Annotated in this window: 194 protein-coding genes (1 of these 194 cut by a window edge); 112 read left to right on the forward strand and 82 right to left on the reverse strand. The window is 45.8% G+C overall.

What is annotated here, in order from left to right:
• Positions 1–323 precede the first annotated feature (323 nt).
• Positions 324–920 (forward strand): Crp/Fnr family transcriptional regulator, encoded by a 597-nt coding sequence (locus tag KN811_RS00005; RefSeq protein ID WP_187967427.1) that lies wholly within the window; start codon positions 324–326, stop codon positions 918–920.
• 74 nt (positions 921–994) lie between these two features.
• Positions 995–1279, forward strand: coding sequence for a hypothetical protein (locus KN811_RS00010; RefSeq protein WP_187967428.1), 285 nt, complete (start codon positions 995–997; stop codon positions 1277–1279).
• Positions 1280–1353: 74 nt separating this feature from the next.
• On the opposite strand, the gene KN811_RS00015 is transcribed toward KN811_RS00010, so the two are convergent.
• From KN811_RS00015 to KN811_RS00060, 10 genes are all read right to left on the reverse strand, one after another.
• Positions 1354–2571, reverse strand: a complete 1218-nt coding sequence (locus tag KN811_RS00015; protein WP_187967429.1) for a hypothetical protein — start codon at positions 2569–2571, stop codon at positions 1354–1356.
• The gene (gene nadB / locus KN811_RS00020) at positions 2568–4049 is read right to left on the reverse strand and encodes an L-aspartate oxidase (protein ID WP_187967430.1); all 1482 of its coding nucleotides are present in this window, start codon (positions 4047–4049) and stop codon (positions 2568–2570) included. Before nadB ends, KN811_RS00015 begins: the two co-directional genes overlap by 4 nt.
• On the reverse strand, positions 4046–4984 hold the full coding sequence (gene nadA, locus KN811_RS00025; protein WP_187967431.1) for a quinolinate synthase NadA: 939 nt from the start codon (positions 4982–4984) through the stop codon (positions 4046–4048). Before nadA ends, nadB begins: the two co-directional genes overlap by 4 nt.
• A 70-nt stretch (positions 4985–5054) precedes the next feature.
• Positions 5055–5837: an ABC transporter permease gene (locus KN811_RS00030; protein ID WP_187967432.1), complete on the reverse strand. Its 783-nt coding sequence runs from the start codon at positions 5835–5837 to the stop codon at positions 5055–5057.
• Positions 5838–5864: 27 nt separating this feature from the next.
• Positions 5865–6629 carry an ABC transporter ATP-binding protein gene (locus tag KN811_RS00035; RefSeq protein WP_187967433.1) on the reverse strand — a complete coding sequence of 255 codons (765 nt, stop codon included), beginning with the start codon at positions 6627–6629 and terminating at the stop codon, positions 5865–5867.
• Positions 6623–7864 (reverse strand): nitrous oxide reductase family maturation protein NosD, encoded by a 1242-nt coding sequence (locus KN811_RS00040; RefSeq protein WP_187967434.1) that lies wholly within the window; start codon positions 7862–7864, stop codon positions 6623–6625. Before KN811_RS00040 ends, KN811_RS00035 begins: the two co-directional genes overlap by 7 nt.
• A gap of 13 nt (positions 7865–7877) precedes the next feature.
• Positions 7878–8294, reverse strand: coding sequence for a nitrous oxide reductase accessory protein NosL (locus tag KN811_RS00045; protein ID WP_247716375.1), 417 nt, complete (start codon positions 8292–8294; stop codon positions 7878–7880).
• A 67-nt stretch (positions 8295–8361) separates the two neighbouring features.
• Positions 8362–8976 (reverse strand): hypothetical protein, encoded by a 615-nt coding sequence (locus KN811_RS00050; RefSeq protein WP_187967436.1) that lies wholly within the window; start codon positions 8974–8976, stop codon positions 8362–8364.
• Between the two features lie 101 nt (positions 8977–9077).
• The gene (gene nosZ / locus KN811_RS00055; protein ID WP_425596684.1) at positions 9078–11000 is read right to left on the reverse strand and encodes a Sec-dependent nitrous-oxide reductase; all 1923 of its coding nucleotides are present in this window, start codon (positions 10998–11000) and stop codon (positions 9078–9080) included.
• A gap of 62 nt (positions 11001–11062) precedes the next feature.
• On the reverse strand, positions 11063–11566 hold the full coding sequence (locus KN811_RS00060) for a c-type cytochrome (protein WP_187967438.1): 504 nt from the start codon (positions 11564–11566) through the stop codon (positions 11063–11065).
• Positions 11567–12030: 464 nt separating this feature from the next.
• Here KN811_RS00060 and KN811_RS00065 point away from each other — a divergent pair, with 464 nt between their 5' ends.
• The 11 genes from KN811_RS00065 to KN811_RS00115 all read left to right on the forward strand — a co-directional run bounded on the left by KN811_RS00065 (position 12031) and on the right by KN811_RS00115 (position 24667).
• Positions 12031–12651 carry a thioredoxin family protein gene (locus KN811_RS00065; protein ID WP_187967439.1) on the forward strand — a complete coding sequence of 207 codons (621 nt, stop codon included), beginning with the start codon at positions 12031–12033 and terminating at the stop codon, positions 12649–12651.
• Positions 12652–12771: 120 nt separating this feature from the next.
• The gene (locus KN811_RS00070) at positions 12772–14559 is read left to right on the forward strand and encodes a hypothetical protein (protein ID WP_216334632.1); all 1788 of its coding nucleotides are present in this window, start codon (positions 12772–12774) and stop codon (positions 14557–14559) included.
• 269 nt (positions 14560–14828) lie between these two features.
• Entirely contained in the window at positions 14829–15551 is a 723-nt protein-coding gene (ric, locus tag KN811_RS00075; protein WP_187967453.1) for an iron-sulfur cluster repair di-iron protein, read from the forward strand.
• Positions 15552–15739: 188 nt separating this feature from the next.
• Positions 15740–18127 carry a heavy metal translocating P-type ATPase gene (locus KN811_RS00080; RefSeq protein WP_187967454.1) on the forward strand — a complete coding sequence of 796 codons (2388 nt, stop codon included), beginning with the start codon at positions 15740–15742 and terminating at the stop codon, positions 18125–18127.
• Between the two features lie 85 nt (positions 18128–18212).
• Positions 18213–18401, forward strand: a complete 189-nt coding sequence (gene ccoS, locus KN811_RS00085; protein WP_187967455.1) for a cbb3-type cytochrome oxidase assembly protein CcoS — start codon at positions 18213–18215, stop codon at positions 18399–18401.
• Between the two features lie 2 nt (positions 18402–18403).
• Positions 18404–20602, forward strand: a complete 2199-nt coding sequence (gene ccoN / locus KN811_RS00090; protein ID WP_187967456.1) for a cytochrome-c oxidase, cbb3-type subunit I — start codon at positions 18404–18406, stop codon at positions 20600–20602.
• 2 nt (positions 20603–20604) lie between these two features.
• Positions 20605–20790, forward strand: a complete 186-nt coding sequence (locus KN811_RS00095) for a CcoQ/FixQ family Cbb3-type cytochrome c oxidase assembly chaperone (protein WP_187967457.1) — start codon at positions 20605–20607, stop codon at positions 20788–20790.
• On the forward strand, positions 20787–21647 hold the full coding sequence (locus tag KN811_RS00100; RefSeq protein WP_187967458.1) for a cbb3-type cytochrome c oxidase N-terminal domain-containing protein: 861 nt from the start codon (positions 20787–20789) through the stop codon (positions 21645–21647). Before KN811_RS00095 ends, KN811_RS00100 begins: the two co-directional genes overlap by 4 nt.
• A gap of 131 nt (positions 21648–21778) precedes the next feature.
• The gene (ccoG, locus tag KN811_RS00105) at positions 21779–23197 is read left to right on the forward strand and encodes a cytochrome c oxidase accessory protein CcoG (RefSeq protein ID WP_187967459.1); all 1419 of its coding nucleotides are present in this window, start codon (positions 21779–21781) and stop codon (positions 23195–23197) included.
• A gap of 192 nt (positions 23198–23389) precedes the next feature.
• A complete protein-coding gene (locus KN811_RS00110) occupies positions 23390–23845 on the forward strand; it encodes a FixH family protein (RefSeq protein ID WP_187967460.1) in 456 nt (151 codons plus the stop codon).
• 120 nt (positions 23846–23965) lie between these two features.
• Positions 23966–24667 carry a sulfite exporter TauE/SafE family protein gene (locus KN811_RS00115; RefSeq protein ID WP_187967461.1) on the forward strand — a complete coding sequence of 234 codons (702 nt, stop codon included), beginning with the start codon at positions 23966–23968 and terminating at the stop codon, positions 24665–24667.
• Here KN811_RS00115 and hemN read toward each other — a convergent pair.
• Entirely contained in the window at positions 24664–26028 is a 1365-nt protein-coding gene (hemN, locus tag KN811_RS00120; RefSeq protein WP_187967462.1) for an oxygen-independent coproporphyrinogen III oxidase, read from the reverse strand. The genes KN811_RS00115 and hemN overlap by 4 nt on opposite strands.
• 449 nt (positions 26029–26477) lie before the next feature.
• Between hemN and KN811_RS00125 the strand changes: the two genes are divergently transcribed.
• The 11 genes from KN811_RS00125 to KN811_RS21980 all read left to right on the forward strand — a co-directional run bounded on the left by KN811_RS00125 (position 26478) and on the right by KN811_RS21980 (position 36948).
• Positions 26478–27065 (forward strand): YceI family protein, encoded by a 588-nt coding sequence (locus tag KN811_RS00125; RefSeq protein WP_187967463.1) that lies wholly within the window; start codon positions 26478–26480, stop codon positions 27063–27065.
• 35 nt (positions 27066–27100) lie between these two features.
• Positions 27101–28366 (forward strand): hypothetical protein, encoded by a 1266-nt coding sequence (locus KN811_RS00130; RefSeq protein ID WP_187967464.1) that lies wholly within the window; start codon positions 27101–27103, stop codon positions 28364–28366.
• Positions 28367–28427: 61 nt separating this feature from the next.
• The gene (locus KN811_RS00135) at positions 28428–29009 is read left to right on the forward strand and encodes a YceI family protein (protein ID WP_187967791.1); all 582 of its coding nucleotides are present in this window, start codon (positions 28428–28430) and stop codon (positions 29007–29009) included.
• A 92-nt stretch (positions 29010–29101) separates the two neighbouring features.
• Positions 29102–30400, forward strand: a complete 1299-nt coding sequence (locus tag KN811_RS00140; RefSeq protein WP_216334633.1) for an acetyl-CoA hydrolase/transferase family protein — start codon at positions 29102–29104, stop codon at positions 30398–30400.
• Positions 30401–30620: 220 nt separating this feature from the next.
• The gene (locus KN811_RS00145; RefSeq protein ID WP_187967771.1) at positions 30621–31859 is read left to right on the forward strand and encodes a PAS domain-containing sensor histidine kinase; all 1239 of its coding nucleotides are present in this window, start codon (positions 30621–30623) and stop codon (positions 31857–31859) included.
• On the forward strand, positions 31837–32886 hold the full coding sequence (locus KN811_RS00150) for a response regulator (RefSeq protein WP_187967772.1): 1050 nt from the start codon (positions 31837–31839) through the stop codon (positions 32884–32886). Before KN811_RS00145 ends, KN811_RS00150 begins: the two co-directional genes overlap by 23 nt.
• A 357-nt stretch (positions 32887–33243) precedes the next feature.
• Positions 33244–34086: a universal stress protein gene (locus tag KN811_RS00155; protein ID WP_187964905.1), complete on the forward strand. Its 843-nt coding sequence runs from the start codon at positions 33244–33246 to the stop codon at positions 34084–34086.
• An 88-nt stretch (positions 34087–34174) separates the two neighbouring features.
• Positions 34175–34615, forward strand: a complete 441-nt coding sequence (locus KN811_RS00160; protein ID WP_187964906.1) for an Hsp20/alpha crystallin family protein — start codon at positions 34175–34177, stop codon at positions 34613–34615.
• Between the two features lie 67 nt (positions 34616–34682).
• Positions 34683–35138 (forward strand): hypothetical protein, encoded by a 456-nt coding sequence (locus KN811_RS00165; protein WP_216334634.1) that lies wholly within the window; start codon positions 34683–34685, stop codon positions 35136–35138.
• Positions 35139–35185: 47 nt separating this feature from the next.
• Positions 35186–36178 carry a 2-hydroxyacid dehydrogenase gene (locus KN811_RS00170; RefSeq protein ID WP_187964908.1) on the forward strand — a complete coding sequence of 331 codons (993 nt, stop codon included), beginning with the start codon at positions 35186–35188 and terminating at the stop codon, positions 36176–36178.
• Positions 36179–36258: 80 nt separating this feature from the next.
• Complete coding sequence (locus KN811_RS21980) at positions 36259–36948, forward strand: TSUP family transporter (RefSeq protein ID WP_345725273.1); 690 nt, start codon at positions 36259–36261, stop codon at positions 36946–36948.
• Between the two features lie 75 nt (positions 36949–37023).
• Here KN811_RS21980 and KN811_RS00185 read toward each other — a convergent pair whose 3' ends face one another.
• From KN811_RS00185 to KN811_RS00195, 3 genes are read right to left on the reverse strand one after another with little or no spacing between them, the layout of a single operon-like run.
• Entirely contained in the window at positions 37024–37974 is a 951-nt protein-coding gene (locus KN811_RS00185; protein WP_247716376.1) for a L,D-transpeptidase, read from the reverse strand.
• 43 nt (positions 37975–38017) lie between these two features.
• The gene (locus tag KN811_RS00190) at positions 38018–38785 is read right to left on the reverse strand and encodes an LOG family protein (protein WP_187964910.1); all 768 of its coding nucleotides are present in this window, start codon (positions 38783–38785) and stop codon (positions 38018–38020) included.
• A gap of 12 nt (positions 38786–38797) precedes the next feature.
• On the reverse strand, positions 38798–39181 hold the full coding sequence (locus KN811_RS00195) for a hypothetical protein (protein WP_223129365.1): 384 nt from the start codon (positions 39179–39181) through the stop codon (positions 38798–38800).
• 136 nt (positions 39182–39317) lie between these two features.
• Between KN811_RS00195 and KN811_RS00200 the strand changes: the two genes are divergently transcribed.
• From KN811_RS00200 to KN811_RS00210, 3 genes are read left to right on the forward strand one after another with little or no spacing between them, the layout of a single operon-like run.
• Positions 39318–40100: an MlaE family ABC transporter permease gene (locus tag KN811_RS00200; protein WP_187964911.1), complete on the forward strand. Its 783-nt coding sequence runs from the start codon at positions 39318–39320 to the stop codon at positions 40098–40100.
• A complete protein-coding gene (locus KN811_RS00205) occupies positions 40097–40876 on the forward strand; it encodes an ABC transporter ATP-binding protein (RefSeq protein ID WP_187964912.1) in 780 nt (259 codons plus the stop codon). Before KN811_RS00200 ends, KN811_RS00205 begins: the two co-directional genes overlap by 4 nt.
• An 8-nt stretch (positions 40877–40884) precedes the next feature.
• The gene (locus KN811_RS00210; RefSeq protein ID WP_187964913.1) at positions 40885–41859 is read left to right on the forward strand and encodes an MlaD family protein; all 975 of its coding nucleotides are present in this window, start codon (positions 40885–40887) and stop codon (positions 41857–41859) included.
• A 298-nt stretch (positions 41860–42157) separates the two neighbouring features.
• Here KN811_RS00210 and KN811_RS00215 read toward each other — a convergent pair whose 3' ends face one another.
• Both KN811_RS00215 and KN811_RS00220 read right to left on the reverse strand, forming a co-directional pair.
• Entirely contained in the window at positions 42158–44470 is a 2313-nt protein-coding gene (locus tag KN811_RS00215; RefSeq protein WP_187964914.1) for a glycosyltransferase, read from the reverse strand.
• Between the two features lie 3 nt (positions 44471–44473).
• Positions 44474–45511: a glycoside hydrolase family 130 protein gene (locus KN811_RS00220; protein WP_187964915.1), complete on the reverse strand. Its 1038-nt coding sequence runs from the start codon at positions 45509–45511 to the stop codon at positions 44474–44476.
• Between the two features lie 171 nt (positions 45512–45682).
• Between KN811_RS00220 and KN811_RS00225 the strand changes: the two genes are divergently transcribed.
• Positions 45683–46519, forward strand: coding sequence for a universal stress protein (locus KN811_RS00225; RefSeq protein WP_187964916.1), 837 nt, complete (start codon positions 45683–45685; stop codon positions 46517–46519).
• Positions 46520–46605: 86 nt separating this feature from the next.
• Here the strand turns inward: KN811_RS00225 and trxA are convergent, their stop codons facing one another.
• The gene (gene trxA / locus KN811_RS00230; RefSeq protein ID WP_187964917.1) at positions 46606–46902 is read right to left on the reverse strand and encodes a thioredoxin; all 297 of its coding nucleotides are present in this window, start codon (positions 46900–46902) and stop codon (positions 46606–46608) included.
• A 162-nt stretch (positions 46903–47064) separates the two neighbouring features.
• Between trxA and KN811_RS00235 the strand changes: the two genes are divergently transcribed.
• The 3 genes from KN811_RS00235 to KN811_RS00245 all read left to right on the forward strand — a co-directional run bounded on the left by KN811_RS00235 (position 47065) and on the right by KN811_RS00245 (position 50341).
• Positions 47065–48303, forward strand: a complete 1239-nt coding sequence (locus tag KN811_RS00235) for a PAS domain-containing sensor histidine kinase (RefSeq protein WP_187964918.1) — start codon at positions 47065–47067, stop codon at positions 48301–48303.
• Complete coding sequence (locus KN811_RS00240; protein WP_187964919.1) at positions 48281–49330, forward strand: response regulator; 1050 nt, start codon at positions 48281–48283, stop codon at positions 49328–49330. The genes KN811_RS00235 and KN811_RS00240 overlap by 23 nt, the downstream gene beginning before the upstream one ends.
• A gap of 165 nt (positions 49331–49495) precedes the next feature.
• Positions 49496–50341 carry a universal stress protein gene (locus KN811_RS00245; RefSeq protein ID WP_187964920.1) on the forward strand — a complete coding sequence of 282 codons (846 nt, stop codon included), beginning with the start codon at positions 49496–49498 and terminating at the stop codon, positions 50339–50341.
• 493 nt (positions 50342–50834) lie between these two features.
• Here the strand turns inward: KN811_RS00245 and KN811_RS00250 are convergent, their stop codons facing one another.
• Entirely contained in the window at positions 50835–50990 is a 156-nt protein-coding gene (locus KN811_RS00250) for a hypothetical protein (RefSeq protein ID WP_187964921.1), read from the reverse strand.
• 648 nt (positions 50991–51638) lie between these two features.
• Between KN811_RS00250 and KN811_RS00255 the strand changes: the two genes are divergently transcribed.
• The 3 genes from KN811_RS00255 to KN811_RS00265 all read left to right on the forward strand — a co-directional run bounded on the left by KN811_RS00255 (position 51639) and on the right by KN811_RS00265 (position 53609).
• Positions 51639–52028 (forward strand): DUF302 domain-containing protein, encoded by a 390-nt coding sequence (locus KN811_RS00255; RefSeq protein WP_187964922.1) that lies wholly within the window; start codon positions 51639–51641, stop codon positions 52026–52028.
• 426 nt (positions 52029–52454) lie between these two features.
• A complete protein-coding gene (locus KN811_RS00260) occupies positions 52455–53291 on the forward strand; it encodes a universal stress protein (RefSeq protein ID WP_187964923.1) in 837 nt (278 codons plus the stop codon).
• Between the two features lie 78 nt (positions 53292–53369).
• Positions 53370–53609 (forward strand): hypothetical protein, encoded by a 240-nt coding sequence (locus KN811_RS00265; RefSeq protein WP_187964924.1) that lies wholly within the window; start codon positions 53370–53372, stop codon positions 53607–53609.
• 156 nt (positions 53610–53765) lie between these two features.
• Here KN811_RS00265 and KN811_RS00270 read toward each other — a convergent pair whose 3' ends face one another.
• The 3 genes from KN811_RS00270 to KN811_RS00280 all read right to left on the reverse strand — a co-directional run bounded on the left by KN811_RS00270 (position 53766) and on the right by KN811_RS00280 (position 55856).
• A complete protein-coding gene (locus tag KN811_RS00270) occupies positions 53766–54113 on the reverse strand; it encodes a hypothetical protein (RefSeq protein WP_187964925.1) in 348 nt (115 codons plus the stop codon).
• Positions 54114–54512: 399 nt separating this feature from the next.
• The gene (locus KN811_RS00275; protein WP_187964926.1) at positions 54513–55049 is read right to left on the reverse strand and encodes a dihydrofolate reductase family protein; all 537 of its coding nucleotides are present in this window, start codon (positions 55047–55049) and stop codon (positions 54513–54515) included.
• Between the two features lie 72 nt (positions 55050–55121).
• Positions 55122–55856, reverse strand: coding sequence for a helix-turn-helix transcriptional regulator (locus KN811_RS00280; protein WP_187964927.1), 735 nt, complete (start codon positions 55854–55856; stop codon positions 55122–55124).
• Between the two features lie 164 nt (positions 55857–56020).
• Here KN811_RS00280 and KN811_RS00285 point away from each other — a divergent pair, with 164 nt between their 5' ends.
• On the forward strand, positions 56021–57034 hold the full coding sequence (locus KN811_RS00285) for a hypothetical protein (protein WP_187964979.1): 1014 nt from the start codon (positions 56021–56023) through the stop codon (positions 57032–57034).
• A 193-nt stretch (positions 57035–57227) separates the two neighbouring features.
• Positions 57228–57644 (forward strand): hypothetical protein, encoded by a 417-nt coding sequence (locus tag KN811_RS00290; RefSeq protein ID WP_187964928.1) that lies wholly within the window; start codon positions 57228–57230, stop codon positions 57642–57644.
• Between the two features lie 212 nt (positions 57645–57856).
• On the opposite strand, the gene KN811_RS00295 is transcribed toward KN811_RS00290, so the two are convergent.
• The 3 genes from KN811_RS00295 to KN811_RS00305 form a co-directional block, all read right to left on the reverse strand.
• Positions 57857–58219, reverse strand: coding sequence for a universal stress protein (locus tag KN811_RS00295; protein WP_187964929.1), 363 nt, complete (start codon positions 58217–58219; stop codon positions 57857–57859).
• Positions 58220–58252: 33 nt separating this feature from the next.
• Entirely contained in the window at positions 58253–58543 is a 291-nt protein-coding gene (locus KN811_RS00300; RefSeq protein ID WP_187964930.1) for a DUF5676 family membrane protein, read from the reverse strand.
• Between the two features lie 119 nt (positions 58544–58662).
• Positions 58663–58881 (reverse strand): SHOCT domain-containing protein, encoded by a 219-nt coding sequence (locus KN811_RS00305; protein ID WP_187964931.1) that lies wholly within the window; start codon positions 58879–58881, stop codon positions 58663–58665.
• Positions 58882–59679: 798 nt separating this feature from the next.
• Between KN811_RS00305 and KN811_RS00310 the strand changes: the two genes are divergently transcribed.
• Complete coding sequence (locus tag KN811_RS00310; protein ID WP_187964932.1) at positions 59680–62190, forward strand: cation-translocating P-type ATPase; 2511 nt, start codon at positions 59680–59682, stop codon at positions 62188–62190.
• A gap of 162 nt (positions 62191–62352) precedes the next feature.
• Here KN811_RS00310 and KN811_RS00315 read toward each other — a convergent pair whose 3' ends face one another.
• From KN811_RS00315 to KN811_RS00330, 4 genes are read right to left on the reverse strand one after another with little or no spacing between them, the layout of a single operon-like run.
• Positions 62353–63027, reverse strand: a complete 675-nt coding sequence (locus KN811_RS00315; RefSeq protein WP_187964933.1) for an ABC transporter ATP-binding protein — start codon at positions 63025–63027, stop codon at positions 62353–62355.
• A 10-nt stretch (positions 63028–63037) separates the two neighbouring features.
• Positions 63038–64300, reverse strand: coding sequence for an ABC transporter permease (locus KN811_RS00320; RefSeq protein WP_187964934.1), 1263 nt, complete (start codon positions 64298–64300; stop codon positions 63038–63040).
• A complete protein-coding gene (locus KN811_RS00325; protein WP_187964935.1) occupies positions 64297–65382 on the reverse strand; it encodes an efflux RND transporter periplasmic adaptor subunit in 1086 nt (361 codons plus the stop codon). The genes KN811_RS00320 and KN811_RS00325 overlap by 4 nt, the downstream gene beginning before the upstream one ends.
• Positions 65383–65390: 8 nt before the next feature.
• The gene (locus KN811_RS00330) at positions 65391–65897 is read right to left on the reverse strand and encodes a YciE/YciF ferroxidase family protein (RefSeq protein ID WP_187964936.1); all 507 of its coding nucleotides are present in this window, start codon (positions 65895–65897) and stop codon (positions 65391–65393) included.
• A 245-nt stretch (positions 65898–66142) separates the two neighbouring features.
• Between KN811_RS00330 and KN811_RS00335 the strand changes: the two genes are divergently transcribed.
• Complete coding sequence (locus KN811_RS00335; protein ID WP_187964937.1) at positions 66143–66778, forward strand: hypothetical protein; 636 nt, start codon at positions 66143–66145, stop codon at positions 66776–66778.
• Here KN811_RS00335 and KN811_RS00340 read toward each other — a convergent pair.
• From KN811_RS00340 to KN811_RS00350, 3 genes are all read right to left on the reverse strand, one after another.
• Entirely contained in the window at positions 66775–67611 is an 837-nt protein-coding gene (locus tag KN811_RS00340; protein ID WP_187964938.1) for a universal stress protein, read from the reverse strand. The genes KN811_RS00335 and KN811_RS00340 overlap by 4 nt on opposite strands.
• Before the next feature lie 95 nt (positions 67612–67706).
• Complete coding sequence (ppsA, locus tag KN811_RS00345; RefSeq protein WP_187964939.1) at positions 67707–70103, reverse strand: phosphoenolpyruvate synthase; 2397 nt, start codon at positions 70101–70103, stop codon at positions 67707–67709.
• A 103-nt stretch (positions 70104–70206) separates the two neighbouring features.
• On the reverse strand, positions 70207–72930 hold the full coding sequence (locus tag KN811_RS00350; protein WP_187964940.1) for a cation-translocating P-type ATPase: 2724 nt from the start codon (positions 72928–72930) through the stop codon (positions 70207–70209).
• Positions 72931–73106: 176 nt separating this feature from the next.
• Between KN811_RS00350 and KN811_RS00355 the strand changes: the two genes are divergently transcribed.
• Both KN811_RS00355 and KN811_RS00360 read left to right on the forward strand, forming a co-directional pair.
• Positions 73107–73745 carry a class I SAM-dependent methyltransferase gene (locus tag KN811_RS00355; RefSeq protein ID WP_187964941.1) on the forward strand — a complete coding sequence of 213 codons (639 nt, stop codon included), beginning with the start codon at positions 73107–73109 and terminating at the stop codon, positions 73743–73745.
• A 426-nt stretch (positions 73746–74171) separates the two neighbouring features.
• Positions 74172–75131, forward strand: coding sequence for a calcium/sodium antiporter (locus KN811_RS00360; protein WP_187964942.1), 960 nt, complete (start codon positions 74172–74174; stop codon positions 75129–75131).
• A gap of 167 nt (positions 75132–75298) precedes the next feature.
• Here the strand turns inward: KN811_RS00360 and KN811_RS00365 are convergent, their stop codons facing one another.
• Positions 75299–75937 carry a phosphoribosyltransferase gene (locus KN811_RS00365; protein ID WP_187964943.1) on the reverse strand — a complete coding sequence of 213 codons (639 nt, stop codon included), beginning with the start codon at positions 75935–75937 and terminating at the stop codon, positions 75299–75301.
• Positions 75938–75953: 16 nt separating this feature from the next.
• Positions 75954–76589, reverse strand: coding sequence for a dienelactone hydrolase family protein (locus KN811_RS00370; RefSeq protein ID WP_187964944.1), 636 nt, complete (start codon positions 76587–76589; stop codon positions 75954–75956).
• A gap of 1296 nt (positions 76590–77885) precedes the next feature.
• On the opposite strand from KN811_RS00370, the gene KN811_RS00375 reads away from it, so the two are divergent.
• Positions 77886–79610 carry an adenosylcobalamin-dependent ribonucleoside-diphosphate reductase gene (locus KN811_RS00375; protein ID WP_187964945.1) on the forward strand — a complete coding sequence of 575 codons (1725 nt, stop codon included), beginning with the start codon at positions 77886–77888 and terminating at the stop codon, positions 79608–79610.
• Here the strand turns inward: KN811_RS00375 and KN811_RS00380 are convergent.
• Together KN811_RS00380 and KN811_RS00385 are read right to left on the reverse strand one after the other, a co-directional pair.
• Positions 79607–80056, reverse strand: coding sequence for a DUF2267 domain-containing protein (locus KN811_RS00380; RefSeq protein WP_187964946.1), 450 nt, complete (start codon positions 80054–80056; stop codon positions 79607–79609). The genes KN811_RS00375 and KN811_RS00380 overlap by 4 nt on opposite strands.
• A 4-nt stretch (positions 80057–80060) precedes the next feature.
• A complete protein-coding gene (locus tag KN811_RS00385) occupies positions 80061–80645 on the reverse strand; it encodes a WG repeat-containing protein (RefSeq protein WP_187964947.1) in 585 nt (194 codons plus the stop codon).
• Between the two features lie 153 nt (positions 80646–80798).
• On the opposite strand from KN811_RS00385, the gene KN811_RS00390 reads away from it, so the two are divergent.
• From KN811_RS00390 to cls, 7 genes are all read left to right on the forward strand, one after another.
• Complete coding sequence (locus KN811_RS00390) at positions 80799–81614, forward strand: universal stress protein (protein ID WP_187964948.1); 816 nt, start codon at positions 80799–80801, stop codon at positions 81612–81614.
• 7 nt (positions 81615–81621) lie between these two features.
• Positions 81622–82437, forward strand: a complete 816-nt coding sequence (locus tag KN811_RS00395; RefSeq protein ID WP_187964949.1) for a universal stress protein — start codon at positions 81622–81624, stop codon at positions 82435–82437.
• Positions 82438–82559: 122 nt separating this feature from the next.
• Entirely contained in the window at positions 82560–83399 is an 840-nt protein-coding gene (locus KN811_RS00400; RefSeq protein WP_187964950.1) for a universal stress protein, read from the forward strand.
• Positions 83400–83484: 85 nt separating this feature from the next.
• On the forward strand, positions 83485–83898 hold the full coding sequence (locus KN811_RS00405) for a hypothetical protein (RefSeq protein ID WP_187964951.1): 414 nt from the start codon (positions 83485–83487) through the stop codon (positions 83896–83898).
• 39 nt (positions 83899–83937) lie between these two features.
• Positions 83938–84792: a PDDEXK family nuclease gene (locus KN811_RS00410; RefSeq protein ID WP_187964952.1), complete on the forward strand. Its 855-nt coding sequence runs from the start codon at positions 83938–83940 to the stop codon at positions 84790–84792.
• Positions 84789–86162 (forward strand): MBL fold metallo-hydrolase RNA specificity domain-containing protein, encoded by a 1374-nt coding sequence (locus tag KN811_RS00415; RefSeq protein ID WP_187964953.1) that lies wholly within the window; start codon positions 84789–84791, stop codon positions 86160–86162. Before KN811_RS00410 ends, KN811_RS00415 begins: the two co-directional genes overlap by 4 nt.
• A 13-nt stretch (positions 86163–86175) precedes the next feature.
• Positions 86176–87597, forward strand: a complete 1422-nt coding sequence (cls, locus tag KN811_RS00420) for a cardiolipin synthase (protein WP_187964954.1) — start codon at positions 86176–86178, stop codon at positions 87595–87597.
• Between the two features lie 45 nt (positions 87598–87642).
• Here the strand turns inward: cls and pfkA are convergent, their stop codons facing one another.
• The 6 genes from pfkA to KN811_RS00450 all read right to left on the reverse strand — a co-directional run bounded on the left by pfkA (position 87643) and on the right by KN811_RS00450 (position 92437).
• Positions 87643–88617, reverse strand: a complete 975-nt coding sequence (gene pfkA, locus KN811_RS00425; protein WP_187964955.1) for a 6-phosphofructokinase — start codon at positions 88615–88617, stop codon at positions 87643–87645.
• On the reverse strand, positions 88614–88832 hold the full coding sequence (locus KN811_RS00430; protein ID WP_187964956.1) for a hypothetical protein: 219 nt from the start codon (positions 88830–88832) through the stop codon (positions 88614–88616). Before KN811_RS00430 ends, pfkA begins: the two co-directional genes overlap by 4 nt.
• Positions 88833–88866: 34 nt before the next feature.
• A complete protein-coding gene (gene ftsH / locus KN811_RS00435) occupies positions 88867–90747 on the reverse strand; it encodes an ATP-dependent zinc metalloprotease FtsH (protein WP_247716377.1) in 1881 nt (626 codons plus the stop codon).
• A 67-nt stretch (positions 90748–90814) separates the two neighbouring features.
• A complete protein-coding gene (locus KN811_RS00440; protein WP_187964958.1) occupies positions 90815–91237 on the reverse strand; it encodes a hypothetical protein in 423 nt (140 codons plus the stop codon).
• Positions 91238–91258: 21 nt separating this feature from the next.
• Positions 91259–92107: a universal stress protein gene (locus KN811_RS00445; protein ID WP_187964959.1), complete on the reverse strand. Its 849-nt coding sequence runs from the start codon at positions 92105–92107 to the stop codon at positions 91259–91261.
• 30 nt (positions 92108–92137) lie between these two features.
• Positions 92138–92437, reverse strand: a complete 300-nt coding sequence (locus tag KN811_RS00450; protein ID WP_187964960.1) for an HPF/RaiA family ribosome-associated protein — start codon at positions 92435–92437, stop codon at positions 92138–92140.
• Positions 92438–93560: 1123 nt separating this feature from the next.
• On the opposite strand from KN811_RS00450, the gene KN811_RS00455 reads away from it, so the two are divergent.
• From KN811_RS00455 to KN811_RS00470, 4 genes are read left to right on the forward strand one after another with little or no spacing between them, the layout of a single operon-like run.
• Complete coding sequence (locus KN811_RS00455; protein WP_187964961.1) at positions 93561–93881, forward strand: ArsR/SmtB family transcription factor; 321 nt, start codon at positions 93561–93563, stop codon at positions 93879–93881.
• Entirely contained in the window at positions 93878–94384 is a 507-nt protein-coding gene (locus tag KN811_RS00460) for an SRPBCC family protein (RefSeq protein ID WP_187964962.1), read from the forward strand. Before KN811_RS00455 ends, KN811_RS00460 begins: the two co-directional genes overlap by 4 nt.
• A gap of 1 nt (position 94385) precedes the next feature.
• Positions 94386–94892 carry an SRPBCC family protein gene (locus KN811_RS00465; RefSeq protein WP_187964963.1) on the forward strand — a complete coding sequence of 169 codons (507 nt, stop codon included), beginning with the start codon at positions 94386–94388 and terminating at the stop codon, positions 94890–94892.
• 1 nt (position 94893) lies between these two features.
• Complete coding sequence (locus KN811_RS00470; RefSeq protein WP_187964964.1) at positions 94894–95397, forward strand: SRPBCC family protein; 504 nt, start codon at positions 94894–94896, stop codon at positions 95395–95397.
• A 457-nt stretch (positions 95398–95854) separates the two neighbouring features.
• On the opposite strand, the gene KN811_RS00475 is transcribed toward KN811_RS00470, so the two are convergent.
• A complete protein-coding gene (locus tag KN811_RS00475; RefSeq protein ID WP_187964965.1) occupies positions 95855–96565 on the reverse strand; it encodes an IclR family transcriptional regulator in 711 nt (236 codons plus the stop codon).
• Positions 96566–96668: 103 nt separating this feature from the next.
• Here KN811_RS00475 and KN811_RS00480 point away from each other — a divergent pair, with 103 nt between their 5' ends.
• The 4 genes from KN811_RS00480 to KN811_RS00495 all read left to right on the forward strand — a co-directional run bounded on the left by KN811_RS00480 (position 96669) and on the right by KN811_RS00495 (position 100792).
• Entirely contained in the window at positions 96669–97865 is a 1197-nt protein-coding gene (locus KN811_RS00480) for an MFS transporter (RefSeq protein WP_187964966.1), read from the forward strand.
• A gap of 549 nt (positions 97866–98414) precedes the next feature.
• A complete protein-coding gene (locus KN811_RS00485) occupies positions 98415–99011 on the forward strand; it encodes a papain-like cysteine protease family protein (RefSeq protein ID WP_187964967.1) in 597 nt (198 codons plus the stop codon).
• 22 nt (positions 99012–99033) lie between these two features.
• Entirely contained in the window at positions 99034–99672 is a 639-nt protein-coding gene (locus KN811_RS00490) for a hypothetical protein (RefSeq protein WP_187964968.1), read from the forward strand.
• Positions 99673–99766: 94 nt separating this feature from the next.
• A complete protein-coding gene (locus KN811_RS00495; RefSeq protein ID WP_187964969.1) occupies positions 99767–100792 on the forward strand; it encodes an alpha/beta fold hydrolase in 1026 nt (341 codons plus the stop codon).
• Between the two features lie 6 nt (positions 100793–100798).
• Here the strand turns inward: KN811_RS00495 and KN811_RS00500 are convergent, their stop codons facing one another.
• Positions 100799–101410 carry an RNA polymerase sigma factor gene (locus KN811_RS00500; RefSeq protein WP_187964970.1) on the reverse strand — a complete coding sequence of 204 codons (612 nt, stop codon included), beginning with the start codon at positions 101408–101410 and terminating at the stop codon, positions 100799–100801.
• Between the two features lie 152 nt (positions 101411–101562).
• Between KN811_RS00500 and KN811_RS00505 the strand changes: the two genes are divergently transcribed.
• From KN811_RS00505 to KN811_RS00560, 12 genes are all read left to right on the forward strand, one after another.
• Positions 101563–102723 carry a FecR family protein gene (locus KN811_RS00505; protein ID WP_187964971.1) on the forward strand — a complete coding sequence of 387 codons (1161 nt, stop codon included), beginning with the start codon at positions 101563–101565 and terminating at the stop codon, positions 102721–102723.
• 95 nt (positions 102724–102818) lie between these two features.
• Positions 102819–106247, forward strand: a complete 3429-nt coding sequence (locus tag KN811_RS00510; protein WP_187964972.1) for a SusC/RagA family TonB-linked outer membrane protein — start codon at positions 102819–102821, stop codon at positions 106245–106247.
• A 21-nt stretch (positions 106248–106268) separates the two neighbouring features.
• Positions 106269–107756, forward strand: coding sequence for a RagB/SusD family nutrient uptake outer membrane protein (locus tag KN811_RS00515; protein ID WP_187964973.1), 1488 nt, complete (start codon positions 106269–106271; stop codon positions 107754–107756).
• 26 nt (positions 107757–107782) lie between these two features.
• On the forward strand, positions 107783–108973 hold the full coding sequence (locus KN811_RS00520) for a TlpA disulfide reductase family protein (RefSeq protein WP_187964974.1): 1191 nt from the start codon (positions 107783–107785) through the stop codon (positions 108971–108973).
• Positions 108974–109001: 28 nt separating this feature from the next.
• The gene (locus KN811_RS00525) at positions 109002–110234 is read left to right on the forward strand and encodes a TlpA disulfide reductase family protein (protein WP_187964975.1); all 1233 of its coding nucleotides are present in this window, start codon (positions 109002–109004) and stop codon (positions 110232–110234) included.
• Positions 110235–110395: 161 nt separating this feature from the next.
• On the forward strand, positions 110396–111766 hold the full coding sequence (locus KN811_RS00530) for a TlpA family protein disulfide reductase (protein WP_187964976.1): 1371 nt from the start codon (positions 110396–110398) through the stop codon (positions 111764–111766).
• Positions 111767–111955: 189 nt separating this feature from the next.
• Positions 111956–113905, forward strand: coding sequence for a protein-disulfide reductase DsbD family protein (locus KN811_RS00535; protein ID WP_216334635.1), 1950 nt, complete (start codon positions 111956–111958; stop codon positions 113903–113905).
• A 166-nt stretch (positions 113906–114071) separates the two neighbouring features.
• Positions 114072–116864 (forward strand): M16 family metallopeptidase, encoded by a 2793-nt coding sequence (locus KN811_RS00540; RefSeq protein WP_187965273.1) that lies wholly within the window; start codon positions 114072–114074, stop codon positions 116862–116864.
• Between the two features lie 452 nt (positions 116865–117316).
• Positions 117317–117643 carry a DUF4870 domain-containing protein gene (locus KN811_RS00545; protein WP_187965274.1) on the forward strand — a complete coding sequence of 109 codons (327 nt, stop codon included), beginning with the start codon at positions 117317–117319 and terminating at the stop codon, positions 117641–117643.
• 10 nt (positions 117644–117653) lie between these two features.
• On the forward strand, positions 117654–118178 hold the full coding sequence (locus KN811_RS00550) for a hypothetical protein (RefSeq protein WP_187965275.1): 525 nt from the start codon (positions 117654–117656) through the stop codon (positions 118176–118178).
• 67 nt (positions 118179–118245) lie between these two features.
• Positions 118246–118998 carry a hypothetical protein gene (locus KN811_RS00555; protein ID WP_187965276.1) on the forward strand — a complete coding sequence of 251 codons (753 nt, stop codon included), beginning with the start codon at positions 118246–118248 and terminating at the stop codon, positions 118996–118998.
• A gap of 30 nt (positions 118999–119028) precedes the next feature.
• Complete coding sequence (locus tag KN811_RS00560) at positions 119029–120153, forward strand: hypothetical protein (protein WP_187965277.1); 1125 nt, start codon at positions 119029–119031, stop codon at positions 120151–120153.
• Positions 120154–120225: 72 nt separating this feature from the next.
• Here the strand turns inward: KN811_RS00560 and KN811_RS00565 are convergent, their stop codons facing one another.
• Both KN811_RS00565 and KN811_RS00570 read right to left on the reverse strand, forming a co-directional pair.
• Entirely contained in the window at positions 120226–122904 is a 2679-nt protein-coding gene (locus KN811_RS00565) for a carboxypeptidase-like regulatory domain-containing protein (RefSeq protein ID WP_187965278.1), read from the reverse strand.
• Position 122905: 1 nt separating this feature from the next.
• A complete protein-coding gene (locus KN811_RS00570; protein WP_187965279.1) occupies positions 122906–123754 on the reverse strand; it encodes a GLPGLI family protein in 849 nt (282 codons plus the stop codon).
• 245 nt (positions 123755–123999) lie between these two features.
• Here KN811_RS00570 and KN811_RS00575 point away from each other — a divergent pair, with 245 nt between their 5' ends.
• The 3 genes from KN811_RS00575 to KN811_RS00585 all read left to right on the forward strand — a co-directional run bounded on the left by KN811_RS00575 (position 124000) and on the right by KN811_RS00585 (position 127173).
• Positions 124000–125331: a sensor histidine kinase gene (locus tag KN811_RS00575; RefSeq protein WP_187965280.1), complete on the forward strand. Its 1332-nt coding sequence runs from the start codon at positions 124000–124002 to the stop codon at positions 125329–125331.
• Positions 125328–126008 (forward strand): response regulator transcription factor, encoded by a 681-nt coding sequence (locus tag KN811_RS00580; protein ID WP_187965281.1) that lies wholly within the window; start codon positions 125328–125330, stop codon positions 126006–126008. Before KN811_RS00575 ends, KN811_RS00580 begins: the two co-directional genes overlap by 4 nt.
• A gap of 181 nt (positions 126009–126189) precedes the next feature.
• Positions 126190–127173 (forward strand): terpene synthase family protein, encoded by a 984-nt coding sequence (locus tag KN811_RS00585; protein WP_187965282.1) that lies wholly within the window; start codon positions 126190–126192, stop codon positions 127171–127173.
• Positions 127174–127344: 171 nt separating this feature from the next.
• On the opposite strand, the gene KN811_RS00590 is transcribed toward KN811_RS00585, so the two are convergent.
• Both KN811_RS00590 and KN811_RS00595 read right to left on the reverse strand, forming a co-directional pair.
• Positions 127345–128208, reverse strand: a complete 864-nt coding sequence (locus tag KN811_RS00590; protein WP_187965283.1) for a PepSY-like domain-containing protein — start codon at positions 128206–128208, stop codon at positions 127345–127347.
• 19 nt (positions 128209–128227) lie between these two features.
• Positions 128228–128680, reverse strand: coding sequence for a PepSY-like domain-containing protein (locus KN811_RS00595; RefSeq protein ID WP_187965284.1), 453 nt, complete (start codon positions 128678–128680; stop codon positions 128228–128230).
• A 280-nt stretch (positions 128681–128960) separates the two neighbouring features.
• Between KN811_RS00595 and KN811_RS00600 the strand changes: the two genes are divergently transcribed.
• On the forward strand, positions 128961–129359 hold the full coding sequence (locus KN811_RS00600) for a group III truncated hemoglobin (RefSeq protein WP_187965285.1): 399 nt from the start codon (positions 128961–128963) through the stop codon (positions 129357–129359).
• 124 nt (positions 129360–129483) lie between these two features.
• Entirely contained in the window at positions 129484–129951 is a 468-nt protein-coding gene (locus KN811_RS00605) for a GNAT family N-acetyltransferase (RefSeq protein WP_187965286.1), read from the forward strand.
• A gap of 52 nt (positions 129952–130003) precedes the next feature.
• Here the strand turns inward: KN811_RS00605 and KN811_RS00610 are convergent, their stop codons facing one another.
• On the reverse strand, positions 130004–130534 hold the full coding sequence (locus tag KN811_RS00610) for an NAD(P)H-dependent oxidoreductase (RefSeq protein WP_187965287.1): 531 nt from the start codon (positions 130532–130534) through the stop codon (positions 130004–130006).
• A gap of 146 nt (positions 130535–130680) precedes the next feature.
• Here KN811_RS00610 and KN811_RS00615 point away from each other — a divergent pair, with 146 nt between their 5' ends.
• Positions 130681–131049 (forward strand): winged helix-turn-helix transcriptional regulator, encoded by a 369-nt coding sequence (locus KN811_RS00615; RefSeq protein ID WP_187965288.1) that lies wholly within the window; start codon positions 130681–130683, stop codon positions 131047–131049.
• A 61-nt stretch (positions 131050–131110) separates the two neighbouring features.
• Here KN811_RS00615 and KN811_RS00620 read toward each other — a convergent pair whose 3' ends face one another.
• The 13 genes from KN811_RS00620 to KN811_RS00680 form a co-directional block, all read right to left on the reverse strand.
• Positions 131111–132001: a hypothetical protein gene (locus KN811_RS00620; RefSeq protein ID WP_187965289.1), complete on the reverse strand. Its 891-nt coding sequence runs from the start codon at positions 131999–132001 to the stop codon at positions 131111–131113.
• Positions 131923–133611: a hypothetical protein gene (locus tag KN811_RS00625; RefSeq protein WP_187965290.1), complete on the reverse strand. Its 1689-nt coding sequence runs from the start codon at positions 133609–133611 to the stop codon at positions 131923–131925. The genes KN811_RS00620 and KN811_RS00625 overlap by 79 nt, the downstream gene beginning before the upstream one ends.
• A 296-nt stretch (positions 133612–133907) precedes the next feature.
• Complete coding sequence (locus KN811_RS00630; RefSeq protein ID WP_187965291.1) at positions 133908–134897, reverse strand: hypothetical protein; 990 nt, start codon at positions 134895–134897, stop codon at positions 133908–133910.
• A 22-nt stretch (positions 134898–134919) separates the two neighbouring features.
• On the reverse strand, positions 134920–136146 hold the full coding sequence (locus KN811_RS00635) for a hypothetical protein (RefSeq protein ID WP_187965292.1): 1227 nt from the start codon (positions 136144–136146) through the stop codon (positions 134920–134922).
• Positions 136130–138550: a DUF2339 domain-containing protein gene (locus tag KN811_RS00640; RefSeq protein WP_187965293.1), complete on the reverse strand. Its 2421-nt coding sequence runs from the start codon at positions 138548–138550 to the stop codon at positions 136130–136132. The genes KN811_RS00635 and KN811_RS00640 overlap by 17 nt, the downstream gene beginning before the upstream one ends.
• Before the next feature lie 133 nt (positions 138551–138683).
• Complete coding sequence (locus KN811_RS00645) at positions 138684–139238, reverse strand: hypothetical protein (RefSeq protein WP_187965294.1); 555 nt, start codon at positions 139236–139238, stop codon at positions 138684–138686.
• Between the two features lie 241 nt (positions 139239–139479).
• Positions 139480–140853, reverse strand: a complete 1374-nt coding sequence (locus KN811_RS00650) for a serine hydrolase domain-containing protein (RefSeq protein ID WP_187965295.1) — start codon at positions 140851–140853, stop codon at positions 139480–139482.
• 87 nt (positions 140854–140940) lie between these two features.
• On the reverse strand, positions 140941–142008 hold the full coding sequence (locus KN811_RS00655; RefSeq protein WP_187965296.1) for a dipeptide epimerase: 1068 nt from the start codon (positions 142006–142008) through the stop codon (positions 140941–140943).
• Entirely contained in the window at positions 142008–143420 is a 1413-nt protein-coding gene (locus KN811_RS00660) for a RagB/SusD family nutrient uptake outer membrane protein (protein ID WP_187965297.1), read from the reverse strand. Before KN811_RS00660 ends, KN811_RS00655 begins: the two co-directional genes overlap by 1 nt.
• A gap of 11 nt (positions 143421–143431) precedes the next feature.
• Positions 143432–146818, reverse strand: a complete 3387-nt coding sequence (locus KN811_RS00665) for a TonB-dependent receptor (RefSeq protein ID WP_187965298.1) — start codon at positions 146816–146818, stop codon at positions 143432–143434.
• A 92-nt stretch (positions 146819–146910) separates the two neighbouring features.
• Positions 146911–147876: a FecR family protein gene (locus KN811_RS00670; protein ID WP_187965299.1), complete on the reverse strand. Its 966-nt coding sequence runs from the start codon at positions 147874–147876 to the stop codon at positions 146911–146913.
• Between the two features lie 202 nt (positions 147877–148078).
• Positions 148079–148657: an RNA polymerase sigma-70 factor gene (locus KN811_RS00675; protein ID WP_187965300.1), complete on the reverse strand. Its 579-nt coding sequence runs from the start codon at positions 148655–148657 to the stop codon at positions 148079–148081.
• Positions 148658–148975: 318 nt separating this feature from the next.
• Positions 148976–150163: a mechanosensitive ion channel gene (locus KN811_RS00680; RefSeq protein ID WP_187965301.1), complete on the reverse strand. Its 1188-nt coding sequence runs from the start codon at positions 150161–150163 to the stop codon at positions 148976–148978.
• A gap of 487 nt (positions 150164–150650) precedes the next feature.
• Between KN811_RS00680 and KN811_RS00685 the strand changes: the two genes are divergently transcribed.
• From KN811_RS00685 to KN811_RS00740, 12 genes are all read left to right on the forward strand, one after another.
• Positions 150651–153893 (forward strand): SusC/RagA family TonB-linked outer membrane protein, encoded by a 3243-nt coding sequence (locus KN811_RS00685; RefSeq protein WP_187965302.1) that lies wholly within the window; start codon positions 150651–150653, stop codon positions 153891–153893.
• 11 nt (positions 153894–153904) lie between these two features.
• Positions 153905–155782, forward strand: coding sequence for a RagB/SusD family nutrient uptake outer membrane protein (locus KN811_RS00690; protein WP_187965303.1), 1878 nt, complete (start codon positions 153905–153907; stop codon positions 155780–155782).
• Between the two features lie 231 nt (positions 155783–156013).
• Positions 156014–157204, forward strand: a complete 1191-nt coding sequence (locus KN811_RS00695) for a DUF4861 domain-containing protein (RefSeq protein WP_216334636.1) — start codon at positions 156014–156016, stop codon at positions 157202–157204.
• A 136-nt stretch (positions 157205–157340) separates the two neighbouring features.
• Entirely contained in the window at positions 157341–158306 is a 966-nt protein-coding gene (locus KN811_RS00700) for an AraC family transcriptional regulator (protein WP_187965305.1), read from the forward strand.
• 316 nt (positions 158307–158622) lie between these two features.
• Positions 158623–159621: an NAD(P)H-dependent amine dehydrogenase family protein gene (locus KN811_RS00705; protein ID WP_187965306.1), complete on the forward strand. Its 999-nt coding sequence runs from the start codon at positions 158623–158625 to the stop codon at positions 159619–159621.
• Positions 159622–159875: 254 nt separating this feature from the next.
• The gene (locus tag KN811_RS00710) at positions 159876–163052 is read left to right on the forward strand and encodes a SusC/RagA family TonB-linked outer membrane protein (RefSeq protein ID WP_187965307.1); all 3177 of its coding nucleotides are present in this window, start codon (positions 159876–159878) and stop codon (positions 163050–163052) included.
• Between the two features lie 12 nt (positions 163053–163064).
• A complete protein-coding gene (locus tag KN811_RS00715; RefSeq protein WP_187965308.1) occupies positions 163065–164459 on the forward strand; it encodes a SusD/RagB family nutrient-binding outer membrane lipoprotein in 1395 nt (464 codons plus the stop codon).
• 513 nt (positions 164460–164972) lie between these two features.
• Positions 164973–168005: a SusC/RagA family TonB-linked outer membrane protein gene (locus tag KN811_RS00720; protein ID WP_187965309.1), complete on the forward strand. Its 3033-nt coding sequence runs from the start codon at positions 164973–164975 to the stop codon at positions 168003–168005.
• Between the two features lie 35 nt (positions 168006–168040).
• Entirely contained in the window at positions 168041–169642 is a 1602-nt protein-coding gene (locus KN811_RS00725; protein ID WP_187965310.1) for a RagB/SusD family nutrient uptake outer membrane protein, read from the forward strand.
• A 206-nt stretch (positions 169643–169848) separates the two neighbouring features.
• On the forward strand, positions 169849–171843 hold the full coding sequence (locus KN811_RS00730; RefSeq protein WP_187965311.1) for a DUF2264 domain-containing protein: 1995 nt from the start codon (positions 169849–169851) through the stop codon (positions 171841–171843).
• 50 nt (positions 171844–171893) lie between these two features.
• On the forward strand, positions 171894–173237 hold the full coding sequence (locus KN811_RS00735) for a BNR repeat-containing protein (protein ID WP_187965312.1): 1344 nt from the start codon (positions 171894–171896) through the stop codon (positions 173235–173237).
• A 52-nt stretch (positions 173238–173289) separates the two neighbouring features.
• On the forward strand, positions 173290–174480 hold the full coding sequence (locus KN811_RS00740; RefSeq protein ID WP_187965313.1) for a YyaL domain-containing protein: 1191 nt from the start codon (positions 173290–173292) through the stop codon (positions 174478–174480).
• 39 nt (positions 174481–174519) lie between these two features.
• Here KN811_RS00740 and apaG read toward each other — a convergent pair whose 3' ends face one another.
• On the reverse strand, positions 174520–174906 hold the full coding sequence (gene apaG, locus KN811_RS00745; RefSeq protein ID WP_187965314.1) for a Co2+/Mg2+ efflux protein ApaG: 387 nt from the start codon (positions 174904–174906) through the stop codon (positions 174520–174522).
• Between the two features lie 193 nt (positions 174907–175099).
• Complete coding sequence (locus KN811_RS00750) at positions 175100–176371, reverse strand: type IX secretion system plug protein (protein WP_187967687.1); 1272 nt, start codon at positions 176369–176371, stop codon at positions 175100–175102.
• Between the two features lie 237 nt (positions 176372–176608).
• On the opposite strand from KN811_RS00750, the gene KN811_RS00755 reads away from it, so the two are divergent.
• The 7 genes from KN811_RS00755 to KN811_RS00785 all read left to right on the forward strand — a co-directional run bounded on the left by KN811_RS00755 (position 176609) and on the right by KN811_RS00785 (position 184733).
• Entirely contained in the window at positions 176609–177952 is a 1344-nt protein-coding gene (locus KN811_RS00755) for a Na(+)-translocating NADH-quinone reductase subunit A (protein WP_187967688.1), read from the forward strand.
• 10 nt (positions 177953–177962) lie between these two features.
• A complete protein-coding gene (locus KN811_RS00760) occupies positions 177963–179123 on the forward strand; it encodes an NADH:ubiquinone reductase (Na(+)-transporting) subunit B (protein WP_187967689.1) in 1161 nt (386 codons plus the stop codon).
• A 2-nt stretch (positions 179124–179125) separates the two neighbouring features.
• Entirely contained in the window at positions 179126–179839 is a 714-nt protein-coding gene (nqrC, locus tag KN811_RS00765; RefSeq protein WP_187967690.1) for an NADH:ubiquinone reductase (Na(+)-transporting) subunit C, read from the forward strand.
• A 9-nt stretch (positions 179840–179848) separates the two neighbouring features.
• Positions 179849–180562: an NADH:ubiquinone reductase (Na(+)-transporting) subunit D gene (locus KN811_RS00770; RefSeq protein ID WP_187967691.1), complete on the forward strand. Its 714-nt coding sequence runs from the start codon at positions 179849–179851 to the stop codon at positions 180560–180562.
• A gap of 33 nt (positions 180563–180595) precedes the next feature.
• Positions 180596–181210: an NADH:ubiquinone reductase (Na(+)-transporting) subunit E gene (gene nqrE, locus KN811_RS00775; RefSeq protein ID WP_187967692.1), complete on the forward strand. Its 615-nt coding sequence runs from the start codon at positions 180596–180598 to the stop codon at positions 181208–181210.
• Positions 181211–181229: 19 nt separating this feature from the next.
• Positions 181230–182528, forward strand: a complete 1299-nt coding sequence (nqrF, locus tag KN811_RS00780; RefSeq protein WP_216334637.1) for an NADH:ubiquinone reductase (Na(+)-transporting) subunit F — start codon at positions 181230–181232, stop codon at positions 182526–182528.
• Between the two features lie 168 nt (positions 182529–182696).
• Positions 182697–184733 carry a dipeptidyl peptidase 3 gene (locus KN811_RS00785; protein WP_216334693.1) on the forward strand — a complete coding sequence of 679 codons (2037 nt, stop codon included), beginning with the start codon at positions 182697–182699 and terminating at the stop codon, positions 184731–184733.
• Positions 184734–184982: 249 nt separating this feature from the next.
• On the opposite strand, the gene KN811_RS00790 is transcribed toward KN811_RS00785, so the two are convergent.
• From KN811_RS00790 to KN811_RS00805, 4 genes are all read right to left on the reverse strand, one after another.
• Positions 184983–185396 carry a DUF6691 family protein gene (locus KN811_RS00790; protein ID WP_187964304.1) on the reverse strand — a complete coding sequence of 138 codons (414 nt, stop codon included), beginning with the start codon at positions 185394–185396 and terminating at the stop codon, positions 184983–184985.
• Positions 185397–185479: 83 nt separating this feature from the next.
• A complete protein-coding gene (locus tag KN811_RS00795) occupies positions 185480–186037 on the reverse strand; it encodes a YeeE/YedE family protein (RefSeq protein WP_187964305.1) in 558 nt (185 codons plus the stop codon).
• Between the two features lie 84 nt (positions 186038–186121).
• Positions 186122–186571 (reverse strand): hypothetical protein, encoded by a 450-nt coding sequence (locus tag KN811_RS00800; RefSeq protein WP_187964306.1) that lies wholly within the window; start codon positions 186569–186571, stop codon positions 186122–186124.
• Positions 186572–186678: 107 nt separating this feature from the next.
• Positions 186679–187071: a VOC family protein gene (locus KN811_RS00805; protein WP_187964307.1), complete on the reverse strand. Its 393-nt coding sequence runs from the start codon at positions 187069–187071 to the stop codon at positions 186679–186681.
• 393 nt (positions 187072–187464) lie between these two features.
• On the opposite strand from KN811_RS00805, the gene KN811_RS00810 reads away from it, so the two are divergent.
• Together KN811_RS00810 and KN811_RS00815 are read left to right on the forward strand one after the other, a co-directional pair.
• A complete protein-coding gene (locus KN811_RS00810; RefSeq protein WP_187964308.1) occupies positions 187465–187824 on the forward strand; it encodes a Na(+)-translocating NADH-quinone reductase subunit F in 360 nt (119 codons plus the stop codon).
• Entirely contained in the window at positions 187799–188833 is a 1035-nt protein-coding gene (locus KN811_RS00815; RefSeq protein ID WP_247716378.1) for an FAD:protein FMN transferase, read from the forward strand. Before KN811_RS00810 ends, KN811_RS00815 begins: the two co-directional genes overlap by 26 nt.
• Before the next feature lie 139 nt (positions 188834–188972).
• Here the strand turns inward: KN811_RS00815 and KN811_RS00820 are convergent, their stop codons facing one another.
• The 4 genes from KN811_RS00820 to KN811_RS00835 form a co-directional block, all read right to left on the reverse strand.
• The gene (locus KN811_RS00820; RefSeq protein WP_187964309.1) at positions 188973–189737 is read right to left on the reverse strand and encodes a class I SAM-dependent methyltransferase; all 765 of its coding nucleotides are present in this window, start codon (positions 189735–189737) and stop codon (positions 188973–188975) included.
• 51 nt (positions 189738–189788) lie between these two features.
• Positions 189789–190607: a type I methionyl aminopeptidase gene (gene map / locus KN811_RS00825; protein ID WP_187964310.1), complete on the reverse strand. Its 819-nt coding sequence runs from the start codon at positions 190605–190607 to the stop codon at positions 189789–189791.
• 214 nt (positions 190608–190821) lie between these two features.
• Positions 190822–191292 (reverse strand): DinB family protein, encoded by a 471-nt coding sequence (locus KN811_RS00830; protein ID WP_187964311.1) that lies wholly within the window; start codon positions 191290–191292, stop codon positions 190822–190824.
• A 19-nt stretch (positions 191293–191311) separates the two neighbouring features.
• The gene (locus KN811_RS00835; protein ID WP_187964312.1) at positions 191312–191749 is read right to left on the reverse strand and encodes a DoxX family protein; all 438 of its coding nucleotides are present in this window, start codon (positions 191747–191749) and stop codon (positions 191312–191314) included.
• A gap of 236 nt (positions 191750–191985) precedes the next feature.
• Here KN811_RS00835 and KN811_RS00840 point away from each other — a divergent pair, with 236 nt between their 5' ends.
• The 10 genes from KN811_RS00840 to KN811_RS00890 all read left to right on the forward strand — a co-directional run bounded on the left by KN811_RS00840 (position 191986) and on the right by KN811_RS00890 (position 202824).
• On the forward strand, positions 191986–192864 hold the full coding sequence (locus KN811_RS00840; RefSeq protein WP_187964313.1) for a PPK2 family polyphosphate kinase: 879 nt from the start codon (positions 191986–191988) through the stop codon (positions 192862–192864).
• A gap of 143 nt (positions 192865–193007) precedes the next feature.
• On the forward strand, positions 193008–194375 hold the full coding sequence (locus KN811_RS00845) for a M20/M25/M40 family metallo-hydrolase (RefSeq protein ID WP_187964314.1): 1368 nt from the start codon (positions 193008–193010) through the stop codon (positions 194373–194375).
• 332 nt (positions 194376–194707) lie between these two features.
• Positions 194708–195544 carry a 5-dehydro-4-deoxy-D-glucuronate isomerase gene (kduI, locus tag KN811_RS00850; protein ID WP_187964315.1) on the forward strand — a complete coding sequence of 279 codons (837 nt, stop codon included), beginning with the start codon at positions 194708–194710 and terminating at the stop codon, positions 195542–195544.
• A gap of 93 nt (positions 195545–195637) precedes the next feature.
• Positions 195638–196423 (forward strand): gluconate 5-dehydrogenase, encoded by a 786-nt coding sequence (locus KN811_RS00855; RefSeq protein WP_187964316.1) that lies wholly within the window; start codon positions 195638–195640, stop codon positions 196421–196423.
• A 128-nt stretch (positions 196424–196551) separates the two neighbouring features.
• The gene (gene uxaC / locus KN811_RS00860; protein WP_187964317.1) at positions 196552–197949 is read left to right on the forward strand and encodes a glucuronate isomerase; all 1398 of its coding nucleotides are present in this window, start codon (positions 196552–196554) and stop codon (positions 197947–197949) included.
• 75 nt (positions 197950–198024) lie between these two features.
• A complete protein-coding gene (locus KN811_RS00865; protein ID WP_187964318.1) occupies positions 198025–199029 on the forward strand; it encodes a sugar kinase in 1005 nt (334 codons plus the stop codon).
• Between the two features lie 191 nt (positions 199030–199220).
• A complete protein-coding gene (locus tag KN811_RS00875; protein WP_187964319.1) occupies positions 199221–199892 on the forward strand; it encodes a bifunctional 4-hydroxy-2-oxoglutarate aldolase/2-dehydro-3-deoxy-phosphogluconate aldolase in 672 nt (223 codons plus the stop codon).
• Between the two features lie 147 nt (positions 199893–200039).
• Positions 200040–201023: a TRAP transporter substrate-binding protein gene (locus tag KN811_RS00880; protein ID WP_187964320.1), complete on the forward strand. Its 984-nt coding sequence runs from the start codon at positions 200040–200042 to the stop codon at positions 201021–201023.
• A gap of 47 nt (positions 201024–201070) precedes the next feature.
• Positions 201071–201538, forward strand: a complete 468-nt coding sequence (locus KN811_RS00885) for a TRAP transporter small permease (RefSeq protein WP_187964321.1) — start codon at positions 201071–201073, stop codon at positions 201536–201538.
• The gene (locus KN811_RS00890) at positions 201535–202824 is read left to right on the forward strand and encodes a TRAP transporter large permease (protein ID WP_187964322.1); all 1290 of its coding nucleotides are present in this window, start codon (positions 201535–201537) and stop codon (positions 202822–202824) included. The genes KN811_RS00885 and KN811_RS00890 overlap by 4 nt, the downstream gene beginning before the upstream one ends.
• 91 nt (positions 202825–202915) lie before the next feature.
• Here KN811_RS00890 and KN811_RS00895 read toward each other — a convergent pair whose 3' ends face one another.
• Positions 202916–203938, reverse strand: a complete 1023-nt coding sequence (locus KN811_RS00895) for a LacI family DNA-binding transcriptional regulator (protein WP_187964323.1) — start codon at positions 203936–203938, stop codon at positions 202916–202918.
• A gap of 227 nt (positions 203939–204165) precedes the next feature.
• Between KN811_RS00895 and KN811_RS00900 the strand changes: the two genes are divergently transcribed.
• Entirely contained in the window at positions 204166–205149 is a 984-nt protein-coding gene (locus KN811_RS00900; protein ID WP_187964324.1) for a pectinesterase family protein, read from the forward strand.
• A 164-nt stretch (positions 205150–205313) separates the two neighbouring features.
• On the forward strand, positions 205314–205634 hold the full coding sequence (locus KN811_RS00905; RefSeq protein WP_187964325.1) for a 2Fe-2S iron-sulfur cluster-binding family protein: 321 nt from the start codon (positions 205314–205316) through the stop codon (positions 205632–205634).
• A 79-nt stretch (positions 205635–205713) separates the two neighbouring features.
• On the opposite strand, the gene KN811_RS00910 is transcribed toward KN811_RS00905, so the two are convergent.
• Positions 205714–206499, reverse strand: a complete 786-nt coding sequence (locus KN811_RS00910; RefSeq protein ID WP_187964326.1) for a DUF3050 domain-containing protein — start codon at positions 206497–206499, stop codon at positions 205714–205716.
• Positions 206500–206741: 242 nt separating this feature from the next.
• Between KN811_RS00910 and KN811_RS00915 the strand changes: the two genes are divergently transcribed.
• On the forward strand, positions 206742–209111 hold the full coding sequence (locus KN811_RS00915) for a GAF domain-containing protein (protein ID WP_187964327.1): 2370 nt from the start codon (positions 206742–206744) through the stop codon (positions 209109–209111).
• On the opposite strand, the gene KN811_RS00920 is transcribed toward KN811_RS00915, so the two are convergent.
• Complete coding sequence (locus KN811_RS00920) at positions 209112–210314, reverse strand: Pycsar system effector family protein (protein WP_187964328.1); 1203 nt, start codon at positions 210312–210314, stop codon at positions 209112–209114. It lies immediately after the preceding gene.
• Positions 210315–210384: 70 nt separating this feature from the next.
• On the opposite strand from KN811_RS00920, the gene KN811_RS00925 reads away from it, so the two are divergent.
• Positions 210385–214050, forward strand: coding sequence for a metallophosphoesterase (locus tag KN811_RS00925; RefSeq protein WP_187964329.1), 3666 nt, complete (start codon positions 210385–210387; stop codon positions 214048–214050).
• 104 nt (positions 214051–214154) lie between these two features.
• Here KN811_RS00925 and KN811_RS00930 read toward each other — a convergent pair whose 3' ends face one another.
• From KN811_RS00930 to KN811_RS00955, 6 genes are all read right to left on the reverse strand, one after another.
• Complete coding sequence (locus tag KN811_RS00930) at positions 214155–215030, reverse strand: hypothetical protein (protein ID WP_187964330.1); 876 nt, start codon at positions 215028–215030, stop codon at positions 214155–214157.
• Positions 215031–215090: 60 nt separating this feature from the next.
• Positions 215091–215984, reverse strand: coding sequence for a GyrI-like domain-containing protein (locus KN811_RS00935; RefSeq protein ID WP_187964331.1), 894 nt, complete (start codon positions 215982–215984; stop codon positions 215091–215093).
• Positions 215985–216133: 149 nt separating this feature from the next.
• Positions 216134–217507, reverse strand: a complete 1374-nt coding sequence (locus tag KN811_RS00940; protein WP_425596669.1) for a vanadium-dependent haloperoxidase — start codon at positions 217505–217507, stop codon at positions 216134–216136.
• Complete coding sequence (locus tag KN811_RS00945) at positions 217476–220757, reverse strand: VCBS repeat-containing protein (RefSeq protein ID WP_187964332.1); 3282 nt, start codon at positions 220755–220757, stop codon at positions 217476–217478. The genes KN811_RS00940 and KN811_RS00945 overlap by 32 nt, the downstream gene beginning before the upstream one ends.
• Before the next feature lie 201 nt (positions 220758–220958).
• Complete coding sequence (locus KN811_RS00950; RefSeq protein ID WP_187964333.1) at positions 220959–224300, reverse strand: VCBS repeat-containing protein; 3342 nt, start codon at positions 224298–224300, stop codon at positions 220959–220961.
• Positions 224301–224373: 73 nt separating this feature from the next.
• Positions 224374–225501 (reverse strand): transporter family protein, encoded by a 1128-nt coding sequence (locus KN811_RS00955; protein WP_187964334.1) that lies wholly within the window; start codon positions 225499–225501, stop codon positions 224374–224376.
• A 215-nt stretch (positions 225502–225716) separates the two neighbouring features.
• On the opposite strand from KN811_RS00955, the gene KN811_RS00960 reads away from it, so the two are divergent.
• Entirely contained in the window at positions 225717–226988 is a 1272-nt protein-coding gene (locus tag KN811_RS00960) for a sensor histidine kinase (protein ID WP_247716379.1), read from the forward strand.
• Positions 226989–227006: 18 nt separating this feature from the next.
• On the forward strand, positions 227007–227723 hold the full coding sequence (locus KN811_RS00965) for a response regulator transcription factor (protein WP_187964335.1): 717 nt from the start codon (positions 227007–227009) through the stop codon (positions 227721–227723).
• A 93-nt stretch (positions 227724–227816) separates the two neighbouring features.
• Here the strand turns inward: KN811_RS00965 and KN811_RS00970 are convergent, their stop codons facing one another.
• Positions 227817–229094, reverse strand: a complete 1278-nt coding sequence (locus KN811_RS00970) for a D-alanyl-D-alanine carboxypeptidase/D-alanyl-D-alanine-endopeptidase (protein ID WP_187964336.1) — start codon at positions 229092–229094, stop codon at positions 227817–227819.
• A gap of 283 nt (positions 229095–229377) precedes the next feature.
• Between KN811_RS00970 and KN811_RS00975 the strand changes: the two genes are divergently transcribed.
• Entirely contained in the window at positions 229378–230499 is a 1122-nt protein-coding gene (locus tag KN811_RS00975; RefSeq protein WP_187964337.1) for a TlpA family protein disulfide reductase, read from the forward strand.
• 149 nt (positions 230500–230648) lie between these two features.
• Here KN811_RS00975 and KN811_RS00980 read toward each other — a convergent pair whose 3' ends face one another.
• A protein-coding gene (locus KN811_RS00980) for an OmpA family protein (RefSeq protein WP_187964338.1) crosses the window boundary here: on the reverse strand, positions 230649–230686 show its 3' portion. Its footprint extends 1063 nt past the window's final position; 38 of the gene's 1101 nt are visible here — the last part of the coding sequence; the start codon falls outside the window, past its right edge — the gene reads right to left on this strand; it ends in the stop codon at positions 230649–230651.

Genomic DNA, 230686 nt, shown 5'->3' on the forward strand with positions numbered 1-230686 from the left:
TCTGTAACAGACTGTCCGGCTTCCTGAGACTTTAAGATCTTGATGATCTGTGTTTCGGTGTGTCGTGTTTTTTTCATTACCCTAAATTTAAACGTTTTTCTAATTAAGAACGCTTTGTTTTTTAGGGGAGCCTTACAATTCTTCTTTTCTTTGATCAGGTTATTTGTATTCTCAATTTATTCGAAGTAACTGTTTGTGTTTTGACGTGAGAACCCCTGCTATAAAAAACATGATCAATATCATATTATTTTTATAAACCATTTAGCATCTTCGCATTTTATAATTACGCAGCATACTTTCAGCCGGGGAAACAAAAGGCAATTATGATCACTACAGATTTATTACTGGATTTCGGGGCAAAATTGGTGTCATACGATAAAGGAGACCGGATATTCCTTGAAAAACAAAGTGCACGGAACTACTACCAGGTACATTCCGGGGGTGTAAAAATGAACAATTTTAACGAGGAAGGAAAAGAATTCATACAGGGAATATTTCAGGAAAGCGAGAGCTTTGGAGAACCCCCGTTGTTTATCGATGTGACCTACCCGGCCAATGCGGAAGCACTTTCAGATACATATATTTATGTACTCCCCAAACCCTTTTTTTTCGATCTGTTGAATACACATCCCGAAGAACATCTGAAAATTACGGATACCCTGGCCCGGAGGTTATACTATAAAGCCATCATGGCCAGCGAATTGTCCAGTCAGGAACCGGAACACCGTATATTACGTATCCTGGATTACCTTAAAAAACATGTATACGGATTGGAAGCACCTTTTTCCTTTAAAGTAAACCTCACCCGCCAGCAGATCGCAGACCTTACGGGCCTTCGTGTGGAAACCGTGATCCGTGCCAGCAAATGCCTGGAAAAGAAAGGGGCGGTAAAGATCTTAAAGCGTAAACTCTACAGGTAGCGTCATTATGACTTAGATCATATGCTGCCATAAAAACGGGCTGTACTTTTATATCAAACATAAAAATACGGCTTATGCAACTCTATCAAACACTTTTTCTGAAATTCCGGGAGATGTATTACGCTTCCATTACCATAGGGATCATAGCGTCCAGTTGTATCGGCTCCATTGCGGCCATGCTTATTCTTATGAATGGTTACGGGATCTGGCAGATGTTACAGTTATTTCTCGTTGTAGCCGTGGCCATGGCGTATAATGCCACGGTCCTTGCCCAGTTGAGACCGAAGTTCATTTTCAACGCATTGTTGATTAGCTTGTCCACCAGTATGATGGTCATTACCGGTTACTTGTTGTTTTAGAAGGCTTCGGGCAACGCGGGGGACAGGACAAAAGAGTAGGGGGCGTTTTTATTGTACCTACGGATGCCGGTGACTCAATTACCGTTAAATGTCTTCAGGTTTTGAAAAAACAATATTCCCGTTGCAACGGGAAAAAGAATACTTCCGGAAAACAACAACAGGTAATAATGTTCAGGCAGGGGCCATTGCAGCCACAGTGCCACCCCCTTGTAAAAGATCAGGAACTCCGTAATAAAAAAACCGGCCAGGTAGATCCCGATAGCCCGGCGGGAAAGCGTCCATAACCTGAAATATGAAAAGAAAGCAAACAGGGCGAGGGAGATCACCCCCAGGAATGTCCAGTGCAGGTAGCCTATGATAAACCCGGGAGTGTGGTAAGCTATCTTTGCTATTTCGGGAACAGCAGAAAAACATTGTAACAGTAACTTCACAGCAAGGAGTGTGCCGCTTAATTTTAAAAGAAAAACAACACTCTTTGACAATCCCGTTTTTCCGCCGGAAAAGATCCGGGACGACCGGACTATATTAAAGAATACGGTATATGCCCATAACTGGATCACAGCCCCCAACAAACCGAGGACGTAAAAGATATGATGAGGTTCTGTCCATAACACGGACAAGAAAAAGCTGAGGATTATCCCCGTGTTCAGCATCCGGTAAAACAGGCGGGACCGTCCGGGGTTTACAGGCGCTTTTCGGGATTCGAGTATAAAAAACAGAAAGCCGCACAGCGCCATAAGGAACCAGCCGTTGTACTGGAAGTGCAGGTAGAAATAAATGGCAGTTTTGTACCATACCGACGTGCTTCCCAGGGTATTCATAATAAGCCCCAGGGCCCAGGGTCCCAGGCTGGAGACGACCATATAGTAAAGCCCCGCCTTTACACATTTAAATGAATATCTTTTGCGGTATCGTTGCGGGGTTTGACGGATAAAGAACCATGTAAAGGCGTAACTTACCAGGATAAACAGGGTGGAAAAGAAAATGGAGTAGGGGTGATAACCCCATAAGGGAAAAGTGGCCAGCATTCCGACAAGGGCCACCAGGGTTGCCCGGAAGATATTCCGGTATGTTTTGAATTGTTTGGTCTCCCGGAGAAACAGCCGGTAAATAACAGCGGTAAGCCCGATATACACCCATCCCAGAAGGGCAATATGGGAATGTGCGTGTACCATGTAGCGATAGTTGAAAGAGAAGTCCGCCAGGGGGTAAGCCCGTAGCAGGACACCCAGCAGGGCGGTCAGGAAGAAAAAGAAAAGAGCGATACGGGTATGGTTCTTTACGAGGTTCATAACATCAATCGGGCAATAGTTATCATGTTTTCCAGTTCGCAGAGTTCCCTGGAAAGACTGCCTGCACGCTTTGGAAGGTCTCCTTTCCGGGAAACGAGTTCCCGGATTTTCACGACCTCTTTTTCAGTACGGCTTCCGGCAGTTTTTCCGGTATAGTAATTATACATGAGTTCCTGTAATTGTCTTTTAATACGCTTAACTTCATCCGGCATGATCTTCCGGCCGGTACCGCGACCGGGATTTCCGGGGATTTCCGGGAAAACGGGGAATGCAATATAGTCAATAATCGATGAGATCTCCACGGCGGCTTTGTGTGCAATGACCACGGCTTCCAGAAGGGAATTCGAAGCGAGCCTGTTGGCACCGTGCAGGCCGCTGCAGGCACACTCACCGTTGGCATAGAGGTTTTTAACAGAGGTCTTACCCTGAAGGCTAATGGCAATACCACCACATTGATAATGGGCGGCCGGCATAACGGGAACAGGGGTTTTAAACAGGTCGAATCCCGTTTTCCGGCACCGGTCGGCTATGCCCGGAAAATGCCTGTGGAATTTTGTTTTGTCAAGATGACGGCAGTCCAGGTACACGCGGTTCATTTTGTTTTTCCCGTATTCCGAGAAAATGGCATGGCTCACGATGTCACGGGTAGCCAGTTCTCCCCTGGGGTGATAACGGAACAGAAACCGTTCTCCTTCCGCATTGATGATATATGCCCCGAAACCCCGTACGGCTTCCGAGATCAGAAAGGCAGGATTACTTTGCCCGGCGGCGAGCGCTGTGGGGTGGAACTGGTAAAAAGCCATATTCCCGATCTCTACCCCGGCCCGGGCGGCCATGGCAACCCCGTCCCCGGTAGCGATTTTCGGGTTGGTGGTGATCCTGAATACCTGTCCGCTTCCGCCAGTGGCCAGGAAGGTGATTTTTGCATAACTGCTTTTTATTTCCCCGTTGCCCGTATCCATATACCGGATACCGTAGCATTGGTTGTTCCGGACCAACAGGTCTACGGCAAACAGCCCGGGATAAAACGTAATGTTTTTATAGCTCCCGGCCCGGCGCAACAAGGCTTGAACGATGTCAAAACCGGTCCGGTCCCTGCAATGGAGGATGCGCGGCCGGGAATGTCCGCCTTCCAGGCCGAGGTCCCATTTCCCTTTTGTGTTCCGGTCAAAAGGTACTCCCCATTGCGCCAGTTCGGCGATGCGCTCCGGGGCGGCTTCTATAATAGCCCTGACAGCATTTTTGTTGCAGTGTCCCCGACCTGCTGTAAAGGTGTCCCTTATATGTTGCTCAAAAGAATCTGCCGTAAAATCCGTTACAGCGGCGATCCCGCCTTGTGCATAACGGGTATTGGTTTCCAGGGTATCGGCTTTGGAACAGACCCGGATGGAAACTCCGGGCCGGCGTTCGGCCAGTTGTATGGCAAATGACAGCCCGGCAATACCGGAACCGAGGATGAGTATATCGACAGGTTTCATCTGGACAGGCTTAGCATTTTCCGGATGGGGAGGAGCGCTTTTTCGAGCAGTGTTTCATCCACAAATATCTCGGGTGTCTCGTCCCGCAGGCAACGGTATAGCTTTTCTACGGTATTCACTTTCATAAAGGCACATTCGCTACAGGCGCAACTGTTGTCTTCGTGTGACGGAAGAGGGATGAATTGCTTGCCGGGGGATTCTTTTTCCAGTTGGTGTATGATACCTGCCTCCGTTCCTATAATGAAGGAAGTTGAATTGCTGTTCCGGATATATTCCCGTATTTGTGAGGTCGAACCTATGAAATGTGCGATCTGTAATACGGGTGCTTCGGATTCGGGGTGTACCACGATCTTTGCTTCCGGGTTTTTGCGATATAATTGTATGAGCTTTTCCTTCGAAAAAGCCTCGTGTACGATACAGGAGCCTTCCCACAATATCATATGGCGTCCTGTGATCTTATTGAGATAATTTCCGAGGTTTTTATCCGGTGCAAAAATAAGGGGCTGGTCTTCGGGTATGGAACGAATGATGTCTTCGGCGTTGGAGGAAGTACATACGTAATCGCTCATGGCCTTTATCCCGGCACCGGTGTTGATATAGCTTACCGTCTGGTGCCCGGGATACCTGGCACGGAAACGGGCAAACTCTTCGGGCCGGCAATGGTCGGCAAGCGAGCAGCCTGCGGAAAGGTCGGGAAGGAGCACTTTTTTATCCGGGTTCAGGATCTTTGCAGTTTCCGCCATAAAATATACCCCGGCAAAAACAATGACAGCGGCTTCTGTCCGGACAGCTTTACGGGCGAGGTCCAGGCTATCCCCTACAAAGTCGGCAAGGTCCTGTATGGCCTTGTCCTGGTAGCAATGGGCGAGGAGAAGCGCATTTTTGTCCTCCAGAAGCCTTTTGATCTCTTTATAATAAAAATTGTTATCCCGCATGGGTTGATTATTTTTGGTCTGGTTCAGAGGAGGATGGGGCCTTCTGTGCAATTCCGGCCCTGCATCACACTTAAAAATCTTTTCTCTCCGCTGTTTTTCTCATTCTCCACAGGGGCAACACTATCCACAGCAACAACATCAGGGAGGAAAGGATACTTCCCGTTGAAGTGCCGAAAAATTGTTTGAAAACAGCACCTGTATATCCGAGCAATGCGGATATATCGAGCTTCAGGAGGATGAGTATGCGCGACAGGTCTATGGGGTTGAGCACCGTAGCGGCCAGGGAAAATTTTTCCAGCGGGTATTCCTGGAAGCTGGCCAGCAGCAGCAAAAAAATACCGTCGTACACTACGGCCAGCAGCAACCATAACAATATGGCATAACCGAAGCCCTTGATCCTGTTTTCGTTAGATAGCGCAATATTAAATGCCAGAGAAGTAAAAATAAAGGTCAGGGCCACACCTGTGATCATTAATATGGCAAAATTCCAGATCATTGTCGAGCGGAAAAGACCGTATGCGGCAAACGGAATACCGAGCCCGAGAACGAGGCTCAGGGAAAGTGAGCCGGCGATGCCCAGGTACTGCCCGGTAAAAATGGCACTCCGCTTTAAGGGCTGGGCGAGAAGGAGGTTGGTAAATTCCCTGGAATTGTAGTGATACATCACCCCGAAAACGGTAGCGATAAGCGGTACCAGGATAATATTGACGTTCATAAGCGTTATAATGGCCCCGGAAAGATTGTTGTTGAGAAACAGCAACACCGCAGCCAGGAGCAGGTAGAACAGGAAATAAGCATAGCTCCACCTGCTGCGTACCAGGTCGAAAAAACTGTATTTGATGATTTTTAGCATGACGTTGCCGGGTTTAAGGTTCAATGTTCAAAGTTTAAGATTGGGAGCCGGGCAAGATCGAAGGGGAGGTTTGCCCCGGTCCCTGAGCGGAGTCGAAGGGAGCAACAGGCTTGCAATGGCATGTTCGAGGTCTTCCTGGCCTGTTTTTGTCCTTAATTGGGAGAGGGAGCCGTTGAAATAGATCTTCCCGTCGAGCAGGAATGCTATATTTTCGGCGATTTCCTCTACGAAACTCATAATGTGGGAGGTAACGAGTATGATCTTGCCTTGTGCCTTTTCCATGTTTATCCATTCCTTCAGGCGGATCAGGGATACGGGATCGAGCCCGGAAGAAGGTTCATCCAGGATCATTAAGGGGCTGTCGAACATAAAGGCCAGTATGAGGTTGACCTTCTGGCGGGTACCGCCGGACAGGGTGTTGAGTTTTTTATCCAGGAAAGGTTCCAGCCCGAAAAACCGGATCAGGGTCTCATCCCGTGCGGGTTTGTTCCGCAGGTCCTTGATCATTTTTATGAGTTCTTTTACTTTCAGGTTATCGGGAAAATCGGCGATCTGCGGCAGGTAATCGAGGTTTTCCCGGTACAGCACGTCCTTTTTAATATCCCTGCCGTTTATGGTTATGGTCCCCTTGTCGGGAATGGTCATTCCCAGTATGCTTTTTATCAGGGTCGTTTTCCCGGAGCCGTTGGGCCCCAGTATGGCGGTAACCCCCTTTTGATTTATTTGCAGGGAGAGGTTGTCCAGTACCTGGTTGCGACCGAAAGCCTTATTTAGATTTTGAATACTTACCATATAATTTTTTTCATTTCCGGAGCATTGTCCATCAGTCCGGGTGGTGTAAATACGGGGGTTACTTTTTCCGAAAAATCGAGCAGCCCGGTGAAAGTGCTGCGCAGCAATACAATAGCCTCGGGAATCCGGTTGGTCATATGAGAAAAGAGCTTTACCGGGCGGTAAGGCACATCGCCCGTACCGTCCCTGTTGAGATCATAGCCGTAATAATCACTCCAGTAGTTGTGGTCAAAGTTGTTTTCATTTATACGCCCGGAATACGAAAGGTCAAAAGTATTGTACAGGAAGTTGTTGCGGGAAAATGTATTGCTATAACAGGCTCCCTGGATTTTGACCGCATAACCGTTGTTTGCAAAATCGTTTTCTGTAAAGGTCATTCGCGACACTCCTTCTGCACGAACGCCCTGGGTGTTACTTTCGAAAGTGTTCCGGGTCAGTTCCGAATCCGTAATTTCTTTGAGGAGCAGGCCATAGGACGAAGGCCCCCAGTTTTTCCTGAAGGTGTTATCCCGCATTTTTATAAATTTTGAAAACATGACCGCAACTCCGGCACCGTTATTTTCAAAAAGGTTTTCTGTATAGGTATCGTGATTTGAAAACATAAAGTGCAGGCCGTACCGCAGGTTGTCAATGCTTTTGTTGTTCCGGATCTCTATGTTGTCTGAAAATTCCAGATAGATCCCGTCGCGTACGTTTTGTACGGTATTCCCGCTTACTTCCACATTGTTGGAATACCACAGCTGAATACCATTACCCGAGTTGTATTCATTCACGGCATCGCCCTTAATGGTGTTGTTCAGTACTTTTCCCTGCCTGGCCTTTTCGAGGTAAATGCCAAAGAAAAGCCGTTCCAGCGTATTGTTACGGATATTGAAATCCTTGCTTTTCACGACCCGTATTGCGGCATAATCGGTAGTGTAGCTGGTACCCACATTGACGAGGGTAAAACCGGCAAGGGTCACATTATCGCTCCGGATGGTAATAATTTCGCCTTTGTGCTCTCCATCGATAACAGGGTTGCCTTCTCCTGTAATGGTGAGGGGTTTGGTAATACCGATATTGTATTCCTTATATGTACCCGCCCGGACCTCAATGGTGTCAAACGGCTTTGCTTTTTCCACGGCCCGGGCGATGGTGGAGATCTCACAGGTTTTACAGACCTCCGTTTTTTGTGCAGACAGTACGGATGTCATAAGGAAAAACACCATCGTGATATGTGAAAACAGTTTGATCATTTGCGATGAAATTTTAATGGTCCCGTTTTTCTTCTTTTTTAAAGTGTGTCACCAGCTGTTCCCAATCGTAGAGTGTTCCGTCATGATTGGCCTGTGTTTCCCGGGCCTCCTGTTTTGAATGAAACCCGGAAAGGTTGGCCCCCATAGGGCTTGATATTTCCGGACTTATCAAATAGGTGGCGTTTGTGGCATCTATAAGTTCGCCGGGGTTTTTAAAGTCATTGACCAGGTATATCGACACGGGGCGGGCCGTGTTTTCCCGGGTGTAATTGAGCATACACTCAATGGCGTCGAATTTATATACACGGCCCTTATCGGTTACGATCTGCGCGGCGTGTTGTTTGTCTACGATGGTCATATTGCAGTATTGGCAATTATCGCTTCCGTAATTGATAGGTTTGGGCTTTATCTCGCAGGAGGTAAACCACATTAAAATTAATATTGAAAGTATGGGTTTCACGGTGTTGATCTTTAATGAAATTGAAAAGTGCATTTTGTTACGATGCTATGTTTTTACTCTTTTTCCCTATGAAAAAGGCCACAAGGGTCAATGTCATTCCTGCGAACATGAGGTAGCCCCCGGTGTGCGGCCAGGAATCCACATCGAAATTCAGCATTTTCTGATGTCCGAAAAGGGGTGGTTTGTAGGTCATGGGTCTACCATTGGGACGGGTCATTTTCATGATGGCATTCGGGTCTAAGTTGGTTCCGTAATCGTTGAGCCATAGGTTAAAATCGTACATGCCCAGAATACCGAGAACAGCCATAAGGCCGAACCATCCCAAAAACCACCAATGGTTTACTTTGCCGAAGAACCCCAGCAACCCTATTACAACACCCAGTGCCGCCATAGTGCCGATAACCAGGGGAAAGACCCGGAATTCCCACATTTCCCGTGGTTTCGGAATGGTCTGCATTCCTATATAGTGATTGAGACCATCGATATTTTGAATGTCAAATTCGCTTACCCCCTTAATGCCGTTTATATAAATATTCATCCCGAGAGGTTCCGGGTATTGCGGTGCGCCCAGCATAATATTCCAGAGGGGAAATTCGAAAAGCCCCAGGAGGAGGAGTGACCCCAGGATCATTAATATTCCAGCTTTTTTCATGTCTTGTCTTTTGTGAAAAAGCGGGAGCAGATTGGTTTTGCTCCCGCCTTTTCAGGAAACAGTAGCAATCATATCCTTATTCCTATCACCAGGTATGAGCATTATTCTCCGAGAGACCAGCTTAGTTTAATATCGGAATTTGCCGGTGAAACCCGCACATATCCCTGCATTTCCTGGTGTAGCGCAGAACAGAAATCGGTACAATAAAATGGCCATACCCCTACTTGCCCAGGTTCCCAGACCAGGGTCCTGGTTTGTCCCGGCATAATGAGCAATTCGGCATTATTGGCACCGATCATGGCGAAACCGTGAGGTACATCAAAGTCCTGCTCGTGGTTGGTGATGTGAAAGTATACTTTATCGCCAACCCTGATCCCTTCTATATTGTCCGGGGTAAAGTGGCTGCGTATCATTGACATATAAACATGAACTTCATTTCCATGACGTTCTACGCGGGTTTCGTCGCCGCCAAGCGCGGCAAATTCGTGCTTGTTGTCTTCCAGCCTGTATATTTTTTGTGACTCCGGGGCCAGTATTTCTGCGGGTATCCCGGCGGCATAATGGGGCTCTCCGTGCGTTGGAAAGTCCAGCAAGAGTTCCATTTTCTCTCCCGAGATGTCAAACAGCTGGGCCGAGTGCTCCAGTTCCGGGCCTGTAGGCAGGTACCTGTCTTTCGTGATCTTGTTCATGGCAACAGCGTATTTGCCGAAAGGTGCTGCCGAGTTTCCGCCGGGTATCATAACGTGGCCTACGGAATAATAGTTAGGTTGCCGGTCTATGACTTCGCGGGTTTCCACATTCCATTTTACCAGTTCCGAAGAGATAAAAAATGTGGTATAGGCATTTCCTTTCCCGTCAAATTCGGTATGCAGGGGGCCGAGCCCGCCGCTTTTTACCTGGCCGGCCAGAACGTCTTCGAATTTCAGGATGGGAATTCCGTAAGCGTCTCCGTCAAATTTCTCCGCTTCAATGGCTGCGATCATTTTGCCAAAGGAGTGGATGGTCAGGTCTGCCGAAAGTTTTCCGTTTCCTATAATGTATTTTCCTGTCGGGTCCACATCACACCCGTGGGGCGATTTTGGTGTGGGGAGAAGGAAAACGGCACCGGGCACTTTAGTGGGATCTACCATTAAAACCTCTTTTTTTATAGTGCTTTTGGCGCTGTGGGTACTATGGTCATACACATTATGGGCATATTCGGCGGGCATTTTTGTGCCCCCTCCGTTGTTTATGTATTCCTCGATCTTTTTCCAGTTTACGGCCGCGATGAAATCTTTGTCGTTTTGTGAAGCATTAACCTCCAGAAGTGTGTTGGCTTCTTCGGTATTATAGGTGGTAAAGAAAAACCAGCCGTGTGATTTCCCGCGCCCGGGATGTGACAGGTCATAATCAAATCCCGGCATCATGATCTGGAATTTCAGGTTCATCCTGCCGGTTTCCGGTGCTACTTCAATAAAGGACAAGGCGCCTTTAAAATTTCCCCTGTATTCTTTTATGGAAATATCCTTTTGAGGCACAGGTACAGAAAAACGGGTGCCGGCCACTACGTATTCGGTGTTTTCAGTGACAAAAGACGAGCTGTGGTTCCCTGCGCTGTTGGGCACTTCGATTATTTCATCGGTTTCGAAGGTCTTAAGGTCAATCCTTGCAATACGCGGGGTATTGTTCCCGTTTACAAAGATCCACCTTCCGTCGAGTTTTCCATCGGTCTGTGAAATATCAGGATGGTGCAGATCGTCCCAGGGAATAAATCCGTGAGAGGTGTTTAACATGGGTTTGGTTTCTTCCGAATACCCGTACCCGTTGGTGGGGAATTGTGAAAACACGGGAATTTCCTTAAACATTCTGCCCGACGGTAATCCGTATACGGTGAGGTTTCCGCTGTATCCTCCGGAAAAGAAGGCGTAAAACTCGTCGTGTTCCCCGGGCGGAACGTATACTTTTTCTGCGGCAGTAGAGGCCAAAGCCCCGCGATTGCCGTTGGGTGACTTGCTGTTATTGCAACCGCTAAACATAACGGCCATTAGCGCGAATATGGGTAAACTTTTGATTGTTAGTTTCATTGTTTTTAGATTTTCGATGATTTTTAAAGTGTTCTGAAATACTCCAAGATCTTTCTCGCCTCTTCTTCCGTAAGTCCCTGGTTGGCCATTGGCGATCCGTTATAGTCCATGAGCAATTGCTTTGCAATGGGATCTTCCTTGACCATGACTTCCGGGTTTAAGATCATATTCATAACCCATTCCGGGGAGCGGCGGTCCAGTACCCCCTGAGGTGCAGGGCCTATGAATTTCCTATCCGGTTTATGGCACAACATACATTTGCTTTTAAACAGTTCCTTTCCTGCCCGGGCCATAGCCTGATCTATTTCGGCGCCTAATGTTACGTTTTTAACCGGGCCTATACCTTTATTGTCCAGGCTCGTTATATCAGCGGCGGCCTTATTTTTGGCAACCTGATCTTCGGCTTTGACCTTTTTTTCAGTTTTTGTTCTTTCATACGTAAACTTTTCCTTTTTTTCCGGGGTGCCGCCACATGCCGTGAGCAGAATCCCGAAGAGCAGTAACATTGTTTTTTCAATAGTACTCATGTTCCGTGTTTTTGTTTGTGTAAATCGGTGTAAAGGTAGGAGGCGGGTTAGCGGGAAAATATGATTTCTGTCATATTCCCGTACTTAGAACATATTTTTGTAATCCTTATCATTTAAAACGGGTGTACCACAGACAAACCTTCAGACCCGTTGCCGGGTATTCACAGAAAAACCGTTTTTATTCCCGGGATGACTTAAGTCATGTTTTCCGCTTTGAGCGTCTTCTATATTTGCCGGATGTAGAACACGGCAGTTTTATTTGTCGCTATCCTTTTACTTGGCGGTTTTTATGTTGCGTTCAATGATCTGAACAGCGGTATACCGGGGCCGGTATGGAAATATATTTGACAGGTAGTATTCGACTTATACCGACTGGAACAATATCCCGGTCCGGGGACGAAATCTGTGTTTTCGGTTGAGTTATCCCGAAAACAATTTTAAAAAATTAATTGAGACCAAGAGACATGAAAAACAACATCATCAGAAACAGTATACAAAAATCACTTTCCTATAAAGCCTATACCGAACTGGTAAAACAACTGGCTTCCGGGAGAAAGACCACAGGACCGGAACAAACGGAGGTACGTATAAATTTTACAAAACTGAATGCCAGCAGAATGCGCCGGATCGACAAAACCCTGGTTATTCCGGAAAAGGCGATGAGGAGTTTTAAAAACATAGATAAAAAACAGACCTGGCTCGTCATCATGGAAAGCTGGTGTGCCGACGGGGCGCAGACGATTCCTGTTTTAAATAAGATCTGTGAAGTAGTTCCCGGTATTGATCTCCGCATCGTCATGCGGGACGAAAACCCGGAGCTGATGGACCTGTTTTTAACAGACGGCACACGTTCCATACCCAAACTTATCATACTGGATAATGAACTTAATGTGGTCCATACCTGGGGGCCAAGATCGCGAACAGCGGCGAATATGGTGGCTGCCTACAAAGGTCAGAACGGAAAAATCGACGACGCTTTTAAGGAATCCCTACAGGTATGGTACAATAAAGATAAGGGAACAGCCATCATTGAAGATCTGGTGGAATTGGCAGAAAGCAGGATGGCTTCGGAAAATAAGGAATAAACGGATTAAGATAGTACAGCGTATAAAAAAGCCCTGCTTTTCTGTACATGATATTTATCATCTCCCGGGAACATATCAGTGCTGATATTTGCACCTTTTCCTCTGAATAAACCCTAAAAGATGATACACAACTTTCATATTCCCGTAATGGGACTGGCCTATACGATCGATACCCCGCTGCGGGTGGCTTCTTATGGAATAGATTCGGTAATTTCTATTGTAGATGACGAACTTGCGGAAAAAATGAGGGCGTTTTTCTGTAAAAAATACAGTCTGCCCTACACCCCGATCCCGACAAAAATACAGGATTACCGGGCCCGGCGAATTACGGGCTATCTCGACCTGATGGATAAACTGGTAAAGGAAAAGTTTAAAAAATTTTCCGAAGAGCTTTCCACGAACAGGCACGAACTTGAAAAATTTGTCACCATGCTTCCGAAAACATCGGTGATAAAGAAAAAACTGGAAAATCTTTCTTCCGACAGGTTTTTCGGCAGGGCCGGAAAGGTCATCAGGGACTACCTGTCTCCGGGAGCCATAGATGTGAACATTATGACGAAGGTCGATAAAACGAATTACCGGGGTAAAACAGCCCTGCCTTCCCTGTATAATGATGCCCATGCGGCTTTACGGGGATTTGCCAATAGCACGCTTAATTCATCTTTAGTGCTCTCCGCCGGGATGAACCCTTCACTTTACAGCTATGTGGGCACTTTCAAAGATTTCTTTCCCGACCGGGAAGGTGTGCTGAAAAAGAAAATAGTGCTGAAGGTAAGCGATTTTCGTTCTGCCATGATACAGGGGCGCTTTCTGGCCAAAAAAGGGATCTGGGTCTCCGAATACCGTGTTGAATCGGGACTCAACTGCGGGGGCCATGCCTTCGCCACAGACGGGTTGCTTTTGGGACCGATCATGGAAGAATTTGCAGAACGACGGCAGGAACTCGCAAAAACAGCCCACGAATTACTGGTAAAAGCACTGGAAGATAAAGGCATCCGTGCCCCCGAATCGCCTATGGACATCCGTATCACCGTGCAAGGGGGAGTAGGGACTTTCGAAGAGCACGAGTTCCTGTTGCAACACTATAAAGCGGATTCCGTAGGCTGGGGGTCGCCCTTTTTGCTGGTTCCCGAAGCGACCTCCACAGATAGGGCAACACGCAAACTGCTGGCCGGGGCCGGAGAGGACGACCTCTACAGGAGCAATATATCGCCGCTGGGCGTCCCCTTCAATACCGTAACCGGAACTACGAACGATTATTTTAAGGCACAACGGATAAAAGCCAACAGGGCAGGGAGTTCATGCCCCAAAAAACTCCTGGCGCTCAATCCGGAGTTTGGTAAGGAAGGAATCTGTACGGCGTCGAGAAAATATCAGCAGGCCAAGTTAAAGGAAACAGAACCGGAACAGGGTGGGATCAGCCAGGAAATACTGAAACGCCGCAGGGAGATAACCGCCAAATCCTGTTTATGCGTAGGCCTGGCTAATCCTGCCTATCTCGAAAAAAATATGGAGATCAGGGGAGAGCAACAGGGGGTGGTTATATGCCCGGGCCCTAATATCGCTTATTTTCATAAGGAGGTCTCGCTCCGGGAGATGGTCCGTCACATCTATGGTTACACTTCCGTACTGAAAAAAGAAAGCCACAGGCCCCACATGTTCATTAAAGAAATACAATTGTACATCGATTACCTGACCAAGGAGATCGAAGAAGAGACCGGCACCACAACAAGGGCCGGGCTTAAACGATGGCATGCATTTAAGAACAACCTGTTATTGGGAATAGCGTATTATGAAGACCTGTTTACACGGACCTCCTTTTTCGGCAGTGACCGGGAAAGTATAAAAGCCCGGCTGGCCGGTCTTAAAGCCGGCGTAAGGGGAATTAAAATTCCCGAACCGGTTTAATCCGGAAGTTTCAATAACGGAAATTCAAGTTACTTTAAGTTTATGATCTCCCCGGGTGACCATGGTATCGCCACTTTTTCGAACATGACCTCTATCATAAAATAAGATACTTATAAAGGACAAATTTGTACGGTGAAAATTCGGGACCGTCCTAAGGCCCGGGAAAATTTTGTTCGAGCAGGATGAATTTATCCGATCTGATTTCGGTATCGTAACCACCTGCTGGTTTGTATTTCAACTGACATTAAAAAACAAAAAACAACGAGAAAATGGAAGCATTAATGAACAAACAGATCGGTGAATTCGTAGCTGAAGATTACAGGACAGCTGCCGTTTTCACGAAATACGGCATTGACTTTTGCTGTAAAGGCGATCGCACCATAGATGAAGTGTGTACCAAAAAGGGGATTGACAAAACCGTTTTGCTGGACAGCCTGAGTACGGTACTGAACACGCAACCCGACCAGGCTATCGATTACAGGTCATGGCCTCTGGACCTTTTGACGGATTATATCGAGAAAAAGCACCATCGCTATGTAGAAGATACCATTCCCGTACTCCTGCAGTTCCTGGATAAACTGAGAAGGGTGCACGGGGAACGTCATCCGGAACTGTTCAAGGTGTATGAACTGTTTACCGAAACGGCCGGGGCGTTAAGCCGGCATATGAAAAAGGAAGAACTTGTACTGTTCCCGTATATCAGGAAAATGTTTAAAGCGAAACTCAACGATAATACTGTTGAAGCGTCACATTTCGGCCGGGTGGAAAACCCCATTGCGGTGATGAAACACGAACACGACGAAGAAGGAGAGCGTTTCAGGGAGATTGCCCGGACAACCGGTAATTACACCCCTCCGCAGGATGCGTGTAATACCTACAGGGTGGCGTTTGCGATGCTGGACGAGTTTGAGAAAGACCTGCACCTCCACATTCATCTCGAGAACAATATCCTTTTCCCCGGAGCCGTAAAACTTCAGGACACCGTGGTATAGAAATGGCCCCCGGAACCCGGGGAGGAGAGTCCGGCTTTTGTTTCCGCGGGAGTAGGGGTTTTGGCAGTATAGAGATAACACTGCTCGCATCTGTCCATATCCGTAGATGAAATTACGAAATATAAGCTGATAAATGTCATGTTATTTCCTGCTGCTGTTTGGCACCTTTGCTGCAAAATCATTGCATTATGGAGAATACGGACCGGGTTTGTTTTCATTGCGGCGCTTCCTGTACCGGTACACCGATAGTCCGTGAGAACAGGGATTTTTGCTGTTCCGGCTGCAGGACGGTGTATGACATTCTTTCGGAGAATGGCCTGGAGGGCTATTACAGCATGGATAGAACCCCCGGAGCCCGTCCGGGGGAGGTTTCCGGCAAATACGATTTTCTGGACAATGAGGCCATTGCGGAAAAATTGCTGGAATTTTACGAAGACAACATACAGGTTGTGAACCTCCGCATTCCGGGAATACATTGCAGCTCCTGTATATGGGTGCTGGAAAATTTAAAAAGACTCAACAAGGGGATAAGGTATTCCCAGGTAGACTTTCCCGGAAAAGAACTGAGGATATCCTATGACAGCAGGCATGTTTCACTGAAGGAAGTAGTATGGCTACTCGGTTCCATAGGGTATGAACCTCGTATAAGTCTTGAAAATTACGAAGACAAGCCCGTTGCGGAAAACAGGGCACTCCTGTATAAACTGGGGATCGCCGGATTTGCTTTCGGCAATGTGATGTTGTTGTCCTTCCCCGAGTATTTCGAAATGGGGGAATTCTGGCTGGAGCAGTACAAGCCGTTCTTCCGCTGGCTGATGTTTGCACTTTCCCTGCCCGCCGTTTTTTATGTGGCCGGCGATTATTTTGTGTCCTCCTACCGTAGTCTCCGTTCCGGATTGCTTAATATCGATGTTCCCATAGCCCTGGGGATCGCGGTGATGTTCCTGCGGAGTACGGCAGATATTGTTTTCGGGTATGGCCCCGGTTTTTTTGACAGTCTCACGGGGCTGATCTTTTTTATGACTATCGGGAAATACCTTCAGCAAAGGACTTACGCCTCTCTTTCCTTCGAACGGGATTACAAATCGTATTTTCCCATCGCGGTAACGCGGATCTCTGGGGAAAGGGAAGAGGCCGTACAGCTATACGATATAAAAAAGGGGGACAGGCTCCTTATACGCAATGAAGAACTCATCCCCGTGGATTGCAGGCTGATAAAAGGCAATGCCCTGATCGATTACAGTTTTGTCACGGGAGAGGCCCGTCCCGTATCCAGATCTCCCGGGGCTAAATTGTTTGCCGGGGGCAGGCAGGTTTCGGGACTGGTGGAGGTGGAGGCCGTGCGTTCCGTATCACAAAGCTATCTCACGAAACTGTGGTCCAGCAATACTTTTAAAGAAAAGAAAGAAGAGCGTTATACAAACATCACCAACACCGTAAGCAGGTATTTTACCCCTGTGGTACTGACTGTGGCATTGCTGTCATTGAGCTATTGGCTGTGGCTCGGAAAAACGGATACGGCCTTCAATGCTTTTACCGCAGTCCTTATCATCGCCTGCCCCTGTGCCCTGGCCCTGTCGGCCCCGTTTGCCCTCGGCAACCTGCTTCGTATTTTCGGCAGGAGGAAATTCTACCTTAAGAACGCTTCGGTCATAGAACGGCTGGCAACGATAGATACCGTCATTTTCGATAAGACCGGGACCATTACGTCCGCCAGGGAGGGGAGCATAACCTACGAGGGAGAACCATTGAACCGGACGGAGGAAGACATGCTTAAAAGTACGCTCCGGAATTCTGCCCATCCTCTCAGCAGGCAACTCTACACCATATTGAAAAGCAATAACATTCTCACTCCCGACGAGTATGAGGAATGCATAGGAAAAGGAATAGAAGCGACTTACCGGGAACAGCATATTCGCATAGGTTCCGGGGCGTTTGCCGGAAATGAGGACCGGGAATCCTCTCCGAAAACAAGTGTCCATATCAATACGAACAACAGGTACAGGGGAAAGTTCATTTTCGGAAACAGGTACAGGCAAGGACTTTCTTCCCTGTTCCGGAAATTGTCCGGTAAATATCGTCTGGTTATCCTCAGTGGTGATAATGAAAGCGAGCGCAAGACCCTGGAAAAAATGTTGCCGCCCGGTGTACAGATGTGCTTTAACCGGAAACCGGAACACAAGTTGAACTATGTAAGACAATGTCAGCAAAACGGGGCCCGGGTGATGATGGTCGGCGACGGGCTCAATGATGCCGGGGCCCTGCAACAAAGTAATGCCGGGGTGGTTATTGCCGAAGATACCAACGCCTTTTCCCCGGCTTGTGACGCCATTCTCGATGCTTCGCGATTTCGGGAGATCCATGAGTTTCTCAGGATATCCAAAAAGGGAATGCAGGTGGTAAAAATAAGTTTTGCACTGTCCTTTCTCTACAATATCGCGGGGCTGTCCTTTGCGGTGACCGGGAAATTATCCCCGGTGATCGCAGCGATCCTGATGCCGCTGAGCTCCGTGACCATCGTGATATTCGTGACCCTGCTGACCAATTTCATCGGCAGAGAACCAAATAATCCATGAACCGGCAATCAAAAAAACCAAACATGATTTTAATCATGTTTTGCCCGGAAGACTACAGGTAATTTTGTTTCGGAAAACAATTGATATGAGTGTTATCTACATACTAATAACCGTAAGTATTATCGTAGCTGCCGTATTTCTCATCGCTTTTATCACTGCGGTGAGGAGCGGGCAGTATCGCGACAGTTACACCCCGTCGGTACGCATGCTTTTCGAAGACGAACTGGTTGAAGACGACCAATCCTGCAATACGGAGAATAAACAATCATCATAAATATGGAAATAGAGCAGTTTTACTACGATAACAAAATTGTGCGGAAATTTTTGCTGGCCACCATGTTCTGGGGCATCATCGGGATGACGGTAGGCCTGTTGCTCGCCTTTTTGTTTTTGTTCCCCAACCTCACCGGGGGGATCCCCTGGCTTAGCTTCGGACGTTTGCGGCCGCTACATACCAACGCGGTGATCTTTGCCTTTGTGGGCAATGCCATTTTTGCCGGGGTTTATTATTCGCTGCAACGCCTGCTGAAAGCGAGGATGTACAGTGATTTTCTGAGCAATTTCAACTTCTGGGGATGGCAGCTTATTATCCTTTCCGCTGCGATTACACTTCCCCTCGGTTACACGACTTCCAAGGAGTACGCCGAACTCGAATGGCCCATAGACATAGCCATAGCCGTGGTGTGGGTGGCCTTCGGGGTCAATATGATCGGTACCGTATTAAAACGGCGGCAAAGGCATTTGTATGTGGCGATCTGGTTTTACCTGGCCACTTTTGTCACCGTGGCCGTACTGCATATATTCAACAGCCTGGAAGTTCCGGTCAGCGGTCTTAAGAGTTATTCCGTTTACGCGGGAGTACAGGATGCCCTGGTACAGTGGTGGTACGGGCACAATGCCGTGGCTTTCTTTCTCACCACGCCTTTCCTGGGGCTAATGTACTATTTTGTACCGAAAGCGGCCAACAGGCCCATATATTCTTATAAATTATCTATTGTTCACTTCTGGTCGCTCATATTTATCTATATCTGGGCCGGGCCGCACCATTTGTTGTATTCTTCCCTTCCGGACTGGGCACAGAACCTCGGGGTGGTCTTTTCCATTATGCTTATCGCCCCTTCCTGGGGAGGGATGATCAATGGCTTGCTTACGCTTCGCGGGGCCTGGGACAAGGTGCGTACGGACCCGGTATTGAAATTCATGGTCGTAGCCATCACCGGGTATGGGATGGCCACTTTTGAAGGACCGATGCTCTCCCTGAAGAATGTCAATGCCATAGCCCACTTTACCGACTGGGTTATCGCTCACGTACATGTGGGGGCACTGGCGTGGAATGGTTTCCTCACCTTCGGGATGATATACTGGCTGGTCCCCAGAATGTTCAAAACAAGGTTGTATTCCACGGGGCTTGCCAATTTCCACTTCTGGATAGGAACACTCGGGATCGTATTGTATACCCTGCCCATGTATGTGGCCGGATTTGTGCAGGCCTCCATGTGGAAACAGTTCAACCCGGACGGGACACTTGTCTATGGAAACTTTCTGGAAACCGTGACCCAGATCATCCCGATGTACTGGATGCGTGCCATAGGCGGTTCGCTCTATATCGTCGGAGCCCTGATTGGTTGCTATAATATTATAGTAACCATACGAAAAGGAAAAAAAGTCAATGACGAACTGGCCGAAGCTCCCGCCCTGCAACGGGTGAAGAAAGGAAAACTGATAGGAGAAGGCTTCCATACCTGGCTGGAGCGAAGGCCGGTTCAGCTTACTGTCCTGGCTACCATTGCCATCCTCATCGGGGGCATCGTGGAAATTGTACCTACGCTTATGGTAAAATCCAATATCCCCACGATCACCAGTGTAAAACCCTATACACCCCTGGAACTGGAAGGCCGGGACATTTATATCCGTGAAGGGTGTGTAGGCTGTCATTCACAAATGGTACGTCCGTTCCGGAGCGAGGTGGAACGGTACGGGGAGTATTCCAAATCGGGCGAATACGTCTACGACCACCCCTTCCTCTGGGGAAGCAAACGGACCGGGCCGGACCTGTTGCGCGTGGGCGGGAAATATTCGGACAACTGGCACTTTAACCATATGTGGGACCCGCAGAGCACATCGTCGGGGTCTATTATGCCCGGTTATAAGTGGCTTATCAGGAATAAGCACGATCGCGATAATATAGAAGGCAAGATGAAAGCCATGGTCTCCCTGGGCGTACCCTATACCGACGAGGATATTGCACGTGCCCGGGAAAATATGGACAAACAGGCCGCGATGATAGAAAAAAGCCTGCACAACGACCCGGATTTTGTCAGGGCTTATGAAGAAGACAAACAGGCCGCCCTGGAAAACGGGGAGGAATTTACGGAAATGAAGGACCGGGAGATCGTAGCGCTCATCGCTTACCTGCAACGATTGGGCACCGATATCAAAATAAAGGACGAAAGTATCACCGATAAAAATCAATAGCCATGTTAACATATATCAAGGACCATATGGCGAGTATCGCCGGGATTGAGATCTATCCCATCATCTCGCTGTCCATCTTTTTTCTCTTTTTCGCGGGCCTGTTCTTGTGGGTCTTTACCGCGAGGAAGGAATATATAGAAAATGTAAAGCAAATTCCGTTGGAACCGGAGGAAAACGAGCAATTATGAGAACATTTTCATCTTATCTCAGGGTCATAGCCATAGTAGCCGTAGTATTCGGGGCTGCGGAATATTTTATCGATTCCGGGGACAAGCCCGCCTTTATCGAATACCCGGAAGTGTTGCTCTTTATGCTGGTATTTACCATCCTTCTCGTGGCCGTGGAAGCCGTATTGGCTGCACTGCGGCGCCTTACCGAGGTGATGATGACGGAAGAACAACGGGAAGCAAAGGCCGAAAAAGAAGTGTGGTACCGGAAATGGTACAAAAAGCTGACCAGGTCCAGACCGATGGAAGAGGAAGGCGAAATTTTACTGGACCACAATTACGACGGTATCCGGGAACTCGACAACTCCCTGCCGCCCTGGTGGCTGTACGGGTTTTACCTGTCTATCGTCTTTGCCGTGGTTTACCTGGTGCGGTTTCACGTTTTTGACGGAGCAGACCAGACCGAAGAATTCCGAAATGAAATAGCCAGGGCAGAAGAAGCGATCGCGAGGTATAAGGAAACGGCAAAAGACCTGGTCGATGCCAATACGGTAACCCTGCTTACGGAAGCCGACGATCTCGAAGCCGGGAAAAGCGCATTCCAGGCCAATTGTGTGGCCTGTCATATGGCAGACGGAGGAGGAGGAATAGGCCCGAACCTGACCGATACCCACTGGATATTGGGAGGGGGGATTAAAAATGTATTCCACACCATTTCCGAAGGCGGCCGTTCCGGGAAAGGGATGATCGCCTGGAAACAGACACTCAGACCGCGTGAGATACAGCAGGTGGCCAGTTATGTACTCGCCCTGCAGGGGACGACCCCGGCAAATCCCAAGGAGCCGGAAGGCGAAGTGTGGAAAGCGGAACAGGAATAAAAAAAGGGCTGCCCAAAGGGGTTTTGTTAGTTAAGGGTGTCGAACAACGTATGCCCGTTATTCACTATTACGGGGCAGCCCTTTATTCATAGCATAAGCCTTGTATAAAGGCAAATCCGAAAAATGTACGGATGATACAGGAAAATGACAATTTCAGGGATTCGTTAGGAACCGTAAATAAAGAAGGAAAAAGGGCATGGGTCTTCCCTAAAAAGCCCTCCGGCAGGTATTACACCTGGCGGACATGGGTGAGCTATGCCTTGCTGGTCTTTTTGATCCTGGCCCCCTTTATCAAGATAAACGGCAACCAGTTCCTACTGTTTAACGTACTGGAAAGACGCTTCCACATATTCGGGTTTCCCTTCTGGCCGCAGGACTTTTACCTGTTTGTCCTGTCCATGATTATCGGTGTGGTTTTCCTGGCGCTGTTCACCGTAGCATTCGGAAGGATATTCTGCGGATGGATCTGCCCGCAGACCATTTTTATGGAAATGGTCTTCAGGAAGATCGAATACCGGATCGAAGGCGACCGCGGGGCGCAAATGCGGCTGGACAGGCAGCCCTGGAATGCCGAAAAGATCAGGAAGCGCCTGTTGAAATGGAGTGTTTTCGTGCTCATATCCTTTGGTATTGCCAATGTTTTCCTGGCGTATCTCATAGGAGGGGATGTAGTGTTGGAATATATAAAGGAAAGCCCTGCCGGTCATCTGGGCACCTTTATTCCCCTGCTGATCTTTACGGGGGTGTTCTATTTCATCTTTGCCTGGTTCAGGGAACAGGTGTGTATCATCGCCTGTCCCTACGGAAGACTGCAGGGGGTATTACTGGACGAAAAATCCATAGTAGTGGCCTATGACCACAAAAGGGGAGAAGGAAAAAACGGAAGAAAGAAGTTCAGGAAGACCGAAGACAGGAAGGCCCTGGAACATGGCGATTGTATTGACTGCCTGCAATGTGTACAGGTATGCCCCACCGGGATAGACATCCGCAACGGCACCCAGCTGGAATGTGTGAACTGCACGGCCTGTATCGATGCCTGCGACCATATTATGGAAAAAGTAGGCTATCCGAAAGGGCTTATCCGGTATGCCAGCGAAGAAAATATCCGTACAAAAACCCCTTTCCGGGTTACGGCGAGAATGAAAGGTTATGCTGCCGTATTGTTCATACTGATGGGCCTGCTTACCGGATTGCTGTTTCTCAGGAATGAAGTGGAAGTGACCCTGCTTCGCGTACCCGGGCAACTGTTCGGCCGCGAAGGGGCAAACGTTATCAGCAATGTTTATACCTACAAGGCCGTAAACAAGACCACGGCAGAGATAGACAGTGTCACTTTCAGGCTGCTCTCCCACGAAGGAGAGGTAAAACCGGTGTCGGGAGCGCGTTTTCATATACCCGGGCAGGGCATGGCCGAAGGGACCCTGTTTATAAAGTTACCGCAATCGCAACTGGAAGGCGACAAAACAAGGCTTAAACTCGGGCTCTACCGGAAGGACAAACAAATAGAAACCGTAACAGTGAACTTTCAGGGGCCGGTGAGTTATAGATGATACATTTACGGAAACAAGTTTTTAGAAAAGAAATAGCGTTTGGTTTTTAGTTGGCAGTCGGGCTGTCGTCCCGTATCGGATAGGTTTATGGTCCGAAATGTTTAGTCTGTTTACAGGGACGGCAGCCTTTTAACATCCCCGACAGGCTGGGAAAATAATGAAAAGAGATAGTATCAAACAAAATCCATTGTGATGAGACACTTAAAAATAAACTGGGGTACGGCTGTCGTACTGGCTTTTATAGGATTTATCGTATTCATTCTCTCCTTTGTGATCCGGATGAATACACAAAAGAAATACGACCATCAGCTGGTAACAGAGGCCTATTATGCCAGGGAACTTTCTTTCCAGGAGGATATGGACCGCGAGCAAAAGACCCGCAGGGAGGGGATGGACCCCCGTATTGAAAGAACGAAGAAGGGAATTCATATTGATTTTCCGGATCATCTGAAGCCTGAAGAAATTTCCGGAAGCATATCCTTATACAGACCTTCGGACAGTAAAGAAGATTTTGAGATCTCCGTGAAGCTTTCCGGAAGAAGACTGATAATTCCGGACGAAAAGTTACTCCCCGGAAGGTGGAATGTAGAGATAGACTGGCAGTACGGCGAAAACCACTACCTGACCCATAAAAAAATAATGTATTGATAATAAGCAGTTGATGAGTATGGGAGTTGGTTAGTTTTACTTCCAAAACTCCTACTTCGACAAGCTCAGTAACATGTACTTCGGCAAATTCAATAATATCTAAACTCCAAAACTAAAAAAATGCTGCTATCTGCAATTTTACTGGGTATGGCCGGAGGCTTTCACTGCGTAGGCATGTGTGGCCCCATAGCTTTTATGCTTCCGCTGGACCGGGGAAACCCGAAGAACAAGCTGTGGCAACTCGGGAGTTATCATCTCGGAAGGATTGTATCGTATACGGCTATCGGGTTGTTGTTCGGTATGCTGGGACTGGGATTCCGGCTGTTCGGGATACAGCAGCAGCTGTCGATTGGTATAGGGGTCGTAATGATCGTCCTGGTATGGCTTCCGCGTATAAAATTATCGCCCGGTTTTTTGGTGAAATGGTATTACCGGGCTGTTTCCGGGGTAAAGAACCGCCTGGGAGCGGCACTGCGAAAGCAGGCCCCGGGAACATTTTTTCTGTCAGGTATTCTTAATGGTCTGCTCCCCTGCGGATTGGTCTATATGGCCGTACTGGCGGCCATGACCACTGCCGGGATATGGGAAGGCGGATTGTATATGGCGCTTTTCGGGCTGGGTACCGTGCCGCTGATGACCGCCGTGGTATACCTGGGGAACGTACTCAAACAGAAAACAAGACAAAAAGTTCAGCGGTTGATCCCCGTATTTGTAGTGTTTATGGGGTGCCTGTTTATCCTTCGCGGGCTCGGACTGGGCATTCCGTATATATCCCCGGCGCCCGTGGTGGGGGAAGTGTCCTATAAGGTAAAATGTCATTAAACGGTAGCGCTGAATATCCGGGTTTCCGGTTTATTCCGTTGTAATTTCAGGTCAAAGGCCATACATACGTTACGAACAAACGGTTTTCCGGCAGGGGTGATCTCAATATGGTCTCCGGAAATCTCAACGATCTTGTCTTTCTCCATTTCTGCCAGCCGGGTAAGTACCCCGGGCAGATCGTGAAATTGCAGGTCAGGGGTTTCCCAGGAAGTCCGGAAGTTGCACATCAGGTTTAAAATATGCCGGCGTATGATAAGGTCCTCTTCGTTGGAAATGTGTCCCTTTTGTACAGGTAAAATACCGTTATTTACCAGGTCGTAGTATGCTTCCACACTCTTGACATTCTGGGCGAAGCCATACCAGCTATCGCTTATGGCCGAGATTCCGAGGCCGATCAGGAGCCGGGTCTTTGACGTGGTATATCCCATGAAATTCCGGTGAAGGGATCGGTTTTTCAGGGCTTGCCAGAGGCTATCGGAAGGCAGTGCAAAATGGTCCATACCGATTTCGGTATACCCGGCTTCCGCAAATAGTTTTTTCCCCGTTTCGTAGAAATTCCTTTTTTTCTGCCCCGAAGGCAGGTCACATTCCTGAAATCCCCTCTGGCCGTTTCCTTTGAGCCACGGGACATGAGCGTAACTGTAAAATGCAATTCTTTCCGGCATCAGCGCTTTGGTTTTGGCTATGGTGCCGGTGATGTCCCCGATGGTTTGAAAAGGAAGTCCGTAAACCAGGTCATGACTGATGGAAGTATACCCGGTTTCCCGTGCGGTTTTTGTGATCTTAAGTACATTTTCAAAAGGTTGTACCCTGTGGATGGCGCGTTGTACTTCCGGAGAATAATCCTGTACCCCGAAACTGACCCTTCTGAATCCCAGGTCGTACAGGGTACGGAGATGGGCTTCAGTGGTATTGTTAGGGTGTCCTTCAAAACCGAATTCGTAGTCCGTGGCTTTCTCCGCATATTTAAAAACACCTTTGATGAGGGTTTTTAGATTTTCCGGGGAGAAAAAGGTGGGGGTTCCCCCGCCGAGGTGGAGTTCCTTTATTTTCGGGATGTTCCCCAGTGCCTCTACATACAATTTCCACTCTTTTAACAATGCCTTGATATAAGGCTCTTCTACCTCGTGCCTTCTGGTAATACGCTTATGGCAGGCACAGAAAGTGCACAGGCTTTCGCAGAACGGCAAATGGATATAAAGACTTATTTCCCGGGCGGTGTCTCCCGCTGCAAAAGACCTCTTTAATGACGAAAGCCAGCCTTTACAGGAAAAGCTCCCCTGATCCCAATAAGGAACAGTGGGATAACTGGTATACCTGGGGCCTGCAACGTTGTATTTCCGGATCAGATCGTCTTTCATCTTCAATGGTTTTGAGCTCAAAAGTATAGATCAGGATTATTTCGGAATATGATATTTATCAGCAGATAATTTATAAAGGTTTTATTGAGTACTGAACTATGGCTGCCAAATACGTGGCAAAAACTTCGAATATATTGCTTTCCGGATTCAGGACCTGAAGACATATGACGTACGACTAATGCAATCCGGCTTTAATATTAAAGTCCTACGTCTTAAGTCCTGTAGTCTTAGATCCTTAATCAAGGCAGATTGTTTTTGAACTGTAGCTGTATCGATAAGTATAACTGTCCGTATAATTCTTCCATAAATAATTCTTCACTCTTTCTCCGTAAAACGAGACCACGGATTTTATTTCCGCATGACAAATATCATGGTTCAGGAGGGGATTTCACTTCAATTTTGCAGTGTAATAACATAAAGGATAAATCAATCCAATAAACATTTTAATCATGAATACCATAAAACTGTCCGGGATGAAAACTATTGTAGCAATGCTGAGTATGGTGCTGTTTTTTCAGGTTGCCACAGCCCAGGAATCTAAGGTCATCCCTTCCGAAAGCAAGGTGGTTGTTTTGGGGACTTCCAATATACACGACTGGGAACTTATGGCAGAATCTTTCCGTGGCAATGCCTCCTTTACCACGGAAAACAATCGACTGAAATCCGCAGACAACTTCTCTTTTACCGTGACTGTCGAAGGCCTCAAAAGCGGTAAGGGCGGGATGGACAAAAACACGTACAAGACCCTGAAAAGCCGGGAGTATGGGGAGATCACCTTTCAGTCGGCAGGGGCTGCTGAAATAGGGGAGATCACCGCAGGAAAATACCGTGTCGAAGTTCAGGGAGAACTTACCATTGCAGGCGTGCGCAAAAAAGTGCCGCTGACATTCACTGCAGTACCCGGTGACGGCATACGCCTGTCCGGCAAGACCGTGATCCGGATGACCGACTATAACATAGAGCCGCCCACTGCACTTCTCGGCACCATAAAGACCGGGGAGACGGTGACGGTAGATCTCAATATCACCTATAAATAACAAACCATTTTTTAATCTGACAAATAGCAATAATCATGAAAAAAACGATAACCATAGTATTATTTGCCCTGTTGTGCACATTCAGCATATCCGTAAGGGCGCAACACAGGAACCCGGACAATTACAGGAGTCCGGACAAGAACGGGATCAATGTTTTTGAAAGTCCCAAAGACACCGTATCCACTTTTGACGGTGTAAGAGTAAGGATAGGCGGGGCTTCCACACTTCAGTTCCAGGCACTGGACCACAGTAACAACGGAAATGTTGCTTTAAAGGAGATCGGGGACAATTTTAACCTGGCTACGGCCAACCTGGACCTCGATGTGGCCCTGTTCGACGGGGTGAGAATGCACCTGAGGACCTACCTTTCTTCCCGGCACCACCCGGAGCCCTATGTAAAAGGAGGGTATTTCCAGATAGACCGGCTGGATTTTATTAATCCCGGCTTCCTGGAGGACGTGATGAAATACGTTACCGTAAAAATAGGGCACATGGAAAGTAACTACGGCGATGCCCATTTTCGAAGAAGCGATAATGCCCAGGCCATTTACAACCCGTTCGTAGGCAACTATATCATGGATGCCTTTACCACCGAAGTGGGAGCCGAGATATATTACAGGAGAGCCGGATTTATCTCCATGCTGGGGGTGACCAACGGAAAGCTCAACCAGGCTGTGGACAACCCGGAAAAAACAAGCCCTTCCTTCCTGGCCAAACTCGGGTACGACAAACAGGTACAGGACGATCTGAGGCTGCGGCTTACAGGGTCCCTGTATCACACCGCCCATTCCTCAAGAACATACCTTTACGGCGGGGACCGGGCAGGATCCAGGTACTATTTCGTCATGGAAAACGAGGAAGCTACCTCCAAGGGTAATTTTACCTCCGGGCGATACGATCCGGGGCTTAATTCCGAACTGACCGCCGTAATGATAAACCCTTTTGTGAAATACAACGGACTGGAGTTCTTCGGAATGTACGAGAGGTCTTCCGGAAAGGCCCAGGGAGAAGCCGATACCCGGGTATGGAACCAGTACGGTGCCGAATTGCTGTACCGCTTTGGCGGAAGTGAAAAATTTTATATAGGCGGCAGGTATAACCTGGTCAGCGGGGAAGAGACCGTTACCTATAATGATGTGGACATCACCCGCTACCAGTTGGGCGCAGGATGGTTTATGACCAAAAATATCCTGGCCAAACTGGAATACGTCAACCAGACTTACGACGGTTTTGACACGACCAGCATTCTGAACGACGGTAAGTTCAACGGGCTTATGGTGGAAGCAGTGATCAGTTTTTAAACGAAAGTATTATACAGATAAGGAGGAGGCAAAAACTCCTCCTTATTAAAAATCAAAGATAATGGAAATGGTTTTCCGGTTCTGGTTCCTGCTGATAACGGTGCTGTTCCGCACAGGACTCCCTTCTCTGGAAGAGGCATGTACCATAGAAATAGAGCAGGGAAGCGAACTGTACCTGAAAGGATATGCCAACATCCGGGATTTCAACTGTGCATATACCCCCCGGCTACTGGAGAGGTCCGTTCCGGTCACTTTCCGGAGCGAAGGACGGAGAACCGTGTTCGGGAATGCCGTTATCCGGCTGGATACCCGGGGATTTGACTGCGGGGGAAAAGGGATTAACAAGGATTTTTACGAACTGTTGCAAACAGGTACCTATCCGCATATACGGTTGGAACTGAAAGAAACTGTAAAGGAAGCAGGAGAAGTAAAGGCCCTCATATCCATGGCCATTGCCGGGGTAGAGCGGGAGTATACGATACCCGTGGACCTCACCGGAGGCAAATCCTTCAGATGTTCCGGGACGCTGCGTCTGAATATTAACGATTTCGGGCTGGAACCCCCGAAGAAAATGCTGGGGCTGATCGTGGTCCGGGAAGACATTGAAATCTATTTTGACCTGGACCTCTGTGTACAGGATTGAACGTGGAAAACGGATAACGAAAACAGAGAAACTTTGCTTTGTTTATATTTTGTAAAAAACAGACCTGACAACTTAAAGAAACAATATAGAAAATGTTACACTACACGACTGCCGAAGAAGCTGTTGGCCTGGTATCTTCCGGGAACCGCGTGTTTTTCCAGGGAGCTGCCATGACGCCGAACCGTTTGATAACGGCCCTGTGTGCACGTCACGGGGAGCTGGAGGATATAGAGATCGTCCAGATGCATACGGAGGGGAAGGCCCTGTATACCACCGAACCTTATTGCAATACCTTCAGGGTAAACAGTTTTTTTGTAGGCGGCAACGTTCGCCGCGCCGTAAATTCACCTTATGGCGATTACATACCCGTATTCCTGAGTGAAATACACCTTTTTTTCCGGAGAAACCTCCTGCCGGTAGATGTGGCCTTCATACAGGTATCCCCGCCGGACAGGCACGGTTATTGTTCCCTGGGGACTTCGGTTGACATTACCCTGGCAGCCGTAGGTGCCGCCCGGAAGGTAGTGGCCCAGGTCAATCCCAATGTGCCCAAGACCCACGGAGACGGAATTATCCATGTCAGGAACATCGATGCAGCCATATATGTGGATGAGCCCATATACAGTACGGAACTTTCCGAACCCACGGTTGTGGAAAAGCAAATAGGCTATCACGTCGCCGGGCTGGTAGAGGACGGAGCCACGCTTCAGATGGGAATAGGGGGCATTCCCAACGGGGTGCTGGGCCAGCTGGGAGATCACAGACGACTGGGCGTACATACCGAAATGTTCTCCGACGGGATTTTGCCCCTGGTGGAAAAAGGAGTCATAACCGGGGAAGAAAAGAAGATAAAACGGGGGAAGCTGGTCACCTGTTTTGCCGTGGGTTCCCCGGAACTGTACCGTTTCCTGGACGATAATCCCATAGTACACTTCAAGGAAGCGTCGTATACCAATGACACGGCGATTATCCGCCGGAATCCCAGGGTAACCGCCATAAACAGCGCTATTGAGATAGACCTTACCGGCCAGGTATGTGCAGACAGTATCGGGGCCAGGCAATATTCCGGCGTTGGAGGTCAAATGGATTTTATACGGGGCGCTTCACTTTCGGAAGGAGGAAAGGCCATTATTGCCCTGCCGTCGGTTACGGTCAAGGGCATTTCCAAGATTGTCCCGTACCTGAAACAGGGCGCCGGGGTGACTACAACAAGGGCCCATGTACACTACGTAGCTACCGAAAACGGCGTGGTGGACCTCTTCGGGAAAAATCTGAAGGAAAGGGCCAAAGCCCTTATTTCCATAGCTCATCCCGACCATATAGAAGCCCTGGAACAGGCGGCTTATGAAAGGTTCGGAACCAATATGATAGCGATGTCGGGTAAAATATAGGCTTTACATGCGATATTTCTCCAAAACAGGAAAAACAGACCCGGGACAACCGTATGGTTGTTCGGGGCCATATGCTTAAAAGGCTTTCCGGGTAACAATTTTAATGCTATATTTGAAAACTACGGATAAAGGGATATTAAGGAAGGTAATACCGGTTGCGAATGCACGGATGCTCCGTAAACTATGGCATCCGGTCCGGAGCCGCCTAATCGTTTTTATCATGAAGTTTTTCCAGCAGGAAGAAGATATTTTCGGGATCCTTCTCGAAACCATTTCAGAGGGTATCCTGGTGGTGGACGGGAAAAAGAAGATCGTAGCCACCAATTCCCCGCTGGAAAGCATGTTCGGTTATGAAAAAGACGAGTTACCGGGTAAAAATATGGATATACTCATACCCGGTCAGTACCACCACAATCACAACGATCATTTTAAAAATTATTACGCCAAATCCAGCAAGCGTAAAATGGCGGCCGGGAGGAAACTGTGGGGCATCAAAAAGGACGGTACCGAGCTCCCGGTCGAAATAGGGCTTAACCCCTTTACCGTTTACGGCAGGAAATTCGTGGTGGCCCTGGTCATGGACGTTACCGTAAGCCGTGCCGCCGAAAACAAGATCAGGCAGCTCAATGAAGAACTGGAGGAAAAAGTAGAGATCAGGACACAGGAACTGAAAGACTCCGTCAACCAGTTGCAAAAAGAGGTGAAAAGAAGAATAGAAGCGGAGAACAAGATCAGGGACGCCCTGCAAAAAGAGAAGGAACTCAACGAATTAAAGACCAAGTTCCTCTCCATGGTCTCCCACGAATTCAAAACTCCCCTGAGCAGTATCCTGGTCTCTGAAACGCTTATCCGAAAATACACGGAAGCCGATCAGCAGGAAAAACGGGAAAAACACCTGGAGACCATAAAGAACAAGGTGCGTTATCTCAACAATATCCTGAACGATTTCCTTTCGGTGGAACGCATAGATTCCGGGAAGGAAAAGTATAAATTCGCTCCCTTCAATATCAGCAAGGTCTTTAACGAGGTTATTTATGATGCCAACATGCTGCTGAAGACCGGGCAACGGATCAATTTTCCGGAAGACATAGACAACTACATGTTGTGCCAGGATGAAAAGATCGTGGAACTGATCCTCTCCAATCTTGTGAGGAACGCCGTAAAATATTCCCCGGAACATACGATAATAGATATCGGGGTAGGACAGGAAGGAGCGATGTTCGTATTCCGGGTCAAAGATAGGGGGATAGGTATCCCGGAAGAAGACCAGAAGCATATTTTCAGCAGGTATTTCCGGGCCAGGAATGCCATTAACGACCAGGGGATGGGTATCGGGCTCAATATCGTGAAGAGCCACCTGGAAAACCTGGGCGGAGAGATCGATTTTGTCAGTGAAGAAGGAAAAGGAACCACTTTTACGGTAAAACTACCCAATCATGAAAAAGATTTTACTCATTGAAGACGATTCCGTATTGCGGGAAAGTACGTCGGAACTGCTGGAACTATCGGGTTACGGGGTTTTAACGGCACCCAACGAAAAAAAGGGCATGTCCCTGGCCCGTGAAGAAAAACCGGATATCATCGTTTGCGATATTATGATGCCCGAACTCGACGGGTATGGTGTGCTGGAAGCGCTTTCCGCTGATAAAAACACCGGGAAGATACCGTTTATCTTTCTCTCGGCAAAGACCGAACGAAAGGAAGTGCGGAAAGGGATGGACCTCGGCGCAGACGATTACCTGACCAAGCCCTTTGAAGAAACCGAACTCATAAGTGCCATAGAGAGCAGGCTGGCTAAAGTATCCCTCCTCGGGGAAGCCACTGAAGAACAAAAATCCCCCGAACCGGAAGACGATGACATCCGGAATATTAACGAACTCAAGAATTTTTTCCTGGACGAAGGGGAATGTTTCGGTTTTGAGAAAGGAGACGTTATCTATTCCGAAGGAAACCACTCCAACTATATTTTCCTGGTGGAAAGCGGTATGGTAAAAACACATCGTATAGAAGAATACGGCAAGGAACTGATAACAAGCATAAGCCGGGACGACGATTTCTTCGGCTATTATTCCTTTACACAGAATATTCCTTATAAAGAGTCGGCAACCGCCCTGAAGCAAACAACCCTTTACGGATTGCGGAAAGATGTTTTTGCGGAAATACTAAAAAACAACCACAAGCTAACCATAGAATTGGTAGAATTCCTTGCCGAGGACCTGTCCGGTGTCAGGGAACAGCTATTACAGATGGCCTACGGGTCGGTACGGAAAAAAACCGCAAATACCATACTGCGTTTTGTGGAAAAGCTACAGCGGCACGCCCGGAATGAGATCAGGATCTCCCGCAGCGACCTGGCCGGTGTAGCAGGTATAGCTCCCGAGAGTTTTATCCGTACCCTTTCAGAACTCAGGAAAGCAGGGCTTATTGCCATTGAAGGGCGAAATATCAAAGTGCTGGATATTGAGGGTTTGCAAAATATCGGTTAAAGGGTGTAGTTGGGGAGTTGGTTAGTTCGGAGTTGATTAGTTTTACTCCCCAACTCCCCAACTCCCCAACTCCCCAACTCCCCAACTCCCCAACTCCCCAACTCCCCAACTCCCGTTCATCACCCCCACCCGTTATTTTTTCTTCCTGTATAATTTTTGTCTGGTTAAGGGATGTTATCTGATGTCCCGGGTTGATATTTATCATATTTTGTTTTCTTTGGCAGGCATACTTTTGTTCCCATAAGAAGGAAGCAAAATGAAACCGACATGACTAAAATGATCCTTAGGCACACGGCAATGATTATTTTAGTCATCAAAGGTTACATCTGACCGATGAAAAGCAATAAAAATAAACCGATGAAAAATATCCTGATGCCTACGGATTTTTCGGAAAACTCGTGGAATGCCATTGAGTATGCGTTACTCTTGTTTAAAGAGTTTAAGTGCAGTTTTTATCTGCTTCATGTCACACAGCCCCATGTTTATGCTACAGCAGATGTACCTTTGGTCACTTTCCCCCGGGATATCGACCGGATACTTCAGACAGAAGCCCGGAAGGAACTGGAAAAAACACTGGCCAGGATCGAAGGGGAACACAGGAATCCCAATCACCGTTTTGAACTTTTGTCAGCGTACGATTTTTTTATCGATACCATGCGACAGGAGGTAGAAGATAAGAATATAGACCTGATAGTCATGGGAACCAAAGGAGCTTCCGGGCTAAAAGAGATGACAGTGGGGAGTAATACGGGCGATGTCATTACCAAAGTAAAGTGCCCGGTGCTGGCCGTTCCCGAAAATGTTGCTTTCCGTCCTCCCGAAGAGATCGCTTTTCCTACCGATTACACTTTGCAGTATTCCGCCAGGGTTTTGGATACTTTGACCTTTCTTGCCGAAATGTTCCAATTGGCAATCCGGGTGCTTCACGTGATCAGAAATGAGGAAGAGGGGTTGAGTGACACACAAAAAAGGAACAAGGAATTGCTCCGGGACTATTTGAGCGATAAAAAACACAGCTTTCACCAGTTGACCCATAAAAACCTGAACGAAGCGATACAATGCTTTACGGAAAGCCGGGACATTGACTGGATAGCCATGATGGCAAAAAAACTCAATTTTTCCCAGCAAATACTTTTCAGGCCCACGGTAGCAAAAATGAGTTATCACACCAGGATACCGTTTTTGGTATTGCATGAATAAAAGCCAAGACTGATTTTTATCATTTCAATTCACTTTTTCCAAAACTAAATTAGTGTCATAAATTGTTTAACATCAAAAATTTACAGTTATGTCACTTATCAAATTTAACAACAGGCTACCCTGGTCCGGTTCCGGCTTGTCCAGGTTTTTCGACATGGACGATTTTTTCAGGGATGGTTTCTTGGACAGGACCGTCCTGGAACAGCCGGCCTTAAACGTCAGGGAAAAGGAAGACGAATTCGAAATTGAACTGGCAGCCCCGGGCCTCTCCAAAAAGGATTTCCGGATTGCCGTAGAAAACGGCTACCTGAATATCAGTGCCGAAAAAGAAGAGTCGAAAGAAGAAAAAGATGAGAATTATACCCGTAAGGAGTTTAATTACAATTCTTTTAAGCGTTCGCTGTTACTTCCGGAAAACGTAAAGGAGGAAGAAGTCAAGGCCAGGTATGAAAACGGAATACTCAAACTCAATCTGGCCAAAAAAAAAGAGGCCAAAGCATCCCCTTCCAGGGCGATAGAGGTTCATTAAAGAGATTTTTGGAAACGGGGAGTTATTTAAAACTCCCTGTTTTTTCTAACTTTTAATAAAAGATAAAATGGCCCTGTACACCAACATTAAATATATGGAATGGAAGAGTGCGGAGGAGATGCACGAAGATGCCAGGCAATGGCTTTCCGAACTGGAGTTTGCACATACCGAATCACATTTTCTCGACGAATTGCTCGGCACCTATTTCATAAAATTGAGTACCGACCGGAACTATACACAAACCAAAGCACTTGTGGAAAGATTGTCCGCGTATAAAAAACAGATCTCCGGGCACATAAAACAGGCCAGGGATCATCAAAACGAACTGGTTGTGCTGCTGGATGGTATCGATCAGCCTTATGAAGAAAGGGAAGTAAAGACCGCTCATAAAAAACTACAGCAAAAGGCAGAACAGTTGACCCGTGATTTCAGGGAACTGAAAAAAGAGATATTTCACACGGTTTACGATATTATGAGAGAAAACAACCGGAAATACCTTATCGGGGGGAAGTACAGGAAATAAAGTTTCCGTAACGCCCCCTTTTTATAAAAATCAGAAATACCCGATTCATGAAAATCCTGTTCTACAGTGTCAGGGCTTTTGAAAAGCCCTATCTGCAAAATGCCGGTAATCATCACGATATTCAGGTGGTTTTTACGGAAGAATCCCTGGACCCGGATACCGCGGTCCTGGCATTGAATTTCGATGCGGTCTCCCTTTTCACCGGGGATGATGCTTCCGCGACCGTCCTGGAAATACTGAAGGAGATGGGCGTTAAGTATATAGCCCTGAGGTCTGCCGGGTATGATCATGTCAATTTAAGCGCCGCAGGACGTTTGGGACTGGAAGTAGCCAATGTACCCGACTATTCGCCCTATGCCATTGCAGAACACGCCGTTGCCCTTCTTCTTGCCCTGAACCGCAGGTTGACGGAATCGCATAAAAGGGTATCCGGTTTTAATTTCAACATCAACGGGCTGACCGGTTTTGATCTCCATGGAAAAACGGTGGGAATAATAGGCACGGGGCGTATAGGGAGCGTTATGACAAAGATCATGCACGGTTTCGGGTGTAAACTGCTGGGATATGATATTCATGAAAATGACGAATTACAGCAAAAATACGGTCTGCGGTATGCCACTTTAAGACAATTGTGTGCCGGGGCCGATATGATCTCCGTTCACGCACCTTTGAATAAAGACACATATCATCTGCTGGACAGGGAACTGTTCGGAATAATGCGAAAGGGAGTGACGATCATCAACACGGCAAGAGGGGCCATCATAAAGACGGAAGACCTGCTGGAGGCCCTTGAGAACAGCACAATAGGCGCATTGGGGATGGATGTGTACGAGCGGGAAAAAGAGGTCTTTTTTAAAGACTGCTCAAAAACGGGGATTGAAGATATGGCCTTAAAGAAACTGATCGGTATGCCCAATGTTTTAATTACTTCCCATCACGCTTTTCTTACCGCAGAGGCATTGACCAATATCGCGGATACGGTTTTTCAAAATGTACTTGACTGGCAACACGGAAAAAGTCCGGCAAGTAAAGTACCGTGATATTTACAGGCCGGATGAGCAATGTCATTTTATTTGTGTATACCCGGCATTAGCTTTAGCGGTGTATAAAAATAATCGCTGTGTTAAGACACTTACCTTTGTTTATTATACTTTCCCTGGTTGCGGAGGTCCTGGGTACCGTAGGAGAATCCGGGTCTTCCGTGTTTTTTGTCCCCATAGCCAATTACTTCCCGGATTTTCAATCCGTACTCGGTGTCACCGCCCTGTTTCACCTTGTCAGTAATGTTATCAAAACAGCTTTTTTCAGGAAAGGGATTGATAAGAAACTGGTCATAAACCTGGGGACCCCTGCCGTTATTTTTGTTACTGTCGGAGCCCATGAGAGCAAATTTATCGATACCGGGTTGCTTTCCCTGATCTTGGGAGCCTTTTTCATCGTGTTCAGTGCCTTGTTTTTGCTCATTAAAAAATTACAAGTAACCCCGACGACTAAAAATGCAATTGCCATATCTACATCCATCATGATGACTGACAAATATCATTTTATGCAGGTCCGTTCATACTTAAATTGGTACGGATTATTAACCTTAAAATTTAAAATCATGTCAGTCTTAAAAGTAGTAGAAATACTGGGAAATTCAGAAGAAAGCTGGGAAGATGCCGTTCAGCGGGTGGTAAATGAAGTGGCCAAAACCGTAAGGAATATCAGGTCGGTGTATATCCAGGATATGCAGGCCACTATCGAAGATAACCGCATTGCCGAGTACCGGGTTAATGCCAAGGTATGTTTTGAGGTTTTTGAAGAGTAAATGATCAAAAAAGACAAACTCGGAAAAGAACTTGTTAGTTAATATAAATAGGGTTTAGGTAATCTTTTCCCGTCATCATTTTTGGGTTTGTCTTGTTTTTTCTTTCCCGGTTTCCGGATCTTGCCCTTTCCTGTAAATATCTTTTAGGGTTATCCTTTCCCCGTTTTCATCCACAATATTTAAATCGTACCGAATGACAATACGGGTTCCGATGGGGGCGTGGTAATAGATATACCACATGTCGGCCTCCCTGGCACCTATACAGCCGTTGGAATAGGCTTTTTCCAGGGTTTCCGGATTGGTCGTAGGGTGGATCATCTGCCCGTTACGCACCCCGTTTATTTCGGTTTCTATCCATGGTATTCGGGGCATTACCGTAGTTTTGCCGTCATCCCTTCTGGTCAGGTAGAACCGCTTTCCGTTAACCGGGTTATAAAATACGGGATCCCTTGCATGCCTTACTATGGTTCCTTTACCGCTTACCGTCTGCAGGTTGGTAATGCGATTTCCCATGGCGAGATATCTTTTGGTGTTTTGCCCCACCCGTACGGGAAATGCGTACAGCAATACGGAGTCCCGGTAAATCCGGAGCTTGTATTCGGGAATATTGATGTCGATACGTGTGTTCTCAAAGGTGTTTAACAGCCGGGTTACGGTCGTGGAATCCGGGATCATGAGGGAATCACCGGCCCGTAGTACGATCATTTTCTTTTGGTCATACACAAAAGAGTCCCTGGCTATTTGACGGTAATAGTCCGTATTGGCCAGGGTGTCCATGATCCATGGATTTGTACGTACCAGCAAGTGTTCGGTAAGCGGATAATCGATTTCCGGAGCATGCCGGGACACCAGGGAGTCCATAAAGTCAAAATAATCCCCGACGGGGACATCGCGGGAAATGCATATCCGTTTTTCTGTTGAATCCTTTTCAACCGAATTATTGGCCATAGGTGTAGTTTCCCGGGGAAAATACACAGGATATCCCTGGGAAAGGACCAATGCACAAAATAACCATATTGCAGTCATAGCTTTGTTTTTTAATAGTAAAGTGTTCATTGCCCTATCCTTTTTACCGGACGGCAGAGACGTGGTTCAGCCTTCTTCCGCCGGATTCCCCAAACCACCACTTGGTGTTATAGGCCTTCCTGACCAGGCCGAACTTCTGGATGGCCTGTGTGTTCAGGTGGTTGACCATATCTTCTACGGAATCCGTAATAAAAAGCAACTCCAGGTCTTCCGGATTAATGCTTTCGTTCCTGGCCATCAACTGAATGTGTTCGTAGAGTTCCTTGTGATAGGCTTTCCCGAACAAAACCACCGGGAAATGATTTATCATTTTGGTCTGGATCAGGGTAAGGGCCTCGAACAGTTCGTCCAGTGTTCCTATACCGCCGGGCATGACGATAAAGGCGTAGGAATATTTTATCAGCAAAAATTTCCGGACAAAGAAATACGGGATATCGATCCATTTGTGCAAATAGGGGTTTGCTCCCTGTTCGTGGGGCAGGATAATATTGCATCCCACAGAATATCCCCCGTTTTCATACGCACCCTTGTTCGCAGCTTCCATAATACCGGGGCCACCGCCTGTCATTACGGTAAACCCCATTTTTGCGAGGGCCTTTCCTATTTCTTCCGCTTGTTTATAGTAGCGATTCTCCGGTTCAAAACGGGCAGAGCCGAAAACAGTGACACAGGGGCCTATAAAGTGCATTTTCCGGAAGGCGCGTATAAAATTATACTGCACCTTAATGGTGAAGAGCAACTCCTTTATACGATCTCTCGGGCCCTGCAGGAATGCTTTTTCTTCGCGGGTAAGGAAAGATTTTTGTGTCATTTTTGTTGTTCGTTACATGTATTTGGACAAAAAAGAGAAAAACCGCTTTTTCAGACCGGTATACAGATTTCGTTGTGTTTCCATTCTATCTCTCATTTCCTGGTGATACTTCAGGGCCACCCGGTCTATGGCATCTTCACGGGCCATAAACTGGCCGGCTATGCGAATTTCATGCCGCTCTATTTCCTCTTTGAGTTCTTCCATTTTCCCCTGGTGAAGGATAAACTGGTTCTGAAATTGTCCCATTTCCACCAGGACACCGGGATGGGTCCATTTTCTTTGTATCTCCTCCAGTCTGTTCTGAAAGGAATGGATCTCGTCCAGCCAGAAGAGGATTTCCTTTTCCCATAATTTGTGCTCAAAATGCAGGTCGGAATTATCGATGATCTGTTCCATGATTTAAGTATTAACGAAGCTAAAGTACCTGTATTCCGGGTGTTTCGGAATGATAAATATCAGTCGGCAGGGCATGATATTAATCATTTATGCAGTGTGGAACAGCGCATACCTTTGGATATATAATTGCTGATATATGCAAGGAATAAAAGGGATATCCGGAAAGGTAGCCGGTTTTTTCCGGTTAAGCGGGGAACTTTCCCATTTCGCAGGGCGTTATTTTGCCGAGGTGTGGAAACCGCCTTTCGAGATCAGGGAGCTGTTACACCAGTGCTATAACGTGGGGAACCGGTCGTTTCCGCTGGTGGGGGTCACCGGTTTTATCATCGGGCTGGTACTGACGCTGCAAACCCGTCCAACCCTGCAGGAATTCGGGGCGGTTTCCTGGATGCCGGCCATGGTGGGGATCTCCATCGTAAGGGAGATCGGCCCGGTGGTCATAGCCCTTATCTGTGCGGGCCGGGTGGCATCCGGTATCGGTGCGGAACTGGGGTCCATGCGGGTTACCGAACAGATAGACGCCATGGAAGTTTCAGGGACCAACCCGTTTAAATTCCTCGTGGCCACCAGGATTACCGCAACCACCCTGATGGTCCCCGTCCTGGTAATCTTCGGTGATGTGCTGGCACTGTACGGTTCTTTCCTCATAGAACACCTGAAGGGGAATGTATCTTTTCAACTCTATTTTAACCAGGTTTTTGATTCCCTGGAGTTCAGCGACCTTATCCCGGCTACGGTAAAAACCTTTTTTTTCGGGTTTGCCATAGGACTGGTAGGGTGTTTTAAAGGGTATTACTGCACCAGAGGTACGGTGGGGGTGGGGGCTGCGGCCAATACCGCCGTGGTGGCCGCTTCCATGCTTATTTTTATCCTGGATTTTATCGCGGTGCTGATCTCCGATATTTTCTATGAATTATGAATAAAGAAAATACCATAACGCCTGTATTTCCGGCCGGGGAAGCTGATGAGGTAATCATCCGGATAAAGGACCTCAGAAAGCGTTTCGGGGACAATCGTGTGCTCAACGGTTTTAACATGGAACTTCACCAGGGGGAGAACCTGGTCGTCATGGGGAAGTCGGGCTCGGGGAAGACCGTGATGATTAAATGCCTGGTGGGACTGATGCAGCCCGACAGCGGCAGTATAGAGGTCATGGGAAAGGATATAACAAAACTGGACAGGAAGGCGCTGGACCTGTTGCGGGCCGATATCGGTTTTCTCTTCCAGGGCAGTGCGCTTTACGATTCGATGACCGTCAGGGAAAACCTGGAATTTCCCCTGCGAAGGCATAAGGAAAGGTTTAAGGACCGGGCGGATACCGAAACCCTGGTACTGGAAGCCCTGAAGAACGTAGGGCTTTCGCATACCACGGAACTGATGCCGGCCGAGCTTTCCGGGGGAATGAAACGCCGCGTAGCGCTGGCGAGGACTTTAATTATGAATCCCAGGATCATCCTGTATGACGAACCCACCAGCGGTCTCGATCCCATAACAGCCAAAGAAATTATTGAGCTGATGCGGATCATCCAGGCCAGGTACCGTACTTCTGCACTCATTATTACACACGATGTGGATTGTGCCCGGGTCATATCGGACCGCATGATACTCCTGGTAGACGGTATTAATTATGCGGAGGGGACCTATAGCGAATTACAGCGGTCTGCAGATCCTCAGGTAAAAGCCTTTTTTAAATAAACGGAATCATGACAAAATCTTCGGAAAACATAAAACTGGGCATTTTTGTAATAGCAGGCATTCTTTTCCTGCTCATAGCTGCCTACCTGATCGGTAACAACCAGAACCTGTTTAGCAAAACCTTTACTGTTACTGCCGTTTTTTCCAATGTCAACGGCTTACAGAAGGGCAATAACGTACGCTTTTCCGGGATCGACGCAGGGACCGTAAAAGCCATTGAAATGGAGAACGATACCGCTATCCGAGTAGCCATGGCCATCGATGAAAAAATACAGGGGTACATTAAAAAAGATGCGGTGGCGACCATAGGTTCTGACGGACTTGTAGGCAATATGGTCGTTAACATTATCCCGGGGAAGAATGCGTCGGGGCATGTGAAGGACGGTGATGAAATACCGTCTTACAGCAGGATAGGAGCGGATGATATACTGAATACACTGAGTGTCACCAACGAAAATGCGGCATTGCTTACCGCCGATCTTTTAAAGGTAACCCACGCGCTCACCCAGGGAAAGGGAACCCTGGGAAGATTGCTGAACGATACCGTGATGGCCGCCGACCTCCGGCAGACCATAGCCGGTTTGAAACACGCCGGGAAGCGTGCCAATAGCGTGGTGGGTAAACTGGACCGTATACTGGAGGAAGTAAGTTTCGAAGAAAGTGTTGCGGGGGTACTGCTCAGCGATACCCTGGCCGCAGGAAGGATGAAAAACACCCTGGAACACCTGGAAAGTTCGGCGATCACGATCAACCACACGGTTAAGGACCTGGATGCCCTGGTCGCGGAGATCAGGTATGGCGAGGGTGCACTGCATTACCTGGCTACCGATACGGTTCTCGTCCGGCAACTGGAACAGACCATGCGGCATATAGAAGAAGGAACAGGCCGTTTTAACGAAAACATGGAAGCCCTGAAACACAATTTTTTGTTCCGGGGATATTTCCGGAAACTGGAAAGACAACGGGAAAAGAAGGGGGAATAATGCGACTTCGGTTTATATCAGACGGAAGAACCGCGGGTTAACTTAACTCCGGTCGGGTCCAAGCGCGAAAGGGCTATCAATGACATGTTTTAGTCCGTGGTTCTCTGTGAATACTCAGTGTAACTTTGTGTAATCACTATTTCTCAGGATACACAAAGGGTCCACAGAGCTTCACAAAGATTTTATAGCCAGGATATTGGATCTTGTCTGAAATCGGACTCAGGTAGAAATAAGTTCTTCCGGACTCCGCCGGGGGCGGGTCCGGAAGAATTTAGAGGAGTATAATACCGGAAATATTTTAATTGTTCCGGGCTATCAGGTCTCGCCGCTTGTCTGCAACAAACGGAATCCGTTTCAGGATGCGGGTCCTGGTCATCATGGGTATGAGTTTTGCCTCTTTTTCCCTTTTGTTGCTCTCCATGGTCAGCCTGGCCATAAGGTAACAGATGGTCGATTCCGCTCCCTGGTTTACATTGACACCATCTTTTTCAAGTCCGTCGTAACACCCCCCCGTAGCAGGGTTATACATGGTCTGGCTGAGGTGGTTTTTACCCAGGAACCAGTCAAATGCCCTGTTCATCATATCTTCATACTGGGCTATCCTGAAGGTCCTGTGAAAAATATCGAGTGTCTGTATGGTATAGGATACATCAATGGGCTGTTCTCCGTAGGGGTGGGGAACCGTGTCTTTGACGAGCCACCCCTTGTTGGAGATGACCTTGAACTCGCCGTTTGCAAACATTTTGGACAACAGGAAGTCGAGCGTTTCCACGGCGGTTCGTTTGCAGGCGAAGTCACCGGTGACCAGGTAGGTGTACAACAGGGCTTCGGGCAATATGCTGTTGGCATAGGTCATGTATTCTTCAAACCACTTCCAGTCTTTTACGGCGACCAGGTCGTAGCCGGAAATGAGGTTCCCGGCCAGTTTTTCTATTACGGGGACAACATCATCGTCTCCCGAGGCCGAATAGTAGAGGAACAGGCCTTTGATCGTAAAACCGATAGCCCTGGGTGCCATGATATTTTTTATCCACCGCGTACATTTTAGCAGGCAGGTAGTCGCTTTGTTTACTACAACCTCGGGAAGGTATTCCTTATGAGAGATAACACTCCCCAGGGCCCATACGGCACGTGCATTGGAATCCTCCAGGTTCACATAACTGTTCTTTATGTGTTCCCGGTTGTTTTCATCGATGTAATTTACGAAGGTCCCGCAGGGTTGCTGGCACCGTTCCACAAAGTCCAGGTACGTACGGATGTACCTGAGGTCGTCTTTATTACCATACAGCCTGAAGTGACTGCACAGGGCAATCAGGGCCCTCGCATTGTCATCGAGGGTGTAGCCCGAAGAAAGGTCGGGTTTATTCATTTTGGAAAACTGGATAATCCCGGTTGATGAGGTCATCCTTTTCAGGTGATCCAGTTTTACTTCGGGGTAATCAAAAGAGATCCTGCCGTGGTTATTGATATACCTGTTATAGGTGTTTACATGTTTTACGGCCACATTCTCCCAGGACGATTCCCTTGTTTTCAGGAACCCGGAAATCCCCATGGATATCCTTTTCGGGTAGTCTGCCAGCAACAGGTTGACCGCATCCGACAATTGTTCGGAATTTTCGATATCGATAAGAATACCGGCATCGGGCGTGAGCACTTCCCGGGTATGTGGTATGGAGGTGGCCACTATGGGACAGGCACAGCTCATGGCATAGGAAAAAGTACCGCTGACCGCCTGGTTGGGGTCCCGGGAAGTAAACAGGTAAATATCGGTGGCCTTCAGGTATTCCAGCAGTTCGTCGATGGCCAGGTAGCGATCTATAAAAAGCACGTGGCGATACAGCTTCAGGTCTTCTACCATACTTTCCAGGTAATCGCGGTATCCGTCGGTATGGTTCCTGATGTTGTTGGGGTGTGTTTTCCCGATGATGAGGTAAAGTACGGAAGGATGGTGTTTAACGATCCCGGGCAGGGCCCTTAAAGCCGTTTCTATGCTCTTTCCCGGGCCCAGCAGGCCGAAAGTAGAAAGGATAATCCGGTTTTCCATACGGTATTTTTTCCGGGTCTCCTCCGGAAGAGCATATTCCACGATATGAGTGCCGTGGGGAACATATTCGATAGCGGTACCGGTTATACCGTAATCTTTCTCCAGTATTCTTGCCGACTGTGCGGTCATGACAAATATCACCGAGGCACGATGGCCCAGCGTCTTTACAAGCTGTTTCAGTTCCGGGCCCGGATCGGGAATAACACTGTGAAAGGTAAAGGCCACAGGTTTTTGCAGGACTTCGAGGAAATCGAGGAGGTAACTGCCGTAATTTCCCCGGAACAGCCCGAATTCGTGTTGTATGTGGACCAGTTCCACAAAGGGGTCCTCGTTGATTTTCCGGGCTACACGGCTGTAGTCTTCCCTGATCTCCGGGTTCAGGACGTAGGGAGTTTCCGGTGCCGGTTTTCGTTCGGCGGTGATATTGCATACCACGCATTCCACATTTTCCCCGAAAGAACGGTGAACGGAAGTGATAAGGTCGTTTGTATAAGTGGCAATGCCGCACTGGGTAGGCGGGAAGGTCGTTACGAATACTATCCTGGATTTTGACGTCAATGTCTTCATGGTTCATTTACTTTTAAGTTTTTGCAATAAGCTGTTAATGTCTACCGAAGCTGCGGCGACCCGGCAATCGGCAGCGCCGTAATAGATGTAGAGTTCGTCCCCGAAGCGCGCCGTTCCCGTGGGAAAGACCACATTGTCAACCGTTCCTTTCTTTTCCCAGGGCAGGGTGGGCGAGAACAGGGGGGACCGCAGCCGCCCGATGACCTTTTTAGGGTTTTCCAGGTCCAGCAATACGGCACAGGCGTGGTAGATATATCCCTCACGGACGAATTGTGCGGAATGATAAATAACAAGCCAGCCCTCTTCGGTCTCTACGGGTGGGCAGCCCGCCCCGATATGACCGTTTTCGTGTTTGTACCTGGGATATAGTATAATGTGCTTTTTCAGGTTGGAAATATACCGGGCCCAGAATTCGGAAGTAAGCTCCGAAGGATCTTCGAAATACAGCAACTGAATGGAAGGGTATAACCGGTGAAGTACAGTGAGCTTTCCGTTGATCCGTTTCGGAAAGAATACGATGTTCTTGTCCCATACGTGAATGGTGCCCTTGACCAGGTTGGAGAGGTTATACCGCGTGAAAAAATTGTAAAACATCATGTGTGTGATATTTATTTTTCTGACGTTTTTTTTCATGAGGGCAGAACACTCTTCAAGAGTAAACCGGGGGGTGATGATCCCTTTCCTTTCGAAATGGCGAAGGTCCCGGGAGGTAGCATATGCCCCGAAGACATTAATACCGTCATAAGCGGTATAGGCCAGGTAATACGTATCATCTATTTTGGTGATGCGCGGATCTTCGGTACCCTGGAACTCATAGCTTTTTTCCGGGAAAAAAACAGGTGCCGGAGAACGTTCCACGATATTTAGCGGGCCGTGGAGCTTACAATAGCCCAGGCTCGAAAAATTGCCTTTTCTCACGGCCCTGTAAAACATGTGTACGGTATTGCCTTCCTTCACGATAGCCGGGTTAAAAACCCCTTCGTTCTCAAAACTGTTATCGGTTTTTTCCAGCAAGACCCCGTGTTTGGTTACTAAAGTCATTTTTTTGTCTACTATATTGTTAATTTTCAAGCCAAAATAGGATGTGCCAACGAGGTATAAAATGATTAAAATCATCAGCAGGGCAGGAGGCGGTTGATATTTATCATGGAAATCGGGGACAACAGTAACTAACTTTCGGAAATTCAGAAACAATACAAATTCAACAGACCCATGAAGAAAATTATCGTCCCTACGGATTTTTCGGAATGTTCCGAATACGCATTAAGGGCCGCGGCGGATATCGCCCGGGAAAAAGGGGCGGGGATCGTCCTGTTCCATATGGTAGGGGTGTCCGCAGCCGTCCTGGCCAAGGATGAATCGCAGGAATACGCGGAAGCCATGTACTATATGAAGCTGGCCCGGAAAAAATTTGACGGGTTGCTGTCCGAAGACTATTTAAAAGGGATAAGCACAGAGGAAGTGGTGCAGAACTACAAGGATTTTTCGGAAATAAACCAGGTAGCCAAGGAAAAAGGGGCAGATCTCATTGTCATGGGATCTCACGGTACCGGGGCAATATCAGGCCTGTTTGTAGGGTCCAACACGGAAAAGGTAGTGCGGAACTCGGACACCCCGGTACTGGTGCTTAAAAAACCGGTGAAAAAGTTTAAAATGGAAAAAGTGGTCTTTGCCTGCGATTTTGAACTGGAAAGCATTCATGTATACAGGAAGGCCATGCGTTTTTTTGATACTTTTCAAAGTGAGGTCAGCCTGGTTTATGTGAATCTCCCCGGAGAAGGGTTCAGGGATTCCGTGGAATTCGACGAAAAGGTCGAGGATTTTTTATACCATGCCGAGGGAAGTTTAAAGCACCGGGAAAAAGTACACTTCCGGAATGCCTATGCCAAAGAGGAAGGGATTTACGCTTTTGCCGAAAAGATCGGGGCCGACCTTATTGCCATCCCTACCCACGGAAGAAAAGGATTGTCGCATTTTTTCAGGGGCAGCCTGGCCGAAGATATGGCCAACCGCGCCCGGTTTCCCGTAATGACGTTTAAAATATACTGATTGTTTCGGGTGAAGAATAACCAGGGGAGATTTTATGGTGTCTGTAACCCTTTACCTTAAAAAATACGGGGTGACCAAAATAATGCTCAGGCGTTGAGAATGCGGGTCAGTAAATCATTTTTTTGTAAAATCCCCGAATGTCTCCACAACAGCTTTCCCCGTTTAAACAATATCAGCGTTGGTACCCCTCTTACATCATACCGGGCAGATAACGGCCGGTTTTTATCCACATTGACCTTAACGATCTGTACATGGTCTCCCACAAGATCTTTGACCTCCTTTAATACGGGGGCAAACACCTTACAGGGATTGCACCAATCCGCATAAAAATCCACAAGGACCGGCTTCTCCGAATTTATGAGGGTGTTAAAGTTGGCTTTCATAGGTTTTGTTATATTTTGTATATTTGTTTGTAATAGAATGTAAAAATATAGCAAGATATCGGTTATCTATATGACTTATGTCAGTGTTGAGGGTACTCTTCGTCCGTTAACTGAATTTAATATACTGTCCCGGGAATAAAAACTGTCTAATTTCAGGAAACCATGAAATTTTTCCAGCAGGAAGAAGATATATTCAGTATTCTTTTGGAAACCATTTCCGAAGGGATCCTGGTAGTGGACGGCAAAAAGAACATTGTGGCTATCAATTCCCCCCTGGAGGGCATGTTCGGGTATAAAGAGGACGAATTGCTGGGGAAAAGCATCGACATACTGATCCCCGATCACTACAAGCACAGCCACAACGAACATTTCAGGAACTATTATGCCAGGTCCAGCAAAAGGAAAATGGCTGCGGGACGGAACCTATGGGGTATACGGAAAGACGGGACCCAGCTGCCCGTGGAAATCGGTCTCAACCCGTTTACCATTTACGGTAAGAAGTTTATCATTGCCCTGGTGATGGACGTTAGCCTGAGCCGGGAGGCCGAAAACAAGATACGCCACCTCAATGAAGAGCTGGAAGAAAAGGTAAAGCTGCGTACCGGGGAGCTCCGGGAATCCGTAAAACAGCTCGAAAAGGAAATAAAACGGCGGAAAGATGCCGAAAACAAGATCAAGAATGCCTTGCAGAGGGAAAAGGAGCTCAATGACCTGAAGACCAAATTCCTGTCGCTGGTCTCCCACGAGTTTAAAACCCCCCTGAGCAATGTCCTGGTCTCTGCTACCCTGATCGGGAAATACACCGAGGCCGAACAACAGGAAAAAAGGGAAAAACACCTGGAGACCATAAAGAACAAGGTGCGTTACCTGAACAATATTTTAAATGATTTTCTGTCGGTAGAACGGATAGACTCGGGCAAGGTACAGTATAAATACGCCCCCTTTAACATCAGCCGCGTATTTAACGAGGTGATCTACGATGCCAATATGCTGCTAAAGACCGGGCAGAAGATCAATTTTCCGAAGGATGTGGATGATTATATCCTCTTCCAGGATGAAAAAATACTCGAGCTTATCCTGTCCAACCTGGTGCGGAACTCCATAAAGTATTCGCCCGAGCATGCAGTTATCGACATTGAAGTAAGACCAGGCCGGGAAATGTTTGTTTTTAGTGTCAGGGACCAGGGGATAGGCATCCCCGAAGAAGACCAGAAATATATTTTTACGCGCTACTTCCGGGCAAAAAACGCCCTGATAGACCAAGGTACCGGTATAGGGCTTAACATAGTAAAGAGTCACCTGGAAAACCTGGACGGGGAGATCAGTTTTGTCAGCGAAGAAGGAAAAGGAACAACATTTACAGTCAAACTACCTAACCATGAAAACGATTTTGCTCATTGAAGACGACCCCGTATTAAGGGAAAGCACGGCAGAATTGCTGGAGCTTTCGGGTTACAAGGTAATAACAGCACCCCATGGCAGAAAAGGAGTGACCCTGGCCAAAGAAAAACTCCCCGATATTATTGTGTGTGACATCATGATGCCCGAACTGGACGGGTATGGCGTGCTGGATGAATTGTCGGGCGATAAAAATACCCGGCAGATCCCCTTTATTTTCCTGTCGGCCAAGACCGAGCGCAGGGAGGTGCGTAAAGGGATGGACCTCGGGGCAGATGATTACCTGACCAAACCCTTTGAGGAAGCCGAACTTACCAGTGCCATAGAAAGCAGGCTGGCCAAAGTATCCATTCTGAAAGAAGTGGTTTCGGAGAACAACGCTTCCCGGGAACCCGAAGACGATATCCTGAATATCAACGAACTCAAGAATTTCTTTTTCGACGAGGGGGAATATCTTACTTTCGAAGAAGGCGATCTAATTTATTCGGAAGGCAATCACTCCAATTATATTTTCCTGATCGAAGAAGGAATGGTAAAGACCCACAGGATCGAGGAATACGGCAAGGAGCTGATTACCAGTATCAGTAAAGACGACGACTTTTTCGGTTATTATTCCTTTATCCAGAATACCCCCTATAAAGAATCGGCCACGGCATTGAAGAAGACAAACCTGTACGGGGTGCGGAAAGATACTTTTGCCGAAATACTCCGGAGCAACCATAAACTGGCCATAGAACTGGTGGAATTTCTTGCAGAAGACCTGGCAGGAGTTAAAGAACAATTGCTGCAAATGGCCTATGGCTCGGTACGAAAGAAGACGGCAAATACCATACACCGTTTTGTGGAGAAATTACAAAGGCGTACGGACGAAGGTATTAGGATCTCCCGTAACGACCTGGCCAGCGTGGCCGGGATCGCCCCGGAGAGCTTTATCCGAACCCTTTCCGAATTCAAAAAGGAGGGCCTTATAGCCATAGAAGGCCGGAACATTAAGGTGCTCAATATCGAAGGCCTGCAGAACATGAGCTGATTGATCTTAAAGTTAGGGGGAATGAGGTATTAAGTTATCGGGTTTATTCGTAAACCTGACGAACGGAATAACCGGATAATCGGGGAGGGATTGTGTCTAAAATTGATATTTATCATGTTTTCTTTTTACACGGCGGTATACTTTTGCCGTAGTAAGATGTAAATTATGATGAAAAACATTCTGATCCCCACGGACTTTTCGGAAAATTCGTGGAATGCCGTTAAATATGCCCTGCTCTTGTTCAAAGAGTTCAGGTGCAGTTTTTACCTGCTTCATGTGACGAATCCCCATGTCTATGCCACGAGCGATGTTCCCCTGGTCACTTTCCCGCAGGACCTGGACGAAGTGCTCCGTACGGAAGCCAGGAAGGAATTACAGAAGGTATTGGCCCGGATTGAAGAGGAATACCCCAATCCCGGTCATCATTTTACACTGTTGTCGGAATACGATTTCCTGATCGATACCGTACGAAAGCAGGTCGAGGAAAAGAAAGTCGACCTTATCGTGATGGGGACCAAAGGGGCGTCGGGACTGAAGGAAGTGATCCTGGGAAGCAACACCGGGGCGGTTATTACCAAGGTAAAATGCCCCGTACTGGCCGTGCCCGAAAAGGTAACCTTCCACCCCCCGAGAGAAATTGCTTTCCCCACCGACTATACCATTACCTATTCTGCAAAGGTGCTGGATACGCTGATTTCCCTTGCAGGGATCTTTCAATCTGCCGTGAGTGTCCTCCACGTTGTAAAAAAAGAGGAAGAAACCCTGACCGGAGTACAGCAGGAGAACAAGGAGTTTCTCCGGGAGTATTTGCAGGATACCCCCCACAGTTTTCACAGGCTCACCAATAAAAACCTGGGAGAGGCCATACAGTGCTTTACCGAAAGCAGGGATATCGACTGGATTGCCATGATGGCCAAAAAACTCCACCTTACCCAGCAGATACTGTTCAGGCCGAGGGTGGCAAAAATAAGTTATCATACTAAAATTCCCTTCCTGGTGCTTCACGAATAAAATAACGGAAACTGACAAATATCATTTTTCCGGTGCGTGTAGTCGTGTACTTTAGTATCGTAAATAAGGCAAAGTTCTTTGATACCTGTTTTTCATTGACAGCACCATATCGGAGGAGGCCGGAAACATAAAGAATAAGGAGCGCATCTGGTTTTGGCAATAAACTTTTGGCAACCCGTACCGGCCCTTCCGAAAGAAAAAGGCTGTTGAACAAAACGGCCTTTTTCTATCTTTTTTCAAAGGAATGAAAAAATAAGCGGAAAACTGATAAAAATCATTTTTTCCAGGAGATAAAAGCTATTCCTTTGGTACTGTAAAACTGATGTTCTTTACATTCTGAGCACCGATGAACCGTTAACGGTTTTTAAGAAAAATGAGGTTTCGGAAGCAGTGACGTATGGCCCCGGTTTTCCTTAAACGGAAAATAACAAGGGCATTTTATCCGGGGTTCCGGGTAAAAAGGTAAAACCGGTACTCACTGACTTTTGAAGCCTCATCCCAAAGGGTTTTTCAGTTTCTTAAAAGTCATAAAGTCCATATTATACGGATAATCTCCGGGTAACAGCACGGACTGCTTTTTGAATTGAAGATCCCCTGGAGACAGGTCTGCCGAAGTGCAGGCCTGTTTCTTCACTACATTTTTCATCATAATAAATTGTCCCCGTTTATGCGGAGACAATAATCGGGGAAATCCGGTCGTGCATTCCGGAACATATAAATGAACCGGGATCCCTCGAAGAGGGCCGGCATTTAAGGTTTTGGGAATACGAAGATTTCCACGGAGAGAACAGGGACGCAAGTCCCTGTTCTTATTTTAAGAAACTGTTTAAGAGTCTGTCCAAGTTTTATCCTTCGGTTCTTTTTGCGCCTTTTTCTGCCATGCTTCGGCTGCGTTCAGCAACCGTACTTCAGCTATTTTGAGCCACGTAGCTTAGGCTATGTGCCTCTTGCCCTCGCGGCATCCTGGCTCCTTCGCTAAAAAAGTCTACCAGACTTTTTTTATACGCCCGGCCCTGTCTGACAAAAAAATGCACTATAAAATATTCCAAAAACAAAATTTAGACAGACTCTAAGTAATACAGGAAAAAAATGAATACAATAACCTCACTACTTACAATTGCCAATATTTCAATGGTTTTACGGCTGATATTTATCATGGTTTTTGTTTCGGGGTACGATTACTTTTGGTAGCGTTTAATGGTTATAAGATAAAACAAGATTGTCACTAACAGACTTTTCAGACAATGCATGGAAATTATTGTCTATGCCTTGAAAAAGTTTAAAAAAGTTCGCTGTCATGAAATATTATTATGGAAGAATACTGGAAGATATTTCTTTTGACGAAGCCGTCAAAAAGGTAATTGTAAAACTGTCGGAAGAGGGTTTTGGAGTGCTTACGACAATTGATGTTAAAGAAATATTCCGAAAAAAACTGGAGGTGGATTTCAGGAACTATAAGATATTAGGTGCCTGTAACCCGGCCTTTGCTTATAAAGCCTTACAGGAAGAAGATAAGATCGGCGTAATGTTGCCGTGTAATGTAGTGGTACAGGAAAAAACACCCGGAGTGGTGGAAATAGCTGTGGTTGATCCGGTCGTTTCCATGCAGGGGATTGAAAATGTTTCGCTTAGCGTTATAGCAGGCGAAGTGAGAAGTAAATTACGAAAAGTTGTAGACAAGCTGTAATAATAATGGAAATTGCTTTTTCGGAAAGCAGGACTTCCCATGTTGTTAATATTTCCGAGGATTTCAGTGCATCTTTATCCACACTCATACTTGTTTTTTACATTCGTAATCGGAGTTACGGAAACTTCGTTTTTTATGATACCTACCCTACCATTCTTTTTTCCTTTTAACAGGTTTTCAACGGCCGAAACTCCGAGTCAGCCTCAGCATCCCGTCAAAAACCGTAGGCCTGAAATGACGGTTGTTTACTTTTAATCAAAAAAAGTAAAAAATGATTTTCGGGTCAGGCTAAATTTAATTTTTAATTGATAAATATCATTTTTAACAGATGGAATGTGTGGTACTTTAAGTGCATGAGATTCTTTCTGGGAAAACAATACAATTTGAGGTGAGTTCCGGGTGTTTAACCTTATAAAAAACAGATCGATGAAAAATATAATTCTTCCTACCGATTTTTCCGCTAATGCAAAAAATGCCGCCAATTATGCCATGGCACTTTTCAGGGAAGAGAAATGTAAATTTATTGTACTCAATGCTTTCGGGACAGATAGCGCTACCAATTCCATGTTGTTACAGGCCGCGCATCCGGCTTATGAGGCTGCCCGTGCCAATTCCCAAAACAGCTTAAAGGAATTTGTGGAAGGCCTGTCCTCTTCAAATACCGGAGAATATCATTCCTTTGAAACGGTATCTAAATATAATTATTTGGCCAGGGCGGTCAATGAGTTGATTAAGGCACACGATATTTATATGGTTGTTATGGGAACACAGGGAGCTACCGGGGCTAAAGAAAGATGGTTTGGCAGTAATACGGTGACGGTTATGGAAAGCGGGTTTAAATGCCCGGTACTGGTGATCCCGGAATCTGCCGGAATTAAAATGCCGCAGGAGATCGTATTTACCACGTCCCTGAAACGCCCCTACCGGATACGGGATATCGCCCCGTTAACAGAACTGGCAAAAAAACACAAGAGTATTGTACGTATTCTGCATACGCAGGATAAAGAACCGGATAAAGAACAACAACACAACAAAACTGTTCTTACGGAACGGTTAAGCGGGGTGGAAATTTTCTATCATACACTGACGAATATGAATACGGAAATGGCTGTACAGTGTTTTGTTGAAAGCCGGGGAGATATAGATATGATAGCCATGGTAAACCGGAAACACAGCTTGTTCAACAGTATGATAAGAAGACCGGTGGCAAGGAGTCTGGGCTATCATACCAGGATCCCCCTGCTTGTTATGAACCGTTTATAAGCGTCTCCTTACAGGGTGCTGTACGGTTAAATTTTAACGCAATGTATTTTTAAGACTGATCGACAGAATTTTTTAATTATGAATAAACTACCTCACCATGTATTTACCTATATCCGGAAACACTTCAGGGAAGGGTACTTCAGAAATATTGGGTCTGTACGGGACAAAGACGGTCATTTGCTGTTCCGGGCAAAAATATATGAGAACGAAATCATCCATCATCTTGAATTCAATGCACAGGGCAGATTGTTAAAACACGAAACCGAACCTGTGTTTGAAGAGGATTATTATGAGGGAAGATTTTACGGGGAGGAATGATCGTTAATGGCGGAGCCATCCACCCGATTGGCTGTTGGCTTTTCTTTTCAAACAGTTATAAGTTAATATTATTATTTAGCGATATTTTTCGAGTGAAATTTCTTTTAAAGGATTTCCGTGTGGCTTAAACTAAACTATCTATAACGTTCTTTTCTTTTAACCAAAATACTGAAAAACAACCACATTATCCAATACCCCCTTTTCCCCCGCATAATCCACGGCACTGCTGTAAACATAATCTTCCGGCCGAAATACGAAGCCTGCATCTACCGGATTGTTGTGTATGTAGTTTATCTTTTGCTGTATAACTTTATGGCTCCAAAGTTCAATAGGTTTGTTATCGTGTCGCCAAAACTGATACCCGGTAACGTTGGACGACTTTCCCGCCGCTTTTTTAAACCTTTCGAGCAAAAACTCTTTTCTGCTTTCTCCCGGATTATCCCGTATTTCCTTTACTATGGCCTTACTTATATACCGCTTAAAATCTCTAGCGCTCGTTTGCAACGAGTGCCTATTGTATCCCGCATTTGCAATGCTTTTTTACTACAATACTTTGAGTTAACTATTTTTCTGATATTATACTTTACTACTACTATGCTATAAACAGACACCAGGAGTATGTGATGGGGCTAAAAGGGGGGCACTCGTTGCAAACGAGCGCCAAGGGCGTTTTTCATTTCCGGAAAAATAGGGGCATGAGTAAAGTTCAGGGAATTAAAGATACCGCACGATACAATCGTGCAGCAACGGGGGATTTTATTTAATTATTCTCCTCGTTTCCGTTGCGCTTAAACGAGCGCTAGGAAAAGTAGGGACTTTATGGCTTGGCCAGCTATTGACGTGTAACAGGCCGCGAAGTCGGAGACGTTCGCCTGCAACACTTCGTAGAGTGGGGAGTGGGCATTATTTTCTCTTTCGTTTGTAATGCAGTTGCATTAGTCCCGTGTCAAACCTTTTTGAATTTACAAGTTCAAGATATTGTTCAGGTCTGCCGTCTTTGAAAAGTCTTGTCCCATTACCAATCAAAATAGGTACAATTGAAATAATAAATTCGTCAATCAGGTCGCTTTTCAAAAGTTCATTCACTATTTCTGCCCCACCGTCACAATAAATATTTTTCCCGTTCTCGGATTTTAGTCGTCGTACTAATTCGGCCAGGTTTCCCGTATAAAAAGTTGTTTTACCAATACTTGGTTTTTCAGTTCTTGTTATGACAAATACATTTCTTTTTCCATTGTCATAATGAGATGAACCGATTTCATTAAGTACATAATCATAGGTCTTTCTACCAATAATTAAGGTGTCTATGGTGTGTATAAAATTCTCATAACCATAATCTTCTCCTTCTTTTTCTACTAATTTCAAGAAGCTAAGGTCATCATTAGGTTTTGCAATATAACCGTCCAAACTTGTCGCAATAAAAAGTGATAATTTTCGCATTTGTTTAATATTTTAAAGTTTCTGCAAAATTAGTATTAGACTATGATTAGTACTTTGGAAAAAAACGACAAATTAAAGTTCAGACGGCGAAAGTCCTGTATTTCGTTTGATTTCGTTGGTAAGATGTGAATGGTCATAAAAGCCACATTCAAAAGCAATGTCCGAAAAACTTCGATTTTCGCTTGAGTTTTTAATTATACTCAAAGCATTCTGAAAACGAATAATGTTTGAATATTCTTTTGGAGAAATCCCTATGTACATTTTAAAATTTCGTTCTAACTGCCGCACAGTTGTGTAATTCCGTTTAGAAAGTTCATAAATACTTAATTGTCCTTTTGAAGAATGTATATCATTGATTACTGATTGCAGTAGGTTCTTTTTGCTTTTAATTCTGTCTGTAAAAAATTGATTGAAATGATTAAGAGAGTCTTTTAAGATTTTTTCAACATCAAATGAATTGGACTTTTCAAGCTCAACGGTGTTGTCGGTCAGTTCATTTTGAGGCATGTAGTCATAGAAATTGGCAAAAGCTGCAGGTTTGAAGCAAACTCCTAATAAATGTGTGTTGCTGTCAATAAAACTGTCCTTGAAAGAAGTCATTGCACCAACTGCATAAGTTTTTCCAAACTCCATAGAAACCAAACCATTGTCCGTGATGCAAGTGTCACCCAAATTCATTACTAGGCCTGCACACCCATCAGGAAAATTCCGTTCCCATTGCCTGTCAGGTTCGTTCCCTTTCAATTCCCAGTAAGAATGAATGAAGGGATTTAATTCTATATAAGGCTTTATTTCTTTGTATTCCATCAGTTTTGTGATGTTGTTATATAATGACCACCAGCCCATAAATATACTCAATCCCTCTTTTCCGTGCCAAGCATTCATTTATATGCACGTAAGATAGTATTGATGAAATATTTATATATTTAAGTATGTTTCTTTCAAAAGCCTATAACTTAAAATAATTATCCATGAAAAATGCCGATATGATCCCTAACTATTATGGATATACACTAAAGGTTAATGGAAACGATTTATCCCCTGAACAGAGGAACCACTTTTTCAATTGTATCAATAAGGTTTACCGGAATAATGATAAGTTCATATATAGAGGGGATAAAAAAGAAAAGCTTTATTCTATCTATGGATTAGAAAAAGACAGCCTTGACGAACAATTTCGGGATACGTTATTCATTTTGGGGGCAAAAGCGAATATGTTTCTTACAAAATTACCTGGTATAAATGAAATAAATATTGATACAGCAGGCAATAATGTGTTCAATCTTATTTTCAAAATGCTTTCGAACTTGCTTAAAAGAGAATTTCCTTTCGGGCCGATCCACGGGTTTGTTGTTGGTTTCAGGAAAAGGGAAACAGGGATCATTGATTTTTTCTGTAATCGAGGCAATGAACAAGTATTCATTGATATTATAGGTGAACTTAATCCACAACAGCAGATTGTTGTCCGGGATTACTACCTAGGGCTTTTACACCATATAAGCAAAAGTGAATATTATGCTTCTTCTTTTCTGTTAAGCACAAGTACTGATTTTTCACAAGCTTATAAATTTGCATGGAGGGGAGAAGAAAAAAATAGTGAAAACCCGCTCATTCTTTTTGGGTGGGTCCCATATAAATATGAGGGTGTTTTAAGCGTTCCTGATTCACGGGCCCTAACGAAGAAGATTAATATGGAAACTATTGGTTTGCCTGTTTATGAAAAAAGCTTTTTTCCTTATCAAAAGGAAGTTACTTTAAAAGGAGGTTTATTACCTCACTATCTATTGGGTTATTTGCGCAAAAGTCAAGAAGATATGGTATTCGAAATTAATCCTGCATTATTTGAAACTGGCAATACATGGAATGGAATTGAACTTCCGGTGGATCAAAGTGCATTTCACCAACGCATACAAAATACCTTGTTTGGTCGTTACTTTACGCTTTGTGGTGAAAACAATCAATTTCGACAACATGAAAAAATGTAAACGGAATTAATATCTTTCTAGTAGGTATTTCTATATAATATGCTATTTCCAATAATTATGCAGGTGCTCCTCTAGCGCTCGTTTGTACCTTAAATCCGTAGGTTCATGTTAAAAACAACCGCAAAGATTTGATAACAAATACTTTGCGGTTTTTGTGTTTTCACCTAAATTGGTGATGCTCAAATACACCAATATGAAAGTAATAAAATCTAAAAACATTTCCGCCTTTGGAGGAATAAATTTAGTTTTTAACCAACTAAACCTACTTGGGCTTCCTGATCTGTTAAAAGAGAATTTGCCAGAATTACCAGCTTATAATAAACGAGATGAAATAGAAAGGGAATTTGACGTTTTAAAAAACGATTTTGGTTGGAACAAACTCCCTTGTTCGTATTTGAATCAAAATACGGTATATCTACCTTTTACCTCCATGTGCAAAAATATCTATCACTATTTGATCCATCTTTTTTCTCAGAAGCATCAATACTTACAACCTCATTACAGGTTAAAAAAGTTTATCTTTCGTTTTATTTGTGTCCCTGCAAAATGGATATACAGGTCAAGACAATGGCATTTGAAACTCTTTGGAAATCATAAGTTTGTTACTTAACTCAGCGACAGAACTCCAACCTGCTTATCCTTAAAAAATGTTCTTTAAAATAAACACTTGATCAACTTTGATGGGAGAGGTATGTCCTTTTGTGATTTACAATTCACAAATTGCTTTACAAATAAAGGTAAACTACTGACATGCGGATTTAAGGTGCAAACGAGCGCCAGGGGCTTATGGAACTTATAGTTTCTGCTCATAGGTTAAAGCTACTAAATTTTGTGTACGGTTGCGGAACTGGCGAGAGGGGAGAGAGAACGCGATACAATCGCGCACCAGCGGGGGCCATCGACCAGGAAACCGGTTCTCAAAAGGCTCTTAAACAGGTGTTTCGGGTTTTTAAGGGACTCCAGTTGGTGTATACTTTTTTCCAGTGCTTTTTTACCGGTTTTCAAAGCTGCCTCAAAGGCGGGATTTTCCATTTGGGGCGCCATAACGCTCACGGCCTGATATGAAACAGAAACCATATGGAGTACGTAAAAAGTACATACTTTGTGCTTATACAGGTCTGTTGCATATTGCATGACCCTGTGCGCATTTTCAGAAAAATCGGTGGGTAATAAAATCCGTTTCAATGTACTGCTTTTTTAATTTGGTAAGGTATAATATCAGTTATCCGGGGATGAGCTCTTTTTTATAGAAATATTATAGAATATAGCTATACACGCACCGGTTAGCCAGCCGAGTACAAAGGTTTCAATAAGCCCGATGCCCGCTTCCCAGAGCGAAATATCCATCCGGATAATGGCCGAGACATCGATTCCATGCAGAAGACTGTTGATAAATCCAACCGTACCCTCATACCCTGTGGTGACCATGAGAAACGTACATCCTGTATAGAATAGTGTTCCGGTAAACCCGCAGGCAAATCCGAATTTTTTAACATTGATCCGATCCATCTTTTTACTAAGTTTTTGACACGGTCAGGGACTGCCTTTTACGGCCCGGATTATAGTACACGCATGCCAGGTTCCAAGCAACTTTTTCACTATCCTGCCTCATTGCAGATGAGAAGGGTTCAGGATAATGTTTTTTTAGTCTCTTCATACTCTTCTTTGCTGATCTCTCCTTTTGCATAGCGTTTTTTAAGGATCTCCAGGGGAGAATCTTTACTCCCACCGGTATTATTTCCGGTACTTTTGAGGTAGATCAGCCATGCTGCTCCGACGATCAGGATTACCCAGAAGATCCACCACAGTCCGTGTATTCCCCATATATGCCAGGTCCAGTTATTCATTTTTTTTAGAGTTTTAGGAGATATATAACTGTGTAAGTTTATAAATAATAGGAGGCTGAAACAATGATTTATATCAGTTTATGATCCGGTCCGTGCGGTTCGCAAAGAAGACAATAACCTATCCGTGATAAGTTTACCATAGACACCCTTTTACACCAGGGCATACTTCAACTACTTTTTAAAGTGCAGCATTTATCCGAAAAAGGTATGGCCGGAGGTACAGACTTCCGGCTTACGCTTTGGCAGGCTATAGCAAAATCCATGTCGATTAGCACCGTCTCTCAGAAGTATTGGCGGGAACAGTAACAGCAGTTGATTTGTCCCGGAGTACCCGGGAAAATATGTGGAGCTTATCTTTTCTCCGGGTGGGGAAGAAGTATTAATAGGTTTTCGGTACAGGTTTTAAGAGAATATATGGGTTTGAAGGTTTAAAATCCCATGCATGGAACGGCCCGGGAATTATCATCATTTCCGGGATGTCTCGACCAACAAATCACGTTGTTTGATACCACGGATTTTATGTTGTATCTTGGGATAAACCCATCGTAAAGCAGGAGTGAGGTGTTGGGAATGAATGGTCGTGAAGGAACATGTTCAACAAAGAAAGAGATGGCTTTGAAAAACTGGAAAAGAGAAGTTTCTCTATGGTTGTTGCTCTTCCTGGTCAAAGTGGGTAATATTGTATTTTTCTTGTTGGCTCTTTTAAAGCTATGAACGCAGGGGCCTTCTTAAAAACCTTCCATAGGTCCGGTTTCAATCAAAAGATTTGGTATTTTTAAATTTTAAGCGTAATCATTTATGTTCCACAATATTCCTGCTGACCTGAAAGGTCTTAACGATCATGAGGTAGCCGCTTCGAGAAAGGCGTACGGGCACAACCGGATAGATGCCACCGGTAAAAGCACCTGGCTGAAGTTACTTATTGATATCTTGAAAGAGCCGATGCTTATTCTGCTCTTTGCCATTTCAGCCATTTATTTTATCATAGGCGATTACGGGGAAGCGACGTTTATGATCCTGGCCATCGTTGCGGTTTCGGCCATTTCATTTTACCAGGATAACCGAAGTAAAAAGGCATTGGAAGCCTTGGAGAAGTTGAACGAACCTTTGAGTACAGTTATCCGTAATGCGAAAGTGATCGAGATCCCCACAAACGAGATTGTAGTGGGCGATCTCAGCATTACCGAGGAAGGAAAAATGATTAATGCCGATGGGAAAATTGTCCATAGCAATGATTTTTCGGTTAATGAAGCAGCTTTAACAGGGGAGAGTTTATCGGTATTCAAAAACAGTAAAAGTGAAGATAACAAGGTATATAGCGGAACACTTTCAGTGTCGGGGCTGGCCGTTTTTGAAGTAGAAAAAATCGGCAAAGAAACACGACTCGGTAAAATCGGGGCTTCCTTATCCGATATAAAAGAGGAAGTTTCTCCCTTGCAACTTCAGATCGGACGGTTTGTAAAAACAATGGCCATTATAGGTGTTGTGGTGTTCCTTATGGTTTGTTTGGTCAGTTACTATCATACCCGGAACCTTCTCGAAAGCCTGCTCAACGGACTTACGCTGGCCATGTCTGTTTTACCCGAAGAGATCCCGGTAGCATTTACCACTTTTATGGCATTGGGCGCCTGGAAGCTGATGCGCGATGGGATTATTATCAAGCGGAGCAGTATTGTGGAGACCTTAGGCAGTACAACAGTGATCTGTACCGATAAAACCGGAACCATTACCGAAAATACAATGCACCTGAAATATCTGTATGATTATAATTCCGATAAAACTTTTGAGGAACCGGATTTTAGTGCTGCCGTACTTTCCGATTTGATTGGTTATGCCATGTGGAGTAGTGAGCCTGTGCCCTTTGACCCGATGGAGAAAACCCTGCACCAGGTATATGGGCAGACACAAAAAGAGGACCTGAGAAAATCATACACGCTGTTTCACGAGTATCCTTTGGACGGTAAGCCGCCGATGATGACACATCTCTTTGAGAATGCGGAAAAGCACCGGATTATTGCCGCCAAAGGAGCACCGGAAGCAATACTTAACGTATCCACGCTTTCCGAAAGCGAGAAAAATAAAGTTCGCGGCCTTATCAAAGGTTTCGGGCAGCAGGGGTTTCGCATCCTGGGGGTAGCAAAGTCAGGTTTCCGGGGCGATGAGTTTCCCGGTAAACAACAAGATTTTAAATTTGAATTTTTGGGGTTGGCCGTGTTTTATGATCCGCCTAAAAAAGGTATCCGGGAAGTGTTCCGGCATATTTACAATGCCGGAATCAAGGTAAAAGTAATCACAGGCGATAATACCGATACTACAAAGAGCATCGCGGCACAGGCAGGCATTGTGAATTTGACCGATGCCGTAGAAGGACCTACAATTATGGAATATCCGGAGGAGCGGTTAATGCAGGTCGTCGAAGAAAAGGTATTATTAACCAGAATGTTTCCCGATGCCAAACTGAGGGTGGTAAATGCCCTGAAAAAGAAGGGAGAAGTGGTAGCCATGCTGGGTGATGGCGTGAACGATGCCCCGGCCTTGAAATCTGCTCACATTGGTGTGGCCATGGGGCATAAGGGAACTGAAATAGCAAAGGCAGCAGCTTCATTGGTGATTGCCAATGACGATTTGGGAAAACTGATTATAGGGATTGCCGCCGGGCGAAGGATTTATACGAACATTAAAAAGGCGATCCGGTATATTATTTCCATCCATATTCCTATTATCCTTACCGTGACCCTACCTTTGTTTTTGGGGTGGGCATATCCACAGCTATTTACCCCCGTACACGTTATTTTTTTGGAATTGATCATGGGGCCCACCTGTTCGATTGTGTATGAAAACGAACCGATGGAGAAGAACACCATGGTACAAAAACCGAGAAAAATGACCGAAACATTCCTGAACCGGAAAGAACTTGGTATCAGTATTGTTCAGGGATTGATGATTACTATGGGGGTATTGTCTGCTTATCAACACACCGTACTTAGCGGGGAGAATGAAGAAAAAACAAGGGCCATGGTTTTCACCACCCTGATTTTTGCCAATATTTGGCTAAGCCTTACAAACCGTTCGTTCTATTACAGTATGTTTGAAAGTTTCAGGAACCGGAACATTTTGTTTGTCATGGTCACCGGGATAACAGTACTGCTCCTTTTCGGCATCCTGTATTTTCCCCCGTTTTCCGGTTTTTTTAAAGTATCCGGTTTGAATATGGCAGAATTAGGGACAGCCGGGCTTATTGCCGCTGTATCGGTGCTTTGGTTTGAGGTGTTTAAGTGGGTAAAAAGAAAGAAGTATAAGAATGAATAATGTGCCGGATTCAAAGCATGAACTCCCTTACCCCGTGTGCTTAATAGCTATATGGTATTGCATGAAGCCATACCATTTAGCCTCAGGGATATTACAGATTTACGGTTGTTCCCTACCTGTCAAAAGCCGGTTTATATATTACGGGTTTACCAGTGTTTAGTTTCAGTTGACGACCCGGCCATCTTCCAGCTGAATGATACGGTCCGTACGTTCGGCAAAATCGATATCGTGGGTCACTACCAGCAGGGAGAGCCCCTGTTCTTCCTTGAGCTGTTTAAAGATATTAAAGACATTTTCGGAGTTGTAGCTGTCCAGGTTCCCCGTGGGCTCGTCTCCCATCAGGATAGAAGGATTGTTGATGAGTGCACGCGCTATGGCCACCCGCTGTTTTTCCCCGCCCGAGATCTGTGAAGCCCGCTTTTTTGCCAGGTGATCTATATGAAGCATCTTAAGTTTTTCTATGGCGTCATATTCAATTTCCCGATAGGATTTTTCGCCCAGTTTCTTGGCGGGGAGCATTACGTTTTCCAATACGCTGAATTCGGAAAGCAGGTAATGGAACTGGAAGACAAAACCGATATGCCTGTTCCTGATCCCGGAGAGTTTTTCATGTGATTGTCCCGTAACCAGTTCGTTATTAAAGTAGAGCGCGCCCGTATAATCCGTATCCATGGTAGATAGGATATACAGGAGGGTGGATTTGCCCGAGCCCGACTTTCCCATGATACTGGCAAACTCCCCTCTTTTTATATCAAAACATATGTCTTTCAGGACGTGAAATGCCACCGGTTTCTTAAAATACTTATCGATATGATCTGCTTTTAGTACGACAGCCATGGTACGGGATTCAGGAACCTCTTATGATCTTTACAGGGTCTATTTTTCTCGCTTTGTCTGCCGGAAGGTAGCCGGCTATAAAAGTGGAAAGCAGCGCAAAAGACAGACCGATAATGTAAAACCACGGGTTATAGTTAATAGGATAGGTAGTTATAGTGGGAAGGGCCTCGGTTTCAAAGGCTATGCCATCAATTAAGCGGGAGAGCATAAAACCGACGAGCAGGCCCAGGATACCACCGGCCACGCCGATGATAATGGCCTGGCTTATAAAAATGAACTGCACATCACCACCGGAAAACCCGGTAGCTTTGAGAATGGCAATATCTTTCATTTTTTCGTAGATAAGCATATTGAGTATGTTGTAGATGCCGAATCCGGCTACGATCAAAAGAGTTACGGAAACGGAATAGGTAATGAGGTTGCGGATATCGGACCCTGTTTCAAACTGCGCATTGGCCTCGTTGATGTCCGTAGCCTTTACTCCGAACAGTCGTTTTAATTGCCGGGCCATCGCAGGGGCTTTATCTATATCGAGGAGCTTTATGTTAATGTCGGTAATGTAATTCCGGGGCTCTCCCAAAATACGCTGCACGGTTTTCAGGCCGGCAAAACCCTGAACATTGTCTATATCGGCAATACCGCTTTGATACAGCCCAACTATTTTCAGCGGAAAAACAGCTCCTTTTACCGTGCTTACCTGTATGCGGTCGCCTGTGGAAAGCGACATTTTCCGGGCCAGCCCGGCACCCAGCAGTATACCACTTTCACTATTGTCCAGGGCTTCGGGAGTTCCTTCTATAATATAATCCCGAATGTTGGAAAGGCAGACTTCTTCCATGATGTCGATCCCGGTGAGGTTTCCTCCCAGTTCTATGGAGCCGGAAAGGTAAAATATCTGGGCCCGGAGCTGGGGAGTAGCTCCTTTTACAGCAGGATCTTCTTTCAGATACTGTAAAATGGGGTAGGCATTGTGAATCTTTTTCTGGCTTTGTCTGGGTTTTACCGAATGGACCACGTGAAATGCGTTTTCCGGCTCCAGGTACAGGTTTACGGGCTGTTGTTCCGAGGGTTCTATTTCGTTGTAGAGGTGTATGTGAGGTGTCTGGTTCAGGATAAGGTCGTCCAGCATGCGGTTGAGCCCGGTCATAAAACTTACCAGTGTAATGTAGGCCCCTATGCCGAAGGTAACCCCCAGGGATGCGGTGGTCGTCGATTTCATCCGGGTGAACAGGTGTGTACGGGCGATTTCCAGCAATACTTTCCAGCGGGTCATGGTTCCGGTTTTAACAGGGGAGTTTTTTTATCGATACCTTCCAGTATTTCCACACGATCCAGGTTCTGTAAACCCGTTGCAACTTTCACAGGGCCGTTTTCGGTAAGCACCTTGTCGTCTGCGGTCAGAAAAACTTTCGGAATGGTAAGCGCGTCTTCTTTTTGCGCAATAATAATATTACCTTCACCGGAAAGTCCCGGATAGAGCACCGGGGGCTGCTTTGTAAAGAGGGCTTCTACCTTAAAGGTTTGTGAACGTTCGTCCTTTTCGGGGTAGATCTTGTGAACAACTGCTTCGAAAACTTGTACTCCGTAAGCATCGAGAGTGACAAGCACTTTTTGTTCCTTTTTTATTTTGACGATATCCACCTCGTCGATCAGCATTTCTATTACAAAATTATCGGTACATCCTACGGCTCCCAAAGGTTCCAGGAGGGATACGGTTTCTCCCGGGTTTTTGTACAGGGCGTATACCGTACCGTCGATTTTGCTTTTGACGGTGAAGTCCGTAGCGGCTATTTGAGAGGTCTTATAATCGTTTTCCGCCTGCTTTAACCGGGTTTCCAGTTCATTTTTAGTGCGGTCGTATTTATTGCGGAGCAGGGATAGGGTATTGCCCGATAGCTGATAAGCGAGTTTCCTGGTGTCGAATTCCGTTTCCGAACCTATTTTTTGCTCCCACAGATTCTTCTGCCTGATGTAATTGACCGAATCGTTCCTGTAATTCATGGCAGCTGCGGTAACCTCATCCCGTATTTCATCCAGTACTGCTGCCCCGCCCTTGTAATTTTCCCGGGCGAGTTCAAGGGCCAGCCTGGCATTTTCCCGGTTGAGCTCAGGGGTGAGGTTAATGATCTGCACAAGGGGGTCTTCTTTATTTACCGGGTCGCCTTCTTCCACCAGGTTACAATCCAGGATGCCGCCTACGGCAGCATATATTTGATAGAGACTGTCGGGCTGAATGGTAACTGATGAGTACACAGACTCGGTTAACAGCATCCTTTCGGGGAAGACCTTTTCTTTGCGCTGACCGCACGAAAACCCCAGCAGGCCTGCCAGGCAAATTATCAGGCTTTTATACATCTTGCAACTTACATTATTGAAAAGGAAGCCTTCCTGTTAATGCTGTGCTTTGCCAGCCTGGCAAGTTCCTTGTCGGTATTTTCCTCTTCAGCAGAAAGCCCTTCGAGGCTAAAAGCAATTTCTTTCTGTCCGATTTCGCGGGCATACGATGCCAGCGATCCCAGGGATACGATGTTATTGTGACACAGTTGCTGCAAGGTGTTTACAATAACGGCATCACAAACATAGGGATCCTTGCTCCGGTCTATCAGTTCTTCCGTTTGTGTTAAAATACATTCGCAGCAAGCACTTTTTTCTACCTCGTGCCTGATATCCATGGTATGGAAAACCTCCTGGAGAAAGTCACCGGTGTTTTTAGAGGACCGGAGTTTTTTTTGCACGAGTTCTTTTAACTCGGGGGTACTTATATTTTTTGCGATATAAGGTAATTCGGACTGTTCTCTCATGGCGGTGTCATATAATAGCAGGCTTTGCTGCACAAACAGCTCTCTCAGGTTTTCTATCGTGTTATTCATGGCAAATTATTTTTGATGATATAATTGATTACCAGTTAAGCGAGTTCCGTGTAAAAATACCCCCGGACAGCGACCGGAAAAATGATTAATATCATGTGTACGGCAACTTTTTGTTGTGCCGGGCCGGAACAGCACAACTGATTTTGGTCATTTCTTTTACTGTTTTCCGGGATTACTTTAGGGGGTGATTTACAGGAAAGATCACTTCTTAATAACAGATTCATAACACGTAAAAGAAACCGGTCATGAAAAAAATAATTTTAATTATCGCAGTCCAAGTTTTTACAGGCTGTTCTTCCGTGCGCCTGGCAGACAGCTGGCGCGATAATGCATATAGCGGGAAGATCCCGGAAAAGGTATTGGTGGTAGGAATTACCGATAATCTCATGGGGCGAAAAATTTACGAGGAACATTTGAAAGACGAATTTCAGGCCAGGGGGATCGATGCGGTGGAAAGCCACCGGGTTTTCAGTCCTTCCTTTATGCATTCCCGGCAGTCCGAAGCGGCTATCCGGGAAGAAGTAGACAAGTTTGCCGACAGCGGGTACGATGCTATTCTGGTATCTGTAGTAAAAGGGGTAAGCGAAGAAGTTTCCTACAGCAGGGGATATGCCAGAACAGATTATTTCTGGAGAAGATTCGGAGGGTATTATTTTGTGTACCAGGATATTTATTTTGATCCCGGTTATTACGACAGGTATAACATATACCATATAGAGGCTTCCCTGTATGACATAAAGGCTCCCGACAGTAAATCGCTGGTATGGGTGGCATCTTTCGACCTTGTGGACCCCGGGAGTATAAACAGGACCGTAAAAGACTATGTAAGGCGCATGACCAGGGAACTCGAAAAAGAAAAGATCATCCCCGCAAAGTTCTAAATGTGCATCACCATTACGGGAAGCCTGGAGTAAAAGCTGATCCCTTTTATTACGGGCTTTTCCGTAATCCTGTAGAAAAAAGAGTGCTTTCGGTTGACCAATGCAATAAGATCCGTATCCCGGCTTTCGGCAAAACAGCTTATTCCTGCGGTAGGAGGTATATTGGACAATGAATGAAAAGTGCAATTCAACCCGCCAAAATGGTCTTCCAGTAACTTCCTGTTTTTCTTCTGGGTTTGGGTCAGTTCCTCCTGGTCCCCGATGTGGATGACCCGGATGCTGGCTCCGAATTTCCCGGCGAGTTCCAGTAAGGGGTTTATTTCCTTTTTCTCATAGGCTATTTCAAAAGAAGAGGGGAATACGATCTCATTAAACCCTCTGAACCTTGCTTTCCGGGGGATGGCCATTACGGGACAGGAAGATATTTTTTCCATGAGGGTCACGGCATTGCTGCCATAATTGATCCCCCTGGCGTTTCGGGCCCCTTTGCTTCCCATGATAATCATGTCGATGTTCCTTTCCTTTACCAGGAGTTTTACGGCATGGAGCAAGGTATCTTTCCGGGATATGATCTCAACGTGGTGGTTGGAATTTTTGGCAGGCTCCATGCGGAGTATGATGTCCCGGAGGGCATTCCGGCTTCGTTCGAGCGCAATTTCATAGGCCGGATCGTGCAGGCGATCGGTAGACATGAGGATTATGGGGTAGTAAGGGACTTCGAATACATGGAGAAGATGGAGTGTACATTTTTCGTCCCTGAACATAGCAGTCGCATATCGTATGGCCCGCAAAGAGTTCTCCGAAAAATCCGTTGGTAAGAGAATTTGTTTCATGGTTTGTATTTTTATGGTTAGTTTAATACTTCGGCCGGGTTTCGGTGCTGGCGGGTCCGCTATAAATTTTTAATGGCCTGCAGTTTGTACTGTATTTAAGGTTGTCCGGAAGAAACCCGGAGGATATGGTCTTCCGCTTTACGCATGTTTTCTATCCCGGTGAGCAATGCATCCGGGTTAAAAGAAATACTGTCTATACCCGATTCGACAAGGAAAGCCGCAAATTCGGGAAGATCGCTGGGGGCCTGTCCGCACAGCCCTGTTTTGATCCCGGCTTTTTGTGCTTCCGCTATAACCGATGTAATCATCATTTTAACGGCGCGGTGATTTTCATCGAAAAGGTTTGAAACGAATTCGGAATCCCGGTCAATACCAAGAACAAGCTGTGTAAGGTCGTTCGACCCTATGGAAAACCCGTCGAATATCCGGGCGAATTCCCCGGCAAGGATTACATTGCCCGGAATTTCTATCATGGTGTATATTTCCAGTCCCTCTTCGCCCTGTACCAGGCTGTTTTCTGCCATCAGGCGGATCACTTTCCGGCCTTCTTCGGGAGTACGGCAGAAGGGCACCATAATTTTTAAATGGTGAAACCCCATTTCACCGCGAACTTTTCTAATGGCTTCACATTCCAGCTTAAATGCTTCTCTGTAGGCCTCATTGTAATACCTGGATGCTCCCCTGAACCCCAGCATGGGGTTTTCTTCTACCGGTTCGAAATAGCGGCCGCCTATGAGGTTGGCGTATTCGTTGCTTTTAAAATCACTGAGGCGGACAATGACCTCTTCGGGATAAAAGGCAGCACAGATGGTAGCGATACCCTGGGCCAGTTTGTCAATAAAATAGACTTCTTTCCGCTCATATCCCCGGGTGAGCTCTTCTATGGACGCCCTGGTGGCCTTATCGGTTATTTTTCCGGAATCCACCAGGGCCATGGGGTGGATTTTGATCTGGTGGGTGATGATAAATTCCATACGCAGCAATCCCACCCCTTTATGGGGGTAAGCGGCTAAACGGAATGCCGTCCCCGGATCGGAAAGGATCAGTTTGGCCTCCGTTTTCGGGATTTTAACCCGTGAAAGGTCGATATCTTTTGCTGTGAACGGTATTTCGCCTTCATAAACATATCCCGTATTCCCTTCTGCGCAGGATACGGTGACTTTTACACCTTCGGTCAACACCCGTGTGGCATCCATACACCCCACTATGGCCGGAATTCCCAGTTCTCTCGATACGATAGCAGCATGGCTGGTACGGCCTCCCTTGTTGGTTACGATGGCACTTACACTTTTCAGTAACGGGTCCCAGTCCGGTGTAATGGAACCGGTAACAATAATATCGCCGGGAGATAACTTACCGGCATCTGCCGGTGAGGAGAGCAAACGTACCGTTCCGTGGACGATCTTGTGCCCTATGGCATTCCCCGACGTCAGTGTTTTTCCCTTTCCGGATATACGGTATTCCCTGAATAATGTCCCGGTACCGGACCGGTGTACGGTTTCCGGGCGGGCCTGTATGATAAACAGCCGGCGGGTCAACCCGTCTTTGGCCCATTCGATATCCATGGGTTTCCCATAGTGTTCTTCAATGATCACCGCCCACCGGGCTAAGCGGTGTATTTCCTCGTCCGATAGTATAAATGTTTCCTGTTTGTCTTTGGGGGTATCCGTATTTGTGGTAGCCACATGATGGTCCGTATCGGTGTAGATCATGGTCTTGTCTTTGGACCCCAGCTCTTTCCGGATAATGGCATTGTATCCCTTTTTTAATACCGGTTTAAAGACGTAAAAATCGTCCGGGTTGACGGCCCCCTGTACCATGTTCTCCCCGAGCCCCCATACTCCCGAGAGCAGGACCACTTTGTCAAAACCCGATTCGGGATCTACGGTAAACCCCACCCCGGAGCACCCCTTGTCGGCACGGACCATCTTCTGTATGCCCGCAGACAACGCCACTTCTTCGTGTTTAAACCCTTTGTCTTCCCTGTATTTGATGGCCCTGTCGGTATAAAGAGAGGCAAAGCACTGTTTTACCGCCCTGAGGACATTCTTTTCTCCTGTAACATTCAGAAACGTATCGTGCATGCCTGCAAAACTCGCTTCGGGAAGGTCTTCGGCCGTAGCGCTGCTCCTGACGGCGACTTCTGCGGTTTCTCTTTCACATAACCCGGTATAGGCTTCGGCTATGGCGGCGGAAAGTTTCTCCGGGAGGTCCGCATCAAGGATGTACTGCCTGGCCCCGGAGCCGATGTCGCGGAGGTTGGTATAATTCTCCCGGTCCAGTGTGTGCAACAGGTCCCGCAATTTATGGTCGAGTCCGTTTGCCTTCAGGAATAACCGGAATGCGGACGCAGTGGTGGCAAAACCATACGGAACAGTGATCCCCGCGGATGACAAGCGGTTGTACATTTCACCCAGCGAAGCGTTTTTTCCTCCTACAACGGGAATATCGGCAATACCGATCCGGTCGAAAAATTTAATATAAGTATCCATGTCGGTTGCATTAAACTTCTGTAAAGAAAAGGGACGAACGGAAGAATTAAAATGATGAAAATCAGTTCGTATTATTTAATTCTCTTATAATTTTTTTGGCTGTTCAGTGTCGGGAGAATTTCCAAAGCCTTAATTTTTTGTTGTACCTCAGGTATTTGTAAAGTTCTCCGATCCACAGTACGGAAGAGGAGATGAGCCCGAAAAAAATAAATTCGTAAAAAGAAAGCTGTTGAAAACCAAATAGCTTACGGAGAAACGGAACCTCAATGAGGCAAAGCAGCACAATGATCGAAAATACCAGGGCTGCATTGATGTATTTGTTGGAGAACATACCTATGCTGAAAACGGAGAGTTTCAGTGTCCGCATATTAAATACGTTGTAGAACTGGTAAAAAGACATGACCGCAAAAGCCGTGGTCCTTGCCTTGGATAAGCCTTCGGGTAGATAGTGGTTAAAGACCAGTAATGTCACCACCGCCATCAGTGCGGCATTGATAAATAAAAAAGGAAGGATGCTCTTGTTCAGGATATTTTCTTTGGGATTGACGGGTTTTTCGCGAAGCAGGTCGCCGTGCCCTTTTTCAGAGGCCAGGGCCATATCTTCGGTGCCGTCCGTGATGAGGTTCAGCCACAGTATTTGCGTGGCGGTTAAAGGTAAGGGCATACCTATGGCCAGCGCGGAAATAAGCGTTGCGATCTCGGCAAGATTGGTGGTTACGAGGTAAAAACTGGTGTTTCTGGCGTTGTTAAACACTATTCTTCCTTCTTCGATGGCGTTTACTATGGTAGAAAAATTATCATCGGCAAGGATGATCTTTGCCGCGTCGCGCGCCACGTCCGTACCCATGATGCCCATGGCGATACCTACATCTGCCTTTTTCAGGGCAGGGGCATCGTTGACACCGTCTCCCGTCATGGCTATGAGTTCGCCCTTTTGCTGCAGGGTGTTTGCAATGCGCAGTTTCATTTGCGGGGTGAGGCGTGCAAAGACGTTGATATTCAGCACGGCTTTTTCAAATTCCCTTTCATCCAATGCCGACAACTGTGTTTCGGTAAGGGCCGTGTTTTCTCCTTTCGGGGAGGTTTCCAGTATACCGGTAGTGCGGGCAATGGCCAGTGCGGTATTGATATGGTCGCCGGTAGCCATGATAACACGGATACCGGCCTGCCTGCACCGGGCTACCGAACTTTTTGCACCCGGGCGGGGAGGGTCGGTCATTCCGGCGATGCCGGCAAAGGTGAGCGATTCCGTATTTTTATTGATTTTCAGGAGGTCGCCGGGTTCATCCCTGTAAGCCAGGGCAACGATCCGCATGGCGTGATCCGACCAGTGTTCTATTTTCCGGGAAATAAATTGCCTGTGCTCCGTATCCATGTCAATAACACCTTTATTCGTGAGTGCCCGGGTGGATTTTTCCAGTATTTGTTCCGGGGCCCCGATAACGAACAGTTGTTTCTTTCCGTTTTTTTCAACCAGGGTGGCACGCCTTTTACGGGCCGAGTCAAAAGGAGTGTCATCCAGCTTTTCGGTTCCGCCGGTAAAAACACCTCCTTTCCTGGCCAGGACCAGCAGGGCCCCTTCCGTCGGGTCGCCCATCAGTTTGTAGGTGTTCTTTTCAGTGTCGTGATAAACTTCCGCATTGTTGCACCACCCGGCGATCTGCAGAAACTGTTGCAGCGCGGGAAGGCGGTTGACATCAAGAACATGCCCGTTCCTTACAAAATTGCCCGCCGGGAACCATCCTTCACCCGTAACATGGATATCTTCCTCACCGGGAATCCCTATTTTTTGTACAGTGAGGCTGTTTTGCGTCAAAGTACCCGTCTTATCGGTGATGATGGTGGTGACCGCTCCCAGGGTTTCCGTTGCCGTAAATTCACGGACGATAACCTTTCGTTTTGACATTCTCCGGATACCAATGGCCAGTACGATGGAAAGGACGGCGGGTAAACCTTCGGGAATTGCGGCTACCAGGATGGCGATAGCGGTGATGAAAACATCATTCAGGTTTGTGTCCCGGAAAAAATACATGATGACAAACAGGCAAACCGCGCTTGTAACAGACAGCAGAGCCATTTGTTTGCCCAGGATATCCGTTTTTTTCTGGAAGTTGGTCCGGGAAGTCCTGATACTTTGCAGTGTGCCGGCAATGTTTCCTATAGCCGTGTTCATCCCGGTGGCGGTTATCACACCAACGGCATAGCCGCTGGCCAGGAACGTACCTTTGTATACCATGTTTTTTCTTTCGGGCAGAATGGTTTCCGCAGGCAGGGGCAGGGTGTCTTTACCGGTTGAAAGGGATTCGCCGGTAAGTGCCGCTTCTATGGTACGGACATTCCTGGTTTCGATAAGCCGGGCATCTGCCGGGACCTGGTCGCCTTCTTCCAGGAAAATGATATCGCCGGGGACCAGTTCCCGGGACAAAAGCGTTTCCTTCTTACCATTACGCAATACCTTGGCCCATAAGGCCAGGGAAGTTTTCAGCGAAGCCGCCGCTTTTTCGGCGCGCCACTCCTGGGTGAAACCTATACAGGCATTTAAAAAGATAACGGAGAGAATGATATAGGTGTCTATGGTATTTCCGCTGAGCTGTGAAATAATCGCGGCAACAAAAAGTACGATAACCAGCAGGCTCCCGAACTGTTTTCCGAAGATGCTTATCCACGATCTTTTTCCTGACTCCCGGAGTTCGTTTCGGCCATAGCGTGTTCTCCGGTCTTCCGCCTCGCGGTCTGTCAGTCCCAGGGCAGTTGTCTGTAATTCCCTGAAAACCTGTTCTGCGGTAACATGATGCCACGGTGTTTTTGCTGTATGATCTGCCGACATCTTTTTTCCATTAAATCAATTTTCTTTCCGATGTTGTTTTTTGCTCCCGTAAAGAAAACAGTAAAACAAAATTGTTGAAATGATGAATGTCATTCTTTTACGGGTGAAGGTGCGATACATTTGGGTATTGAGATGTAAAACGGTTCCTTATTAACCACTTAATCAAACCCAAAATCATGGTACATTCGGATATATTCGGTAAAAATGTGGGCGATTACGAAGCCTGGTATGCCAGGTACGATGCTGTATACAAATCTGAGATCCGGGCACTTCGCGAACATTTTACACGGCTCCCGGAAAATATAACGGGAATAGAAGTCGGGGCGGGGACGGGAAGGTTTGCCCTTCCCCTGGGAATTAAGGAGGGGGTAGAACCCTCGGACGAAATGGCCGCGCTGGCGGTAAAAAGAGGGATTGAGATCGTAAAGGGGTATGCGGAGGCGCTTCCGTATAAGGATGTTCATTTCGACTTTGTTCTTTTTGTGACCATCTGTCATCTGAACAATGTGAAAAAAGCACTTCGGGAAGCGTTTCGGGTCTTAAAGGACGGCGGTCTTCTTATCATCGGTTTTATAGAAAAAGACGGGGAGATTGGCAGAAGTTATATGGAAAAGCGCAAACAGAGTATCTTTTACCGGCATGCCAGCTTTTACAGGACCGGCCATTTGAAGAGAATGATCCTGGATTGTGGTTTCAGGGATCTCAGAATTACACAGACCCTATTCGGGAATCCGGACGAGATCACGGAAGAACAGGCCCCTAAGACAGGTTACGGGGAAGGGTCATTTATAGTGATAAGCGCTTTGAGAAGATAGGTTATAAGGTTATTATTAAAAGTCTTACCATGCTTTTAATAACATAGGATGGTTGATGGAATCAAAGAATCGAAAGGGGCTATTGAAAGTATATGTGGTTAAGAGCATGTTTAAACTGAATTCAAATGGCTAAAAAAATGCTTTTTTGTTGCCGGCGCGCCACCAGGCCCCTTCACTAAAAACGGCCACTGGCTGTTTTCTTAACGTTCGGTCTTATCTCATAGCTACGGCTATACGGCTTAAAAAAGTCTTCATACGGAACAGCGCGGAGCGTATAAAAATAACCCGGTGGGTTATTTTAGCGAACGAGCCAGCCGGCGCAAGGGTGTTTTTCGCTGCAATCAATCCAGTTTAAGTATGCTTTAAAAAGGACAGACCGAAACAGTTATTACAGACAAGGTCAAAGTACAAGAATAAATATGCGTTATGGACGATTTTATAGTATTGATAGCGGGTATATCAGGACTTTGGGGAGGTACGGAAATTGTAGTGAGAAATGCCTTGGTATTGGCCAAAAAATATAATGTTTCGGAACTTTTTATCGGGCTTACCATTTTAGCGTTTGGTACAGACCTTCCGGAGTTGGTAGTGGCAATAGACGGGGCCTTTTATAATTTAAAAGGAGTTAATGTATCGGGGGTGATTGTAGGTAATGCCATAGGAAGTTCTGTATGTCAGATCAGTATTGTAATGGGGTTAACAGCATTTTTTCATTTTCTAAAAGTGGAAAAAAAACAGGTAAGGTATATGGCTATTGAATTAATAGGTTCACTTCTATTGCTTTTACTTTTAGCTTTTGATCATACAATTACCTGGAACGACGGGGCATTGATGATTGTTGTTTTTCTAATATATATTTTTACAAGGTTACAGAGAGAACCTAAACAATTGCAAGCTGAATTTAAGATTGACAAGAAAAGATCTTTAAATGATGTATTACCGGTCATTTTTCTTGTGTTGGGGTTGGGGTTGGTAATCTTTAGTTCGGACATTACCATAAAACATGCTCTGAATATTGCACAAATATGGGAAGTTCGGCAATCTTTTGTCGGTGCTGTTATAATCGGCCTGGGAAGCAGTTTGCCGGAATTGGCCGTATCCGTAAATGCAGCAATAAAGAAAAAACCCGGTCTGTCCATAGGAAACATAATCGGTAGCAATATATTTGATTTGTTAATACCTCTGGGAATGGCCTCTTTGGTAGCGGATATTCGGGTTATAAAAGAAACCCTATGGTTCGATATTCCTTTTTTGTTACTTATCAGCATAAGTGTTTTATGGTTTCTGGACGAAAAACGCGGACTAAAAAGAAGCCAGGGCATAATACTTTTGTGTTCATACGTTTTGTATGCAGTAATTAAATATCTGTTTAGTGATCCGGGTTGAGGTTAAACCTATGCACTTTAATACACCTTGCTTTGAGGCCCTTAAATTTTTTAGATATTTAAAGGGTTAAATTCGAAGAAAAAAGCTATGGATAAATACTATATTTTACCGGATCGCTTTTCTTCTTCCTGAAAATGTTCAACAAAAAATCTCGGATTAGAATGCTTTTACACATTTTCGGTCCTATTTGCCATTTTCAGGAGTTTAACAGCCTCTTCATCCGTGACTTGGTCAAACACTTCGTAATGAGCGCCTACGGCATAGAAATTGACCGGTTGTTCCAGACAGATGATCTTATTAATATATGGGGATTTTTCCAGTTTTTGTATGGCCTGTGGTGATGCTACCGGAACCGCAACAATAATCTTTTTCGTTTTTTCTTTAAATAAAAGTTCTGCTGTGGCCAGCATGGTATTCCCGGTGGCGATGCCATCGTCTACGACAATAGCTGTCCTGTCCCTGACACTCATGGGGTTGTGGTCCGGATAATATAGCCGGTATCTTTCGCTTAGGATTTTCCGTATGCTGTTGACCTCTCCTTCAATATACGATCCCGGTATTTTTTTGACCGTATCGTCCAGGACCACACTGCTAAGGCTTACTGCACCAATGGCGTATTCCCGGTTATGAGGATGGGATATTTTTTTGGTAAGCACAACATCCAGTGGCAATTTGAGAGTCCTGGCGATGACAACCCCCAGGGGAAGCCCTCTCCTGGGAATAGCCAGTATAATGGCATTTTGCCCCTGGTAAGGTTTCAGGAGTTCGGTGAGTTCAATGGCTGCTTGTATCCTGTCTCTGAACATGGCTTTAAACTTCAGTTTATGTATTCAGGTGTTTTTTAAACCAGTTAACCGATATAGCAGTAGCCTGTTCCAGTTTACCCGGTTCTTCAAAAAGATGGGAGGCTTCGGGGATGATCTCAAGCCGCTTTTTGCCGTGCAGTTTTGCATAAGCTTCGCGATTTAGTTGTAAGACCATTTGATCCCACCCTCCTACGATAAGCAGCGTTGCGGCGTTGACCGTATGCAGGTCATTGTCTCCCGCAAGATCAGGCCGCCCTCCTCTGGATACAACAGCCTTTATGGTATTGCCGAAATAAGCCGCTGCTTTCAATGCGGAGGCCGCTCCCGTACTTGCTCCGAAATAGCAGATCGGAAGGCCTTTGATTTTTGGATGATTTTTTATCCAGTTGGTCACATCAATCAATCGTTGGGTTAGTAATTCTATATCAAATCGGTTTTCGTAAACAGCATCTTCTTTTTCCGAGAGCAGATCAAAGAGCAGGGAAGCAAATCCTTGTGTATTGAATATTACGGCAACCCTGTTATTTCTGGGACTTAGACGGCTGCTTCCGCTACCGTGGGAAAAAATGATAATTCCCCGTGCTTTTTCGGGGATGGTCAAAATCCCTTTTAGCGTTATTTTCTCCAAAGCGATATTTACAGTATCAGTCATTGCGCGGAGTTTAACTTTTGTTATAATAAATAGTCGTTAATATTAAGCGATACTAAATTACACGTATTGCAGGAGCTTGGGAATGATAAATGTCAAGTGAGATTAAACTACGAGCCTTTCATCGGTGATTTCCAGATTTAGGGCTATGCGAAGTTTTGAAAATTAGGGAAACAGAAGGGGTTTTAACCTCAAAAAATGTAAAGGGAAGTGTTATTGCACAAGTAGCGACAGAAGAGAACGCCTAACCGCTAACCAGGCCATAAAGAAAAAACTGATGAATATCATTTTTTAAGGAGTTGAGAAGAAGTACTTTGGTCGTGTTAAAATAAAGTTCTTTGCTTTTTGGGTAGTTTGATAAAGGAGTTTTCAACCTGTTTAAAATAAGTAAAGTATGGAGTAGGACGTAACAATCTTGCAATGTTCTTTACAGTACTTTTGAAGAATTGAAGATTCCCCGGAAACAGGCTTACCAGCGTGTGGGCCTGTTTCTTTATGTCACACAACAGATCATCCTGTTATTATTGGAGGAGGTTATGTATCATAGAGGGATGTTTGGTTTTGGTAATAAAACTTATATAACTTACGTTAATACATCAATCCTTCCGAGAGAAAAGGCTGTCTTCCGTGAAGATGGCCTTTTTCTGTTATTTGTTCTGTTCCGGAATACAATAACACAAAAATGGAAAACTGATACATATCATTTTTTTACCTGGAAGAAGGGGCTACTTTAGTACCACAAAATAAAGTTCTTTGCATACTGATCGATGAAAAATAAAGCTACTCATGGCTTTGGGGAGAAATGAGGTTTCAGGGACTTTGATACATGGCCTTGATTTCCCGAACGGGAAAATAACAATAAGGATCGTCCTGAAAGTTACCGGTTAAAAGGCACTAAGGACTTTTCCCGGTTTACAGCAATGACGAATAAATGAAAAAATGTTTTTGAAACCTCAGCCATAGGGAATTTTCAATTTTATGTATGGAGATAAAGTCTTTATGAGGTGTAATGATCTCGTGATACTTTACCCGTATGGCAAATCGAAGATTTCCGGGAAACAGGCTTGCCGGAAGCAGGCCTGTTTCTTCCTTCTTTTATACTTTTCATCATATAGGTTGCCGCTGTTTATCAGCGACAATCACCAGGGGGAGGTCAATTGTATTTTTGAAGCACATAAATATTCCGGAATGCGGAAACGTATCCGGGCATTTAAGGCTTTGAAAATATGATACTCCCCTTGAAGGAACAGGGGCGCAAGTCCCTGTTCTTGTTTTTAATCTATAGAAACCGCAATGGATATGGTGCGTTTATCATTGACACCTAATGCGCTCCAGATATTGGAAGAGCGCTATCTGCTCCGGGATCCGGACGGAAAGGTTATGGAAACCCCGGAAGAAATGTTCCGGAGGGTCTCGGAATGGATTGCCGGGACAGAAAGGAATAACAGGGAGTATTGGGAAGCAAGGTTCTTCCGGATGATGAACAACCTGGAGTTCCTGCCCAATTCCCCCACCCTGATGAATGCAGGTTTGCCCGGGGGCCAGTTAAGCGCTTGTTTTGTGTTGCCGGTAGAAGACAGCCTCGACGCTATTTTTACCTCACTTAAAAATGCGGCACTGATCCACCAGAGCGGGGGAGGCACCGGGTATAATTTTTCAAGGCTCCGTCCAAAGGGGGCCCTGGTCAGTACTTCCAAGGGGTTTTCTTCCGGTCCTGTAGCCTTTATGAAGATTTACGATGCTGCAACCGAACACGTAAAGCAGGGGGGAAAGCGAAGAGGGGCCAATATGGGTATTCTGAATGTGGATCATCCCGATATCGAAGAATTTATTTCCGTTAAAACGGACCGGGTAAGCCTTCGGAACTTTAACATCTCCGTGGGAATTACAGACCGCTTTATGGCCGCTGTGGAAAAGGACCTCTCCTGGGGTTTGAAAGACCCCAGAACCGGGCGTGCGGTGCGGAATATACCCGCCAAAAAACTATGGGATCAGATTACCGGAACAGCCTGGGCCACGGGAGACCCGGGACTGATCTTCCTCGATAGCATCAACCGGGATAATCCTACTCCCGGACTGGGTGAGATACGGAGTACCAACCCATGCGGGGAGGTCCCCCTGCTCGATTACGAAAGTTGCAACCTGGGATCGGTCAATCTCTCCAAAATGGTAACCGCACATGGAGGGAATTATGAGATCGACTTTAACAGGCTGGCCGAAACGGTGCATGCGGCCATACGTTTCCTGGACAATGTCATACATGCCAATCACTACCTCTTACCCCAGATCAAATCCATAAGCCTTAAAAACAGGAAAATCGGCCTCGGGCTTATGGGATGGGCAGAATTGCTTATGCTCATGGAAATACCATATGCATCTACGGGAGCGGTAAAACTGGCAGAAAAACTCATGGCATTTGTAAGGAAGGAAAGTTATAAGGCGTCTGCAAGCCTGGCCGAAGAAAGGGGATGTTTCCCTTCCTGGACGGAAAGCAGGTTTTACCCGGATCAAAAAATGCGGAATGCCACCTGTAACAGTATCGCTCCCACCGGGACAATTTCTGTCATAGCCGACACCTCGTATTCCATAGAACCCTTGTATGCCCTGGCATACAGGCGTGTGGGGATACTCGGAGGAAAATCGCAACAGGAACTTAACAAAGTTTTCAAAACAAAAATATCCCGGATGGGCTACTGGAGCGAACACCTGGAGAATACGGTATTGCAAACGGGTTCCATTCAAAAAATACAGGGCATTCCCGAACAGGTGAAAAATATCTTTAAGACCAGCCTGGATATTCCCTGGGAATTTCACCTGCAACACCAAAGGGCTTTCCAGACATTCACGGACAATTCGGTTTCCAAGACCATTAACCTTCCGGCAGAAGCCGGGGCCGGGGATATTTCCGATGTGTATATGACAGCATGGAAGTACGGATTGAAAGGGATAACCATATACAGGGACGGGAGCAAGGAAAAACAGGTGCTGCAAAGATGTAATGTCAGTGCTCCCGGGGCCTGTTAAAACATGACACTGTGATATATCAGGGGTTTCAGGTCCTTGGGCAGACCGGTACGTATATCTTCCAGTTCTCCCAGGGAGATGTACTTTCTGAGGGAAATAAATGTGGTCTGGATATAATTTTCGGCCAGGTCATCCGATTCGAAATCACAGATGGAAGCAGGGCCGTCGAAACTCCGGACCAGATCGATGAATTCCGTAATGTTCTTTATCTTTTCCCGTTTGGATTTTAATGTCCATCCGTTGACATAGACAGCTTTCAGGAACATGGGAAATTGTGCTATAAGCTGCAGGGATTCTTCCGGGGGGATGATCTCGCGAAGGGCGTGTAGCACAGCAGAGAGTATCCTCCCGGCTCTTTCCTTATCATTTCCCAGGTTCAGGTCTTTGGCATATCCTTTTAAAAAGGTATTGGCCTCCGTGGCGTACTGGTTAAAATTGAGTGCCATTGTATTAAAATTTATAAATGTTCCACATTCCGTTTTTGTCCCTTGTCCCTACGAGCTGGGGAGATAATAGTTCAGCTTCTATCCGGGGCTGTCTGTATCTCTTTTCAGATAACAGAATTCCCTTGAGCTGCCTCAGATACCGAACGATTTCTCCTTTTGGGTTTATCATGACTTCATCAAATTCGTTGGCGATGATATCCATGTCCAGGTATTCGTTTTTTCCGCGGACCGTTTTACTCCGCACAATGGCAAAGGCCAGGCCATTGCTGAAGGAAGTAGCATTGAGAAAAGCGGGGGAAATCACTGTTTTTCCGGTTTTGTCCATATACCCGTAATAGGTAATTCCTTCTTTTGTTTCCTTGATCAGGCAAAGGCCTTCACTAAATGCGGGAGGGTTTTCACGGACTGCGATGTCCTGCCTGAAATCGATAACCAGGTCCCCGCCGGGATTAATAAATCCCCATTCCCCGTTCTTTTCAACAGCGATAAGACCGTCAGAAAGTTTTCCGATTCTCGATATACCGGAAATATGCTGTGCGGAAAGGGAAATACCCGATAACAGCAGCGTCCAGAAAATAATCTTTTTCATTTTTTCCTGATTTTAAAGTTTGTGTTGAAAGTATATGAAATATGTCATGTATAAAATGATAAATATCAGTGTATAAGAGAGTGGTACATTGATATTTATCATGTTTTTTGTTCCGGGGGAGCTTTATTTTTGACGATGTATAAAAAACGCAAAATGAAAAAAATACTATTGCCCACCGACTTTTCCGACAATGCCTGGAATGCCATCGCATATGCCCTTGAAATGTTTAAAAAGGAGGAGTGTGAGTTTTATGTGCTGCACACCTATATACCCGCTTTCTACGAGGTGGATTATCACGGGATGATAGAAGATACCTTATCCGGGTTGCAAACAACGCTCGAAAGGATCGGCCGGGAATTTCCCAATGAAAAACACAGGTTTCATTCGCATTCGGATTTTGACCAGCTTACGGATAAGGTAAGAGCTATAACCGAAGTGGAGGGAATAGACATGATAGTGATGGGGACCAAAGGCGCCACAGGGGCCCGGCGGATCTTATTCGGGAGCAATACCGTTTTTGTGATGCGGAAAGCCACGGTCCCGGTATTGGCTGTTCCCGACAGGTATGCATATAAAGGAATAAAAAGAATACTGTTTCCTACGGATTATCTGAGGCATTTTAAAAAAGGGGAATTACAACCCCTGGTGGATATGGCAAAAAAACATCGATCCGGGCTTACCGTACTTCACGTGGAAGAAGACCTGAAGTGGACGGAACAGGAACAAAAGAACAAGGAAAAATTAAGGGATCTTTTAGCCGGTATCGATTTTGAATTTATTGTTGTCCGGGACACGGACATATCGGCAGCCATACAGGACCATATACGTGATAATCATTACGACCTGTTAGCCATGCTGCACAGAAAGCATTCCTTTCTGGGAAGATTACTAATAAGACAAAATGTGGCCAATATCGGGTTTGACCTGAAAATCCCCTTCCTGGTACTTCAGGGGGCTCCCGTAAAATAGCTTAGATATGAAAAGGATATTGATTCCCACCGATTTTTCTGCCAATGCTCATAAGGCCATGGAATATGCCATATATCTTTTTGAAAGGGAACCGTGTACCTTCTACCTGTTAAACGCACAGGAAACAGATATGAAGAGTGATCATACAGAAAGAGTGACGGATCCGAATATAAAAATGATGGAAGACCTGTTCAAAGAGGTCAACATAAAAAACACGAACCCCGAACATTTTTACGAAAGGGAAATCATATACGATGCTCTGGTAAATGCGGTAGGAAAAACGGTGATCTCCCGGAATGTGGATTACATTTTTATGGGAACAAAAGGCTCCACGGCGGCCAGGGAGATCTTTATGGGAAGCAATGCACTGAAGGTGATTAAAAATATTGATTTCTGCCCGGTTGTGGCTGTTCCGGAAGCATATGATTATGACCTTCCGGACGAGATTTTGTTCCCCACGGATTTTAAAAGCACTTATGAAGAATTCGGGCTGAAGCCGCTAAAGGAGATCGCCGGGTTGTGGGGATCAAAAATCAGGATACTGCATATCACGGAAGAAGAACAGTTCAATGAAGTGCAGGTAAAGAACAGGAAAAAACTGGGAAAGCTGTTAAAAAATTTCACCTATACGCGTGAAGAGATCGTAAAATATGACAACATATCCAAAGTCATTGCCCGGTATTCCAAAAACAGGGCTATCGGTATGGTGGCCATGATAAACAATAAACACAGTTTCCCGGAAAAACTGTTCCGGGAACCCGTGATCAGAAATGTGGTCTTCAGGATAAAAGTCCCTTTTCTGGTGATGCCGGATATTACATGAACTTACCAAAAGACATGCAGAGATCAGAAATGAGATAAAGCGGCGATGTTATATCTCATCTCCTGCCTGTGATGACAGGATAAATAAAAACACCTATGACTAAATTAACTTAGACAGATCTGATGAAACGAATATTAGTACCCACCGATTTTTCCGCCAACGCAAGAAATGCGGTTGACTATGCTGTTCAACTGTTCGAAGATGAGGCGTGTGAATTTATACTGCTCCATACCTTTGGCGCCGGAAATACCACCAATATGATGGTTTTACAGGCTTCCAACCCCGCGTACGAGGCGGCACTTGTAAGATCGCAAAAAGGATTGAAGGGGCTTTTCGATATATTGAGTTCTTCGGGAATAAGCCGGGATCATACTTTTGATATGGTTTCCAGGTACGGCCGCCTGGCCGAAACGGTCAAAGACCTGATTGAAGAACGGAATATCGATATGATCGTCATGGGCACCCGGGGAGCGACCGGGGCCAAAGAAAGATGGTTTGGCAGCAATACCGTTGCGGTCATGGAAAGCGTATTTAGCTGCCCGATACTGGCGGTGCCCGAATCTGCAGGGATAAAGATACCTAAGGGGATCGTATTTCCGTCTTCTTTTAAAAATGCTTATAAAAGAAAAGACCTTGCTCCGTTATTGGAATTGGCGAAGAAACATCGATGTACCGTGAGAATACTGCACATCGGGGACAGGGAAGATCCGGATGAAGAACAACTGGATAACAAGGCCTGTCTTATGGTGAGGCTGGAGGGGATAAAAACCCATTATCACGCCCTGACCAATATAGATACGGAAACGGCCATCCACTGTTTTACGGAAAGCCGTGAAGATGTGGACATGATTGCCTTTATGAACCAAAAGCACAGTTTATTTAATACAATGCTAAGGAAACCTGTGCTTAAAGGACTGGGGCACCATACGGGGGTCCCCCTGCTTGTTATGTATCGTTCGTAAATTTATTAACCGGGTATTAATGCTTAAATTTATAGATGCTTCCGGAGCCCGGGGGCAAAGGGTGTAATCTTAAAATCAAAGACTTATGAAAAATATCGGTATTTGGATGGACCGGAGAAAAGCCCATCTCGTCACCGTGGAAAAAGGGGATGAAAAAATGGAAACGGTGATCTCGAAGATAGAAGCCTACCGGCCTGTGGGCGGATCGCGTTCTAAAACGCGCTGGGGCCCCCAGGATGTGGTACAGGACAGTAAATATACGGAAAGGAGAAAGCACCAGATGAAAAGATATTTTGAAGCCCTGGCAGCAAAGATCAATGATGCGGAGGCCATAGCTATTTACGGCCCCGGCGCTATGGGGCTCAAGTTTGCCGAGTACCTGGAGAAAGATCATAAACCTTTAAGGGAAAAAGTAAAATGCGTGGAAAAGGCCGATAGTATGACGGCAAACCAGGTAAAGGCGTTGGTACGGGATTTTTTCGTTTCCGGCAGCCTTTAGTGATGCGTAAGGAAATACTGTTGAACCCGATTTGAAAACATGAGTAATCCCCATTCGTTTAAAATTACAAAGGCCTCGGGAGAGCAAGCCGATTTTTCTTATGAGAAGCTCCGGGCCTCCCTGAAACACACCGGGGCGGGAGACCAGCTTATAGAACATATTATACGGACGGTTCACGATGAGCTTTACCCCGGTATTTCCACCCGGGAAATATACAACCGAGCTTTTGCCATGCTTCGGAAAGATACCCCGGTATTTGCTTCAAAGTACAAACTCAAAAAGGCAATTTACGAACTGGGGCCGTCCGGTTTTCCCTTTGAGAGGTTTATAGGAGCGGTTTTGCAGTATTCGGGGTATAAAAATGAAATAGGAAAGGTGATCCCGGGAACCTGTGTGCATCATGAAATTGATGTCTTTGCACGGAAAAACGGGACAGTAACCCTGGTAGAGTGTAAATTCCATGGTGATCAAGGCAGAAAATGCGATGTTAAGATCCCCCTCTATATTCATTCCAGGTTCCTGGACATAAACAGCGCCTGGAAGGCGCATGCCGAAAACAATTTGACAGGGTCATGGGTGGTGACCAATACCCGTTTTACGTTCGACGCCCTGAAATACGGCCGGTGTGCCGGACTTTATTTGTTGAGCTGGGACCATCCTGAAGAAAACAGCCTGAAAGACCGGATAGACCGCCTCGGGTTGCATCCCGTCACATCTTCCACTTTAATGACAAAGCGGGAAAAACAGTTTTTGCTGGATAAGGGCATCGTACTTTGCAGGGATCTGCACAAAGAATCCTTTATGCTCGATCATATCGGCGTTTCCGAAAAAAGGAAGAAAAATATACTGCGGGAGATCTGTGAACTGTGCCATGTAAATCGCCTCGCGGAATGAAAAAAGAGGTCAAAATACATTTCCTGGGAGCCGCCGGGACTGTTACGGGCTCCAAATTCCTGGTAAAGACTTCAGACCTGAAGTTTCTGATAGACTGCGGATTGTTCCAGGGCGCCAAGTCATGGCGGGAACTGAACTGGCAGGGGATGAAGTTCGACGTAACAAAGCTGGATGTTGTACTTCTTACCCACGGCCACCTCGATCATGTAGGGTATTTGCCCAGGCTGGTAAAACAGGGGTTTAGAGGCAAGATATATGGTACTGCCCCTACACTGGCCATAACCCGGATCATATTAAAAGACAGTGCCAAAATACAGGAGGAAGATGCCGAACTCGCCAATAAAGAAGGGTTTTCCAGGCACCACCCGGCCCTGCCGTTATATACGGAAGAGGATGTGGAAAAGACCCTGCAATACCTGGAAACACAGCCCTGTGACCACTGGATACGTTTATCCGGGGATATTGCCGTGCGGTTCCGGTATAACGGTCACATTTTGGGAGCGACGTTTATAGAAACGGACATCTATGGCAAACGCTTTGTGTTTTCCGGGGATATCGGCAGGCCGGGCGACCTGCTTTTGTTTGATCCCGACAAACCGGATAAGGCCGATTATCTCTTTATAGAGACCACCTATGGCGACCGCATCCATTCCGGGGAAGATGCACGGGAGATACTTGCCTCCATGATCGGGGAAACCATACACAAAAGAGGGAACCTGATTATCCCGAGTTTTGCCGTGGAGCGAACACAGGTACTGATCGTTCTGTTATGGGAGCTGTATAAAAAAAATAAGATACCCCGTATCCCGGTGGTCATAGACAGTCCGATGGGAGAAGAGGTCCTGCGGGTTTTTCTGCAGTACCCGGACTGGCATAAGGTAAGCCGGGATGAATTCAGGGCGGTATTAAACTATGTGAAAATTGTCGATTCTTACCGGGAAACCTGGAATGTCATAGACAATACCCAGCCCAAAATAGTGATTGCCGGGAGCGGTATGGCTACCGGGGGAAGGGTACTGACCTATTTGAAACAGCTTATCGATGAAGAAAGTACTACCGTACTTCTGGTAGGCTTCCAGGCCGAAGGGACCAGGGGAAGGGACCTTAAGGAAGGGGCGAAGGAGATCAGGTTTTTCGGCAAATATTATCCTGTGCGTGCCCGGATCGAATGCCTGGACGCTCTTTCGGCCCATGCAGATCAAAAAGAATTATTAAATTGGTTATCCGGAATAGAAGGAAAGCCGGAAAAAGTTTTTCTCATCCACGGAGAGCCTGAAAGCGCACGGGTTTTCGGGGAGAAAATTAAAGAGGTATATTCCTGGGATTCCTGTATCCCGGAACACAATGATGTTATAAGATTATTACTTTAATACCTGTTGGTCAATGGCAACGGTAATTTTTGTCTTCTATATCATAATCACCCTGGCAGCCCTGGTAACCCTTATTCTTTTCGGGTCCCGGCCGTCCAAATCGTTTAGCTGGTTGCTGGTGATTATAATCCTGCCTTTCGCGGGAGTGCTTTTGTATGCACTTTTCGGGATAAACCGGAGAAAGATCAAGTTCTTCAAGCTTAAGAAGGTGGACAAAATGAGGGCTTATACATTATTCCATACCGAAGATATTGTCCCGCCCTCGGTAAAATTCTCATCCGAACGCTATAAAAAGATTGCCAACCTGATCGCAAACAGTACGGGGTCTTTTCCTGTTACAGGGAACAAGGTGACGGTCCTGGATGACGGTTTAAAAACTTTTGAAGCCATTTTTGAGGCCCTTGCCGGGGCGGAAAAGTTTATCCATATCCAGTTCTATATTTTTGAAGACGGGGAACTGATGGAAAGGCTTTACCGCTTGTTTGAGAAAAAGATAAAAGAGGGGGTGGAAATACGGGTGATCTATGATGCCATAGGCAGTTTTTCCCTGGGCAGAAAACATATAAACCGTTTCAGAAAGATCGGGGTAAAGATCTATTCTACCATGCCCCTGCGGTTGGGGAGTATTCTCTTTACCATAAATTACAGGAACCACCGGAAGATCATTGTTATTGACGGAAAAACAGGGTTTACCGGGGGCGTCAATATTTCCGACAAATACATCAGGCCTTCCGGAAAATTAGGGATCTGGGACGATATGCACCTCTGCCTCCGGGGCCCCGTTACGGAAAGCCTGCACCGGGTATTTGTAAAGGATTATTACTTTGCCGGTAAGGGGGAAGACCTGTGGAAGCAGGAGTATTTTCCCAAAAACGGGGCAGAAGGAAACACTACGGTACAGATCGTTGCCGGGGGACCGGATTCCGATTATTCTTCGATCATGTATCAGTATGCCATGCTGATAAACCAGGCCGAAAGGTATATCTGTATAGCGAATCCCTACTTTATTCCCAGCATTACAATCCTGGAAAGTTTAAAAATGGCAGCCCTGAGCGGGGTGGAGGTAAGGCTTTTGGTCCCGAAAAAATCGGATGGCTCCCTCGTGAAGTACAGCATGTTCTCTTATTTTGAGGAATTGCTGTCTGCCGGAGTTCGGATTTTCGAACACCCCGTAAAGTTTTTACACAGCAAAATGATCATCATTGACGATGAAATGGCCTCTGTGGGTTCGGGAAATTTTGACAACCGCAGTTTTGACCAGAATTTTGAGGTCAATACCCTGATCTTTGATAAAAGCATCGCAATGACCCTCAGGGAAGATTTTGACCGGGACTGTTCCAATGCCGATAAGCTCGATTTAGATGAATTCCGGAAAAGACCGCTTATCTATAAACTGCTGGAAGGTATGGCAAGGATATTTAGTCCATTGCTATAAGGAGCCTCTTTTTTGTAAATAATTGATTCTTACAGGTGGAATCTCTTATGTTGTTAATATCTCCAGGAATTTAAGCGCATCTTTATCCACATTCATACTTCTGTTTTTGACATCCGCAAGCGGGGTTACGGAAATATCATTTTTTATGATACCTACCATACGGTTCTTTTCTCCCTTTAACAGGTTTTCAACGGCTGCAACTCCGAGCCTGGCTGCCAGGATTCTGTCAAAAGCCGTAGGGGAACCTCCCCGCTGAATATGGCCCAGAACGGATATCCTGACGTCTCTTCGCGCGGCATATTTTCTGACCTTTTCTGCAATGATCAGAGCGCCGCCGCTTTCATCGCCTTCGGCCACGACAATGATAAGCGAGTTTTTTTTCCTGTTGTGGTCTTTGGTAAAACTGTTTTTCAGGTATTCCAGGTCTGCCGGGGTTTCCGGAATGAGAATGCCATCTGCTCCCGATGCGAGGCCGGTACCATAGGCAATATAACCTGCATTTCTTCCCATGACTTCTACAATAAAAATACGGTTGTGGGATTCTGCGGTGTCCCGTATCTTGTCTATAGCCTCCATGGCGGTGTTTATGGCGGTATCATATCCTATGCAGTAGTCGGTCCCGGAAATATCGTTATCTATGGTTTTCGGGATCCCCATAAAAGGAATGTCTTTGTGTTCTTCAGAAAAAATACGGCCTCCCTGTAAAGAACCGTCACCGCCGATAAGGATCACCGCATCTATTCCCACTTCATTTAATTGGCGGTATGCTGTTTTACGTCCTTCTTCTGTTTTAAAACGGTCGCTCCGGGACGATTTTAAAATGGTCCCGCCAAGATGAATGATATGGTTTACCGAAGGGACATCCACGACGGTAAAATCTCCGTTGATCATACCGTCAAACCCGCCTTTGATCCCCAGGGTGTTTATGTTGTAGTAGGAAGCGGCTTTTACTATGGCCCTGATACAGGCATTTAAACCCGGAACATCTCCTCCTGAAGTCAGTATGGCTATTTTATTCATGCCTTGTTCTTTTGATGGTTGTTTGTGTAATGGTATAACAACTGTTTTAAGTCATCCAAATATCGGGAAAAAGTTTCATCGTCCAGTTTCGGGTGTTCGATATATGGGATCGTAACCAGGTTTTCGTCCAGGAACGGGGAGAGTTCGGGATACTCTTCTTCGATTTTTGTTAAAAGCGTATAAATTTCGTTTTGAAATTTGTCAGGGTGTAACATGACAATGGTTTTAGTATTGTTAATAAGGAAGGGTTTACGGAGAGGCATGATCCTCACTTTTCTTTCTTGCCCCGAGTATTTCTTCTACATCCGGCCTGTGGAGGGTCTCTTTTCGGATCAGTGCTTTTGCAAGGGCGTGTAGCTGGTCCTGGTGGTCCAGGAGAATCTGAATGGTTTTGTCATAAGCGTCATCTATGATCTGCTGTGCCTCGGAATCGATCTTTTGTGCGGTTCTCTCGCTATACGACCGGTAGAGGGATTGTTCCGTTCTCCCCGTGGAATCGTAAAAGCTGATATTTCTGAGTGTAGTGCCAAGCCCGTAATTAACTACCATATTATAGGCCTGTTTGGTCGCCTTTTCCAGGTCGTCCAGGGCATTGGAGGATACTTCTTCAAATATGAGTTCTTCGGCAGCACGTCCTCCGAGGGCAGTGCATATCGCATCAAAGAATTCCGACCGGGTGATGATCTGGCGCTCTTCGGGAATGTACCATGCGGCTCCCAGTGATCTTCCTCTCGGAATGATGGATACTTTAAGTACGGGATGGGCGTGTTCCAGGTACCAGCTTGCGGTGACATGGCCGGCTTCGTGGTAGGCAATCCTTCGCTTTTCTTCGGGGGTAATGATCTTGCTTTTCTTTTCCAGTCCGCCGATCACGCGGTCTATGGCGTCCATAAAATCCTGTTTGCCCACTACTTGTTTTTCCCTGCGGGCAGCGATGAGAGCGGCTTCGTTACAAATATTGGCAATGTCGGCTCCCGAAAACCCCGGGGTTTGCGCGGCCAGTGCGGCCGTGTTGACATCTCCGGATAGTTGCAGGGGTTTTAAATGTACGGAAAAAATAGCTTCCCGTTCTTTGAGATTAGGTAATTCCAGGTGAATATGCCTGTCAAACCTTCCCGGTCGCAACAGGGCCGGATCGAGGACGTCTCCCCGGTTGGTAGCGGCGAGAACAATGACCCCGGCGTCCGTATCGAAACCGTCCAGCTCGGCCAATAGCTGGTTCAGTGTGCTTTCCCGTTCGTCATTGGCCTGGAAAGCATGCGCTTTGCCGCGGGCACGGCCCACGGTGTCGATTTCGTCGATAAATATGATGCAGGGGGCCTTTGCTTTGGCTTTTTGAAAGAGGTCTCTCATTCTTGAGGCCCCAACACCCACGAACATCTCTACAAATTCGGAACCGGACAACGAAAAGAAGGGAACTCCCGCTTCACCGGCAATGGCTTTGGCCAGGAGTGTTTTTCCGGTCCCGGGTGGCCCTACGAGCAGAACCCCTTTGGGCATTTTGGCCCCTAACCGTTTGTATTTATCCGGGGATTTCAGGAAGGTGATCAGTTCGTATATTTCCTCCTTGGCTTCTTCCATACCGGCTACATCTTTAAATGTAATCTTACTTTTTGTTCCCTTTTCAATGACCCGGGCATTGGACTGGCCGAAATTGAATATCGAAGTTCCTTTTCCTTTCATCCCGGGAATGCCTCTTCGGAGCAGGAACATCCAGAAAAGGACCAAAAAAATAATGGGTAACAAGAACAGGAAATTCTGCCACCAGTTTTCGCGGGTGCCATAGGTTACTGTTACATGTTCCGTTCCCGGCAGGTTTTCCTGGGCTTTTTCCAGTTCCGCATGAAATATTTCAACGGAACCTATGTTAAAGTAAAAGTGAGGCCCCGGAACCGGTTCGTCATTCAGTAACCTCCTGGGGATATTTTTGTAAAGAGGTTTGTCCAGGCTTTCTTCCCTGATGTATATTTCCACACGGGCATTGTTTACAACGGTCAGCCTGGCTACGTCTTTCGGGACGAGCATTTCTTCTTCAAACTGTTTCCAGGTGGTTTCCTGTATTGTGTTTTGTCCCTTGAAAAACCAAAGCCAGATCAATACTATAAACAGGATTATATATATCCATGACATACCGGGACGGGATAGGCGGAAAGGTTTTTGCGGGTCTGGAGATGGCCGGGTTGACATAAGTTTTTAATCAGTGCGTGTTCTTATGGTCTTTATCGCTTTCGGGTGAACAATCACACATATTGCAGATTACGGTGCGCATGTGTTCGTCGTTCATCATCATAAAGCTCATATTTTCACAAAAGACACTGTCTTTACGCATCATATCAATGAGATGTTGCATGGTGCCTTTTGCTGCTTCCTGGTTGCTATCCAGCATATTGCGGATCATTTTGTAATCGTTTTCCAAAAGGTGTACGGCATATTTGTCCTTGGTGATATGCTGCATCATTTCATCTGTCATTTCCGGGTCATTACAAATCGCGGTCATGATCTCATTTCGCTGCACGGGGTCTTTAAGCAACTCCCCGGTGGTCGGTACCTGCACCCGGGAACATCCGGTCATGATAAAAAACAGGGCCAGGCCCGTCGGTAGTATATTGTTGGATCTCATTTTGTTTTTTTACGGTGTGGGTTATGAGCGATTTTGGACATGCATCACCATGATCGGCGTACTTGTATAAAAACTGATCCCTTTTACCACCGGCTTTTCCGTTAACCTGTACAAAAAACCGTGTTTCCTGTTCACCAGTGCAATAAGATCGGCATTACGGCTTTCGGTAAAACAGCTTATTCCGACTGCGGGATCAATGTTGGTCAGGGAATGAAAGGAGTATTTTGATCCGTCCAGGTTTTCTTCCAATAGCCTCCTGTTCTCTATTTGGTTTTCCGTAAGTTGTTCGTTTTCCTTGATGTGTAATATCCGGATCATCGGCTTAAATTCCTTGGCCATACTTAATAAAGGCGATATTTCACTTTTCTTATAAGGGACTTCATAGGAAGTAGGAAAAATGATCTCCCTGTATCCCATAAATTCGGCCCGTGAAGGTATGGCCAGGACCGGGCAGGCCGTAACTTTTTCCATGACGGTCACGGCATTGCTCCCGTAATTTATTCCCCTGGCATTTTTGGCACCTTTGGTCCCCATAACTATCATATCGATACCTTTTTCTTCTACCAGGTGATTTATGGCATCGAGAAGAAAATTATTTTTGGAAAGACCTTCGAATGAATGTTTTGGGTTTTTGGCAAAGATCAACCGGCGTACGGTGTCTTTTATATTTTTCCGGCTTTCGTTAAAGGCGGCATCGTAAGCGGGGTTTCCGGGCTCGGGATACATGATGTTGGTCGTGGAATAACCGTAAACCTTAAACACATTCAACACGTAAAACATGCATTCTTCGTGTTTATACAGCTCCGTGGCATAGGCCATGGCGTTCTGCGCGTGGTCTGAGAAGTCTGTGGGAAGGAGAATTCGTTTCATGATATTTGTTTTTAACAGTTGGACATCCCGTCAATGAGTACTCATCTGGTGTTTTCTTTTGTTGAGTTGTTTTCTAATGTTGCCTAATGTTTCTGCCAATGAAGCCTCAAAGGATGTTTCATCAGAGGAAGCAAATATTTCGGGCCCCGGTACGCTGAGCCGGATATCACAGATCTTGCCCTTGCCGTCGGAAGACGGGTCTTGTTTAAAAAACACATCGGCTTTAATCACCCAGTCATATTTTTTGGTGATGGAGTGTAGTTTTTTTACGGTGAGCGCTTCAATGCTTTTGTCGGTGCTCAGTTTTACAAAATGGACGTCGGTTTTCATCTTTACGTATTGTTTTATTGAAAGGTGATCAAATTATTCCCTGATTCCTGTTTCCCGGTATAAAACCCGGGAAACTTTTTTCTTTCGTAAAGAAAAGGATAGCGAACGGGTTAAGAAATGATGAATATCATGTGATTGGGAGTGAGGGAGAAATAAATTCGGTTTGGAAAGATACAAGGGGAATCTACCTGGGGAACTGAAGATCAAAATAGCAAAGCCCAAAGGCTTCATAATTGGGAAAAGGGAAACTTATCTTGGTGACGGGTAGAAAAGTAACTTTGAAATAGTAAAACGGGAATTTTAGTACATGACAAAAAATATCATTTATGACGTAGGACGATAGGAGGCAAGACACAGGACTTTAAAATATCTAAATAAGTGATTTTAAAATTTAACTACGCTTTAGTCTTATGTCATAGGTCTTGAAGTCTTAAGTCTAAGAAAGAAAGAATTTTTTGTCATGTACTTGGAACGGGGATATAAAAATGTTATTGACGATATTACGTAGAATGACTTACTTCAAAGATTAGATTTCACGATTGAACAAATTCAAAAAATGTGATTTGTAAATGGAATTACAGAAGATTTTCTGGGGCACTGTCAAAATGAAGGCAAGTTCGAACCATTAGGATTTCGTAATTAGTCCCGGACCTGCCATTTTTTATTTTAAATTAAGTATTATACTGATTATTAAGCGTTTATGTTGTGTTTGTTGAATGCCAATTTCCTCAAATCCTCCAAAAAATGGTTCGAAAATTGTCCCGAGAGGCGACTTGACGGAACAAAGTAGATTTTTCTATTTTGTTCCGTTTATTTTTACGTAATTTTTTAATAATCAGGTTTATATGCTAGATAAATTCGTTGCATCTATTGCTTCGAATTTTGCTTTCTGAAAAAACGACTTTTTCGGGGTAAATTGAACCCGAATCGATATTCATTATCCCATTTTTGAAATCATAACAACTTCTTTTCTTTCCACACGGCGACCAAAAAAAAGCAAAAGAGCGCTGCTGCCGACCGCCTCTAATTTTAATAACTGACAAAAATTTTTCATGAAAAGTTTGCGAAACCGAAAAGTTGCGCATATATTTGCAACTGATTGGTTGCTTAAGTATAACACAGAATGAGACGGGATATTTTTCAAGCCATAGCCGATCCGACAAGACGGGCGATTATTGCACTCATTGCATTACAGGCAATGACACCAAATGCCATTGCCGGACATTTTGATACTACGCGACAAGCTGTATCTAAACATCTACGCATTTTGGCAGAGTGCGAACTGGTAAAACAGGAACATAAAGGCCGGGAAATATACTACCAGCTTAAAATTGACAAAATGAAAGAAATAGACAACTGGCTGGAACAGTTCCGGAAAATCTGGGAAAGCCGCTTTGACCAACTTGACAATTTATTATCAACAATTAAAAAACAGAAAAAATGAACAGTCATCTCTTATTTGATTTTTCTGTAAATGAGGAAAACAAAATCATTCACATAGAACGTGAATTTGATGCCCGCCTCGAATTGGTTTGGGAAGCGTGGACAACGGCCAAATTGCTCGACCAATGGTGTGCTCCAAACCCTTACAGAACAGAAACAAAAACGTTGGATTTTCGGGAGGGTGGTTTCTGGCATTACGCAATAGTAAGTCCCGAAGGAAAAAAGCATTGGAGCCGGTATGATTATAAGGAAATTGAATTACAAAAAAGTATTACGGAATTGAGAGGCTTTAGCGATGAAAATGGAATGGTTAATCCAGATTTCCCACGTACTGAATGCACCCTGATTTTCAGTGAAACGGACGGCAAAACGCACATATCGATGACTGAAAAATACGGCAGCCCCGAAATGTTTGAAAAAATGGCAACAGTCAGTCACAAAAAAGGCTTTTCATCACATCTTAAAAATTTAGACGATTTATTACTAACACTAAAAAGTAAATAAAATGAAACAGGCATTATTATTCGACTTCACCGTCAGCAAAGAAAACAAAACCCTTCATATCACACGTGAATTTGCTGCGGATCTTGAATTGGTTTGGCGAGCCTGGACAACTCCCGAATTACTTGATCAATGGTGGGCCCCGAAACCTTATCATATAGAAACTAAAACATTGGACTTAAAAGTGGGCGGAATGTGGCTTTATGCAATGGTTAGCCCCCAGAATGAAAAAATGTGGTGTAAAGCGGATTATAAGGCTATAGACACAAACAAATCACTGTCCTGGTTAGATGCTTTTTGCGATGAAAACGGGAAGGAGAATGCCATTAAGCCCCGCTCCTTATGGACAAATGATTTTACCGAAGAGAAAGGTATCACAACCGTAAATATCAGCTTAAAGCACGACCAACCGGAGGATATTGAAATGATGATCGAGATGGGTTTTAAGGAAGGGCTTGCCCTGGCTCTTGGAAACTTAGACGAATTATTATCAACATTAAAAAATAAATAAAATGAATCCGACATTAGCATTTGACTTTATAGTCAACAAAGAGAACAAAACCATTCACATTACACGTGAATTTGCTGCGGACCTTGAATTGGTTTGGCGGGCCTGGACAACTCCCGAATTGCTGGATCAATGGTGGGGACCACAACCCTGGAGAGCCGAAACGAAGACAATGGATTTTCGGGAAGGCGGCTTTTGGCACTACGCCATGGTGAGCCCTGAAGGGGAAAAACATTGGAGCAAGGCCAACTTTATTACGATCAGGAAAGAAAGGTCATTTACGATCCACGGCGGATTTTGCGATGAAAACGGCACCATAAATCCTGCGTTTCCCCAAAACTTATGGGAAAACAACTTTATCCCGAAAGAGCATAAAGTGCGGGTAGACATACTACTGACCTACGATACGCTTGCCGACCTTGAAAAAGAGATAGAGATGGGCTTTAAAGAGGGAATGACGATAGATTTCCAGCAGTTGGACGAGTTGTTATTGACCTTTAAGAAGTGAAAAATTTGCTTTATGCCAACCTGAAATAAACGGTACTTTTATCAATTAGTAGATTTATAACCTTCACAAAACAAAATCGACTGAGGAACATTTATCGACAGAACAAATAAACGATTTTATAAATAATGGTTTCGTAAAAATAGAGCATGCATTTTCAGCAGACATTGCCGATGAGTGCCGTTCAATTTTGTGAAAAGCTACTCATTGCGATCCCGAAAGTCCTGATACTTGGACACAACCCGTTATCTGAATAGGAGAGATAGGACCTGAGCCATTTAAAAAAGCAGCAAACACGGTGTATGAAGGATGTCTACACCCCTTATCCGCTACATTTTTTGCCAATCAATAAGTTATGATTTGTTTAAGGTGGTATTTCACACGAAATGTCACCTTTTTTGTTTTTTGTAAAATAATATACCTGCTGGTATCTGTTATTCCTGAGAAGTTATCCATAATTTTAGCCAACCCCCGATCCACCAACAAAAAAACCATTGATCTTTTCGGCGGTTTGGATCATTTTTTCTTTACTGAACCTGAATGCAGGGCCTGCAACACAGATTACCGCCAGAATGCGTCCTTTACTGAGGTAGGGGACCGCTACACAATTCAGGTCCTCTTCGAATTCTTCAAGATCTAGGGCATAGCCGTTGCTCAGGATGGTGTTCAGTTCTTTTTGCAGTTTTTTAATTTCCTGTCGATCCATCTCCTGCCACATTACGGCGGAAAGATGGGGCGAATAGGCCATAAAAACCTTGCCGATAGCCGTGTGCTTCATTTTTTCTTCCCTGCCCAGTTCCAACGAGATGCGTACACATCTCGATGGTTCGCATTTTAGTTCGTGGCGATAATAACTGCCCAGCTGTATGGCCAGGTATGTGGTTTCTCCCGTTTCATTGCTCAACTTTTCCAAAACGGGCTTTAATTCTTTTTTGAGCTGGTATAAGGACTTTTCGGGGAGGTACAGGTGACTTATCTTCGGAGTGATGCGGTAACGGGGCGAAAGCTCATCCTGTTCTACATAGCCCAATTCCTTTAGTGTATTCAGAAAATTATGTACCGTGGTATTCCGCAGGTTCACCGCAGCGGCGATATCATTGAGGCGTACCAGGTTGCCATTGGCTGCAATATATTCCAGAATATCGAATGTTCTTTTTACAGATTGGATCATTTGTTCATCAATATTGAACTAAATGTTATTTTTAGTGAAATGTGGTTTGTAAATTCAAATATACCATATTTTTGCATCATTCTAAACGACTGAAATTAAAATAATGCGATTATTACTATCGACAAGAAGATTAAAAGGCAGCCATATCCCCATTGCAACGCTACTCGCTTATATATCCATAACACTATCCGGATTTGCTACGGACATCTATATTCCGTCCATGCCACATATGGCCAGGGATATATATACGAGTGAAAGCCTCATACAATTAACACTTTCTGTTTTTTTGATCAGTTACGGGGTTTCCCAATGGATAGCCGGAAGTGTTCTTGATATTTTCGGAAGATACCGGTTGAATTTGCTATCACTTGCTCTATTCACCCTGGCAAGTTTTATCATATCCATCAGTTCCAGCATATGGGTAATCCTGTTGATGCGTTTTATTCACGGGATCAGTATAAGTTTTATAGCTGTAAGCAAACGAAGTTATTTTGTAGATGTTTTTAAAGGGGAAGAACAAAAGAGGTATGTAAGTATAATTACCATGGTATGGGCTATGGCCCCTATTCTGGCACCTTTTATCGGGGGATACCTGGAGGAAATTTTAAACTGGAGGGCTAACTTTTATTTTTTGACCTTTCTGGGATTCGTTTTATTACTTTTTGAACTTTTCTTTTCGGGAGAAACGATACAGCACTATACCCATCCAACATTCAAATCCATATGGAGCACCAATAAGATGATCCTAAAAGAACCTTCCTTTTTAAAAGGGGTGATAGTATGCGGAATAAGTTATGGAATGGTTATGTTTTATGGGCTTAGCGGCACTTTTATTTTACAGCATCAAATGGGATATTCGGCCGTAATTGTCGGGTTTGCGTCCTTAATATTGGGCCTTTCCTGGCTGGCAGGAGGGTATTGGAGCAAAAGGAATATTGAAAAAGACATCGAAAAACGGTCTAAAAAAGTAGTCGTGGCCCAGGGAGCGATAGTGGCCATTATGATTTGCTCTTCCTGGATAGTAACATCCATTTATACCCTGATCATTTTTGTGTTCCTCCTCCATATGATCGCAGGTTATTTGTTTACCAATTATTTTACACGTTGTGTAACCATGTTTCCCAAAAATGCAGGAATTGCCGGAGGGCTAACCGGGGGAACAACCTATATAATCACTTCTGCTTTGAGTTATGGAATAGCTTTTTTGATGAATGCAGATGATCAGATCCAATTAGGGATTGGCTATTTGATTTTAGTCATATTGGGATTTATAGTACTGGCCAGCTTCAAAAAAAGATAATAAAACTCGGAAGCTATAAGATCGAAGAAGATTGATGGAAGATTGAACCCCGATCGCAATCGGGAGATTGATCTCAAACATTTCAATCTTGTTCAATCTTCCCGCATAGCGGGATCAATATCCTTTCAATCTTTTAAAAAGGGGAAAAACCCCCTTTCATCCACAATACATACTTGTTAAATTCGTGCAGACAAATTTACTTATTGACCTGTTGAATGCTAAGATTTTTAAAATCCCCAATAAAGGAATTCCTGGGATCTTAATTTTATTCAACGAAGAAACTGTTTCTAATATTTAGTCTCCCTGAAAGGAGATTGAGAATGTCCACTAGGTCTTCCCCTATATATCTGCTTCACCCGTAAATGATGCCAGGCCTTAATTACCGGAATTACTCCAATCCCTGGTATTTTATTTCAACTGAAAATTCTGTTTAAGCAACATTAAAACCCTGCTTTGGGGTAGACAGTTCCTTAAACAGTTTCTTAAGATATGGGCTTTTTAACCGAAAGTTCATGATGAATGATTATTTACTTAACCATAAAACCAAACATGATGAAGACCAATTTTTTATTATTCTCAACAACACTTGTATTAATTTTAGTAGCAGGTAGTTGTTGCACACCGAGCAAACTTACCGGTAGTGTAAACAATACATTGAGACCGCAGGAAACCAACAATTGGTGCTGGGCGGCAACTACACAGATGATTGCCCAGAACGAAGGAGTCTTTGTAACCCAGTGCGAACTTGCCAATCACAGATTCGGAAAGACCAATTGTTGTAACTTTGAAAATGAAGGAGAAAGCTGTCCAAAAACAAATGATTGTAACAGTCCCGGTTGGCTAGAGCTGGATTATGCAGGTTTAAAATTTTCAGAATCCGATACGGCCATTAGCTGGAAAAAGCTGAAAAAATGCATTTACTGCTCCAAGGATGTACTGGGATATGCCTATGGAACCCCGGGAGTAGTTGGTCACGTAGTAGTGATACGGGGATATATTGTCATTGGTGGTGAAAAATATGTTGTTTTAAACGATCCCTGGTCACCCTGTAATGGATCTGAACGACTTATAACCTATGCAGATTATACAGATCCTTCAGGAACTGCCACGCACTGGAGAACCTGGTACGGGATCTCTAAAAAATAACCTTAACCATTAATTATACACCATGAGAACTCTTAAATATTTTTTTACGACAATATTCCTGTTTGCATTCGCTGTCTTACTGAATGCACAAGACACAAACTCTCTTCAAAGAGCTATCGAAAAAGGTAAAGCAGACCTTGTAGAGATTTTAAACCAATCGGAAGGGAAGTTCAATTTCGGGGTCTCTGCGGCGGCAGTTGAACGATCTCAACCGGCTTCTGCTCTGCCACATAAAGAAATGCTTTTTGACAGATTGTTGAAATACGAAGGTCAGGATATTTCAGAAGTACTCTCCAAAACACAGAAACTGGTAGTTCCACTGGTTGAAAATACCCGGGTAGTTACTACCATTAGTATCACTGAAAAAGATCAGGATACCTATGTAGTCAATGAACTCGTGAATCAGCAGTATTCTGAGGAGTTAAATCGTTTGCCTGATGATATCAAAGCCCGGAATTTCGAGAAGGTTGGTATTATTTATGTTCCCAATCTCAATGCCTTTATTTACACCTATGGAGATCGTAGTTATACGTCTTACAAAGGTAAAAATGTGAGTTCACCGGCAAATACCCGGGAACTGTTAAAAGAGCTTAGGGTTGATGCCGAGGCCTTTCATAAAAAATACGGTGATAAACTTAAGAAAGGAAAACTCGTTTACTAAACCGGTTTGATGTAGGGGAGTATGTTATTTTGCCTGTACGATACATTTTTGTATAGTGCTGAAATGAGTTTTTAACAAACAAAAACCATAGGCCATGAATACATATACTGTTAAACGATTACTGGGAGTATTGCTACTCTTGTTTGTTTCGGGTTGCTGTCATAGAGATTGTCCTGTAAACTGGCGGCCAAACGCTCTTTTTCCGGTTTTTTACGGGCATAAAGACTATCTCACCGATGATGGGGCTCCGGGGCCATGCCGTGTATTTTATCCAAGTTTGGACGGAGCCCCCCTCAATGCTCCTGTACTGGAAGGGTGCTGTAAATATCCACTGATCATTCTGGTTCACGGGCATTGTGATGAGGAGGAACATTACAAAAAGTGGTTTTTACAGGCTGCACAGTTGGCCAGGAGCGGTTTCGTAGTGGTTGTGCCTCAGATCCCTTCAATAGGGACACATCCATCAGAAGAATCTCATCCCGGCCTTGCCAGGTTGTCAGAGATAAGGAACTGGGTGCTTAACACCTGGGAACACCATGAACTTGTTCATTCTTTTACCGGTATAGCAGGACATTCGTACGGGGCCTTGCTGGGGGCACGCTTTGCCAAAACGGATGCAGATATAAAGGCTTATGCCTCTCTGTCAGGGGTTTGGGAAAACTGGCCTTCGGGCCCTCTTCCTGTAATGTCTTTAAATTTGCCAACACTTTTTATAAGGGGAAACGATCCGTTTGGGGATTTCTCTACCGGGGTGGGTCATTTTTGGAACAGTTTACCCGTCCCAAAACACCAGGCGGTATTTCAGGGAGGTTTTCATTGGGATTATCTCCCGTCAGGAGCTACCAATTGTGAACAATCCGTCGGGGGACGGGGAGATTGTTCTTCAACTTCCATACTTTCAACCGAATTGTTGAGCATGTTTTTTGGCAAATACCTGCGGAAGTCCAATAGGCCCTACGCACGTATTCCCAATTCATTGATCCCTCCCGATCTGACACTGACCAGCGAACAACAGTTTTATGCCGGCGGCGGACATTTAACCTATCTTAAAAACACAAATTGCAGTCTTACTTTGAGTTGGAAAACTAATGAAGGCAGCGGCACTCACACTTTTCCTTAAGTTTTATCAACGTGTGTTTTTTGCACAATCCTTTTTTATCCAACCCTGACCATATAAAAGGAACAGGGAATAGAAACCATTTTTAAGGCTTTTTCGTAAGATCTTAAAGGCCTTACCGATCTGATTCTCTACGGTATTAATGGAAATACCCAGGTATTCTGAAATTTCAATATTGGTAAGGCCGTTCTTTTTACTCAGCATAAAAACTTCCTTACACCTGGGAGGAAGGTTTTGTATGGCCTCGAATACCTGTTTTATCAGTTTTTCATTTCCCTGGGCCTCTTCAGGTTCAATAATGGCGTTGAGATGTTCTATATAGCGTTTTTCTACATTTAACAGGGCAACATTCTTTCTGTATTGGTCGATGTATTCATTGTGAACGGACCGGTATAAAAAACTCTTCAAAGATGTCCGGATCGTGAGAAGGTGTCTTTTTTTCCACAGCCTGATAAAAACATTCTGTACGATGTCTTCTGCGGTCAGGGAGTCGTTGGTAAGGCTGTTTGCATAGATACATAATTTACGATAATACCTGTCCATGAGGTATTCGTATGCTTTTTCATCGCCCTGTTTTAACAGGGAGATCAATCGATCGTTGTTATTTGGTTCTGTATTCAAACCTGAAGTGTGTTTTTAACAGATTAAGTGCAAAAAATATGGGATATGGGGCCGTTGAGGATAATTTATTTGCCAATATTAAGAAAAAAATATCAAAAACGTAGTGGTCTTGTAAATTGACTTCGTCACAATAAAAAAGAAAAACAGACCCTATGCCATTGGAGAGCTTAATAGTCAAATATATAACCCGTTCCATTACGGTCGGGGAGCTGGATCAACTGGAAGAGTACCTGAAAGACCCCGTCAATGATAAAGTCTTCAAAACCTTTATTGAACTCAATTATACTTTAGATGACCTTATGGACGATTATGATTCGTACGAAGCCAAACAAAAAGTACTTTCCGCGATCAGAAAAGAGAAAAAACATGAGAGAACCAGGCGCCGGGTACTTTATATGAAGTATGCTTCCGTTGCTGCGGTAGCCCTGCTGCTGATCTCACTTCCGTTTGTTTTCAGAGATAAGACCTTTAAGGAGAATACGGTGAGTGATACGAACACGACAGCCGAGATCCCTCCGGGAATTGATAAAGCTGTATTAACACTGGAAAACGGTAGAAATATTGTCCTGAAAAAAGGAGGGAAATACAATACGGAAAAAGTTAAAAGCGACGGAGAAAGCCTCGTTTACACTAATAATCCCCCCGATACCGATAAGGAAACGGCATATAACTATCTCACAGTTCCGAGAGGAGGGCAGTTCTATGTACAGCTTCCGGATAGTACCCGGGTATGGCTCAACTCGGAATCCAGATTAAGGTACCCGGTACGGTTTACCAAAGGCCGGCCCCGGAAAGTAGAACTGGTGTATGGAGAAGCCTATTTCGATGTCTCTTCCAGTACCAAACACGATAATATGCCTTTTAGCGTACAGACCGGGGAGCAAACAGTAGAAGTACTGGGAACAGAATTTAATATCAAAGCCTACCGGGACGAAGCACAGATATCGACCACCCTGGTAGAAGGCAAGGTAGCTGTGGGCAACGGAACTTCAGAAAGAACGATGTCCCCGGGGCAACAATCGGTGGTCAGGACAGACAAGGGATCCCTGGAGATAAATAATGTGAATGTAGCTGTGGAAGTGGCCTGGAAAAACGGCATGTTTATGTTTGACGGGATGTCCCTGGGCAACATGATGAAAATACTTTCCAGATGGTACGATATGGAAGTGAAATTTGAAGACGATGACAAAAAAGCGATGGTATTCTCCGGATTGTTAAAACGTTCCGAAGGCGTAAATGAACTATTAAGGAATATAGAACAAACAGGTGAAGTGAGTTTTCAGATAGAAAACAGGGTACTGATCATAAAATAAAAAAAGGAACAAAGCTAACATCTTTCCACGGGCGTAGCTTCATTCCTTATAATCCGATCAATTAAACAAAGTTTAACTAACCAAACCACAAATTTATGAAAATAAAATGGAATGGGATCGCCCGTTTCGACGGAGGGAAGATCCTGGTAGCTGCGATGAAAACCTTTATTTTCTTTTACTGCGCCGTAGCATTCAGTTTTAGTCCGTTTAGCGGATTTTCACAAAATGCCAGAATAAAGATCGATACCGATAAGACCTTATCCGTAGAACAGATCTTTAATTTAATAGAAAGCCAGACCGATTACAAATTTATCTACCGGCACGATGTTATTAAAGCTGCCCCCCCGGTCAGGATCAACAAAGGAGTGATCAGGGCCGGCGATCTGCTGCATATGGGGCTGGACCCTATTCACTATTCCTATGATTTTTTCGACGATACGATTATCGTAAAACGGAAAGAAAGTATTCCCGTATATCGCTCTTCACCTCAACCCATTCAGATCAAAGGTGTTGTTACCGGTGAAGACGGGGTGCCTGTTGAAGGAATTACCGTATATGTCACGAATGTTGAACCCAGCAGCAAACAAGTAAACAGGGAGTTTATAATAAGAGGGACCGCTACGGATATGGAAGGTAATTTTTCACTGCAGGCCGAACCCGGGTATTTCCTTGTTGTTACGGGGATTGGATACGAGTTCGCCTATCAGGAAATCAATGCAGACCAGACGGTTTATAACATCGTTATAAAAGAAAAAGTAAGTGCCCTTGAGGAAGTTTTGGTTGTGGGCTATGGTACCACTAAAAAGAAAGATCTCACAGGCTCTGTGGGTTCCATAGATTCAAAAGATATTCAACAAATAAAGACCCAAACGGTTGAACAGACCCTTGTAGGACAGATCCCGGGAGTACATGTTTCTGCACAGTCCGGAGGGCCGGGTAGCGGAGCAATCGTGCATATCAGGGGATTAAGCCAGCTTATCGGCGATAACCAGCCTCTTTATGTTGTTGACGGAGTGCCCATTACAGTAAATCCGCGTTTTGGCGGGGTGGGGAGTATCGGCGTTTTCGGAGATCGTGAAAATCCGTTATTGTCCATCAATCCCACAGATATAGAACGTGTGGATATTTTAAAAGATGCCTCGGCCGCAGCGATCTACGGATCGAGGGCTGCCAATGGCGTTGTCCTGATCACTACAAAACGGGGTAAGCGAAACCACAAGCCAAGACTTGACTTCGCGTACAGTACAACAATTCAAAATCCCGTAAATACCTATGATGTTTTAAGCACCAGCCAGTTTCATAAATTTATTACAGACCAGGGCCAGGACGGAGAGATAGATTTTGGCGATGCCAATACCGACTGGCAGGACGAAATTACAAACAAAAATGCCATATGGAACCAGTATGATCTGAGCGTAGCAGGAGGATCTTCCAAGATGAATTATTTAGTGTCGGGAAGGGTAACAGACCAGGAAGGCCTTATGTTGGGTAATAAATTTACCAGATACAGCTTTTCAAGCAACATTGATGCCGATATAACTGACAGGTTAAAGACGGGTGTCAATATTAGCTATAACTATACTGTAAATAAACGGTCAGGGCTTACCAGTCTTGCCGATGGCGCGTTTTTCAGGCCGGATCTGCCGGTGTTCAATGAAGACGGGTCGTATTCTACCTCTCCGGGACCATATGGATTTACCGTCAGGAATCCGGTAGGGGATAACGGCAAAGTAAAAAACAAGGCGGTCTCCCAGAACCTTCTGGGAAATATTTATGGAGAATATAAAATAATTGATGGTTTAAAATTCAGGTCACAGTTAAGCCTAACCCTTAATAATGACAGGACATCCATATTCAGTCCGTCATTTACATTAAATGCTTTATTTGGAATCTTTGACGGGAAGGAAGGCGCCTTGTTGGATGTACAGCACAATGCCGGGGTAAGTACTTCCTGGGCCAATACACTTAATTTTAATAAAACATTGGGGAAAAACCATAACATTGATGCTGTGGCAGGGGTGTCCTGGGATCATTACAGGCTTGACCTGGAATCCCAGGGCTATGCCGGGTTTCCTGATGATGAGGTCCTGACGGATATCAATTCGGCCAATGATTTTGTGGAAGCGAGCAGTGATGTTAGTGAGACTGCTTTAAATTCGGTATTCGGAAGGATCAATTATAATTATAAAGATAAGTACCTGGCCACCTTTACGGCGCGGTATGATGGTTCTATAAAATTCGGGCCTGATAACCAATGGGGCTTTTTCCCTTCCGGCGCCCTGGCGTGGAATATACATAATGAAGATTTTTTAAAGGACAGTGATTTCATAGACCAAATAAAACTACGGGCCAGTTTAGGGCGTACCGGTTCGGATAATCTACCCGCGTTTACCTATTTGTCATATTATAGATCGCTCGATAATAACGATTCCTTTTATGATGGTATTAACGGAATTGCCGTTGAAGGAGTTCCGAACTCCGGGATACGCTGGGAAGAAACAGACCAGCTCGACCTAGGTCTTGAATTCGGTTTGTTCAACGGCAGGCTCAACGGGGAAATTGTATATTTCGAAAAGAAGACCAACGATATCATTTTGCTGGTACCCATACCGGCTCAGACAGGATCTTCGCACTGGAACACCAATATTGCCGATGTCACCAACAAAGGATGGGAGTTTGCCCTCGGCGGAGATATCATAAGATCTCCCCAATTCAGGTGGAACTCATCGTTCAACATCTCTTTTATAAAAAATAATGTAGATGCTTTACATGGCGGATCCACAACTGCTTATGGCAGTACCGGCATTTTAGAAGGAGAACCCATGGGGGTCATTGTCGGGTACGAAGTGGAGACTATTGCACAAACCCAGGAAGAAATAGATATCCTAAACAGCAAGGCCCCGGACGGCAATTATTATAGCAGCCTGGTACAGCCAGGTGATTACATTTACAAGGACGTGGACGGAGATGGAGAGATCACCAATGACGACCGAAAACCATTAGGGGACATCAACCCCGACTTTTTCGGAGGTTGGAACAATAATATATCCTATAAGAACTTTGACCTGGTATTCAACTTCAACTTTGTTAAAGGCAATGACAAAGAATGGCAACGTGGAGCCAGTCAATTTGTTTCAGTAAATCCGAACAATAATGTAACAACAGACGTATTGGATACCTGGACCCCCAACAATACCGGGGCCAAATATGCCCGGATGGGTTCGGCTACACATGGAAGTTTTACACCCACCAGTAAAAGTGTTGAAGATGCTTCATACATCCGGTTGAGATCTGTATCACTTGCCTATAATTTCCCCAAAACCTGGCTGGCCAATACCGGGATCAGTAATATCCAACTCTCCGTAAGCGGTAACAATTTGCTTACCATTACCGGGTATCCGGGTATCGATCCGGAAAGTGTAAACTCTCAAAGAGGAGGGGCTACCGTAGATCTGATAAGAGACTCAGGCGACTTCTATCCGCAAATGCGAAGTTTTACCATAGGAGCGAGATTAAGCCTGTAACCAATTTTAAAATCTTGAAAAATGAAAATATTAAAATACAAATATATCGGTGTGATGAGCCTGCTTTTTATGGGTCTTTCATCATGTGAACTGGCCAGGGACCTGGATGATTTTGAGCCCAATTATACCCTGCCTGCAGATGAAGCGATTGTTGATGAAGCCAGTGCCGAGCTAGCTTTGGCAGGGGTCTATTCCGGTTTTCGACAGCGGAGTTCCGGATCGGGCAATCCCGAGATTTATCTGATCCCCTCTCTGATGAGCGGGGTATTGACAAACAATGCCCTGTTCAATACCGGTGCGGAGGCTTTGGGGTATGTGAGCAATAATCCCATACCCATAGGGGCCAATGCCGGTTTAGGGGCCTATTCGCGTATGTACGATATTGTAAATCGTTGTAACTGGCTTATAGAAAAAATATCGCCCTTACCGGAAGATGTGTTCTCTACCCAAGGGCGTAAAGCCGAAATACTGGCAGAAACCAAAGCGGTAAGGGCCACGGCGAATTTCTATCTGCTCCGTCTTTTCGGGCAGTTTTACGATATCAATTCCAAATATGGCATTTCATTAAGGTCGGAGCCGGCTCGATCGGATGAAGCACTTCCGAGGAATACCGTAGCTGAGGTTTACGATGCCATTATTGCCGACCTGGACGAGGCCATCACCGGAGCACCGGACCTGAGGGCCAAATATTATACCAATAAAACCTATGCCAGAGGATTAAAAGCCAAAGTAATGCTCTATAAAGGCGATTATCCGGCTGCCGTTGCATTGGCCGGGGAGATCATTGAAGGATCAGGCCCTGATTTTGGGCTGGCCCCGGATTATACAGCTATATTTACCGACCATTCCACCCCCGCTTTGTTTGACAGTCCCGAAATTTTATTCGCTTCAAAAGGAGAGCCCCAGGCAAGTCTCGGTATTGGAAACTTTACCGGTTTCTGGGCTTCTGTAACACCTGCCTATACGGCCTTCGGAGAACAATCGGTAACGATAGGATCCCAAAACATAATTTACGACGGGACAAGAATATCTTCAACGACCTTTGACACGGGGGATATTTATGGTTTTGATACTTACAAGGGCAATGCGTCGGAAAATGGCGACCTCTATGAAATGATCTACCATTTAAGAATGGCCGAAGTATACCTTATCTATGCCGAAGCTGTTGCCCGGGCTAACAATAGTGTTACAACAGAAGCCCTTGCAGCCCTGAATGTGGTGAGAATAAGGGGCGGTGCCACTACAACAGGGGGGGATGGATTCGAGACCTACCCATCTTCCATCACTTTAGAGCAGTTCCTGGAGGCCGTTCGCATAGAAAAGTATGTGGAACTCGGTGTTGAGACCGGCGAAGAATGGTTCGACCTAGTGCGTTATCATTTTGTCGACGGCTTTGACGTTACCACAGTAAAACCTTCGGCTACGGATCCTGACAAATATATACTGCCGATAGACGGGACCACCATCGAGGCGGGAGGGAACGTAGTGGAGCAGAATCCTGGTTACTGATATAAAAAACAAATAAAAATATACCCATGAAAATAAAAATAATTATTGCCCTGGTATTTCTCACGGCTGCCTGTACTCAAAACAGGTTGGAAAAAGGAGAATTCAGGTTAATGGGGAAGGTAGAAGGCATGAAGAAGGGGAGGCTTTACCTCTTAAGGGATGAAACAGTGGACACCCTGGTTGTTGATCAGGGAGAATTCAATTTTAAATCCGGACTGGGACAGAATATTTCGAGGGCATTTATTACAACTGATCTGAGCCTGCGGACCATGGAATCGGGAGCTGTTTTATACCTCGAACCTAAAAATATGGAGCTCATGGTAAATGTACGGGACTGGAACCAAACTGTATTGGAGGGTTCTGTAACCCAGAATGAAAAGTATGTTTTGGACAGTCTCAGAAAGGATACAGAAAGAAAGTTCAGCGTAGAAGTAGACGAATTAAATCGCGTATCAAAAAAATATAGAAAAGCCGCAGAAAGGGGGGCTGACGAAAAGGAACTGGAAGCGATAAAAGAGGAAGATTATATAGCGAGAGAAAATCTCGGTCCTTACTTCAAAGAATTAAATGAGCTTGCTCTGAGTTTTATAAAAGGACATCCCGACTCCTATATCAGTATGGAAAATATGCTATTCCTGTTGCGCGATATGAAATATGGCGAAGCCATTACCATTTACAATGCTTTGGATCCTAAGCTAAAGGAAATGAAGATAGGTAGAGAAGTGTTCTCGGAAATAGAAAATATGAAAAAAGGTGTCCCGGGAGCTAAAGCAGAATATTTTAAAACAAAGGATATTGAAGGAAATACTGTAAAACTGGATGATTTTAAAGGAAAGTACCTCCTTATCGATTTCTGGGCCTCCTGGTGCGTTCCGTGTAGAAAAGGAAATCCGCATTTGATCGGGATCTATAAAAAATACAATACTGCCGGACTGGAGATTCTGGGAGTGGCCAGTGACGATAGAGATCCGGCAGCATGGAAAGCGGCTGTTAAAAAAGATAATATCGGGATTTGGCACCACGTGCTGAGCGGGCTTACCAGAAATGAAGACGGAAGTTATAATAAAGAGAAGGATATAGGGGAAGGATATAATATTTCTACCCTGCCCACAAAAATATTGGTCAATCCGGATGGAATAATTGTTGGACGTTATGGAAGCGGTGGAGAAACAGATGAAAAACTGGATGCGAAATTGGAAGAAATCTTTAATAAATAGATGTTTAACAATTGAAAAAATAAAGAAAATGAGAATAAAATCAGTTTTATGGTTAGTGATTATTGGGATATTTATCAGCTGTAATTCGGACAAAAACAAGCAAAAAGATAGATCCTACACCATCACGGGAAATATAAAGGGGATAGATACAGCCTCCGTAAAATTGGTATACCGGGATATGGAAAGTTATGAATCAATAACCCTGGATTCCGGAAAGGTGGAAAAAGGAAAGTTTGAATTTCAGGGTACATTGTCCTCTCCCCGGCAATTATCAGTGATATTTAACACGGGAAATGAAACCCTCTACAACAATTTTTTTGCTGAAAATGCAGATATTCGGCTACAATTGGATACGGCCAGGTACGATTCCAAACAGCAAAACTACAAATCCCTCGTAGCAGAAACCCAGGGTTCGGAGCTGCAGGAAGAATACGAACGCTACCAGGCCCTGGGGAAAAAGATCCGGGACAGGCTTGTTCCCTACCGGGAATCCTACGACAAGCTGAATGAACGGTACATTGCTGCCAGAAAAGCTGAAAACAAGGAGGAAATAACAATTCTGGAACAACAACTGGACAGTATTAAGGAATCGATGTCCGAAATAGCTGAGGGGCTCAACTCCATCGATGAAGATTATATTAAAAAACATACCGCTTCCCATATCGCAACATATTTGTTAACCACAAAGATCGCAGATTACGGCCTGGACAAAGCTACGGCGTATTACAATGCATTTACCCCGGAAATAAAGGATGGCGTATATGGAAAATCGATCTTAAAGCAACTCGAAAAATTAAAAAAAGCCTCTCCCGGGGCCGAAGCCCCGTTATTTTCAACGATAGATATCAACGGGGATACCTTAAAGCTGAAAGATTTCAGGGGGCAATATGTATTGCTCGATTTCTGGGCCAGTTGGTGCAAGCCCTGCAGAAAAGGTAATCCGCACCTCATTGAATTGTATAAAAAATACAACAAAAAAGGCTTGGAGATCATAGGGATTTCTGACGACGACAGTAACCATGCTGCCTGGGAAAAGGCAATAAAGGATGATGGTATCGGAATCTGGCGCCATGTGCTAAGAGGGCTGAAAGTAGACAGGGCCGAAGGATATAAGATCCTGGACCAGGGAATTTCAGGGCCTTATGATATTCACTATCTGCCCACAAAGATCCTTATAAACAAAGAAGGGGTTATCGTAGGAAGGTATAGTAGCGAGGAAGAACCTCTCGACAGTAAACTGAAGGAAGTATTCGGGGAATAAAAATTGTTTAAGTAAAATATAAGATTATCAAGTTATATTTTTAACTTCTATATAGAAATCTCTGTGTCACTTTGTGCCTGCTTTGTGAGGCTCTGTGGTAAAATAAAGCCCATGACATATGTTTTGAATTTTAATAAACACGTACTAAAAGATTAAAACCAATGAAAAAATCAATCTACACCCTTTTGGGCCTGGTACTTTTTATGACATCCTGCCAGAAAACCCCGGTCGATTACGCCCTGGTGTCGGGCCGTATAGAGAACGGGAAAGGAGAACTGAAACTCATGTCTGAAGACAGGGCCTTTTCAAAAACGCTGGAACTCCGGGAAGACGGCAGCTTTTCAGATACCATACGGACAAAGTTCGGAGTCTTTTTCCTTACAAATAAAAATAATGTGACCAGGTTATACCTGGACAAAGGGAATAATATTATCATCAATGCGGATGCCGGTGATTTCAACAAAACATTGGTTTTTTCCGGCGAAGGTTCGTCGCCCAGCAATTACCTGGCGTTAAAAGGGGAGGTATGGACCGATCTGATGGGGGATGCAGAGTCATTTTATCAACAAAATGAAACGGAATATAAAGAGCGTAATAAACAGATCAGAAAAGTACTGGTAAAAACACTGGATTCCATACCGGGTATTGGTGAAGATTTCAGGCAGAAAGAAAAAAGAAACCTGAATTATACCTATTTAAGCGCATTGGGCAAATACCAGGATTTTCACGCTCACTTCGCCAAAAAACCGGACTTTAAGGTGTCGGACGGGTACCTGGACGAACTGAAGGGAGTGGATTATGAAGATGTGGACGACTATAACTTTTCTTCATCATACAGGCAGTTATTGGAAAGCCATTACAGGAAAAAGTCCGAAAAGCTGATGGAGTCGGATTCATTGTCCTGGGACATTGCTTATTTAAAGGCTCTGGCAGACGTGCCCAATGAAACCATCCGGAACGGCATGCTGTTCAGTCATGCAAAGAACAATATCACTTTTACCGGTGAGCTTGAAGCATATTATGCCATCTTTAAATCGGCTTCGACCGATAAAGACAATAATGCGGTTATCGCTGAAAGTTACGAACAGTTAAGGGCACTGTCCGAAGGAAATCCTTCACCCAAGTTTGTGAATTACGAAAATTATGAAGGCGGAACCACTTCACTCGATGACCTGAAGGGAAAATATGTTTATATCGATGTATGGGCTACCTGGTGCGGGCCGTGTAAGGCAGAAATCCCGTTCCTGAAGGAAGTGGAAGAAGAATACCGGGATAAGAACATCGAATTTGTAAGTATTTCCGTAGACCAGGAAAAGGACTACGACAAATGGAAAGCCATGGTAGAAGAAGAACAGCTCAAAGGCATACAGGTGATCGCCGATAATGACTGGGAATCGAAATTTGTCACCGATTACCTCATAAAAGGTATCCCGAAATTTATCCTGCTCGATCCCGAAGGGAATATAGTGTCTTCCAATGCTCCCCGCCCTTCATCTCCGGATCTGAAAAAGATGTTCGACGAGTTTTTGTAATAAAGGATGTAAAAGTATAAAAGGCTGGTTGCCCTTACTGACTTTGTTCTCAAAAGGATGATTTGAATTAGTGTCTTTTTGGTATCAGGCACGGGAATACATCTTGTGATTCCCGTGCTTTTTTAAACCCTGGCAGATATACTGTAATAATATGGTACGGTATGGGCATGCCATAAAAATATACACCTGATGAAGAATATATTTTTCCTTGTTATAGTATTGTTGTTCAACACTGTTTCCGCCCAACCCGGGGACCAGGTCACCTGGGACACTTCGGTAGAAAAGCTGTCAGACACGGAATACCAGTTGGTCATGACAGCCTCCATCATAGAACACTGGCACCTTTACAGCACGGATATTCCCGAAGATGGCCCTATCCCTACGTCCTTTACTTTCGAAGGTGCCGGGAAGGATTACGAACTGGTGGGAGATCTGGAAGAAAGCGAATCGCATACGGAGTATGACAATATCTTCGATATGGAGCTTTCCTATTTTGACGGGGAAGCTGTTTTTAAGCAAAAGATCAAACTGCTGAAGCCCGATCTCAAAGTGATACAGGGATTGGTGGAATACCAGGCCTGCGACGACCAGAGCTGTATTTTTGCCGATGCCGACCTGGCCTTTTCACTGGATGGTGGTAAAGCGGTAGTCAAACAGCTCGAAGTGGATGAAAAGAGCGCGATCTTGTCTAAAAACTTAAAACTGGAGCTTCAAAACCCGGAACAGTTAAAAGGCGGGGACCAGGGGCAAAGTGGCGGGGGTGGTCTTATGGGCATCTTTGTTCTGGGCTTTTTGGGCGGCCTTTTGGCTCTGCTCACTCCCTGTGTATTCCCGATGATCCCGCTGACAGTGTCTTTCTTTACCAAACAGTCGGGCAACCGGAAAAAAGGGATCTCCAATGCCATCCTGTACGGGGTGTTTATCGTGGTGATCTATATGCTGCTGAGTATCCCGTTCCACTTTCTGGATAGCATCGACCCCGAGATCTTGAATACGATCTCGACCAATGTATGGCTCAATGTCATTTTCTTTATCATCTTTGTGTTCTTTGCGTTTTCTTTTTTCGGGTATTACGAACTGACCTTGCCCAGTTCCTGGGGGAATAAGATGGACTCGGCCTCTGGAACGGGAGGGCTCATAGGGATCTTTTTTATGGCCCTGACCCTGGCCATCGTATCCTTTTCGTGTACCGGTCCTATTCTGGGTTCTTTACTGGTAGGTTCGCTGACGGCCGAAGGGGGAGCGACCCAGCTTACTGCAGGGATCACCGGTTTTGGTTTTGCCCTGGCTTTACCCTTTGCACTGTTTGCCTTGTTCCCGAACTGGCTGAACTCCCTGCCGAGATCGGGCGGGTGGATGACCACGGTGAAGGTAGTACTGGGCTTCCTGGAGTTGGCCCTGGCCTTTAAGTTTTTATCCAATGCGGATCTGGTCCAACACTGGGGTATTTTAAAACGAGAGATCTTTATCGGCATCTGGATCGTGATCTTCGGCTTGATGGCCATTTACCTGTTCGGCAAGATCAAGTTCCCGCATGACGGCCCTTTAAAGAAACTGGGCTTTATCCGCATCGCCTCCGGTGTACTGGTAGCAGCCTTTGTGATCTACCTGGTCCCGGGGCTATGGGGTGCCAACCTGAAATTGCTCAGTGGTTTCCCTCCGCCGATGTTTTACAGTGTCAAACAACAGGAGAGCGACTGTCCGTTGGGGATCAACTGTTTCAAGGACTTTGATGAAGGTTTGGCCTATGCCAAGGCGAACAACAAGCCGATACTATTGGATTTTACGGGCTGGGCGTGTGTAAACTGCCGGAAGATGGAAGAGAATGTATGGAGTGTTCCCCGGGTCTATGACCTGTTGAAAGATGACTATGTGCTGATCTCCCTGTACATAGATGACCGTAAAGAACTACCGGAGGACAAACAGTTCAACTATCAGTTGGAGTCGGGCCGGGTAAAGCAGATCCGGACGATAGGCGAGAAGTGGGCGACCTTCCAGGCGATCAATTTCCATACGGCATCGCAGCCCTACTATATTATCATGACCCCTGAAATGGAACTGTTGGGCCCTCCACAGAAATACACCGATGAGGAGACGTATTACAATTGGCTCAAAGAAGGAGTGAAAGGATTAAAATGAATAATTTAACACACTTTATTCCAAATATATGGGACATTTTAAGGCTATGAGTGTATATATATAATAGATCATTTCTTTTATAAATGTTAAAATATTTTAAATTAGATAAATGCTTTCCACCCATTTTGGTTATTTTAAAGTCTTAAAGGGTAAAATCAATATTCACATGAAAATATTAAAAACCATAGGATTGTTTTTGTTATCGGGTGTATGCCTGAATGCTCAGGAAGCGAAGGAAGTTCCCTTCGATCCGTCGATCCGACACGGGGTTCTGCCCAACGGGATGAATTATTATATCAAACACAATGAAGAGCCCAAGGAGCGAGCCTCTTTTTATTTTGCACAAAATGTGGGATCTGTCCTGGAAAAGGAGTCCCAGCGGGGCTTGGCCCACTTTCTAGAGCACATGGCCTTTAACGGTACGGAACACTACCCGGAAAAGGGCATGCTGGAATATCTCGAAAAGAATGGTATAAAATTCGGTTCAGAGATCAATGCGTTCACTTCCTTCGATGAAACGGTATACAATATCAGCAAGGTCCCGGTGACCAACCCCAAGCTGCTCGATTCTGTCCTGTTGGTCCTGCACGACTGGTCGGGATATCTTTCCCTGACGGATAAAGAAATCGATGCGGAGAGAGGAGTGATCAACGAAGAATGGCGTACGCGGAACACTCCCGGTTTCAGGGTGGCGGAAAAAGTATGGACCGAAGGGGTAATGAAGGGGGCTGTATATGCCGAACGTATGCCCATCGGGCTGATGTCCGTGGTCAACAATTTTAAATACGACGAATTAAGGGATTATTACAACAGGTGGTACCGTCCTGATCAGCAGGCTGTCATAGTCGTAGGCGATATCGATGTAGATGCCATGGAATCGAAGGTCAAAAGGGTGTTTTCCCCCATTCCCCTCAAAAAGGACCTCCCCGAACGAAAAGCCTTTGATATTGCCCTGAACGGGGATATTACCTTTATCGAGTCGCTGGACAAGGAGATCGGGAGTGCTACTATTGAATTTATAGTCAGGAACAAGGCCAGAGATTTGAAAGGTTATGATCACGAGGATGATGCATTGATAAAAAACGTGGTTTCCTACATATTAAATAATAGGATCAGGGAACAGACGGTTAAAAAAGAGTGCCCTGCACTATCAGCCAGTTATTCCTATTCGAATTTTGTAAGGCCCCTCGATATCATGGGCCTGTACATTCAACCCAAGACCGGCAGGGAGCTGGAAAGTTTTGAATTTGCCCTGACCGAACTTTTGCGGTTTGTAAGATACGGGGCTACGGAAGGCGAACTTCAACGCGCAAAACTGTCCATCAAAAACAGTAGCCTGTCCTATTTAAAGAACAAAGACAAGATCAGTAGTGATACCTATGCCAAACGTATTTACAATCACTTCTTTACCCAAAACCCTTTACCTGATGTAACCTGGGATGTAAACTACACGGTAGACCGCTTAGAGACCATCACCAACGAGGATCTTTTAACATATATGGCAGGCATTTACAAAGATAAAGAGAAAGATATCGTCATGGCTGTCAAAGGTACTTCCGGAAAAACATACCCGGGCCGGGACGATTTCGTTAAAGTCTTCGATCATGTAAATACCCTGGAGCTAAGCCCATATAACGACAATACTAGCAATAAGCCTTTGATTGCAGAAGACCTCAGGGAGCAACGGGTGGTAAAGACCACGGAGATCCCCGGGCTTGATGCCCGAAAATATGAATTGGACAACGGGGCAACGGTAGTTATTTTCCCGACCCCGTACGACAAAGACCAGATCTACATGAAGGCCCATAGCGCCGGGGGAAGTTCCCTGCTCTCTAAAGACCTTCTCCCTTCTGCGGATGTAGCTACCTATGTGGCATCTCAATCCGGTCTCGGGGAATTCGACAAAATAGCACTGGGCAAAAAACTGGCGGGAACCAATACTTCATTGGGGCTCGGCATTGGTGAATTGTCCGAATCGCTGTCGGGGAACAGTACGAAATCGGATATCGAGGTGTTGTTCAGGAAAATCTACCTCAGTTTCGAAGCTCCCAGGTTTGATATGGAAGCCTATGAACTGGCCAGGGAACGGTTTGCCAAGAACCTCGAACGGAAACAAAAGAATAAAAAGAGTGTTTTACAGGATTCCATGTCCCTGGCGTTGACAGCCCATAATGAGCGGACCCTGCTGTTTAACCGCGAATTTATCGACCAGATAGACCTGGAGAAAATAAAGAAGGTTTATGATGACCGGTTCCGGGGGATCGATGATTTCACCTTTGTATTCGTAGGGGATATCGACGAACAGCAGTTGTTAAAACTGGCCCGGAAATATATCGGAAATATAAAATCCGGTCAGCGGAAAGAAGCATATGTAGACCACAATTACGAACCTGCCGGGGGCAAGACCATAGTTCGGGTATCCGAAGAAATGGAAACTCCGCAGGCAACGGTCAATATGATTTTTAAGGGGAACATGCCCTATGACGTTGAGAACGGGATAAAAGTCTACATGACCGGACAATTGATACAGAAGAGCTGCCACGATGTAATCCGGGAAGAAGAAGGAGGAAGTTATGGTGTAGGCGCATCAGCCTCCTTAACAGATATACCGAAAGAACAATACACCATGTCGGTACATTTCGATTGTAACCCGGACATGGTCGATAAACTGGTTAAGGTTGTTTATAACCAGGTCGGGAAACTTTCGGGAACCATCGATGCCGAAGACTTCAGGGAAGTTAAAGAATCGATGATCAAGGCCCGCAAAGAAGCTGTTAACAACAATGGCTACTGGATGAATATACTGACTTCCCATGTTTTTTACAACAGGAAGATCCGAACATTGGACGAATATATCGATACGGTCAATGCAGTAAGCCCGGAAGACATTAAGGAGACCGCTCGCATCATCTCGGAAAATTCCGATGTGGTCGAAGGGGTGTTGACACCGAAAATTTAATCTCGCTAAATGGAGTTAATTTTCCAACGCCTGCCCTGAATTTGTCTGTGCTGCACCTGTCGAAGTTTCGAAGTCTGCATCGAAATGCGCCGTATTAGAACTTGTCTAAGGAAATTAAGGAGAGGCTAAAAAGAACTGTAATTCATTATGCTGAACTCGTTTCAGCATCTCATCATGCCTATCGGACAATTGTGGTGTGAACCTGATTTCAGGTTCACACCACAATTGTCTTTTGTCATTTTCAACCCCTCTCCGGGCTGTCTTTCATAGCCATTTACAGAGCCTTTATAAATTCTCCACAAGAAGTATACAATTTGTAGACGCTTTGTAGACACCTTTGTAAAGGTATGTAGTCGCTGTGTATGCGGTTGAAAATTGTTCATGGATTTTCGGCGTTCTAAATTTGTTCCTGAAGTTTTAACCGGAATCATTAAACATAAAATCAGGAAAATATGAATGCCAAAACCATTTCAATCGTATCGTATATTACCATTATCGGATGGATCATTGCCTATGTACAGCACAAAGGAAGTGAACAGAAGAGCAAACTTGCCTCCTATCATCTCGGGCAAGGCCTCGGGGTGATCATTTTTGCCGTTATCCTGAGCATTGTCATTAACATCCTTGTCAGGGTGGCCCCCGCTTTGGGAGGTATTTTCTCTCTGGTTGGTCTTTTACCCCTTATTCTGCTCATTTTCGGCATTATTGCCGCGAATAATGAAGCCTTGAAACCGGTGCCGCTGATCGGAAAGTTTTTTGAAGGGAAGTTTAATTTTTAAACCTTACTGTATGACAAAAAGAGATTTTTTTATCCTGCTTATAAAAATGTTCGGGCTGTATTCGGTGGTAACTACGCTTTTTTCGGTATTACCGGGGAACCTTCCGTTTGCAATAATGGGCACCGATACGTATACAATCATTCTGATCGCCGTTACTGTCCTTATAGCCATTGGGCTCTTTGTGGCCCTGATCTTTAAATCGGACAGGATCGTAACACTGCTGAAACTCGATAAGGGATTTGATGAAGACAAAATCGAACTGGGAAATCTGAAACCGGCCGATATCATTAAAATCGCCGCATTTATAATCGGGGGACTGCTGGTCCTGGACCATCTCCCTTCATTTTTGATTTATTCTTTTTTTGCATTCAGATCACATATGGCAGGAGTAGCATCCGGAGCACCCGACAGGTTCAATTGGATCATAAGCGGACTGAATGTAATTATTGGTTTTTTGCTTCTGACCAATTACGATTTTATTGCAAACAAACTAAAGACCGGGAATACCGGAAAAAACGAGAACAGAGATCAATAAACCGAATGTGAGCACCCCGTTAATTGATCAGTGATTAACTTAAAACGAATAACAAATAATGAAAACAATGAATTTTTTGAGAAATACAGCAATTTTTGCTCTTATAGGCCTGTTGATCTTTTCCTGTAGTAAGGACGATGACAACAATGACATCCCGCCGCAACCCGAAACCGGGTATTTTGTCGATACCATTACGCTAAGAGAAGCAGACGGTAATATTATATATTTTACAAACTTTCAGTACGACAGTATCAATAGGCTCATTGGTCAGGCTTTCGCTGAGGAAGATGGCGACATCGATCAGTTGGAGTACGAATACAACAACCAGGGACAAATGACCGGGTATAAAGTAAACGGCTACTTGTTTTACGGCTTTGAATATGAAAACAACAGGATCACCGGAATAGTGGAGTATGATATTGATACGGACGAGGTTATTGATGAACTCCCGGTTACATTTTCCAACGGCATCTATTCGGTTGATGGCGTGGAAATATGCAAAATAGATGCACAAAACCAGCTCCTGGAAATCCGGGGCCTGGACATCGCATTTTTGTATGGAGAACAAGAGGGGGTACACCGGCACCTGGATCCCGTTCCGGCCCGGTATTTGATGCGCGAGATAGACTATGTGCTCGCGGATCTCACGCTTTCCGGACTGGAACTAAAAGGCTGGACCGAAGAAGGTACATTGGCCGTTTCCACAGAAAACGTCCGGAATAAAGAAGGGCTGATTACCAAAGTAATAGCCTATAACCCCTCCGGGGAAGAGCTCTTTATCTGGGATATCGGATATAAGGAACGGGAGTTGGTGGAGTGAAATGGACAGTATTGAAAATAGTGAAGTGCCGTGCGAATCAGGGGAATAGCCATATTTGTTGTCAGTATCATTCTAGTCTTTTTAGGCGGAAGGTGGTTTATCCGTCATCTTAAAAAGGAAATTGATACATCATTTGAGAAAAAAAGAATTCCGCTCTTTTTCCTCGACCATATTGATTTTGATGATGGCGATTACGTATTGATACTGGAAATAAAGGATAAGGGGAAATTCTGGATAGAGGACGAGTCCTTGCTTAAAGCCAATCGGGAGAAACTAAAGATCGACATTAGTTTAATAAACTATTTGCCCGGCGAGGGGTATCGGGGTTATGGCGCCATGTTATTTAAGAACAGGCAGGTTGAGAGAAGCAGGCACGGTGGTGTATTTAATGCGTTCGAGTACGGCAGCCTGCTCGAAAATGCCCGGCCTTTTGACAGTGTTGCCGTGTTGGAAGATTATTATGATACCCGTGAAAACCTGGAAAAACTGGACCTGGCATCCCTGAAAGATGATCCCGGTGTTTACGGCCTGCAATTACCGGAATTTAACGATGTGGAATATGACCATAGGCTGAAAGTGACATTTCCTTCGGTGGCTGTTCCGGCTCATTACGATCCTGATGATGTGTACCATCGACCGATCGTTTCCAATAATTTTGATAAAGATGCTTTTGGCCGGACCATGTACCGGCAAATAGAAGAAGAATTGCAGAAATTACCGCTTTCTCAATACACGCTCTCAAATAAAACCAATAGGAATACCTGGAATTCGAGCAGACAGGGAACATATGCTGTTTATAGAAATACCGGCGGATATGTAAGGGGCGATAATAATGGTGCTATTCAGGTTTCCGGTTTTATACTGGAAAACTACGAAGTAGAGATTCTTTGTGATAAACAAAGCCTGGAAATACTGAAGCAACACGATTGGGAACGCTATATTCCCGAAAAGATACAGAACCACACCGCCTTGAAGGAGTCATTGCAAAAAGAACTGCAAGATAATAAGATCGCGCCAAAAAACATTATTCCGGAAGGATTTCAGGAAACGCTGCAAACAGAAGGCTTTCCCTTTCAACAACGGTACAGTTTGCGTTTTATCAGAAAAAAAGTACAGGACAGTGAACAGACAGGGCCAAAAGCCATTATCCGGTGATCCTGAATACAAATATGGTTATATCCACCACATAATCTCCCAATGGCAGAACCCGGTAAAATTAAGAGCGGCTTACATTTGGTATGTTATTCCGAATAGAATATACCGGGGCAATACTACATATTGATAGGTACCCATAAAAGCATCGGAGAATTGATCCCTCCTGATGCTTTTGGTGTTCAATATATTAGCAGCTGAAATTTGGAATTCCCATGGACTGTCATCGTGCTGGTAATACAGGTCAATATTTAAGAATTCATAGGAGCTCTTCGTAGTTCCGCCCCTGTTCTTATAAACGTTATACTCATAATCAGCCAGCAACGTAAAATATTTTAAAATCCCCCATTCCAGTTTTGCAAATGGCTGATGGGTTATAAATTTATTTTTGATGTCAGCTCCCGAATAGGTGTTGAATATTTTTTGAAAGCCTAATGTTACATTGGGTAGCTCACTAAAATTTGTAGTTGCCGAAGCCTTGTAGTTTTGAATTAACGAGGTATTGGTGTTTTGAATCCCTTCAATGCTATTGTGATATTTAGAATGAGAAATATTGGCCATGATATGGAATCGCATAAAAGTGTAACGCTTGTCATAGGATCCGGAAGCCGATACGATTTCATTGGCGCTGTTGGCATTAATAACGGTCAATAAGGAATTATTACCGGAATAGGTCACATCATTTAAAATATCATCAAACTTTTTTTGATAATTAAACCTCATATTGATGTTTTTGTGATAGAAAGAATCAAACAAATTATAGCTTAGGCCCAGTTGATGATAATAGCCGTAATTGAGTTTTTCATTCCCCTGAAATAAAATGTTATATCCTTGTATAGTGGTTCCTAAAGCGAGTTGTGAAATTTTCGGGAATTGGGTTTTCATATTGTAATTCAGGGAGATGCTTTCACTGCGTTTAAAATTAAACCTGGCATAAAAATCTGGTAACAGGACATGTCTATCGGAAGTAAATGTCTTGTTTAGCTGCCGGTTTTTCCATTGATAATAATGATAAGAAACACCCGGGATCATGATAAGCCTGCCCAATTTCGTTTTGTAACGGGCACTTATAAAAACGTCATTCACCCGAAATTGCACATCGTTGTTCCAGGCATTGCCTTCAAGCTTTGTGGGGTTGTTTTCTGCAACCCGGGAAATATCCGAAACAAGGTTTTGATGTTGATTTTGAATTCCTCCGGTGATATTGATATGATTTTTACCGTTTAAAATGCGGTAATACTTAAATATACCACTCCAATTACGGGTTACCGTGTTTTTTTGTTGTAACAACTCATGTGTTCCCTTATCCGTATCGGGGAATATCCCGGGAAAGGAGGGCTGGGACGTCTGTAAATGATATAAAGGGTTTAGTTTGCTGTACCTGTGATTTAATTCTAACGAAAAAATATGATGCACATTTTTGGTCAAATATCCCCTGAGCGATTGTTCCATAATGAGGGGGCGTTGATGATCCCGTTCTTTAACAGCATTTTCCACGGTGTTAAAACCGGACAAACGCTGATTGAGCTGGGTGGCATCTGTGGATTTTAAAAACCCGTCATAGCTTATATACACATCTTTCTTAGGCGTAAATACCGAAGAGATTTTAGCAATGCCGGAAACCGTCCGTTGATCTGTATCGGAATTTACGGCTTCGGTGACATTTCCGTCATCCCTTAAATAGGTGTGATGCGCCAGGGAATTTATGATAGTTTTAATTTTCGAAGCGATACCAAATCCGGAAAAACTCCATTTCTTACCCGGAACATAAGTAAAATTGAAGGCTCCCAATTGTGTTATTAATTCTTTTGCCCTGTTATTTTGCATAGAAGCCAGGCCAATATCATTGTTTTCAGATAAAAAAGTGGTGCCGGATTTTTCAGTGATATTTTTTATACCGCTATTAAATTTCAGGTAATCTTTAAAAGAAAAGCTACGGCTCCCTGTGTTGTTTAAGTCTCCGATAAAATTCAGATTTGCTTTTGAAGTGTAATAAAATAGGTTCGGATGGAAGGTATATCGGTCTTCAAGGCCTCCGCTTGCTTTTATATCTCCGAAAAGCATATTTTTCTTTCCCTCTTTCAGCCTGATGTTAAGCGCCAGGTTTTCTTCATTGTCCAATCCCTTTAACGGAGAAACTTCGTTATAGTCCTGTACTACTTCTACTTTATCTACGGCATCGGCGGGAATATTTTTAGTGGCCAGCTTTGTATTGCCATCAAAAAACTTTTTCCCTTCAACCAAAAGATTATTTACTTTCTTGCCCTGTACCTTAACTTCACCGCTTTCATCGATCTCAAAGCCCGGGAGCTTTTCCAGTATATTTTCGAGCTTTCGTTCTTTTCCGTTTGTAAAAGCATCGGCCTTGTAAATAATGGTGTCCCCGGAAAGGGTTACAGGCATTTTCTGTACCACTTCAACACCGTCGAGCTGATTTACATTTTCATAGAGTACAATGTTTTTTATAATTCCCGGATCATCTTCCTTTATCGTAAAAACCTCTTTGCTTGATCTATACCCTAAATAACTGGCAGATAATTCATAAGATGTTCCCGTCTTTCCTTTCAGGACAAACCTGCCCTCGTAATTGGTCACGGCATACGAGACTATCGCCCCCGTCTCCGGGTTCTTCAGGAGTACATTGGCCATTTCCAGGGGTTTGGAAAGAGAGTCTTTGACCATCCCTTCTATGACTACTTGCTGGGCAAAAGAAATGTTGGCGAACAGGAGAACAGCAATCGCGAGATATTTCATTTTATCCCTTGGTTATTGTAATACTTATACCCGATGACTTTTTATTTCCTGATTTTTTATGCATTTTCTGCATTTCCTGATACTTGTCCTGGCGTATTTTTTTCATTTCTTCTTCATCGACCACTTTACCTTTATCCGGAACCGGCAAATCTACCGCCTCGTCTTTAAGCACTATCCGGTCGCAAATCATGGTTTTGCCGCCATCGTGTATTTCCAGGATCAGCCCGGGGAGTCCCCAGTAAGAGTCAGGACCGTTATTTACGGGGATCTCGGGCGTATACCATGCCGTTACAATGACTTGTTTTTTTACTGTTGAAGGTTGTTCCTCTTTTTTATTTCCCTTTTCTTTATCCTTATCTGTATGGACTTTCAGAAAGTCGGGTTGTTCGGTTTCTTTAATGTAAGTGGCCTTGTAGCAGGTGTAATTTCCTATCTTTTTTGTTTCATCTTCCAGGCGCCAGTTGAATTCCGGGAGCGAATCGCGGATTGAAAATAGTTTTCCCATAAAATCATCCTGCCTGATGTACGATCGGGTTGCGGTGTTTTTGTACAACATCTTATCGCCACCCAGAGAAACTGCCATGTTATTTCCGGAAGAAAGGTTTACATTCATGCTTTCATCCTGTTTCCACAAAGAGGCTTGTGACGTGAACGTTAAGGTAAATTCCTTGTGAAGGGACTTTTTAAATTGTTTTGTTATTTCTTTCTTTCTGGCTTCGGTCATGCCTGTGCCCGAAATTTCGATCTTCCCTTTTTGTTTCGTTTGGTAATGTGCTTCCCCACTAATTTGCTGAGCATTTGATTTCGATTGAAAAACGATCAGAGCAAGTATAAAAATCAAGGTTCTCATATCATTGTGATTTAATAATTATGCACTCAAATTTGAGGGAATGCCCGGTATTTATGAGTTAAGTAGTGTTAACGAGTGTTAACCGAAATGAGATAACTGAAAATTAGTTACTATTTTTAGCCTGGATCATTAATTATCGTCTTTTGAACAATACCATCTATAAAAACTTGATTTATAGTATTGCCCTGACAATTCTGGTTACTCTGGGGATTCAGGGGTATTGGAATTACAAGAATTATACGGTGTTGAAACAAACTTTTGCCAATGATGTCCAGATTGCCCTGGATAATGGTGTTGAGACCTATTACGCCAATATTACCAAAGATGATGTATTTACTTTTTTCAGGGATAAAAATTCTGAGAAGAGCGAAAAGGGGATTGATAATTTTGTCGCCGATGTGCTTCCCCCGGGGAAAACGGGCGATACGGCACCTAAAAAAAAGATCAGATTAAATTCACTGGATCCCGACAAAATATCATCGGTTACCGTCTATAAAGATCGGAAGCAGGATTCGGTTAAAAACCTTAAAAATCTTACTGCGAGCATTGTAGTGTCTATTACCAGGGATTCACTCTTGTTCGATGATTTCAATAAGGCCCTTAGCCGGGAACTGGAGCGAAAGGACCTGGATATCGATTATAATATTGTCCATTTTAAAAGTGATACTGTTTATAAAAAATATGAATTGAGCCCGGATAGCGATTTATCCATGGCTACTTTTTCAAAATCTACATATTTACCTAAGGGAGATCAGATAGAACTGCAATACAGCAACCCCGTATTGCTTATTTTAAAACGTGGTACCACCGGTGTTTTGTTATCTTTTATACTTTGTCTCTGCATCATAAGCTGCCTGCTGTATTTATTATATATCATTAAAAAGCAAAAGCAGCTTGCCGAAATAAAGAACGACCTTATAAGCAATATAACACACGAGCTTAAAACGCCTATTGCCACAGCGACCACGGCTATTGAAGGTGTCACAAATTTCAATCCTGAGAATGATTTCAATAAAAACATGCGTTACCTGAATGTCTCTAAAGAGCAACTGGGTAAATTGTCATTAATGGTAGAAAAGATCCTGGAAACGGCCACTTTAGACAGCGATAAGCTCCTGTTAAACAAAAAAAAGGTCAATATTGACGGTTTAGTGCAAAAGTGCTTCGAAAAATATCAAATACTGGAGACCGGCCGAACGCTCGAATTTCATTCCGATATTAAAAATGTGATGTCGGATGTCGATGTTTTTCATCTTGAAAACGCTGTGTGCAATTTAATTGACAACGCCATAAAATACGGCGGTGATACCATTGAAATTTCCATGAAGCAGCAAAACCAGATCGCAAGTATCTGTATTGCCGATAACGGAAACGTCATTCCCAAATCCCAGCAGCAAAAAATATTTGATAAATTTTACAGGATCCCTACGGGTAACCGGCACGATATAAAAGGCTTTGGCATCGGTTTGTACTACACCAAAAAAATTATAGAAAAACATAACGGAACGCTTGCCCTGGAACGCATACACGATAAAAATACATTTATCATTAACCTGCCAATTTTACAAACATCATGAATGATAAGATCAGTATTCTCTTAGCGGAAGACGAAATGGTCCTTGGCCAGATCATAAAAGAAAGCCTGGAAACCAGGGATTTTATTGTAACTCATGTTGAAGATGGTGAAAAAGCGTTTAAAAACTATCAAAAGGAGGCACCTGACCTGTTGGTCCTCGATGTTATGATGCCGAATAGGGATGGTTTTACCCTGGCTAAGGAAATTAGAAAAACAGATAAAACCACACCTATAATTTTTTTAACCTCAAAATCCCAGACACAGGATGTTATTGACGGGTTTCAACACGGCGGAAACGATTATTTAAAAAAGCCTTTTAGCATGGAAGAACTTATTGTTCGCATTCACGCCCTGCTGAATAGGGTTCAACTCCAAAAAGACCTGCAGCATATTGTCATAGGCAATTATATATTTAATTATCAAAAACAATCCTTAAACTTTCAGAATATTAAAATTAATCTTACCCATAGGGAAACACAGTTGCTATATCATTTACAACAACATAAGAATGAAATTCTGGACAGGTCATTTATTTTAAAAAAGCTATGGGGAGATGACGACTTTTTCAACGCGAGAAGTATGGACGTTTTTATAACCAAACTCCGCAAGAAACTAAATAAAGACGATAGTATTCAGATCATCAACGTCAGAGGATATGGTTATAAACTGATAGATTGAATGATTTTAGGACCTACTATTAAGGTTAAATTCCCCGATGCTTTGTGTCAAAATGATCATACTATAAGATGACTTTAGTATAAAATATTTATACTGAGTTATCTGAAAAAACTTCTGTTATCGCAACAAGTAAGTAGGAATTTATTTATATATTTACTGGGAATTAACCCCAATATACCCCATGAAAATATCTATACCAAGGCCCTTCTGGCCGTTTCCGTCCTTTATAAGCCCTTATGCAAAAGAGGTACATGAACACAATACACAATGGCTTCAGCAGTATAATTTATTGCCGGATAAAGTAACCTATGATCAATATAAGGGTCAGCGTTATGGCTATATGACATCCCGTATGTACCCTACGGCAGGCAGAGAGGTCTTATTTGCCATAACCGATTTTTTTTCTCTTATGTTTTTATTGGACGATGGCCTGGACAAAAAAGTAAGCAGCAAAATGTCTGAGGTGAAAAGCAGGCAGGCTTTGGAGAAATTTATATCCACTTCGGTCACTGTGATGAATAGTCGCAAAGAGATCCCGCTGCAACCGGGGAAAGAGATATTTTCCGCATTGGCAGATTGTTGGGTGCGTTTGTGTGCTTTTAGCGAAAAACAGTGGCAGGAAAATATGATCCGGAGCTTTGCAGATACTTTTAATGCCGCGGTCTGGGAGTTAGAGAATGTAGCCAGGGGATACTGTCCTACTTTAGAAGAATATATGAAGTACCGCCCTTTATTTGCAGGGACAAATATAGCTACCGATACCTCTGTAATAGCCTCAAATATCCAATTGCCGGAAGAAATTATGCAATATCCCGCCATACAAAGACTGGTGGCACTGGCCCGGAACCTTGTCAGCTTTGCGAACGATATGTTTTCCCTGGGTAAGGAGGTAGCTCAGAACGCTTCGGATGACAAGCACAACCTTGTCCTGGTCATGCAGGAAATGTACGGCCTTAGCTTTGAAGATGCCATTTTAAAGGCTGCTGAATTTCACGATGAACAGGCACGGGAGTTTCTCTCGTTATCTTCTGACCTCCCTGTCTTCGAAACCAGTATTGACAGAGAAGTATCGCGCTATGTTACCGCCCTGACCTATTTTGTAAAAGGTAATATAGATTGGAGCGAAAATGAGACCACACGCTATACATTTTCTTATAGCGAATGAGGGGGCCGAAGGCATAGTTTTCCCTGAAAAAACAAAGAATAGTCTGAAAAGTGTCTTATTTTATATGACTGTCACCCTGGTTACAGTCGATCGGTATTGTCCGTAAGTTCATCAAGACCAATCGATCAGAGGCCGGGATGACAGCCTGAACACTTTTCAGATACCCATGGTCTATTCTGCCTTTATAAAGGCCCCTTCGGTATCAAACAACAAATCGGTATCATCCGAAATTTCAACTTCATATCCGTAACGTTCTTTGTCAATTCCCTCGATAAAGAGCGGCGACGGATAATTTTCCTGCGTATAGTTGAGAATAGCTTCCGGGATCAGGGCACCGGGAAGCTGTTGATGGTTCCCGTCGATATCCGTCCATTTTCCGTTTTCGTCAAAATCAAGGGAAAAACCATTGTTTAACTTTACTTCATACAAAGTCCCGTCATCATCAGCCACTGACTTTTTGATCGTGTAAACGGCTGCCGTTCCCGGAAAATGGGTATCGATCAGATATTGACTGTCCTGGGGCAGGTCAGAATAAGCAATGGAAGTCTCATCATCGTCTTCATCTCCATCATGGTCTTTATCCTCCGAAATAAAATTCCCATTCAGATCAAAATATAAGTCTACATCGTTAGATAATTCAACTTCATAACCATTGGGTTCCAGGTCAATTCCTTCAATGAAAATGGGATCGGGATAGTTTTGCCGCACCTCATTCAAAATTGCAGGCGGGATCAGGTCATCCGGAACGGGCTGACCATTTCCTTCGATATCGGTCCACTCGCCATCTGTATTGAAATCAATTTCAAAATCATTGCTCAGCCGGGTTTCATAAAGTGTTCCGTCGGCCCCCGGGGTGTTATTTTTTATAGCCCGGGTTATGGTCGCCCCTTCAAAATGGGTTTCAATCAGATCTTGGCTGGTTGCTGGGACATCGGTAGCATTGATGTTGTTATTATCATCATCGTCATTGCTGCAACTGGCAAAAGCACCTGCTATTGCCAATACAGCCAATCCTTTTAAAAAATGTTGTTTCATGGTATATGTCTGTTTAAAGTTAATCGTCTATTCGTATAAATTTACCATCCGGGGTAAACTCCAGTTCGAGCCCGTTAGAGATTTCCACGTCGTATTTCCTGGAATTCTTTTCTATTTGGGTAATTTTCTGTCCTGAAAAATTCTGATCGATATACTGTTTTATTTTTTGTGGAACAGGACCAGGGGGGATGGGGTTGTGATTCCCGTCAATTTCTTTCCAGTTCCCATCCCCGTCAAATTCAATTTTTGCGGCATTGTCCAGCACCGCTTCGTATTCTGTTTTTACCATATAATCGGTATCCCTGGTGACCTGAATGACTTTTTGGGCGGAAAAGTTCTGGCTCAGAAAATCCAGGGCCGGTTTGGGAAGTTCTTCTTTAGTAATGATGCTGTCCTGGGCATTTACCCGGATGCCGCATGCCATTACAGCTACGACCATCATAAGGCCGTACATATTCGTTTTCAGTTTCATCGTATTTGATTTTTAAATTAACAAGACAAATTTGCGGGGCAATTCTGGAAAGAATTAGGAATGATCCTTAACTATAATCGTATAAACATATAGCACAGCTCCCGGTAGTACCGCTTTCCATGACGAAAAAAGTCCCTGCTGGATCAAACCGGATTCTTTGTGCCTTCGTGGCCATAAAAAACACAAAGTAACCTGTTGTATGTTTATCATCCGGTTAATTTATTGATAATGGCAAAACCTCCTTATTTTTGCAGTAATGCCCCCCGGAACAATCAGAACAATGAGAGATATAAAAAACAGGGAAGATGTCTTTACACTGGTATCTTCCTTTTACGAAGCCGTCAGAAAGCACAAGGAAATAGGCCCGTTCTTTAATGAAACGATCTCCGACTGGGACGAACATCTGGAAAAACTCACGGATTTCTGGGAATCCAACCTGTTTCACCGGGCCAAATACAAAGGTAACCCCCGGGATGCCCATATCGGTGTGGACCAAAAGTCCGGTCATGCCGTAGATATTAAACATTTCGGGGAATGGCTGAGACTGTGGTTTACAACCATAGACCGGCTTTTTACCGGAGAGCTGGCCGAAAGGGCCAAGAACAACGCCCGGAAAATGTCTACCCACCTTTATCTTGAAATTTATAAACACCGGCCGGAGAATACGCAAAAACACTGATCCCGGGATACCCTCTTCCAAATGATGCTGTCCGGAAAAATACAAAAGACGGGACAAAAGATCATTTTGCGGTTCATCAGGGAAAGTTTAAACGGGTTCAATATAAAACAGGCACTGACAAGCGATGGAACTGAGAGAAGCAATATCCGACAGCGATTATAAAACGGGGACCGTACTTTTCAGGGAATACGCCGCCGGGATCGGTGTGGACCTGGAATTCCAGGATTTCAACCGTGAGATCGAAAATATCAGGGACCAGTATTCAAGGCCCGATGGTGTACTTTTTATAGCATATGATACCGATCAGAGGCCAATAGGCTGCTTTGCCATAAGAAAACTGGACCATGCGACATGCGAACTGAAAAGAATGTACCTGCGAAAAGAAGCACGCGGCAGGGGATTGGGAAAACAATTCCTCAACACTTCCGTACGCCTGGGAAAAGAGCTGGGCTACAAAAAGATGCGGTTGGACACGCTCCCGGATATGCAGGCGGCGATCGGACTCTATAAAAAAGCGGGTTTTTACGAAATAGAACCTTACCGCTTTAACCCGGTGCCCGGAGCTATATATATGGAGATCAAGCTGAAGTAGGATACGTGCCGCAGGCCCGGGAATGAAGGCCTGCGGCTGTGATTGGATTTGCCTATAAACTTTCGATAAAACGAATGTACTCCCGGGCGCTTTTGTCTATCCTGTCTGCCGTGCCGTTGTGTTCTGCACCATAGAAAGCGAAGAGCGATTGATAACTGGCCCGGATATAATCAAAAGTGATCTCGAAAGGGGCAGTGAGCTGTTGCAGGGTGTATTTGTAACGTCCGGAAGTGTGGTAATCCTCTTTGTTCACGCCTGCCGTGATGCCCAGGGCAATTTTTTTCCCGGCAAGTTTATAGGGACTGCCTTTGCCGTAAGCCCATCCGTGTACCAGTACTTCGTCGAGCCATTTTTTGAGCAGGGGCGGGCAATTGAACCAGTAGAAGGGAAACTGGAAAACGATCCTGTCAAAAGTTTCCGCGAGCTGCTGCTCTTTGGCGATGTCGATCTTTTCGTCGGGGTACTGACCATACAGGTCGTGTACCGTATACCGGTCGGGATATTTTTTTAATTCTTCGATCCATCTCTTGTTGACCCGGGAATTTTCCAGTTCCGGGTGAATAATAATTACCAGGGTTTTCATTGTGTTTTTTCAACTTTTGATAATGATTAAACAATAGCGTGTGCAGGCCTGAAATACAGGCCCTTTTTCAGGATGTAAAATTATAAAAGTAACTATATATTTGGTATATTAGCAACTTATTGTGTGGTACTAACAAAAATGTAAGTATGGGACAGATCAAGAAAACCTCTACCAATTACGAAAACCGGCAGATACTCGATTCGGAATGCGATGAGATCTATGCCGCAAATCTTATCGGCGGGCGGTGGACCATAGCCATATGCTGCTATCTGGCGGATGGAAAACTGCGTTTCAGCCAGTTGCGTAAACGAATGCCCAATATTACTGAGCGTATGCTTACGCTGCACCTGCGGAAGATGGAGGCGAACCGGCTCGTAAAAAGAACGGTCTATGCCGAAGTCCCCCCAAGAGTGGAATATGAACTGACGGAAAGCGGGCAGCAATTGATGCCGATACTGGACCAGTTGAGGTCGTGGGGGAGGAAGCATAAACAGAAAACCCAAACCTACTCCTGATGAGCTTGGTATAAGAGGCTTTATGGTACTAAGACTGTCAGGATCATACCGGAATAACGGTTTAATAGTGTGTGGTATAATACTCAAAATACTTGCAGTTGGTCCTGACCTCTTTATAAAAGGAGGTATGCCGGTATGCCCGGAGTTTTTGAAAATAGCTCCTGTAACGTGAGGTCTTTATTTCCAGACGCTTCTTCTCTCGGGCCTTATAATTGATATTTTTTAGGTTGTTCAGTTCTTTGTCGTTTTGCGTACTGTAAAAGATACCTTGTTCACATTTGGAGGCAGCGAATAGTATCCGGGCTTTGAGTTCATCGTTTTCTGCCTGCTCCAGGGCACGCTGCAGGTAGGCCAGGGGACGGTTAAAATGGTCCCTGAACAGCGGGTTCCATTTATAATCTTTAAAATACAGGTAATATTCCGGGACTCTTTCCTTATACTGCCCGCCCCAGCTGTAATAATTGTGAAATTTAGAACTTTTCCCATTGGTATTGCTAAAGGTAAGGATGTGCCTGTAATAGCCGATAAGCGAAGTGTTATAATAGAAATTACCCAACAGATAATTGGCCCTGGCAGCTTCCGGGCCATCTTTTTCCCCCGTTTTTTTCAGTTCGATCAGTGCTTTGGCCAGTTCCCGCTTGTTCATTACGGGTTTTATGAACGGGAAGGTTTGGAGATAATCAGTTTGCATTATTTCCTTGCTGGGGCAGCCAAAACATTCTATACGGTTATAGCCGAAGATATCGGCAGGGATATCTGAGAAACCTTTATATGAAGAAGAACGTCCGGCCACCTGTTCAAATTCCGCAACTGCCTTTTCGGGTTCTCCCTGCCAGAGGTATATATTCCCTTTCATGTTGGCCATATAGCTATCTACATCGAAGCCGGTTCCGGGGATATACTGTTTTTTCTTGTAGCTGTATTGCCCCGGGGGAATGTTGCGGACGAGCATTTGTTCAAAGGCATTTTGTCCTTCTTGTGGTAAAGGGCTCCGATGGCCTCGAGGAGCTCCATGTCAGGACGGTATTCGAGGGCAGTAATGTGGTTCTGGAGCAAAAAGGCCTTGGCGTAGTCTTTTTGCAGGAAATAGCGGTTGGCCAGTACATCAGTGAGAAAACCGGGTACACCCGGAGGGTAGGAGTAGCCTGCTGCAGCGATGGAGTCTATATTAAAGATGCTGCCGTAATCCTTTACCAGCAATTCTTCAAAATCGGGGGTGATCTCCGGTTGTTCGGAGATGTCGATCAGCATGGCCAGCCTGTCTTTTTGACGGGTAATCCGGGAATCCCCGGATTCCATTTTCCCGAGATAGTCCCTGGCCGTTTTATAATCGCCCTGGATATAGTATAACCAGGCGGTGGTCAGTTGCCAGAATCCCTGCTCCTTTACGGCATTATTATTTGCCTGCCGCAGCGCGGCATTTAGGGACTGCTGAAGGAAAGATCCCGATTCCCGGTTCAGGTCGAGGGGAATACGCCGGTCATTCAGTTCTTTCATGCAATCCTGGTTGTTGTAAGGGCAGGAATAGTGGATAGGAAAATAATCTCTTTCCAGCTGGTTGACAGCCCGGGCCATAAGCACCTTGGCCTGTGGGGCATTGGGATCGTTCTGTATGATCTTGTTGAACGAAGATAGCGGATTGTTGAAATCCCGATAACCGAGAAGCATGTACAGGTCATTCTTCTCCGCAGTGGTCTCCGCCCCGGCCAGCAATTTTTCAAAATCCAGGTCCTGCGTTACCCTCATGGAAGTGTATGCCCGCGCTTTGCGGTTTTTGGTATGCGTAAAGAAGCGGAAAAAATCGTAATGCGCCTGCATGTAATGGCCCAAGGCCCGTTCAGCACCGCCTTTCTGATCCAGGGCATAATAATACATAATGGGTTTATGGGCCAGGCTTTCTACATAGGAGTTGAAGTAGTTTATTGCTTCGCTGTGTTTTAAGTTGTAGTGGGCAAAACGGACCAATTGGTAACCGTAACGCAGTTTCAGATCCTTGTCCGTTTCGGCCTGCCAGCTTCTTTCCAGTACGTTGATCACCTTGTCGTAATCGAGTTCTTCTACCGTATGCTCCGGGGTATTTCTCCAATAATTGCTGCGGCCTCCCTTTACGGTCATATAGGGTTCGAGGTATTTGGCATAAGCGAGATAGAGCAGGGCCTGTTTGTGTTTTTTTATAAAATGCGCATCGATAAAATCCAGTTTTTTGTCTGAAACAGCTTTTCCCCCGGCCAGGGCTCTGAGCTCATCCCGGTCTGAACGGAATACCAGGTAACGAGCCTGTTCATAGGTGATACTCAAGTATTTTTGCCAGTCTTCGATATTTTCATTTTTTTCAGTATTCTCCTCTTTGTTCGTAGTATAGTACCTGTTGTTATAGGTAAGTAAAAAGGCTTTGTAACGGGGTTCTTCAATATTTTCCTGGGCAAAGAGGTTATAGTATTGATAATCTGCCTCGAAGCCGCCTGCACAGAAAGAAACAGGATGTTCTTTTCGGGGGCCGTCTGGAGTGGCAAAACCGGAATAATTCAATAAAAGGATGACGAACAATAAAAAGTATTTCATGTTTTCCGGGTCTTTTAGAAACAACTGAGGTTGTATGGTCTTATTCCTGTGGATTCTTACTCTGGAATTCAGATACTAAAAATAATGCTTTATCGGCAAATGCCATATAGCAGGATTCCAGTATTTTTTGCCTTAGAGCATGTTTAAAAAGAATTCAATTGGCTAAAAAATGCCCTTTTTGCCCCATATTTTGTCTTTTTCTCGCCCCATAGCTACGGCTATGCAGCTCAAAAAACCCTCCATATGGAACAAAAATCATCATTTTTCGCTACAATCAATCCTTTTTAAACATGCTCTTATTTAAGGTCGTTATAAGTGAACCTCTCAAGAAACAGGCTGTCCAGGTGATAGTAAACCCATTCGTGAGGCCGGCTGATCTTACGGTCAAGGTAATCCCTGGCACTTTGCAGGAGTTCAGGGGTGATGGCCTCCGTTCTTACCACAAAACCCCGGTTGAGGTAGATGCCGTGTAAGAAGGTGTCTTCCCGGACCAGGTAGGTGTGTTCTCCTGTTTTTGTATAGACACTTGCCTGCAATTCGTTTTCGGTGACCCCGTTGATGAGTTTGGTCTTCCCGAGATGGTTGGTGACTACGGCCCAGGAATAGAGAGGCAGGGCCACATCGAGATCCAGCGGGTATTCCCGGATGTTTTCCAGGTAGTCTTTGAGCAGCGGGAGGTCCAGAATGGAGTTTTTACCGTCATTGTCCTGGGGATTGGAAGTAGCATAGGCCATGAGATACACCTTTTCCACCGGGGGAATTCCCGTCTGCTTCCTGTATTTTACCTGGTGCAACCTGAGGGTACAGCTAACCCTTTTTCCCGAAATGTTTTTCAGGAATTTCAGAAAATGAAAAAAACGGTCACTTGTCGTAGAAGTCCAGTCACAGTCTATTTGTATTTCACCAGGGTGGCCCAGACGGTTTTCCCGTACGATCTTCCGGATCAGGGAGTAGACGTCTTCGGCGAGCTTTTCAATGTCCCTGGCAGAAGTGCCGGAGATGGTGCGGTTAGTGATAAAGACCACCGGGATGTAACCGGCGTTCAGGGCATTTGCATCAAAAGAACGGATTATAGCCTGAGGTTGTGGTCTGCCGTTTTCAAGGTCAACATCGAACAGGCGGAGATACAACTTTTCCGAACCGAGTTCTTCAAAAAAACGCTTTTCGGTGTTTCCGATATGAGGGGTGCTCTTCCAGTGGTAAAACTGTACGGGGTGTCTTCTCTGCTCTTTGCAGGCAAGGCACAGGAAAATCAGGGGTAATAATACAAGTCTTATTTTTAACATTTTCGGAATATTGTTGAAGATATTACTTTTTCATATCGTTGAGCAATTTCCAGGAAAAATAGGAAATGAAGACAGCAGCAGTTAAAATACAAAACCACAGGAATGCCTGGGTTTTCCAGAACGGGATGTCTGTTTCGGCTGTTTCTTCGGGAGTGATTTTTTTAAAATGGTTGACCTCGATCTGCGGAAGTTCATCCCTGAACAGCGACTTGAAATGACCTATATCGTAGTTCGGAGATGGAAGAGAAGGATCTACTGTGATCCGGTATTTTTTGCCGGTCTGAAACTCTGCTACAAGATATGCAGGATGTTGATAAAAACTGATGCTGATATTTTTTAAAGGCAGATTGTCTCCGTTCTCAATCTCGATCGTAAACTCTTTTTCAAAAATATGTAGTCCGTCAAAGCGGTTTTCTTTTTGTGAATCCAGTTCTATTGTCCTCAGGGTAGCGATGTAGGTTTCCGTTCTTTTTTTGATATTCCTGTTTCTTTTTACCCGGAAATGAGCCTTGCGCAGGAACAGTCCGGGGCCCTCTGTATCAAACTTAATGGCGTCGATCTGTTGCGGTTGGGCAAAACTGATGTGTATGATCGTCTTTTTGTTGTCCTTGTCGGTCAGGGTTTCCACATGGGCTCCCCGGATCTCGATAAGGTCTGTTATCTTAACTTTACCGGGAGCTTCATAGACACCTGCTTCCCGTACATTGACAGGCAGGTTTTTTTCATCATCAAAATCCCAACGGAGATACCTGTAGTTGTTCAGCGGAAAAGAAAAGGTCTTTTCTGTGGTGGTTTTGCCGGGTTCACTCAGACGGTCGAGGTAATCCCGGTTGACCAGGCCAAACCAACGTTCCCGGTCATCACTTCCGCTGATGCTGTAGACCTTGGAAACTTTTGTAGTAGCGATCTTCAGGGTCATCCGGTCTAACATTCTCTCTTCCCGGTTTTCCACAATTACGGAAGACCGTTCTCCGTCAACCCCTGTCTTCGAAATGATCGGAAATGTTATAAAGCGGGAATCTCCGCCCTGCCCCGTATCGGTATAAGGCCAGTACGGGATCTCGTTTTGTTCCCCGTCCAGGATACGGATGGTATGCATATCTGAAAGGCTTGCCGAACGGATCTCCGGAGAAAGTACTACGGCATAGATACCGTCTTCGTTCACTGTGGCGACAGTTCCACTGTATTCCTGGGCGTTAAAGGCTTGGATACAGAAAAGAAAAACGATAACATTAAGACTTCTCTTCATCGGATTGTGGTTTGGTGGCTGGGTCGTCAATGACCAGTTTTTTAATTTTTTGATAGACAAAGGAAATGACCAGGATCAGTATGCCCAACAATATAAAAGCAATTATTTTCCCGGTTTCGGATACATTTTTTATGTCGTATATGAACAATTTCAAAACCGTGATCCCGAGGAGCGACAGGGCAATGATACGCAGTAGTTTCCATTGGCGTTTTATCCCCGTAATGAGGAAGACGAATGATAATATACCCCATAAAATGGGATAGCCTATTTTAACGATCTGGATCTTTGCGTCCTGCAGGCCTTGAGGTGTATTGATCCCGGGGGTTAAGTACAGGCTGTGGATCATTACCTCATAACTCAGGATAAATACAATGCAAAAAGCAAGCAGCCACAGCACCAACGGTTCCCTGAAAAAAGGAATGACCGGGTCGTGTATGGTGCGTGTTATCAATGTTTTTATAAAGTAGGCGAGACAAAGCAATATGCCATAATGCAGGTAAAAAGCAATATGTTCGCTGTGTTCCATAGTCAGGTTGGCCAGGAATTCGGCAGTGGGCAAATGGGAAAACAACAGAACATACAGCAGTATATTCAGCGCAGCAAGGCTCAGGGTGAGCTTTTTCAGCATGGTGTGTTGCGATCTCAGGTTGAAGAACAGTAGCAGCGCACTGCATATATAATGATAAAGGACTGAGCATGAAAGCGCAGCATCATCGGTATACAGGAACTGGTGCGCCTGGTAAATGGTTTCGAGCATTCCGGTAATATAAGCCACTACAACGGCAAGGATTGCTGCAAATGTGCTGTAAGCACGGGGATCAAAGGTGATAACTCCTATTTTTTCAGGGTTGTTCTCTTTTCTAAGAAGGAAATAGACACCCGCATAAGACAGGGCCGAGATAAGCCCGGTAATAAAGGCACGGTTAAGGATCACTGAAAGTTCTGCTTTTCCGGCTACATAATAATCCACCCAATCCATAAGCAGACTGATGAACATTAGCCCTTGTACTATGATGGCCCCGGCCTTAAAGGTGCTGATCCCCGACTTTTGGGACAGCCAGAACAGCAATACCACTTCGGCAGCCCAGAACATGGTAATGTAATTCCCTTCGAACTGGATGGGAACAGTAAGGGTAACAAAGGTCAGGGTGAGGCCCAGAAAGAGATAAACTGCATTCCTGTCCAGCCCGAACTTTTTGTAGAGTACTGCAGTATAGGCCAGGTTAAACAGGGCCAGTGAAATGGTAAATACACCCTGCATATTTTCGTTCCAGTGGCTCAGGATCGTCAGGCCGGCAGAGAAATAGAATAAATTGTTGCCGAGTAATACTATATAATCTGCAACAGACAGGGCTCCTTTTTTCCTGAGGTTATGTATAATGGCAATAATACTGAACATTACATAAAAGATCGTGGCAAAAATAAAAGCACCGCTGTAAGGTAAGCTGTTGTTAAATAACTCGTTAGTCATCCAGCTGCCATAAAGGATCACGGTAAACAGAAAGGAAAGTATGGTTACCAGGTTCCATTTCTTAAAATAAGCTATGGCAAGTATCCCGAAATTGAGGATGGTAATATAGGTAAACAGGGTGATATAATTCCCTTCCCCGGTACTGACCATAAAAGGGACCGAAAATCCACCGATCAGGGCCAGTACTGCCAACTCCATCCGGTTATAGGAAACGGAGACCAGTGAGTTGAAAGCGGTGATAACCACCATGATCGAAAAGGCCACGGCCTGGCTGAACAACTGATATTCGTGGTAGGCAATGGCAATGGTGAAGTAAAATATGCTTATGGCCCCTGCTACCAGTACAGAACTGAAGGCCTTAAAACGCTTCCGGAGCCTGTGGGCAAAGAACATAACGATAGCACCGGCCAGGATGCCAATACCTACCCGGGCCGTTTCGTTGATCCAGTTTTTGTCAATGGCATATTTCACGAAAAAGACAATGCCGAGCACCAGGATAAGGATACCGATCTTGTTGATGAGGTTTTCCCCGATAAACTTTTCCATATCGGGATTTTTTTCCTTGAATTTTTCCCACTGTGATTTACGTGGGAGAGAAGGTTCCGCTTTTGGTTTTGTAGCGCTGAAAGAAACAGGTTCCACAGGCCGGTTTTTTTTCTCCCCGGGAATCGTTCCGGTAATGGGAACAGGCTTTTCCGGAATGGGTTCGGGGTCGTTTTTTTTCGCTTCTTCGACTGGCTTTTGAAGGTCTTTGGATGCGGATGGTATGGATTCCTGTACGGTACTGGTAGTGGCAGTTTTCTGCTTTTGTAAGGTTTCCAGTTTTTCCGAAAGGTCCTGTAATTCCTGTTCGGTCTTCTTAAACCCGGAACTGATCCGGTTGAGTAGAACGATCAGGAAGACCAGTATAATGATCAACAAGAAATAAGTCATATTTTACCTGGGTTGATGAATTTCAAATATAGCTAAAATTGAGTCGGGGAAATTGAAAACCAATGGGTTTACCATATAAATACTGGTTTTCCGGGATTTGTTTGTGATCGCTTGGTGGCCGGGAAAACCGTATTTATATTTTTTCTCGTGAGCTTTTCAGGGAAAAGCGATATTGTAACGAAAGGACATGGCCGTTAATACCGGACAGGTTATTGTCCACAACCTGGAAATTATAGCCGTAAGTGAGCGTAAAGCGCCTTTCCCAGTCCAGGCCTATAAAGGGTTTGAGCCCTAAATTATAGGAATGGAAGTCTGTATAGGTGTTGATATCGCCTCCCACGATCAGTCCCATAAAACCGTTCGTCCAGCCGCTGAGATGAAGGCCGCCGCGACGATCAAAGGGATTGTAATCGGCGCTCAGGCCAATGCCGTAATATCGATACCCGAACGCACAGCGACTGCCATTACCGGCCATATAAGCTGCTCCGAGTTCTATAAAGGTATGGTCCCATTGACGGATACCGGCAATGGCAGTCCATTCCTTAAAGCTGTGATCGCTACGAATTACAATAGAGTCGTCGGTGGGGGTTTTTATCGTGTTCTCCACCGGTACCTTTATCGTTGTTTGTGCCGTTATTACAGCACAGGTAGCGATCCAGAAACAGCATAAAAGCAGGAAGTGTTTCAAAATAGGTGAAATTTATATGACGGATGTTCGGTATCACAAATATAAAAAAGCCCCTGCTTCCGGGAGTACCGGAAAACAGGGATTTGTAGGAATATTTTTCCGGATGTTTTTGCCTGGATATGCCCGGGTACATTAAGGCATACGATACCGCAAATAAGTTCCGCACGCATCCTGACCTGACCAGGGATGGCTGGTCTCCCGGACATTACGATAATTGGCGGTCAGGACAGAAAAGTTTTCCTTACGGGGAAATGCTGTCCTGTTTAATGTTCCGCAAGAGCATGGCGATGAGTTCTGTTTTTACCGTTTCCCCATTTTCCCGGTATTCCATTTCCAGTTTCCGGAGGTCTTTCGTGTCCCAGTCCGCATTCCGGTTCTTTTTTTGCCAGTCTGTGATATTTTCTGGGTTGAGCCTGCAAATTTCTTTTTGCAACAGGTCTGCTGCCCTGGTTTGGGGCAGTTTAAGGGGCTTCCCTTTGATATAATCGTCCACGGCCGCCCTTATTTCCTTGATGTAGGCACGTTCAAAGGTATTGTTGAGTATGACGACCAGGCTTTTGGTGTCTGTAAACCTTTTGATATAAGATAAATTAGCGGCCCAGCTCCCTGTGTGATATACAATTTTCCCGATACTGTCATCCTGTTGCACGTGCCATCCGAAACCGTAATCTGAATCGTCATCCGTAGGCGGATAGGGCTGAAAGACGACTTTTTTGCTTTGAGCATTCAATAGTTCATCAGTATAGAGAATACTGTCCCATTTGATCAGATCGTTGACACTGGAGGACAACCTGCCTGGGCCCAGCCTGCCGCTGAGAAAGCGATAATAATATTTTCCCGGGAGGGTCTCGGGACGTACATAGGTGCAGGTAGCGGGGTCGATACGATATCCGGGGGCGTAGTCCTCTACTTCCCAGATACTGTCGCGCTCGTAAAAACCGCTATCGGCCATACCTGCCTTGTCAAAGATGTTTTCCCGGAGGAATGTGTTCAGGGGATTTCCACTTACCGCATGCACGATCTCCGCCAGGAGCACATAGCCCGAGTTGGAATAGTGGTATTTGACTCCCGGTTTGCTGATCAATGCGGGTCTTTTTTTCTTGAAATAGGAGAGAATATCCGAATTTCGGGCTATCCGGGTGGTATCCCAGTGCTTCCGGAAATGATCTTCGTAATCCGGGAGCCCGGAGGTATGTGTCAGCAGATGTTTTACGGTGATCTCCGGGTATGGGAAATCATCGCCAAGGTAGGTCTGTACAGAATGGTCTATATCCAGTTTGTTTTCCTGTTGAAGGAGCTGAACGGCGGCCGCTGTAAATTGTTTGGACACCGAAGCGATCTCCATGGCCGTGTGAGGGGTGAACGGGCTACCTTTTTCCATATTGGCCGTCCCATAGCCCTTTTTAAAAATAAGGCTACCGTTTTTCTTTACCGCAACAGCCCCATTGAACATCTTTTTTTGATAAAGGGTGGTGAAAAATTTATCGAGGATACTGTCATTTACAAAGACAGGCACTTCCTTTTGCCTTTTCTGTACGGAAGTGCAACCGGTAAACGTAAAGAACAGGGACGCTCCCGAAATAAGGATAATAAGATTATATAGTATTTTTTTCATACACTTTAATTATGAAGGTTCAGACTTAGGATTTCAGGATATAAGACGTAGGACGGACTTATTGTATGGATTTTACATCGTATTATCTTAAGTCTTACGTCCTATTGTCCTATCTCCATTTTCAATTTCGATTTTGTCCCAGTCGGGTTTTACGAGTCCGACTCCCGCTATACCATTGGGTGTGATGATGCCGTTTTGTAGTGCGGGACCGGAAAAGGGGTCGTTCTTTATGCCGAGGTTGCCGTCGAGGTCTATCCAGTCGGCCAGGGCACCTAGTTGAGATGCCGCGGCAATGGCACAGGAGGTTTCGGACATACACCCCAGCATCACCCTGAGGCCCATCGCCCTGGCCGTAACAGCCATTTTGTAGGCTTCGCGCAATCCGGTAGATTTCATGAGTTTTATGTTGATGGCGTGGTAGTAATTCCCGGCAGACATCACATCCGGAAAACGCTGTATCCCTTCATCCCCTACAATAGGCAAGGGCGAACGGGCTGCCAGCCATTCCATATCGGACAAGGCATTTTTGGGCATGGGCTGTTCGATAAAGACCGTGTTCTCTTCCCGGAGCCATGCTATTTTTTCCAGTGCTTCCTCCCTGTTTTTCCAACCCTGGTTGGCGTCGATATAAAGAGGCTTGTCGGTTTCTTCTCTTACGGCATTGATGATCTCCCTGTCGTTATCGCCCCCCAGTTTTATCTTCAGAAACCTGAAGTTGCCTGCTTCCCGGACTCTTTCCCGGATAATGTCTGCCGTGTCTATACCGATGGTCTTGCTGGTAGGCAGCTCTTTTTGCGGCAGCCCGAAATAGGAGCGGAGGGGCAGGTGCAGCATTTTCCCGATCAGGTCGTGCAGGGCGATGTCTACGGATGCCTTCACGGCCGGGTTCCCGGGGGCCAGTTTGTCTACGTAGTGCAATATTTCTTCCGTATTAAAGGGATCGCGGAAGGGGGAGAGGTCCACCCGTTGCAGGAAATCCGTTGCCGTGGCTATGCTTTCGCCGTAGCGCGGGGGCATGGAGGCCTCGCCAAAGCCTTCCACACCTTCAAACCGCAGGCGGACCAGGACAGCAGGAGTGCTGGTCCTGGCGCCTCCTGCGATCCGGAAGACGTGTTTTTTTTGGAGGGTATAAGGTTTAAAAGATAGTGAGAACATCAATAACCGGGGTTTTGGGTTATATTGGGATTGGCATTCAGTTCGTTCAGCGGGATGGGCAGGATAAACTTATCATTGGGATAAGTCGCTTCGATCACATGGTCGCTTTGTATCATACGCACGTCTTTTTTGTTACGGTTGAGGTCGAAGAGGCGGTGCCCTTCAAAAGCGAGCTCTTTTCGCCTTTCCAGCAAGATGCGGTCCACGAGGGCCTGCCCGCTTTCGCCTGCCGGAGCAGCACCGGGAGTGGCCCTGTCCGTGACGGCGAGGAGGTCTGCCTGGGCCTGGGCGTCTTTCCCCGTCCTGGCATAGGCTTCTGCCCGGATAAGGTATTGTTCGGCCAGGCGGAATATACGGATATTGTCGTCATGAATGGTGCCTTTCGGGAATTTATAGACAAACAGGGCCTCGTCTTCGGCACCGGTCTTGGACCCTTCTGTAATGGCACTTAGCCTTATGTCGTTACTCTCATAAAGGGCAAACAGCTCTTCAGTGGCCAGGGCATCTGCATAGCCTTCGGGGTCAAAAAAGTGTCCCAGGCCGTTGGTACCCGCGTTATCGGCAATGGTATTTACAATTTCAAAAATAGATTCGGAATTGTATTCTTCGGCCCAGAGGTCGGTATAGCCGGCGTTGCCCACCAGGCTGAATTCCCCGCTGTCTATCACTTCCGAACTGTATGCAATGGCATTGGCATAGTCTTCCTGATAGAGGTATACCCGTGCAGCGAGGGCTTTTACGGCATAGGAAGAAAACCTTCCGTCTTTTTTATCTTCGGATATCCTGGAGATGGCAGCGGATATATCTTCATTGACCTGTATATATACTTCTTTTACCGTATTCCGGGCGGGAGAAACTTCGTTTTCCGAGGAGTGATTGATAACAGGGATACCTTCGTGGCCAGCATCGGTAGTGAAGTTATAGGGTTGTGCAAAGAGGCGTACCAGGTCAAAATGGGCCAGGGCCCTTAGTGCATAGGCTTCTCCTACAAGTTGGTCTATTTGTGCCTGTTGATCTGCCGATCGGGCTTCGAGTTTTTCACCGCCCTCTATGGCCCTGGTGGCATTGACAACCACTTCGTAGAGTGCATTCCACAAGTCGTTGGCATAGCTGTCTTCTTCATTTACGACGAAGCCGTCGTAGTCGATGTACCTTCCTGTATTTCTTATGCTCAGTGCCAGATTATCGGCCATAAGCTCAGGTATCACATACATACTGCGGCCGTAGTAGTCGCTGTTTTGCAGTTTGCTGTATACACCGTTCAATGCGGTCTGTAATGTATTGACATCGGTTACTACATTTTCTGCCGCAACGTTCTGTTCGGGATCTATGTCAAGAAAATCACTGCTGCACGAAGCGATACACGCAAAAATGAGCAGTGAGGCGATGATATGTTTAATGTTTCGAATCATTTTTTTAAGTTTTAGAAGGAAAAGTCAACACCGAATAAGAATTGTCTGGAAATGGGTATGGTGAGGTCAGCCCGGCCGTCTATGCCTACTTCGGGGTCCATTTCTATCTTATCGTCTTTTACCCAGGTGAGCATATTGGTGGCTTTAATGTAAAAACGGAGATTATTTATGGAAAGGGTTTCCGTAACACTTTCGGGCAGGGAATAGGCCAGGGTAACATCCCTCAATCTCAGATAGGTACCATCGTATAAGAAACGGGTGGAGTGCTGGCTGGACCTTCCCGACTGGGGATTGCCCCATACTACTTTGGGCACATCGGTGATATCGCCCGGTTGCCGCCACCGGTTCTCATAGATGTTCTGTGTCATGTTCCCGCGGTCGTTCAGCCTTGCGCTGCCGTCGCTGTTGGTATACCGGCCCCAATAGTCGTATATCTTGTTGCCGTAGTTTAGGTAGAGCAGAAAAGAAAAGCTGAAGTTCTTATAAGTGAAATTGTTGGAGAGCCCGGCATAAAACTTGGGCAGGGCGCTTCCCTGTTTAAAGGGGTCTGCTTCGGAATACTCGTTGGTGGTGTCCGTTTTTGTTCCGTCAACATACCAGAGGGCGTTGCCCGTTGCGGGGTCCACACCGGCATAGCCAGGCATGTAAAAGGTATAAAAATCATCTCCCACTTCACGGATATACTGGTTGTCTACTATGGGACTGTTATCGCGGAGCTTTGTGATCTCGTTGGTATTGGAAGTGAAGTTGAGGCCGGTGGTCCAGCCAAAACCCTCGGGGTTCTTTATATTTACCGTGTTCAGTGAGATCTCCCATCCCGAGTTTTTCATTTCCCCGATATTGGCCAGGTAATTGGTAAGGCCGTTCGTGGCTGAGATAGGGACTTCGAACAGAAGGTCGGTAGTGGTACGGGTATAGTATTCTACTGTACCGTCGATCCTGTTGAACAGGCTGAAGTCGAGCCCTACGTTAAAGGGTTTGTTCTTTTCCCAGGTAAGCCGCGGATTGGATAGCTGGCTGTAAGCATATCCGGGCTGACTGTCATAGTCTTCGCCGGTTTCGTACAATCCCCGGGAAGCAAAATTTCCGATCTCCTGGTTACCGTTTATCCCGTAGCTGCTGCGCAGTTTTAACCGGTCGATAAAATGTACGTTTTCCATAAAGCCCTCAGAACTGATGTTCCAGGCCAGGCCAACGGAACCGAAATTGGCATAGCGTACATCGGAACCAAACCTGGACGAACCGTCTCTCCGGGCTGTAATGTTAAAAATGTATTTGTTTTTATACATATAATTGACATTAAAGAAGTAGGAAGCAATAGACGAAGCTGTTTTAAAACTATTGGCATCCTGATATACGGATGCATTGTCTAGGGAAGTGAGCCCTGGTGCTCCGTAATTACTGGCATAGGCATACACGGAATTTCGTGTTATTTTCTGGGCTTCCTGTCCGAGGATAAAGTTAAGGTTGTGGTTTTCGTTAACCTGCCATCTGTATTTCAGCAGGTTGGTAATATTGTAGTTCAGTATCTTATTGTCATAGGCCCGGCCGCGCCCTCCGTCATTTCTTCCGGCGCCGAAATAGGGGTTGTCATATTGGAATTCATCGGCCAGGTTAAAGTCTATATTACCTTTGGTCTCGAAGCTCAGGTTGTCATTGAAGTTATACGTAAGCCCCAGATTTCCCAGGATACCGTATATTTTGGTTTCCCGGATATTTTCGTTGACCAGCCCCACCGGGTTGTATGTGAGAAGTATATCGGTGTTGTACGAACCGTCTTCATTATAAACGGGCTCCCAGGGAACTACCCGCATCAGGGCCCGTACGGGGTTTGCGGCACTTCCGGCATCACTGTTGGTATGGAGCTTCTGATAATTTGCGGAAACCCCGAAATCGATGGTCAGTTTATCCGTAGCCTGATGGCTGACATTGATCTTGGCGTTCAGTTTCTTATAGTCGATGCCGATAATAACACCTTCCTGGTCGAACATCCCCATCGAAGCATAGAAATTGGTCTTTTCACTTCCGCCGCTGGCACTCAGGTTATATTGGTGATACTGGCCGTTGCGGGTAATGACATCAACCCAGTCGGTATCGACATTTTTGTCTATCCGGCTAAAAATATAGTCTTCGGCCTCCTGCCGGGTTTCCCCGGTGTTCATGCGCCCTTCTACGAGCAGTTCGGAAAGTTGGGCGGTGTTGAGCGGCCTGTTGCGATCGGGCAGTATCATGCTGCTTATGCCGTATTGCGTACTGAAATCGAACCTGGTTTTTCCGGAACGCCCTTTTTTGGTGGTGATGAGAATAACCCCGTTAGCCCCCCGGGAACCGTAAATGGATGTAGCCGATGCATCTTTCAGCACGGTAATGGATGCAATATCCTTGGGATTAATCCCTGCAATGGTATTGGAACTGTTGGCGAGCTGGGTGATCTCACCGGAAACCACCGGGATACCGTCTACGACATATAAGGGGTCGGAACCGGCATTGATAGAACCTATGCCCCGGATACGGATATTGGGTGCGGAGCCGGGCTGCCCGCTCTGGGTGGTCATTTGCACCCCGGCTACATTGCCCTGAAGGCTTTCCTGGAAAGAGGGCAGGGGAGACTCTTCGACCTTGGAAATGTCCACATCTACCGCAGCCCCCGTATAAGAAGCCTTGCTCTGTTTGTCATAGGCCACTACGATAACTTCGCTCAACTGGTCGGCTTCGGATATTAACGTTATGGTGAATTCGGTTTTATCTCCGTTGATGGTAATCTGTTCTTTTTTGAAACCTATATAACTCAACTCCAGCACATCCCCCTTGGATGCCCGGATGGTGAAATTACCGTCGAAGTCGGTTTGCGTACCGGAAGCGGTGCCCCGGACAATGATGTTCACCCCGGGAAGTGGCACTCCCGTGTCGTCCAGGACGGTCCCGGTAATGGTTAGCTTATCCTGAAGCAATCCTTTCGTAGGAACTTCCCCGATAAACCCCGGAATGTCTTCTTTTTTTTGGGGAGGGTCGGGGCTATGCCCGGCTTGCTCCCTGTAAAGAACGATATTCTGGCTGAGTATGCGAAACCGGATATCCGTACCGGCAAGAACGGCTTGCAGTACTTTGCGGATGTCATCACTGTTCAGTGCAACATCTACTTTCAGTTGTTCGTCAACGATCTTGTTGTTGTAGAAAAAAATGTAGTCGGTCTGTTTTTCAATAGTATTCAGCACTTCCTTGAGTTTGGTGTCCCGGTAATTGAGATCTACGTTTTGCGCGTAGCCGGAAGAGCTCCACGCGGATATTTTAACGATAGTGAGACAAAGGAGTAAGGAATAGATCTTCATAATGCGATAGAGTTTACCCGGGCAGCACATACGGGATGCCTGCCGGGCAACTTGTTGCTTTTTTTTCATAACTTTAAACGGTTTTGATTGTTAAATGCCCATTTAGCAATTTTTAATCCTTTTAGAGGGAAGTGTTGCAGCACTTCCCTTTGTTTTTAGGATCAATTGCGTTGTTTCAGTGTTACTGTCTTGTTTTGTTTGTCATAATCATATTGTATTGGTGATGAGGTTTCCAGAATATCGAGGACCTGGACAATGCTGTATTGTTTCCTGAATTTCCCGGAAAACGTATAGTCCTCTATGGTATGGTCTTCAATGCGTACGGATATTCCGTACCATCGTTCGATGTCTTTGACAACACTGTTCAGCGGGGTATTGTCGAAAGCAAGGACGCCTTCTTTCCAGGAAGTAATGGCCTCTGTGGCCACCTGTTTAACCCGGATATCCTTTTCGTGTTTTCTGAAAATGGCTTTTTGTCTGGGGGCAAGTATGGCCGAAGGGGTCTCACGGTCTGCTTTGTAGATCTCCACCTTCCCGGTGACCAGGGTGGTCTCTATGGTTTTATTGTCTTTATAGGATTTTATGTTAAAGCTAGTTCCCAGTACCTTGACCTTTATCCCATCCGGGGTTTCCACGATAAATGGGACCTGTTCGTTCCTGGCCACGTCAAAAAAGGCTTCACCGTTTAGTTTTACGGTCCGGGTTTCACGATTAAAACCGGGAGATACTTCCAGGGTACTTTCGGCATTGAGATAGATCTTGCTGCCATCGGGCAGGGTAAAATCCTTTTGTTCGGCAGACCGGGTGGAAAACGCGGAAGAAGTTTCGTTGCCGGCAGACCGGTCCAGGAAAATGACAGAAGAGAAAAGGATAACGACAAGGGCCGCCGCAACTGCGGTAACCCGGTAATTTCTTCGCCGCTTTTTCGTCTTTGCCCGGAAGTTCCGGAATTCGCCGGGAGCATCGACCTGCTGTCCGGATCGGAATAGGGCCACCTGTTCGGCTTTAACGCGATTAAAATATTTGCGGTTTTCCGGAGACGATTCTATCCAGGCAATAACTCTTTGCTGAAATTCCACATCGCCTTCATCATCGGCTATAAACTTTATGAGCTCTTTTTTGTCCATATAAGTTAAGAACGATTCAGGCTAAGGTCACCCCTATGTGAAGTCGGTAAATTTTTAGTAAAATTTCAAAACATCTGATAAAATCGATTTTAGGCTGGTTGATGAGAAATTGAGCAAGCCCATAAAAATCAATCTCCCCCGACGCAGTCGGAATTCAATCTCATTCAATCTTCCATCAATCTTTTACAACCCCACAAGATGGCTAAAAAAATAGAGTAAGGTATTCGGCCAGCTCCTTTCTCAGATGCCTTAACGCTTTAGATATCTGGTTTTCCACGGTTTTCGGAGAAATGTTGAGCTCCCGGGCTATCTCCTTGTATTTGAGTCCCTCGAACCTGCTTTTAATAAAAATTTCGCGGCAGGCCGGGGGGAGTTCGTCAATGAGACGGTTCACCCTGAGGAGTAGTTCGCTTTCTATGAGTTGAAGGCTGGGATCGTCCTGTAACGAACCTTCGAGCACCCGGGCACGGTCTTTTTCGATCTCTTCCCGGTACCGGTACCTGACCTTTAAATGTTTGAAGTAATCCAGGCAATCGTTCTTAACCATGGAGAAGAGATAGGCATTTAAGTTGAGGTCAGCAGGAAGGGTAGCCCTCTTTCTCCAGAGTTTATAAAAAGTGTTCTGGACGATCTCCCTGGCATCTTCGGAATTTTCAATGTAGCTGTGGGCAAAATGGTGCAGTTTTTCGAAGTAGAGATGGAATAGCGCTTCGAAGGCTGCCTCCTCTCCTTTTTTTAACTGGTGTAAGAAAAAAGAATTATTTACGCCGTTTACATTCAAATCCGTAGCTGGTTAACGGAGGACAAGGTAAACAATTTTGAGGAAATATGTTTCCATACTTCTGTGAACGGGCAGGCCAACACATCTTAAACTGATTATTGAGGTTCAAAGTTGCAGGTTACAGGTTCAAAGTTTGAGGTTTTTACCTATAACCTCTAACTTCAACACATTGAATAAAAAAACCCCCTTTCGGGGGTCGTGCTAAATAAAACCAAAACTAACCTTGTAACACTACTACAAATATATGGATAATTTCTTACATTGAATGTAAATTATACTTTAAATTCACGTATTGAAGGTTATTTTAGTGTTAAAAGATCACGGATTGTGGCTTTCAGAGCCTTTTTCCTTGAGTTTTTTGATGATTTCCCGGAAGTGTTCTCCTGCTGCTTCACGTCCGCCCAGGCCATAGCTTAGGGCGATGACCACGGCGATAGCTCCGAGGGTGAGCCCGAAAGCGAGGTCTACGATTTCATTGGCAATGCCCATCGTACGCAGTGCAATGGCTATGAACAGGGCCAGGGAAGCCCACCTCACGATATTGGCTACAAGTTTGTTGGCGTTAGACCTCGATACCATCTTGTAGATCACCAAAGAAATAAAATTTCCCACCACGAGGATCAGCAATCCGAAAGCTATCTGACCTGTAACTTCGAGCAATTCGTGGAGTATATCCGACAGTTTGGTGAGTTCGAGCAGGTCTACGGAAGTAATGATCCCGAAGAATACGAGGAAAAAATAGAGAACATTGGCAATCACGGCAGACAAGGATTGCTCCGGACCGATAATATGCTGAAGCGCTATTTTTTCTGAAGCCTTGTCAAGCCCCAGGCTTTGCATGAGGTCTTTGAGGAAATTGGTAAGGAATTTTCCTCCCCAGATAAAGAGAAGCAATACGGCAATGGCAACGATGATGCTGCCTATCATATCGGTAAACCCGTAAAGAATGTCATTGGCAGGCCTGGAGATCGCTTCCAGTTCCAGGGCATTGAAGGCCTGGATGAGGAAAGGGACTAATATGATGATGAATACCACTTTTTTGAGGATATTGACGAGTTTGTCCGTATCCTTGAACCCCGTCCGGTCTACGATTTTGTCCAGCAGGTTCCCTCCCAGGTTGATGAGATTGGAAATAAATTTAGCCAGCAGATAGCCTACAAAACCAATGAGTACGGCACCGATGAGGTTAGGGATATACGAAAGAAAATCGTCTATCATGTTCTCCACGGGTACCAGTACCTGGCTTATGCCCAATAATTCCAGGACGATCAGGAGTACAATGATCATCAACACATAGTAAAAGATATTGCCTACAAAGACATTGGTGTCCTTAACACTGCGGCCCAGTATTTTTTCGTCCCATGAAGTTTTTTGAAGGAGCCTCACCACGATGGCCTTGATTCCCCTGGCAATAAGCCACCCAATGACAAGGACGAGTAGCGCCCCCAAAAGGTTGGGCAGGAAATCCGAGATTCTGTTTGCAAAATTTTGTAATTGACCTTCCATAACAGCTAAGTTTATCAGTTAGTAATAGGATTAATATGTGAATTCTTCAGTATTAGAGGGATAGTCTGATCTGTAAATTAAGAATTTAGATCGATTAAAACAAACTATTTCGTCATCATATGAAAGATCTTAAAGGGTTATGGGAATTTTTGAGAAAAGTGGAGTGTAAAACTGTTTTTTGTGAGTTGAAGAGGCTTTAATATATTTGTTACACTTATTTTTGTTAACGTTAACGTTGTTTTGTTCATCAAACTTTAGGTTTATTGTTAAATATATGATTGTTATTTTTTGATTTTTATTTTAAAATATTAATTTGCATATTCGTGTTTTATTAACACTTAATAAGGTCGGTTATTAGCTTAAGCGTAAATTTTTCCTTAAATATTTCTTTTATAAGTACGTCAATTTCCTTGTTTATATCAGTTATTTCTCTGGTATAAAGAAAGATTTTATTGTTTCATTTAACAGCCAATCAAAATTTTAATTTATGAAGAAAACTGAATGTATTGCCTTTAAGGCATGGTGGCAAAGTACGATCTGTATTTTGCTCGTAAGCAGTATGACCGGGTTCCTGTACGCCCGGGACATTTCTTCCCCTGAGGGGAGGAGAATGAAAGAAACCCCGTTCTTTCTGACGGTGACCGGGCAGGTCACTGCACAGACCGACGGACAACCCCTTTCCGGGGCAAGTGTTATGGAAAAAGGGACCACCAATGGCGTGGTAGCCGATTTTGACGGGAATTTTACCATTGAAGTTTCCGGGCCCGATGCGGTGCTGGTCGTTTCCTATGTAGGTTTTAAAACGATCGAAGTCCCTGTGGACGGTCAGGAAGTGGTGAACATTGTTTTGCAGGAAGACCTTGCCCAGCTCGATGAAGTGGTAGTGGTGGGGTACGGAGAGCAGAAAAGAGAGACCATTACGGGCTCGGTAGCCACCATACAGAGCAAGGATCTGGCCAAGTCCCCCACCGTAAACGTATCCAACGCCATTGCAGGACGTATGCCGGGAGTGATCGCCACGCAGAACAGCGGAGAGCCCGGGGCGGATGATTCCAATATACGCATACGGGGTACGAATTCTTTTGGTGACACCAGTCCGCTGGTGGTCATAGACGGTATCCCGGCCCGGGAGGGAGGCTTTTCCCGGCTCAACCCGGCAGACATAGAGAATATCTCGGTGTTGAAAGACGCTTCAGCAGCCATTTACGGAGCCAGGGCGGCAAACGGGGTTATTCTTGTTACCACGAAACGAGGGAGCACCGGAAAACCTCAGGTCACCTACAACTACAACATCGGTTTTTCACAGCCCACCGTGATCCCCGATGTGGCCAATTCCGTGCAGTATGCAGAGATGCGTAACGACCTGGAAGTATACAAACTGCCTGTTTCGGAATGGGGCAATGCAACCACTGCTTTTCGCGAAACAGGGACATATACCCGGCCGGGAGGAGGTACGGTAACCGCTCCGTTCCTACCCGGGGATTTTGAGAAATTCCGGGATGGCTCAGACCCCTGGGGGCACCCCGATACCGACTGGTTCGACGCCACCTTTAAAGACTGGTCCAAACAGGAGCGGCACAACCTGCAACTGAACGCGGGAAACGAGAATATGAGATTCCTCACCTCTATCGGCTATCAAGATCAGGATGCTTATTACAAGAATTCCGCGACCAACTACAAACAGTATGATATCCGGCTCAATCTGGATGCCAATGTCAGCGATCATATTTCCGTGCAAATAGGAGTGCTGGGCCGCCAGGAAGACCGTAATTATCCTACCAAATCCGCAAGTGCCATTTTCCGGATGCTGATGCGGGGCAGGCCTAATGAACCGGCCTTCTGGCCTAACGGACTTCCCGGACCGGATATTGAATATGGAGAGAACCCTGTGGTGATCACCACCAGCCAGACCGGCTATGACCGGGACAGGAGATATTATTTCCAGACCAACGGAAAAGTAGAGATAAAAATTCCATGGGTCGAAGGATTGAAATTTACCGGTACGGCCGCAGTAGACAAATATATACAACAGCTCAAACGCTGGGAAACCCCCTGGTATCTCTATACCTGGCAGGGAGATTATGAAGAGGACGGAACAACTCCGAAGCTGATCGAGGGTAAGCGTGGTCCCGCAGACCCGAACCTCAGGCAGGAGAACCAGGACCAGCTGAACATTCTGCTCGGCGGGGTGCTTACCTACGACCGCACTTTCGGAGATCACCAGATCAACCTGCTGGCCGGGGTGAACCGTGAGACCATCCGTAACGACAATTTCTTCGCATTCCGGAGGTATTATATCTCAAACGTTATCGACCAGATGTTCGCCGGTGGGGATGCCGAAAAAAACAACGGCGGCGATGCCTGGGAACGCGCCCGTCTCAATTACTTCGGAAGGGTAGGGTATAACTACAAGGAAAAGTACCTCGCCGAATTTTTGTGGAGATACGATGGTTCCTATATGTTCCCCAATGACAATCGCTATGGGTTTTTCCCGGGGATCATGCTGGGATGGCGGATCTCCGAGGAAAATTTCTGGAAAGAAAATGTCCCGGTCGTAAACTACCTGAAACTCCGGGGGTCCTGGGGACAAATGGGTAATGACAATATATATTTTGATGCCAATGGCGATGGGGAAAAGACCTTACAGGAATACCAGTATTTTTCCACTTACGGATATGGTTCGTATGTTGCAGGTGGCCGTGTGGCCCAGACGTTGTTTGAAAGCCGCGTGCCCAACTTCATGATTACCTGGGAAGAAGCCAATAATTACAACATTGGTCTGGACGGACAGTTGTTCAACGGCAGGGTGAATTTCGAATTCGATATGTTCCTGAACAAACGCAATAGTATCCTCTGGCGAAGAAATGCTTCCGTGCCCCAGACCACGGGGATGACCCTCCCGGCAGAAAATATCGGGAAGGTAGAGAACCGCGGATGGGAATTCAATGTAGGGTATAACGGTAACATAGGTGAATTGCAATACAATGTGGGTGTCAATGGCGGTTATGCCAAGAACAAGATCAAGTTCTGGGATGAAGCCCCGGGAGCTCCCGAATGGCAACGGTCTACCGGAAGGGCCATTGATGCCGAATTGTATTATCTCTATGACGGCGTGTTCCGGGATCAGGAGGAAATAGACAATAATACGCTCGATTACAGCGTCATTACAAATACCCTGAGACCCGGTGACATGAAATACAAGGACTATGACGGCGACGGCAGGATCACCCCGGACGACCAGGTACGCAGGGACAAGAATACCCAGCCCACATTCCAGGGGGGGCTTAATTTGTCGGCACAGTACAAAGACTTTGACCTGACCATTCTCTTCCAGGGAGCGGCCGGAGGAGAACTCCGGGTGGGAACGGATGAGTCGGGAGCCATTGGGAACTACCTGCTGGATTTTTACAAAAACCGGTGGACCGTGGACAACCCGAGCAGTGTGCATCCCAGGATCACCGACAGGAGCGACCAGTATTATTCTTTTGACAATACCTACTGGTTGAGAGATACAGACTATTTACGCCTGAAAAATGTGGAGTTCGGATATACGCTGCCCTCCGAAATAGGAGAGAAGATAGGGATAAGCAATCTCAGGGTATATCTGAACGGGCTTAACCTGGCCACATGGAGTAAAATAAAAGTACTGGACCCGGAATCTGTGAATTCCATAGGGCATTATTATCCGCAGGCCCGTATCGTAAATATGGGAGTATCCGTAACCTTTTAAAATCTTTTGTGATGAACAATCTGAGAATAAAACATATTTGGATGTACGTGCTTGTTGCCGTGTTTGCAACAGCTTCGTGCAGTGACGATTTTGTAGATACGAAACCCCTGAATGAGGTGCCCAATGCTGAGGTGTGGGCCGATGCCGCACTGTCGGAGGCTTTCGTCCTGGAGATATACAACGGGTTCGGACAGGGAGGCTTTGATGAGGAAATGCTGGCTTCTGCATCAGACGAAGCCCTGTTTACGCATTCCGGCCGGGGCTATAAGGAGTTCAACGGAGCGAACTCCAATCCGGCAGACCAGGGATGGATAAGCGGCAATTATGAGTGGGGGAACATGTACAGGCGTATACGCGCAACCAATGTAGCACTGAAAAACCTCGAAGAGCCCATGTTTGACAATCCCGAACTGGCGGAAAGGATCAGAGGCGAAGCATATTTTCTACGCGCATTCTTCTATCAGCAACTACTGCGTTATTACGGAGCGGTACCCCTGGTGGATAAAGTATACGAGCTCAATGAAGAAGATTATACCATCCCGAGGAATACTTATGAAGAATGCGTAGACTTTATTGTAGCAGACTGTGACCGGGCAGCAGAGTTCCTGAAGGGACTTCAGGCTTCCGAAGGCAGGGCCACCGATATTGCCGCTATGGCATTAAAAGCCCGTGTACTCCTGTATGCAGCGAGCGACCTGCACGACATCCCGACTGCTTCGGCCAATTCATCCGTTATTGCGGGGTATTCCAATCCCGAATACCTGGGGTATACCGGCGGTAATCGTACCGAACGGTGGGAAAAGGCCAAGGCAGCCGCAAAAGCTGTGATGGACATGAACCCGGGATACAAACTGGACCTTTCCGAACCTGTATCGCCCGAAGAAGGCAAAAACAATTATATGGCGCTATCTCTGGGAGGAGGGAGTGCCATGGCAGAGGCCGCAGCTGAAATAGAACTGATCCTCGGAAGATTTTTTGTGGGTGAAAAACAGGAGAACGGAGGAAGGATAGGCCTGTACAATGGCCCTAACGGCTATCACAACTGGTCGGGGAACACGCCCACGCAAAACCTGGTGGACGACTACGAAATGATAAACGGTACCCGTTTTGACTGGAATAACCCGGCCCATGCAGCTGCACCGTATACAAACCGTGACCCCCGGTTCTATGCCAGTATCCTCTATGACGGGGCAGACTGGCAACCCCGTACAGATGATGTTGCGGAAAGTGACTCCTTAAACCAGATACAGGCAGGCCAGTACGAGATCATCAATGATTCCGGGGAAAAGGAAGTGTATTATGGGCTGGATACCCGCAACAGTAGTATAGAGGACTGGAACGGAAGTTATACCGGTTATACCATGCGTAAATTCGTAGACCCCGATCCTGCCGTAGTCCATCAAAATACATGGCAGCAGATCCCCGCACCGATACTGAGATATACCGAGGCCGTACTCAACTATGTGGAAGCCTGTATAGAACTGGGAGAAGACGGCGAAGCGAAAACCTGGCTCAACAAAATACGCTATCGTGTGGGAATGCCTGAGGTAACCGAATCGGGCGATGCATTGCGAGAGCGTTACCGGAATGAACGAAGGATCGAGCTGGTTTATGAAGAACACCGTTTCCATGATGTCAGGCGATGGATGATCGCCCCGGAAACCGTCGGGCAACAAGTTAGGATCATGAGTGTTTTCGGTACCCTGAAACCCGGTGCGGAAGTACGGAAATATCACTACGATCCCGATAGCTATGACTACGAATACACCACCAGGCCTCTTGACACCGGGATAGAGGACCGGAACTGGCAGGACAAAATGTATTTTATCGCTATCCATCGCGATGAGATAAACCGGAACGATCAGCTGGTTCAGAATCCGGGATATTAATATGTTGTTCTAGACAAAACTCTTTTTCGGAACCGATATTCCGTTTGCGGGCCCCTTCCAGGTAGAATTGCCGGAAGGGGCCCGCATGTTTTGTATGCATGTACATTTTAAAACAAACAATGCTTATATTGTATTAATGCCGCAAACAGGTCATATCATTTTATCTATTTGTTTATCTTTGGAAGGAAAGATTTTATTAATTTAATAATGAATCCCCAAAAAAGACCAATTATGAGAAAACTGGCAACGGGAATCCTGGCCCTGAGTGTATTGATAAGCTGTGAACAACCCGCTCCCGTATTGGAATTTTCAGTAAAAAACCCTTTAAATAGCGACCGTTTTTCGGAAACCATTAGCATAAACCCGGAAAAGTTTGCCTCCCTGACCGCGACTTCAGGTATGGAAAAACTTCTCATTACGGATAAAGCATCCGGCGATACCCTGGTAACACAGTTGGTAGACAATGATGTTGACGGTACCCCGGACGAACTCCTTTTCCAGTTAAACCTTAAAGGAGGAGAGGCCAGACAGTTGCTGGCCCGGATCGCCGAAAGTGACCCTGTGGGGAAAACCGAAGGCGAACGGACCACTTTTTCCCGTTTTGTCCCCGAAAGGACCGACGATTACGCCTGGGAGAACGACCGCGTGGCCTTTCGGACCTACGGTCCCGATGCCCAGCGAAGGATAGAAGAGAACGTGCCGGGAGGAACACTCTCCAGCGGTATGGACGCCTGGCTGAAAAGAGTAGAATATCCTATCATTGACAAATGGTATAAGAACAACGAGGAAAAAGAAGGAGCCTATCACATCGATACCGGCGAAGGATATGACCCCTATCACGTAGGGCCCAGCCGGGGAGTGGGCGGTACCGGAATATGGGTGAACGATTCGCTCTATACCTCAAAAAACTTCACCGCCTATAAAACCATTGCCACAGGCCCCCTGCGCACGGTGTTCGAACTGGAATACGCTGCCTGGAATGCCGATAGTATTCAGGTCAAAGAGACCAAACGCATCAGCCTGGACCTGGGGTCTAACCTCAGTCGCTTTGAATCTGTTTTCGAAAGCGGGGAAGCACTGCCCAATATCACCATAGGGTTAATGCTTCACGAAAAAGAAGGAGAGGTGCGGAGCGAAAAGGGAAAAGGCTGGTTCCGCTACTGGGAACCTATGGATGGTTCGGAACTGGGAGTAGGTATGATCATAGCTCCGGAATCTGTCCTGGACTATAAAGACCACCGGGTGGATTACAAAGACGGAAGCCAGTTACTGATCATGGCAGATCCGAAAGACAACAAGGTAGTTTACTATGCCGGCTTCGGCTGGAAAAAGAGCGGACAATTTACCAATGCTGGCGAATGGGATGCTTACCTGGAACACTTCGCAGAAAAAATAGCCAACCCGGTGAAGGTACAATTTTAACAATACCTTCCGGCCCTGATTTATCCTGAGTATCTCCGGTTTCGACCAGAAACGGAAATCAATGAAACCTTGAACCTGTCACCCTGAGCGCAGTCGAAGGGTTGAACTTTAAACTTTGAATCTTAAACTTTAAACCTTGACCCCCACCTGTCCATATTGCAGTGGTTTGTTGAGTGCAGTAGACCATAACAATTTTTGCTCCCAGAAAGGAGATGTTAACAAATGGGCGCATGGCAATGCCTTTTTTATCCGTTCAGCACACCTCAGTTCAGGCGAGCATATTTCCAGGTTTACCGTCCGGGCCGTACTCAGCGGGTATCAATATTACAATATAAGCGGGAGGGATGTGATACTGCGGGAAAACAATTACCTGATCGTACACGACGGGCAGAAATATTATACCCAGATAGATTCCTTTTATCCCACCGAATCCATTATTGTGGCCTATGGCTGGAAAGACATCACCGAAACCTTTCATACACTTTCTGCCAGGGACGAAGACCTCCTGGACGGGATGCCCGCCGGCTCCTTTTGGGAGATGGACTGGCTGGACAGCTCGTATGAAAAAGATTTTGCCATCCGGAGTTTACTGAGAGAGTTTGTTTCTGCCATTACCCGGGGCGAAAAGGACGCCATGTACTACGAACAACTGCGATTTCTCCTGTTGGAAAAAATATTTTACAATCACGTCCGTGTCCTGCAAAGGGCATACGGACTCCAATCCAGGAAAGATACGACCCGGCAGGAATTGCTGCGGAGGCTCTATCTGGCAGGGGATTATATGAGGGCCCACCTGGAAAAAAAACTCACCATAGCCGAGGTGAGCAGTGTAGTGGCCATGTCGCCCTATCACTTCTTCCGGGTGTTTAAGCAATTGTTCGGCCACACCCCCCTGGAATATCTCACCAGGGAAAGGCTTACCCACGCCAGGAACCTTATCGGAAAAACCGATCTGCCCGTTTCCGGCATACTGCAGGAGGTAGGTTATGACAATCCCAGTTCATTCAGCCGGCTGTTCCGGAATTACTACGGGTACAGCCCCCGTGATATAAGAAAAAATGAGTTGCAGATTGATAGTATTGACCGGGAGATAAGGGGATAGGGAGACAAGAGGACAAGGAGATAGGGAGATGAGGAGATTGAAGATGATTGACAAAAACATACCGACTACTGTTTACCGATCACCGAATACCAACCCCGTCCCGTAAGGCAGAACACCTCTAAAATTTTAACGTATCAATAGTAATCTTCAATCAATCTTTTGACCTGACCGTATCCGGAATTGGGAAAAATCACTTTTTGTGTTATAAAAATAACTTTTGTGATATTTATTGTTTAAAATTTAGCAATATCCGCACATTCGGTTTCCTTCCATATCTCTACTTTGGAATGCATTTCAGAGGATAAACCTGCAAACCATGAGTAAAATAAAGATCGTTCAGATAGGCATGGGCCCCCTGGGCCTTAAAATTGCTGAATTCATTGCCCAACGTCCCGGATTAAAGACCGTAGCAGCAGTAGATACGGGCCCGGAGATCATAGGGAAATCTCTGAGGTCCTTTTCTTCTTCGTTGAACGCGGATATCATCATCACCGGAGACCTTGACAAAGCCCTGGAGACCCGCCCCGATGTAGCTGTGCTTGCCACAGTATCAGATATAAAAAGGATCACGGGGCAAATAAAGAGCATTGTCAGGGAAGGGATCCCCGTGGTGTCTACCTGCGAAGAGCTGAGCTTTCCTTTTGATACGGCTCCGGGACTGGCTGCCGAAATAGACGCTGCTGCCAGGGAAAACGGTGTGGCTGTAGTAGGTACCGGGGTAAACCCCGGATTTTTAATGGACGCCCTGCCCGCTTTTATGACCTCTGTTTGCCAGCATGTTGAGCGCATAAAAGTAAAGCGCTATCAGGATGCATCGAGCAGGCGTATACCATTTCAGGACAAAATAGGGGCAGGCCTGTCTCCCGAAGGTTTTGAAGCGGCGAGAAAAAAAGGGACCTTACGGCATGTGGGGCTCACGGAATCTGTACATTTTATCGCTGGCAGGCTGGGATGGAAACTCGAAAGAACGGAAGATATTATAAGTCCGGTATTTGCAACCGCAGATATTTCCCTGCCCTCCCGGACCATAAAAAAAGGAGATGCAGCCGGAGTAAGACAGGTGGGCCGGGGATTTATGAACGGACAGGCCAGGGTGGAACTCGTATTCCAGGCCGCCGTGGGGGAACCCGAATCTTATGACGAAATAGAAGTTATCGGAACACCGGGCTTCGTATCCCGGATAGGAGGAGGAGTTAACGGCGATACGGCCACCTGTGCCATTACCGTCAATGCCATAAATTCTGTGATCCATGCCCTTCCCGGATTGCGGACCATGGCAGATATTCCCATGACCTCTTATTCCGAATACAGATAGCCCCGGGCTTTCCATTGACTCTCCTGCTTATCCCGCCTCTTACCGGAAGGGGCAAGACCTCGATGGCTATCATTTAGCTAGTGGATTATTAAGTAAAAGACGGATCTGGTATGGACAGGAGCCTCCGAAAGGCTTTTTTGTCGCTTTCTGCCTGTGCGATCGGTTGTTAAAGACCGTATCCTTACCAACAGGCCTGTAAACCACGAGCATACCGGACCACCGCGAACAAACCAATCATTTTAAATAAATTAATTATGAAACAAATGTTATTGTTATTGCTGTTCGGAGCGGGTATTGTCGCTTACGGACAGGAAAAAACGGTATCCGGCAGGGTAGTTTCCGAAGATGACGGCACGGCGATCATGGGAGTTAACGTTCTTGTAAAGGGAACTACCCGGGGAACCATAACCGGAGAAGAAGGAGAATATACCATGGCCGGGGTTGGCCCGGAAGATATCCTGGTATTCCGATACCTTGGCTATGAGCCCCTGGAGATCAGGGTGGGCGGCCGGAGTACGGTAAATGTATCCCTGTCTCCCTCCACCCAGGCACTGGATGAGGTAGTAGTCACCGCTCTGGGGATATCAAGAGAAAAAAAGTCACTCGGATATGCCACCCAGGAAGTAGGTGGGGAGAACTTTACCATGACCAATGAACAAAATGTGGTGGGTTCCCTGGCAGGACGGGTGGCCGGTGTACAGGTCACCGGGGCTTCAGGGGCCAGTATGGGAGGCACCCAGAAAATCAAGATCCGGGGAGTAAACTCTCTCGGAGGGGAAGATGAACCTCTTATTGTAGTGGATGGGACACCGATATCCAATGCCAATTTTTCCAATAGTGCCGCCGCCGATTACGGGAATCTCTCGCAGGACATCAACCCGGCCGATATAGAATCGGTAAATGTACTGAAGGGGCCCGCTGCATCTGCACTTTACGGTATCAGGGGGCAATACGGTGTTATTATGATCACCACCAAAAAAGGAAAAAAAGGCCAGAAAGACGTAAGGGTAGAACTTAATTCTTCTTTTGCGATTGAAAAGACCGGAAATTTTATGCCGCTTCAGAATATATACGGCGGCGGCTCCAATCAGGCCTGGAAAACCCTGCCCAACGGGCAAAAGTATGTGGATATGAACGTAGACGAAAGCTGGGGACCGAAAATGGACGGTACCCCGGTAAGACAGGTTTTCAGCTTTTACCCGCAGGATGAAGAATACGGACAGTTAACCCCGTTTGTACCGCATCCGGATAATATCAAGGATTTCTACGAAACCGGTTTTAATTTTAACAATAGTGTAACCATTACCGGGGGAAATGAGAACACCACCTACCGGCTCAGCTTTAACGATACCAGGATAGAAGGTGTAGAGCCCAACACCTATCTGAAACGCAATAACCTGGGGTTGAGCGCCAGCCTGGATATTACGGATAAGCTCAAGGTGTCCACCAATATCAATTATGCCCGTAATGACGGCAGGCGCCCCAGGCAGGGCTCTGAATTCGGTACGGGGTATTTCGTGCAGTGGTTCCAGAGAAATGTAGATATGAAACGGATGAAAGACTACCGTTATGACGACGGGACCTTCCTGCATTGGAACCTGCGCCAACCCGATGCCGGCACGGGGGAGATCACCGATTTCGACCCCCTGTACTGGGATAATCCCTATTTTGATGCCTATGAGAATACCAATAATGATCGAAGGGACCGGTTTTTCGGGGATGTAAAGCTCAGTTATAAGGTCCTTCCCGAGCTCGAAATAAGCGGTGCTATACGTTCGGATATGTTCACCCAGAACATAGAGACCAGAACGGCTTTTGGCGGGAATAACCTGCCCGCCTATACCATAGGTAAATACCAGAATACGGAGATGAACTATGAACTCATAGCCCAATACAATAACCGTTGGGACGATTTTAGCCTGAACGGTACCCTGGGAGGAAATGTCTATTACCGCAGGTATTCCTATTTATACCAGCAAACCGTAGGCGGGTTGTCTGCACCGGGATATTATAATATAGAGGCCTCTGTTGACCGTCCGGTGAATGAATCATACCTGTTGAGAAAACAGATCAGGAGTATGTTCGGAATGGTGTCTTTGGGCTATAAGGATACCTATTATATAGAGGCATCCATCCGTAATGACAATTCGTCTGCACTTCCGAAGGACAATAATTCTTATTGGTATCCTTCCGTATCGGGAAGTTTTGTCTTTGGCGAATTGCTGGACTGGCAACCGCTTTCTTTCGGTAAGTTAAGGCTCAGTTATGCCAAGGCGGGTTCTGACCTTAATCCGTATCAGATAGGTAAGGTCTTTGATGTAGGGACCGTTTACGGAGAGGCCAATACGCTCAATGTGCCCAACGAGTTGAACAACCCGAATATAAAGCCGTCTTTTGCCCATTCTTATGAGGCCGGTCTCGATCTTCGCTTTTTCAACAACCGGCTGGGGCTCGATTTTACGTATTACCAGCAAAAGAATAAGGACCAGATCATTAAGCTCGATATTTCAGGGGCCAGCGGATATACTTCTACCGTGATCAATGCCGGCCTGATCGAAAATAAGGGATTTGAAGTGGCATTGAACGCCAGGCCTGTACAGACGGAGAATTTTACATGGGAGACCAATTTTAATATCAACAGGAACAGAAGCGAGGTCGTAGAGCTGGCCCCGGGGATCGATGTGTACAATTATGGTTCTACCACATATTCCGGCGTTACCAGCTACCTGAATTCCTACGAAGGCAAGCCATACGGCAGCCTGGTGGGACAGGCCTACCAGCGCGATCCGGACACCGGGAAGGTACTGCTGGGTGAAGACAATATGCCGCTGTATACCGATGCCACACACGATTTCGGAACAGTGCTCCCGGACTTTACCGGCGGGTTTCAGAACAATTTCCGTATAGGCAGGTTCAGTATCGCTGCCATGATAGATTTTCAGGGTGGCGGACAGTTTTTCAGCAGGTCCAAAATGCTGGCTGCAAAAACAGGGCAGGACCCCGTTACGGCAGCGATGAACGACCGGGGGAACAACGTGAGGGACCCTGTCGAAGATGGTGGGGGCGTAAAAGTCACCGGGATCTCGGCACAGACCGGCGAAGAAGTCAGTACTTATGTGGATGCGAAATCTTATTACAGGAACACTCTCGGTACAAGGGTCTATGAAGAATGGCTCTACGATGCCTCTTATATCAAGCTGAGGGAAGTGAGGTTAGGATATTCCTTTAGTGATAAATTACTGGAAAAACTGCCTTTTAAGTCGGTCAATATATCTTTAATAGCGCGCAATCCGGCTATGATATGGCAGGAAGCCCCCAAGGGCCTTGATCCTTCCGAGATCTCTGCCGGTAGCGAGGCGGTCAGCTGGTATGAGTCCGGACAGCTTATTTCAGTACGATCGTACGGAATTAACCTGAATGTCACATTTTAAATCGTAGAAAAAATGAAAACGATCCAATATATAACAGCAGTACTATGCAGCCTGGTTTTTGTAGGTTGCAGCGATTTCAGCGATAGTATCAACACCGATCCCAATAAGCCCGGAGTAGCTTCGGGAACTCAGCTTATAGCCAATGCCGCTTTGTTCCTTCCGGACCTGAGCTCATCCCCCAGGGGGGAGTTTATGGCACAATACCTGGCCGAGACCCAGTACGTGGGGGCTTCGCTCTATCCGCAGGAAAGTACCAGTTTTTATTACTGGTACGAAGAACCGTTAATGAACCTTCAGGCAGCCATCGAGTCGGACGACCTCGATGCCAGCGAAGGGCCTATTGCCAATCAACTGGCCATGGCCAGGATACTCAAGGCCTATTTCTTCTGGAATGTTACGGACAGGTGGGGCGATGTGCCTTATAGTAAAGCCTTGCAGGGAGCGGACAATTTTACCGCGGCTTATGACACCCAGGAATCTATTTACAACGACCTTTTTAACGAACTGAAGGAAGCGGTGGAGATGATCGAACCCGAAAAGGTAGATAATGATATTATTTATGGCGGGGATATGTCTCAATGGCAGAAACTGGCTAATACGATCCGCCTGTTAATGGCGCTCCGGCTTTCAGAAGTAGCTCCCGCCCGGGCGATGGAAGAGTTTAAAGCCGCCCATGCAGACGGGGTGTTCGCTTCCAACGGTGATAACCTTGTCTTTCATCATCTGGCCGATGCCAACAATCAGAATTACTGGTATAACGAGGTGGTAAACCGAAACCGGGAATGGTGGGCCCTGACAGAAACCCTGGTCGCCGAGATGAAGCCGGCAGACGATCCGAGGCTGCCCGTTTACGGCGACCCGGCGAGGGCAAGTGGCGAATATACCGGCCTGAAGTTTGGCGAAGAAGAAGACATCAGCACAGAAAAGTATTCCCTGATGGGACCTGCTATCTATGCCCAGGATGCGTCGATATACCTGGTCACCTATGCCCAGGTGTTGTTTGCCCTGGCCGAAGCCGCAGAACGCGGGTGGATAAGCGGGGACATTGAAGCCCTTTATAACCAGGCCATCGAAGCATCTATCGCACAATGGACAGGAAGTACCCAGGGTGTAGGGGAATTCCTGGCCAAGCCCGGAATTGCTTTTGAGCCCGCCAATGCCCTGAAAATGATCGCAACCCAACGTTGGGTGCATTTGTATATGTTCGGCTACGAAGCCTGGGCAGAGTGGAGGCGTACGGGTTACCCCGACAACCTGGTCGAGCCCAATGGCGTAGCCGTTCCGGGAAGGCTCAGTTATCCGGATAACGAAGCCTTTAACAATACCGAAAATTATGAGGAGGCCGTACAAAGGCAATTCGGAGGAGACGACAGTATCCACGAAAAAGTGTGGTGGGATGTGGATTGAAAAACATTTGATTTAGCTATTTCCGGGGAAAAACAAGATTCCTTTGTTGTCCCTGAACGCGGCCGGAGGTTTCCAAGGATTACCTTTTGGCCGCGTTTTATTTAGGTTGAACATACCGCAAACTGCAGAAAACACAGGAAGAAAAAATCCTTTGACTTCACCCTTCAACCATATACCATTTTTTTTCTGAAGTTCCGTAAAGTACTAACAAAATAATTTTTTGCAGTTAAAAATCAGATGAACGCAATAATGATCGATATTTATTGTTGATAATACACTTGTTTTGATATTTTATTTAATGTAATTTGTACATTTAATTTTGTTTTGACTTCAAATTCTTCTACATTTATCTCCGACTAACACCATGGTGAATTGCTTTTTCGAAAGAATTTGACCTGAAAATTACAATCGATTGTTTTTTAAAAGGCCTGATTTTAAGATAGTGACAAGCCAGTATGTTCTTTCCTTCAGACGAAGAGGAAGGCAAAAACCAACTAACAAAAACTTCAAATTATGAAACAAACCAAAAAGCTGTTGCATGGCATTTGGTGCACCCTGTTCGTAAGTATCGTTTCTACGGTAGCACTACATGCTTATGATGCTTCACACAATGAAAAGAAAACTGCTGCTAATGCTCAGCAGGAAATAACCGGGCAGGTTACCTCTGCGGTAGACGGCCAGCCACTTCCCGGAGCTTCGGTGATGATCAAGGGAACTTCCCGGGGAGTTATTACGGATTTTGATGGCAATTACAAATTAGAAACCGGAGGATCCGATGCCATATTCGTATTTTCTTATGTAGGTTTCAAAACACAGGAAGTACCAGTAGACGGGCAAAGTGTAATCAATATTTCTCTCGAAGAAGATCTTGCCCAGCTCGATGAGGTTGTAGTGGTGGGATACGGTACCCAAAAGAGATCGGATGTAACGGGAGCAGTAGTTTCCGTACCCAAGGAACGCCTCTCTAACCTTCCGGTGACCAACCTGTCCCAGGCAATACAGGGGACTACGGCTGGACTCAACATCAACCAGAATTCATCTGTTCCCGGAAGTACGGGAGAGATACAGATACGTGGGGTGAATTCTATCAACGCTAATACCGGTCCGTTTATCGTGGTAGACGGTTCCCCCTTTTTCGGTACGACCAACGACATTAATCCCGGGGATATAGAATCCATCGAGATTTTAAAAGATGCTTCCGCCGTAGCCATTTATGGAACCCGGGGCTCTAATGGGGTGATCCTGATCACCACCAAAAGGGGGCTATCCGGAAAACCCCGGATCAGTTATAACGGGTATGCCGGGATAGAAGACCTGTCCCATAAACTAAAGCCGAGGGGCCCCGAAGCATATGTGCAAAAATATGCCGAATATATACGGGCCAGGGGACTGGAACAGACCGATGTACTTGGCAACACCTTCGAGATAGACAATTACAATGCCGGGATCACTACAGACTGGCTCGATGCCGTAACCCGGACCGGGACCATACAGGAACACAACATCAGTGTGTCCGGGGGTACGGAAAAGGTCAAATATTATGTTTCCGGGGGTTACCTGGACCAGGAAGGAGTGGTCAAAGGATACCAGTTCAACCGGGTGAGCCTGCGTTCCAACCTCGACATGGAGATCACCGATTATTTAAAAGTAGGGACCTCTGCCTTTTTTACGTCCAACAACTACGACGGCGGAAGGGCAAACTTCCTCTTTGCCACGGCTATGAGCCCGTATTCGCAGGTTTATAACGATGAAGGCGGATATGAAATATATCCCATGTCACCCGAGCAATTGTTTGAAAACCCGATGCTGGGGCTCGCTACGGACCGCGAGGAAAGGGACAAGAACCTTAGCGGAAATGTCTATGCCGAACTTACTCCAGGTTTTATAGAAGGGCTTAAATACAGGCTCAATATATCTTACGTTCATCGCCCGGGCCGTCTGGCCACTTATTCCGGGCGTGCGGCCAACGACAATAACGGTACCGCCAACATAAGGAATAACGAAGAAAACAACTGGGTTATAGAAAACATACTCACCTGGAACAAGGATTTCGGCAAACATCATATCGATGTTACAGCCCTGTACAGTGCCCAGGAAACCGAATATTTTGCCACGGCTGTAGAAGCCACAGGGTTTGTAAATGACGAACTGTCCTTCAATAATATAAGCGCAGCTGCGAATATAAGTCCCGGATATATTGATGATAATGTGCCCGAAGGGTCTTATAGCTGGAAATCCGCACTGCTGTCGCAAATGGGAAGGGTAAATTATACTTACGACAGCCGTTATCTGTTTACACTGACCGCCAGGCGGGACGGCTATTCCGCTTTTGGGGGCAATACCGATAAATACGGGGTGTTCCCTTCACTGGCCCTGGGATGGAATATTCATAATGAAAATTTCCTGTCCGGTTCCGATAAGGTCAACCAGTTAAAATTGCGTTTTTCTTACGGAGAAACCGGGAACCAGGCCATAAGTGCCAATCAGACCGTAACGACGACCAGGGTGGCCCGCTACCCTTTTGGCGGAGCCGTCGGAGTAGGGTCGCTGGTGCGGAGAATAGGGAATGCCGACCTGAACTGGGAAACCACGGCCTCTGCGAATATCGGTCTGGATTTTGGCTTTTTCGATAACCGTATCCGGGGAAGTATAGAAGCCTACAGAAGCAAAACCAGAGATATACTGTTGCAGCGAAACCTCCCGAGGGCCAGTGGTACGGACTGGATATGGGAAAATCTGGGAAAAATGCAAAATACCGGGCTGGAAATAACCTTAAATACGGTAAACATACAAACAGAGGACTTCAGCTGGCAGACCGATATTAATTTCTCCACAAACAAGAACAAGATATTGGATATCTACGGTGACGGAGAAGACGATATAGGTAACCGCTGGTTTATTGGCAAACCCTTGGAGGCCATATACGATTATAAAATGGAAGGAATATGGCAGGAAGGCGAAGACCCTTCGGGAATGGATCCCACCGCCCGCCCCGGTGATATCAAATTTGCTGACCTCAACGAAGATGGTAGTATAGATGCAGAAAACGACAGAACTTACCTCGGAACTACTCTCCCCAAATGGTATGGCGGACTCACCAACACTTTTCGCTATAAGAATTTTCACCTGAGTGTGTTTCTGCAAACAGCTCAGGGTGGCTTAAAGAACAATTCCGATATGAGTTATGCTGATGAAGCGGGGCGGAGGAACACTCCGCGGGAAGTAGGTTACTGGACTCCCGAAAACGAGAGCGATAAATGGCCTTCTTTACGATATACAAACACAAGGGGCTATGGTTATCCCAGGGATAATAGCTATATACGTATAAAAGACGTAAGACTGAGTTATTCCGTGCCCTCGTCCTTTTTGGAAACCTACGGGGTGAACAGTTTAACGCTCTACCTGGCAGGAAGAAACCTTTATACATTTACCGACTGGATAGGGTGGGACCCTGAAAACGATCATGATGGCAGAGGATCCAATAACTGGGAGAATAATTACCCGCTGGTAAGGACTATTTCATTCGGACTGAACCTGTCGTTGTAGATGAATTCCACTAATAATCAAAAAAACTGAGAAAAATGAACACATATATAAAACCGATAAGTTGTTTTTGCTTCGGGCTGTTGCTTTTTGCCTCCTGCAGCAAATCCTTTTTAGACGAGGAGGTCAGGTCCGATTACGAACTGAAACCCATATCCAGCGCCGGTGAAGCTGAATCCTCTATCATCGGACTGTACAATCATTTGAGTACCTGGTATTCCAAGGACGACCGTCAGGGCTGGCTGAGTGTATGGCAGTCCGGTACCGATATCGTATGGCCTACCCAGCCCGAAAGTATTGAAGTGCCCTATTTTGAATACGACCTGCTGACTTCAGACGACGATGCTGCCTATTTTACATGGCAATGGGCTTACGAAATGATCTATAATGCCAATATCATTATCGCGGATATGGAAGATCCGGAACTGGTGATTGACAATATGACCGAAGAAGATAAAAACAGGGTCAATGCCGAAGCCCGGTTTTTCCGTGCTCTTTCCTACGATATACTCGGCACCTGTTTCGGAGGAGTTCCCCTTACCACGGAGCCCCTGTCAGAACCCAGGACCGATTATGTAAGGGCATCCCTGGAAGAGATAAATACCTTGATAGAGGAGGATCTCCTCTTTGCGTTAAATACGTTGCCTGAAGTAGATGGGGCCCCTGCAGAAGGGAGAGTAAATAAGTATGTCGCCGCCCACTTGCTTGCCGTGGCCTACCTGCGTATGGGGGAGGCTGCCAAAGCCGAAGAGCAATGTAACCTCATAATAGACAGCGGAAAATACAGCTTGGTCACCGAACGTTACGGAGCGAACTCCTCCGAACCCGGGGACCCTTTTTCCGATATGTTTATCTATGGCAACCAGCGAAGGTCACAGGGCAATACGGAAGCCATCTGGGTACTGGAAGCCGAAAACCCCAGTGATGTCCCCGGAGGAATGACCGGAAACCCGCAACAACGGCGGGTATGGGGAGGGGCCTATCACAACCGTAAGGGGATGCTTCCGGCTGATTCCCTGGGTGGAAGGGGACTGTCCAGGATGCGCCTGAACAACTGGGTATTGTATGATCTTTATGAAGTAGGCGATATGCGAAATTCCCGTTACAATATCCGAAGGGAACATTGGTATAACGACCCTGATGACGAAAATTACGGACAAAAAGTGCCCTATATGGGAGCGGATACCCTCTTTATTATCAACCCTTACACAATGAAATGGAGGCAGTTCGACCCCAGGGATACTTTTGGTTATGGCATGTGGAAAGATTTTATTCTCATGCGCCTGGGAGAAACCTACCTCCTCCGTGCCGAAGCACAGCTTATGCAGGGTAAACAGGCAGAAGCTGCCATATCGGTCAACGCCATACGTGAAAGGGCCAACGCCCCGCTGGTAACCGCAGCCGATATCGATATGGATTTCATACTCGATGAAAGAGTACGGGAACTGGTCGGTGAGGAAAACCGAAGGATGACCCTGATGCGCACCGGGACCCTGCTGGAAAGGGCACAGCTCAATACCGGTGCCCCGAACGGCATGCAGATAAGAGGCCTGACCGAAACCCACCTGTTGTTGCCCATCCCTTTACAGGAAATACAGCTCAACAAGGATGGCACCCTCGAACAAAACCCGGGATATTAAAATTCAGAAAGAATTTTTATTTTCGGATTGCAATCCGAAAGACAGGGGCGGAATATTTTCCGCCCTTTCCCAAATAGAAAGAACTAAAATATGTTCGGCTCTAGGTTTGGTACCATGAAATTTTATAGCATGGATAAACAGGTGTCCGCCCGAATATGTGATAAAGAATAATCCTGAATAACCATAGAACATCAAAAAAACAAAATATGCATAAACGCCGTATCGTCCTGTTTTTGTTAATATTTATCCTGATCTCCACAGGGTTTGCACAACAGAGGGAACAGGTTTCCCCGGATGGTAAACAGGCTAGGGAATACTTTGTGGCCAGCCTGGTAAAGATAGCAGAACCGGTATTGGAAGCCCTGAGCAAAAACGAACTGAAAAAGACCATGCCCGTAGAGACCACTGCCCATCCCTGGGGAGACCGGAAACAGGTCACCTACCTGGAAGCGTTCGGCAGAACCCTGTCGGGAATAGCACCGTGGCTGGAACTCGGCCCGGATAAGACCGAAGAAGGCAGGCTCCGGGAAAAATATATACAGCTCACCCTTAAAAGTATTCATAATGCTACCGATCCGGATTCTCCCGATTTTATGAACTTTACCGAAGGCGGTCAACCCCTGGTCGATGCCGCTTTTTTTGCCCAGGGGCTCCTGAGAGCTCCCGTACAGTTATGGGAAGGACTGGACAAACAAACGCAGGCCAATGTGCTTAAGGTCCTGAAGTCCACCCGCGAAATTTCCCCCGCATACAGCAACTGGCTGTTGTTCACGGCTATGGTAGAAGCAGCCCTGCTGAAATTCGAAGGCCAGGCGGATATGGTCCGCATCGAATATGCGCTCAACAAGCACAAGGAGTGGTATCTCGGAGATGGTATGTATGGAGACGGCCCGGATTTTCACTGGGATTATTACAATAGCTATGTCATTCAGCCCATGCTGTTAGATATAGGAGTGGTTTTAAAAGAAACAAAAGAAGCCCTGGAAGGATGGCGTTATAAGGCTTTTCTCCGCGACTACCGTTTGTTTATGGAAAGGGCGCAACGCTATGCCGCCATACAGGAAAGACTGATTTCGCCCGATGGTACTTATCCGCCCATAGGCAGGTCACTGCCTTACAGGTACGGGGCTTTCCAGGCTTTGTCGCAAATGGCCCTGTTGCAAAAATTGCCGGATGAATTGAATCCTGCACAGGTGCGTTCCGCCTTGTATGCCGTTGTAAAAAAGCACCACACCGCCCCTGATATGTTTGACGGAAACGGTTGGCTTACCCTCGGATTTTACGGCCGTGACCCCGAAATAGCGGAAGGTTACCTTTCCACCGGGAGCCTGTACCTGTGTACGGAAGTATTCCTGGTATTGGGATTGGCGCCCGATACCCAGTTTTGGACCGATCCGCCTGCCAACTGGACCCAGAAAAGAATATGGAACGGAGAAAAAGTGCAGCGGGACCATGCCTATTACCCGAAAAAAGAGCAGCAGCCCGACTGGGAAACCGTAATAGACAGTACTTCATTCGCCGGATATGACAATTTTGAAAAAGACTGGAATTACCTGTATCCCTGGGGTAACGATCACAACGGTTCGGCGCGGATGTATGCAGGATCTGAAAACCGGGAGCAGGTGACGCTGAATGATGGAATATTACAGATAAAGGCCACACCTGTTGAGAAGAACGAAGGAAAAAGCAGCAAACCGCCGTACCAACAGATCAGCTACCATTCCGGAGCGGTGCATGCCAAACATCATCTTACAATAAGCGAGGAATACCCGTGGTACAGGGTATCGGGTGAATTCAAAGCCCCTGTCGCCAAAGGTACCTGGCCTGCATTCTGGCTGACTGCGGTAGACGGCTGGCCCCCGGAAAGCGATATACTGGAATTTAAGGGCGATACCTTCAACTGGCAAAATACGTTCATCACTCCCGCGGAAGTATCTACCATTAAGAAGAACATTCCGGATGCGATGGAGAAGTGGCATGAATATACTGCGGTATTGAAACGAACGGATGATGAAATGGTAACCATAGACTATTTTATTGACGGGAAAAAGACAGGGACCCACAGGGCAAATTTCACAGGGAAACCCCTGTGGCTGATCATCAATCTGCAAATGGAAGGATCTTCCGGTTCCCCCGGCCCGGAAACGGAGACCTTCTATTACGCCCGGAATGTAACCGTACAAAGGGCCACAAAACTGTAGGGGCACAATGCATTGTGTCCCCGGGGATATCAGACAAAACAACGGTAAAAATGACTGGCATTACAACAAAAAATATCAATCGGAAATTAGTGTTTATCACACCCCTCGTCCTGTTTTCCTTTTTTGTGAGCCCTGCACAGAAAAAGATCCGGGAAACCACGGTGGGTGAAGGGTGGGCAAACAATTCCATAAACGCTGTGATATTCCGTAAAAATGCCCTGACAACCCATAAAACAACACAGTTCATTGCCTATTACAATGCAGAGGGGTTTCTTACTCTCGGAAAGCGGAAGCTGGGAGATACCGACTGGAAAGTAAAACAAACACCATACAGAGGAAATACTGCCGATGCCCACAACAGTATCAGCATTGCGGCAGACGGGGAAGGATATCTGCACCTAGCCTGGGATCACCATAATACCCCGCTGAGGTATGCCAGAAGCAAGGTGCCTTTCGGACTGGAACTGGGCGAAGAAATTCCCATGACCGGGAAGGAAGAGCAAAAGGTCACCTACCCGGAGTTCTACGCATTGCCCGGCGGAAATCTCCTGTTCTTCTATCGTTCCGGAAGTTCAGGTCGGGGAAATATGGTAGTGAATGCTTATAATAGTGCAAAGAAAGAATGGGTACAACGACATGGCAATCTCATAGACGGAGAAGGACAGCGAAGCGCATACTGGCAGGCTTGTGTCGATAAGGAAGGGACCATTCATCTGTCCTGGGTATGGCGGGAAACATGGGATGTGTCTTCCAACCATGACCTCTGCTATGCCCGTTCCCGTGACGGCGGGATAAGCTGGGAAAGATCAACAGGAGAGAAATACAGCCTCCCGATTACGGCCGCAACGGCCGAGTATGCCTGGAAGATCCCCGAGGGCAGCGGGCTCATAAACCAGACCACTATGGCTTCAGACAAGCGTGGGAACCCATATATTGCTACATACTGGAAAGAGAAGGACATTCCTCAATATCAGATCGTGTATAATAACGGTACGCGATGGAAAAATATCACCACAAAGTTCAGAAGTACACCTTTTGACCTTGGAGGAGGAGGGACCAAAAGCATTCCCATATCCCGTCCGCAACTCCTGGTGGGGAGTGAAGGCCGTAAAACACGGTTATACCTGCTCTTTCGCGATGCTGAAAGGGGGAACAAGGCCGCTATGGCCCGGTTTACCCTTCCCGGGGACGACAACTGGGTAATAAAAGACCTTACATCTGTTTCCCTGATACAATGGGAACCGCTATACGATACGGAACTCTGGAAGAGCAGGGAGGAATTACACCTTTTTGTACAAAAAGTGGAACAGATAGACGGGGAGGGAGTGGCAAACACGCAGGCTACCCCGGTAAAGGTTGTTGAGGTTTCCCTGCGTAAATTCTATGAGAAATAAGGATACAATTTAAACAGTTTCTTAAACAAAAATGATACGTAATAACTTAAAAATGACAAACAAAATAACCCGCTTTGCATTCGTCCTGGTTTTGACAGCCCTGATCTCCTGCCGGGATAACAAGAACGATTTTCACGCTCGGGTAGATGCAGTGTTGCAACGGGCTTCAGACCAGTATGAATATATGATGAAAAACCTTCCCGAAGACAGCTTCCCCAAAACCTATAATGCAGGGAAGGATAAACTGGAAACCAGCGGTTCCGGGTGGTGGTGCAGTGGATTTTATCCCGGGACCCTGTTGTATCTCCACGAAGATCTCGGCAATGAAAAACTGAAAGGGGAAGCCGATCGCATTATGGAGGTCCTGGCCAGGGAGCAGTTCAACACCACAACGCACGATCTCGGTTTTATGATGTTTTGCAGTTTTGGCAATGCCGAACGGCTAAATCCATCACCGCTTTATGAAGAAATACTGATGAACAGTGCAAAGTCCCTGGCTTCCAGGTTCAATGAAACTGTGGGCTGCATCAGGTCCTGGGATTCCCGTAATGACGACTACCTGGTGATCATTGACAATATGATGAACCTCGAACTCCTGTTCTGGGCTTCGGAACATAGCGGGGATCCGTTTTACTACGATATTGCAGTAACACATGCCGATACGACACTCAAAAACCATTTCCGGAAAGACAACAGTTCCTACCATGTGCTCAATTACGATGTAAATACCGGAGCGGTAAAAGAAAAAAGAACGGCCCAGGGAGCTGCCGACGAATCGGCATGGGCCAGGGGGCAGGCCTGGGGACTTTATGGCTATACCGTGATGTACCGTGCTACCGGAGAGCAACAATACCTGGACCAGGCAGTGCGTATAGCCGAATTTATACTCAACCATCCCAACCTCCCCGAAGACAAGGTACCTTACTGGGATTTTAATGCGCCCGGTATACCGAATGCTTTGAGAGATTCCTCGGCAGGTGCCATTATGGCTTCGGCCTTGCTGGAATTGAGTGGTTATACAACAGGTGAAAACGCAGAAAAATATTTTGAAAATGCCGGGACCATGCTGAAAACCCTGACTACGGATGAATATATAGCCGCTGCCGGGACCAACGGTGGATTCTTGCTGAAACACGGGGTGGGGCACATCCCGGAAAACTCCGAAGTCGACGTGCCGTTAACCTATGGGGATTACTACCTGATAGAGGCTTTACTTCGTTACAAAAACATGGATAGAAACTGATACTGGTAAATATAATTTTTCAGGGAGAAAGGGAAAAGATCAGTTAAGTGCAAAAGGCGCACACAACTTAAAAGTGGGAATATACACCCTGAATTTACGGGTAGAGGTAAAGTTAACCATGTTGTAATGTCCCCGCATGGCCCCGATGGGGGAAGTGAGCAGGCATCCGGAACTGTAGGAGTGAGACTCTCCGGGTTTCAGTACGGGCTTTTTTCCGATAACGCCTTCGCCATCTACAAATTCGGGATGGTTCAGGGAATCGAAGATCTGCCAGTGCCGGGAGGTCAGCTGCACGGAGTCCTTGCTCTGGTTTTCAATGGTGATCTTGTAACCGAAAGCAAAGTGCATCTTGTAGTTCTTGAAGAATGTACCTTCAAAACTGGTGATAACCGAGATCTTTATGCCTTTGGTTACTTGTGTGATCATGCAAAAAAATTAAGGATATATAACCACGATGCCGGGAGTGATCCTGAAACAGATCAGGATGTCCCTGTAAACAAAAATACAAATTTTAACGTTATCTGATCCAATTTGCGAATAAATTTTTTATACGACACTTTCCGGATGGTTGGTATTCGGTATTCGGTGATCGGTAATCACCGAATACCGGCTAACCGGTTCAGTTGGAGATATCCACGGATGAGGCACTGCCTATGCCGATGACGCTGTCGTACAGATCCCCGAAATTGCGGTAATAGACCAGGACGAGGTAATTGTTTTCCGTTTCGAAATAATTGCCGTTGATCGTAGTGTAGTCTGTTTCGCGAGGGGTTACCATGACGTATTTGTAATTGTAGAACCCTTGTTTCAGCCGGATGGTAGCCTGTAAAGTACCGCTATTTTCATCCAGGGTCATTTTGTTCTCGTCCGTGAGCTGGTAATTGTTGAACTTTCCGTAGACATAGACATCGTTCAACCCTGTTTCCTGGGTGTATTTAAGGCTGAAGTGTACATCGGCGTAGTCGGCTTCCGTATCGTTATCCCTGGCATTGCCATCCAGGGTCCTGATCTGAAAATCTCCGTTGATGTCCGGGTAATAGGTATACGGAACATCTTTTTGTACGGTATTGGTAAACAGGTAGGTGTTGTATATGTCGAGAAGTTCGGCCCTGGCTATGGTGCTGGAGGAAGCCCGGATCTCCTTGTTGTCAAAATAGTGGTATTCATTGCCCCCGTCAAATGCGGTCTCTTTGTCGTACTTGTAGATCAGTTGGTTGCCCGAATAGAACTGAGGTTTTATCCCTGTGATGGCCGTATTCCAGTTGTGATTTTGCAGGATGGCCACTTTTACTTCCTGTTGCGGGTTTACCAGGGAGAGGTTATTGCTGTTTATGGTGAACTGCACCACCTGTTTTTCCCGAATGACCGACATTTCCCGGGCTCTTTTCAACACCACTCCCACGGAGACCCGGTCTTTATATACTACAAACCGCCTTGAAAAGAGGAGGTTGTCGCGCTTGTCGTAAATTTTCAGAATGTAATTTCCGGACAGTTTTAGCCTTGTACGGGAATTGGGAAGGGTAAGGTCGTAATGCGAATAGGGTTGAAGTGTGGTTACCGAATTCCTGTAATCCTGTATCCTCTGGTTGTCCATACCATCCAGATATTGTGACTTAAGCAGGTCAGAAGGCGTCCAGTCGAAATTACAGTGCACGATCTTGTAGTAGTAATCATCTTCCCGGGCATTCAGGTCGTCGAACGAGAGGGTAAAGGTATCGCCCAGCATTATTAAGGGAAATTGATCGCCCTGGTTGTCACTATTACTTTTGAACACGATCGATTTAATGTGCTTTGGGGGAGCTATTTCTTTTTCGGCTTGTGCTTTGGTATACAGACTAAAGAACATAAGCAGGCCGGTAAAGGGGAGGAATAAATACTTTTTTCTATGCATAATGCGGTAAAGATAAACAAAAGACGTTTCAGATTGATTATTTCAGATTTTTTATCCCGATTGATCTGACCTCATTGTCAAATTGACACATTATAGGATTGCCGGATTAAAAATATTGTTTAGAATGGATATAAATAGCAAAAACTGTGCTTTGTCAGCATGAATAAATACCCTATAAATTTATAAATTTGCATGAATTTTTGAATAACCGATTTTTCAAAACAATCTTATTGTAACATGTCCAATGACATTCGTATCAGAAAAGGTTTGAATATCAACTTGGAAGGGGAGGCGGAAAAAGTAGTTTCGGATGCCCCGAGAGTTAAAACCTTCGCACTAAAACCCACAGATTTTCACAGCATTACTCCTAAAATGGTTGTGAAGGAGGGAGAAAAAATAAAAGCAGGTGATGTTATTTTCTTCTCTAAGTATAACGAAAAGATAAAGTTCGTAGCTCCGGTAAGTGGGACAATCTCAGAAATAAGAAGAGGCGCCAAACGCAGGATACTGGAAGTGGTTATCGATGCCGACAACCAGGATGACTATAAAGAGTTTGGAGCCAAAGATCCCGGGCAGCTTTCGGCAGAAGAGATTAAAGAATACCTGTTGGAAAGCGGTTGCTGGCCTTTTATTCGTCAGCGGCCGTATGACGTTATTGCCAATCCCGAAGAGACTCCGAAAGCCATATTTATTTCGGCTTATGCAAGTGCTCCTCTGGCAGCGGATGTGGAGTTTGTACTCCAGGGAAGGGAAGAGGACTTCCAGGCAGGTATCGATGCCGTAGCGAAACTCACTGCGGGAAAAACACACCTGTCTGTAAACAAAAAATCGTCTTCGTTCCTCAACGAGGTGAAAGGTGTGGAGCTCCACAAAGTTTCCGGGCCGCACCCCTCGGGTAATGTAGGAGTTCAGATACATCATATAGATCCTGTAAATGCCGGAGAACGGGTTTGGGTTATCAACCCTGAAGATGTGGCTGTCATCGGTAAGCTGTTCCGTACAGGACAGCTCGACACCACCCGTATTGTGGCCGTTGCCGGGTCTGAGATAGAGAAACCGCAATACTATAGGGTTAAGATAGGTTCTGGTATCAATGCCCTGGTGAAAAACGATTCCGGCAATGTAAGGATCATCAGTGGAGACGTGCTTACAGGAGATAAAATAGCAGGAAACAGTTTTCTCGGATACTATCACAATACGGTTACCGTAATACCGGAAGGAAATGAATATCGAATGTTCGGTTGGTTGCCGTTTAAGGACAACAATATACCGAGCATGCACCACACTTCTTTTTCCTGGCTGTTCCCTAAGAAGAAATACAAGGTGAATACCAATCTTAACGGAGAAGAAAGGGCACTGGTGGTTACCGGCGAAATGGAAAAGGTAATGCCCATGGATGTTTATCCCATGCAATTGCTCAAAGCCTGTATGGTAAACAATATCGAGAAAATGGAACATCTGGGGATCTACGAAGTGGCTCCCGAAGACTTTGCATTGATCGATTATGCCTGTACTTCCAAAATAGAGGCCCAGGATATCATCAGACAGGGACTGGATTTAATGATAAAAGAAGTTGGTTAATATATAAGCTATGAAGTTTTTAAGAAATAAAATAGATCAACTAAAAAAGCCCTTTGGTAAGGGAGAGAAGTGGGAGAAGTTCGCGCCTGCGATCAATGCTCTCGATACCTTTTTATATGTGCCGAACCACACCACTAAAAAAGGAGCGCACATCCGTGATGCAGTGGACCTGAAGCGTACCATGATCACTGTGGTTTTAGCGCTTGTCCCGGCATTGATATATGGTATCTACAACACAGGATACCAATACCTACACCAGCTCAACGGTGGTGATGTAGCCTTTATGGAGGCGTTTACACACGGTTTGTGGAAAGTACTTCCCATGATCGTTGTTTCCTATGCTGTGGGACTTACGATAGAATTTATTTTTGCCGTATACAGGGGGCACGAGGTCAATGAAGGGTTCCTGGTCACCGGACTGCTGGTCCCCATGATCATGCCGGTAGATATACCGCTATGGATGATCGGAGTGTCTGTAGCCTTTGCAGTGTTAATAGGAAAAGAAGCCTTTGGCGGTACGGGGATGAATATTTTGAATCCCGCTTTGTTAGCCAGGGCTTTTGCATTTTTTGCATATCCTACATATATGTCTGGTAACAAAGTTTGGGTTTCCGAAGCTACCAACGTGGATGCCGTTTCCGGAGAGACCATACTCGGAAGCCTTGCTGCGGGACACGATGTACATTTCAGTATGTTCGACATGTTCAGCGGAGCCATTCCCGGATCAGTAGGAGAAACCTCGACCCTTTTAATACTGGTAGGAGCGGCAATGCTTATCTTCACCGGAGTAGGAAGCTGGAGGATCATGCTCGGAGGTATTATCGGAGGTTCCATCATGGGGCTTCTCTTTAACGCCTGGAGTGCTAACGACCTGATGAGCTTCCCCTGGTATCAGCATTTGCTGGTTGGAGGTTTTGCTTTCGGGATCGTGTTTATGGCCACAGACCCTGTGTCTGCCGCACAGACCACCAAAGGGAAATGGATCTACGGTATACTGGTCGGGTTCTTCTGTATTATGATACGGGTATTCAACCCTGCCTATCCGGAAGGTGTAATGCTCGGTATCTTGCTGATGAACGTATTTGCACCGACCATAGATCACTACGTAGTAGAGGCCAACATAAAAAGAAGAAAGAAAAGGCTGGCCGCATCTAAACTTAAAACCGCTTAGTAATGAACAGAGAAGGTAATTTATACACGTTTATTTTTGCGATAGTCATGGTGGTGATCGTTGCATTTTCACTGGCTTTTGCGGCAACATCGCTAAAACCCAAGCAAAGTGAGAATGTAAAAAAAGAGAAGATGCAGAATATTCTCGGGACTATTGGCATTGAAGTAGAAAGAGAAGCTGCAGAAGAAAAATATAAAAATTATATAAAGGAAGAGTTATCACTCGTATCTGACGGTTCGGTGGACGAACAGTCAGTTGCCTTTGATGTGGACTTGAATAAGGAGTTGAAGCTGCCTGAAGATAAACAGCATTACCCCTTGTACATCGCAGAAGTGGAAGGGAAGAAATATTATGTTGTACCTTTGAGAGGAGCAGGGCTCTGGAACGCTATCTGGGGTTATATTGCACTTGAGGACGATCTGAATACCATAAAAGGAGTAAGTTTTGACCATGCAGGAGAAACTCCCGGACTCGGGGCGGAAATTACCCAGGCATGGTTTCAGGATTCTTTTAAAGGCAAGAAGATATTTGATGGCCAGGACGAGCTGGTAGGTATTACAGTTTCCAAAGGTAGTGGCACTAAAGGAGATAATGAAGTTGATGCCATTTCCGGGGCAACAATTACCGGGGACGGTGTAACGGACATGGTAAAAGAGCGTTTGTTGCACTACCTGCCGTATTTTAAGAAAGAAAAAACTCAATTAGCACTAAATTAATAGGACGTCATGAGTAAAAAAGCTGAAAAATCACCGATATTTCTTTTTGTGTCCGAGGAAAAAGAACCGCTGTTCTCCAAGCAGAACAGGCAACTGGTATCTGATCCTTTAAACGATAATAACCCTATTACCGTACAGGTACTGGGAATATGTTCGGCACTTGCGATAACCGTGCAATTAAAACCTGCGGTAGTGATGACGCTGGCTGTAATGGCAGTATTGGCATTCAGTAACGTTATCGTATCGCTGATCCGTAATTTGATCCCCAGCCGTATCCGTATTATAGTTCAATTGGTCGTCGTAGCTTCCCTTGTGATCCTGGTAGACCAGGTGCTCAAGGCATTTGCCTATGATGTGAGTAAGCAGTTGTCTGTATTTGTCGGGCTTATCATTACCAACTGTATCGTAATGGGACGCCTTGAGGCCTTTGCCCTGGGTAATGGCCCCTGGAAATCCTTTCTGGACGGTATAGGAAATGCTGCAGGTTACGGACTTATCCTTATCGTAGTAGCTTTTTTCAGGGAATTACTGGGATCGGGAAAACTGTTCGGCCTGGAAGTTCTGGGACATAAAGGAGTAACTTTGGCAGAATCTACCGGATTGTATGCACTCGGGTATGAAAATAATGGGTTTATGTTGTTCCCGCCAATGGCCTTGCTGACCGTAGGTATACTCATATGGATACAACGTTCCAGGAATAGAAAATTAATAGAAAAAGAATAAAAAGGCCTACCTGCCTTATAAAAATTCAGAAAAATGGATTACGTAAATCTTTTTGTAAAAAGTATCTTTATAGAGAACATGATCTTTGCCTACTTTCTGGGCATGTGTTCTTACCTGGCGGTGTCTAAAACGGTAAAGACAGCCGTAGGCCTGGGAGCAGCCGTTATTTTCGTACTGGCTATAACGGTCCCCATTAACTTTTTGCTCGATAATTATCTGTTGAGGCCCGGTGCTTTATCATGGCTCGGAGCCGAGTATGCCAATATCGATTTGAGTTTCCTTAGCTTTATCATGTTTATTGCGGTTATCGCTTCCATGGTACAGCTGGTGGAAATGATAGTGGAAAAATTTGCCCCGGCCCTGTACGGTGCCCTGGGGATATTCCTTCCCTTGATCGCGGTGAACTGTGCCATTCTCGGTGGCTCGCTGTTTATGCAGCAAAAGGACTTTGGCGGGGTTGGAGAATCTGCAATCTATGGTATAGGATCAGGTATAGGCTGGTTTCTTGCCATACTGGCCATTGCAGCTATCAGGGAAAAGATCACCTATTCCAATGTTCCCGCACCCTTGCGCGGACTGGGAATTACCTTTATCATTACCGGACTTATGGCGATAGGCTTTATGAGTTTTATGGGAGTTTCATTGTAAATCGTTTTTATATATAGATATGGATTATTCAGTAATCTTAGCCAGTATAGTTATATTTTTATTGTTGATTTTAGTGCTTGTTGCCATTCTTTTAGGGGCCAAGGCTAAATTAGTGCCTTCCGGACCCGTGTCACTGCACATCAATGGTGAAAAGGATGTGGAGGTGTCTTCTGGAGGAACCCTTTTGTCTACACTAGGGAACAACAAAATATTTCTACCATCTGCCTGTGGTGGTGGTGGTACCTGTATTCAGTGTAAATGCCGGGTATTGGAAGGAGGAGGAAATATCCTTCCTACCGAAGAACCGCACTTTACAAGGAAAGAGATTGCCGAAGGATGGCGTCTCGGCTGCCAGGTCAAAGTAAAACAGAATATGACCATTGAAGTTCCGGAAGAAGTATTCGGAATTAAGAAATGGGAAGCCACTGTGATGAGGAACTACAACGTAGCCTCGTTTATAAAGGAGTTCGTAGTAGAGATCCCCGAAGATATGGATTATCAACCCGGAGGATATATACAGATAGAGATCCCCAAATGTGTGGTCGATTTTAAAGATATAGATATTGAAGCCCACCCCAAAGAACACCCGGGAGAACCCGATAAGTTCAAAATGGAATGGGATAAGTTTAACCTGTGGCCGTTGACCATGAAAAACGACGAAACCGTAGAGCGGGCCTATTCAATGGCCTCTTATCCGGCTGAAGGGCGTGAGATCATGCTCAATGTACGTGTGGCCACCCCACCCTGGGACCGTGCCAAAAACGGTTGGATGGACGTAAATCCCGGAATAGCATCTTCCTACATTTTCTCAAGAAAAAAAGGTGATAAAGTAATTATTTCAGGACCTTACGGTGAATTCTTCATCAACCCTTCCGAAGCCGAAATGCTATACGTAGGTGGTGGGGCCGGTATGGCGCCTATGCGTTCGCACCTGTATCACCTCTTCAAGACACTGAGGACAGGAAGAAAAGTAAGCTACTGGTACGGAGGGCGTTCCAAAAGAGAATTATTCTACCTGGATCACTTCAAAGAACTGGAAGCGGAATTCCCTAACTTTAAGTTCTATGTAGTATTGTCCGAACCGCTTCCGGAGGACAACTGGAAAGAAAAGAAGGATGTTGATGATAGTGAAGGCGATGGTTTCCTCGGGTTTGTACACCAGGCTGTGATAGACCGGTATCTCACCAAGCACGATGCACCGGAAGACATAGAGTTCTATTTCTGTGGACCTCCCCTGATGAACAAAGCGGTGGAGAAAATGTGTGACGACTTCGGCGTACCACCCGAAAATGTTCGATTCGACGACTTCGGTGGATAATTAACACCGACAATTTATAACAAAAACCGATGCAGTAACGCATCGGTTTTTTTGTAGAAGAGAGAGATTGTATGTAGCTCCTTTTCATAAAAATTATAATTATAACACCAACCCCCTCCTTTGTTATATAATCATTATTTTTGTTGCATTCAAAAAAATCAAATAATGATGAATATCAAAACATTTTTAAGTCTTTCGCTGGCCGCAGGAATGTTCTTTTCCTGTGCTGACGAAAAAAAACAGCATGCGGAGAAAAAAGAACCGGTTGCTGAAAAGAAGTTTGAATATGTTGTAGACCAATTTGCCGATCTGAAAATACTTCGTTACCAGATCCCCGGATGGGAAAACCTCACCTTAAAAGAACAAAAACTGGTGTATTATCTCGTGGAAGCCGGACTGTCTGGCAGGGATATTATGTGGGACCAAAACTACCGTTACAACCTCGCCATACGAAAGGCTCTGGAAAATGTGTATACCAGCTATACTGGAAATAAAGATTCAAAAGAGTGGAATGCCTTTAAGACCTATTTGAAACGGGTGTGGTTTTCCAACGGCATCCACCACCACTATTCCAACGATAAGATAAAATCCGGGTTTTCCAGGGAATATCTGGATTCCCTGTTGACAGAGACCGGTACAGAACTGGACAGTGCCATAGTGGATGTCCTTTTTAGTGATAAAGATGCAAAAAAGGTAAACCTGGATGCTTCCAAAGGATTGATAAAAGGGTCGGCTGTGAACTTCTATGGCGAAGGGATCACTGCAGACGAAGTGGATGCCTTTTATGCAAAGATGGAGTCGCCCGACCCGAAAAAACCACTTTCCTTCGGTCTTAATTCAAAACTCGTAAAGCAGGATGGAAAGCTGGTGGAAAAAGTCTGGAAGAGCGGTGGAATGTACGGAGCGGCCATAGATAAGATCATCTACTGGCTGGAAAAGGCCAAAGGAGTTGCTGAAAATGAAAAACAGGCCAGGGCCCTCGGCTTCCTTATCGAATATTACAAAACGGGAGACCTGCAGAGCTGGGACGACTATAACGTAGCCTGGACCGAAGCCACAGAAGGCAATATAGATTATATAAACAGTTTTATCGAAGTGTATAACGATCCCAAAGGTTACCGCGGATCTTACGAGGCCATCGTACAGATCAAGGATTTTGAGATGTCAAAGAAAATGGAGGTCCTGGCCCACAATGCACAATGGTTTGAAGACCATTCCCCGCTAATGCCTGAGCACAAAAAGGAAAATGTGGTGGGAGTGTCTTATAAAACTGTTGTTGTGGCCGGAGAAGCAGGCGATGCCTCGCCGAGCACACCCATCGGGGTAAACCTGCCCAATGCCAACTGGATCAGGGCTGCGCACGGCTCCAAATCGGTGTCCCTGGGCAACATCATCGAAGCCTATAATAATGCCGGAAGCAGCGACCGCCTGAAAGAATTTGTAAACGACGAAGAAGAACTGGAGCTCGCTGAAAAATACGGGAAGCTCGGTGGAAAAATACATACTGCACTACACGAAGTGATCGGACACGCTTCCGGAAAGCTCAACCCCGGTGTGGGAGAGACCAAGGAAACCCTTAAAAACTACGCTTCCACACTGGAAGAGGGTAGGGCCGACCTCGTAGGGCTGTACTATATCATGGACCCGAAATTACAGGAACTCCGCCTGACAGACGATTACCGCAAGTTGGCCATGGCCGAATATGATGGATATATCCGCAACGGGTTGTTAACCCAGCTTGTCCGCCTGGAACTCGGCAGCAATGTAGAAGAAGCACATATGCGCAACCGTCAGTGGGTGTCTGCCTGGGTGTTTGAAAAAGGGAAAAAGGACAATGTTATCGAAAAGATAAACAGAGACGGGAAGACTTACTACAATATCAATGATTACGACAAGCTGAGAACGCTGTTTGGCGAATTGCTCCGGGAAACCCAGCGCATGAAGTCCGAAGGCGATTACGAAGCTGCAAAAGCATTGGTAGAGAACTATGGCGTAAAAGTAGACCAGGAGATACACAAAGAAGTCCTGGACAGGAACAAAGCCTTTAAGTCAGCCCCATACAGCGGATTCGTAAACCCGGTGCTGGTACCTGAAACCGATGAAGCAGGCGAGATCACCGCGATTAAAGTGACTCAGCCCGGAAGTTTCGAAGAGCAAATGCTGTACTATTCAGAAAAATACGGTTTTCTACCGGTGAAAAACTGACGTACTACCGCATTTTAATAAAAGATCAAGCCCGTCAGGTCAATACCGGCGGGCTTGTGCATAAAATGTAATGATGTTTAATAGGTCACTGCGAGCGAAGCGTCGGCAGTCTCCTGGCAGGTTTACGTATGCCATTAGAAGTTGCCGCTTGCCTTCATGAGATTGCCACCCTTCGATAAACTCAGGGCTGGCTCAAGCTGCTTAAGGCAGGGTTAGCAATGACGTTTTTAGCTTATGTAGAAACTCACATTAGTGAGGAAGTTTATTCTTAAGCAGGCCGTAAACAAAAGTCCCTGACAACGCTCCCAAAATAACAATACCCATACTCCAGAACCCTGCCCCCAGCAGGATATACATGGGGCCCGGACAGGCTCCGGCCAGTGCCCACCCCAGTCCGAAGAGGATACCTCCGGCCAGGTAACGGGTTACACCTTTGTCTTTATCTGCGATCTGTATTTTTTGGCCTTCCGTATTTTTTATTCCCCTGCGTTTAAATAGCTGTATACCGATAAGCCCGGTAAATATGGCTACCATAATAATACCGTACATATGAAAGGACTGAAAATGGAACATCTCATAGATCCTGTACCACGACACCGCCTCCGATTTGGTGAGAACGATCCCGAAAAAAATACCGACAAGCAAGAATTTGATATATTTCATGTATAAATAATTTATTTGGACTTAAGACTGTTTTTTTAGGTCATAAGTCCAATGTCTTATATCATAAGTCTAATAACCCTACGTCAAAAAATAAACGGCAATATAAAATGTGCCATAAGCAGCCCGCCCAGGAAAAAACCGATAACGGCGATCAACGAGGGAAGTTGCAGATTGCTGATACCGCTTATGGCGTGCCCGGAGGTGCATCCCCCCGCATACCGTGATCCGAACCCCACCAGGAACCCGCCTGCCAGCAGGATGAGCAATCCTTTGACCGTAAAGGCATTTTCCATCCCGAACACAGCATCCGGAAGCAATTTACCTTCCGGGGCATCGATGTGCAATTCACTGAGTTGAGCAATGGTTTCCGGGTTAATATTCACGCCACTGCCATCCGACAGGAAGTGGACGGTGATAAAACCGCCTATCATGGCCCCGAGGACCACCATGAGGTTCCAGCGCTGGGCCTTCCAGTTGAATTTAAAGAAGTCAGAATATTTACCGGCCCCGAAAACGGAACACAGGGTACGAAGGTTGGAAGACATTCCGAAGTTTTTCCCCATGTAAATGAGCAGAAGCATCACCAGTCCGATCAGGAAACCGGAGAGGTACCACGGAAAAGGTTTGTAGATAAGATCCATAGTTATAATATTATATTGCGAAAATACGGACATTCGTCAGGAACTGTGTAACTCCGGTTACACAAAAGGGTTTTTCAATATGGCTTATAGCTTAACGGACCTCGTGGTCATTTCTTTAGGGTCGCCGTTTTCATGGAATATTGCTTCGGTCTTCAGAATTTCGCAGGAGTCTGTCCGGAATTCGGATTCTACGGACAGCGTAGGGTCCTGTCCTATGCAATGTATCAGTATAGAGTCTGTTTCCTGTGCGGCCTTATCCTTACGGATCAGCCACAGGTACTGACTAGAAGCCTTCAGGTCCAGTATACTTGTGAAAAGCGTGGTTCCGATTAGTTTTTTCTCTATTTCTATCACGGTGTCTTTGTGAAAAACAGTGAACTTTTTCAGCTCGTTGTTGTAATCCATGGTCTTTTCGAGTGCAGTCAGGGCACATGCGGGAATGTTCTTCACAATTTCAACAGGTGGTTTGCCGACGGTTTGTTTTGTCTTGCAGGAAAGTAACACAAGAGGAAATATCCAGAATATTTTTCTCATACAAATAAAATGATTTGCAATAAGGCAGTTGAATAAGTTCAATGAAAGCCCCTTCTGTTTTAGCTTAAAAAACGAAAATGATTGTTTTTGTGTGATGCATTAAAATACTAACCCTGGGGAATATCTTCCCAAAGCCCGAGGATGTTGCCTTCAGTATCCTTTACATAGGCAAAAAAACCCATGTTCTCGATGGCTTCTTTGGGTTTGACGATCGTCCCTCCGGCATTCTTAACCTTTTCGAGGTATTCATCCACGGAAGGCACATTAATGGTTATAGAAGGAGTCGTTACCTGGGCTTCACGCAGAAAGATGCCGCCGTTAATGGCTCCGGGCTCTTTAGGCTGATAGGTGGTTTCGTCAGTGTCGACCGTCCTGGCCCCTACATAAACAGAACCATCGGGCATAGGCCAGTCTTGCATTTGCCAATCGAAAATGCTGTAAAATTTTTTGGCCCGCTCAAGATCGTCTGCGGGAATTTCGAAATGGACTACTTTTTTCATGGCTGGAATATTTTAAGGTGTTTGTGTGATACAAATATAGCTTTTTGAATGAAAATATGTTGTTGATTATTAAACTTTTATAGAAGTATGGTCCAATAAATATATGGAACAGGGGATTGTTTTTTTTGTTTTAAAAACTGTTTTGATTTTGTTTTTGGAGCATTTATAGCGTGTGTTTGTCAGAACCTGTAAGATTGAAGAAGATTGATAGAAGAGTGATGAAAAACGGACCACAAACATTTCAATCTCATTCAATCTCAGGGCGTAGCCCGATCAATCTGCTATCAATCTTTTAACCATCCCTTTGCCAGCACAGAAAAAACCGCCTGAAAGAACTGAAAATCTCAACTCAAAAATTCGTAACCCGTAATACCATTTATGTATCTTTGCCCCATGGAAATTCTGAGTGAACAGGAATTACATAACCTCGCTATGAATATTGTCGGGAAGGACCTGGAAAACCGGGGTTTTGAGTTTCTCGCCGTAAACAGCCAGCTCAAAAAAGACCCCCAGTTCGTCTGTCTCAAAAACAAGAAATTACATTTTGTGGTGGTCAAAGCCGTGAAGTATCCGGACAATCCGAAAAAATACGATGCGACATTCATGGAAACCGTAAAGGAACACGCCCTGAAATTCAAGGCGAGAACCTATTATGCAGGGGTGGGGATTGCCGATGCGGAAGATTATGAAAAACCGGTATTAAAAGGCCGTAATTATATAGTAAATTATGATGGGATTCAGGAAATCGTTTAGCATTTTAGTGGTTTTTACCTTGCTGGGTATGGGATTTACAGGATGTAAATCCCAGGAAAAATCCCGGACCATGACCATTAGCGGAGAGGCCCAGGGAAGTACGTATAGCATTAAGTATATTTCTGATGAGCAGGAAGACCTGAAACCCGCAATAGATTCCATATTGCTGGCTATTGATATGTCTATGTCTACATACAGGCCGGATTCTGATATTTCCAGGATCAATGCCGGAGACAGTACCGTAGTGGTCGATGAGAACTTCCGGAATGTCTTTCTCGGTTCGCAGAAGATCTGGAAAGAGTCCGGTGGAAGTTTTGACCCTACCATAGGAACACTGGTCAGGGCCTGGGGCTTTGGCCCGGACCATCACCGTATCCCTCTGGACAGTACCAGGGTAGACAGCCTTCTGCAATACTGCGGATTTGAAAAGGTGGCGCTGACACCGCAAAATACCATTTGGAAAAAAGATAAAAATATCTACTTTGATTTTAATTCCATCGCCCAGGGGTACACCGTAGACGTTATTGTCAATTTTTTCCTGGACCGGGGAATTGACGATTTTATCGTGGAAGTTGGAGGAGAGCTCGCAGCTCACGGAAGAAACACGGAAAAAGACAAGAACTGGGTGGTCGGTATTGACGACCCGCTGCAAGGAACGGAAGGACGTACTTTTATCGCCAAAATAAATATAAACAATTTAGGAATGGCCACTTCCGGGAATTACCGTAAAACCATTACCGATTCCATTACCGGGGAAAAATATGTCCATACTGTAGACCCCAAAACAGGATTTACCAAAAAGGGAAGTGTGGTGAGCACGACCGTCCTGGCCGAAACCTGTATGGAAGCCGATGCCTATGCCACCACCTTTATGGTCATGGACCTGGAAAGGTCGAAAGAGTTTTTAAAAACAAAGCCGGAATTGCATGCCTTTATCCTCTATATGGACGAAAACAACGAAATGCAGAAGTATATGACCGAAGGATTTAAGGCATTGTTATTGAAATAAGGCCCGTGACGGGGAAAACCACAAAGATCACAAAGCAGGCACAGAGGTCACAAAGTATCGTATTGAAATTAAATGTATAACCCGAATCTTTAATATTGGATACAAAACTAATGAACTCCCCAACTCCAAGACTCCAAAACTACTTATAGCAAACAGGAATGATCTCCCCATCGGCCAAAGCATAGCGTTTTACCTGTTCGGGGGGGAGTTTTTTGGTATAGTCTGCTTCCTCAACCTTAAAGCCGATGTCCCTTAACTTGTTAAAATAATCCCTGCCGTATACCCGTACGTGGTCGTACTGCCCGAAAATGGCTGCCCTTTCTTTGGGATCGGTAATGGAGTCGTCTTCAAAAGTTGTTTCCCGGCCCAGGTCCTGGGGGATCTGGAAGATCCCTGTTCCGCCCGGTTTTAGTATACGGTATAATTCCTGCATGGCCCTTGTATCGTCAGGGATATGTTCCAGGACGTGATTGCAGAGCACAAAGTCAAAGCTGTTGTCCTCGAAGGGCAGATTGCAGATATCTGCCTTTACATCTGCCAGGGGCGATTCCAGGTCGGTAGTGGTATAATCCAGGTTGGGTTGTTTCCGGAAGCGTTTGTAAAAAGCCTGTTCCGGGGCAAAATGTAATACTTTTTTCGGGGCGGTAAAGAAATCCGTCTCGTGCTGAAGGTAGAGCCATAAAAGGCGGTGCCTTTCCAGGGATAGTGTTCCGGGTGCCAGGACATTTTCCCGTTGCTTTTCATAGCCATAAGGCAGGAACGAACAATAACTCCTGCCGTCGATGGGATCGGTATAAGTGCTTCCCCGCAGCGCAAAGGCAAGTACAGGCCTTACCCAGTAGCTTATCCGGATAAGGAAGGGCCTCGGGATGAGGTTCAATATGGTTTTGAACAACCTTTTCATAAGGCAGGGCCTTCCGGATTTACAGGTTCGGAATGATAGGGAACAGGCATTTTATAATACCAGTGCTTTTTTTCTGAATTCGTCCTCTTCATTGCTCTCAATGCCCAGGGCTTCGTAGATATAGGCAAAAGTGGAGAGCAGTTCGGGCTTGCCGTCCACCAGGGCTACATCGTGCTCAAAATGTGCGCTCGGTTTGCCGTCGGCAGTGACAATGGTCCATCCGTCTTTTAACTGTTTGATCCTTTGGGTCCCCATGTTTATCATAGGCTCTATGGCAACAACCATTCCTTCTATGAATTTTTTACCGCGGCCTCTTTTTCCATAGTTGGGCATTTCAGGGTCTTCATGCATTTTTTCTCCTACACCGTGGCCTACCAGCTCCCGGACTACGCCATAACCGTGCTTTTCACAATATTGCTGAATGGCATGGCCAACGTCGCCTACGCGGTTGCCCGCTTTAAACTCTTTAATGCCTATATAGAGTGATTCTTTAGTTACTTCCAGTAATTTTTTGGTTTCCGGGGCTATCTCTCCGATCTCAAATGTGTAGGCGTGATCTCCGTAAAACCCATTCATTAAAGCACCACAATCTATGGATACGATATCACCTTCCTTCAGGGGTTCATCGGTAGGAAGGCCGTGAACTACCGCCATATTGATACTGGTAAGCAGGGTAGACGGGCAGTCGTACAAACCTAAAAAACCCGGTTTGGCCCCGTGGTCCCTGATAAATTGTTCGGCGAGTTTATCCAGTTGTATGGTGGTAACGCCGGGTTTTACTTCTTTGGCCAGCATCCCCAGTGTTTTGGATACGATGAGGGCACTTTCCCGCATTAACTCTATCTGTTCCGGCGATTTTACATGTATCATTTCCTTGTTGTTTATGGTGTTCCGCAGTGTTTATGGCGGAAATAATTATCCGCGCAAAAATAGGAATTAATCTGCAAACATTGAAAGTTACAAGTTGCAGGTTGCAAGTTACACGTTAAATTGCCGTGTATACCTCAAACCTGCAACCTGTAACCGGCAACAGGCAACCGGCAACTTCCAACAATCAAATGTGAATGACCAGTTTCCGATATTCCTAACGGATAACATCAGTATCCACCGGTATATACCCCAGGTGCCGGCTGAGGGAAAGAATCTGTCCCTTGTGGTGAAATTCGTGAGTAATGACATGGGTGAAAAGTTGCAGGGGCGAAATATTTCTTTCCCGGTTGTTTACCCGTAGTGGGATTTTAGCCGTAAAACCTGAAGCATAGCGGCTGAAAAATTCTTTCATCAGGGTATCGATGTCCCCGTAGAAAATGCGTAGTTCACTCGTTGTGGTTATCGAAGAGAAGCGGGTGAACTCCGTACTTTTGTGTAATGCGCGTTGGCCTATCCACAATTCGTAAGTATTTCCAGTATGTACCAGCAGATTGCGTATGCTTCCCCTGCCAAAAGAGCTGTTTTCCCTGGTAAAATCTTCCCTGGAAATGGTGTCGCAGTATTGAAACAGGACTTCCCGGGACTGTTTGATCAGGTCGTATTGCGTGGTCAGTGTATTTTTCATTGTTATAATATCCGGGTCATTACATATTTCCTTGTGAAGGATCAGCCTTTTTTCTCTTACTTTCGAGATACGAATCTACGGAATACCTTCCGGCATGCATAAAATAGATCAGGAAAGATACGGCCAGCAGGTGAATGGCCGGGGCTGTGTTTAAATAAGAGTCGCCTGCTAACAGGTGTGCGCCGACGATGGCTACGATAAAATTCAGGATCATCAACAGGCTGAAGATTCTTACCTTATACCCAGCAATCCAGCTAAGGCCGGTAAAAAACTGGGCATATACCGATACAACGGCACAGAGCAGTGGAAGGGGAAAGCCTTTGGCAGCCAGAAATCCCTGAAATTCGAGCATTCTGTCCCAGTCCGTGATATTGTCTATGGAGCCATATATGAGCCGTATCCCGAAGGCCAGCCGTATGACCAGTAAGGCGATATCTTTTCGTGTTTCCTGGTTCATGCCCGAAATTTTTTAAGTGTTAGAAGAAACTATGTGTATAAAGATATAAATTAACATGCAATTAAAGGAAAGACAGTGAGTTAATGAGCCCCATAGTTTGGGATTTTCTGGAATTGTTTCACTCCCCAACTCCAAAACTCCAAAACCAAAACACAATCCAATCCTCGCTCGTTTTGACAGAGCATTCATGCCCGAATAGGATTTTCTTTTTTATCTTTAGCTGCAAACCGTACGATATGGAAAAAATAAAGACTTCAGATTACAGGGTCGGAAAAGAGATTAGCTTAAAGGAGATCCCCACATTAAACACCCTTGGTGCCACGGAAGAAGAATTGGAAAAAGCCCTGGCCAAAGAGCGGAATAAACTCGCCAAATTCCAGAACAGGATGTATGCCCATGGAAAATACGGAGTGCTGATTTGTATACAGGGTATGGACACTGCCGGAAAAGACAGCCTTATCCGTGAAGTCTTTAAAGATCTCAATGCCCGTGGGGTAGTGGTGCACAGTTTTAAGACACCGTCTGTACGCGAACTCAGGCACGATTATCTCTGGAGGCATTATATGGCCCTGCCCGAACGGGGAAAGTTCAGCGTTTTTAACCGTACCCATTACGAAAATGTGCTGGTTACCCGGGTGCATCCCGAATATATCCTGAATGAGAATATTCCCGGTATAGAAAGTACAGACAACATAGGCCCCGGATTCTGGAGCAAAAGGTTTGAACAGATCAACAATTTTGAAAAACACGCTGTGGAGAACGGGACGATCATATTCAAATTCTTCCTGCACCTGTCTAAAGAAGAACAGCGGCATCGGCTGCTTCGCCGGCTCAATAAAGAAAACAAGAACTGGAAGTTTTCTCCCGGCGACCTGAAAGAACGGAAACTGTGGGACAATTATCAAAAATGCTATGAAGAAGCCATAAACCACACATCCACCGCACATGCCCCCTGGTATGTGATCCCGGCAGACAACAAAAAAGCATCACGGTTGATCCTGGCCGATATTCTCTACGACGAACTCAAGGAATATAAAGATGTCAGGGAGCCCGAACTGAACCACGAGACCAGGGCACATCTGGAAGATTATAAAAAACAGTTGGAAGGAGAATAGATTTTGTGGACAATAGTCCTTAATTTTGGCCTTTCCTCGGTTTTAGCATGTCCTGAGCTAGCCTGCACTGAGCTTGTCGAAGTGTAGAAGTGTCGAAGGGCTCGGGAACCGGAAACCAGAAATCTAAAAAACCCCGATAAACAATGAGAAAATTACTTCTTTTCGTTTTTTTGATCTCCGCGATCTCCGTTGCCCAGACAGATGACGAAAAACAGATAAAGGCTATTTACGATACCGCTTTGCTCGATGCCAAAGGCTACGACTGGCTGGCATACCTCTCCAACCAGATAGGTGGCAGGCTATCGGGCTCCCTCAATGCCGAAAGAGCAGTACAATACACCAAAGAACGGCTCGACTCCCTCGGATTGGACAAGGTGTGGCTGCAACCCGTTATGGTGCCCAAATGGGTAAGGGGTATATCAGAGGTAGCGTATATAGAAACAACTCCCGGAAAGACCACCAATGTACCCATATGTGCCCTGGGAGGGTCAACTCCTACTCCTGCGGGAGGCCTAAAGGCACAAGTGGTTGAAGTAAAAGGGATAGAAGAACTGAAAAAACTCGGAAGGGAAAAGATCGAAGGAAAGATCGTGTTTTACAACAGGCCCATGCAGGCCAATCTCATTCAGACCTTTGAGGCTTATGGCGGTTGTGTAGACCAGCGTTATGCCGGGGCCATGGAAGCAGCAAAGTTTGGTGCGGTAGGTACTATCGTTCGATCCATGAACCTGCGCCTGGACGACAATCCGCATGCCGGGTCCATGAGCTATGGAGATCTTCCCGAATCGCAACGTATTCCTGCCGCTGCGATCAGTACCAATGGTGCAGAACTGTTGAGCGGTATGCTTGCTCTGAACCCGGACATCCGGTTTTATTTTAAACAGACCTGCAGGCAGTTCAAAGATGTCCGGTCCTACAATGTCATAGGAGAGATCAAAGGCAGTGAGCACCCGGATGAAGTTATGATCGTCGGAGGCCATCTGGACTCATGGGATCTGGGTGACGGAGCACACGACGACGGTGCCGGCTGTGTGCAAAGTATGGAAGTGCTGCGACTTTTAAAGAAAACAGGCTATAAGCCCAGGCGTACCATCCGGGTGGTCCTTTTTATGAACGAAGAGAACGGCCTCCGCGGAGGGAATAAATATGCTGAAGAAGCAAAGAAAAAGAACGAAAAACACATATTTGCCCTGGAAAGCGATGCCGGCGGATTTACCCCGCGCGGGTTTACCTTTGAATGCAATGACCAGGATTTTGCACTTATAGAAAGTTGGAAACCCCTCTTCGAACCCTATCTGATCCACCTTTTTCAGAAGGGATACAGCGGCGCGGATATCCGGCCACTGGCAGGAAATGATATCGTCCTGGCAGGCCTTTTGCCCGATTCCCAACGTTATTTTGACCACCATCACGCCGCAAATGACACTTTTGAACATGTCAACAAACGCGAACTGCAACTTGGTGCTGCCACTATGGCTACCCTGGTTTACCTGATGGATAAATATCGTTAAAAAAAGGACCTCGATTTATCAGGGGGTAACTATTGAAATAAATGTAGCCAAGGCTGCCTTCTGGTTTTAGAGAAGGTGGCCTTTGATTTTATAAAGTAAACAAACAGGGGGAATATGATACAGATCTTTTAGAAACTTCACAAAATCTTATGAAAAAGTGCTATGGACAGTACAAAAATATTTGATAGTTTTGTGATTTATCTATCATTCCTTGTGTTTTTTATTAAAGAAATGTTCTCAATATTGAAAAAACAGAATTAATAAGGCATAAGTTATTTTTTGTTTTATATTTGTGTAATCGATTGCATTAACCGAAATATTTTTTATATAAAATGACGACATCAGAATTCAGATATGCGGCCCATCCGAAGGACGTAAAAAATTATGACACCCAGCAACTGCGAGACGAATTTCTAATAGAGCCCGTATTCCGGGAAGACGAAATAAAGCTCACGTATTCCATGTACGACAGGTATATTGTAGGAGGAGCTATGCCTGTGAAAAAAGACCTGGTCCTGGAGGCCATCCCTTACCTGAAATCCGAAAATTTCCTGGACCGCCGGGAAATGGGGGTCATTAATGTAGGGGCGACCGGAAAAATTACCGTGGATGGTGTGGAGTATATCCTGAATAAAAAAGAGGCCCTTTACATTGGTAAAGAGAGCAAAGAAGTGATTTTTTCGGCTTCCGGCGAAGGGCAACCATTCTTTTATATCAATTCGGCCCCGGCACACCAAAAATTCCCTACTAAAAAAGTGGGCAGGGACGATGCAGAGATCATTAACCTCGGTGATGATAAATCAGCCAACAAAAGGATACTGAACAAACTTATTGTCAACAGCATTGTAGAGACCTGCCAGTTGCAGATGGGGCTTACCGAACTGGTAGAAGGGAATATCTGGAACACCATGCCGGCACACACCCACGAAAGGCGAATGGAGGCCTATTTCTATTTTGACCTGGAGGAAGGACAGACCGTTTGCCACTTTATGGGGCAGCCACAGGAAACACGCCATATTTTTATGCAAAACCATCAGGCAGTACTCTCGCCCGAATGGTCTATCCACTCCGGAGCAGGGACTTCCAATTATACCTTTATCTGGGGAATGGCCGGGGAAAACCTCGATTATGGCGATATGGACGTTTGTCCGCCCAACGAATTAAAATAATAAATACAAAAGATAAAACGATGATGTCCGGCCTCTGTACCTGCGGAGTTTGAAGTCCGCTTTGGGCAGACATCAGAAAAAATAGGGTTCCGTATGAATTTATTCAGTTTAAAAAATAAACGTGCCATGGTTACCGGAGGTACGCACGGCCTGGGAATGGCCATGGCCGAAGGCCTCGGGGCAGCGGGAGCGGAACTGGTGATTACCAGTACAACACCTGCCAAACTGGAAAAGGCACTGGAGTATTATACCTCTAAGGGCTATAAGGCCTCCGGGTATATTTTTGATGTCACCGACGAAAAGGCGGCAGCAGAAAACGTGGAAAAGATAGAAAAAGAACAGGGACAGATCGATATCCTTGTCAATAATGCTGGGATCATCAAGAGGGAACTTGCGCTGGATATGGCTGTCGAAGATTACAGAAGGGTGATAGATGTAGACCTTGTAGGCCCTTTTATCATGAGTAAACTTGTGGCCAAAGGTATGGTGGAAAGAAAAGCCGGCAAGATCATCAATATCTGTTCCATGATGAGCGAACTCGGGCGGAACAACGTCACCGCCTATGCTGCAGCTAAAGGCGGATTAAAAATGCTTACCCGGAACCTGGCTACCGAATGGGCCAGGTACAACATCCAGGTCAACGGCATAGGGCCGGGCTATTTTGCCACCTCCCAGACCGCCCCGATCCGGGTGGACGGAAACCCGTTCAATGAGTTTATCATTAACCGGACACCCGCAGGCCGGTGGGGAAATCCCGAAGACCTGGCGGGAACAGCAGTGTTCCTTGCTTCTAAAGCGAGCGATTTTGTAAACGGACAGATCGTCTATGTCGACGGAGGTATACTGGCCACCATAGGCAAGCCGATAAACGAGAAATAAGCAAACCAAAACAGCCTCCCCGAATACGTTGGGGAGTTTTTACAATACTATCGATCGCAGAAAAAGAAGGTTCTCGGCCAGCGAGACCTTAGTTCAGGCGATATTCAAAAAAATTACAACCAAAACCAATGAGCTTTATCAACGACGAGAGTTTTTTACTGCCCAACAAATACGCCCGGGAGTTGTATTTCAATTATGCCGAAAAACAACCCATTATCGATTATCACTGTCATTTGCCCCCGGAGCAGATTGCGGAGGATAAGATTTTTGAAAACCTTACACAAATATGGATCTACGGTGATCATTACAAGTGGAGGGCCATGCGTACCCTTGGGGTCAACGAGAAATATATCACCGGGAACGGTTCGGACGAAGAAAAGTTCCGTGCCTGGGCAAAAACGGTGCCTTACACCATGAGGAATCCGCTTTATCACTGGACACATCTCGAACTGAAACGGTATTTTGGCGTAGAAACCCTGCTCAGCGAAAAAACAGCGGATGAAGTATACAGGGAGGTCAGTCAAAAACTGAACACCCCCGAATACAGCTGCCGTAACCTGTTAAAAAGGATGAATGTAGAAGTGGTATGTACTACGGAAGACCCTACGGACAAGCTGGAACACCATCAAAAGCTGGCGGGCAGTGACTACGAAGTAAAGATGACCACCTCTTTCCGCCCGGACAAGGCCATTATGATCGCCAGTGAAGGGTTCAATGATTATATATCAAAACTGGGAGAAGCGGCAGAAATGTCTATCGAAAGTTTTGACGGCCTTCGGGATGCACTGAAAAAAAGAATACAGTATTTCCACGACAACGGAAGCCGGGTAGCAGACCACGGGCTGGAATACATATACAGCGAAGACTACACCGAAGCGGAGGTAAAAGCAATCTTCGAAAAGCGCATAACCGGTAAAGAGGTCACAGGTGGGGAAGCCCTGAAATTTCAGAGTGCCGTGCTCCGATTCCTTGCCGAGACCTATTGCGAATACGGTTGGGTACAACAGTTCCACCTCGGTGCCCTGAGAAACAATAACAGCAGGATGAATACCTTGTTAGGGCCCGACACCGGATGGGATTCTATCGGCGATTTTCCGCAAGCGATAGCATTGTCCCGTTTTTTGAATAAATTAGATACCGAAAATAAGCTGGCCAGGACCATTTTGTATAACCTGAACCCTGCCGATAACGAAGTGATGGCCACAATGGTCGGCAATTTTAACGACGGCAGTGTAAAAGGAAAAGTACAGTTCGGTTCCGGCTGGTGGTTCCTCGATCAGAAAGATGGGATGACCAGGCAGATGAATGCCCTTTCCAACATGGGCCTTATCAGTTGTTTTGTTGGAATGCTCACCGATTCGCGCAGTTTCCTCTCTTTCCCGAGACATGAATATTTCAGGAGATTGCTGTGCAACCTTTTCGGCGAAGAAATACAGAACGGTGAACTGCCGGCCGATATGGAGTGGATAGGAAAGATCATATCCGATATATGCTATAACAACGCAAAAGAGTATTTCGCATTTTAACCGATAAAAAACGGTCCGGGGGGAATGAAAATAACAGTATTGCCTGCAGGCCTGTAACTAACCAATAACACTCGTATGAACAAAACAGTAACTTTCGGTGAGGTAGTGATGCGCCTGTCCCCGGAAGGAAATAAAAAGATAAGCCAGAGTAACAGGCTGGAGTTTTACTTCGGGGGCACCGAGATGAACGTAGGTGCCTCCCTGGCCAATTTTGGCAATGAAGTAAAGCACATAACCTGTGTTTCTGACGATATCGTAGGAGCAGCAGCGATAAGTACGATGAAGAAGTACGGTATAGATACCGGAAACGTCATAAAACGCAATGCCCCCCTCGGACTTTATTTCCTGGAAGTGGGGGCCGTGATGCGGTCCAGTACCATTGCCTATAACAGGGCACATTCGGCCTTTTCCGAAATAACCCCCGATATGGTAGACTGGGAGAAAGTCCTCGATGGATGCGATTGGTTTCACTGGACAGGGATCACCCCGGCCATTTCCGAAGGGGCATATCAAACGCTCAGAGAAGGACTGAAAACGGCCAGGGAAAAAGGAATAACTGTAACAGCCGATCCAACATACCGGAAAGACCTGTGGAATTACGGCGGGGATGCCCGTAAAATACTGGCAGAAATGCTCGGGTATTCCACCATTTTTATCGGGGGAGTGAACGAGATCAACGAGATCCTGGGAACCGACCATACCGGGGATAAAGACGGCTTTGTCAAAGCAGCAAAAGAATTGTTGGAACGGATACCTTCCCTGACCAGGGTTTTTGACAAGGTGAGGCATGGAGGAAATGCTTCCGCCCAGAAGATCAGCGCCCGGGCCTGGAACGGAAAGGAATACCTCCGGACAGAAGAGCTGGAGATCTCTCATGTGGTGGACAGGATAGGGACAGGAGATGCCTATGCAGGAGGCCTCATATACGGCCTGCAGCATTTCGATGACCAGAAAGCCATAGCATTTGCCAATGCTGCCTGTGCCCTGAAACATACCATAGAAGGCGATGTAAACCTTGTTTCCGCAGATGAAGTGATGCAGGTGGTGGAAGGCCATATATCCGGCAGGATAAAAAGATGATCTGAAGTATGAAGTACGAAGTACAAAGTATAAAATACAAAGTACAAAGTACAAAGTCTGAGATTGGATGTAGAGACGCAAAATTTTGCGCCTGAAAACCCAAGGTCTAAGATGAATACCCAGCTTTACCCGTAAACCGGCAACTGACAACCGGCAACTAAAAACAAAAAACCCAGAAACAACAAATAATCATGGCCCGATTTACAAGAATATCCGTAGCGTTAAAAATGCAGGAAACCGGAATTGTCCCCGTGTTTTATCACCCGGATGCGGAAGTGTGTAAACAGGTAGTAAAGGCCTGTTATGACGGAGGCATCCGTGTCTTTGAATTTACCAACAGGGGCGATTACGCACACGAGGTCTTTGCCGAACTCAACAGCTATGCCGAAAAGGAATTGCCTGAACTTATTCTCGGGGTAGGCTCTGTGGTCGATGCAGGGGCAGCTTCACTCTATATACAATTGGGTACAGGTTTTATCGTATCTCCCGTATTAAATCCGGAAATGGCCAGGGTGTGCAATCGCAGGAAGGTCATGTGGTCGCCGGGTTGCGGTTCGCTTACCGAAATATCCCATGCCGAAGAGCTCGGAGCGGAAGTGGTAAAAATATTTCCCGGCACACAGGTAGGCGGCCCTGAATTTGTTAAGGCCGTAAAAGGCCCGTTCCCGTGGTCGAGCATTATGCCTACCGGGGGAGTAGAGCCTACGGAAGAAAACCTTTCTGCCTGGTTCAATGCGGGGGTACATTGTGTAGGAATAGGGTCCAAACTGTTTACCAAAGACGCAGACGGAACGTATAACCTGCGGGCCATAACCGAAACTGTGAAAAACGCGTTGGACATCGTGAAAAAAGTGAGAAAATAGAACAAAAGGACGTTGATACCCTCCTTTCAAGGTATTGACGGATATGAGTTTAATTCCCTGTCGTCAGGCCGGGTGCCTCGATACAGGAGCAATGCGCTGCCCTGAGTGTAGCTAAGGGTATCGAGGCCAACCAACCATACTTAAAAAATGATAAGAAAACATCGAGTGATCAAATATATAACCTGTGTTATTTTCCTGGCCTTTTCCATATCCTGCCAGGACGCCAATAAGGTAAAGGTCATAAAACTGGGACACGGCCTGGACGCTTCCCATCCGGTACACGAAGCCATGATGTTCATGGCAGAGCGGCTTGCCGAGAAATCCGGCGGAAGCATGAAGATAAAAATATATCCCAGCCAGCAGCTGGGTACGGAAAGAGAATGCCTGGAGCTACTTCAGATAGGGAGCCTGGGCATGACCAAGGTATCTGTCGGTGTCCTGGAAAACTTTGTACCGGACCTTAAACTGTTCGGCCTGCCTTTCCTGTTCCGGGACAAAAAGCATGCGCACAAAGTACTGGATGGAGAAATAGGCAGGAAATTACTGGATGCGAGTATAGGTGTACGGTTAAAGGGAATGGCCTTTTACGATGCCGGGAGCAGGAGTTTCTACACCAAGAGACCCGTAAACAAACCGGAAGACCTGAAAGGCCTGAAGCTCCGTGTCATGGAAAGCCAGACGGCCATAGATATGGTACGCAACCTGGGCGGGTCGCCAACTCCCATTTCCTGGGGCGAATTGTACACTTCCCTGCAACAGGGCATCGTGGATGGTGCGGAAAACAACCTGCCCAGTTTTTACCTCTCCCATCACTTTGAAGTTTGTAAATATTATATCATGGATGAACACACCACGCTTCCCGATATGCTGCTTATCAGTACAACCATATGGAACTCCCTGAACGATCAGCAAAAGACATGGATGGAAGAAGCAGCCCGGGAGTCCGTAGCATACGAACGGAAGATCTGGGAAGAAGCGGAAAACCATGCCTTGGAAGAAATCAAAAAAGCCGGGGTAGAAGTGATCTATCCCGATAAAGAACCGTTCCGGGAAAAAGTGTCAGGAATGTACGAGATCTTTAAACAGGATCCCCACCTGAAAGAGATCATCGAAACGATCCAGGCAGAATAGATCGATCAATTTTTATATAAAAACCAAAAACCAATCTTTAACGGATTATGAAGAAAAAACTAGACAGGTTCCTGGGAGGATTTCTGGTTATGATCCTTGCCATACTCGTAATAGCTGTACTCTGGCAGATCTTTTCCAGATATGTGTTGAATGCCCCGAGTTCTGTAACCGAGGAAATATCCAGGTTCCTGCTTATCTGGGTAGGTATCCTGGGTGCAGCGTATTGTTCGGGACAACAGGATCACCTGGCCATAGAGATCCTGCCGCCAAGGCTGGATGTGAAGAACAGGCAAAGGCTAAAAATAGTGATAAACGTTCTTATTATGCTGTTCAGTATCCTTGTGTTTATCATAGGGGGGAGCTGGCTGGTGTATCTCAATCATATCCTGGGGCAGAGTTCGGCCGCTTTGCATATACCCTTGTCCTGGGTGTATATGGTCATTCCGCTTAGCGGTATCGTGATCCTCATGTACAAGTGGATAGAAATAATGAACCCCAAAAAATTTTTAATATGATTACCGAGATACTTATACTGCTTATATCGTTTGTACTATTACTGGCCATTGGTGTCCCCGTAGCCTGGAGTATAGGAATATCGGGACTGGTTACCATGCTGGTAACAATAGATTCCTTACCAGCGTTTACCACCATGGCACAACGGATGGCCACCGGCCTGGACAGTTTTGCATTGCTTGCCATCCCGTTCTTTGTACTGGCAGGACAAATTATGAACCAGGGGGGCATAGCGGAAAGGCTCATAGCATTTGCCAAGTCGGTGATCGGGTCGCTTCCCGGAGGGCTTTCTTATGTAAATGTCATCTCTGCCATGTTGTTTGGCGCCATATCCGGTTCGGCACTGGCAGCTACATCGGCTATTGGCGGCATACTGGGCCCACACATGGAAAAAGAAGGGTATTCCAAGGAATTCGGGGCGGCGCTTAATGTAACCTCTTCGACAACCGGACTGATCATTCCACCTTCCAATATCCTTATCGTATATTCCCTGGCCAGTGGAGGAGTTTCCATTGCAGCCCTGTTCATTGCCGGATATATTCCCGGGATCTTGATGGGACTGGGATTGATGCTCGTTGCGGCGATCTGGATAAGAAAAAAGAAATATCCCCCCGGGGAAAAATCGAGTATAAAACAGGTGTTTACCTCTTTCCTGAAAGCGTTTCCGAGCCTGTTTCTGCTCGTAGTGGTCATTGGAGGTATCGTTTCCGGTATATTCACAGCTACGGAGGCTTCCGGTATTGCCGTATTGTACAGCCTCATTCTCGCTTTCGTATACAGGGAAATGGATATGAAAAAACTGTACCAGGTATTTTTGAGCTCGGTGAGGACCAATTCCATAGTAATGTTGCTCATTGCTACTTCCATGGCCATGTCCTGGGTGATGTCCTATGAAGATATTCCACAGTCGGTAAGTACGATGTTGTTGGGGTTGAGTGATAATAAATACGTGATCCTGCTTACCATAAACCTCATACTGTTGTTTGTGGGGATGTTTATGGACATGACTCCTGCAGTATTGATATTTACGCCTATTTTTCTTCCCGTGGTAAAAGACCTCGGTGTGGACCCCGTACACTTCGGTATTATGATGATCATGAACCTTTGTGTGGGCCTTTGTACTCCGCCCGTAGGCTCTGTGCTGTTTGTCGGGGTGGGTATCGCGCAAACCACCATACAAAAAGTGATAAAACCACTGATCCCGCTTTTTATTGCGATGTTTATCGTACTGCTGCTGGTTACCTATATCCCGGAGATCACCACGTGGCTGCCCAACCTTATGGAATAATATGAAAAACTGTCTGAGATCGTTTTAATATACATGCCCCGGCCTTTTTTATGATGCGTTTGCCCTGGTGTGACTGAAAACAAATTTCAGTTTATCCCATAGAACGGTTTGTAGAGTCCCGTACCACCAGTTGGGGAGAAAGCACCACTTTCTTTTCAAGAGCTACCGATATCTCCCCGCCCATCTGTTCCAGGAACACCTGTGCAGCCATTTTCCCCATCTTTATGGGAGTCTGGTCCACTGTGGTCATCGTAGGATCGGTATACTGAGTAAAAGGTTCATTACTGAAACCTGAAATACAGATATCTTCAGGAACCCTTATCCCGTTTTTTTTCAGTTCCTGTATGGCGCCCAGGGCAGTAAAGTCACTCGAAGAGAATATGGCATCAGGAGGGGAGGGGAGCCGCATTAGTTTTTTCACTGCTGCTGTCCCGGATTCCGCTTTACTGTTAGTCCGGATCACATAATCCTTGTTAAAGGGCAGGTTGTAGTCGGTCAGGGCCTTTAGATACCCGTTATAACGGTTCTTGTATATTTCCAGGTTGATATCGCCCATAAAATGAGCGATCTGTTTGCATCCCTGCCGGATGAGGTGCTCCACAGACATATAGGCACCGTTGAGGTCGTCTATGGTTACGGAACTTACACCCGGGATGTTCTTTTTCCGGTCAAAGAATACCAGGGGGATCTTCTTTTGCAGCACCCGGTCGATATGGGAGGTGTCCTTGGTGGTTTTGGAAACCGACATAAAAATACCGTCTACCTGGGCATTGAGCAGGGTGTTGATGTTCTGGACTTCACTCTGGGCATCGTCGCGGGTCTGGCAGATGATCACGTGATATCCGTGCGGATAAAGTTCTTCTTCGATCCCCCGGATGACGGAAGAAAAGAAATTCCGGTCTACATAAGGAACCAGTATACCTACCGTATTGCTTTTCCCGCTTTTGAGCGCAAGGGCCAGGGTGTTTTGTTCATAGTTCATTTCCGCGGCCGTTTTCAGTACCAGTTCCCGCGTTTTCGGGCTGATCTTCGGATTGTTGTTCAGAGCCCGGGAAACCGTGGCCGCGCTGATGTTTAGTTTTTTGGAAATGTCATATATGGTAACCTTGCTCATCGGGATGTGCTTTATTCTGTATCCTGGTTCCGGCCGGGTTTTCAGGACAAATATCCATAAAAAAAGTCAATTGACAGGTTTTTACCCGGACCTCCCGTATTTACATCCTGATTTTGCGATCGTATCTGCGCCTCTTTTAAAAAATGATTCCGACAAAAAAATTATGTATATTGCGTTGCGAGAGAATATAATTTAGCGCAATCGATTACCAAAATTTCCTGAATACAATGAATGCTTTCAAGGTGAAGTATGGCTTGACGACAGTTTTATTCCTGCTGTGCATTTTTTTCGCCCGGGGTGCTTCCGGAGACAAAAAATACGATTTTGTGGTAGACCCGAGCGGAAACGGGGATTTTAGAACAGTGCAGGAGGCTATAAATGCCGTGCCGGATTTTAGGGAAAATGAAACGAAGATCTTTATAAAGAACGGTAAGTACAAGGAAAAGCTGGTACTCCCCGCATCCAAGACCAATGTTACCTTTATCGGGGAGAGTATGACCTATACCGTACTCACCTATGACGATTACGCCTCCAAAAAGAATATTTTCGGAGAGGAAATGGAGACTACGGCCTCTTCATCCTTTTTTGTATTTGCAGACGATTTCAAGGCCAGGAACATTACCTTTCAGAACAGTGCCGGGCATGTAGGCAAGGCGGTGGCCATCAGGATCGAGGGGGATAGAGCTGTTTTTGTGAACTGCAAGTTTCTCGGCAACGAGGATACCCTTTATCTTTACGGAAATAAAAGCAGGCAATACTACAAAAACTGCTATATAGAAGGTACAATAGATTTTATCTTCGGGCAATCTACGGCGGTCTTTGAGAGTTGTGTGATCAACTGTAAGGGGGAAGGCTACATCACTGCCGCTTCGACCCAGGAGGAAACACTCTACGGATTTGTGTTCCTCAATTGCCGGATCACCGGGAGAGGCAATCGGCAGTTCCATCTCGGCAGACCACGGCGCCCTTATGCAAAGACGGTATTCCTCAACTGTTATATGAGTAAACATGTAAGCCCCGAAGGATGGAACAACGGGGACAAGCCCGAGGCCGAACACTCTGCTTTTTATGCCGAATACAATTCCATGGGGCCGGGAGCCAACACCGAAGACAGAGCACCCTGGTCCTGCCAGTTAAACGACAGGCAGGCGGAAACTTATACCGTAGAAAACATACTGAAAGGAGAAGATGACTGGGACCCCAGAAAATAACCCCTCACTTCGCCCGGGGACCGAGCGGGGAATACAACTTAAAAAAAGAAACCGGGCAACCGGCAACTGGTAACCCTCCCCAAAAAACAACAAAAATCCTCATCACCATCCCCCTTTCTTCGTAGCATATTTTATAAATTTGCATTTTTGAAATTCCGAAAACAATGTCCGATATAAAGATCAAGATCAAAGACAGGGAAGGAGAAGTGCACGAACTGGATGCACCTACCGATATGGCCATGAATATCATGGAATTGTGTAAAGCCTATGAGCTCCCGGTAGAAGGTACCTGTGGGGGAATGGCCATGTGTGCCTCCTGTCAGTGTTATGTGCTTTCAGATCATCCTCTTCCCGAAATGGGGCCGGATGAGGAAGCCATGCTTTTCGAAGCGTTTCACGTCAAGGATAACAGCCGCCTGGGATGCCAGCTGGCCATTACTGAAGATATGGATGGCCTGGAACTGGAACTGGCTCCGGAATCCTGAAAATATTCAAGGTTTAAAGTTCAAGGTTCGAAGGGTTTATAACTGACAATTTCAATCTTGAACTTTGAACTTTAAATACTCAAGCCAGGGAATTTTCCCGGGCTTTTATGATCTCTTCTTCTATCGTATCCCAAAGGGCTATACGCATTTGCAGGGCTGTTATGGCAGTTTCTTCAGCCTCTTTCCATTGCTGTTCGTTATCTTCACAGAGGTCTGTTACCATTTGCAGGGCCATCGGGCCGTGTTCGTCCTGGTCCAGTTCTATGTGCCGTTCGAAATAATAAACGAGTTTGTCAATGTGAAGTTCCGGGAAGTTTTGCCGCATTTCGCGTAAAATGGCCGTAAACATTTCCGGGATGAGGTCTTCTCTTCCGAAAGTAAAGGCCGAGGCAATTTTGTGCGGCTTGCCTTCCTCGATAAGGAAAAATGTAAAGTTCAGGAAATCTTTTACCGCAGGTGGCAGTTCGCTGAGCTTGATGTCTACCAGGATATTTTTCAGGGAAAGCAGGTCTGCGATGAAATTTTCTATCCTGGACGTATTGGCGCCACATTCTTCCATGGCCTCCAGGTACATTTCGTAATGGCTCTGGTGCTTTCCTTCTTTATTGTTGTCGGTTTCCTCCGCAAGTACGATCTCGTTAATGAGGTAACGCAACTCCGGTTTACCCGTAGGTATCCACGGGGTGGTAGTACAGGTGAGCTTTTGCTGGAGCGCCTTTAGCAGGGACATAAAATCCCATACGGCAAAAACGTGATATTCCAAAAAAAGCCTCAGGTCGTCCGGGTTATTGATATTATTGTACAGCGAGTGTGTCAGAAGTCGGTTGCGCAATGGGGCGATCTCGGCTTTGATATCTTTTATCATCGGGATTTTTTTACAAAGATAAAAAACTGTTTGGTACAGCTGCTTGTGTGGGAGGGATTTAACGTAGGCTTTAACTTCAAAAAAGGAAAAGGTATACAAAACAAATACATTATACTTCGACCGGTAATCGGTGGTCAGTATGAAATTACTTGGGCGACCACCGGATACCGACCACCAAATCATTACTGGGATATAAGCAAAAAACAAATTCGGGGAAACAATAAATTTAGTAAATTTGCGTTATGAAAAACTTCGTAAAAGATTCACCCTTTTTTATAGAGATCAGCTTTCACAAATTGCTGGATTTCTACGAAGAGCAGGCTCGTAGCGATGATGAGTTTATCGCTATGAAAGCGAAGAAGGTACTGGAAGTGCAAAAGCCTTACCCGGAACTTCGGGAAGGGTTTTCGGACCAAAGCCTTCTGCAGAAATACGAAGAGGTGATCGGAATACTTCTCCAGGACACCTTTACTCCCGCATTGACGAACAACGAGATCAAAATAGCCGCCATACCTTTTGAAAACATAATTTTCAATTCTACCGCACGTTTCAGGAAGATCGTAAGGGAAGCAGGAGAAGGCTTCGATCTGAAACTGCGCAATATGAGTGAGGAGCACAAATACATTATGGCGTGTACGGTGATCCTCAAGTTTTATTACAAGGTTAACATAAACTTTCAAAGGCCGGTCTTTTACGATATTCCGGATGCCAATAATATCCTGCGGCACTACCGTGTGCTCTACAATGGCGATTATCTGGATGTCCTTCCTACGGAAAAGGCTAAAGAGATCACCGAAAAGGATGTGGAAGAACTGCTGAACAGCTTTGATAACCTGGCTCTGTGGAAGGAAAAATTTCCGCCGCAAAGCTGGATACTCAGAGGTTTTGGTATCTGCAACATGTACGATGCTACCATGGACAATGTGATCTCCGAACTGAAGACCACACTCTTGGACATCAACGCAGAAAACGAAGCCAATTTTGTGCAGGATTTCCGGAAGATCTTCAGTACCCTTTATAGCATTCCGGACCTGTCTGTCGGTTTTTGCGCTTATAATGCCGATGAAGAAAAGTTCGAACACAGGCCGGACAAGCAACTGAACAGTTTTATCATGGGGAATGAAACAGAGCTGTCTAGCGATATAGCGCTTTGCAAATATTCCTGTAAAACACTGCTTCAGGAGAAGAAATATTTTGCCATAGCCAATGTGGATAAATATTTTGAAGAGCACGGCGAGGATATTTCATATAAGAACCTTAAAGAAAAGGGCATAATGAGTGCCATTTTTGCTCCTATCGTGGTCGATGACGGATCTATTTATGGCATTATGGAACTCGGATCGCCGCGTCCGCTGGAACTCAATAGTGTCAATGCCCAGAAGCTGGACGATATTATGCCTTATCTCATCACGGCCATAAACAGGGCCAGGACGGAGGAGGTTCATCAGGTAGAAGCCATTATCCAACAGGAATACACCTCCATACATTCCAGCGTAAAATGGAAGTTCGAGAAGGAAATACATCGCTATTTAAAAAGGCAGGCCAACGGATATGCAGCTACATTGCGGGAGATCGGTTTTAACAATGTATACCCCCTCTACGGCCAAATAGATATAAAAGACTCTTCCCGGGCCAGGAACGAGGCCATACAAAAGGACCTGCTCATACAGTTGTCTCATGTAAAAAGCATACTCGAAGAGGCTATAAAAGCAGAATCCTTACCTATCTATGAAGAGGTCAGCTTCCGGCTGAACGAGCATATAAACGAAGTTGTCGGAGTACTGAATGCGGGAAGTGAACAAAATGTACTGGACTTCATCAAGGAAGAGATACACCCTTTCTTCGATCACCTGAGAATGCTGAATACGGATATTGCAGAAGCCATTGAAGAATACCTGAACAGCCTGGACCCGATACATGAAGCCATCTATGACCATCGAAAGAACTATGACGAATCGGTGACCCTTATCAACAAAAAACTGGCTTTCCTGTTAGATAAGAAACAGGAAGAAGCACAACAGATGTTCCCGCACTATTTCGAAAGGTATAAGACCGACGGAGTGGAACACAATATGTATATAGGCGCTTCTATTGCATATAAGCGGGTGTATAACGATATATACCTGTACAATCTGCGCCTGTGGCAGTTACAGGTGATGTGGGAAATGGAGAACGAGTATTACACCATGCAAAAGGAACTCCCCGTAAAACTGGATGTAGCCTCCCTGTTATTGGTGCACAATGCACCGCTGTCCATCCGTTTCCGCATGGATGAAAAACAGTTTGATGTGGATGGTACTTATAATGCCCGCTACGAGATCATCAAAAAACGCCTGGACAAGGCCCTGCTAAGAGATTCCGAAGAAAGGCTGACCCAAAAGGGAAAAATAGCCATTGTATATTCCAACAATAAAGACGAAGAAGAATACCTGCGTTATATCCGTTTCCTTCAGTCCAAAAACTATTTTAGTAACAACGTGGAAGTTCTCGAACTGGAAGAACTCCAGGGGGTAAATGGCCTGAGGGCATTACGGGTAGAAGTCCTCTATAAAAAAGGAAAAGATACAAAGCTCTATACTTACGAAGACCTGATGAAGGAATTGGCTTCCTGATCAATAACCGGAATTAACGTAATAGGTAGCCACGCCGAAAGCGATGACTGAAACGATAATCCCCACCAGGAATACGGTATAAGTAATGCGAAGCAGGCGATATTTTTTGTCCAGTACCTTGCCCAGGAAGTAGAGGTCCTTTGTAAGGGAGTTATAAAGGTATTCCTTGTCTTCCCGTACTTCTTTCATGGCTTCTTCGTAATCTTCCAGGTTCATTTTATGAAAATTTCCGAAGAAGAGGAGGTTTACCTTTTTGTTCTTTACATCCTCTTTAGTGAATCGGCCCCTGGTAACGTTAGGCCGTGTTGCCAGTACGGAAAAAGCGATGGAGGCCACACTGAATCCCATGAAGATAACGGTAGGGATAAGCAGGTAGGAATTACTGGCCTTGTCCAGCTTAGGGATCAGGGTCGAAAGCGCCAGTGATATGATGATGGCATTTACTGATAGCAGAATATTGGCTTTGCTGTCTGCGATATTGCTCAGGTTGGTATGGTTTCTCAGCGTTACTCTAAAAAGGGTTTCCACACCTCTTTCCGGGGTTTCCGCCTTTTTCTTTTTGCGTTTCAGGTCCGCTTTTTTCAATTTGTCTTTTTCCTTTTTTTCGAGGAGCCTGGAGAGGTTTTTTTTCAGCTTCAGCAGGTTTTTGCTCTTTTGCGGCTGCCAGGTGGCAATGGCGTGTGAGGTATAGAATTTATGGTGTTCTTCGAACATCCGGATGTTGGTTTCTATCCATTCCGTGTCCGTAAAGTTTTTCCCGCCCACTAAACGAAATTCTTCCCGGAGCAGGTCAGATATTTCAGGGTAGTTTTTGGAAGCAAAATGCGAAAAATCGGCATCACAGATGATCTTTTGCAGCAAATTCTCCGGCTCCCCGGTCTTTTTGGTGATAAGTATACATGCTTTTACCGCATCTGTTTTATCTTTCGGATAACCTTCGGCCTGGAGGAACGCTTCGGCCATTCGGGCGCTTTCCTCCTCGTGGTTATGGCGGCCCCTGATATATCCTGCATCGTGAAACCATCCTGCGATCTGCAGGATCTCACTTTCCCTTTCGCCCAGGCCTTCAGCAGATACGAGTTCATTGATGTGCTTCACTACACGCTGGGTATGTGTATAGTTGTGATAAAAATAGTGATTGGGAAGCTGTTCGCTGAATAATATCAGTATATAATCCTCGACCCGCTGGAGAATGGTATCCATAATTTGCTTAAATTAGTTCAAAATTAAAATTAGCATTTTTATTTGTATGATAAAAATTAAAAAACTTTGCGTGTCACTCACTGCGGGTTTGTTGATATATTCCTGTGCAACATACAAAACACAATACAAAACACCGCCCCAAACAGTTGATACCCCGGCCACTGATAAAATTTCCCATACCTTCTATTTTATAGGAGACGCCGGTAATTCCCCAATGGGAGAACGATCAAAAGCTCTCGAGGCTTTCGGAAAAGAACTCGAAATAGCTGAGGAAAACAGCACGGCAGTGTTCCTGGGCGACAATATCTATCCCATCGGAATGCGTGGAAAGGACGATGAAGGAAGGGAATTGTCGGAATACCGGATAGACATACAAACACAGATCGCAAAAAAGTTTAAAGGAAAGACTGTTTTTATCCCTGGCAATCACGATTGGTATTCCGACGGGCTCATAGGGTTAAAGCGGCAGGAAAAAAGGATAGAGGAAACCCTGGGAAAAAATACCTTCCTGCCCGAGGATGGCTGTCCGTTAGAACGAAAAAAAATAAATGACGATGTAGACCTGCTGTTGATCGATTCTGAATGGTTCATTGAAGACTGGAACCAACACCCAGGGATCAATGCGGAATGCGATATAAAAACCAGGGAACAGTTTTTCGAGGAAGTGGAAAGCTACATCAAGAAATCCCAGGGAAAAATATTGCTTATAGCCATGCACCACCCCCTCCTGAGCAATGGCGGACATGGTGGCCAGTTTTCGCTGGACAAGCAATTGTACCCGGTGGGGCGGAAAACACCACTGCCTGTGGTGGGTTCATTGCTGAACTTTATACGCAAGACCAGCGGTATTTCTCCCCAGGATATCCAAAGCAAGCCCTACCGCATGCTCAAAGACAGACTCTTTACGCTGGCCCAGCAGGCCGATAATGTGGTGTTCGTTTCGGGGCACGAGCATAACCTGCAATATGCGGTGAGCCGTAATATTCCGTTGATCGTAAGTGGTTCGGGATCCAAAACTGCACCCGCTAGCGTTAAACAAGACGGGCTATTTTCCTATGGCGGGCAGGGCTATGTAAAACTTACCCTAACCAAAGACGGGAGAGCCGTGGCCCGGTTTTACGGAGAAAAAAACGGTTTTACCGATCCTTTGTTCGAAACCGAAGTAAGGAGTGCAGATACGGATAGCCTGCCGGAAGGCCTGGCTTCAGATTTCCCGGAAACCGTAAAAGCGAGTATATACAATAAAGAAGAGGTGCAAAAAGGCGGATTGTATGCTTCCCTGTGGGGAAAACATTACCGCGAGGAATACGGCAGGCTCATTAAAGCCAGGACAGTATCGCTAGACACCCTGTTCGGCGGACTCACCCCCATACGTGCAGGAGGAGGCCACCAGACCCATTCGCTACGTATGGAAAATAAGGAAGGCCGGCAATATATGATACGTGAGGTCCGTAAAGGGGCGTTACGCTTTTTACAGTCTGTGGCCTTTAAGGACCAGTATGTCCTGGACGACCTGGAAGACTCCTACACCGAAGCGCTGGTCATGGATTTCTATACCACTGCTTTACCCTATGCGGCTCTAACAGTGGGAGAATTATCCGATGCCATTGATGTATTGCATGCCAATCCCAGCCTGTATTATGTGCCCAGGCAAAAAGCCCTGGGAAAATATAACGATCGTTATGGCGATGCCCTCTACCTCATAGAAGAACGTGTCACCGACGGACATGGAAACGTAGAGAGTTTTGCCAACTCCGATGTTATTATTAGTACTTCAGATGTGTTAAAAGAACTCAGAAGGAGAGACAAAAATACCATCGACGAACGCCTGTACATACGTTCCCGCCTGTTCGATATGCTCCTGGGCGACTGGGACCGGCACGACGACCAGTGGCGATGGGCCGAGACGGGTAAAAAAGACGGAAAAACCCTTTATAAGCCTATACCCAGGGACCGCGACCAGATCTTCTCTAGCTTTGACGGGCCTTTCCTCGGCCTGGTCACCCGGATGATCCCGGGAGTGCGGATGATGCAGACCTACACCCCGAAAATAAGGAGCCTCAAATGGTTTAACTTTGAACCGTTTCCGTTGGATATGGCCATTCTCAACGATCACAGCCTCAAAGACTGGCAGGAAGAAGCAGCCTATATCAGTGAAAATATTAATGAGAAGACCGTAGACAGGGCCTTTGCCCGGTTACCAGAAGAAATGGACAGGAATACCCTGGAAAAGATCAAATCGGTATTTCTGGAACGAAAAGAATACCTGCCACAGATCGCTGAGGAATATTATCATCTGCTGAAAAAACATGTTGTAGTTCACGGTACGGACAAGGACGATTATTTTGTGCTCACCCGGGAAAAAGGCGGAATTACAAAGCTGGAAGCCTACCGCATTATAAAAGGTGTGAAGAAGCAGAAATTCATGGACCTTACCTTTAACCGGGATGAAACCCGTGAAATATGGCTATATGGCCTGGAGGATGACGATGTTTTTGAAGTGAACGGAGAAGGAGACGACCTGATCCCTGTGAAGATCATTGGCGGAGATAACAACGATGTATACAAAATAAATAATGCCCGGAAAATAAAGGTCTACGATCACAGGTCCAAACCCAATACATTTGAGGGCCGGGTAACGAAAAGGCTTTCCGATAATTACGACCTGAATACCTACGACCACGGCAAAGTGAGGAGAAATGCCGGGCAATTATTCCCGGATTTCGGCTTTAATCCCGACGACGGGGTGAAGCTCGGCCTCAAATATACCTTTACCGGAAAGGGACTTAGACAAGACCCCTATACACAACAACACAGCATTAAAGGCGGATATTACTTTGCCACCAAGGGTTTTAACCTCGCTTATTCGGGGGAAATACTGAATATTACCAGTAACTGGCGCCTCGCAGCAGATGCAGCCTTTACCAACCCGCTCTTTTCTATCAACTATTTCGGTTATGGCAATGAAACCGAAAACCCGGAAGACGAACTTGATATGGATTACAACCGGGTAAGGATGAGCAGCTTTAGCGTATCGCCCAAACTGGCCTGGAAAGGTTATATGGGCGGTTATTTTAAAATAGGCCCTGTATTTGAAACCGTTGAGATCGAGAAGACTGAGGGACGGTTTATCGATGAGGCCCGGGTCAACCCCGGTGTCTTTGACTGGCAACAGTTTTTCGGGGCGGAAATGTCTTATGGCTATACGAATTTCGACAGTAATTCCCTGCCTACCCTCGGGATGGGCTTTGACCTCACAGCCGGGTATAAGTCCAATCTCGACAACAGCCGGGAGTTCTTTTATATCACACCTCAGATCCGTTTTACGACCAATATAGATGTCAGGGGTAAGGTGGTCTTTGCCACCAAATTCAAGGCGCGTTTCAACACAGGGGACGAATTTGAGTTTTACCAGGCAGCCAGCATAGGCGGAATTGACGGCCTTCGCGGGTTCCGGAACCAGCGCTTTACCGGGCGGACATCGTTCTACAACAACAATGACCTGAGGTTTCAGCTCGCACAGTTCCGCACCGGGCTTTTCCCTATGACCCTCGGTACCTACGGAGGATTTGACTACGGAAGGGTATGGACAAAAGACGACAATTCCGGCCAATGGCACAACGCCGTGGGAGGCGGCCTTTATCTCAATGCCATTAACATGTTTACGGCCAATGTATCCCTGTTTAATTCAACAGACGGTAACCGGTTTGTCTTTGGATTAGGGTTTAACTTTTAAGTGACGATTAAAATGGCACACGGATGATGCGGATGCAACCTTTTACAGATTTAATCTGTGCACATCCGTAATATCCGCATTATCCGTGTGCTATACAACCAATGTTAGTCCTTATTCACCGCATTAAGCTCAATCCTGTAAAGGTTCCTTCCCGAAGTACTGTTTTGTTCGTCACTGATAAGCAATGTATCATCGTCAAGGAAACAAAGTCCTTCCTTTTGGGATGAATGATGCAATTCTATGGTCTCCTGTACGGGAGCATCAAAGAAATTATCGTTTTCAAAACCGGAAAAGAGCCATACGCGGTCGTGCCCCAGCAGGGCTACCGTTCTTTTGTCCGGGGAAATGGCAGCAGCGGTAACCTTACACTTGTCCTTGTCTGTATAGAATACATGTTCTCCAATGCGTTCTGCTTTGTGATGCCCTTTTTCTGCGGGGATTTTATACAGAAAGGAAATACCGTTAAAGGGGTTGGCGTGATTTTTTGTGAACAGGTAAAAATACCCGTCAAGGTAGAAAAACGCCTCGGCGTCGTAATATTTGTGTTTCTTTTTAGGGGGGAAATCCTTTTGTTCCGGATAATAAAAAGTTATTTTTTCTGCTTTGACCTGTTCGCCTTTTACCGTATCCGGGTTTTTGATCTTGTAGATGGTAAGGTCTTTCCGTTTGTTACTGTTATTTCCGAAATCCCCGATATAGAGGTTGTTGTTGTCGTCTTTGGTAAGTTCCTCCCAGTCGATGTTTTCGGCGTGTTTTATCTTTATTTCCCGGAAGATATCCCCGTTAAACCCTACCTTGTAAATGTAGTTCTTATTGCCCGAATCGTTAACGGCCCATAAGGTACTGTCCCGGGTTATGACTTCAATACCGGAGTTTTCCGTCAGTGCTTTGGGCAGCCTGGTCACCGGGGTCAACTGACCGTAATTGGTATTACAACTTATAATAACAAAATATAACAGGGGAAGAATAAGTTTTTTCATACCATAAAATTAATAAATTAGCCTTTAGGCAACTGCATAAATTGCATTGCAATTTTTAGCTTAATTTTCATCAATAGGCATAAATACTTCGGCCTTCCATCCCAGGGGATTGGTACCTGTATTAGGGTTGCTGTAAAAGATCTCCAGGGGTTTGGCGCTGATGTTCAGGTGGTTCCGGCGGGCGTAGTCCAACAGGGCAAACCAGGCCCTGTCAGATATGCTGTAATCTCCGTGGAAGGTGGCTTTTATGGCTTTTCGGGATGGGATTTCCTTGTAGAATATTCCGGGACCTTCCGGCAATGAATCACTTTTTTGAATGGGAAAGCAAAAGTTAAAGCGGATAATCCGGTCTTCAATGTCCCAGTCGTTGACTTCCAAACGCGGAACACCTTTTTGCCGTATACCGTTTGTGGTCAGGAAATCGGTGGCAGTGGAATAATGTTGCCTCATTCCCTGTGCTTTTTCCGGCTGCCTTGTCCGTACGGTGGTACAGGCACAGAAGGCTTTGGGGATCTCGGATATTCCGTTGACCTTCACCCTGAAGGTTTTCAGGTGTTCTTCCAGTCCCTTCTTGAAATTTGCTACCCTGTTTACCGAAATATTTTCGATGGCACTCCGGGTAAAGAGTACGGCTATTTTGTTACGCAATGAATGTTCCGGGTCGGTAACGCGAACCTTTACTTTGGTCACGGAATCGTTGCGGGAAGTCATTTCCCAGTTAAAGGTCAGGGTAGAATCCCCGGCTTTGAGTTGTTGTGTGATGGCCGAAAAGTGATGGTTTTCCAGTGTAATAATGTTTTCTGTATTTCCCCATTCCCGGATCCCTGTATATATGGTGCCCGGGGAGGTCTTTGCCGTAAAGGTCATCAGGTAATCATAGGGTTTTATAAAAAGATACCATAGAATGAGTGGCAGGCATAGGCTTGCTGTTATGGCCAGGGTTTTCTTTGTCATTGGGCTCTGGAGCGTTTCGGGTTGGGTTTGGAAGGGTGGTTGCCGGTTGTGGGTTGCCGTTTTGTTATAATTTAAGTTTTTCAATTTGTTACCTGTTTATATCAATCTCATTCAATCTACACCAATCCTCTATCAATCTCTTAAAAGCACTAATTAGACACCACATCCTTACTTCCCTTTTCCATATCCAACCCGGTAACAAGGTGCCGGCCCAGGCTTCTTCCCTGTTTTAGTCCCACTTCAATGGCAGCCCTGTAATGTATTCCGCCATACATACGGCTTATGGCAGCTTCCTCGGCGGCAAGGTTAAAGGAACTGAAATGCCGGACGGGAAGGCCGAAAGGGGTTTCGGTATCATCGTCAAAGGCAAAATCATCACCGAAAACGGAGGTGAGCACCGTCGAGGCGGCCCCGGAAACTACGGAGTGTCCGCTGGTGTATTCGGGGAAAGGCGGGGTTTGGAGGATGGGTTTCCAGTTTTCATCAAAATACTTGTTGATCACGGTTTCGGGACGGATAAGGTTGCTCCGGTATTTTTCGTCCCAGCAGCTTATAAAACCGTCGGCAATACCCATGGAGGTTTTGGTGTAGGCAAAGACGGTCCTGTCAAAATCGGCACCGGACTTCCGGCAGGCTATTTTGCAGATGCCCATCCAGTGTGCTCCGGGAGAGATCTTTTTGGTGGCAAACATCAGATGGCCTCTGGTTACCGATACATAGGGGTTACAGTCCCAAAATCTTGCAATGGCCACTTCCTCGGTTTCGTCCCCGGCTTTGGTGATCCTGTTGCTTTCTTCGTAGACTTCCCATGCTTCTTTGTAAAAAGCGCTTCCTTCTTCCATGGAAAAGGGTGGAGGGGGAGCGGGCCGGAACTGCGAAGCGGAATCGAGGGAAAAAGGCCTTATCTTGTCCCAGTGAGGCTCTATGCCATCCATATAGGCAGGTGGTGTGGGGATCCATTTGCCCGGGGCGTCATAGTCTACCGTGTATTTGGGCATGGTACGGGTTTGCTTGTAGTTGTCAGTGTTCATCCAGGCCTTTATGTGTTCTGCTACCCGGAGGCCGTAGGTTTTGGAGGCCACGAACGTTTCGGGATTTGTGTTTTTCCAGGTGTTGTACAAGCTGTCTTTCACCACTTCCAGCCGGGATTCTGAAAAGATAAGCGCCTGACTGATATCCATATGCGCTATCAGTGCGGCCAGGCGGTAATTGACCGGGCTACCCTCATCGGGGCGAGGTATGGGCGTAAGCTCCGGCAACTGGCCTGCAAGGGAATTGTAATTCTCGTTCTCGAGAGTAATGATCTCGTAAGCGGCAATATTCGGATACGCAAATATGCGGCTGGCCACAGGGGGCGAAAAGATATCGTGTATCATTACCTCCACGACCCGGTCTATCGAAGCGTGATAGTCCTCGGGGGTGATAGTTATGGGTTTATTTTCCTTCGTGCAGGAAAGCATGAGGACTATGGCAATAAAACCCGAAATTCCTTTAAGGTATGGCATATACTTCTGCATGGTCATTGTTAATGGTTACTATCAGATATGTTTTGTTGTTGTGTTTTATGATATTCAGATGGCGCACGGCCTTTCCGGAGAGGTCCATGCCCAGTTGGTGTGCGGGGATGACGGTATTTCCGTCCTTGATCAGTGCTCCCGGGAAGCCGTCGAACCTGCCGTGATAGGGCTGTACCCCGAAATAGTTCCCTGCGGCCAGGGCCTCTTTTTTGCCGTCCCCGTCAAAGTCGTGTACGGCAAAGGCAGTGACCGGGGTCAGTTGCATTCCGGACCCGAAGGGGTGAAAGGCAAACTTTCCGCCGTCGTTTTTCAGGTAGCCCGATTGCAGGGTGTGGACTTCCAGCAACTTTGCTTTTTGCAATAATTTCTTATCGAAGATCTCCTCCAGGGTCTTCCCTGCAAAATCCCTGTACGTGGTGAACTTCTTACGGATAAGGCTCACCATCTGCCCGGACAGTTCATCCATTCCTGCGAGGGGATAGTATTTCCCGTCTTTTTCAGTGGTGATGACCGTTTCCGTACTGCCGTTATTGTCAAAATCGTCATAATACATCTGCATGGGATATTTTACAGACGCCTTGAACTTGGTGTTGGTCCCCCAGTTACCCAGCAGGTAATCGGTATCCCCGTCACCATCAATGTCAAAAGGGATAATGGACTGCCACAGGCCGTTGAGTTTTTCGGGGAGTACCTCGCCTGTTACATCGTTGAGGCCCTTGCCGTTGTTCTTAAAGAAGGAGGGAGCCATCCATTCTCCGACTACGATGAGGTCCGTGGTGCCGTCGCCGTCAAAATCGGTCCAGATGGCATCGGTGACCATGCCTGCGTTCCGGAGCGCTTCGTTTTCGGTTATGGAAAAGGTTCCGCCTTTGTTCTTTAGCAGGAATGACCCCGGGATTTTCCCGAAATCGTTCGAAACCGCATGATTTCCGACAAAGAGGTCGGGGAAGCCGTTATTGTCGTGGTCAAAGGCCTTTACGACAATACCGTTCCCGTAATATTCGGGGAGGCCTGCCCTGTCAAAAGTGGTGTCGGTATAGCTGTAGAGGCGGTCGGCGAGGGGTTCGGCTTTGCCGCGGTATTCCCCGCCCCCGGAAGCTACGAACAATTCGTTCCTGCCGTTGCCCGAAAGATCGGCGATAAGGGCAGCGACCCCTTCGGCGACAGAGTCATTTTGAACTGTGGGGATAGCGGTTTTTACAAATCCGGAATCCCGTTGTATGTAAACGGTTGCAGGTTCCCGCTTGGAGCCACCGAAGAAAATATCTTCTCTGCCGTCACCATCGAGGTCCCCGATAGCTGTGGCCGGGCCCCTGTCTGTAAGGTTGTAGGGGATCAGTTTTTGACGGTCGGAGTCTATATAGTGATTTTCCCGGTGCGTGAAGTCGATCCCCAGCTTGTCCGGGACCCTGGTGAATATCTGTTCGGAAGTTTCCCGGAATATGGTGTAGTCAAACGGTTTTCTGTCCGGTGCGGCCTTGACCTCTAGGTTTTGCCCGGTGGGGATATTGTAGAGGGTTTGGGAGGTTTTGTCGGGCCATAGCACTATTATGGAATCTACTGTGCTTTGTTCACCATACCCAAAGTGAATGATGGGTTGTGAAGTGGACTGAAAACCCCTTGCCGGAAACAGTTCCCGGAGTTGTTGCTCCCCGTTGTGATAGGAGATGACCTTGCTTCCGATGCCGAAAATATTCGGGTTTTTATAGCGCAGGTGAATTTTCAGGTAGTTATTTCCCGATGGGGATCTATCATCTGAAGAAAGATCATTTACCTTGTTTTGATATACCGTAGCGACCGTATTGAGGTTATTGGTAATGATGTCCATATCCCCGTCATTGTCCAGGTCGGCAAAGGCACTGCCGTTGGAGATCACGGCAGGGGCAGGGGCCCATTTCCCGGATTTGTCCTCGAAGGTATTGTCGGCCTTCCCCCGGAAGAAATAATCGGGTATGACCCCGGAAGGCATCAGGGCCAGGGCTTCATTGTCTACCAACCGGGTGGCGTCCAGCTTTTTTCTTATCTGCTCGTCGGAGATATATTTAATGTAATCCAGGTCATTGGGGCGTTTCGGGATGCCGTTGCTGACAAAGAGGTCCTGCTGTCCGTCCTGGTCGAGATCGGTGAAAAGGGCGCCCCAACTCCAGTCGGTCGCGGCAATGCCGCTCAGCAGGGCGGTTTCTGAAAAACCGTTCCCCCGGCGGTTGATATGCATCATGTTGCGTGAATACTGGTAGTGATAGCCCAGTTTTTCGGTCCTCATGTTCAGCATAGCCACGGTTTCGTCGCCTGCGGACGATTTCAGCACTTTCTCGTCTTCGGGGAGCATGTCCAGGGTCAACAGGTCCGGGAAACCGTCGTTATTGATGTCGGCTGCGTCATTGCCCATAGAGAACTTGGAGGTGTGGCCGAAATATTTCTTGAGGCTTTCGGTAAAAGTACCGTCGCCGTTGTTGAGGTAATAATAATCGTCTTCGTGAAAATCGTTGTTTACGTAGATGTCCGGGTAACCGTCCATATTAAAGTCAGAAACGGCCACACCAAGTCCGTAACCGTTGGCACCACCGTATATCCCGGCTTCTTCACTCACATCCGTAAACTGTCCGCTATCGTTCCTGAAGAGTTTGTCCCCGCTCTCGTAATTCCGTTTGTTCCTGATGTCGGCGCGCCCGAAGGATTCTTCGGAATGTACGGCGTGATTGAGCAGGTACATGTCCAGGTCCCCGTCGAGGTCGTAATCGAAAAATGTGGCCATCGTGCTGTGATTTTCCAGGTCCAGCCCGTATTCGGCTGCGCTTTCGGTAAAGGTGCCGTCTCCGTTGTTGATATAAAGTTCGTTATGCCCCAGGAAACCGTTGATGCCGACAACGGCACATACGTAGATGTCAAGTAGTCCGTCGCCATTGACATCGGCCATGGTCACCCCGGTGTTCCAGTCGCTTTTTCCGGCTACCCCGGCTTTTTCGGTAATGTCTTCGAACTGCATGTTCCCTTTGTTCCGGTAAAGTTTGTTATAGCCCTGGTTGCGTACCAGGAAAATATCCGGAAGGCCGTCGTTGTCAATGTCGCCTATGGCTACTCCGGCACCGTTGTAGAAATAGAGGTAGTCCAGGATATTCAGCCGGGACGTAGTGTCGAGCGTATTGGCAAAGTTAATGCCGGTTTCCTCCGGAGGTGGGACGGTAAAGAGTTTTCTTTCCTTTTCGGAGCAACCGAGGAAACAGGACACGAGCAATATGATGGGGATGTATTTCATTCCTTGTATCAGAATTATGAATAACGAATTACGGATGCTGAATATCGAAGTATAAATTATAAAACCTTTATCATTCATCATTCTACGATTCAATATTCGTTATTCCTTTTTCGGTATTTTTTTATTAGAGTTATGAATGCCGAACATCGAAGCATAATTTATAAAACCTTCATCATTCGTCATTCTACGGTTCGACATTCGTTATTCTTTTTTAAAGAGCAGGGGCGTATCATTGTTCCGGGCTACGAAATAACAGGTTTCTCCGTTGCTGTCGGCCACAGGGCGGATGTATCTTACTTCTCCTGTGACGAAAAAACCGGAAGCGGTGTAGTCCAGCCAGTTAAAATTACCCTGTCCGCCCTGTCCGTCATTGAACAGCACAGCCCCGTAATTGGCATCGAGCCGGGAGAACTGGGGTTTAAAGTGATAGTTGTTCCCTCCCATGATAAGGTCGGGATACCCGTTGCCATTAATATCGGTAGCCGTAATGCTGCATATACAGGAAAACTGGACTTCCCGCGGGAGTTCGGTCACTGAAAAACCGCCATCTCCCTGGTTTATGGCCACCATGCTTTTTGCCGTGACCGCATTTCGCTGTATGGAATTTTTTAAAACATCCGCGGGGAAGAGTTCATCTATGGATTTTGTGGCATAGTCGGAGAATTTCAGGTTCTGTTTTTTGAGGGACGACATCTGGGCGGTGATCTCCTTTTTCAGGGCCACGGGAACATCCCTGCCGTTGACGGTACGGGTGACCACCTGTTCTATGGTGCTGTTATTGTCAAAGTCGTTCACGAACATTTTCATGGGTGCTTCCGCAGAGGTTTTATAGGAGGTGTTCTCGCCCTGGTTGCCGAGTACCAGGTCTTCCTTTCCGTCGTTGTTGAGGTCTGCCACTTCCAGGGTGTTCCACCAGCCGGTGAGTTCGTCCAGGGAGGTAGCTATGCGCTGTAATCTTTTGCCGTCGTTTTTCAATACGGTCGGGGCCATCCAGTCGCCGACAATAACGAGATCTTTTATGCCGTCGCCGTCCATATCGGCCCATCGGGCATCGGTGATCATTCCCAGTTCCTTCAGGTCAAATGCCCTGCTTTCTGTAACATCCTTAAAGTTTCCATTTCCGTCGTTCTCCAGCAGGAGGTGGTCCGGGGCAATCCCGTAGATACCTGGCACGCTGCGGCTTCCCACAAAGATATCCGTATCGCCGTCGCTGTCGAAGTCGCAGCTTACGATCACCGAGGTGTTGTGGCTCGTGGAAGGGACTTCGCCGGCAGATTTTTCAAAATTTCCGTTCCCATCGTTGATATAGAGCCTGTTCATGTAACTTTTCGGGCCTGTGGTTTCATTTCCGCCGGAGCCTACCAGCAGATCGGGATAACCGTCCCCGTCGGCATCGAAAAAGGTGGCGGCCGTATCCTCGAAACGGGCATCGTCTTCGAGAGCGGCTTGTGTAGTCTTTACAAATCTGTTGTTGCTTTTCTGGAGGTAGATGTTGCCGGGCTGGCCTTTGGCACTTCCTGTAAAAATATCTTCATTGCCGTCACCGTCAATATCTGCCACGGCTACAGCAGGGCCTTCCCTGGACAGCATTTTTGATATGAGCCCTTCGTAGTCAAAATCAATATAGGCAGGTTCCCTGTGGGGTTCCATTTCAACCGGGACCTCGGTAAACAGGGTTTTGGTATTCCCCTGTTTTTTCGGGATAAAGGTATCGGTGGCGGCCTGTTGTTTTAACACGAGCAGACGGTTCGGGAAAACTTCTGTTAAAAGCTGGGTTTTCCTGTCCGGCCATATGACACGGAGGGAATCGATGCGTTTTGTTCCCAGTCCCACGGTCATTACATAATCAATAGAAGACTGGAAGCCCCGTGAAGGAATGAGCTCCTGGCGGATGATCTCGTGATTGCTGTATACCTCTACAATGCTTCCTATGCCGAAAGTGTTGGGTTTTTCGCCCTCCAGTTTTATTTTCAGATAGGCGTTTTCCGTAAATGTATCGGTATTGTTTTTAAATACAAAAAGCTCCTGGTTTACATTGTTGACGATAAGGTCGGGATCGCCGTCGTTGTCCAGGTCGGCATAGGCGGCCCCATTGGAAAAGCTGGGGATGTCAAAGCCCCAGTCGGTTGTGGAATCGGAAAAAGTGAGGTCGTTGTTGTTGCGGAAGGCATAATTGGGTACGGGTGTGCTCGGCATCCTGTTGATGAGAGTGTCTATGACCTCCTTTTTTCCGGTGGATACCATATCGCGAATAAAATCGTTGGCGAAAAAGTCGATAAAATCCTGGTCGGTAAGGTCGTGGTTAATACCGTTGCAGACATAGATATCCTTGTGGCCGTCATTGTCCATATCGAAAATAAGTGCGCCCCAGCTCCAGTCCGTCCTGGAGACCCCGCTGAAATGTGCGATCTCGGAAAACCTGTGATGGCCTGTATTCAATTGTAAGGTATTCTGCATGTACTGGTGATAAAAATCCCTGTTGACCATGAGGTTGTACAGGTCGTAGCGTTCGAAAGAGGTGGTGGTCTTTAGTCGCTCGTCGCCTTCCGGAAGCATGTCGGTGACAAAAATATCGGAAAGGCCATTGTTGTCAATATCTGCCATGTCAGCACCCATGGAGGAAAAACTGAGATGCGAAGCCCAGTTTTTAATGTCTTCGGTAAAAGTGCCGTTGCCGTTGTTGATATACAGGTAATCCCGTTCGTAGAAGTCATTGGACACATAAATATCCGGGGAGAGGTCCCCGTTGATATCACCTACGGTCACGCCCAGGCCAAACCCGATAAGGCTGCCGTAAATACCCGCTTCTTCACTGACATCGGTAAAAACCCCGTTGTCGTTCCGCATCAGTTTGTCCCCGCCTCCTTTGAACATGTCCGGAACACTCCAGTCAAGGGCACGCAGGTCCCTTTTGTTGGAATACCCGAGACTGTTTACCGGGATAAAACTGTTATTGAGGATATACACATCGAGGTCGCCGTCCCCGTCGTAGTCGAAGAAAGCGGCATGGGTGGTAAAACCGCTGTCAGCCAGGTTGTATTCTCTGGCTTTTTCCGTAAAAGTGCCATCCCCGTTGTTGATAAAGAGTTCGTTTTCCTGGTCATCACCTTTTACGGAACCTGCATTACAGACATAAATGTCCAGCAGGCCATCTGCGTTGATATCGACCATGACCACACCAGTGGACCATGCCCGGGTTCCCTGCACCCCGGCCTTTTCGGTGATGTCCTCGAAACGGAGATCGCCCAGGTTCCTGTAGAGCTTGTTCTCTCCCATGTTAGAGGTAAGGTAGACATCCGGAAGGCTGTCGTTGTCGATGTCGCCGATGGCCACGCCACCGCCGTTATAGAAATTCCGGTATTTGAAGATGTTGAAATCCTTACGGTTCTTTACTTTGTTGACAAAGCTGATCCCGGTCTCTTCTTCAGTGAGCAGGGTAAACAGGGCAGGGGAAAGCCCCTTTTTATCTTCCGTATTTTTTTCACTGCGGTTACAGGCTAGTATAAAAAGCCCGAGAAATAATATGGTGGTTTTTCTGAGCATGTTCTGGTTGGTATTTTTACCAATTAAAATAGTAAAATAAGCGGATATGAATGTACCTCATTTTTAGCTATTTTTAAAACAGATCAGGCACTTTTGTCTTGTTTTTTGAAGGAAACCTGTAAGTTATCCCTAAATTGATAAGATAATCGGCAAAGGCGGCATCACCGTTCCTGGGTTCGCCGGTGAGCTGTTCGGTTTCCCTGTCGGTAACGCTTTGCGGCCGGTTTCGCCTTAGGGCAACAGGGACACTGAGGTTAAGGGCAATATTGTTTTTCATGTAGCTGATACCCGGGTCAACGGACAAAACATTGCCTGGTCTTCGAAAGCCCTGACTGCCACCGATAAGGTCTTCGACAGTGACCCCTTCGAATCTCGCCCCGAGCGATACCCCGGTTTCCGGGGAGAAGTTATAATTTACCCCGGCCCTGAATGCGTACTGATCGGGTACGGACATGATGGCTTCGTTGTCCAGTATGGGGCTGAGGGTTTCCCTGAAGGTGCGTATCCCGTTGGTTTCCCTGGGGTTTATCAGGTAAAACCCACTTCCGTAAGCATAGAATTCCCCGCCGATCTTTTGATAGAACTGAAGGTCCAGGGCAATACCGAAGCCACCATCACCAGGTTGGATGGACTGGTCTACAGGGCGTACCTGGGGCTGGCCGTTTTCACCTACGTTATAAAAGATATCGGAAGCGTTGTAATTTCCCGTAGGCAATTTTAGCCCCAGCCCTATGGCCATATTTCCGTTCAGGTGCTCCTGCGGATTGAACAGCCAGTACCCCGCTCCGATACGGATGTCGGCAAGGCCTCGGGAAAAGGAGTTGTGCCGTTCTTCCCTCCCGTGTTCATACAGGGATGAGCGGGTGTTGATAACTGTCGGAATGGTAATAGACGCAAACAAACGGTCACTGATACCATAGGTTACCGTAAAGTCCCAGGCGTGGGAATGGTTGATGACCTCGGTATTATTGGCCACCCTGTCCGGTTCTTCATGGGTTCCCTGGAAGTGACGGAAGGATTTGAAATAGCGATAATTCATTCCTATCTGCCAGTCGCCCTTGCCCAGCAAGTTAGACTCCAGGTGGTTCCCACTACAGGAAGAAAAATGACGGATGGCCACACAACCCTGGGCATACAGCCCGTTTGTGCAGAAAACGAGAAGCAAGAAGAAAACACTTCCCGCGGTGAATCCGGTTTTCATAGGTGTTCAAGGTTTTTAAAGTGTTAGCTGGTGTGGCTAAACTACGGTTTTGTATATTGTAGGGCTGAAAACAAGAAGCAAAAAAGATTAATAAAAAGTTAACGGTATTAATAGAAAGACAATAACCTCGTCCGGGGGTTTAGTATTTGAGTGACAAATTATGCTTTAGCAGTTCATAGAATAATTCAGGACGAGTTCAATACATCAGCCGTAGTTTGAGTGCAAAAAAGATCTATATAGCCATGTTCGCGGTGTCGGTTGTCGGGTTGGGCCTGGTGCAATACCAGTATCTCCAGGTTGGGCTTAGCCTGGCCAGGGCACAGTTCAATGATAAGATAGGCAGGGCTGTGAAGCAGATCAAGACCGACCTGAACCATGAGAACGAACTGACATTCCTCATGGGGAAGGCCCTTACGGATGACGATACCTATTTTACACTGAGCCTGGATAGCCTCCGGGATGCTTCGAGCCATTACTACCGGGATTTTTTGCAGGACCGTTTGCTCATGCAGGGGATAAAAACAGATTTCACTTATGTGATCTATTCCAAAGATTCGGTTTTATCCCTGCGATCCCCGGACTACCGGGAAAACAGAAAAGACCGGCTCAGGTATCCCATAGAACTGACGGGCTATCTCCCTGAGCTTACCGGGAAACGGATGGTGACGGAGTTGCAGTTTCGCGATCTCAATGCTTATTTTCTATCGCAACTGAATGGCCTTACTATCCCGGGACTGATCTTCATTATTGTCATCATAATAGCGGTGATCTGGGTGCTGAGGTCCCTTTACCGGCAACACAGTATCATTACCACGACAAACGATTTTATCAACAACCTGACGCATGAACTGAAAACCCCTGTATTTTCCATAGGCCTGGCCACCAAAATGCTGATGGAAAGGGAAAAGGAAGCCGGAAGTACCCGTTTTTTGCATATTATAAAACAACAGAATGAAAGGCTCAAGCAGCATATCGACAAAGTGTTGCAACTGGCGACCCTGGAAAAGAAAAAGAAATATATCAGGATGGAAGAGACCGACTTTTATCCGCATTTGAAAAAATTTGCCGAAGACTTCCGGGAAATGACTGTGCTCGAACAGGTGGATTTCAGGTATAAGCTGCACGGCGATCATTATCCTGTTCGCGGAGAGGTGATACATATATTGAATGCTGTAGGGAACCTGCTGGACAATGCTAAAAAATATAGCGAAAATGTCCCGAAAGTAACCCTGGAAGCCCATACAGAAAGAGAAAAACTGTATATTTCGGTTACAGACAACGGCATAGGTATTCCGGAAAAGGAAAGGGAACAGGTATTTGAAAAATTTTTCCGGGGCGGGACAGGAGATATCCACCGGGTAGAAGGATACGGATTGGGACTGAACTATGTAAAACAGGTGGTCCGTAGCCACAAGGGAAAGATACTGGTGGACTCCGAACCGGGAAAAGGTACAAAAGTTACCATTGTTATTCCCCTGTTGCCATAAATTTTAACGCATGGACACATGAAAAAGCACGAAAGCACAAACAATCCTGCAAAAATACTGCTTGTGGAAGACGATACCTCCCTGGGATACCTGCTTACGGAATACCTGAAAATGAAAGATTTCCAGGTGGTGTGGGCCAAAAACGGGAAAGAGGGCCTGGAACAGGTAGAAAAATATCCCTTTGAACTGTGTATCATAGACGTAATGATGCCCGAAATGGATGGCTTTACCCTCGCCGGACATATTCAGCGGGACTATCCGGAAACCCCTTTTCTGTTCCTTACGGCCCGGTCGCTGAAGATCGATGTGCTGAAAGGTTTTGCCCTGGGAGCGGTGGATTACCTCAAAAAACCGATCGATGAAGAAGAACTGGTGGTACGGATAAAGAACCTCTTGTCCAGGATGGGGGGTGCGGAAGAAGCATCGCAGAAGCAGGATAAATATGTGTTGGGCGGCTATATCTATTTTCCGGGAAAACTCCAGCTGATTTACGGAGAAGAGGTAACACAACTGACCTCAAGGGAAAACGAACTGCTGGCCTATTTGGTGAAAAACAAAAATAAGCTGTGCAGGCACAAGGATATCCTTACCCTGATGTGGGGTAAAAACGATTATTTTAGCCGTAAGAGCCTGAACGTGTTTATCTCCAGGTTACGGAAATACCTGTCCAAAGAGGCCTCCATCCAGATCGATAATATACACAACCAGGGTTTCCTGCTCCGGGTCGGCGAATAGCCGGACGTTGACCTTTCCCGGCCAGGCTATATATTATCACCGGCTCACTAACAAATGATTCCATTTATTTCCGATATCGGAAATATATAATGGTCAATACCGGTCGCGGATATGCCGGAACAAGGTTTCCATCTGTTGGCGGACCTCTCCCGTGGGATGCATATAGTGATTGTTCATGTAGCTGAATACCAGTATTTTTCCGGACTTTGTTAAAATATATCCGCTGAGATTGTGGTTGTTGCTCAGTGTTCCCGATTTGGCATAGAGATACGGAATATCGTTTTCACTTTTATAGGAGTTCTTTAATGTTCCGGATTGCCCTCCGGCCGGGAAAAGTGTGAACAATCTTTCGCGGGGCAGTTCCCGGTATAACCTGTTCAATATATATACCATGGATTCCGGTGTAAAAAGGTTGTACCGGGAGAGGCCCGAACCGTCTACCCACCGGGGTTTTTGCGGGATGTCGGGGAGCAGGCTGTCCAAAGCCCTGTCTATGGCGTTCCGGGCATTCAGGCTGTCCGAAACGGCCTGTGCAGACATCAATAAGAGCTGTTCGGCCAGGAAATTGTCGCTTACATGCATCATTCTCCGGTACACGCTGTCCGAGGGAATGCTGTATAAGGTTTTTTTGTAGACGGGTAGTGGGGTATGGGTTAAGGAAATATCCTTTTTCAGGGTATCCGATAATAATTCCCGTACCCTTTCAGGACTGGTCACAAAGGGGATCTCCAGGGTGTCTTTCAGGTTTTCCGGGAGGTAAAAGGTGTTCTCCGTAAGTGACCGGGGGCGGTGTTGTTTATCCTTTTTCCGGATATTGTTTCGGAAAGATTCGGGGACGATCTTTGTTTTCCCCCCGTCCCTGTAAGCGGTCAGTACATTACCGTAAACGGGAAAAGCATTTCTTTCGGGAGAATAGTAATAGGCATAGTCGCCCCAGGACCAGCCGGGGCCGAACTTGTCGTCATAAAAGTTGTCAGTATACAGCGCAATGGGTTCTTCCCTGTTTGCGAGAAAATCCAGGGCGGCCTTTTCACCGAAATAGGGATGGAGAAAAACAGGGTTTCCCGTACCTTCTATATATAAGGTGTCCCCGTCAGTGTTATAATGCAGGGCGGGAATGGAATCGGGGAGCAGATGCAGGGCCGTGTAAAGCGTAAATATCTTGGTGTTGGACGCAGGTGTAAAATATTTGCCGCCCTGGTAATTATACAGGGTTTTCCCCGATTGCGGATCGTAGAGGGTAAACCCCACAAACTGCCGCTCAAAGAATGCAGTATCGAAATACTTTTTTATACGGACACTTTTGGTGGAGCCACATCCGGAGATCAGCAGCGCCGGGAGAATGAGATACCGAAGGATATTTTTGTACATGGTTGAGGTGATTATACGGGTCAATATGGAATATAAGTTGAGATATTCCCCGGTAAGTTATACAATTTTTTTGTTTTGTACGTGTTTGTACCGGGAACATATGTTATAGTGATATAGTCTTTGTCGGGGATAAATAATGATGTCTGATACGTTATAACCTAAGGTGTACAGGAAGGGAATGAAACGTTAAAGACTTGATAATTGGAAGGAAAGAACCCGGGCGAAATCCTATATTTGTGTGTTGGTACGGATTTTGTGCCGGCATATACACTGAAAAGCAGGTATGAAAAAAAAGACATTGTATTTCCTTTCGTACTTCTTTCTCTGTCTGGGAACTTATGCATACGGACAGGTGAAGGTAAGTGAATTTGTCCAGGCTTCCCGGCTTTCGGAACCCGGGGACGATAAACTGGTGTTTGTAGATTTCTGGGCGACCTGGTGCAAGCCCTGTATCCATGTGAGCAAATATGTGGAAACTCTTCAGAAACAGTTTCCGGACGATTTTTATGCCGTTTCACTCACTAAGGAATCCAGGGATGTGGTACATCGTTTTTTGCCAAAACACCCGTCCGGGCTGGCCATTGCTATCGACCAGGATGGGGAGACTTTTCTCCGGCACGGTATTACCACTTTGCCTTATGGCGTACTGTACAATACAAAAGGGGAAAAGGTATGGCAGGGCCACCCGGCCGACCTTACGGAAAAGAAACTGAGGGGCCTGATAAGACGAAACCAGGGCAAGAAGAGGAAAGGCTTTAATAATATTGTTCACCTCACAGGGGAAGGGCAGACTGAAAGGGTATCCCTGGTAGAATACCGTCCTGTAAAACCGATAGAGGTTAAGCTGACCGGGACCGGGGAAAAGCTGCTGTATGAAAAAGGGGAGTACACCCGTTTTGCGGGAAAACTGGAAGAACTGGTCACCCTTCTCGGAAATGTCTCTGCCATACAGGTGGACATTCCGGAAGAGAAGAACAGTTTTGTAGAACTGTATGCCCTGACCGATATATGGAAAAACCATCCGCAGCAGGTGTTAAAGGAGGTTTATGCCAAATCGGGGGTATCTGAACATGTCATAAACAAGGAAGGAGAAGTATACAGGCTTACGGTGAAAGACCCTTCAAAGCTCTGGGATGACAAACAACTGGACTGGGGGCGGGATTCCCCTAAATTCCTGGTAGACGATATGCAGATACAGGCCGATAACGTAAGTTTCGGGGAGTTCCTGACCCGGCTGGGCAGCCTGCTCGAAGCCCCGGTGGTGAGTACCTACCACGACGACACCCCACGCGACTGGAAACTGCAGTACCGCTTTTACGAATTGATGGAAAGCCAGCTATATGATACCTATGGGATAGAGATCGTCAGGGATACGGCGGTTTTTCCGATAACTGTGCTTCGATAGATGGAGAGAGGCGAGTGTTCGGGTGTATGGGTTTTTGTTAGCAACCTTTGTCAACCTCTCCGTACCTTTTTCTCCTGTCACTCAAACCTGAACAATAAAAAAACCGCCTTGCAAATAAGACGGTTTTTTTGGTATGTATACTATTTTTCTTAGTTACCTAATATTCTGAATTCCGTTCTACGGTTTC

This window comes from Sinomicrobium weinanense (assembly GCF_018863395.1).
Classification (GTDB): Bacteria; Bacteroidota; Bacteroidia; order Flavobacteriales; family Flavobacteriaceae; genus Sinomicrobium; species Sinomicrobium weinanense.

Coding starts and splice junctions, on each gene's coding strand:
- KN811_RS00005 (WP_187967427.1), top strand. CDS start 324: ATGATCACTACAGATTTATTACTGGATTTCGGGGCAAAATTGGTGTCA.
- KN811_RS00010 (WP_187967428.1), top strand. CDS start 995: ATGCAACTCTATCAAACACTTTTTCTGAAATTCCGGGAGATGTATTAC.
- KN811_RS00015 (WP_187967429.1), bottom strand. CDS start 2,571: ATGAACCTCGTAAAGAACCATACCCGTATCGCTCTTTTCTTTTTCTTC.
- nadB (WP_187967430.1), bottom strand. CDS start 4,049: ATGAAACCTGTCGATATACTCATCCTCGGTTCCGGTATTGCCGGGCTG.
- nadA (WP_187967431.1), bottom strand. CDS start 4,984: ATGCGGGATAACAATTTTTATTATAAAGAGATCAAAAGGCTTCTGGAG.
- KN811_RS00030 (WP_187967432.1), bottom strand. CDS start 5,837: ATGCTAAAAATCATCAAATACAGTTTTTTCGACCTGGTACGCAGCAGG.
- KN811_RS00035 (WP_187967433.1), bottom strand. CDS start 6,629: ATGGTAAGTATTCAAAATCTAAATAAGGCTTTCGGTCGCAACCAGGTA.
- KN811_RS00040 (WP_187967434.1), bottom strand. CDS start 7,864: ATGATCAAACTGTTTTCACATATCACGATGGTGTTTTTCCTTATGACA.
- KN811_RS00045 (WP_247716375.1), bottom strand. CDS start 8,294: ATGTGGTTTACCTCCTGCGAGATAAAGCCCAAACCTATCAATTACGGA.
- KN811_RS00050 (WP_187967436.1), bottom strand. CDS start 8,976: ATGAAAAAAGCTGGAATATTAATGATCCTGGGGTCACTCCTCCTCCTG.
- nosZ (WP_425596684.1), bottom strand. CDS start 11,000: ATGGCCGTTATGTTTAGCGGTTGCAATAACAGCAAGTCACCCAACGGC.
- KN811_RS00060 (WP_187967438.1), bottom strand. CDS start 11,566: ATGAGTACTATTGAAAAAACAATGTTACTGCTCTTCGGGATTCTGCTC.
- KN811_RS00065 (WP_187967439.1), top strand. CDS start 12,031: ATGAAAAACAACATCATCAGAAACAGTATACAAAAATCACTTTCCTAT.
- KN811_RS00070 (WP_216334632.1), top strand. CDS start 12,772: ATGATACACAACTTTCATATTCCCGTAATGGGACTGGCCTATACGATC.
- ric (WP_187967453.1), top strand. CDS start 14,829: ATGGAAGCATTAATGAACAAACAGATCGGTGAATTCGTAGCTGAAGAT.
- KN811_RS00080 (WP_187967454.1), top strand. CDS start 15,740: ATGGAGAATACGGACCGGGTTTGTTTTCATTGCGGCGCTTCCTGTACC.
- ccoS (WP_187967455.1), top strand. CDS start 18,213: ATGAGTGTTATCTACATACTAATAACCGTAAGTATTATCGTAGCTGCC.
- ccoN (WP_187967456.1), top strand. CDS start 18,404: ATGGAAATAGAGCAGTTTTACTACGATAACAAAATTGTGCGGAAATTT.
- KN811_RS00095 (WP_187967457.1), top strand. CDS start 20,605: ATGTTAACATATATCAAGGACCATATGGCGAGTATCGCCGGGATTGAG.
- KN811_RS00100 (WP_187967458.1), top strand. CDS start 20,787: ATGAGAACATTTTCATCTTATCTCAGGGTCATAGCCATAGTAGCCGTA.
- ccoG (WP_187967459.1), top strand. CDS start 21,779: ATGATACAGGAAAATGACAATTTCAGGGATTCGTTAGGAACCGTAAAT.
- KN811_RS00110 (WP_187967460.1), top strand. CDS start 23,390: ATGAGACACTTAAAAATAAACTGGGGTACGGCTGTCGTACTGGCTTTT.
- KN811_RS00115 (WP_187967461.1), top strand. CDS start 23,966: ATGCTGCTATCTGCAATTTTACTGGGTATGGCCGGAGGCTTTCACTGC.
- hemN (WP_187967462.1), bottom strand. CDS start 26,028: ATGAAAGACGATCTGATCCGGAAATACAACGTTGCAGGCCCCAGGTAT.
- KN811_RS00125 (WP_187967463.1), top strand. CDS start 26,478: ATGAATACCATAAAACTGTCCGGGATGAAAACTATTGTAGCAATGCTG.
- KN811_RS00130 (WP_187967464.1), top strand. CDS start 27,101: ATGAAAAAAACGATAACCATAGTATTATTTGCCCTGTTGTGCACATTC.
- KN811_RS00135 (WP_187967791.1), top strand. CDS start 28,428: ATGGAAATGGTTTTCCGGTTCTGGTTCCTGCTGATAACGGTGCTGTTC.
- KN811_RS00140 (WP_216334633.1), top strand. CDS start 29,102: ATGTTACACTACACGACTGCCGAAGAAGCTGTTGGCCTGGTATCTTCC.
- KN811_RS00145 (WP_187967771.1), top strand. CDS start 30,621: ATGAAGTTTTTCCAGCAGGAAGAAGATATTTTCGGGATCCTTCTCGAA.
- KN811_RS00150 (WP_187967772.1), top strand. CDS start 31,837: ATGAAAAAGATTTTACTCATTGAAGACGATTCCGTATTGCGGGAAAGT.
- KN811_RS00155 (WP_187964905.1), top strand. CDS start 33,244: ATGAAAAATATCCTGATGCCTACGGATTTTTCGGAAAACTCGTGGAAT.
- KN811_RS00160 (WP_187964906.1), top strand. CDS start 34,175: ATGTCACTTATCAAATTTAACAACAGGCTACCCTGGTCCGGTTCCGGC.
- KN811_RS00165 (WP_216334634.1), top strand. CDS start 34,683: ATGGCCCTGTACACCAACATTAAATATATGGAATGGAAGAGTGCGGAG.
- KN811_RS00170 (WP_187964908.1), top strand. CDS start 35,186: ATGAAAATCCTGTTCTACAGTGTCAGGGCTTTTGAAAAGCCCTATCTG.
- KN811_RS00185 (WP_247716376.1), bottom strand. CDS start 37,974: ATGACTGCAATATGGTTATTTTGTGCATTGGTCCTTTCCCAGGGATAT.
- KN811_RS00190 (WP_187964910.1), bottom strand. CDS start 38,785: ATGACACAAAAATCTTTCCTTACCCGCGAAGAAAAAGCATTCCTGCAG.
- KN811_RS00195 (WP_223129365.1), bottom strand. CDS start 39,181: ATGGAACAGATCATCGATAATTCCGACCTGCATTTTGAGCACAAATTA.
- KN811_RS00200 (WP_187964911.1), top strand. CDS start 39,318: ATGCAAGGAATAAAAGGGATATCCGGAAAGGTAGCCGGTTTTTTCCGG.
- KN811_RS00205 (WP_187964912.1), top strand. CDS start 40,097: ATGAATAAAGAAAATACCATAACGCCTGTATTTCCGGCCGGGGAAGCT.
- KN811_RS00210 (WP_187964913.1), top strand. CDS start 40,885: ATGACAAAATCTTCGGAAAACATAAAACTGGGCATTTTTGTAATAGCA.
- KN811_RS00215 (WP_187964914.1), bottom strand. CDS start 44,470: ATGAAGACATTGACGTCAAAATCCAGGATAGTATTCGTAACGACCTTC.
- KN811_RS00220 (WP_187964915.1), bottom strand. CDS start 45,511: ATGACTTTAGTAACCAAACACGGGGTCTTGCTGGAAAAAACCGATAAC.
- KN811_RS00225 (WP_187964916.1), top strand. CDS start 45,683: ATGAAGAAAATTATCGTCCCTACGGATTTTTCGGAATGTTCCGAATAC.
- trxA (WP_187964917.1), bottom strand. CDS start 46,902: ATGAAAGCCAACTTTAACACCCTCATAAATTCGGAGAAGCCGGTCCTT.
- KN811_RS00235 (WP_187964918.1), top strand. CDS start 47,065: ATGAAATTTTTCCAGCAGGAAGAAGATATATTCAGTATTCTTTTGGAA.
- KN811_RS00240 (WP_187964919.1), top strand. CDS start 48,281: ATGAAAACGATTTTGCTCATTGAAGACGACCCCGTATTAAGGGAAAGC.
- KN811_RS00245 (WP_187964920.1), top strand. CDS start 49,496: ATGATGAAAAACATTCTGATCCCCACGGACTTTTCGGAAAATTCGTGG.
- KN811_RS00250 (WP_187964921.1), bottom strand. CDS start 50,990: ATGATGAAAAATGTAGTGAAGAAACAGGCCTGCACTTCGGCAGACCTG.
- KN811_RS00255 (WP_187964922.1), top strand. CDS start 51,639: ATGAAATATTATTATGGAAGAATACTGGAAGATATTTCTTTTGACGAA.
- KN811_RS00260 (WP_187964923.1), top strand. CDS start 52,455: ATGAAAAATATAATTCTTCCTACCGATTTTTCCGCTAATGCAAAAAAT.
- KN811_RS00265 (WP_187964924.1), top strand. CDS start 53,370: ATGAATAAACTACCTCACCATGTATTTACCTATATCCGGAAACACTTC.
- KN811_RS00275 (WP_187964926.1), bottom strand. CDS start 55,049: ATGCGAAAATTATCACTTTTTATTGCGACAAGTTTGGACGGTTATATT.
- KN811_RS00280 (WP_187964927.1), bottom strand. CDS start 55,856: ATGGAATACAAAGAAATAAAGCCTTATATAGAATTAAATCCCTTCATT.
- KN811_RS00285 (WP_187964979.1), top strand. CDS start 56,021: ATGAAAAATGCCGATATGATCCCTAACTATTATGGATATACACTAAAG.
- KN811_RS00290 (WP_187964928.1), top strand. CDS start 57,228: ATGAAAGTAATAAAATCTAAAAACATTTCCGCCTTTGGAGGAATAAAT.
- KN811_RS00300 (WP_187964930.1), bottom strand. CDS start 58,543: ATGGATCGGATCAATGTTAAAAAATTCGGATTTGCCTGCGGGTTTACC.
- KN811_RS00305 (WP_187964931.1), bottom strand. CDS start 58,881: ATGAATAACTGGACCTGGCATATATGGGGAATACACGGACTGTGGTGG.
- KN811_RS00310 (WP_187964932.1), top strand. CDS start 59,680: ATGTTCCACAATATTCCTGCTGACCTGAAAGGTCTTAACGATCATGAG.
- KN811_RS00315 (WP_187964933.1), bottom strand. CDS start 63,027: ATGGCTGTCGTACTAAAAGCAGATCATATCGATAAGTATTTTAAGAAA.
- KN811_RS00320 (WP_187964934.1), bottom strand. CDS start 64,300: ATGACCCGCTGGAAAGTATTGCTGGAAATCGCCCGTACACACCTGTTC.
- KN811_RS00325 (WP_187964935.1), bottom strand. CDS start 65,382: ATGTATAAAAGCCTGATAATTTGCCTGGCAGGCCTGCTGGGGTTTTCG.
- KN811_RS00330 (WP_187964936.1), bottom strand. CDS start 65,897: ATGAATAACACGATAGAAAACCTGAGAGAGCTGTTTGTGCAGCAAAGC.
- KN811_RS00335 (WP_187964937.1), top strand. CDS start 66,143: ATGAAAAAAATAATTTTAATTATCGCAGTCCAAGTTTTTACAGGCTGT.
- KN811_RS00340 (WP_187964938.1), bottom strand. CDS start 67,611: ATGAAACAAATTCTCTTACCAACGGATTTTTCGGAGAACTCTTTGCGG.
- ppsA (WP_187964939.1), bottom strand. CDS start 70,103: ATGGATACTTATATTAAATTTTTCGACCGGATCGGTATTGCCGATATT.
- KN811_RS00350 (WP_187964940.1), bottom strand. CDS start 72,930: ATGTCGGCAGATCATACAGCAAAAACACCGTGGCATCATGTTACCGCA.
- KN811_RS00355 (WP_187964941.1), top strand. CDS start 73,107: ATGGTACATTCGGATATATTCGGTAAAAATGTGGGCGATTACGAAGCC.
- KN811_RS00360 (WP_187964942.1), top strand. CDS start 74,172: ATGGACGATTTTATAGTATTGATAGCGGGTATATCAGGACTTTGGGGA.
- KN811_RS00365 (WP_187964943.1), bottom strand. CDS start 75,937: ATGTTCAGAGACAGGATACAAGCAGCCATTGAACTCACCGAACTCCTG.
- KN811_RS00370 (WP_187964944.1), bottom strand. CDS start 76,589: ATGACTGATACTGTAAATATCGCTTTGGAGAAAATAACGCTAAAAGGG.
- KN811_RS00375 (WP_187964945.1), top strand. CDS start 77,886: ATGGTGCGTTTATCATTGACACCTAATGCGCTCCAGATATTGGAAGAG.
- KN811_RS00380 (WP_187964946.1), bottom strand. CDS start 80,056: ATGGCACTCAATTTTAACCAGTACGCCACGGAGGCCAATACCTTTTTA.
- KN811_RS00385 (WP_187964947.1), bottom strand. CDS start 80,645: ATGAAAAAGATTATTTTCTGGACGCTGCTGTTATCGGGTATTTCCCTT.
- KN811_RS00390 (WP_187964948.1), top strand. CDS start 80,799: ATGAAAAAAATACTATTGCCCACCGACTTTTCCGACAATGCCTGGAAT.
- KN811_RS00395 (WP_187964949.1), top strand. CDS start 81,622: ATGAAAAGGATATTGATTCCCACCGATTTTTCTGCCAATGCTCATAAG.
- KN811_RS00400 (WP_187964950.1), top strand. CDS start 82,560: ATGAAACGAATATTAGTACCCACCGATTTTTCCGCCAACGCAAGAAAT.
- KN811_RS00405 (WP_187964951.1), top strand. CDS start 83,485: ATGAAAAATATCGGTATTTGGATGGACCGGAGAAAAGCCCATCTCGTC.
- KN811_RS00410 (WP_187964952.1), top strand. CDS start 83,938: ATGAGTAATCCCCATTCGTTTAAAATTACAAAGGCCTCGGGAGAGCAA.
- KN811_RS00415 (WP_187964953.1), top strand. CDS start 84,789: ATGAAAAAAGAGGTCAAAATACATTTCCTGGGAGCCGCCGGGACTGTT.
- cls (WP_187964954.1), top strand. CDS start 86,176: ATGGCAACGGTAATTTTTGTCTTCTATATCATAATCACCCTGGCAGCC.
- pfkA (WP_187964955.1), bottom strand. CDS start 88,617: ATGAATAAAATAGCCATACTGACTTCAGGAGGAGATGTTCCGGGTTTA.
- KN811_RS00430 (WP_187964956.1), bottom strand. CDS start 88,832: ATGTTACACCCTGACAAATTTCAAAACGAAATTTATACGCTTTTAACA.
- ftsH (WP_247716377.1), bottom strand. CDS start 90,747: ATGTCATGGATATATATAATCCTGTTTATAGTATTGATCTGGCTTTGG.
- KN811_RS00440 (WP_187964958.1), bottom strand. CDS start 91,237: ATGAGATCCAACAATATACTACCGACGGGCCTGGCCCTGTTTTTTATC.
- KN811_RS00445 (WP_187964959.1), bottom strand. CDS start 92,107: ATGAAACGAATTCTCCTTCCCACAGACTTCTCAGACCACGCGCAGAAC.
- KN811_RS00450 (WP_187964960.1), bottom strand. CDS start 92,437: ATGAAAACCGACGTCCATTTTGTAAAACTGAGCACCGACAAAAGCATT.
- KN811_RS00455 (WP_187964961.1), top strand. CDS start 93,561: ATGAGACGGGATATTTTTCAAGCCATAGCCGATCCGACAAGACGGGCG.
- KN811_RS00460 (WP_187964962.1), top strand. CDS start 93,878: ATGAACAGTCATCTCTTATTTGATTTTTCTGTAAATGAGGAAAACAAA.
- KN811_RS00465 (WP_187964963.1), top strand. CDS start 94,386: ATGAAACAGGCATTATTATTCGACTTCACCGTCAGCAAAGAAAACAAA.
- KN811_RS00470 (WP_187964964.1), top strand. CDS start 94,894: ATGAATCCGACATTAGCATTTGACTTTATAGTCAACAAAGAGAACAAA.
- KN811_RS00475 (WP_187964965.1), bottom strand. CDS start 96,565: ATGATCCAATCTGTAAAAAGAACATTCGATATTCTGGAATATATTGCA.
- KN811_RS00480 (WP_187964966.1), top strand. CDS start 96,669: ATGCGATTATTACTATCGACAAGAAGATTAAAAGGCAGCCATATCCCC.
- KN811_RS00485 (WP_187964967.1), top strand. CDS start 98,415: ATGATGAAGACCAATTTTTTATTATTCTCAACAACACTTGTATTAATT.
- KN811_RS00490 (WP_187964968.1), top strand. CDS start 99,034: ATGAGAACTCTTAAATATTTTTTTACGACAATATTCCTGTTTGCATTC.
- KN811_RS00495 (WP_187964969.1), top strand. CDS start 99,767: ATGAATACATATACTGTTAAACGATTACTGGGAGTATTGCTACTCTTG.
- KN811_RS00505 (WP_187964971.1), top strand. CDS start 101,563: ATGCCATTGGAGAGCTTAATAGTCAAATATATAACCCGTTCCATTACG.
- KN811_RS00510 (WP_187964972.1), top strand. CDS start 102,819: ATGAAAATAAAATGGAATGGGATCGCCCGTTTCGACGGAGGGAAGATC.
- KN811_RS00515 (WP_187964973.1), top strand. CDS start 106,269: ATGAAAATATTAAAATACAAATATATCGGTGTGATGAGCCTGCTTTTT.
- KN811_RS00520 (WP_187964974.1), top strand. CDS start 107,783: ATGAAAATAAAAATAATTATTGCCCTGGTATTTCTCACGGCTGCCTGT.
- KN811_RS00525 (WP_187964975.1), top strand. CDS start 109,002: ATGAGAATAAAATCAGTTTTATGGTTAGTGATTATTGGGATATTTATC.
- KN811_RS00530 (WP_187964976.1), top strand. CDS start 110,396: ATGAAAAAATCAATCTACACCCTTTTGGGCCTGGTACTTTTTATGACA.
- KN811_RS00535 (WP_216334635.1), top strand. CDS start 111,956: ATGAAGAATATATTTTTCCTTGTTATAGTATTGTTGTTCAACACTGTT.
- KN811_RS00540 (WP_187965273.1), top strand. CDS start 114,072: ATGAAAATATTAAAAACCATAGGATTGTTTTTGTTATCGGGTGTATGC.
- KN811_RS00545 (WP_187965274.1), top strand. CDS start 117,317: ATGAATGCCAAAACCATTTCAATCGTATCGTATATTACCATTATCGGA.
- KN811_RS00550 (WP_187965275.1), top strand. CDS start 117,654: ATGACAAAAAGAGATTTTTTTATCCTGCTTATAAAAATGTTCGGGCTG.
- KN811_RS00555 (WP_187965276.1), top strand. CDS start 118,246: ATGAATTTTTTGAGAAATACAGCAATTTTTGCTCTTATAGGCCTGTTG.
- KN811_RS00565 (WP_187965278.1), bottom strand. CDS start 122,904: ATGAAATATCTCGCGATTGCTGTTCTCCTGTTCGCCAACATTTCTTTT.
- KN811_RS00570 (WP_187965279.1), bottom strand. CDS start 123,754: ATGAGAACCTTGATTTTTATACTTGCTCTGATCGTTTTTCAATCGAAA.
- KN811_RS00580 (WP_187965281.1), top strand. CDS start 125,328: ATGAATGATAAGATCAGTATTCTCTTAGCGGAAGACGAAATGGTCCTT.
- KN811_RS00585 (WP_187965282.1), top strand. CDS start 126,190: ATGAAAATATCTATACCAAGGCCCTTCTGGCCGTTTCCGTCCTTTATA.
- KN811_RS00590 (WP_187965283.1), bottom strand. CDS start 128,208: ATGAAACAACATTTTTTAAAAGGATTGGCTGTATTGGCAATAGCAGGT.
- KN811_RS00595 (WP_187965284.1), bottom strand. CDS start 128,680: ATGAAACTGAAAACGAATATGTACGGCCTTATGATGGTCGTAGCTGTA.
- KN811_RS00600 (WP_187965285.1), top strand. CDS start 128,961: ATGAGAGATATAAAAAACAGGGAAGATGTCTTTACACTGGTATCTTCC.
- KN811_RS00605 (WP_187965286.1), top strand. CDS start 129,484: ATGGAACTGAGAGAAGCAATATCCGACAGCGATTATAAAACGGGGACC.
- KN811_RS00610 (WP_187965287.1), bottom strand. CDS start 130,534: ATGAAAACCCTGGTAATTATTATTCACCCGGAACTGGAAAATTCCCGG.
- KN811_RS00615 (WP_187965288.1), top strand. CDS start 130,681: ATGGGACAGATCAAGAAAACCTCTACCAATTACGAAAACCGGCAGATA.
- KN811_RS00620 (WP_187965289.1), bottom strand. CDS start 132,001: ATGCTCGTCCGCAACATTCCCCCGGGGCAATACAGCTACAAGAAAAAA.
- KN811_RS00625 (WP_187965290.1), bottom strand. CDS start 133,611: ATGAAATACTTTTTATTGTTCGTCATCCTTTTATTGAATTATTCCGGT.
- KN811_RS00630 (WP_187965291.1), bottom strand. CDS start 134,897: ATGTTAAAAATAAGACTTGTATTATTACCCCTGATTTTCCTGTGCCTT.
- KN811_RS00635 (WP_187965292.1), bottom strand. CDS start 136,146: ATGAAGAGAAGTCTTAATGTTATCGTTTTTCTTTTCTGTATCCAAGCC.
- KN811_RS00640 (WP_187965293.1), bottom strand. CDS start 138,550: ATGACTTATTTCTTGTTGATCATTATACTGGTCTTCCTGATCGTTCTA.
- KN811_RS00650 (WP_187965295.1), bottom strand. CDS start 140,853: ATGAAAAAAATACTATATAATCTTATTATCCTTATTTCGGGAGCGTCC.
- KN811_RS00655 (WP_187965296.1), bottom strand. CDS start 142,008: ATGTTCTCACTATCTTTTAAACCTTATACCCTCCAAAAAAAACACGTC.
- KN811_RS00660 (WP_187965297.1), bottom strand. CDS start 143,420: ATGATTCGAAACATTAAACATATCATCGCCTCACTGCTCATTTTTGCG.
- KN811_RS00665 (WP_187965298.1), bottom strand. CDS start 146,818: ATGAAAAAAAAGCAACAAGTTGCCCGGCAGGCATCCCGTATGTGCTGC.
- KN811_RS00670 (WP_187965299.1), bottom strand. CDS start 147,876: ATGGACAAAAAAGAGCTCATAAAGTTTATAGCCGATGATGAAGGCGAT.
- KN811_RS00680 (WP_187965301.1), bottom strand. CDS start 150,163: ATGGAAGGTCAATTACAAAATTTTGCAAACAGAATCTCGGATTTCCTG.
- KN811_RS00685 (WP_187965302.1), top strand. CDS start 150,651: ATGAAGAAAACTGAATGTATTGCCTTTAAGGCATGGTGGCAAAGTACG.
- KN811_RS00690 (WP_187965303.1), top strand. CDS start 153,905: ATGAACAATCTGAGAATAAAACATATTTGGATGTACGTGCTTGTTGCC.
- KN811_RS00695 (WP_216334636.1), top strand. CDS start 156,014: ATGAGAAAACTGGCAACGGGAATCCTGGCCCTGAGTGTATTGATAAGC.
- KN811_RS00705 (WP_187965306.1), top strand. CDS start 158,623: ATGAGTAAAATAAAGATCGTTCAGATAGGCATGGGCCCCCTGGGCCTT.
- KN811_RS00710 (WP_187965307.1), top strand. CDS start 159,876: ATGAAACAAATGTTATTGTTATTGCTGTTCGGAGCGGGTATTGTCGCT.
- KN811_RS00715 (WP_187965308.1), top strand. CDS start 163,065: ATGAAAACGATCCAATATATAACAGCAGTACTATGCAGCCTGGTTTTT.
- KN811_RS00720 (WP_187965309.1), top strand. CDS start 164,973: ATGAAACAAACCAAAAAGCTGTTGCATGGCATTTGGTGCACCCTGTTC.
- KN811_RS00725 (WP_187965310.1), top strand. CDS start 168,041: ATGAACACATATATAAAACCGATAAGTTGTTTTTGCTTCGGGCTGTTG.
- KN811_RS00730 (WP_187965311.1), top strand. CDS start 169,849: ATGCATAAACGCCGTATCGTCCTGTTTTTGTTAATATTTATCCTGATC.
- KN811_RS00735 (WP_187965312.1), top strand. CDS start 171,894: ATGACTGGCATTACAACAAAAAATATCAATCGGAAATTAGTGTTTATC.
- KN811_RS00740 (WP_187965313.1), top strand. CDS start 173,290: ATGACAAACAAAATAACCCGCTTTGCATTCGTCCTGGTTTTGACAGCC.
- apaG (WP_187965314.1), bottom strand. CDS start 174,906: ATGATCACACAAGTAACCAAAGGCATAAAGATCTCGGTTATCACCAGT.
- KN811_RS00750 (WP_187967687.1), bottom strand. CDS start 176,371: ATGCATAGAAAAAAGTATTTATTCCTCCCCTTTACCGGCCTGCTTATG.
- KN811_RS00755 (WP_187967688.1), top strand. CDS start 176,609: ATGTCCAATGACATTCGTATCAGAAAAGGTTTGAATATCAACTTGGAA.
- KN811_RS00760 (WP_187967689.1), top strand. CDS start 177,963: ATGAAGTTTTTAAGAAATAAAATAGATCAACTAAAAAAGCCCTTTGGT.
- nqrC (WP_187967690.1), top strand. CDS start 179,126: ATGAACAGAGAAGGTAATTTATACACGTTTATTTTTGCGATAGTCATG.
- KN811_RS00770 (WP_187967691.1), top strand. CDS start 179,849: ATGAGTAAAAAAGCTGAAAAATCACCGATATTTCTTTTTGTGTCCGAG.
- nqrE (WP_187967692.1), top strand. CDS start 180,596: ATGGATTACGTAAATCTTTTTGTAAAAAGTATCTTTATAGAGAACATG.
- nqrF (WP_216334637.1), top strand. CDS start 181,230: ATGGATTATTCAGTAATCTTAGCCAGTATAGTTATATTTTTATTGTTG.
- KN811_RS00785 (WP_216334693.1), top strand. CDS start 182,697: ATGAATATCAAAACATTTTTAAGTCTTTCGCTGGCCGCAGGAATGTTC.
- KN811_RS00790 (WP_187964304.1), bottom strand. CDS start 185,396: ATGAAATATATCAAATTCTTGCTTGTCGGTATTTTTTTCGGGATCGTT.
- KN811_RS00795 (WP_187964305.1), bottom strand. CDS start 186,037: ATGGATCTTATCTACAAACCTTTTCCGTGGTACCTCTCCGGTTTCCTG.
- KN811_RS00800 (WP_187964306.1), bottom strand. CDS start 186,571: ATGAGAAAAATATTCTGGATATTTCCTCTTGTGTTACTTTCCTGCAAG.
- KN811_RS00805 (WP_187964307.1), bottom strand. CDS start 187,071: ATGAAAAAAGTAGTCCATTTCGAAATTCCCGCAGACGATCTTGAGCGG.
- KN811_RS00810 (WP_187964308.1), top strand. CDS start 187,465: ATGGAAATTCTGAGTGAACAGGAATTACATAACCTCGCTATGAATATT.
- KN811_RS00815 (WP_247716378.1), top strand. CDS start 187,799: ATGATGGGATTCAGGAAATCGTTTAGCATTTTAGTGGTTTTTACCTTG.
- KN811_RS00820 (WP_187964309.1), bottom strand. CDS start 189,737: ATGAAAAGGTTGTTCAAAACCATATTGAACCTCATCCCGAGGCCCTTC.
- map (WP_187964310.1), bottom strand. CDS start 190,607: ATGATACATGTAAAATCGCCGGAACAGATAGAGTTAATGCGGGAAAGT.
- KN811_RS00830 (WP_187964311.1), bottom strand. CDS start 191,292: ATGAAAAATACACTGACCACGCAATACGACCTGATCAAACAGTCCCGG.
- KN811_RS00835 (WP_187964312.1), bottom strand. CDS start 191,749: ATGAACCAGGAAACACGAAAAGATATCGCCTTACTGGTCATACGGCTG.
- KN811_RS00840 (WP_187964313.1), top strand. CDS start 191,986: ATGGAAAAAATAAAGACTTCAGATTACAGGGTCGGAAAAGAGATTAGC.
- KN811_RS00845 (WP_187964314.1), top strand. CDS start 193,008: ATGAGAAAATTACTTCTTTTCGTTTTTTTGATCTCCGCGATCTCCGTT.
- kduI (WP_187964315.1), top strand. CDS start 194,708: ATGACGACATCAGAATTCAGATATGCGGCCCATCCGAAGGACGTAAAA.
- KN811_RS00855 (WP_187964316.1), top strand. CDS start 195,638: ATGAATTTATTCAGTTTAAAAAATAAACGTGCCATGGTTACCGGAGGT.
- uxaC (WP_187964317.1), top strand. CDS start 196,552: ATGAGCTTTATCAACGACGAGAGTTTTTTACTGCCCAACAAATACGCC.
- KN811_RS00865 (WP_187964318.1), top strand. CDS start 198,025: ATGAACAAAACAGTAACTTTCGGTGAGGTAGTGATGCGCCTGTCCCCG.
- KN811_RS00875 (WP_187964319.1), top strand. CDS start 199,221: ATGGCCCGATTTACAAGAATATCCGTAGCGTTAAAAATGCAGGAAACC.
- KN811_RS00880 (WP_187964320.1), top strand. CDS start 200,040: ATGATAAGAAAACATCGAGTGATCAAATATATAACCTGTGTTATTTTC.
- KN811_RS00885 (WP_187964321.1), top strand. CDS start 201,071: ATGAAGAAAAAACTAGACAGGTTCCTGGGAGGATTTCTGGTTATGATC.
- KN811_RS00890 (WP_187964322.1), top strand. CDS start 201,535: ATGATTACCGAGATACTTATACTGCTTATATCGTTTGTACTATTACTG.
- KN811_RS00895 (WP_187964323.1), bottom strand. CDS start 203,938: ATGAGCAAGGTTACCATATATGACATTTCCAAAAAACTAAACATCAGC.
- KN811_RS00900 (WP_187964324.1), top strand. CDS start 204,166: ATGAATGCTTTCAAGGTGAAGTATGGCTTGACGACAGTTTTATTCCTG.
- KN811_RS00905 (WP_187964325.1), top strand. CDS start 205,314: ATGTCCGATATAAAGATCAAGATCAAAGACAGGGAAGGAGAAGTGCAC.
- KN811_RS00910 (WP_187964326.1), bottom strand. CDS start 206,499: ATGATAAAAGATATCAAAGCCGAGATCGCCCCATTGCGCAACCGACTT.
- KN811_RS00915 (WP_187964327.1), top strand. CDS start 206,742: ATGAAAAACTTCGTAAAAGATTCACCCTTTTTTATAGAGATCAGCTTT.
- KN811_RS00920 (WP_187964328.1), bottom strand. CDS start 210,314: ATGGATACCATTCTCCAGCGGGTCGAGGATTATATACTGATATTATTC.
- KN811_RS00930 (WP_187964330.1), bottom strand. CDS start 215,030: ATGAAAAAACTTATTCTTCCCCTGTTATATTTTGTTATTATAAGTTGT.
- KN811_RS00935 (WP_187964331.1), bottom strand. CDS start 215,984: ATGACAAAGAAAACCCTGGCCATAACAGCAAGCCTATGCCTGCCACTC.
- KN811_RS00940 (WP_425596669.1), bottom strand. CDS start 217,507: ATGACCATGCAGAAGTATATGCCATACCTTAAAGGAATTTCGGGTTTT.
- KN811_RS00945 (WP_187964332.1), bottom strand. CDS start 220,757: ATGAAATACATCCCCATCATATTGCTCGTGTCCTGTTTCCTCGGTTGC.
- KN811_RS00950 (WP_187964333.1), bottom strand. CDS start 224,300: ATGCTCAGAAAAACCACCATATTATTTCTCGGGCTTTTTATACTAGCC.
- KN811_RS00955 (WP_187964334.1), bottom strand. CDS start 225,501: ATGAAAACCGGATTCACCGCGGGAAGTGTTTTCTTCTTGCTTCTCGTT.
- KN811_RS00965 (WP_187964335.1), top strand. CDS start 227,007: ATGAAAAAGCACGAAAGCACAAACAATCCTGCAAAAATACTGCTTGTG.
- KN811_RS00970 (WP_187964336.1), bottom strand. CDS start 229,094: ATGTACAAAAATATCCTTCGGTATCTCATTCTCCCGGCGCTGCTGATC.
- KN811_RS00975 (WP_187964337.1), top strand. CDS start 229,378: ATGAAAAAAAAGACATTGTATTTCCTTTCGTACTTCTTTCTCTGTCTG.